Annotated in this window: 181 protein-coding genes and 6 tRNA genes; 121 read left to right on the top strand and 66 right to left on the bottom strand. The window is 71.3% G+C overall.

The genetic code is table 11. The features are described from left to right. Positions 1-233 precede the first annotated feature (233 nt). The 4 genes from DEJ21_RS07290 to DEJ21_RS07275 all read right to left on the bottom strand — a co-directional run bounded on the left by DEJ21_RS07290 (position 234) and on the right by DEJ21_RS07275 (position 3,527). Positions 234-309: transfer RNA gene (locus DEJ21_RS07290), tRNA-His, on the bottom strand. A 75-nt stretch (positions 310-384) separates the two neighbouring features. Continuing rightward, entirely contained in the window at positions 385-1,023 is a 639-nt protein-coding gene (orn, locus tag DEJ21_RS07285) for an oligoribonuclease (RefSeq protein ID WP_111224161.1), read from the bottom strand. 816 nt (positions 1,024-1,839) lie between these two features. Beyond that, entirely contained in the window at positions 1,840-3,081 is a 1,242-nt protein-coding gene (locus DEJ21_RS07280) for an MFS transporter (RefSeq protein WP_111224160.1), read from the bottom strand. After that, entirely contained in the window at positions 3,078-3,527 is a 450-nt protein-coding gene (locus DEJ21_RS07275; protein ID WP_111024208.1) for a MarR family winged helix-turn-helix transcriptional regulator, read from the bottom strand. The genes DEJ21_RS07280 and DEJ21_RS07275 overlap by 4 nt, the downstream gene beginning before the upstream one ends. Before the next feature lie 83 nt (positions 3,528-3,610). Between DEJ21_RS07275 and DEJ21_RS07270 the strand changes: the two genes are divergently transcribed. Together DEJ21_RS07270 and DEJ21_RS07265 are read left to right on the top strand one after the other, a co-directional pair. Next, positions 3,611-3,901, top strand: a complete 291-nt coding sequence (locus DEJ21_RS07270; RefSeq protein WP_071405508.1) for a hypothetical protein — start codon at positions 3,611-3,613, stop codon at positions 3,899-3,901. Positions 3,902-3,930: 29 nt separating this feature from the next. Further along, positions 3,931-4,191 (top strand): thioredoxin family protein, encoded by a 261-nt coding sequence (locus DEJ21_RS07265; protein WP_027464648.1) that lies wholly within the window; start codon positions 3,931-3,933, stop codon positions 4,189-4,191. Here DEJ21_RS07265 and DEJ21_RS07260 read toward each other — a convergent pair. From DEJ21_RS07260 to DEJ21_RS07250, 3 genes are all read right to left on the bottom strand, one after another. Further along, positions 4,135-5,574, bottom strand: a complete 1,440-nt coding sequence (locus tag DEJ21_RS07260; RefSeq protein WP_111224159.1) for a DUF6716 putative glycosyltransferase — start codon at positions 5,572-5,574, stop codon at positions 4,135-4,137. The genes DEJ21_RS07265 and DEJ21_RS07260 overlap by 57 nt on opposite strands. 181 nt (positions 5,575-5,755) lie before the next feature. Further along, positions 5,756-6,628 carry an N-acetylneuraminate synthase family protein gene (locus DEJ21_RS07255; protein ID WP_111224158.1) on the bottom strand — a complete coding sequence of 291 codons (873 nt, stop codon included), beginning with the start codon at positions 6,626-6,628 and terminating at the stop codon, positions 5,756-5,758. Continuing rightward, entirely contained in the window at positions 6,625-7,419 is a 795-nt protein-coding gene (locus DEJ21_RS07250) for a cytidylyltransferase domain-containing protein (protein ID WP_111224157.1), read from the bottom strand. The genes DEJ21_RS07255 and DEJ21_RS07250 overlap by 4 nt, the downstream gene beginning before the upstream one ends. A 152-nt stretch (positions 7,420-7,571) precedes the next feature. On the opposite strand from DEJ21_RS07250, the gene DEJ21_RS07245 reads away from it, so the two are divergent. Continuing rightward, positions 7,572-7,644 (top strand) — tRNA-Arg (locus DEJ21_RS07245). Positions 7,645-7,706: 62 nt separating this feature from the next. On the opposite strand, the gene DEJ21_RS07240 is transcribed toward DEJ21_RS07245, so the two are convergent. Then, complete coding sequence (locus DEJ21_RS07240; protein ID WP_111224156.1) at positions 7,707-9,038, bottom strand: hypothetical protein; 1,332 nt, start codon at positions 9,036-9,038, stop codon at positions 7,707-7,709. 89 nt (positions 9,039-9,127) lie between these two features. Continuing rightward, a complete protein-coding gene (locus DEJ21_RS07235; protein WP_111095461.1) occupies positions 9,128-9,394 on the bottom strand; it encodes a hypothetical protein in 267 nt (88 codons plus the stop codon). Between the two features lie 150 nt (positions 9,395-9,544). Here DEJ21_RS07235 and msrA point away from each other — a divergent pair, with 150 nt between their 5' ends. The 3 genes from msrA (at position 9,545) to DEJ21_RS07220 (ending at position 11,110) form a co-directional block, all read left to right on the top strand. Continuing rightward, positions 9,545-10,072, top strand: coding sequence for a peptide-methionine (S)-S-oxide reductase MsrA (gene msrA, locus DEJ21_RS07230; RefSeq protein ID WP_111224155.1), 528 nt, complete (start codon positions 9,545-9,547; stop codon positions 10,070-10,072). Positions 10,073-10,109: 37 nt separating this feature from the next. Continuing rightward, positions 10,110-10,313, top strand: coding sequence for a hypothetical protein (locus DEJ21_RS07225; protein WP_027464651.1), 204 nt, complete (start codon positions 10,110-10,112; stop codon positions 10,311-10,313). 119 nt (positions 10,314-10,432) lie between these two features. Then, positions 10,433-11,110: a single-stranded DNA-binding protein gene (locus DEJ21_RS07220; protein ID WP_110864903.1), complete on the top strand. Its 678-nt coding sequence runs from the start codon at positions 10,433-10,435 to the stop codon at positions 11,108-11,110. Between the two features lie 72 nt (positions 11,111-11,182). Here the strand turns inward: DEJ21_RS07220 and DEJ21_RS07215 are convergent, their stop codons facing one another. Next, positions 11,183-11,920: a hypothetical protein gene (locus DEJ21_RS07215; protein WP_111030562.1), complete on the bottom strand. Its 738-nt coding sequence runs from the start codon at positions 11,918-11,920 to the stop codon at positions 11,183-11,185. Positions 11,921-12,109: 189 nt separating this feature from the next. On the opposite strand from DEJ21_RS07215, the gene ettA reads away from it, so the two are divergent. Beyond that, the gene (ettA, locus tag DEJ21_RS07210) at positions 12,110-13,795 is read left to right on the top strand and encodes an energy-dependent translational throttle protein EttA (protein WP_111030561.1); all 1,686 of its coding nucleotides are present in this window, start codon (positions 12,110-12,112) and stop codon (positions 13,793-13,795) included. Between the two features lie 32 nt (positions 13,796-13,827). After that, positions 13,828-14,280, top strand: coding sequence for a thioesterase family protein (locus DEJ21_RS07205; RefSeq protein ID WP_111224154.1), 453 nt, complete (start codon positions 13,828-13,830; stop codon positions 14,278-14,280). Here the strand turns inward: DEJ21_RS07205 and DEJ21_RS07200 are convergent. Further along, the gene (locus DEJ21_RS07200) at positions 14,267-15,130 is read right to left on the bottom strand and encodes an acyl-CoA thioesterase II (RefSeq protein ID WP_111224153.1); all 864 of its coding nucleotides are present in this window, start codon (positions 15,128-15,130) and stop codon (positions 14,267-14,269) included. The genes DEJ21_RS07205 and DEJ21_RS07200 overlap by 14 nt on opposite strands. Positions 15,131-15,221: 91 nt before the next feature. On the opposite strand from DEJ21_RS07200, the gene DEJ21_RS07195 reads away from it, so the two are divergent. Both DEJ21_RS07195 and DEJ21_RS07190 read left to right on the top strand, forming a co-directional pair. Continuing rightward, positions 15,222-15,923 carry a hypothetical protein gene (locus DEJ21_RS07195; RefSeq protein WP_111224152.1) on the top strand — a complete coding sequence of 234 codons (702 nt, stop codon included), beginning with the start codon at positions 15,222-15,224 and terminating at the stop codon, positions 15,921-15,923. 100 nt (positions 15,924-16,023) lie between these two features. Then, positions 16,024-16,866, top strand: coding sequence for an NAD-dependent epimerase/dehydratase family protein (locus DEJ21_RS07190; RefSeq protein WP_111224151.1), 843 nt, complete (start codon positions 16,024-16,026; stop codon positions 16,864-16,866). Between the two features lie 299 nt (positions 16,867-17,165). Here DEJ21_RS07190 and DEJ21_RS07185 read toward each other — a convergent pair whose 3' ends face one another. The 3 genes from DEJ21_RS07185 to pepN form a co-directional block, all read right to left on the bottom strand. After that, complete coding sequence (locus tag DEJ21_RS07185) at positions 17,166-17,627, bottom strand: globin (RefSeq protein ID WP_241660472.1); 462 nt, start codon at positions 17,625-17,627, stop codon at positions 17,166-17,168. Positions 17,628-17,683: 56 nt separating this feature from the next. Next, positions 17,684-18,751, bottom strand: a complete 1,068-nt coding sequence (locus DEJ21_RS07180) for a mechanosensitive ion channel family protein (protein ID WP_111224150.1) — start codon at positions 18,749-18,751, stop codon at positions 17,684-17,686. A gap of 75 nt (positions 18,752-18,826) precedes the next feature. Further along, a complete protein-coding gene (pepN, locus tag DEJ21_RS07175) occupies positions 18,827-21,406 on the bottom strand; it encodes an aminopeptidase N (protein WP_111024196.1) in 2,580 nt (859 codons plus the stop codon). Positions 21,407-21,619: 213 nt separating this feature from the next. Here pepN and DEJ21_RS07170 point away from each other — a divergent pair, with 213 nt between their 5' ends. After that, positions 21,620-22,180, top strand: coding sequence for a disulfide bond formation protein DsbA (locus DEJ21_RS07170; RefSeq protein ID WP_245164596.1), 561 nt, complete (start codon positions 21,620-21,622; stop codon positions 22,178-22,180). A 72-nt stretch (positions 22,181-22,252) separates the two neighbouring features. On the opposite strand, the gene DEJ21_RS07165 is transcribed toward DEJ21_RS07170, so the two are convergent. After that, complete coding sequence (locus DEJ21_RS07165; RefSeq protein ID WP_111224149.1) at positions 22,253-22,771, bottom strand: GNAT family N-acetyltransferase; 519 nt, start codon at positions 22,769-22,771, stop codon at positions 22,253-22,255. Between DEJ21_RS07165 and DEJ21_RS07160 the strand changes: the two genes are divergently transcribed. The 3 genes from DEJ21_RS07160 to DEJ21_RS07150 are packed head-to-tail and all read left to right on the top strand — an operon-like array spanning position 22,770 to position 24,912. After that, the gene (locus DEJ21_RS07160) at positions 22,770-23,411 is read left to right on the top strand and encodes a helix-turn-helix domain-containing protein (RefSeq protein ID WP_111224148.1); all 642 of its coding nucleotides are present in this window, start codon (positions 22,770-22,772) and stop codon (positions 23,409-23,411) included. The genes DEJ21_RS07165 and DEJ21_RS07160 overlap by 2 nt on opposite strands. 46 nt (positions 23,412-23,457) lie before the next feature. Next, positions 23,458-23,946: a ribose-5-phosphate isomerase gene (locus tag DEJ21_RS07155; RefSeq protein WP_027464669.1), complete on the top strand. Its 489-nt coding sequence runs from the start codon at positions 23,458-23,460 to the stop codon at positions 23,944-23,946. Between the two features lie 36 nt (positions 23,947-23,982). Further along, entirely contained in the window at positions 23,983-24,912 is a 930-nt protein-coding gene (locus tag DEJ21_RS07150) for an Fpg/Nei family DNA glycosylase (RefSeq protein ID WP_071246661.1), read from the top strand. Between the two features lie 28 nt (positions 24,913-24,940). Here DEJ21_RS07150 and DEJ21_RS07145 read toward each other — a convergent pair whose 3' ends face one another. Beyond that, positions 24,941-26,413 (bottom strand): amidohydrolase, encoded by a 1,473-nt coding sequence (locus tag DEJ21_RS07145; protein WP_111224147.1) that lies wholly within the window; start codon positions 26,411-26,413, stop codon positions 24,941-24,943. Continuing rightward, the gene (locus tag DEJ21_RS07140) at positions 26,410-27,069 is read right to left on the bottom strand and encodes an FMN-binding negative transcriptional regulator (RefSeq protein WP_111224146.1); all 660 of its coding nucleotides are present in this window, start codon (positions 27,067-27,069) and stop codon (positions 26,410-26,412) included. Before DEJ21_RS07140 ends, DEJ21_RS07145 begins: the two co-directional genes overlap by 4 nt. Positions 27,070-27,248: 179 nt before the next feature. On the opposite strand from DEJ21_RS07140, the gene DEJ21_RS07135 reads away from it, so the two are divergent. The 7 genes from DEJ21_RS07135 to DEJ21_RS07105 all read left to right on the top strand — a co-directional run bounded on the left by DEJ21_RS07135 (position 27,249) and on the right by DEJ21_RS07105 (position 35,796). Then, on the top strand, positions 27,249-28,835 hold the full coding sequence (locus DEJ21_RS07135) for an ABC transporter substrate-binding protein (protein WP_258374903.1): 1,587 nt from the start codon (positions 27,249-27,251) through the stop codon (positions 28,833-28,835). A gap of 8 nt (positions 28,836-28,843) precedes the next feature. Then, positions 28,844-30,238 carry a M14 family zinc carboxypeptidase gene (locus DEJ21_RS07130; RefSeq protein ID WP_111224145.1) on the top strand — a complete coding sequence of 465 codons (1,395 nt, stop codon included), beginning with the start codon at positions 28,844-28,846 and terminating at the stop codon, positions 30,236-30,238. Then, positions 30,238-31,179: an ABC transporter permease gene (locus DEJ21_RS07125; RefSeq protein ID WP_027464675.1), complete on the top strand. Its 942-nt coding sequence runs from the start codon at positions 30,238-30,240 to the stop codon at positions 31,177-31,179. Before DEJ21_RS07130 ends, DEJ21_RS07125 begins: the two co-directional genes overlap by 1 nt. Next, entirely contained in the window at positions 31,176-32,066 is an 891-nt protein-coding gene (locus tag DEJ21_RS07120; RefSeq protein ID WP_111224144.1) for an ABC transporter permease, read from the top strand. The genes DEJ21_RS07125 and DEJ21_RS07120 overlap by 4 nt, the downstream gene beginning before the upstream one ends. 84 nt (positions 32,067-32,150) lie before the next feature. Then, positions 32,151-33,560 carry a serine hydrolase gene (locus tag DEJ21_RS07115; protein ID WP_239001458.1) on the top strand — a complete coding sequence of 470 codons (1,410 nt, stop codon included), beginning with the start codon at positions 32,151-32,153 and terminating at the stop codon, positions 33,558-33,560. Next, positions 33,557-34,138: a GbsR/MarR family transcriptional regulator gene (locus DEJ21_RS07110; protein ID WP_110864889.1), complete on the top strand. Its 582-nt coding sequence runs from the start codon at positions 33,557-33,559 to the stop codon at positions 34,136-34,138. Before DEJ21_RS07115 ends, DEJ21_RS07110 begins: the two co-directional genes overlap by 4 nt. Next, positions 34,135-35,796, top strand: coding sequence for an ABC transporter ATP-binding protein (locus DEJ21_RS07105; RefSeq protein WP_111224143.1), 1,662 nt, complete (start codon positions 34,135-34,137; stop codon positions 35,794-35,796). Before DEJ21_RS07110 ends, DEJ21_RS07105 begins: the two co-directional genes overlap by 4 nt. An 18-nt stretch (positions 35,797-35,814) precedes the next feature. Here DEJ21_RS07105 and DEJ21_RS07100 read toward each other — a convergent pair whose 3' ends face one another. Then, positions 35,815-36,396, bottom strand: a complete 582-nt coding sequence (locus DEJ21_RS07100; protein WP_146247717.1) for a hypothetical protein — start codon at positions 36,394-36,396, stop codon at positions 35,815-35,817. Between the two features lie 257 nt (positions 36,397-36,653). Here DEJ21_RS07100 and DEJ21_RS07095 point away from each other — a divergent pair, with 257 nt between their 5' ends. Further along, complete coding sequence (locus DEJ21_RS07095) at positions 36,654-36,983, top strand: hypothetical protein (RefSeq protein ID WP_035807629.1); 330 nt, start codon at positions 36,654-36,656, stop codon at positions 36,981-36,983. A 101-nt stretch (positions 36,984-37,084) separates the two neighbouring features. Further along, entirely contained in the window at positions 37,085-37,237 is a 153-nt protein-coding gene (locus DEJ21_RS18165) for a hypothetical protein (RefSeq protein WP_163343414.1), read from the top strand. Between the two features lie 67 nt (positions 37,238-37,304). On the opposite strand, the gene DEJ21_RS07090 is transcribed toward DEJ21_RS18165, so the two are convergent. The 3 genes from DEJ21_RS07090 to DEJ21_RS07080 are packed head-to-tail and all read right to left on the bottom strand — an operon-like array spanning position 37,305 to position 40,463. Further along, positions 37,305-38,162 carry a DMT family transporter gene (locus DEJ21_RS07090; RefSeq protein WP_110864887.1) on the bottom strand — a complete coding sequence of 286 codons (858 nt, stop codon included), beginning with the start codon at positions 38,160-38,162 and terminating at the stop codon, positions 37,305-37,307. Between the two features lie 30 nt (positions 38,163-38,192). Then, on the bottom strand, positions 38,193-38,855 hold the full coding sequence (locus tag DEJ21_RS07085) for a response regulator transcription factor (protein ID WP_027464682.1): 663 nt from the start codon (positions 38,853-38,855) through the stop codon (positions 38,193-38,195). Between the two features lie 39 nt (positions 38,856-38,894). Further along, positions 38,895-40,463, bottom strand: a complete 1,569-nt coding sequence (locus tag DEJ21_RS07080; protein WP_111224141.1) for a sensor histidine kinase — start codon at positions 40,461-40,463, stop codon at positions 38,895-38,897. A 132-nt stretch (positions 40,464-40,595) separates the two neighbouring features. Here DEJ21_RS07080 and DEJ21_RS07075 point away from each other — a divergent pair, with 132 nt between their 5' ends. Next, the gene (locus DEJ21_RS07075; protein WP_111224140.1) at positions 40,596-41,426 is read left to right on the top strand and encodes an AraC family transcriptional regulator; all 831 of its coding nucleotides are present in this window, start codon (positions 40,596-40,598) and stop codon (positions 41,424-41,426) included. Between the two features lie 285 nt (positions 41,427-41,711). Here DEJ21_RS07075 and DEJ21_RS07070 read toward each other — a convergent pair whose 3' ends face one another. Next, a complete protein-coding gene (locus DEJ21_RS07070) occupies positions 41,712-42,743 on the bottom strand; it encodes a LacI family DNA-binding transcriptional regulator (RefSeq protein WP_111224139.1) in 1,032 nt (343 codons plus the stop codon). 118 nt (positions 42,744-42,861) lie between these two features. Between DEJ21_RS07070 and DEJ21_RS07065 the strand changes: the two genes are divergently transcribed. From DEJ21_RS07065 to DEJ21_RS07025, 8 genes are all read left to right on the top strand, one after another. Further along, on the top strand, positions 42,862-44,136 hold the full coding sequence (locus DEJ21_RS07065; protein ID WP_111224138.1) for a sugar ABC transporter substrate-binding protein: 1,275 nt from the start codon (positions 42,862-42,864) through the stop codon (positions 44,134-44,136). A gap of 33 nt (positions 44,137-44,169) precedes the next feature. After that, entirely contained in the window at positions 44,170-45,048 is an 879-nt protein-coding gene (locus DEJ21_RS07060; RefSeq protein WP_111224137.1) for a carbohydrate ABC transporter permease, read from the top strand. Beyond that, positions 45,045-46,031 (top strand): carbohydrate ABC transporter permease, encoded by a 987-nt coding sequence (locus DEJ21_RS07055; RefSeq protein WP_204166197.1) that lies wholly within the window; start codon positions 45,045-45,047, stop codon positions 46,029-46,031. The genes DEJ21_RS07060 and DEJ21_RS07055 overlap by 4 nt, the downstream gene beginning before the upstream one ends. Further along, on the top strand, positions 46,031-47,428 hold the full coding sequence (locus DEJ21_RS07050; protein ID WP_111224136.1) for a cellulase family glycosylhydrolase: 1,398 nt from the start codon (positions 46,031-46,033) through the stop codon (positions 47,426-47,428). Before DEJ21_RS07055 ends, DEJ21_RS07050 begins: the two co-directional genes overlap by 1 nt. Positions 47,429-47,442: 14 nt before the next feature. Next, a complete protein-coding gene (locus DEJ21_RS07045) occupies positions 47,443-50,460 on the top strand; it encodes a glycoside hydrolase family 38 C-terminal domain-containing protein (RefSeq protein WP_111224135.1) in 3,018 nt (1,005 codons plus the stop codon). 48 nt (positions 50,461-50,508) lie between these two features. Next, positions 50,509-51,486 carry an endo-beta-N-acetylglucosaminidase H gene (locus DEJ21_RS07040; protein ID WP_111224134.1) on the top strand — a complete coding sequence of 326 codons (978 nt, stop codon included), beginning with the start codon at positions 50,509-50,511 and terminating at the stop codon, positions 51,484-51,486. A gap of 237 nt (positions 51,487-51,723) precedes the next feature. Continuing rightward, a complete protein-coding gene (locus tag DEJ21_RS07035; protein WP_071246689.1) occupies positions 51,724-52,014 on the top strand; it encodes a DUF1905 domain-containing protein in 291 nt (96 codons plus the stop codon). Between the two features lie 348 nt (positions 52,015-52,362). Beyond that, positions 52,363-52,695 carry a hypothetical protein gene (locus DEJ21_RS07025; RefSeq protein WP_111033466.1) on the top strand — a complete coding sequence of 111 codons (333 nt, stop codon included), beginning with the start codon at positions 52,363-52,365 and terminating at the stop codon, positions 52,693-52,695. Positions 52,696-52,728: 33 nt separating this feature from the next. Here the strand turns inward: DEJ21_RS07025 and DEJ21_RS18575 are convergent, their stop codons facing one another. Then, on the bottom strand, positions 52,729-53,118 hold the full coding sequence (locus DEJ21_RS18575) for a G5 domain-containing protein (RefSeq protein WP_258374909.1): 390 nt from the start codon (positions 53,116-53,118) through the stop codon (positions 52,729-52,731). Between DEJ21_RS18575 and DEJ21_RS18570 the strand changes: the two genes are divergently transcribed. After that, the gene (locus DEJ21_RS18570) at positions 53,054-53,344 is read left to right on the top strand and encodes a hypothetical protein (RefSeq protein WP_181435812.1); all 291 of its coding nucleotides are present in this window, start codon (positions 53,054-53,056) and stop codon (positions 53,342-53,344) included. The two genes, DEJ21_RS18575 and DEJ21_RS18570, sit on opposite strands and share 65 nt — an antisense overlap. Positions 53,345-53,834: 490 nt before the next feature. On the opposite strand, the gene DEJ21_RS07010 is transcribed toward DEJ21_RS18570, so the two are convergent. Then, positions 53,835-53,905, bottom strand: a tRNA-Gly gene (locus DEJ21_RS07010). A 54-nt stretch (positions 53,906-53,959) separates the two neighbouring features. On the opposite strand from DEJ21_RS07010, the gene DEJ21_RS07005 reads away from it, so the two are divergent. From DEJ21_RS07005 to DEJ21_RS06985, 5 genes are all read left to right on the top strand, one after another. Continuing rightward, positions 53,960-54,235: a hypothetical protein gene (locus tag DEJ21_RS07005; protein WP_111224131.1), complete on the top strand. Its 276-nt coding sequence runs from the start codon at positions 53,960-53,962 to the stop codon at positions 54,233-54,235. Positions 54,236-54,329: 94 nt separating this feature from the next. Beyond that, positions 54,330-54,406 (top strand) — tRNA-Pro (locus DEJ21_RS07000). 53 nt (positions 54,407-54,459) lie between these two features. Beyond that, entirely contained in the window at positions 54,460-55,767 is a 1,308-nt protein-coding gene (gene tig / locus DEJ21_RS06995; RefSeq protein WP_027464695.1) for a trigger factor, read from the top strand. A gap of 167 nt (positions 55,768-55,934) precedes the next feature. Then, a complete protein-coding gene (locus DEJ21_RS06990; RefSeq protein WP_071405541.1) occupies positions 55,935-56,564 on the top strand; it encodes an ATP-dependent Clp protease proteolytic subunit in 630 nt (209 codons plus the stop codon). Between the two features lie 26 nt (positions 56,565-56,590). Next, positions 56,591-57,250, top strand: coding sequence for an ATP-dependent Clp protease proteolytic subunit (locus DEJ21_RS06985; RefSeq protein WP_027464696.1), 660 nt, complete (start codon positions 56,591-56,593; stop codon positions 57,248-57,250). 63 nt (positions 57,251-57,313) lie between these two features. On the opposite strand, the gene DEJ21_RS06980 is transcribed toward DEJ21_RS06985, so the two are convergent. Beyond that, positions 57,314-57,922, bottom strand: coding sequence for a copper resistance CopC family protein (locus tag DEJ21_RS06980; protein ID WP_181435811.1), 609 nt, complete (start codon positions 57,920-57,922; stop codon positions 57,314-57,316). A gap of 50 nt (positions 57,923-57,972) precedes the next feature. Next, positions 57,973-58,701, bottom strand: coding sequence for a YcnI family protein (locus DEJ21_RS06975; protein WP_181435810.1), 729 nt, complete (start codon positions 58,699-58,701; stop codon positions 57,973-57,975). 236 nt (positions 58,702-58,937) lie between these two features. Between DEJ21_RS06975 and clpX the strand changes: the two genes are divergently transcribed. Beyond that, entirely contained in the window at positions 58,938-60,218 is a 1,281-nt protein-coding gene (gene clpX, locus DEJ21_RS06970; RefSeq protein WP_111224128.1) for an ATP-dependent Clp protease ATP-binding subunit ClpX, read from the top strand. Positions 60,219-60,293: 75 nt separating this feature from the next. Here clpX and DEJ21_RS06965 read toward each other — a convergent pair whose 3' ends face one another. Both DEJ21_RS06965 and DEJ21_RS06960 read right to left on the bottom strand, forming a co-directional pair. After that, positions 60,294-62,318, bottom strand: a complete 2,025-nt coding sequence (locus tag DEJ21_RS06965; protein ID WP_111224127.1) for a M3 family metallopeptidase — start codon at positions 62,316-62,318, stop codon at positions 60,294-60,296. A 226-nt stretch (positions 62,319-62,544) separates the two neighbouring features. Continuing rightward, the gene (locus tag DEJ21_RS06960) at positions 62,545-63,126 is read right to left on the bottom strand and encodes a TetR/AcrR family transcriptional regulator (protein ID WP_027464700.1); all 582 of its coding nucleotides are present in this window, start codon (positions 63,124-63,126) and stop codon (positions 62,545-62,547) included. A gap of 122 nt (positions 63,127-63,248) precedes the next feature. On the opposite strand from DEJ21_RS06960, the gene DEJ21_RS06955 reads away from it, so the two are divergent. Then, positions 63,249-64,088 (top strand): alpha/beta fold hydrolase, encoded by an 840-nt coding sequence (locus DEJ21_RS06955; RefSeq protein WP_110864860.1) that lies wholly within the window; start codon positions 63,249-63,251, stop codon positions 64,086-64,088. 156 nt (positions 64,089-64,244) lie between these two features. Here the strand turns inward: DEJ21_RS06955 and DEJ21_RS06950 are convergent, their stop codons facing one another. Together DEJ21_RS06950 and valS are read right to left on the bottom strand one after the other, a co-directional pair. Next, a complete protein-coding gene (locus tag DEJ21_RS06950) occupies positions 64,245-64,496 on the bottom strand; it encodes a hypothetical protein (protein WP_027464702.1) in 252 nt (83 codons plus the stop codon). Positions 64,497-64,561: 65 nt separating this feature from the next. Continuing rightward, positions 64,562-67,156, bottom strand: coding sequence for a valine--tRNA ligase (gene valS, locus DEJ21_RS06945; RefSeq protein WP_258374901.1), 2,595 nt, complete (start codon positions 67,154-67,156; stop codon positions 64,562-64,564). 287 nt (positions 67,157-67,443) lie between these two features. Here valS and proP point away from each other — a divergent pair, with 287 nt between their 5' ends. After that, entirely contained in the window at positions 67,444-69,006 is a 1,563-nt protein-coding gene (proP, locus tag DEJ21_RS06940) for a glycine betaine/L-proline transporter ProP (RefSeq protein ID WP_246552629.1), read from the top strand. Between the two features lie 147 nt (positions 69,007-69,153). Here proP and DEJ21_RS06935 read toward each other — a convergent pair whose 3' ends face one another. Genes DEJ21_RS06935 through DEJ21_RS06920 form a run of 4 tightly spaced genes read right to left on the bottom strand, consistent with a single transcriptional unit; the run spans position 69,154 to position 74,346 of the window. Further along, on the bottom strand, positions 69,154-70,833 hold the full coding sequence (locus DEJ21_RS06935; protein WP_111224126.1) for an ABC transporter ATP-binding protein: 1,680 nt from the start codon (positions 70,831-70,833) through the stop codon (positions 69,154-69,156). Next, complete coding sequence (locus DEJ21_RS06930; RefSeq protein WP_111224125.1) at positions 70,830-71,729, bottom strand: ABC transporter permease; 900 nt, start codon at positions 71,727-71,729, stop codon at positions 70,830-70,832. Before DEJ21_RS06930 ends, DEJ21_RS06935 begins: the two co-directional genes overlap by 4 nt. Beyond that, positions 71,726-72,721, bottom strand: coding sequence for an ABC transporter permease (locus DEJ21_RS06925; protein ID WP_111030532.1), 996 nt, complete (start codon positions 72,719-72,721; stop codon positions 71,726-71,728). Before DEJ21_RS06925 ends, DEJ21_RS06930 begins: the two co-directional genes overlap by 4 nt. A gap of 5 nt (positions 72,722-72,726) precedes the next feature. Beyond that, positions 72,727-74,346 (bottom strand): ABC transporter substrate-binding protein, encoded by a 1,620-nt coding sequence (locus tag DEJ21_RS06920; RefSeq protein WP_111224124.1) that lies wholly within the window; start codon positions 74,344-74,346, stop codon positions 72,727-72,729. 32 nt (positions 74,347-74,378) lie between these two features. Between DEJ21_RS06920 and DEJ21_RS06915 the strand changes: the two genes are divergently transcribed. After that, positions 74,379-74,978, top strand: a complete 600-nt coding sequence (locus DEJ21_RS06915; RefSeq protein WP_111047651.1) for a TetR family transcriptional regulator — start codon at positions 74,379-74,381, stop codon at positions 74,976-74,978. Positions 74,979-75,320: 342 nt separating this feature from the next. Here the strand turns inward: DEJ21_RS06915 and DEJ21_RS06910 are convergent, their stop codons facing one another. Further along, positions 75,321-76,343 (bottom strand): cation diffusion facilitator family transporter, encoded by a 1,023-nt coding sequence (locus DEJ21_RS06910; protein WP_111224123.1) that lies wholly within the window; start codon positions 76,341-76,343, stop codon positions 75,321-75,323. Positions 76,344-76,587: 244 nt separating this feature from the next. On the opposite strand from DEJ21_RS06910, the gene ileS reads away from it, so the two are divergent. The 5 genes from ileS to DEJ21_RS06885 are packed head-to-tail and all read left to right on the top strand — an operon-like array spanning position 76,588 to position 83,126. Beyond that, positions 76,588-79,845: an isoleucine--tRNA ligase gene (gene ileS / locus DEJ21_RS06905; protein ID WP_111224122.1), complete on the top strand. Its 3,258-nt coding sequence runs from the start codon at positions 76,588-76,590 to the stop codon at positions 79,843-79,845. After that, positions 79,842-81,395, top strand: a complete 1,554-nt coding sequence (locus DEJ21_RS06900) for a folylpolyglutamate synthase/dihydrofolate synthase family protein (RefSeq protein ID WP_181435809.1) — start codon at positions 79,842-79,844, stop codon at positions 81,393-81,395. Before ileS ends, DEJ21_RS06900 begins: the two co-directional genes overlap by 4 nt. Further along, entirely contained in the window at positions 81,392-81,808 is a 417-nt protein-coding gene (locus DEJ21_RS06895) for a DUF4233 domain-containing protein (RefSeq protein WP_051596525.1), read from the top strand. Before DEJ21_RS06900 ends, DEJ21_RS06895 begins: the two co-directional genes overlap by 4 nt. A 35-nt stretch (positions 81,809-81,843) precedes the next feature. Beyond that, a complete protein-coding gene (gene ndk / locus DEJ21_RS06890) occupies positions 81,844-82,263 on the top strand; it encodes a nucleoside-diphosphate kinase (RefSeq protein ID WP_017885984.1) in 420 nt (139 codons plus the stop codon). A gap of 14 nt (positions 82,264-82,277) precedes the next feature. Then, positions 82,278-83,126: a thioredoxin domain-containing protein gene (locus tag DEJ21_RS06885; protein ID WP_071405555.1), complete on the top strand. Its 849-nt coding sequence runs from the start codon at positions 82,278-82,280 to the stop codon at positions 83,124-83,126. Between the two features lie 66 nt (positions 83,127-83,192). Here the strand turns inward: DEJ21_RS06885 and DEJ21_RS06880 are convergent, their stop codons facing one another. Continuing rightward, positions 83,193-84,056, bottom strand: coding sequence for a thioredoxin domain-containing protein (locus tag DEJ21_RS06880; protein WP_111224121.1), 864 nt, complete (start codon positions 84,054-84,056; stop codon positions 83,193-83,195). Between the two features lie 31 nt (positions 84,057-84,087). Continuing rightward, positions 84,088-84,690 (bottom strand): vitamin K epoxide reductase family protein, encoded by a 603-nt coding sequence (locus DEJ21_RS06875; RefSeq protein ID WP_164941242.1) that lies wholly within the window; start codon positions 84,688-84,690, stop codon positions 84,088-84,090. Between the two features lie 347 nt (positions 84,691-85,037). Here DEJ21_RS06875 and DEJ21_RS06870 point away from each other — a divergent pair, with 347 nt between their 5' ends. Together DEJ21_RS06870 and DEJ21_RS06860 are read left to right on the top strand one after the other, a co-directional pair. Continuing rightward, positions 85,038-88,055, top strand: coding sequence for an Rne/Rng family ribonuclease (locus tag DEJ21_RS06870; RefSeq protein WP_181435808.1), 3,018 nt, complete (start codon positions 85,038-85,040; stop codon positions 88,053-88,055). Position 88,056: 1 nt separating this feature from the next. Continuing rightward, complete coding sequence (locus tag DEJ21_RS06860; protein ID WP_111047644.1) at positions 88,057-88,986, top strand: hypothetical protein; 930 nt, start codon at positions 88,057-88,059, stop codon at positions 88,984-88,986. Positions 88,987-89,203: 217 nt separating this feature from the next. Here the strand turns inward: DEJ21_RS06860 and DEJ21_RS06855 are convergent, their stop codons facing one another. Continuing rightward, the gene (locus DEJ21_RS06855; protein ID WP_071405560.1) at positions 89,204-89,476 is read right to left on the bottom strand and encodes a DUF4031 domain-containing protein; all 273 of its coding nucleotides are present in this window, start codon (positions 89,474-89,476) and stop codon (positions 89,204-89,206) included. A gap of 179 nt (positions 89,477-89,655) precedes the next feature. Here DEJ21_RS06855 and rplU point away from each other — a divergent pair, with 179 nt between their 5' ends. The 15 genes from rplU (at position 89,656) to DEJ21_RS06775 (ending at position 105,972) form a co-directional block, all read left to right on the top strand. Further along, the gene (gene rplU, locus DEJ21_RS06850) at positions 89,656-89,964 is read left to right on the top strand and encodes a 50S ribosomal protein L21 (RefSeq protein WP_027464715.1); all 309 of its coding nucleotides are present in this window, start codon (positions 89,656-89,658) and stop codon (positions 89,962-89,964) included. A gap of 12 nt (positions 89,965-89,976) precedes the next feature. Further along, positions 89,977-90,228: a 50S ribosomal protein L27 gene (gene rpmA / locus DEJ21_RS06845; RefSeq protein ID WP_017885976.1), complete on the top strand. Its 252-nt coding sequence runs from the start codon at positions 89,977-89,979 to the stop codon at positions 90,226-90,228. Positions 90,229-90,332: 104 nt separating this feature from the next. Next, a complete protein-coding gene (obgE, locus tag DEJ21_RS06840) occupies positions 90,333-91,925 on the top strand; it encodes a GTPase ObgE (protein WP_111224119.1) in 1,593 nt (530 codons plus the stop codon). A 7-nt stretch (positions 91,926-91,932) separates the two neighbouring features. Further along, on the top strand, positions 91,933-92,751 hold the full coding sequence (proB, locus tag DEJ21_RS06835; protein ID WP_217499638.1) for a glutamate 5-kinase: 819 nt from the start codon (positions 91,933-91,935) through the stop codon (positions 92,749-92,751). Between the two features lie 416 nt (positions 92,752-93,167). Then, positions 93,168-94,433, top strand: a complete 1,266-nt coding sequence (locus DEJ21_RS06825; RefSeq protein ID WP_111024155.1) for a glutamate-5-semialdehyde dehydrogenase — start codon at positions 93,168-93,170, stop codon at positions 94,431-94,433. A 40-nt stretch (positions 94,434-94,473) separates the two neighbouring features. Then, entirely contained in the window at positions 94,474-94,674 is a 201-nt protein-coding gene (locus DEJ21_RS06820) for a hypothetical protein (RefSeq protein ID WP_035807661.1), read from the top strand. A gap of 11 nt (positions 94,675-94,685) precedes the next feature. Continuing rightward, complete coding sequence (gene nadD / locus DEJ21_RS06815; RefSeq protein WP_111109709.1) at positions 94,686-95,285, top strand: nicotinate-nucleotide adenylyltransferase; 600 nt, start codon at positions 94,686-94,688, stop codon at positions 95,283-95,285. Further along, positions 95,282-96,799: a hypothetical protein gene (locus tag DEJ21_RS06810; RefSeq protein ID WP_111224118.1), complete on the top strand. Its 1,518-nt coding sequence runs from the start codon at positions 95,282-95,284 to the stop codon at positions 96,797-96,799. Before nadD ends, DEJ21_RS06810 begins: the two co-directional genes overlap by 4 nt. 132 nt (positions 96,800-96,931) lie before the next feature. Then, positions 96,932-97,306 (top strand): ribosome silencing factor, encoded by a 375-nt coding sequence (gene rsfS, locus DEJ21_RS06805; RefSeq protein ID WP_027464721.1) that lies wholly within the window; start codon positions 96,932-96,934, stop codon positions 97,304-97,306. A gap of 108 nt (positions 97,307-97,414) precedes the next feature. Next, a tRNA-Ala gene (locus tag DEJ21_RS06800) sits at positions 97,415-97,487 on the top strand. Between the two features lie 79 nt (positions 97,488-97,566). Further along, positions 97,567-98,490 carry an aldose 1-epimerase family protein gene (locus tag DEJ21_RS06795; RefSeq protein ID WP_111224117.1) on the top strand — a complete coding sequence of 308 codons (924 nt, stop codon included), beginning with the start codon at positions 97,567-97,569 and terminating at the stop codon, positions 98,488-98,490. Continuing rightward, the gene (locus DEJ21_RS06790; protein ID WP_111224116.1) at positions 98,469-99,986 is read left to right on the top strand and encodes an anthranilate synthase component I family protein; all 1,518 of its coding nucleotides are present in this window, start codon (positions 98,469-98,471) and stop codon (positions 99,984-99,986) included. Before DEJ21_RS06795 ends, DEJ21_RS06790 begins: the two co-directional genes overlap by 22 nt. A 76-nt stretch (positions 99,987-100,062) precedes the next feature. Continuing rightward, positions 100,063-100,902: a hypothetical protein gene (locus DEJ21_RS06785; protein ID WP_181435807.1), complete on the top strand. Its 840-nt coding sequence runs from the start codon at positions 100,063-100,065 to the stop codon at positions 100,900-100,902. Next, positions 100,899-102,527, top strand: coding sequence for a DNA polymerase Y family protein (locus DEJ21_RS06780; RefSeq protein WP_111030520.1), 1,629 nt, complete (start codon positions 100,899-100,901; stop codon positions 102,525-102,527). Before DEJ21_RS06785 ends, DEJ21_RS06780 begins: the two co-directional genes overlap by 4 nt. Positions 102,528-102,561: 34 nt before the next feature. Next, entirely contained in the window at positions 102,562-105,972 is a 3,411-nt protein-coding gene (locus DEJ21_RS06775; protein ID WP_111224115.1) for an error-prone DNA polymerase, read from the top strand. Positions 105,973-105,982: 10 nt separating this feature from the next. On the opposite strand, the gene DEJ21_RS06770 is transcribed toward DEJ21_RS06775, so the two are convergent. Then, positions 105,983-107,494, bottom strand: a complete 1,512-nt coding sequence (locus DEJ21_RS06770; protein WP_111030518.1) for a cell wall metabolism sensor histidine kinase WalK — start codon at positions 107,492-107,494, stop codon at positions 105,983-105,985. Continuing rightward, complete coding sequence (locus DEJ21_RS06765; RefSeq protein WP_017885962.1) at positions 107,491-108,168, bottom strand: response regulator transcription factor; 678 nt, start codon at positions 108,166-108,168, stop codon at positions 107,491-107,493. The genes DEJ21_RS06770 and DEJ21_RS06765 overlap by 4 nt, the downstream gene beginning before the upstream one ends. Before the next feature lie 195 nt (positions 108,169-108,363). On the opposite strand from DEJ21_RS06765, the gene DEJ21_RS06760 reads away from it, so the two are divergent. Beyond that, positions 108,364-108,678 (top strand): hypothetical protein, encoded by a 315-nt coding sequence (locus DEJ21_RS06760; RefSeq protein ID WP_146247715.1) that lies wholly within the window; start codon positions 108,364-108,366, stop codon positions 108,676-108,678. Between the two features lie 59 nt (positions 108,679-108,737). On the opposite strand, the gene DEJ21_RS06755 is transcribed toward DEJ21_RS06760, so the two are convergent. Beyond that, the gene (locus tag DEJ21_RS06755) at positions 108,738-109,832 is read right to left on the bottom strand and encodes an aromatic acid exporter family protein (RefSeq protein ID WP_111224113.1); all 1,095 of its coding nucleotides are present in this window, start codon (positions 109,830-109,832) and stop codon (positions 108,738-108,740) included. A gap of 80 nt (positions 109,833-109,912) precedes the next feature. Here DEJ21_RS06755 and DEJ21_RS06750 point away from each other — a divergent pair, with 80 nt between their 5' ends. Then, positions 109,913-111,157 (top strand): aminoglycoside phosphotransferase family protein, encoded by a 1,245-nt coding sequence (locus tag DEJ21_RS06750; RefSeq protein WP_110864837.1) that lies wholly within the window; start codon positions 109,913-109,915, stop codon positions 111,155-111,157. Positions 111,158-111,609: 452 nt separating this feature from the next. Beyond that, the gene (locus tag DEJ21_RS06745; protein ID WP_181435806.1) at positions 111,610-113,736 is read left to right on the top strand and encodes a DEAD/DEAH box helicase; all 2,127 of its coding nucleotides are present in this window, start codon (positions 111,610-111,612) and stop codon (positions 113,734-113,736) included. 105 nt (positions 113,737-113,841) lie between these two features. Here the strand turns inward: DEJ21_RS06745 and DEJ21_RS06740 are convergent, their stop codons facing one another. Then, entirely contained in the window at positions 113,842-114,114 is a 273-nt protein-coding gene (locus DEJ21_RS06740; protein WP_071405571.1) for a mycoredoxin, read from the bottom strand. Positions 114,115-114,172: 58 nt separating this feature from the next. On the opposite strand from DEJ21_RS06740, the gene DEJ21_RS06735 reads away from it, so the two are divergent. Beyond that, positions 114,173-115,702 carry a CYTH domain-containing protein gene (locus DEJ21_RS06735; RefSeq protein ID WP_181435805.1) on the top strand — a complete coding sequence of 510 codons (1,530 nt, stop codon included), beginning with the start codon at positions 114,173-114,175 and terminating at the stop codon, positions 115,700-115,702. Between the two features lie 85 nt (positions 115,703-115,787). Here DEJ21_RS06735 and DEJ21_RS06730 read toward each other — a convergent pair whose 3' ends face one another. Together DEJ21_RS06730 and DEJ21_RS06725 are read right to left on the bottom strand one after the other, a co-directional pair. After that, on the bottom strand, positions 115,788-117,959 hold the full coding sequence (locus tag DEJ21_RS06730; protein ID WP_111224110.1) for a S9 family peptidase: 2,172 nt from the start codon (positions 117,957-117,959) through the stop codon (positions 115,788-115,790). A gap of 29 nt (positions 117,960-117,988) precedes the next feature. Further along, complete coding sequence (locus DEJ21_RS06725; RefSeq protein WP_111224109.1) at positions 117,989-119,188, bottom strand: Fic family protein; 1,200 nt, start codon at positions 119,186-119,188, stop codon at positions 117,989-117,991. A 98-nt stretch (positions 119,189-119,286) separates the two neighbouring features. On the opposite strand from DEJ21_RS06725, the gene DEJ21_RS06720 reads away from it, so the two are divergent. After that, on the top strand, positions 119,287-120,486 hold the full coding sequence (locus tag DEJ21_RS06720; RefSeq protein WP_111224108.1) for an amidohydrolase: 1,200 nt from the start codon (positions 119,287-119,289) through the stop codon (positions 120,484-120,486). 88 nt (positions 120,487-120,574) lie between these two features. Here DEJ21_RS06720 and DEJ21_RS06715 read toward each other — a convergent pair whose 3' ends face one another. Both DEJ21_RS06715 and DEJ21_RS06710 read right to left on the bottom strand, forming a co-directional pair. Continuing rightward, complete coding sequence (locus tag DEJ21_RS06715) at positions 120,575-121,465, bottom strand: aminodeoxychorismate lyase (protein WP_111224107.1); 891 nt, start codon at positions 121,463-121,465, stop codon at positions 120,575-120,577. A 19-nt stretch (positions 121,466-121,484) separates the two neighbouring features. After that, positions 121,485-121,835 (bottom strand): tryptophan synthase subunit alpha, encoded by a 351-nt coding sequence (locus DEJ21_RS06710; protein ID WP_027464736.1) that lies wholly within the window; start codon positions 121,833-121,835, stop codon positions 121,485-121,487. A gap of 64 nt (positions 121,836-121,899) precedes the next feature. On the opposite strand from DEJ21_RS06710, the gene DEJ21_RS06705 reads away from it, so the two are divergent. Beyond that, positions 121,900-122,424 carry an 8-oxo-dGTP diphosphatase gene (locus DEJ21_RS06705; protein ID WP_181435804.1) on the top strand — a complete coding sequence of 175 codons (525 nt, stop codon included), beginning with the start codon at positions 121,900-121,902 and terminating at the stop codon, positions 122,422-122,424. Positions 122,425-122,441: 17 nt separating this feature from the next. Here DEJ21_RS06705 and DEJ21_RS06700 read toward each other — a convergent pair whose 3' ends face one another. Genes DEJ21_RS06700 through DEJ21_RS06690 form a run of 3 tightly spaced genes read right to left on the bottom strand, consistent with a single transcriptional unit; the run spans position 122,442 to position 125,965 of the window. After that, positions 122,442-122,729: a hypothetical protein gene (locus DEJ21_RS06700; protein WP_027464737.1), complete on the bottom strand. Its 288-nt coding sequence runs from the start codon at positions 122,727-122,729 to the stop codon at positions 122,442-122,444. A 16-nt stretch (positions 122,730-122,745) separates the two neighbouring features. Next, the gene (locus DEJ21_RS06695) at positions 122,746-124,224 is read right to left on the bottom strand and encodes an ABC transporter permease (RefSeq protein ID WP_111038860.1); all 1,479 of its coding nucleotides are present in this window, start codon (positions 124,222-124,224) and stop codon (positions 122,746-122,748) included. Between the two features lie 52 nt (positions 124,225-124,276). Beyond that, a complete protein-coding gene (locus tag DEJ21_RS06690; protein ID WP_027464738.1) occupies positions 124,277-125,965 on the bottom strand; it encodes a sodium:proton antiporter in 1,689 nt (562 codons plus the stop codon). Between the two features lie 115 nt (positions 125,966-126,080). On the opposite strand from DEJ21_RS06690, the gene DEJ21_RS06685 reads away from it, so the two are divergent. The 3 genes from DEJ21_RS06685 to DEJ21_RS06675 all read left to right on the top strand — a co-directional run bounded on the left by DEJ21_RS06685 (position 126,081) and on the right by DEJ21_RS06675 (position 129,836). Then, complete coding sequence (locus DEJ21_RS06685; protein ID WP_035807670.1) at positions 126,081-127,337, top strand: inorganic phosphate transporter; 1,257 nt, start codon at positions 126,081-126,083, stop codon at positions 127,335-127,337. Beyond that, entirely contained in the window at positions 127,337-127,633 is a 297-nt protein-coding gene (locus tag DEJ21_RS06680) for a hypothetical protein (RefSeq protein WP_111023187.1), read from the top strand. Before DEJ21_RS06685 ends, DEJ21_RS06680 begins: the two co-directional genes overlap by 1 nt. A gap of 742 nt (positions 127,634-128,375) precedes the next feature. Beyond that, positions 128,376-129,836 carry an aspartate ammonia-lyase gene (locus DEJ21_RS06675; RefSeq protein ID WP_258374900.1) on the top strand — a complete coding sequence of 487 codons (1,461 nt, stop codon included), beginning with the start codon at positions 128,376-128,378 and terminating at the stop codon, positions 129,834-129,836. Between the two features lie 80 nt (positions 129,837-129,916). Here the strand turns inward: DEJ21_RS06675 and DEJ21_RS06670 are convergent, their stop codons facing one another. Then, complete coding sequence (locus tag DEJ21_RS06670) at positions 129,917-131,002, bottom strand: YihY/virulence factor BrkB family protein (protein WP_111224104.1); 1,086 nt, start codon at positions 131,000-131,002, stop codon at positions 129,917-129,919. A 187-nt stretch (positions 131,003-131,189) separates the two neighbouring features. Continuing rightward, the gene (locus DEJ21_RS06665) at positions 131,190-132,509 is read right to left on the bottom strand and encodes an MFS transporter (protein ID WP_111094701.1); all 1,320 of its coding nucleotides are present in this window, start codon (positions 132,507-132,509) and stop codon (positions 131,190-131,192) included. A 69-nt stretch (positions 132,510-132,578) separates the two neighbouring features. On the opposite strand from DEJ21_RS06665, the gene DEJ21_RS06660 reads away from it, so the two are divergent. The 3 genes from DEJ21_RS06660 to DEJ21_RS06650 all read left to right on the top strand — a co-directional run bounded on the left by DEJ21_RS06660 (position 132,579) and on the right by DEJ21_RS06650 (position 136,108). Beyond that, positions 132,579-132,950 (top strand): FKBP-type peptidyl-prolyl cis-trans isomerase, encoded by a 372-nt coding sequence (locus DEJ21_RS06660; protein WP_173035534.1) that lies wholly within the window; start codon positions 132,579-132,581, stop codon positions 132,948-132,950. Then, positions 132,950-133,786, top strand: coding sequence for an aldo/keto reductase (locus DEJ21_RS06655; RefSeq protein ID WP_027464743.1), 837 nt, complete (start codon positions 132,950-132,952; stop codon positions 133,784-133,786). Before DEJ21_RS06660 ends, DEJ21_RS06655 begins: the two co-directional genes overlap by 1 nt. Positions 133,787-133,864: 78 nt before the next feature. Beyond that, a complete protein-coding gene (locus DEJ21_RS06650) occupies positions 133,865-136,108 on the top strand; it encodes an ATP-binding domain-containing protein (protein WP_258374899.1) in 2,244 nt (747 codons plus the stop codon). Positions 136,109-136,258: 150 nt separating this feature from the next. Here the strand turns inward: DEJ21_RS06650 and DEJ21_RS06645 are convergent, their stop codons facing one another. The 3 genes from DEJ21_RS06645 to DEJ21_RS06635 are packed head-to-tail and all read right to left on the bottom strand — an operon-like array spanning position 136,259 to position 138,739. Then, positions 136,259-136,528: a protealysin inhibitor emfourin gene (locus DEJ21_RS06645; protein ID WP_071405582.1), complete on the bottom strand. Its 270-nt coding sequence runs from the start codon at positions 136,526-136,528 to the stop codon at positions 136,259-136,261. 29 nt (positions 136,529-136,557) lie between these two features. Continuing rightward, complete coding sequence (locus DEJ21_RS06640) at positions 136,558-137,607, bottom strand: M4 family metallopeptidase (protein WP_111224102.1); 1,050 nt, start codon at positions 137,605-137,607, stop codon at positions 136,558-136,560. 58 nt (positions 137,608-137,665) lie between these two features. Continuing rightward, the gene (locus tag DEJ21_RS06635) at positions 137,666-138,739 is read right to left on the bottom strand and encodes a glycoside hydrolase family 6 protein (protein WP_146247714.1); all 1,074 of its coding nucleotides are present in this window, start codon (positions 138,737-138,739) and stop codon (positions 137,666-137,668) included. Positions 138,740-138,921: 182 nt separating this feature from the next. On the opposite strand from DEJ21_RS06635, the gene DEJ21_RS06630 reads away from it, so the two are divergent. From DEJ21_RS06630 to DEJ21_RS06620, 3 genes are all read left to right on the top strand, one after another. Further along, positions 138,922-139,371 (top strand): VanZ family protein, encoded by a 450-nt coding sequence (locus DEJ21_RS06630; protein ID WP_084741173.1) that lies wholly within the window; start codon positions 138,922-138,924, stop codon positions 139,369-139,371. 100 nt (positions 139,372-139,471) lie between these two features. Next, a complete protein-coding gene (gene rpsO, locus DEJ21_RS06625; protein ID WP_017885935.1) occupies positions 139,472-139,741 on the top strand; it encodes a 30S ribosomal protein S15 in 270 nt (89 codons plus the stop codon). A gap of 334 nt (positions 139,742-140,075) precedes the next feature. Continuing rightward, positions 140,076-140,693: a CE1759 family FMN reductase gene (locus tag DEJ21_RS06620; protein WP_071245007.1), complete on the top strand. Its 618-nt coding sequence runs from the start codon at positions 140,076-140,078 to the stop codon at positions 140,691-140,693. 19 nt (positions 140,694-140,712) lie between these two features. Here the strand turns inward: DEJ21_RS06620 and DEJ21_RS06615 are convergent, their stop codons facing one another. Beyond that, positions 140,713-141,930 carry a hypothetical protein gene (locus tag DEJ21_RS06615; protein ID WP_111046605.1) on the bottom strand — a complete coding sequence of 406 codons (1,218 nt, stop codon included), beginning with the start codon at positions 141,928-141,930 and terminating at the stop codon, positions 140,713-140,715. A 281-nt stretch (positions 141,931-142,211) separates the two neighbouring features. On the opposite strand from DEJ21_RS06615, the gene DEJ21_RS06610 reads away from it, so the two are divergent. Beyond that, positions 142,212-144,491 (top strand): polyribonucleotide nucleotidyltransferase, encoded by a 2,280-nt coding sequence (locus tag DEJ21_RS06610; protein ID WP_111224100.1) that lies wholly within the window; start codon positions 142,212-142,214, stop codon positions 144,489-144,491. Between the two features lie 184 nt (positions 144,492-144,675). Here DEJ21_RS06610 and DEJ21_RS06605 read toward each other — a convergent pair whose 3' ends face one another. Next, positions 144,676-145,203 (bottom strand): YbhB/YbcL family Raf kinase inhibitor-like protein, encoded by a 528-nt coding sequence (locus tag DEJ21_RS06605; RefSeq protein ID WP_111224099.1) that lies wholly within the window; start codon positions 145,201-145,203, stop codon positions 144,676-144,678. A gap of 268 nt (positions 145,204-145,471) precedes the next feature. Further along, positions 145,472-146,119, bottom strand: a complete 648-nt coding sequence (locus DEJ21_RS06600; RefSeq protein ID WP_110891918.1) for a TetR/AcrR family transcriptional regulator — start codon at positions 146,117-146,119, stop codon at positions 145,472-145,474. Positions 146,120-146,370: 251 nt separating this feature from the next. Here DEJ21_RS06600 and DEJ21_RS06595 point away from each other — a divergent pair, with 251 nt between their 5' ends. Together DEJ21_RS06595 and DEJ21_RS06590 are read left to right on the top strand one after the other, a co-directional pair. After that, positions 146,371-147,705 (top strand): pitrilysin family protein, encoded by a 1,335-nt coding sequence (locus tag DEJ21_RS06595; protein ID WP_071245003.1) that lies wholly within the window; start codon positions 146,371-146,373, stop codon positions 147,703-147,705. A gap of 8 nt (positions 147,706-147,713) precedes the next feature. After that, positions 147,714-148,316: a histidine phosphatase family protein gene (locus tag DEJ21_RS06590; protein WP_027464756.1), complete on the top strand. Its 603-nt coding sequence runs from the start codon at positions 147,714-147,716 to the stop codon at positions 148,314-148,316. Between the two features lie 49 nt (positions 148,317-148,365). Here the strand turns inward: DEJ21_RS06590 and DEJ21_RS06585 are convergent, their stop codons facing one another. Continuing rightward, positions 148,366-148,857, bottom strand: a complete 492-nt coding sequence (locus DEJ21_RS06585; protein ID WP_111224098.1) for a GNAT family N-acetyltransferase — start codon at positions 148,855-148,857, stop codon at positions 148,366-148,368. Positions 148,858-148,880: 23 nt separating this feature from the next. Here DEJ21_RS06585 and DEJ21_RS06580 point away from each other — a divergent pair, with 23 nt between their 5' ends. Next, positions 148,881-149,627: a 4-hydroxy-tetrahydrodipicolinate reductase gene (locus tag DEJ21_RS06580; RefSeq protein WP_228513608.1), complete on the top strand. Its 747-nt coding sequence runs from the start codon at positions 148,881-148,883 to the stop codon at positions 149,625-149,627. A 14-nt stretch (positions 149,628-149,641) separates the two neighbouring features. Further along, positions 149,642-150,106, top strand: coding sequence for a tetratricopeptide repeat protein (locus DEJ21_RS06575; protein WP_111224097.1), 465 nt, complete (start codon positions 149,642-149,644; stop codon positions 150,104-150,106). A gap of 19 nt (positions 150,107-150,125) precedes the next feature. Here the strand turns inward: DEJ21_RS06575 and DEJ21_RS06570 are convergent, their stop codons facing one another. Beyond that, on the bottom strand, positions 150,126-151,040 hold the full coding sequence (locus tag DEJ21_RS06570; protein WP_111224096.1) for a TIGR01777 family oxidoreductase: 915 nt from the start codon (positions 151,038-151,040) through the stop codon (positions 150,126-150,128). Positions 151,041-151,078: 38 nt separating this feature from the next. Here DEJ21_RS06570 and DEJ21_RS06565 point away from each other — a divergent pair, with 38 nt between their 5' ends. The 14 genes from DEJ21_RS06565 (at position 151,079) to dapF (ending at position 165,832) form a co-directional block, all read left to right on the top strand. After that, positions 151,079-151,909, top strand: coding sequence for a thymidylate synthase (locus tag DEJ21_RS06565; protein ID WP_111038872.1), 831 nt, complete (start codon positions 151,079-151,081; stop codon positions 151,907-151,909). Further along, a complete protein-coding gene (locus DEJ21_RS06560) occupies positions 151,909-152,409 on the top strand; it encodes a dihydrofolate reductase (RefSeq protein ID WP_111224095.1) in 501 nt (166 codons plus the stop codon). The genes DEJ21_RS06565 and DEJ21_RS06560 overlap by 1 nt, the downstream gene beginning before the upstream one ends. A gap of 125 nt (positions 152,410-152,534) precedes the next feature. Then, positions 152,535-153,512 (top strand): 4-hydroxy-tetrahydrodipicolinate synthase, encoded by a 978-nt coding sequence (gene dapA / locus DEJ21_RS06555; RefSeq protein ID WP_017885921.1) that lies wholly within the window; start codon positions 152,535-152,537, stop codon positions 153,510-153,512. 49 nt (positions 153,513-153,561) lie between these two features. After that, positions 153,562-155,238: a ribonuclease J gene (locus tag DEJ21_RS06550; RefSeq protein WP_027464761.1), complete on the top strand. Its 1,677-nt coding sequence runs from the start codon at positions 153,562-153,564 to the stop codon at positions 155,236-155,238. 96 nt (positions 155,239-155,334) lie between these two features. After that, positions 155,335-158,259, top strand: a complete 2,925-nt coding sequence (locus DEJ21_RS06545) for a DNA translocase FtsK (RefSeq protein ID WP_111224094.1) — start codon at positions 155,335-155,337, stop codon at positions 158,257-158,259. Between the two features lie 5 nt (positions 158,260-158,264). Further along, positions 158,265-158,909 carry a CDP-diacylglycerol--glycerol-3-phosphate 3-phosphatidyltransferase gene (pgsA, locus tag DEJ21_RS06540; RefSeq protein WP_071405653.1) on the top strand — a complete coding sequence of 215 codons (645 nt, stop codon included), beginning with the start codon at positions 158,265-158,267 and terminating at the stop codon, positions 158,907-158,909. After that, entirely contained in the window at positions 158,906-159,433 is a 528-nt protein-coding gene (locus DEJ21_RS06535) for a CinA family protein (RefSeq protein WP_110864739.1), read from the top strand. Before pgsA ends, DEJ21_RS06535 begins: the two co-directional genes overlap by 4 nt. 154 nt (positions 159,434-159,587) lie before the next feature. Then, positions 159,588-159,896 (top strand): helix-turn-helix domain-containing protein, encoded by a 309-nt coding sequence (locus tag DEJ21_RS06530; protein WP_027464765.1) that lies wholly within the window; start codon positions 159,588-159,590, stop codon positions 159,894-159,896. Between the two features lie 86 nt (positions 159,897-159,982). Further along, positions 159,983-160,207, top strand: a complete 225-nt coding sequence (locus tag DEJ21_RS06525; protein ID WP_111224093.1) for a DUF3046 domain-containing protein — start codon at positions 159,983-159,985, stop codon at positions 160,205-160,207. A gap of 272 nt (positions 160,208-160,479) precedes the next feature. Then, positions 160,480-161,541, top strand: a complete 1,062-nt coding sequence (gene recA, locus DEJ21_RS06520; RefSeq protein WP_027464767.1) for a recombinase RecA — start codon at positions 160,480-160,482, stop codon at positions 161,539-161,541. Then, positions 161,538-162,452, top strand: a complete 915-nt coding sequence (locus tag DEJ21_RS06515) for a regulatory protein RecX (protein WP_111224092.1) — start codon at positions 161,538-161,540, stop codon at positions 162,450-162,452. The genes recA and DEJ21_RS06515 overlap by 4 nt, the downstream gene beginning before the upstream one ends. A 26-nt stretch (positions 162,453-162,478) precedes the next feature. Further along, the gene (miaB, locus tag DEJ21_RS06510) at positions 162,479-163,975 is read left to right on the top strand and encodes a tRNA (N6-isopentenyl adenosine(37)-C2)-methylthiotransferase MiaB (RefSeq protein WP_111224091.1); all 1,497 of its coding nucleotides are present in this window, start codon (positions 162,479-162,481) and stop codon (positions 163,973-163,975) included. Positions 163,976-164,006: 31 nt separating this feature from the next. Further along, a complete protein-coding gene (miaA, locus tag DEJ21_RS06505) occupies positions 164,007-164,945 on the top strand; it encodes a tRNA (adenosine(37)-N6)-dimethylallyltransferase MiaA (RefSeq protein ID WP_111224164.1) in 939 nt (312 codons plus the stop codon). Further along, a complete protein-coding gene (gene dapF / locus DEJ21_RS06500; RefSeq protein ID WP_027464770.1) occupies positions 164,942-165,832 on the top strand; it encodes a diaminopimelate epimerase in 891 nt (296 codons plus the stop codon). Before miaA ends, dapF begins: the two co-directional genes overlap by 4 nt. Before the next feature lie 121 nt (positions 165,833-165,953). On the opposite strand, the gene DEJ21_RS06495 is transcribed toward dapF, so the two are convergent. After that, positions 165,954-166,565, bottom strand: a complete 612-nt coding sequence (locus DEJ21_RS06495; protein WP_111224090.1) for a class I SAM-dependent methyltransferase — start codon at positions 166,563-166,565, stop codon at positions 165,954-165,956. 61 nt (positions 166,566-166,626) lie between these two features. On the opposite strand from DEJ21_RS06495, the gene hflX reads away from it, so the two are divergent. Beyond that, positions 166,627-168,168 carry a GTPase HflX gene (gene hflX / locus DEJ21_RS06490; RefSeq protein WP_111030468.1) on the top strand — a complete coding sequence of 514 codons (1,542 nt, stop codon included), beginning with the start codon at positions 166,627-166,629 and terminating at the stop codon, positions 168,166-168,168. Between the two features lie 205 nt (positions 168,169-168,373). Here the strand turns inward: hflX and lexA are convergent, their stop codons facing one another. Then, positions 168,374-169,018 (bottom strand): transcriptional repressor LexA, encoded by a 645-nt coding sequence (gene lexA / locus DEJ21_RS06485; protein WP_027464773.1) that lies wholly within the window; start codon positions 169,016-169,018, stop codon positions 168,374-168,376. 236 nt (positions 169,019-169,254) lie between these two features. On the opposite strand from lexA, the gene DEJ21_RS06480 reads away from it, so the two are divergent. The 15 genes from DEJ21_RS06480 (at position 169,255) to DEJ21_RS06410 (ending at position 183,161) form a co-directional block, all read left to right on the top strand. Next, a complete protein-coding gene (locus DEJ21_RS06480; RefSeq protein ID WP_027464774.1) occupies positions 169,255-169,632 on the top strand; it encodes a LysM peptidoglycan-binding domain-containing protein in 378 nt (125 codons plus the stop codon). A 64-nt stretch (positions 169,633-169,696) separates the two neighbouring features. Beyond that, positions 169,697-170,803 carry a histidinol-phosphate transaminase gene (locus DEJ21_RS06475; RefSeq protein WP_111224089.1) on the top strand — a complete coding sequence of 369 codons (1,107 nt, stop codon included), beginning with the start codon at positions 169,697-169,699 and terminating at the stop codon, positions 170,801-170,803. Further along, positions 170,800-171,402 carry an imidazoleglycerol-phosphate dehydratase HisB gene (gene hisB / locus DEJ21_RS06470; RefSeq protein ID WP_027464776.1) on the top strand — a complete coding sequence of 201 codons (603 nt, stop codon included), beginning with the start codon at positions 170,800-170,802 and terminating at the stop codon, positions 171,400-171,402. The genes DEJ21_RS06475 and hisB overlap by 4 nt, the downstream gene beginning before the upstream one ends. Continuing rightward, the gene (gene hisH / locus DEJ21_RS06465) at positions 171,399-172,037 is read left to right on the top strand and encodes an imidazole glycerol phosphate synthase subunit HisH (RefSeq protein WP_111224088.1); all 639 of its coding nucleotides are present in this window, start codon (positions 171,399-171,401) and stop codon (positions 172,035-172,037) included. Before hisB ends, hisH begins: the two co-directional genes overlap by 4 nt. Positions 172,038-172,134: 97 nt before the next feature. Then, on the top strand, positions 172,135-172,881 hold the full coding sequence (gene priA, locus DEJ21_RS06460; RefSeq protein ID WP_017885902.1) for a bifunctional 1-(5-phosphoribosyl)-5-((5-phosphoribosylamino)methylideneamino)imidazole-4-carboxamide isomerase/phosphoribosylanthranilate isomerase PriA: 747 nt from the start codon (positions 172,135-172,137) through the stop codon (positions 172,879-172,881). Positions 172,882-172,885: 4 nt separating this feature from the next. Further along, positions 172,886-173,701 (top strand): SseB family protein, encoded by an 816-nt coding sequence (locus tag DEJ21_RS06455; protein ID WP_258374897.1) that lies wholly within the window; start codon positions 172,886-172,888, stop codon positions 173,699-173,701. Between the two features lie 70 nt (positions 173,702-173,771). Next, positions 173,772-174,647, top strand: coding sequence for a ParA family protein (locus tag DEJ21_RS06450; RefSeq protein ID WP_017885900.1), 876 nt, complete (start codon positions 173,772-173,774; stop codon positions 174,645-174,647). Then, a complete protein-coding gene (locus tag DEJ21_RS06445) occupies positions 174,631-175,434 on the top strand; it encodes a ScpA family protein (RefSeq protein WP_171907825.1) in 804 nt (267 codons plus the stop codon). The genes DEJ21_RS06450 and DEJ21_RS06445 overlap by 17 nt, the downstream gene beginning before the upstream one ends. After that, a complete protein-coding gene (gene scpB / locus DEJ21_RS06440; protein ID WP_246520983.1) occupies positions 175,424-176,113 on the top strand; it encodes an SMC-Scp complex subunit ScpB in 690 nt (229 codons plus the stop codon). The genes DEJ21_RS06445 and scpB overlap by 11 nt, the downstream gene beginning before the upstream one ends. Before the next feature lie 1,222 nt (positions 176,114-177,335). After that, positions 177,336-178,124: a pseudouridine synthase gene (locus tag DEJ21_RS18565; protein WP_231495626.1), complete on the top strand. Its 789-nt coding sequence runs from the start codon at positions 177,336-177,338 to the stop codon at positions 178,122-178,124. 58 nt (positions 178,125-178,182) lie between these two features. Beyond that, positions 178,183-179,295: a prephenate dehydrogenase gene (locus DEJ21_RS06430; protein WP_051596539.1), complete on the top strand. Its 1,113-nt coding sequence runs from the start codon at positions 178,183-178,185 to the stop codon at positions 179,293-179,295. A 194-nt stretch (positions 179,296-179,489) separates the two neighbouring features. Next, a complete protein-coding gene (gene cmk, locus DEJ21_RS06425) occupies positions 179,490-180,185 on the top strand; it encodes a (d)CMP kinase (protein WP_111038957.1) in 696 nt (231 codons plus the stop codon). A 109-nt stretch (positions 180,186-180,294) separates the two neighbouring features. After that, complete coding sequence (gene der, locus DEJ21_RS06420; RefSeq protein ID WP_071405612.1) at positions 180,295-181,815, top strand: ribosome biogenesis GTPase Der; 1,521 nt, start codon at positions 180,295-180,297, stop codon at positions 181,813-181,815. A 114-nt stretch (positions 181,816-181,929) separates the two neighbouring features. Then, on the top strand, positions 181,930-182,556 hold the full coding sequence (locus tag DEJ21_RS06415; RefSeq protein ID WP_146247713.1) for a hypothetical protein: 627 nt from the start codon (positions 181,930-181,932) through the stop codon (positions 182,554-182,556). Between the two features lie 83 nt (positions 182,557-182,639). Further along, positions 182,640-183,161 carry a hypothetical protein gene (locus DEJ21_RS06410; protein WP_017885892.1) on the top strand — a complete coding sequence of 174 codons (522 nt, stop codon included), beginning with the start codon at positions 182,640-182,642 and terminating at the stop codon, positions 183,159-183,161. Positions 183,162-183,242: 81 nt separating this feature from the next. On the opposite strand, the gene DEJ21_RS06405 is transcribed toward DEJ21_RS06410, so the two are convergent. Together DEJ21_RS06405 and DEJ21_RS06400 are read right to left on the bottom strand one after the other, a co-directional pair. After that, the gene (locus DEJ21_RS06405; RefSeq protein ID WP_220036559.1) at positions 183,243-185,399 is read right to left on the bottom strand and encodes an ATP-dependent DNA helicase RecQ; all 2,157 of its coding nucleotides are present in this window, start codon (positions 185,397-185,399) and stop codon (positions 183,243-183,245) included. Positions 185,400-185,474: 75 nt separating this feature from the next. Further along, entirely contained in the window at positions 185,475-186,950 is a 1,476-nt protein-coding gene (locus tag DEJ21_RS06400) for a hypothetical protein (protein WP_111224085.1), read from the bottom strand. 70 nt (positions 186,951-187,020) lie between these two features. Here DEJ21_RS06400 and DEJ21_RS06395 point away from each other — a divergent pair, with 70 nt between their 5' ends. From DEJ21_RS06395 to DEJ21_RS06380, 4 genes are all read left to right on the top strand, one after another. Next, on the top strand, positions 187,021-187,851 hold the full coding sequence (locus DEJ21_RS06395) for an endonuclease/exonuclease/phosphatase family protein (RefSeq protein WP_111224084.1): 831 nt from the start codon (positions 187,021-187,023) through the stop codon (positions 187,849-187,851). Further along, entirely contained in the window at positions 187,848-188,429 is a 582-nt protein-coding gene (locus DEJ21_RS06390; RefSeq protein WP_146247712.1) for a hypothetical protein, read from the top strand. The genes DEJ21_RS06395 and DEJ21_RS06390 overlap by 4 nt, the downstream gene beginning before the upstream one ends. A gap of 137 nt (positions 188,430-188,566) precedes the next feature. After that, a tRNA-Pro gene (locus tag DEJ21_RS06385) sits at positions 188,567-188,640 on the top strand. Between the two features lie 143 nt (positions 188,641-188,783). Beyond that, positions 188,784-190,532 carry an IS30 family transposase gene (locus DEJ21_RS06380; protein ID WP_146247711.1) on the top strand — a complete coding sequence of 583 codons (1,749 nt, stop codon included), beginning with the start codon at positions 188,784-188,786 and terminating at the stop codon, positions 190,530-190,532. A 206-nt stretch (positions 190,533-190,738) separates the two neighbouring features. On the opposite strand, the gene DEJ21_RS06375 is transcribed toward DEJ21_RS06380, so the two are convergent. Then, positions 190,739-191,056: a hypothetical protein gene (locus DEJ21_RS06375; RefSeq protein WP_146245701.1), complete on the bottom strand. Its 318-nt coding sequence runs from the start codon at positions 191,054-191,056 to the stop codon at positions 190,739-190,741. Positions 191,057-191,164: 108 nt separating this feature from the next. On the opposite strand from DEJ21_RS06375, the gene DEJ21_RS06370 reads away from it, so the two are divergent. After that, the gene (locus DEJ21_RS06370) at positions 191,165-192,079 is read left to right on the top strand and encodes a bifunctional 2-polyprenyl-6-hydroxyphenol methylase/3-demethylubiquinol 3-O-methyltransferase UbiG (RefSeq protein ID WP_111224081.1); all 915 of its coding nucleotides are present in this window, start codon (positions 191,165-191,167) and stop codon (positions 192,077-192,079) included. Between the two features lie 654 nt (positions 192,080-192,733). Here DEJ21_RS06370 and DEJ21_RS06360 read toward each other — a convergent pair. Together DEJ21_RS06360 and DEJ21_RS06355 are read right to left on the bottom strand one after the other, a co-directional pair. After that, a complete protein-coding gene (locus DEJ21_RS06360; protein WP_111224079.1) occupies positions 192,734-193,687 on the bottom strand; it encodes an SDR family oxidoreductase in 954 nt (317 codons plus the stop codon). A 60-nt stretch (positions 193,688-193,747) separates the two neighbouring features. Continuing rightward, positions 193,748-194,494 (bottom strand): DUF3159 domain-containing protein, encoded by a 747-nt coding sequence (locus tag DEJ21_RS06355; RefSeq protein ID WP_111224078.1) that lies wholly within the window; start codon positions 194,492-194,494, stop codon positions 193,748-193,750. A gap of 187 nt (positions 194,495-194,681) precedes the next feature. Between DEJ21_RS06355 and DEJ21_RS06350 the strand changes: the two genes are divergently transcribed. Both DEJ21_RS06350 and DEJ21_RS18470 read left to right on the top strand, forming a co-directional pair. Beyond that, positions 194,682-195,527: a helix-turn-helix transcriptional regulator gene (locus DEJ21_RS06350; protein WP_111224077.1), complete on the top strand. Its 846-nt coding sequence runs from the start codon at positions 194,682-194,684 to the stop codon at positions 195,525-195,527. An 82-nt stretch (positions 195,528-195,609) separates the two neighbouring features. Beyond that, on the top strand, positions 195,610-195,808 hold a 199-nt coding region (locus DEJ21_RS18470), incomplete at its 3' end, for a hypothetical protein (RefSeq protein WP_220036558.1).

The raw sequence follows: 195,808 nt of genomic DNA, 5'->3' as shown, positions 1-195,808 counted from the left end.
TCGACGACGAAGACCACGTTGTCGAGCCCGTCGACCATCTCGTCGGGCAGCAGGTCGAGTTCGTCGGTCACGAGTTGCTCGAACGCGTCGGCGGACATCTCCATCACGGGTGGATCGTCCCACACCGCGCTGACCACTCGCGGCTGACCACTCGCGGCGAAGCCGGACGGCGCCCTGACAAACACTGAGGGAGAGCCCCGGTTGCGTCACACGCAACAGGACTCTCCCTCGACTGGGGTGAATAACGGGTCTCGAACCCGCGACCTCCTAGACCACAACCAGGCGCTCTACCAACTGAGCTATATCCACCATGTTCGAACCGGCGGACCGGCGCGACCACTCAATAGTAGTACATGCGAGACGGGGTGCGGACCACCCGTGTCGCTACTCGGCCGCGGGCTGCGCCAGCCGTGACTCCCACTTCGCCACGACGTCGGCCTGCACGGCACGCACGTCGTCGGTGCTCGGGCCGGGCTCGGCGACGAAGCCGGCACGGCGGTAGTACTCGAGCTCGCGGATCGACTCGAGGATGTCCGCGAGGGCCCGGTGCCCACCGTGCTTCTCCGGCGCGTTGAAGTACACGCGGGGGAACCAGCGGCGGCAGAGCTCCTTGATGCTCGACACGTCGACGCTGCGGTAGTGCAGGTGCCCGTCGACCCGCGGCATGTACTTCGACAGGAACGCGCGGTCGGTGCCGATGGTGTTGCCGGCCAGGGGTGCGGAGCCCTCAGCGGGGACGTGCTCCAGGATGTACTCGAGCACCTGGTATTCGGCGTCCGCCAGGCTCACGCCGTTCGGGATCTCCTCGATGAGCCCCGAGGTGACGTGCATGTTCGTCACGAATTCGTTCATGTTGTCGAGCGCGGACTGGTCCGGCTTGATGACGATGTCGAACCCGGGGTGCACGGGCTCGAGGTCGAAGTCGGTGATGACCACGGCCACCTCGACGAGTTCGTCGACCTCGAGGTCGAGGCCGGTCATCTCGCAGTCGATCCAGACGAGGCGGTCATTCGCGGTTGCCATGTCCCCGATCCTATTCCCGCCCTGCGTTCGTCCCGTACGTGCCGCTGCGCCCGCTCGCGCTGGCCGGCCCGTGCCTGCCCGTTCCCGCCCGTTCCGTGCGTCGGATGCGCGAGCGGATGCGCGAGCGGGCGAAATGCCGCGGTCGCCCTGCGGACGCACCCGGACGTTCTGCCCGCTCGTCCGGGACGCGAGCCGCACGCGGTGCAGGCGACCGCCTGGAGGCTCAACGCGACTCCGCAAGCCGCCCCGCGCCTCCAGGCGGTCGCCCTCCGCCCCGCCTGCCGCGCCGATCCCGCCTCCTCACCACGAGTGGGCGAAATGCCGCGGTCACCCGGCGGACGCACCCGGGCATTTCGCCCGCTCGCCGACTGCGGTTGCGCCCCGGGCGCGGCTCCGCACGCCCGTGTCCAGCCGAGCGGGCGAAATGCCGCGGCCACCCCGTGGACGCACCGCGGTATTCCGCCCGCTCGCCGACGCCGCCGCCCTGGTCGCGGCTCCGCACGCCCGTGTCCAGCCGAGCGGGCGAAATGCCGAGGGTGCCCTGCCGGCGCACCCGGATGTTTCGCCCGCTCGTCCGGACGCGAGCCGCGAGCACTGCAGGTGACCGCCTGGAGGCCCGGGGCGACCCCGGCAGGCCGCCCTGCGCCTCCAGGCGGTCGCCCTCCACCCCGCCTGCCGCACGGTTCTGGCCAGCTCCGCACGAGCGGGCGAAATGCCGGCGTGCCCAAGGGGGACACTCCGGCATTTCGCCCGTTCGTGGGGAAGCGGGGTGCGGGGTGCAAGTGGGGCGCGCGTGAAGCGCTCCGCACCCCGCCGCTACGCCATGTCGCCGGCGGTGATGGCCTCGGCCTCGATGCGCTCCGGCTCGGGACCGTCGTCGACGCGGCGCAGGACCCTGGTGGTGCAGAGGATCACGACGAAGGCGACCGCGACGGATGTACCCGCGAAGACGTAGGCGGCCGAGGGGGAGTACGCGTCGGCGAGCAGGGTCGCGACGGGCGGGGCGATGGCGCCGCCGATGAAGCGGACGGCGGAGTAGGCGCTCGAGGCGACGGAGCGGGGGAGGTCGGTGGCCTCCATGACGCATTCGGTGAGCACGGTGTTCAGGACACCGAGGACGAGGCCGCCGATGACGACGCAAATGATCAGGCCGACCTGGGAACGGACGACGAGGGCCGCGGCGAACAGGTCGAGCGCGAGCAGGGGCAGTGCGATCTTCAACACCGTCGTCCTCCGGAGACGGGCGGTGAGCATCGGGGCGACCCACACCGACGTGATCGCGAGACCGACACCCCAGCCGAAGAACGTGAACCCGATGCCGAGCGCGCCGAAGCCGAGCGGGAACGGCGTGTACGCCAGCAGGACGAAGAAGCCGATGTTGTAGAACAGCGCGGTCGCGGCGAGGGCGGCGAGTGCCGGACGGGTCAGGGCGCGGAAGGGTGCGGAGAGCTTCGTCGGCGTGGGCTTCTCGAGGCTGCCGGTCTTCAGCAGGGCGACGATGGCGATGAACGCGACGGCCATCAGGGTCGTGACGCCGAAGAACGGGCCGCGCCAGCTCACCGAACCGAGCAGGCCTCCGACGAGGGGACCGACGGCGATGCCGAGGCCGAGCGCTGCCTCGTACAGGATGATCGCCGAGGCGGTGCCGCCCGACGCTGCCCCGACGATGGTCGCGAGCGCGGTGGAGATGAAGAGCGCGTTGCCGAGGCCCCAGCCGGCACGGAAGTCGATGATGCTCCACACGCTGTTCGACGTCGCCGCGAGCACCGAGAAGAGCACGATCAGGGCGAGTCCGATGAGCAGGGTGCGCTTCGCGCCGATGCGGCTGGAGACCCAGCTGGTGAAGAACATCGCGACGCCGGTGACGGCGAGGTAGCTCGTGAAGAGCAGTTCGGTCTGCGCGGGGGTCGCCTTGAGGGACGCCGCGATCGCCGGGAGGATCGGGTCGACGAGGCCGATGCCCATGAACGCGACGACGCAGGCGAAGGCGATCGCCCAGACCGCGGACGACTGCTTGAGGATGGAGCCGGACTGGCCGGCGGGTGCGTGGGCGTTCACGCGGGGATCTCCGTTCCGTTGGGGGTTGTCCGGGTGCGCTGGGCGATCAGGTTCGCCGCGTGGTGCAGGACGTCCCAGTCGTCGTCGGTCAGGTCGGCGAACAACGGACCGACCGTGCTGGTGAGGGTGGAGCGCCAGGAAGCGAGCCGTTCGCGTCCGGCCTCGGTGAGTTCGATGAGCTGCCCGCGGGAGTCGTCCGGGTCGACGCTGCGGCTGACCAGGCCGTCGGCGAGCATGCCGGCGACGAGCCGGGTCATCGTGGGCTGCGCCACGCGGGAGGCGGTGGCCAGTTCACCGAGTCGCAGTGGTTCGTCGGTCTCGAGGATGCCGAGCGTGCGCCAGACCGCGGTGGACGTGGTGTTGCCCGTCGACTGGACGGCGCTGCGGATCAGGCGGTTGACGGAGACGAGGAGGGTCTCGATCGTCTGCTCACGCGGTGTTTCCATAGCCGAACTATATAGCCGTGCTATGAATAGCGCAACGACGGGCCGGACAGACTGCACCAGCCGCCGCCTGATAGAAGGGAGGCATGAGCGACATCACCATCCACGAAGGCGACGAGTACACCGCGATCTTCCACGGCGGCCCCTTCGACGGCACGACCGACACCCGCACCGCCACGAGCGACGCGCTGGACGACGAGGTCACGGTGTTCGCCGACGTCGAGGGCCTGCAGACCGCCTTCACCTACCGCGCCACCAAGTCCCGCCAGGTCCTCGACCAGATCTCGGTCGAGTTCACCTACGAGCCCGGCGAGTCCGACCCGGTCGACGACCTGCAGGACCGCGGCGACCGCAGCGGCGAGTTCGACCGGGAGTAGAACCCCTACCCGCCGCGTTGCAGGACCACATGCAGCTCGACCTCTGGACGTCCGCCTTCTGTGCGCCGTGCGCCGCCGCCCGCCGGGTGTCGGCCGAGGCCTCGGCGCTCGTCCCCGGGCTCACCGTGACCGAACGCGACGTGGCGGCACACCCCGACGACGCGGAAGACCTCGGTATCCGGTCCACGCCCACGATCATCGTGCGGCAGGACGACGGCACCGAGGTCTTCCGTTCACCCGGCGTCCCGACCCGCGACCAACTCCTGCTCGCGGTGGCCAAGGCGCTCTGAACGAGCCGCCGCCGCGGCCGGGGCGGCCGCCGCCGTGGCCGTCCCAGCGGTGGCCCCCGGCACGGGCACAGCGGCCCGCGCCCCCGCACGCTGCGACGTCGGCGCCGCCACCACCACGGGCTCCGGCGGATCGACCAGCGCCCGCACGCGTCGCGCCAGCCGCTTCGCGCCCCGGATCGGCGCCCCGATGCCCAGCGCAACCAGCCCGAGCGGACTGCGATCGGCCCCACCGAGGGCGTTCTTCCGCTCCCATGCACGGCGCAGCACCCCACCGCGACTCCGCCGTGCCGGTGCCCGGTCCACCAACGTGCCGGCGTCCCGTCGGGCCATGAGCTCCACGAGTCGGTGCTGCCAGTCGTCCTCCGAGGCCGGGTGGAAGTAGTTGTCCCGCATCCACTCCGGCCGGACGACACCGAACCGTCCGTCGACCAGGTCGACGGCGTCACCCTCGAGGCCGCTCCCCACGAACACCTCGTTGATCAGGTGCCGCCCGATCCCGAAGTCGGTCAGCGTGAGTGCGGGCACGCCTCGCGCCGCCGCCTCGAGCACCGCGGTCGAGCTGATCGTCACGAGCGCCACCGCACGGTCGAGGTGCTCGGCCATCGGGCCGCTCTCCACCACGAGGTTGGTCGGCGCGTCCGCGGGCACCAGGTCCGGGTACGGGTGCTCCTCGCGGTGCGTCTGGTGCTCACCGGCCGCAGCGCGCGTCTTGATGACGACGCGCCACTCCGGGTGCGCCCGCGCCGTCTCGACGAGCCACCGCACGACGAGGGCACGGTCGGCCCGCTCGAACGGCACACTCGGCTGCGCAGCGAAGACGACGGAGTCGCGGCCGGTCGAGCCCGCACCATCGCTCGCGCCGGCGCCGCCGGTCGCGCCGACCCCCCGCGCGAAGGGCAGCGTGGCGAGCGCGAAGTGCGGCTCGACGCCGCCCTCGCGCGCCATCTCCTCGTACGCGCGGACCTCACGATGGCTGTGCAGCACGAACAGGTCGGCCCGGGCGCGGAAGAAGATGCCCTTCCACTTCGACGGGAACGAGATCCCCGGCAGCCCCGAGACCAGCACCGGCCGGTCCGGGATCCGCCGGTGTACCTCGTCGATCACGAGCTCGGCCACCGGTCCGATCAACGACACCAGGACGGCGTCCGGCGGGTCCTGTCGGAGCTCCTCGACGACGGCGTCGACGTCCTTCGGCGCTGGCGGTTCCCGGTGCAGGTGGGCGAGGCGCCGGTCCAGCCCGCGGAACGCCGACCGCAGCTGCTTCGGACTCGCCGACCTCGGGGTCGCCACGGTGCGCAGCTCCAGGTCCCAGTCCGCCGGTGCGCTCGCCAGCAGGTGGGCGCCCCACTTCGCGAACGAGTCGGTGTCGACCAGGCCGACCACGCGTCGGACGCGTGGTGACGCGTCGGACGGGAGGCGCGCCTCCCGTCCGCCCGTCGACCCACTGCCGTCAGCCGGCGCTTCCAAGGCGCGGGTCCCGTCGACCGGGCCGCTCACGCGCCGACGCGACGCAGCTTCGCGAGCGGTGCCTGCTCGCCGGCGGTCGGATGGGGACTGCATCCGCTCACGCGCCGACGCGACGCAGCTTCGCGAGCGGTGCCTGCTCGCCGGGGAAGATCCTCTTCACGCCGTCGCCGAGGGCGGTCTCGATGATGCGGATGTCACGGGCGAGCGTCTTCAGGCCGTGCGGCTCGAGCGACGCGGCGTGGTCGGATCCCCACATCGTGCGGTCGAGCGTGATGTGGCGCTCGACGGCCGTGGCACCGAGGGCAACGGCGGCGATGGAGATCTGCAGGCCGGGCTCGTGGCCGGAGTACCCGACGGGGACGCCCGCGTAGCGGTGGGCGAGGGTGTCGATCATGCGGAGGTTCGCCTCCTCGGCCGGCAGCGGGTAGGTCGACGTCGCGTGCATGAGGACGAGGCGGTCGGTGCCGAGGGCCTCGACGGCGGCGTCGATCTGCTCGAGCGTGGACATGCCGGTCGACAGGATGACGGGCTTGCCGGTCACGGCGACGGCGGCGAGCATGCCGAGGTCGGTGACGGACGCCGAGGCGATCTTGTACGCGACGACGTTGAGGTCCTCGAGGAAGTCGACCGACGGCTCGTCCCACGGCGACGCGAACCAGTCGAGCCCGCGGAGGGTCGCGTGGTCGCCGATCTCGATGTACTGGTCGCGGTCGAACTCGACGCGGTAGCGGTACTCCAGGTAGGTCATGTCGCCCCATGGGGTGCTGCGCGGGGTGTTCTTCATGTGCTCCGGCGTGGAGATCGCGGGAGTGCGCTTCTGGAACTTCACGGCCTGCAGGCCCGCGTCGGCAGCGACGTCGATGAGCTGCTTCGCGATGTCGACGTCGCCGTTGTGGTTGAGGCCGATCTCGCCGATGAGGTACGCGGGGTGGCCCGCGCCGATCGTGGACGTACCGATGGTGACGGTCATGGTGCTCCGTTCGGTGCGGGGGTGGCCCGCGTCGGGGATGGGTCTCGGGTCGTGGTGGGTGCGGGGGCCGGGTCGCCGACGCGTGCGTCGGCGAGTGCGTCGGTCAGCGCGCCGGGCGCTTCGGCGAGGGCTTCGGCGAGGGCCAGGTCGCCCTCGTCGTCGATGTCGATCGCGCCGGCACCGTCGACGACGGCCAGCTCGACGCGGCCGTGGAACCGGTGCCGGTTCTCGAGGAACCCCGCCGTCCGCATCACGTAGAAGGCGCCGGTCTCGCGGTACTCGGGCTCCCGGTCCTGGCGGCGGGGCCTGGTCGAAGCGTCGTGGTTCACCGCCACCGCCGTGCCGTCCGGGGCAGTCCGCCACAGGAACGCGTGTGACGGAGCGGCGGCGAACACCGCGTCGGCGTGCCCGTCGACCACGCGTGCGACGGCGGTGTCGAGGTCGGCCGGGTCGATGAACGGCGAGGTCGCCTGCAGGAAGACGAGGACCTCGGGCAGCGGGGTGCTGATCGCGTCGAGGACGTGCAGCAGCGCGGACTCCGAGGACGCCTCGTCACCCGCGAGCTCGGGTGGACGGCGGACCACGGCGGCACCGGCGGCGACCGCCTCGGCAGCAATGGCGTCGCCGTCGGTCGTGACGACGACCTCGTCGATGCGCGTGGCACGTCGTGCCGACTCGACCGCCCGACGGACCAGCGAACGTCCCGCGACCGTGCGGAGGTTCTTGCCGGGGATCCCCTTCGACCCGGCACGTGCGGGCACGACGGCGAGGACGGAACCGGTGGTGCGCATGCTCCGGACGCTACGAAGCGCGGGTGTCGCGGAGGGGAACGGGGAGCAGACGGCGGCCGACCGTTGGGCGACCGCCGGGTCCTGTCACCCCGACGCGGCGGGGCGCGCATCGAGCGTCCCGGGGCCGCTCGCCGCTACAATCGACGCTGCTCGCCTCCGTAGCTCAGTGGATAGAGCAGGTGGTTTCTACCCACCGTGCCGCGGGTTCGATTCCTGCCGGGGGCGCCGAAGACGAACAGGGCCGCCATCCTCTCCGGATGGCGGCCCTGTTCTCGTCGTGGGGGTGGTTACTCGTCGTCGTCCGCGGCGCGGCGTCGGAGTTCGGCGGCGCTGATCGGCTGCGTGTACGGCGCCTCCGAGGTCTCGTTCGCGTCGGCGGGCTCGGCGGGGGCCTGGTTCAGACGTGTCGGGACGGACGTGGTGTTCGTCGCGCCGGGGGAGTCGACCCGGGGTGCCGATGCGGGCGGGACGTCGTTCGCGGGCGCCCGGTTGACGTGGGCGTCGGCCGCGGTGGGCGTCGCGACGGGGCGGTCGGACGAGGACGGTCGGTCGTTCCGCGGTGCGCGGTCGGTGTCGCCGAAGGCGCGGGTGGCGCTCGCGTCGCCGGGTGCGCGGGTGGCGCTCGCGTCGCCGAAGGCCCGCGTGGCGCTGTCGTCGTCCACGACCTCGGTGTCGTCCGTGCCGCGGCCCTGGACGGAGCGGGCGGGCGAGGTCGGGGTACCGAGCGCCGGACGGACCGGGGGCGCAGCCTCGTCGTCGCCGTAGACGCGCGTGGTGTTGTCACCGAAGGAGCGCGTGGCGTTCTGGTCAGCGCTGCCGCGGTTCGGGTTCGTGCCCGCACCACGGTTCACGGAGAACGACGGGGTCGTCGCGCCTGCGGCACCGGCAGACGCAGCGCCGGGCGCAGCAGCACCGGCTGCGGCAGCGGCCGCCGCCGGAGGGGTCGAGGGTGCGGACGCGGGGCGCTGCGCCGGACGCAGCGAGGTCGTCGTCGGGGTGGGACGCTCGGCGGGGGCAGCCGGAGCCGGCGCCGGGGCCTGTGCGGGTGCCTGCGTGCGAGGGGCCTCGGCCTGGTCGGCGTTCCAGTCCTGCTGGCGCTTGATCAGGTCGGCGTCGGGGTCCGGGGACTCGAACTTCCAGCGCTCGAGGTCGGCCTTGAAGAGCTTGCGCGCACGGCTCGGTCGCGCCTGCCAGTCGAGCAGGCGGTCACGGAACTCGGCGAGGGACTGGTCCGCCTGGAAGCTGAACGTCGACGAGTTCTTCTTGATGTCGGCGATCTCGTGCTGGGCCCAGTTCGCGGCCAGCGGCGCACCCTGCACGGGGAGCAGGCGCAGCCGGATGTCGGCGTCCTCGGCGAGGTGGTCGGCGTACGCACGCTCGTCGTGTCCGAGCGATCCCCATGCCGCTGCCTTGCGCGCAGCCGTCAGGATCGCGGCGACGGCCGCGTTCTTCGATTCCCGCTCCTGGAGCGCCACGACCCGCTTGGTCGCGCTGCGCCCGATGAGCGCCGCGATGACGCCCGCCACGACGATGGCGACGAAGGGGATCACAGCGCCCGAGAGCACCCGCCAACCCGTGTCGGACGAAGTCCAGTCGGTCAGGTCGTTCCACCAGTCCATGCGCGCACCATACCCACGGAACGGTCAGGCGTCGGGGAGGCCGGACGGCGTTCCGTGCATCCCGGTGCAGATGATTCCAATGTGGAACATCATGACCAGCGCAGGGTGTCCACGGCGTCGTCGGCGGACCACACGCTCGGCAGCTCGACGAACCGGCGCTCGGTCGCGACGTACCGGCGGGCACGGTAGGCGGTGTCGCCGGCGACGTCGATGCGGTCGACGTACCCGACGATCTCTCCGTTGGCCCGGGTGATCCGGCTCAGGTCGTCGCGGACGTCGAGGATGCGGTAGTCGCCCCGGGCGCGGGCCAGCGGGACGGTGCGGATCCGCAGTGCGGGTTCGGTGATGGTCTGCATCGCTGGCCTCCTGGTCGGTGTGGTGCCGACGCTACGGGGGACCACCGACACGCCGAGGGGCAACGTCCGATCTGGGGAACAGGGTCTCCGCGCACACTGTTGTGGAGGAACGACGGGGCTGCACGGGCAGCCCGGAGAGAGGTTGTGCCCATGACCACGTTCGTGCTCGCAGGTGGATGTTTCTGGTGTCTCGACGCCGTGTACCGCACACTCCAGGGTGTGCAGGACGTGGTGTCCGGCTACGTCGGCGGACAGGTCGAGGACCCCTCGTACGAACTGGTGTGCACCGGGACGACGGGGCACGCCGAGGCGGTCGCGGTGACGTTCGACGAGTCGGTGATCCCGGCTGACGTGATCCTCGACGTCTTCTTCACGCTGCACGACCCCCGGCAGCTGAACCGCCAGGGGGCCGACGTCGGCACGCAGTACCGCTCGGCGATGTTCCCGGCCGACGACACGCAGCGCGAGCTGTTCGAGCGCGCCATCGAGCGGGCGTCGGACATCTGGGACGGCGGGATCGTCACCACCATCGAGCCGCTCTCGACGTTCTACACGGCAGAGGAGTACCACCAGGACTTCTTCGCGAAGAACCCCGGGCAGGGCTACTGCCTCGCAGTCGCGCTGCCCAAGGTGAACAAGGTCCGGAAGGCCTACAGTCAGTACATCCTGGCGTCCTGACCCCGGGGCGGCAGGGCCACGAGGAGGTGGTTCGAACATGACGGACAACACGGGAACCTGGGTCGCGATCGGTCCGGCCGGAGCGGTGGGCAGCATCCACCGCGCGGCGGACGGGTTCCAGGTCGAGCTCTACGGACGACGACGGGCGGGCGGGCCGTACCCGTCCCTCGAGTCCGCGAAGGGCGCGGTCCACGCCGCGCTCGGACCGTTGGCCGCCCGGCCCGAGTTCCGAGCGCACTGACCGGGTCCGGACAGGAGGCCCGGGGGACTCGTCCTCCACAGGTCGCCTGATCGGGTCCACACGCCACAGATCGAGCCCGGGGTCACTGACGCGACCCCGGGCTCCGTGACGATCGACGCATGAACGACATCATCACCGTCTGCGGAATCGTCGCCACCGAGCCCCGGCACCTCGTCACCGAGACCGGCATCGCCATCACGAGTCTCCGACTCGCCTCACCCTCGCGCCGCTGGGACCGGGCCACCGCCGCCTGGGTCAACGGCGCCACCAACTGGTACACCGTCACCGCGTTCCGGTCGCTCGCGTCGAACGTGTACAAGTCGCTGAAGAAGGGCGACCGGATCGTCGTCGCCGGCCGGGTCCGCATCCGCACGTGGGAACGCGACGGTCGCGGCGGGACCTCGGTCGAGATCGACGCCGACGGAATCGGCCACGACCTGGCGTGGGGGATCAGCAACTGGCTGCGGGTGCCGCGGCAGGTCGGCGACGGCGCCTCGGGGCAGGGTGGTCTGCGCGGGGTGGACCCCCGCACCGGCGAGGTCCGCGACCCCGTGGGGCACGGCGCCGGTCACGGGTCCGACCACGGCGCGGAGCCGGACGGTCCGCACGACCACGCACCAGCGACCGAGCACGGTCCGGACGGTGACGGTGACGTCGACGGGGTGCACGGGGCGCCGCCGCCCGGCGACGGCGAGGAGCCCGCGGGGCCGTCCGAGCACGTCCTCGAACAGGACGCCGCCCCCTGGGACCCCGCGCCGCCCCTCGACGACCACGCACACGACGCCGAAGCGGCCTGACCCGCACGCCGACCGGAGTCAGGGTGCGGATCAGGCCGCCGGGTGCGCGTGCGGTTCACCGCGTCGCGTCGGTCACCACTTCTGGGCGATCATCCCGATGCCGGAGACCTGGGCGGTGTCCCAGTTGCCGCCTCGGGGCAGCCCGGTCACGCGGCCGTCGATCTTGAAGCTGGCGCCCTGCACCCGCGGGCTGTTCGTCTGCTTCGCCTTCAGCCCGTGGAACGAGAAGCTCGTGTCCCACTTGCCGTTCAGGCCGGTGTTCGACTTGCGGTCACCGACCGTGATGCGGGTGTTCTGCACCGTCGAGTGCACGACGTCACCGTTCAGGCGGGCGTTGGCCTCGGCGTTGAAGAACAGGCGACCGTCGAGGTTGAGCTTGAGGGTGCCGATCGTCTTGTGGTTCACGATCATCGTCGCGACGTCGTTCTTGTACCAGCGCATGCCGATGGGCGTGAGCTTGTTGGTGGCCGGGCCGAGGTAGCCGTAGGTGAACTTGCCGTTCTGCACGCGCTCCCAGATGTAGCGCGGCTTGCCCTTGCTCTGCGGGGAGCCCTTGTCCGACTGGATCCCGAACGCGTAGGCGTTGTTGTGGGCGTCGTGCACGTTGATGTACGACGAGTAGCCGGTGCCCGTGCCGTTGGCGCTGATGCTCGCCGTGTACAGCAGGTAGGGGCTGCCCTTCGGCACGGCACCGGCGGCCGATGCCGGCGACACCGGGGCGATGAGCGCGACGGTGAGTGCGATCGCTCCGACGAAGGGGAGCGCGAGGCGGCGGAGCCGCGACGGGGTCGTGGTCGTGTGCGTGGTCATGGTCCTCGTCCTGTCCGTGGTCCTGATCCTGGTCCTCGTCGTGGTGGGCGACGGGCCCGAGGTAGCGGGGTGAGGCCAAGCTACGTCGTCCGTGTCGCGAACAACAGGCTTGTTCGTACAGGTGCGGGAAGCGGCGATCCGGCGTCGGGCGAGCGGTGCTCCGGCGGTGTCACTACACTTGGGGCCGATATGGCTGAGTACATCTACCAGATGGTCCGCGCCCGCAAGGCGGTCGGCGACAAGCTGATCCTCGACGACGTCACGATGTCGTTCCTCCCCGGTGCCAAGATCGGCGTCGTCGGACCGAACGGTGCGGGCAAGTCGACGATCCTGAAGATCATGGCGGGTCTCGACCAGCCGTCCAACGGCGAGGCGAAGCTCACGCCGGGCTTCAGCGTCGGCATCCTCATGCAGGAGCCGGAGCTCGACGAGAGCAAGACCGTGCTCGAGAACGTGCAGGAGGGCGTGGGCGAGATCCACGGCAAGCTCGCACGCTTCAACGAGATCTCGGCGCTCATGGCCGAGCCGGACGCCGACTTCGACGCGCTCCTGGCCGAGATGGGCACCCTGCAGGAGGACATCGACGCCGCCGACGCGTGGGACCTCGACTCCCAGCTCGAGCAGGCCATGGCCGCGCTGCAGTGCCCCCCGGGGGACGAACTCGTCACCCACCTGTCCGGTGGTGAGAAGCGCCGCGTCGCGCTCTGCAAGCTGCTGCTCCAGAAGCCCGACCTGCTCCTCCTCGACGAGCCCACCAACCACCTCGACGCCGAGAGCGTGCTCTGGCTCGAGCAGCACCTGCAGCAGTACCACGGTGCCGTCCTCGCCGTGACCCACGACCGGTACTTCCTGGACCACGTCGCCCAGTGGATCGCCGAGGTCGACCGCGGCCGCCTGTACCCGTACGAGGGCAACTACTCGACCTACCTCGAGAAGAAGCGCGCTCGCCTCGAGGTCCAGGGCAAGAAGGACGCCAAGCTCGCGAAGCGCCTGTCCTCGGAGCTCGACTGGGTCCGGAGCAACACCAAGGGCCGCCAGGCGAAGTCGAAGGCCCGTCTCGCCCGGTACGAGGAGATGGTCACCGAGGCCGAGCGCACCCGCAAGCTCGACTTCGAGGAGATCGTGATCCCGGTCGGCCCGCGTCTGGGTTCGCAGGTCATCGACGCCGAGCACCTGCGCAAGCAGTTCGGTGAGCGCGTCATCATCGGCGACCTGTCGTTCACGCTGCCCCGCAACGGCATCGTCGGCGTCATCGGCCCGAACGGTGTCGGCAAGACCACGCTCTTCAAGACGATCGTCGGCCTCGAGCCCCTCGACGGCGGCACGCTGAAGATCGGCGACACGGTCGACATCTCGTACGTCGACCAGAGCCGTGGTGGCATCGACCCGAACAAGAACCTGTGGGAGGTCGTGTCCGACGGGCTCGACTACATCCAGGTCGGCAAGACCGAGATCCCGTCCCGCGCCTACGTGTCGCAGTTCGGCTTCAAGGGCCCGGACCAGCAGAAGCGCGCCGGCATCCTGTCCGGTGGTGAGCGCAACCGTCTGAACCTGGCGCTGACGCTCAAGCAGGGCGGCAACCTGCTGCTCCTCGACGAGCCGACCAACGACCTGGACGTCGAGACGCTCGGCAGCCTCGAGAACGCCCTGCTCGAGTACCCCGGTTGCGCCGTGGTCATCACCCACGACCGGTGGTTCCTCGACCGCATCGCCACGCACATCCTGGCGTGGGAGGGCCTCAACGAGGACGGCACGCCGAACTGGTACTGGTTCGAGGGCAACTTCGAGGCCTACGAGGAGAACAAGATCGAGCGCCTCGGTGCCGATGCCGCGAAGCCCGGTCGCGCGACGTACCGCAAGCTCACCCGCGACTGACCCTCGTGGCGAGACTGCACGCTCCCATCCGCATGCGGTGGAGCGACATCGACGCCTACGGTCACGTCAACAACTCCGCGATGCTGCGCCTCCTCGAAGAGGCGCGCATCGTGGGATTCTGGGGTGCCGACCCCGGTGAAGACCCCGACGGTGACCTGCCCGAGCCGATCATCGACGGTCGGCCGGGTTCCGGCACCATGACGGTGATCGCCGGCCAGCGCCTGGAGTACCTGGCGTCGATCCCGTACCTCCGCCAACCGCTCGACATCCAGATGTGGATCGGGCGGCTCGGGGGCGCGAGCATCGACGTCTCGTACGAGGTCTGGTCGCCGGTGGGACAGCACCCCGCCGTCCTGTACACCCGAGCGACGACGGCACTCGTGATGGTCGACGCGGCGACGAACCGTCCGCGTCGGCTGACCGACCCCGAGCGTGCCGCGTGCCAGCGCTACCTCGAGGAACCGGTGCAGTTCAGCCGGCCGTAGGCACCCGCATCATGCCCTCCTGGGCGACGGTCGCCAGCAGCTGACCGTCACGGGAGAACATCCGACCGAACGCGAGTCCCCGGCCGCCCTGTGCGCTCGGGGACTCCTGCGTGTACAGGATCCACTCGTCGGCGCGACCGTCGCGGTGCCACCACATGGCGTGGTCGAGGCTCGCGCTCTTGACCCCCGGGGTGCCCCAGGCGACGCCGTGCCGGCGCATGATCGGCTCGAGGATCGACAGGTCGCTCGCGTACCCGAGCACCGCACGGTGGAGCGCCGGGTCGTCCGGCAGGTCGCCCTGCACGCGGAACCAGACCGCCTGGTGCGGCACGTGCTCGCCCTGCACGTCGACGAACACCGGTCCCTCGACGTGGCGCAGGTCGATGGACCGCGCGGCCCAGGCTCGTGCGACCGGGTGGTCGATCGCGGACAGGAGCGACGCGGCCGACGGCAGGGACTCCGGGTCCGGGGTGTCCACCGGGTACGGGTCCTGGTGCTCGATGCCGGTGTCGGGCACCTGGAACGACGCGATCATCGAGAAGATCGGGACACCCCGCTGGTACGCCTGCACACGTCGGGCCGCGAACGACCGGCCGTCGTGGATGCGCTCGACCCCGAAGGTGATCGGCACGTCGATGTCGCCGGGCCGCAGGAAGTAGCCGTGCATCGAGTGGACGTCGCGTCCCTCGATCGTGCGCTGTGCCGCGACGATGCACTGCGCCAGCACCTGCCCGCCGAACACCCGTCCACCGGGGGACCAGTGGCTGGCACCGGTCAGGATCGTCTCGCCCGTGCTCGCGCCGGTGTCCTCGAGTCGCAGGGTCCGCAGGAAGTCGGGTTCGCCGTTCACGCTGTGCAGTCTACGAACGGCCGCCCGACCCCGTCGCAGGTCGCCATGCCCAGGTGCTCCGGCATCGACGGCCGGTAGGATCGGTGACGACATGGGCAACTCGTTCACGCTTCCCGACGCCGCCTCACTCGGTGACCTCCGCACGTACCTCGGACGTGCCGCTCGGATCGAGGACGGCTCGGTCCGGCTCATCGCCGACTCCGGCGTCCTGGCCGTCTACACGGCGATCCTCTACCCGCTCGGGCTGCTCGACGAACTGCCGACGGTGCTCGGCCTCCGCACGTTCTCGCTCACCGAGCCGGCGTCGATCGACACCGTGGTCCCGCTGCAGTCGCTCCTCGAGCGCCTCCGCCTGCTGGCCGAGGCGCAGGACGCAGAACACGCCGAGGGTGCCGACCCGACGCGGGCCACCCCGATCGAGGTCGAGCTGCCGCACGAGGTGCACACCGTGACGTGGGCGGCCATCTCGCCGCCCCGTGGTGGCTGGGTCCCGCTGCCGGACGTCTCACCGGAACTCCTCCGCCGCGCCGTCCGCGACGGCATCGCCGAGGTCGCCGACGCCGTGCCGTCCAACGCGGGCGAGGCCATCGTCCGACGGATCCGCGCCGAGGTCTGGGGCCGACCGGTCCCCGGCGTCGAACACCTGCCCGCCGGTGCGGGCTTCGCGGGCGAGAGCCTCGGGTTCCTCGGGCACGACCCGGTCCGGCTGTTCGAGACGGGTCCGTGGAGCCGACTCACGACCTCGCGCGGCCACGTGCTCGTCAAGCGCCGCGCCTGGACCCTGAGCTCCTAGCGACGACACCGACGACACCGACGACACCGACGACACCGACGACGAGGCGCCGACCACCCCCGACCGCGACGCCGCCCGGCCGCCGTGGTTGGCTGGCCGCATGCACGTCTTCCTCACCGGCGCGTCCGGCTACATCGGCTCCTCCGTCCTCCGCTCCCTCGTGGCCCACGGCGACGAGGTCACCGCGCTCGTCCGCTCCGACGAGAAGGCCCAGCACGTCCGTGACGCCGGTGGCCGTGCACTGGTCGGCGACGTCACCGACACCGACGTCGTCGAACGCCTGCTGCACGAGAGCGACGGCGTCGTCCACACGGCATCGGCGCCCGGCGTCGACCCGGACTTCATCCGCACCGCGATCGGTGCCCTGGCCGGCACGCCGAAGCCGTTCGTGCACACCGGCGGGATCTTCACCTTCGGCGACTCGACGGACATCTCCGAGCAGTCGCCGATCGACCCGCCGGCCTTGACCGCCTGGCGCGGACCGAACGAGGCCCTGCTGCGGGGGAGCGACGTGCGGAGCACCATCGTCGCCCCTGGCATCGTCTACGGGCGCGGCGCCGGCATCCCGGCGATGTTCGTCAGCGACGGCGAGCAGCCGGTGCGGCTGGTGGGCGACGGCTCGCAGCGGTGGACGACGGTGCACGTCGACGATCTCGGCGAGCTCTACGTCCTCGCGCTGCACCGCGGCGAGCCCGACGGGTACATCGTCGCCGCGACCGGCGACAACCCGACCGTCCGCCAGATCGGCGAGGCCGGGGCCCACGGTGCACCGGTCGTCGCCGAGAGCGTCGACGCGAGCCGCGAACGGCTCGGGCGGGACTTCGCCGACGCCCTGCTGCTGCACCAGGAGGCGTCCGGCGCGCACGCCCGGTCGGCCTTCGGCTGGCGGCCGTCGCGGCCGTCCCTGGTCGAGGACCTCGGCTCCGGCTCGTGCGTGCGCTGAGACGCGCTGCCCGAAGACGCCGGCGTCCCGCGAACACCCCGCCTGCCCCGCGAGACGCCGCCGAATTCGGAGGCGTGGAACGCACATGGCGGCGTCGGACGGACACGCCGGCGTCTCGCGGGAACGAGAACGCGGGAACCGGCGGACGGGAGGCCCGTGGCGGCGCCGCCACGGGCCTCCCGTCCGCCGCTCGTGACGATCACTGCACGCCGGCGTCAGCGGAAGACGCCGCGGGAGCGTCGAGACGCCGCCGGATTCGGCGGCGTCTCGAGGACACGACGGCGTGTGCCCGGCGCGGGTCAGTCGAAGGTGTTCGTCATCGCGTGGGCAGCGCGGTCGAGGTAGCCCCAGAGCTCGGCTTCGTCGAGGGGCGCGAGCTCGAGTGACTCGACCGCCTCGTGCATGTGGTGGAGCCAGCGTTCCCGCGCCTCGGACGTGATGCGGAACGGGTTGTGCCGCATCCGCAGGCGGGGGTGGCCGCGCTGTTCGCTGTAGGTGCCCGGGCCGCCCCAGTACTGCTGCAGGAAGGCGGACAGGCGCCAGATCGCACCCTCGAGGTCGTCGGCCGGGTACATCGGCCAGATGACCTCGTCCTGCTGCACGCCCTCGTAGAAGCGCCGGACGAGCCGGTCGAAGGTCGGAGCGCCGCCGATCCGCTCGTACAGCGACCCGGTGGCCGAGGCGCCGTGCTCCCCGACGCGCAGGGTGATCGGCTGCGCCGGGACGCCGACCGAGCCGGGCATGCCGGGGGCGCCGGGCATGCCGAGCGAGCCGCGCGCTCCGGGCCCGCCCGTGCTGCTCGGGGGTGTGGGGTCGGTCATCGGGGGTCCTTCCCGCTGTCGGGGTCGTCGGTGCGGATCGGCTGCCCGAGGATGTTGCGCTTGGGACGCCGGGGCTTCGTGGGGGCCGGCGTCGGCTGGGTCCGGACGGTGCGCAGGCCGTTGATCGAGGTGGCGTTCTCCCAACCCTCGGGCATGATCATCGCCATCGCCGGCAGGGTGATGCCGAGTTCGTCGACGGCGTGCTTCAGGCGGGTGCGGAGCTCCCGGCCGACGACGTCGAGCTCGGACGCGCGGGTCTTCACGACCAGGCGGAAGACCATGCCGGCGTCGGTGATCGACTGCAGGCCCCAGATCTCGGGCTTCTCGACGATCCGCTGCCGCCAGCGGGACTCCTGCGACATCGTGACGGCGGCCTTGAGCAGTGCGTCCTGCACGGCGTCGATGTCGGTGTCGTAGGGCACGGTGATGTCCACGAGCACGCGCGACCAGCCCTGCGACAGGTTGCCGACGCGCAGGATCTGGCCGTTCGGGACGAACCACAGGATCCCGTTCACGTCGCGGATCTGCATGACGCGCAGCCCGACGTTCTCGACGACGCCGGTGGCCTGCCCGGTGTCGACGACGTCACCGACGCCGGCCTGGTCCTCGAGGATCATGAAGATGCCGGACAGCAGGTCCTTCACGATGGACTGGGCGCCGACGGCGAGGCCGGCAGCGACGAGGGACGCACCACCGACGATGCCGACCGCGGCGCCCTTCCACAGCGCCGTCGCGATGATCACGAGCGCGATCACGACGACGACCACGGTGGCGAGGTTCTCGAGCACGCTGCCGAGCGTCCGGGTCCGTTGCACGACCCGCGCGGTCTGCACGGGTGAGGCGATGAGGGCCTGGGTGTCGGCCGCTCCCTGACGCTTCTTGACGCCGTTCACGATGCGGTCGACGACCTGCTTGATCATGCGACGGAGGATCAGCCGGAGGATGATCGCCGCGAGGATCGTGATGACGATCGTGATCGGTGCTTGCCAGGCATCGACGAACTGGAGGAACGCGTTGGACGCCCACTTCGGGACGTCGGTGGTGTCTGCTGCAGCCAGGTTCATATCCGGTCGATGCTAAGCGGCGGGGCCTCGGCGTCCCTGGAGGAACACCAAGACCCCGCCGGATCAGAGCAGGGGTCAGGCGTCGGCGGCCTGGACCCGGAGTGCGCGCTCGGTGCCCGCGAGGCTCTCGGACACGATGCGGCGCAGCGCCGGCGTCTCCGGGTGCTCCTCGAGCCACGCGGCGGCGGCGTCACGGAGCTCGGCCGACGCGAGCGGCGCCGGGTAGAGGCCCGAGACGATGGTGTCCGCCATGTGGTAGCTGCGCTCGGCCCAGATGCGCGTCAGCACCTCGAAGTACTTCGGCACGAGGCCCTCGAGCAGTACCGGGCTGTTCACGTGCTGGAACCCGACCGTGGTCTGGCGCACGATGGCGTTCGGCAGCTCGGACGAGTCGACCAGCGACGAGAACGCCGCCAGCTTGCCCTCGGCCGTGGGGATCGTCGCTCGGGCGCGGGCCGCGGCCTGCTCGCCCGACGCGGTCTTGTCCGCGGCGAGCTCGGCGTCGATCTCGGCGTTGTCCGCAGCGCCCGCGAGCACGAGGCCCTCGAGCAGCTCCCAGCGCAGGTCCGTGTCGATCTCGAGGCCCTGCAGCGTGACCGATCCGTCGCGGAGGCCCTGCAGGGTCGCGACGTGCTCGGGCGTGGACGGGACCTGCGCGAAGAACTTCACGAACTGGAATTGCGCGTCGGAACCGGCCTCGGCCGAGGACGCGAGCTGCCAGAGGGTGTCGCCGACGGTGCGGACCGTGGCCTCGACCGACCCCGGTGCCACGTAGTTGCGTGCGGTGAGCAGCAGCTGCGAGAGCGTCGTGCGGATGGTCGTCGACTCGGTCTCGGTCGCGATGTTGCCCAGCACGAGACGGACGTAGTCGCTGGCCGGGGACTCGGCGTCGCGCGTGGCATCCCACACGGAACCCCAGACGATCGAACGGGCGAGCGGGTTCGCGATCGACGCGAGGTGCTCGATCGCGGTGCGCCGGGAGTGCTCGTCGAGACGGATCTTGGCGTAGGCCAGGTCGTCGTCGTTCAGCAGCACGAGGTCGCCGCGCTGGACGCCGACGAGCTCGGGCACCTCGGTGCGGGCGCCGTCGACGTCGATCTCGACGCGGTGGACCCGCTCGAGCTTGCCGCCGGCGGACGCCGTGTCGGCGCCGAACGGCGCGGACTCGTCGTTCCGGAAGGCGTACACGCCGATCGCCAGACGGTGCGGGCGCAGCGTCGGGTAGTCGGCGGGGGCTTCCTGCAGGACGGTGAACGACGTGATGACACCGGACTCGTCGGTCTCGATCTCGGGACGCAGGGTGTTGACGCCCGCGGTCTCGAGCCAGAGCTTCGACCACTCGGTCAGCTCACGGCCGCTCGTCGCCTCGAGCTCGACGAGCAGGTCGCGGAGCTCGGTGTTCGAGTGGTGGTGCTTCTTGAAGTAGGCGGAGACACCCGCGAAGAACGCGTCGATGCCGACCCAGGCGACGAGCTGCTTGAGGACCGAGCCGCCCTTCGCGTAGGTGATGCCGTCGAAGTTGACCTGGACGTCCTCGAGGTCGTTGATCGTCGCGACGATCGGGTGCGTCGAGGGGAGCTGGTCCTGGCGGTAGGCCCAGGACTTCTCCATCGCCTGGAACGTGGTCCAGGCCTCGGTCCACTCGGTGGCTTCAGCCGTGGCGATCGTGGAGGCCCACTCGGCGAAGGACTCGTTGAGCCACAGGTCGTTCCACCACTTCATGGTGACCAGGTCGCCGAACCACATGTGGGCGAGCTCGTGCAGGATCGTGACGACCCGGCGCTCCTTGATGGCGTCGGTGACCTTCGACCGGAACACGTAGGTCTCGGTGAAGGTGACCGCGCCGGCGTTCTCCATCGCACCGGCGTTGAACTCCGGCACGAAGAGCTGGTCGTACTTGTCGAAGGGGTAGGCGACGTCGAACTTCTCCTCGAAGTACGCGAAGCCCTTCTTCGTGATGTCGAACACGTACTCGGGGTCGAGGTACGAGGCGAGCGACTTGCGCGCGAAGACGCCGAGCGGGATCGTCCGGCCGTCGCGGCTGGTCAGCTCGTCGCGCACGACCTCGTACGGGCCGGCGACGAGCGCGGTGATGTAGCTCGAGATGCGCGCGGTGGGCGGGAAGGCCCAGGTCGCGACGTCGCCGTCGACGTGCGGCTCCGGCGTGGGGGAGTTCGAGACGACCTGCCACCGCGACGGCGCCGTCACGGTGAAGGAGAACTCGGCCTTCAGGTCGGGCTGCTCGAACACCGCGAACATGCGGCGGGAGTCCGGGACCTCGAACTGGGAGTACAGGTACACCTCGTCGTCCACCGGGTCGACGAAGCGGTGCAGGCCTTCACCGGTGTTCGTGTACAGCGCGTCGCTGACGACCACGAGCTCGTTCTGCTCCTGCAGGTCGTCGAGCTGGATGCGCACGCCGTCGTTCACCGCGGCGACGTCGAGCGCCGTGCCGTTCAGGGTGATCGAGTGCACGGTCTTCGTGATGGCGTCGATGAAGGTCGATGCGCCGGCGGTGGCGGTGAAGCGCACCCGCGTGGTGCTGCCGAAGCTGTCGGCGCCGCGGGTCAGGTCGAGCTCGACGTCGTACGTCTGCACGGCGACGACGGCCGCGCGCTCCTGGGCTTCGATTCGGGTGAGGTTCTCTCCGGGCACGCAACGCTCCATCTTCGCTGGGGACGCGGACGATCGGTGTCCGCGTACGGGGCCCCGGACGGCGTCGTGCGCCGGCGGGACGATGGGTTCCAGCCTAGCGACGCCGCGTACGCTCGGATCGTGACCGAGACGACTGTGGACAACCCGACCGACCCCACCACCGAGCGCACCGCCGTGGAGTTCTGGTTCGACCCGAACTGCCCGTGGGCCTGGATGACGAGCCGCTGGGTGGGTGAGGTCGCCGAGCACCGCGACCTCGACGTGACCTGGAACGTGATGAGCCTGTTCGTCCTCAACGAGGACCAGGACGTGCCGGAGAGCTACAAGGAGCGTCTGCACGCCGGTCAGGTCTACCCGCGCATCGTCACGGCGGCGCGGCTCCGGCTCGGGCAGGACATCGTGAAGCCGCTCTACGACGCCCTCGGTGAGCACATCCACCACCGCCAGGAGTCCGACCCCGAGCAGGTCGTCCCCGCCGTGCTCGCCGAGCTCGGCCTCGACGCCGACCTGCTCGAGTACGCCTGGACGGACGAGGTCGACGCCGCCGTGCGCGCCAGCCACCAGGACGGCATCGACCGCGTCGGGCAGGACGTCGGCACGCCGGTCATCGCCGTCGAGGGCACCGCGTTCTTCGGACCGGTCATCTCCCCGGCGCCCAAGGGCCAGGAGGCGCTCGACCTGTGGGACGGCGTCGTCGCCGTCGCGAAGTACCCCGGCTTCTTCGAGCTCAAGCGCTCGCGCACCGTCGGCCCGATCTTCGACACCACCGACTGACGCTCCGGAACCAGGTTCCGTTCGTCGACGGGCGGCCGGGAGGCCCGTGGTGCGCCCGCCCCGCCCGTCCCGTCAGATGAGCGGCAGGCGCATGAGCGTCAGGTCGAGCCAGCGGTCGAACTTGCGTCCGACCTCGGGCACGACCGCGACCGTGGTGAACCCCAGGCGTTCGTGCAGGGCGATCGACCCCGTGTTGGTGCTGCAGATCCCCGCGATCATGACGTGCCGCCCCTCGGCGGTGGCGCGTGCGACCAACTCGGCCATCAGGGTGGTCGCGATGCCCCGGCCGCGGAACGCCTCGACCACGTAGACGCTGTGCTCGACGGTCAGCCGGTACCCCTGGTGCGGCCGCCATTGCGAGTACGTGGCGTACCCGGCCACGGCGCCGTCGACCTCGGCGACGACCACCGGGTACCCGCCGCCCTGTCGTTCGGCGAGCCACCCGTCGAAGTACGCACGCGGGTGCGGGGTGTCCTGCCAGATGGCGGTGGAGTGCAGCACGGCATCGACGTGCAGGGCGTGCACGACGTCGAGGTCGGTCGGGGTGCAGTCGCGGATCACGACCCCGTTCGTCGCATATGCTGTCGTCATGTCTCACATCGTAGACGACGCGCACGCCGATCCCGCAACCGGCGCCGACGACACCTCGGTCGCCGAGCAGCGGGCGCTCGGCGAACGCCTCCAGCGCCTCCGCACCGAGCGCAGGTGGAGCCTCACCGAGCTCGCCGAGGAGTCCGGCGTCTCCCGCGCGATGATCAACCGGGTCGAACGCGGGGTCTCCAGCCCCACCGCGACGATCCTCGGTCGCCTGTCGGGTGCCTTCGGCCTGACGATCTCGCAGCTCCTCGACGATGCCCTGGAGCACGAGGTGCCCAGGGTGACGGACCCCGACGAGGCGCGCGGGGTCCAGCGCGGCGCGACCGCCGACTCCTGGACCGATCCCGACACCGGGTACCGCCGCCGTCCGGTCTCGAGCGCGGCGTTCCCCGCTGACGTCACCGAGGTGCGCCTCCCGGCCGGCCGCGAGGTGGCCTACCCGGCGTCCGCCTACGCGTTCCTGCGGCACTGCATCTGGGTCGTCGACGGCGTGCTCGAGGTCGTCGTCGGCGGCGAGCCGACGCGCCTGGCGGCGGGAGACCGGATCGAGCTCGGCGATCCGGCCGACGTCGTCTACCGCAACCCGGGCGAGGAGCCCACCCGGTACCTCGTGGTGGTGGTCCGCGCACCGTAGTCCGTGGTGGTCCGGGCCCCGGAGCCGCAGGAATATGATCGGTTCCATGCGCATCCACCTCGGAACGGACCACGCCGGCCTCGAGTTCAACAAGACCCTCGCAACCCACCTGACCGAAGCCGGGCACGAGGTGGTGGACCACGGTCCGACCGAGTACGACGCGCTCGACGACTACCCCTCGTTCTGCATCAACGCCGCGCACGCCGTGGTGCAGGACCAGCGCGCCGGAGTCCAGGCCCTCGGGGTCGTCTTCGGCGGTTCCGGCAACGGTGAGCAGATCGCCGCCAACAAGGTCGAGGGCATCCGCGCCGCGCTCGTGTGGAACGAGTCGACCGCCCTGCTCGCCCGTCAGCACAACGACGCCAACGTCATCTCCATCGGTGCCCGCCAGCACACCGAGGACGAGGCGATCCGGTTCGTCGACCTGTTCATCGCCGAGCCGTTCTCCGGCGAGGAGCGCCACGCCCGCCGCATCGCCCAGCTCGCCGAGTACGAGACCACCGGGCTGATCGCCGGCCGCCAGATCGACGCGTAGTCCGGCTCGTCAGGGGTACCGGGTAGAACGGTAGTCATGCCCGAGGGTCACTCCGTCCACCGCATCGCCAACCAGTTCACCCGGCACTTCGTCGGCAAGCGCTGCGAGGTGTCGAGCCCCCAGGGTCGCTTCGCCGCCGGGGCCGCGCAGCTCGACGGCAAGCGCATGATCGCCGCGCGTGCGGTGGCGAAGCAGATGTTCCTGGAGTTCGAGGGCGACCTGTTCCTCCGCGTCCACCTCGGGCTGTACGGGGCGTGGGACTTCGCGGGCGTGATCTCCACCGCCGAGGCGCTGTCCGACGACGACGACCGCGAAGAGTCGCTCAGCTCGATCGGCGCACCGCGGCTCGCCCGCTACCGGATGGCCGAGCAGGAGAAGGCGGAGGACCCGATCGAGTCCTTCCCGCCGGACCCGGTGGGCCAGGTCCGGGTGCGGATCCTCACCGAGGACACCGTCGCCGACCTGCGTGGCCCGACCGCGTGCGTCGTGGAGACCCCGGCCGAGGTGCAGCGCGCGCTCGACAAGCTCGGCCCCGACCCGATGAACGACGACGGGCCCGAGGCGGAGAAGACCTTCGTCGACAACGTCCGCCGTCGGAACGTCGCGATCGGGCAGCTGCTCATGGACCAGTCCGTCGTGGCCGGCATCGGCAACATCTACCGCGCCGAGCTGCTGTTCCGGCAGCGCATCGACCCGTACAAGCCCGGCAAGAAGATCACCGTCAAGCAGGCCAAGGCGCTCTGGGCCGACTGGTCGAAGCTGCTGCACGACGGCGTCCGCGACGGCCTGATGATGACGATGGACGACCTGTCCGAGGCCGACCACAAGAAGGCCCTGCGCTCCCGCAAGGACCGCCACTGGGTCTACCACCGCCAGGGCGAGCCCTGCCGGGTGTGCGGCACCGAGATCCGGATGGCGGACATGGCCGGCCGGAAGCTCTACTGGTGCCCGAAGGACCAGAAGTAGCCCACGGGGCACGGGCACGCCCGCCCGGTCACAGCTCCCGGTAGGTGAACCGTCCGGCGACGGCCGTCCCGAGCACCCGCATGCCGCGCAGTGCGGCGGACGAGGACGCGGCGAGCGGGTCGGTCTCGACGAACACCAGGTCCGCCACGTCGCCGACGGACACCCCGACACGTCCGTCGGTCGACCCCTGCCACGCGACGAGTGCCGAGAGCCGTTCGGCCGGGTGCCACGGGTCTCGCCCGTCGCGGTCCCGCCCGACGGCCGCCGCCATCGACACCCACGGGTCGAGCGGCGCCACCGGCGCGTCCGACCCGAGCAGCAGGCGCGCTCCGGCCCGTGCGAGCGAGGCGAAGGCGAAGGCCCGGTCGGTGAGCCCGGCCCAGTGCCGGTCGGCGATGTCCCGGTCGTCCATGGCGTGTTCGGGTTGCACGGACGCGGCGACCCCGAGCCGGGCGAACCGGTCGACGTCGGTGTCGACGAGCAACTGCGCGTGCTCGATCGTGCCGCGGGCCCCGACGGTCTCGAAGACGTCGAGCGCCAGGGTGTTCGCACGGTCGCCGATCGCGTGGATCGCGGGGACGAGTCCGGCGTCGACGGCACGGCGGGTGATCGCGACGAGGTCCTCGAACGGCCAGGCGAGCACACCGGAGCCGTCGGTCATGGCGGCGGTCCGGGTGCCGAGGGACCCGTCCGTGACCACCTTGAGCGGTCCCATCGTGAGCAGGCCCCGCGTGCCGTCGACCACGTCGCCGGTGCGCAGCCCCCGGGCGATGGCCTCGTCGAGCTCGGCCGGGTACACCCCGGACGCGACCCGGATCGCGTCGGTGCCGGCGTGGATCCGGCGGCGCCAGCGGTCGAGCCCGAAGCGCATCTCGAGGTCGACCACGCCCGTCACCCCGCGGGCCGCCGCGGCCTCGGCAGCGTCCGCAACGTAGGCGTCGAGCAGGTCGTCCGGCACCTGCGACAGCGCACCGGTCACGTCGAACGCGTCCTGCTCGCGCAGGACCCCGTCCTCGCCCGCCTCGAGCGGTCGGCCGACAGCAGCCGAGAAGTGCGCGAGCGCGAGCGCGTTGCACCACACCGCGTGCAGGTCCGCGCTGATCACGACGACCGGGAGGCCCGGGGCAGCCTGGTCGAGCAACTCGCGTCGCGCAGGGCGCGGCCACATCCCGTCGCGGTAGCCGTGTCCGACCAGGACACGGTCCGCCACGCCCGCCCGCGCGACGGCGGCGAGCAGGTCGGCGGTCGCCTCGGCGGAGTCGCAGCCGGTGACGTCGACGCGGCGGCGGACGAGCGCCCACTGGTCGAAGTGCGTGTGGTGGTCGCGGAGCCCCGGGCCGAGCCAGGCGCCGGCGGCCTCGACCACGTCGGTGTCGACGCTCGTGGGGTCGAGGGTGCCGGTCGGCGCGATCTCGGTGACGCGACCGTCGACGATGCGGACGTCGGCAGGGGCCCCGGAGGTGCCCACACGCCGGACGGTGCGGAGCAGGATCTCCGTCACGACGCCTCCACGCCGTTCGCCGGGGACGGGACGGGCCGGACCCGCTCGACCTCGTCGGCGAGCGCCGGCGACGCGTAGGGGCCGTCACCCCGCAGCCCGGCGACGATGCGGTCGATCACCTCGGGGGCCTTGTTCTGCGACAGCTTGGCGCGGGCGTCGAACCGGGTGACGCGGATCCGGATGCCGACGGTGCCCTTCGCGATCCGGCGGGCGGTCTCCTCGTCGATCTGCAACGACACGGGCGAGGGCATGACGTGCTCGAAGTGGTCGACGAGTTCGCCGAGCACCCGGAAGTTCTCGTCGTCGGAGAGGATCTCGGGGGTGCCCCAGACGTGGGCGGTGACGTGGTTCCAGGTGGGCACGAACTGCTCCGGCGGGTACCAGGCGGGGGAGACGTAGCCGTGCGGGCCCTGGAAGACGACGAGGACCTCGTGCTGTCCGAGTTCGTGCGCGACCTCGTCGGGGCGGCCGACGTGGGACACCAGGACGAGGGCGTCCGGGTCGTCGTCGGGGCCGGGGGTCTCGAGCAGCACCGGGTAGTGCGACGCCACCAGCCCGGCCGCGGTGTGCGACACGATCGTCGCCCACGGGTTCCCGGTGATGAGGCGTCGGACCTCGTCGACGTCGGTCATCAGGAAGTGCGGTGTGTGGCGCATGTTCCGAGCGTGGCACAACGGGCGCGGTCGCGCGACGGGAGTCGTTTCGTCAGTGTTTCTGCGCGGTAAAACTCTCAGAGCGCATTGAAAGAAGTCTTGTGGTCGGGATTCGAACCGTCCTAGCTTTCCCACCACGACGACCGGGCAGGGATCCGGCCGCACCCGATCGAGGAGAGATCATGCGACGCAGGACGATCGCCGCGCTGGCCGCGGCGGCAACCTTGGCACTGGTGGCGACCGGCTGTTCGGCGGGCGGCGCGGCCGACGACGACGCTCCCTCGAGCCTGGTCTACGCGACCGGCGAACCCGACCACCTGACCCCGGGCCGGCAGACCGTGGCCTTCGACCAGGTGATGAGCGTCTTCGCGCCGCTCACCCAGACCGACGCCGACGGTGACCTGCGGTACGTGGCGGCGAAGAGCGTCGAGAGCGACGACGCCACCACGTGGACGATCACGCTGCGGGACGGCTGGACGTTCCAGAACGGCGAGGCCGTCACACCGGAGAGCTACGTGAAGGCCTGGAACCACGTCGCCTACGGCCCGAACGCGTGGGAGAACAGCGGTCAGCTCGCCGGGATCGTCGGGTACACGGACCTCAACCCGGCGAAGGGCACCCCGAAGACCAAGGAGATGTCGGGGCTGAAGGTCACCGGCAAGGACACCTTCACGGTCACGCTCACCCACGCGGACAGCCAGTTCCCCCTGCAGCTCAGCCAGGCCCAGACGGCGTTCTACCCGATGCCCGAGGCCGCGTACGACGACCTGAAGGCGTACGACAAGAAGCCGATCGGCAACGGCCCGTACGAGATGACGAAGGCGTGGAAGGCGGACCAGGAGTTCACCGTCACGGCCTGGAAGGACTACGAGGGCACGAAGCCCGCCACCGACGAGGTGACCTTCCGCAGCTACTCCGACATGAACACCGCGTACACCGACGTCCTGGCCGGCAACGCCGACGTGCTGTTCCTGCCGACCGACAAGATGACGAGCGCGAAGGCCGACTTCGGCGACCGCCTGCACTCCTTCGACGCCCCCGGCATCGACTACCTCGGGTTCCCGCTGTGGGACGACCGGTACTCCGACCCCGACGTGCGCCGCGCGATCTCGATGTCGATCGACCGTGACGAGGTCAACGACGCGATCTACGGCGGCCTGTACGAACCGGCCACCGCGCTCACCCCGCCGTCGATGTCCGGCACCGAGGAGGGCATCTGCGGCGACGCCTGCGAGTTCGACCCGGCGGCGGCGAAGAAGCTCCTCGCCAGTGCCGGCGGGTTCGACGGCACCATGACGCTCGTCTACCCGGGCGGCACCGGCCTCGACTCCCTGTACGAGGCGTACGCCAACCAGATCCGGCAGAACCTGGGCGTCGACGCCGAGGCGAAGGCCACCACCGACTGGGCGTCCTACTACTCGGAGCTCACCGACAAGACCGTCGCCGGCCCGCACTTCGGCCACTGGGGCGCGCTGTACATCAGCCAGCAGAACACGCTCCGCGCGCTGTTCACCACGGCCGGCGGCTGCTCCCCGTGCACCGGCTACTACCAGTCCGACGACGTCGACTCGCTGCTCGCGAAGGCCGACTCCGCCGGGTCCCAGGACGAGGCGAACGGGTACTACACGAAGACGCAGCAGGCCGTGTTCGAGGACTTCCCGATCGTCCCGACCTTCTTCGACAAGTACTCGTACGTCACGAGCGACAAGATCGCGAAGCTGCCGGCGGTGGCGGGCAGCCCCGTGATCGCGCAGATCGCCGTGAAGTAGGGCGGGGCATGGAACAGCACACCGTCCTCGACCTGGTCCGCGACGTCCCCGACCGCGACGGCTTCCCGGTCGTCGACGACCTGCACGCCCGGTTCGCCGCGCTCGCCGCGGCGCACCCCGACCGGGTCACGGTCACCCGGATCGGCACGAGCCGCCTCGGCGAACCGCTGCACAGCTACCGCATCGGCACCGGGTCGCACGCGGCCGTCGTGGTCGGCGGGGTGCACCCGAACGAGCCGATCGGTTCGTGGACGGCGCTGCACCTCGCCGAGACGGCCCTCGGTGACGAGCGGGTGGCCGGGCTCGACGTCACCTGGCACATCGTCCCGACGATCGATCCGGACGGCATGCGGCTCAACGAGGCGTGGTTCCACGACCCGCACGACCGCGTGTTCTACTCGCGGCACTTCTACCGGCCCGCTCCGGACAGCCAGGTCGAGTGGACGTTCCCGAACAGCTACAAGTCGGTGTACTTCGACCAGGTGCTGCCCGAGACGCTCGCGTTCATGCGGCTCATCGACGACACCGAGCCGGACCTGCTCGTGAGCCTGCACAACGGCGAGATGGGCGGCGTCTACTACTACCTGTCCGAGGACCTGCCCGACGTCGTCGACACCCTGCACGCGGTGCCGGCCGCACTCGGGCTGCCGCTCGACACCGGCGAGCCGGAGTCCCCGTACCTGCGGGAGCTCGCCCCGGCGGTGTTCGCGATGGACGGCATCGAGACGGCGTACGCCTACCTCGAGGAACTCGGTATCGACCCCGGCGAGCACATCCACGGCGGATCGAGCGCGGCGTGGGCGATGCGGCACGGCGCCCTCTGCATGGTGGCCGAGCTGCCGTACTGGAGCCACCCCGACGCCGACGACCAGACCCCGACCGACGAGCCGTACGCCGACCTGCTCCGTCGGTGCGCGGACGAGCTCGGTGCCTCGGGCGCGGAGCTGCAGGCGTTCCTCGACGAGGCGTCGCCGATGCTCTCGATCCCGTCCCCGTTCGTCGAGGCCTCCCGGGCGTTCGTGCCGATGCTCGTCGGGATGGCGGACACCGACCGCCGCCGTGCCGAACGGGAACCGGCCGACCGGACGGCCACCGTCGCGGAGCGCTTCGGCTGCGAGGACCTCGTCCGCTGCTTCCGCCTGCGCTACGGCGGCATGCTCCTGCGCGCCGTCGAGGCGGAGACGACCGCCGGCACGGCGTGCGCGCCGCTCCGGCGGCTCCGCGACCGCCTGGCCGAGCGCTACGCGCGCTGGCAGGCGGACGCGTCGACGGGTGCGCAGCCGATCCCGGTGGGGAAGCTCGTGGGCGTGCAGTACGGGGCGATCCTCGCCTGCGCGGCGCACGTGGCGGACCCGACCCGCGCCTCCCGTCCGGTGTCGGCGGCCGTGTCGGGAGGCGCGTGATGCGTCCGACGCTCGCCGTCGGTCGCCGACTCGGCGGCCTGGTCATCGTGTTCCTCGGGGTGACCTTCCTCATCTACGCGATGACGTTCGCGCTGCCCGGCGACCCCATCAAGGCGCTCGGCGGTGAGCGCCCCCTCACCGACTCGGTCGTGCGGGCGCTGCGGGCCGAGTACCACCTGGACCAGCCGCTGTGGCTGCAGTACGTGCAGTACCTGGGCGGCCTGTTCCGGGGTGACTTCGGCACCGACTTCAACGGGCAGTCCGTCGGCGAACAGATGGCCTCACGGTGGCCGGTGACGATCACGCTGGCGCTCAGCGCGTGGGCGCTCGAGATCGTCCTCGGCATCGGGCTCGGCGTGGTCTCGGCGCTCAGGCGCGGCACCGTGCTCGACAAGACGGTGCTCGTCGGCACCATCGTCGTCGGCGCGGTCCCCGTGTTCGTGCTCGGCGTGGCCCTGCAGCTGGTGTTCTCGGTGCGGCTGCACTGGTTCCCGGTGGCGGGCGTCACCGCCGGGTGGCCGACCGCGTACGTCCTGCCGGCGTTCGTGATCGCCCTGTTCGGCCTGGCCGCGGTGTCCCGGCTCACCCGGACGTCGATGATCGAGACGCTCGACGCCGACTACGTGCGGACGGCCCGCGCCAAGGGGCTCGCGCCGGGCCGGATCGTCGGTGTGCACGTCCTGCGGAACTCGCTCATCCCCACCGCCACCTACCTGGCGACCGACCTCGGGTACCTGATGGGCGGCACCGTCATCATCGAGGGCATCTTCAACCTGCCGGGCGTCGGGAACCTGCTGTTCCAGGGCATCCGCTCGCACGAGGGTGCCGTCGTCGTCGGCATCTCGACCGCCCTCATCCTGGTGTTCCTCGTCACGAGCGTGCTCGTCGACCTGCTGCACGCCGCCCTCGACCCGCGCGTCCGGACAGGAGCCTCCCGATGACCACCGAAGCCCTCGGCGCCACCGTCGAACCCGTCGTCGGGGTCCGGCGCCGCCCGTTGCTGGCCGTCGCCCGGACGCCGGGGTTCTGGGTGCCCGCGTCGGTGCTCGTGGTGGTCCTGCTCATCGCGGCGTTCCCGCAGCTGTTCGCCGGGCTGTTCGGCCACGGCGACCCCCGGGTGTGCGACCTCGGCCGGAGCGGGGCGTCAGCGACCGCCGGGCACCCGTTCGGCTTCGACCTGCAGGGCTGCGACGTGTACGCGAACGTCATCTGGGGCACCCGGTCGTCGATCGCCGTCGCGGTGCTCACGACCCTGTTCGCCGGCATGGTCGCGGTCGTCGTCGGGACCGTCGCGGGCATGGTCGGCGGGTGGGTCGACGCCGTCCTCGCCCGGCTCACCGACGTGTTCCTCGGGTTCCCGTTCCTGCTCGGCGCCGTCGTGGTGCTGAACAGCGTGGGGGAGCGGTCGGTGCTCACCGTGTCGCTCGTGCTCGCCCTGTTCGGGTGGCCGACGATGGCCCGGCTCGTGCGGTCGAGCGTCCGCAGCGTCCGGGGCGCCGAGTTCGTGCTCGCCGCCCGGACCATGGGGCTGCCGACGTGGCGGATCACCACCCGGTACGTGTTGCCGTCGTCGATCTCGCCGCTGCTCGTGCTGGCCACCATCACCGTCGGCGGGGTCATCGTGTCCGAGTCGTCGCTGACCTACCTCGGCATCGGGCTGGAGCGTCCGGCGATCTCGTGGGGGCTGCAGCTGTCCGCGGCGACGTCGCAGTTCCTCCGGGCCCCGCACATGCTCATCGCGCCGGCGGCGTTCCTCGCCGTGACCGTGCTCGCCGTCATCGCGCTCGGCGACACGCTGCGCGCCGCACTCGACCCGCGTCGGCGCTGACCGGCACGGCACACGCCGCGTCGCGGCGGGCACCGTCGCGACCGACGCGCCAGACTCGAACCACCGCCCTTCGAAAGGACCACCGTGACCGACACCCTCTCCGCGTACCGGAAGACCCTGCCCTACATCCGTGAGTGGGTGTCGTACAAGGTGTGGCAGCTGCGGGTGCCCGGCGTGCAGGTCGCCGTCGGCTTCGGCGGCGAGGTCCTGTTCGACGAGGCCTGGGGCTACGCCGACGTCGAGGCCGGGCGCCGCCTGACCACCACCGACCTGTTCCGCATCGCCTCGCACTCGAAGACCTTCACCGCGACGGCCCTGCTGCAGCTCGCCGAGCGCGGGTCGCTCCGGCTCGACGACACCGTCGGCACGTACGTCCCGGCCCTGGTCGACGGCGGCTCGCCGCTCGCCGACGCCACCCTGCGCGAGCTCATGGAGATGGGCGCCGGCGTCATCCGCGACGGACACGACGGCGACTACTGGTCCCTGCTCCGCCCGTTCCCCGACGAGCAGGAACTCCTGGCGCTCGTGCTCGACCGGGGCCAGAAGGTGCCGACCGGCTCGTCGTTCAACTACTCGAACCTCGGCTACTCCCTGCTCGGCCTGGTCATCGCCGCGGTGTCCGGGCAGTCGTACAACGACTTCGTGCGCGAGTCGATCACCGAACCCCTGGGCTTGCGGAACACCGGCCCCGACTGGGACCCCGCACGTGCCGACGACTTCGTGGTCGGGTACACCGGCTTCCACACCGCCCGGCACCGGCAGCGCATCGACCACGTCGACACCCGCGCGATGGCCGCCGCCACCGGCTTCCACGGCACCGCGTCCGACCTGGTCCGCTACTTCTCGCAGCACGTGATCGGGCAGGGCACCCTGCTCGACGACCACTCCAAGCGCCTCGCGCAGCGGAAGGCCTGGAGCGCCACCGACGACCCCGCGGCCCGCGGCTACGGTGCCGGGTTCATCGTCGACCGGATCGGCGGGCGCGAGATCCGCGGCCACTCGGGCGGGTTCCCCGGCCACATCACCCAGTCGATGTTCGACCCGGCGTCCGGGCTCGTCGTGTCCGTGCTGACCAGCGCCGCCGCCGGACCCGCCACGGTCATCGCCACCGCGGTCATCGCCATGCTCGACGCAGCGGCCGACGCCGACGCCCCGGGGACCCCGGTACCCGACGACGTCGACACCGCCGCCTTCACCGGGCGCTTCGCGAACCCGTGGGGCGTCACCGACGTCGCCCGGATCGGTGACCGGCTCGTCGAGGTCGACCCGTCCGGCCCCGAGCCGATGGACACCCCCACCCGACTCGAGGTCGTCGACGCCGACACCCTGCGGATGACCCACGGCAACCGCTTCGGCTCCGTCGACGAGGACATCACCTACACCCGCGACGAGGACGGCACCGTGCGGGCGATCCGTGGCGGTGGCGGCATGTCGCAGGAGCCGTGGTCGATCCCGGACGAGCGACCCGAGGTGGCCGCCGGGCTGGCCTCGTGACCGACGACAGGGGCGCCGACGGCACCGACGGCGCCGGCACCGACGCCGACGACGACCGGCTGCTCGGACCGGAGCGCCAGGCGTTCGTCGAGGAGTTCGCCCTGATGCTCAACGACGGCGCGGGCATGCCCCTCACCGACGCCCGGGTGCTCGGCTACCTGATGATGACCCGCGCACCGCACTCGTCGTCGTCGGACCTGCAGGCAGCGCTCGGTGCCAGCTCGGGGTCGGTGTCGATGGCCACCCGACGGCTCGTCGACTCCGGGTTCGTGAAGCGCCACATCGTCCCCGGCGAGCGCAGTCACTACTTCCGCGCCGAGGCCGACGTCTGGGGCTCCTGGCTCGCCAGCGAACGGAAGTACCTCGACCGGCAGCGCGACATCATCGGCCGCGGGCTCGCCGTCGTCGAGGGTGCGGGCCGCACCGGCACGGGCGACGTGGACGCCGAGGTCCGCGAGCGTCTGCTCAACGGCCGCGACTACATGCAGTGGCTGCAGGGCTACCACCGCAAGATGCTCGAGGAGTGGGAGGCCTTCAAGGCCGCCCGCGACGACACCGACCCCCCGGAGACCCCATGAGCGGCAGCACCGACGTCCTGACCGTCGAGCACCTCACCGTCACCTTCGACGTCGACGGCGAGGTGGTCCGCGCCGTCGACGACGCTTCGTTCACCGTTGCCCGGGGCGAGGTCGTCGCGGTCGTGGGGGAGTCCGGCTCCGGCAAGAGCATGACCGCGATGACCGCGATGGGCATCGCCCCCGACGGTGCGCGCGCCTCGGGGAGCATCCGGATCGGCGACCTCGAGGTCATCGGCACCGACGAGCGCACCCTCCGGTCGGTCCGGGGCCGCAGCGTGTCGATGATCTTCCAGGACCCGTCCGCGGCCCTGAACCCGGTGTTCACCATCGGGTTCCAGCTCGCCGAGGCCGTCCGACGCACCGACGGCCAGCACGACCGCGCCGCCGTCCGGGAACGCTCGCTCGAGCTGCTCCGTGCCGTGGAGGTCCCCGAACCCGAACGCCGCCTGGGCCAGTACCCGCACGAGCTCTCCGGTGGGCAGGCCCAGCGCGTGATGATCGCGATGGCGCTCGCCGCCGACCCGGACCTGCTCATCGCGGACGAGCCGACGACCGCCCTCGACGTCACCGTGCAGGCCGAGGTGCTCGACGTCCTCCGCGCGCTGCGCGAGCGCACCGGCACCGCGATCCTGCTCATCACCCATGACATGGGCGTCGTCGCGGACCTCGCCGACCGCGTGGTCGTGATGCGCCGCGGCCGCGTCGTCGAGACCGGCACCGCCGAGGCGGTCTTCGCCGCTCCGTCCGCCGACTACACGCGCGAACTCCTCGCTGCGGTCCCGCGGATGGGCACCGGGTCCGGTCTGGAGGCCCGGCTCGGCTCCGCCACGGCGCCCCCGGCCGCCGTCCTGGACGTCCGGCACCTCGTGGTCGAGTACGGCGGCGCCCTGCGCGGGCGCTTCCGTGCCGTCGACGACGTGTCGTTCACCGTCGGCCGTGGCGAGATCGTCGGCCTGGTGGGGGAGTCCGGCAGTGGCAAGACCACCATCGGCCGGGCCGCGGTGGGCCTCGCGCCGATCACCTCGGGCTCGGTGGTCGTCGAGGGCACCGACGTCGCCGGCGCACGACGAGCCGCCCGACGGCAGATGCGCCAGCACGTCGGCGTGGTGTTCCAGAACCCGCTCCGGTCGCTCAACCCCCGGTACACCGTCGGGCAGACCGTCGCCGAGCCGCTCCGCCAGATCCTCCGGCTGCCGGCGGCGCAGGTCGAGGAGCGTGTCGAGCGACTCCTCGCCGACGTCGGTCTCGACGGCGGGTACGCCGAGCGCTACCCGCACGAACTCTCCGGGGGCCAACGGCAACGCGTCGCGATCGCCCGCGCGGTGGCCCTCGACCCCGCGCTCCTGATCGCCGACGAGCCGACGAGCGCGCTCGACGTGTCGGTGCAGGCCCGCGTGCTCGACGTGTTCCGCGAGCTGCAGGAGCGCCTCGGGTTCGCGTGCCTGTTCGTCACGCACGACCTCGCCGTGGTCGACACCCTGTGCGACCGGGTCGTCGTGCTGCACGGCGGCCGGGTCGCCGAACACGGCACCCGCGACGCCATCCTGCGCTCGCCGCAGGACCCGTACACACGACGGCTCATCCAGGCCGCCCCCGTGCCGGACCCCGGGGAGCAGGCACGCCGACGCTCCGAGCGCCTGGCCGCTCGCGCGGGCTGAAGTGGGCGGGAGTCCGGGTCAGCGCACCTCGGCCGAGGCCCACAGCACGCCGGCCCCGCGGCCCACCGGGCGCAGCAGCGGCACGGCGACGAGCACGGCCGCGGCCAGGTAGGCGACGGTCTGCAGCAGGCCCGGGACCGCGAAGGCGACACCGAGCGACTCCTGCGGGAGCGCCGTGAGGAGCACGGTCCCCGACAGCAGTGCGGTGACGAACCACGCCGCAGCCGCCACCGTGACGATCCAGCCGAAGGCACGCTGCACACCCGGTTCACTCCGGACGGTGACGACGCCGAAGGCCACGAGCGCCGCCTGCGCGACGACGAGGAACACATCGATCAACAGTCCGGGAACCAGCGACACGAGCGCGAACGCGAGCACGGACACCGCGAACGTGAGCGCCCGGCGGTCTCGAGCACGCACCGCGGCGACGAGCACGACGACGGCGGCAATGCCCCCGAGGACCGTGGCTCCGAGGAGCAGCCCGCGGGGTAGGTCCCAGGGCGCCAACCAGACCGTCCCGACCAGTCCGGCCGCTCCGAACACCAGCGCCGCCACCACCGCGGCCGCCGACACCACCCGTACCCCCGTGCTGCTCTGCATGCCCGCACACTATGCCCCGGGACCCCGCCAGCGGAACACCTCTCCGCCCGGCGAGGGACGGACGTTCGTGTCCGCGCGATGACGGTTCCGGTTCGCGCCGCCCGGGGATCGTGAACCAGAACCGTCAACGACACGGGAACGCGTGCCCGTCCGCCCCGCCCCGCCGCCCGACGACGACACGCCCGTCCGATGCCAGGTCGTCGTCCAGACGGCGCGGTCGACTTGACTGTCGTTCGAACGCACGTTCGAATACCGTCGTGGGACGGCGTCGCGAGAACCGGTGGCAGCCCCCGGAACACCCGGAGGTCGAGCGTCCGCGCGCGTACTCCCTGTCCGAGGACGCCCGCGGCGGCGACGTGTGCCACGCCGTCACCCCGAAGCCGGTCTGGGCGTGGATCCAGTTCCCGACCTTCCACGTCCGGGTGAAGGCCTTCGCGAAGAGCTGGACCCGGGATGCCGTGCTGGTGGAGTGGGCGCAGTTCGGGCAGCAGGCCGAGGCATGGGTGTGGCGCTCAGCGGTGAAGCACCGCACGCTCCGTGCCGACCGCGACAGCGCGAACCGGAGTCCGCAGAACGCACTGCGTTGACTTCCACCCGCACCCCGAGGATGGTTTAGCGAACGCGGGTTCAGCAAGTAACTCACTGATCGAGGCATTCGATCCGGACCCGTACCCACGAAGGAGGCACCATGAAGAACGCAGCGGTGCCGTCCTGGGTCGCCCACGTGCTCACCCCGCCCGAGGTCATCAGCGCCTACGTCGAGCGGCGGATCAACGATCCGTCCCTCCTGTCGGGTGAGCAGTCGGAACCCACGTACGCAGACTTCCTGCGCGACGAGTAGACGGTCTTCTCAGGAGGCCCGGATCACGCACCGCCGTCGGCGGACGTGATCCGGGCCTCCTCTTCGTTCATCCCACCGGTCCGCCGCGTCGGCGACGGGCCGACAGCGTCACGCCGACGCTCGCGGCGGTGACGCACGCCAGGGCGACCGTCTCGAGCACCGAGAGCCCCTCGGCCAGCACGACGAGACCGGCCAGGGCGGCGATCGCCGGGCCGAGGCTCTGCAGCACCCCGAACACCCGTGTCGGCATCCGGCGGAGCGCGAGCATCTCGAGGGCGTACGGCAGCACGCTGGACAGCACGGCGACGGCGCCGAAGACGAGCAGGAGCGTCGGTTCGCGCAGGACGCCGTCCACCGCGGACCGGAGCCCGAACGGCAACGACACGAGCATCGCGACCACCATCGACACGACGAGCCCGTCGACGCCGGGGATCGCGGCGCCGACGTGCCGGTTCATCACGATGTAGCCCGCCCAGCACGCGGCGGCGAGGACCGCCCAGACGACCCCGCCCACCTCGGTCACCGCGGTCGGGCCGACGCCGAGCAGCACGACCCCCGCGAGCGCCAGCACGGCCCACAGGGCATCGCGCCAGCGCCGGGTGTGCACGAGCGACAGGGCGAGCGGCCCGAGGAACTCGATCGTCACGGCGACACCGATCGGGATGCTCGCGAACGACAGGTAGATGAAGACGTTCATGCCGCCGAGCGCCAGGCCGAGGCCGACCGCACCGAGCCACTGCGCCCGCGTCCAGTGCCGGACGCGGGGACGGACCACCAGGGCGAGCACGACGGCACCGATGACGAGCCGGAGCGTGGCGGCCCCGACCGCGCCGACGTCGTCGAAGTGGGTCTTCGCGATCGCGGCGCCGAGCTGGACGGACACCATCGCGGTGAGGGCCAGCAGGGGTGCGGGGACCCGGTTCATCCTCGGGCTCGGTTCATCCTCGGGCTCGGCTCATCCGAGGTAGGCGAGGACGGCGAGGACGCGGCGGTGGTCCTCTCCGGTGTCCTCGAGCGCGAGCTTGCCGAAGATGCTCGACACGTGCTTCTCGACGGCTCCGGTGCCGATCACCAGGGCGCGGGCGATCGCGGCGTTCGTGCGGCCCTCGGCCATCAGCCCGAGCACGTCACGCTCGCGCGGGGTCAGGGCTGCGAGCGGGTCGCGGCGGCGGCTCATCAGCTGCGTGACGACCTCGGGGTCGAGCACGGTACCCCCGGCGGCGATGCGGCGGACGGCGTCGTCGATCTCCTCGAGCCGGGTGACGCGGTCCTTGAGCAGGTAGCCGATGCCGGTCGCGCCGGCCGCGAGGACGTCCTCGGCGTAGGTGGCCTCGACGTACTGGGAGAGCAGGAGCACACCCGTCCGTGGAGCGATCCGGCGGGTCTCGACGGCGGCGCGGACACCCTCGTCGGTGAAGGTCGGCGGCATCCGCACGTCCATCACCACGACGTCGGGCGCACCCTCGGGCAGCGTCGCCAGGAAGGCCCGGGCGTCGGAGTACTGCCCGATGACGTCGATGCCGGCCTCGTCGAGCACGCGGGCCAGGCCCTCGCGCAGCAGGACGGCGTCGTCGACGACGACGGCCCGGATGCGTGCTGCATCCGGGCCGTCTGTCATGCCGACCAGCCTAGTGGGAGCGCGGGCGCCCCCGTGGGGTCACGACCGCTGGTTCGCCGCCGTCGGGACGCCGTTCAGGGCACCGAGGGGGATCCGGGCGGTGGCCTCGGTCGGGCCACCCTCGGGGCTCGAGACGACCAGGTCGCCGTCGAGGGCCCGCATGCGGCCGATCAGGCCCTCGATCCCGTGGCCCTGCTGCGGTCGGGCACCGCCCCGGCCGTCGTCGGTGACGCTGACCGTCAGGTACCAGAGGCCCGAGGCGTCGACGACCAGCCCGAGGTACACCCCGGCGGTGGTGGCGCCGGCGTGCTTCATGGTGTTCGTCAGCAGCTCGCTCACCGTGAAGTACACGTTGCGCTGGATCTCCGTGGCGAGTTCCAAGCCCTCGGGCAGCCGGACGTCCAGACCGACCGGGATCGGGGTGCGGGCGACCAGTGCCTCGAGCGCCGCGACGAGTCCGCGGTCGAGCAGGATCGGCGGGGCGAAGCCGCGTGACAGTGCGCGCAGTTCGTCGAGGGCGTCCTGGGCGTGCTCGGACGCCTCACCGATGAGCTGCTTGGCCTTCTCGGGGTCCTTCTCGAAGGCGCGCTCGGCGGCGGACAGGTCCATGCGGAGCCGCACCAGCCGCTGCTGCGGGCCGTCGTGCAGGTCGCGCTCGATCTGGCGGAGCGCCTGCCCCTCGGCGGTGACGGCACCGGCGCGGGAGGCCTGCAGGCCGGCGACGCGCTGCTCGAGCTGCTCGGCACGGAAGCCACCCAGCAGGCCGAAGTCGACCCAGTAGTGCGCCAGGACGGACCCGCGGGCCCAGAGCGGGAAGAGCACGACCGAGGCCGCCATCGACAGCAGGCCGAGGGCGCCGACGCCGGTCACGAACCCGACGCTGTCCGTGAAGTAGCCGACCCGGACGTTGTTCGCGAAGTACAGTCCGCCCACGACGATCGGCCAGGCGAAGCCGACGAGCAGCAGTGCACCGGCCCCGACGGTCACGACCGCGACGAGCGGGTACACGACCGCGGCGTGCAGCAGGTAGAGCCAGTAGTGCGGGTTGGCGACGGCCGAGCCGGTGCGGGTCCACCAGTTCTGCTGCCAGCGGGGCGTCCAGTCCACCGGGCGGATCGGGCGTCGGTCGGCCCAGCTCATGCGGAGCTTCTCGAACTGTCCGAGCCACCGCGCCACGAACAGCGCGATGAAGAACATGAGCAGGACGAAGGGGTTGAAGAGGTCGCGGAACCCGCCACCGAAGATCGCCGTCGGGAACGCGAAGTACAGCGTGCAGAGCAGCACGGCGGTGAGCGCCATGTAGCCGAAGTCCCGCGGCAGGCGCTTCCACGCGTCACGGTAGAACTGCCCGGCGGTCATGCCGGAACCGCGACCGGAACCACCGACCGGACCGGACCCGACCCGCGGGGTGGCACTCCACGACGCCGGCGGGGACTGCGGGGCGTCCTGGGGGTCCTGCTGGTGCTGGCGCGGGTACTGGGGCATCGGCTTGGTGGCTCCAGGGGGCACGGAGTCGCCCAGCGGGACGGTCTGGGCCTGGTCGGGCGAAGGCGTGACGTCGTCCAGCGGGACGGTTCGCGCCTGGTCGAGGCGGTCGGTGTCGGTCATGCATCCAGCCTCGCGATCGCGGAGCCGTTCCCCCATCCTGCCCTCTCCCCACCCCGGGTGGGGTTATCCCCCCTCTTCCACAGGTCGCCCGATCCACGCCCGCGCGTCCTGCCCGTGGATCACGCTCGTCGGATGGCTGATGCGCTCCGAGCACTGATCGACGCCGTCGGGCTCCAAGTCGGGCCGGGCACCGAGGTCCGGTCCGACGACGAGGCGTGGACGCTCGACGTCGAACCGACGGGCAGCCACGCCTGGGTGGCGACGCGGTCCCGCTCCGTGTGGATCCGGCGCGGAGACGACATCGCGATCGTCGACGCCGGCACCGCCGCCCTCGTCGAAGGGCATGCGACGATCACGATCAGCACGAGCCCCGAGCGCTCCGGCCCGCCCCGCGTCGCGGAGACGTACGCGTTCCCGCACGAGGCACTCTTCGCGCTGACCGGTGTCCTCGTCGGCGCCGCAACGTTCGGCCCGCTCGTCGACGAGGTCCTCGCACTCCCGCCCATCGCGAGCACCGGCCCACCCGGTGCGCCCTCGCCCGACGTCGGCCTCGCGCTGCGCCACGTCGGGCACCTCGACGGCGGGAGGTGGCACGGCGCGCAGCAGCAGGCCCTCGCCCGGCTCGTCGTCACGACGGTGCTCCGCGACAACCCGCCCCCGATGCTCGGCGACAACGGTCTCGCGCGGATCCTCGACCGTCTGTTCGATCCGGCTGGTCCGTCGTCCCTGCAGGCCATCCTCGTCGGTGTCCGGATATCGGAGCGCACCCTCGAGCGCCGGTGCGCCGCAGCAACGGGATGCTCGCCCGCGCAGCTCGGCCGCTGGTACCGCAGTCTCGCCGTCCGCAGCGCACTCACCCGTGGCGACCGCCCGTCCGACGTCGCGACCCGCTTCGGCTTCAGCACGACGTCGTCCATGCGTCGAGCCCTCGAGCGGGTCCGACCCCCGACGAACCGCCGGTGACCGTCGCCGGCGGGGGAAGGAGGTCCCGATCCGCTTCGATGACGGTTCTGGTTCACGATCCTCGGGTTTCGTGAACCAGAACCGTCACGGCACGGAGAAGACCACGGCGTCCCGCGTCGGCGCACTGCAGTGCGGTGCGTGCGCCAGATGCAGGCAGCCGCGCCGCGCTGCGGGAGGGGGAGCGGCGGCAGCGGGAGCGGGACCGGCGAGTACGGCGGGCGCCTGAGCGCGCGGAATCAGCGGCGGGAGCGGGAGCGGGTCGTCGGCGCCGACGTCCGGAGCGGGTCAGGCGGGCGCGCGGCCGGTGGACTCGCGGACGCTCAGGGTGAGTGAGGGGCCCGGGCGTGAGGGGAGCGGGGCGGTGGCGTCGATCTGCGCGCGCAGCAGGGTCGCCGCACGCTGTCCGAGCTCGACGGTGTCGCGGGTGAGCGAGGTGATCGCCGGCCGGACGAGCCGGATCATCGCCGAGTCGTCGAAGGACACGATCGAGACGTCCCCGGGCACCGCGACGCCCATCTCGCTCGCCACGCCCAGCCCGGCGACGGCGAGCACGTCGTTGTCGTAGACGATCGCGGTCGGTCGGGCGCTCCGGGACAGCAGAGTCCGGGTGGCGCTCGCGCCGGCCTCGGCCGAGTAGTCCGTCGGCACCGAGACCGTGTCGTCGAGCCCCTCGTCGGCAGCGAACGCCCGGAGCCGGTCCATGCGCATGGCGGTGTGCTCGAACTCGGGCCGGCCGGCGACGTGGGCGATGCGTCGGTGCCCGAGGGCGTGCAGGTACCGCAGAACCGTGTCGGTGGCGTCCGAGTCGTCGATCCAGACCGTGGGTGCGGCGCCGTCGGGGGAGGGGTGCGAGCCGACGACGACGGTGGGCATGCCGAGGTCGGCGAGCAGGGCGAGCCGGGCGTCGTCGCGACGGGGGTCGATCACGATCACGCCGTCGACACGGTGTCCGCGCCACCAGTCCCGGTAGGTCTCGAGTTCTTCCTCGGCATCGCGCGCGACGAGCAGGTTCATGCCGACGTGCGTGCCGGCGAGCCCGAGCTGGATGCCGGAGATCAGGTCGCCGAAGAACGACTCCGTGCCCAGGGTCCGGGCCGGGCGGTTCAGCACGAACCCGATGGAACCGGCCTTCGCGCCGCCGAGTGCCCGGGCCGCGGTGTGTGGCTGCCAGTCGAGCTCGCGGGCGATCTCGCGCACGCGGCGACGGGTCTCGTCGGAGACGCCGGGGCGGTCGTTCAACGCGAACGACACCGCGCTGATGGACACACCGGCCCGCGCGGCGATGTCGGCGATCGTCGTTCGACGCTTGGTGGCCACGGGGTTGACTATAGCGCTTTAGTCATTCACAGTGGCTGCCACACACGGGTTCGGTGACTGCTGCTGAACCGGTTCAGCTATGACGAGGGAGTCAGACGCCATGAGGACCACCACACGCATGACGAGGGGCCGCGCCACCGCGCTGCTCGCGACGGCCGCCGCCACGGTGCTCGTCCTGACCGGCTGCTCGAGCGGCGGGAACGCGGCCGACAACGGCGGCGGCGAGATCAGCGGCACCATCACCCTGCAGACCTGGGCGCTCACGCCGACCTACACGGGGTACCTCAACGGGGTCATCGAGGACTTCGAGCAGGCCCACCCGGACGCGAAGGTCAAGCTGCAGGACCAGCCCGGCGACGGGTACGCCGACAAGGTGCTCAGCCAGGCCTCGTCGAACAGCCTGCCCGACGTGATCAACCTGCCGCCCGACATCGCCCTGCCCCTCGCGAAGCGCGGGTTCCTGCAGGACGTCGCGAAGGACGACTCGAAGCTCGCCAGCACGTACGTCGCCGGCGCGTTGGACTCGTACGAGTACAAGGGAGTGGACGGCACGTTCGGGTACCCCTGGTACCTCAACACCGACGTGAACTACTGGAACTCGACGATGTTCGCCAAGTGCGGCCTCGACGCGAAGAACCCGCCGAAGACCACCGACGAGCTGTTCACGCAGGCGAAGACCATGCACGACAACTGCCCGACCGACTACCTGATGAGCCGGAAGCCCGGCCTCGGTGACTTCACCCTCGCCGGCGTCAAGGTGCTCAACGCCGACGGCACGAAGTTCACCTTCGCCGACTCGTCCAAGGCCGCCGACCTGATCGACCGCTACAAGGACGCGTACCAGGACGGCTACATGCCCTCCAACGTGCTGAACAGCGACTACCTCGGCAACTCCACCCTGTTCACGCAGGCCAAGGTCGCCTGGACCACCGGTGGTGCCACCTCGCTCGCCGACTTCGAGAAGAACAACCCGTCGCTCAAGGGCAAGGTCACCGTCAGCCCCGCACTCGACACCCCGCCGCTCTACGTGCAGGGCCTGTCGGTCTCGAGCAAGTCGAAGCACCTCGCCACCGCCGAGGCCTTCGCGAAGTTCATGACGAACGCGGAGAACCAGGAGGCGTTCGCCCACGAGGTCAACATCTTCCCGTCCACCACGTCGTCGCAGTCCGACCCGTACTTCTCGAAGGACGACGGCACCGTGAACGGCGAGGCCCGGGTCCTCGCGAACGAGGCCCTGAAGACGGCGAAGGTCATCAACCCGGTCGAGGCGAACTCCGCGATGACGGACTTCCTCGACCAGCAGATCGCCCTCGCGATGAAGGGCCAGGTGGCGCCGAAGCAGGCGCTCGAGACCGCCCAGACCAAGATGAACAGCCTGCTGGCCAACGGCTGATCCGGCCCCGGAGAAGGAAGAGGGAGGATCGTCATGCGTGCGAACCGCTGGTACACGCCCTGGTTGCTCGTCCTGCCGGCACTGATCTGGCTCGTCGCGTTCAGCCTGTGGCCCTCGATCAACACGGTCCGGTTGTCGTTCACGAACGCCAGCCCGCTCGGCGGCGTCAGCCAGTGGGTCGGGGTCCAGAACTTCGAGACCCTGCTCGCCGATCCGCAGGTGTGGGAGGCGCTGCTCAACAGCGTCATCTACATGGCGGTGTGCCTGCCGCTGCTGACGGTCCTCCCGCTCCTCATCGCGGTGCTCGTGCAGCAGAAGCTGCCCGGGATCGCGTTCTTCCGCACCGCGTTCTACACGCCGGTCATCGCGTCCGCGGTGGTCGTCGGGCTCATCTGGACGTGGATCCTCGACGACCGCGGTGTCATCAGCGAGATGGCGCAGGCCCTCGGCATCGTGCAGGGCAGCGTCCCGTTCCTGACCGACCGGTGGCTGCTGCTCCTCAGCGCCATCAGCCTGACGGTGTGGAAGGGGCTCGGCTACTACATGATCATCTTCCTGGCCGCCCTCGGGAACGTCGGCAAGGACCTGCACGAGGCCGCCGCCCTCGACGGTGCCGGCGCCGTCCGACGCTTCTGGTCGGTCACGATGCCCGGGGTCCGCGGCACCATGACACTCGTCGGGATCCTGGTGTGCGTCTCCGCGCTCCGGGTGTTCAGCGAGCTCTACATCCTCACCAACGGCACCGGCGGACCCGGCGGGCAGGACAACTCGCTCGTCATGCTCATCCAGCAGTACGCCCGCGGCTTCACCGGCAACCTCGGTTACGCGTCCGCCCTGAGCCTCCTGCTCTTCGTCGTGACGCTCGTGCCGATGCTCGCCCTCGCCCGGATGAACAGCAAGGCGGACAAGTGACGAACACGACCAGCACGACCGAACCCGTCATCGGCGGCGCGCAGGGCGCAGCCAGCCCGACGCCGGACGTGACCGGCGCGACGGGCGCTGGACGGGCCTCCAGGCAGAACGGACGAGGCGGACGCGACGGACGCAAGCGGCGCCGCGCGGTCTGGGGCGTCATGTCCACCCGCGAGAAGGTCGTCCGCTACGTCCTGCTCATCGTGGTGCTCTTCATCACGATCGGACCGTTCCTCTGGCAGCTCTCCACGTCGCTCAAGGGCGCCGGTGAGGACATCTACACGGCGAACCCGTCGTTCATCCCGTCGGAGCCGACCATCGAGAACTACCTGAAGGTCGCCGCCGCGATCCCGGTGTGGCGCTACATCGGCAACTCGCTGCTCGTCGCCGCGATCGACGTGCTCGGCAACATCGTGTTCGCGACCCTGGCCGGCTTCGCCCTCGCCCGGCTGCAGTGGCGGCACCGGAAGCTCGTGCTCGGCCTGTTCCTCGGCACCCTCGTGCTGCCCGGCGAGGCGACGATCATCTCGCAGTTCGTCACCGTGAAGGACCTCGGCCTCGCCGACAACCTGGTCGGCGTCGCCCTGCCCGGCATGATCGCGGCGCTCAACGTCCTGCTGATGTTCAACGCGTTCCGGCAGATCCCCGAGGAGATCGACCAGGCCGCAGTGATGGACGGTGCGAACGCGATGCAACGTCTGCGGTACATCTCGCTGCCCGCCGTGCAGGGGACCATCGCGGTCATCGCGATCTTCTCGTTCATCGGTGCGTGGGACGACTTCCTCTGGCCGCTCATCGTGCTGCAGTCGCCCGAGAACCTCACCCTGACCGTCGGGTTGCAGTACCTGCAGGGCACCTTCGCCACCGACCAGCGGATGATCGCGGCCGGCACCATGATCGCCTTCATCCCGATCGCCGTGATCTTCGCCGTCCTGCAGCGCTTCTTCTTCAAGGGCGTCGAAGAGGGCGGTGTGAAGGGCTGATGCGCTTCGGGGTCAACTACACGCCCTCGGTCGGCTGGTTCCACTCGTGGCTCGACTTCTCGCGGTCGGACACCGCAAGAGACCTCGAGGCGATCGCGTCGATCGGCGCCGACCACGTGCGGATCTTCCCGCTCTGGCCGGTCGTCCAGCCGAACCGGACACTCATCCGGCAGCAGGCCCTCGACGACGTCGCGACGGTCGTCGACCTCGCCGGGTCGTTCGGGCTCGACGTCAACGTGGACGCGCTGCAGGGGCACCTGTCCAGCTTCGACTTCGTGCCGTCCTGGCTGGACAGCTGGCACCGCCGCAACATGTTCACCGATCCGGACGTGGTCGCGTCGACCGCCGCGTACGTCCGGGCGCTCGCCGGAGCGGTCGCCGACAAGCCCAACCTGCTCGGGATCACCATCGGCAACGAGGTCAACCAGTTCGCGCACGCGCCGCACCCCGCACCGCACGCGATCACGGCGGAGCAGGGGCACGCGTGGGCGGCGGCGATGGTCGCGGCGGCGCGAGCGGGGCTGTCGGACGGGTCGTCGGCGTCGGCTGCGTCGTCCGTGTCGGTCGGCCTGGAGGCGCAGCTCGACCCCGCCTCGACGGTCCCGTCCGCCACCGGGTCGCGTCCGGGGCCCCTGGTCACCGTCGCGCAGTACGACGCGGCCTGGTACGACGACGCCCAGCCCTTCGGCCCCGAGCACGCGGCGGACCACGGTGACGCCACGGTCACGCACTCGTGGGTGTTCAACGGCTCGGCGGCCCTGCACGGCGCACTCGGGGCCGGGTCGGTGCGGCACGGGGAGTACCTGCTCCAGCTCGCCGCGGCCTGGAACCGCGACGCCGCCCGACCGAACTGGCTGCAGGAGGTCGGCGCCCCCACCAACGTCGTCGATCCCGCCGACGCCGCCGCGTTCACCGAGCAGACCATCCGGCACGTCCTCGACGCGCAGCAGGTGCTCGGGGTGACGTGGTGGTGCTCCCACGACGTCGCCCGGTCGCTCGCCGACTTCCCCGAGCTCGAGTACGACCTCGGGCTGTTCACGAACGACGGACGCCTGAAGCCCGCCGGCGAGGCGTTCGCCGCCCTCGCCCGCGCCGAGCACACCCGCGACGCCCGTACCGCACCGCCGACCACCGCGCTCGTCCTCGACGACGTGCTGTCCGACGGCACCGACCGGCACGGCACCCGCGCCGACTGCGCCCCCGGCGGTCGGTTCGCCGCCGCCTGGCTCGCCCTGGCCGAGGCCGCACCGGACGGCCGCGGCCCGCAGGTCGTCCTGCGCTCCCGACTGTCGGACACCGCGCTGCTGGCCGCCCGCGGCATCGACCGCTGCGTCGACGTGCCGTCCGACCTCGACACCACCACCGTCCGCGTCGCCCACCCGGCGACGACGCCCTGACCCCGGAAGGCCCCATGCACGACGACATCCCCCTCACCACCGGACGCGCCCGACGGGTGCTCGACGAGCGGATCACCCCCGCGGTGCACGCGACCACGACGGCCCTCGAGGCCGACTGGCACGAGCTGCCGGGGGAGCCGGTCCCGCCGACCGAGGGGCTCGCGCTCACGTTCGAGCCCTACGAGGTCGGCACCCCGTGGGGCGCGGCGTGGGGCACGACGTGGTTCCGGCTGACCGGGACCGTGCCGAGCGAGTGGGCCGGACGCCGGGTGGAGGCCGTGATCGACCTCGGCTTCGACAAGAACATGCCCGGGTTCCAGTGCGAGGGACTCGTCTACCTGGCCGACGGCACCCCCGTGAAGTCGATCAACCCGCGCAACCAGTGGGTCCTGGTCACCGAGCAGGCCGAGGGCGGCGAGACCGTCGAACTGTTCGTCGAGGCCGCATCGAACCCCGTCCTGCTCGACTACCACCCCTTCCTGCCGACGCAGGAGGGCGACGTGCAGACCTCGTCCTCGAAGCGCCTCTACGCCACCCGCCGGATGGAGCTCGCCGTCTTCGAGTCCGAGGTGCACGAACTCGCCCTCGACATCGACGTCCTGCTCGAACTGCAGGCCGAGCTGCCCGCCGGACCCCGACGCATGCGGATCCTGCAGGCCCTCGACGACGCCCTCGACGCGCTCGACCTGCAGCACATCCCGGAGACCGCCGGGGGCGCCCGTGCGGCGCTCGCCGAGGTGCTGGCCGCTCCCGCCGAGGCCTCCGCGCACACGATCTCGGCCGTCGGGCACGCCCACATCGACTCCGCCTGGCTCTGGCCCGTGCGCGAGACCATCCGCAAGGTCGCCCGCACCACGTCGACCATGACCGAGCTCATCGACCAGACCGACGACTTCCTGTACGGCATGTCGAGCGCGCAGCAGTACGCGTGGATCAAGGAGCACCGCCCCGAGGTCTACGCCCGGGTCACGGCCGCGGTCGAGGCCGGCCGGTTCCTGCCGATCGGTGGCATGTGGGTCGAGTCCGACACCGTGATGCCGACCGGCGAGAGCATCGTCCGGCAGTTCTCGCAGGGCCAGCGGTTCTTCGAGCAGGAGTTCGGCATCCGACCCAAGGGCGTCTGGCTGCCGGACAGCTTCGGGTACTCGCCGGCGCTGCCGCAGCTCATGCGCCGTGCGGGCTTCGAGTGGTTCTTCACGCAGAAGATCTCGTGGAACCAGGTGAACAAGTTCCCGCACCACACGTTCCTGTGGGAGGGCATCGACGGGTCGCGGGTGTTCTCGCACTTCCCGTCGATGGACACCTACAACTCGCGGTTGTCCGGCAGCGAGGTCGCGAAGGCCTCCCGCCAGTTCCGCGAGAACCGGCTCGCCACCGGCTCGATCGCCCCGGTCGGCTGGGGCGACGGCGGCGGTGGCACCACCCGCGAGATGACCGGCACCGCCGCGCGGTTGGCCGACCTCGAGGGCAGCGCGAAGGTCCGCTGGGAGCACCCGGACACGTTCTTCGACCGGGCGAAGTCCGAACTGACCGATCCGCCCGTGTGGGTGGGGGAGCTGTACCTCGAGCTGCACCGGGCCACGCTCACGTCGCAGCACGGCACGAAGCAGGGCAACCGCCGGTGCGAGCAGCTGCTCATCGAGGCCGAACTCTGGGCCGCGACCGCCGTCGCCCGCACCGACTTCGCCTACCCCTACGACGAGCTCGACGCCCTGTGGCAGCAGGTCCTGCTCCAGCAGTTCCACGACATCCTGCCGGGTACCTCGATCGCGTGGGTGCACCGCGAAGCGGTCGAGCGGTACGCCGAGACGGCCGCGGCGCTGACCACGATCATCGACCGGGCGCTCTCGGCGCTCGCCGGTACCGGGGACGCGGCCGTCGTCGTGAACCCGGCCCCGTTCCTCCAGGCCGGTGCACCCGCGCAGGGCGCCGTCGTGGCGACCGACGTGGCGGCGGCGACCGCCGTGTCCCTGACCGAGCAGGACGGCGGGTACGTGCTGGCGAACGAGCTGGTGCGGGTCGTCGTCGACGCGCAGGGGCTCGTGACGAGCGCCGTGGACCTGGCGGGCGGGCGCGAGGCGATCGCGGCCGGCCAGGCGGCGAACCTGCTGCAGCTGCACCAGGACTTCCCGAACATGTGGGACGCGTGGGACGTCGACCGGTACTACCGGAACCGGGTCGAGGACCTCGTGTCGACCACCGGTCTGACCGCGTCGGTCGACGAGTCCGGGGTCGCACGGGTCGTCGTGTCCCGGGCGTTCGGCGACTCGACGGTGACGCAGGAGATCGTCCTGGCGCCGGGGTCCCGCACCCTGGAGTTCGACCAGGTGACCGACTGGCACGAGACCGAGAAGTTCCTCAAGGTGGCCTTCCCGCTCGACGTCCGCGCCGAGCACACCGTCGCCGAGACGCAGTTCGGCGCGCAGAAGCGGGTGACGCACACCAACACCTCGTGGGAGGCCGCGAAGTTCGAGACCTCGATGCACCGCTACGTGCTGGTGTCCGAGCCGGGCTTCGGTGTCGCGCTCGTGAACGACTCGATCCACGGCTTCGACACCACGCGCGACGCCGTCGACGGGCACGTCACCACCACGGTGCGACTGTCGCTGCTGCGCGCACCGCGGTTCCCGGACCCCGAGACCGACCAGGGCGTGCAGACGCACCGGTACGGCATCGTCATCGGCAGCGACCAGCTCGGCGCCACGTCGGCCGGCGTGCGGATGAACGCGGGCGCGCGGACGATCACCGGGGCGCACGGCTTCGACCCGCTGGTGCAGGTCTCCGGCGACGTCGTGCTGTCGAGCGTCAAGCTCGCCGACGACCGGTCGGGTGACCTGGTCGTGCGCGTCTACGAGCCGTCCGGGCAGCGGGGGACCGGGGGCATCGCGGTGTCGGCCGACGAGGCGACCTTCGGCGCTGGCGTCGAGGTGACCCTGCTCGAAGAGTCGCTGGCCGCAGCGGCGGCGGTCGACGCGTCCTCGTTCGCCGTCGACGCCTACGAGGTCCGCACCTTCCGGTTCCCGCGCAACTGACCGACCGACTGACCGACCGCCCGTCCGTCCCATCCAAGGAGGAACCACATGAAGCAGTCCACGAAGTTCAGCATCGCGACCGCACTGGTCGCCATGCTCGCGGCACCACTGGTGCCCGCCGCAGCATCCGCGGCGCCCTCCTCGTCCGGATCCAGCCACGGGCACGGGCACGGTGCGTCCCACGGCGGTGGGCACGGCCACGGTCATGGTCACGGGCACCACGCTGCGCCCACCAAGTCGGGGCCGACGAGCATCGCGTACGTCGAGGTGAACAACGACGAGCTCGCCAACGTCGGGCGGTACACGCTGGAGAACGGCGCGAACGTGTTCGACGTGGCGATCATCTTCGCCGCGAACATCAACTACGAGGACGGCAAGGCGGTCCTGTACAACAACGAGAACGTGCAGCGGACCCTCGACCAGGCCGCCACGCAGATCCGCCCGCTGCAGGCCAAGGGCATCAAGGTGACGCTCTCGGTGCTCGGCAACCACCAGGGCGCCGGCCTGGCGAACTTCCCGACGAAGGCCGCGGCGCGGGACTTCGCGGCGCAGGTGTCGGCGACGGTCAGGAAGTACGGACTCGACGGCGTCGACCTGGACGACGAGTACTCGGACTACGGCGTGAACGGCACCCCGCAGCCGAACCAGCAGTCCATCGGCTGGCTCATCAGCGCCCTGCGTGCGGACATGCCGGGCAAGATCATCTCGTTCTACGACATCGGCCCGTCCTCCGACGCCCTGAAGACCGCGAACCCGTCGATCGGCGGCAAGCTCGACTACGCCTGGAACCCGTACTACGGCACCTACACGGCGCCGACGATCCCGGGCCTGCCGAAGTCGAAGGTCTCCGCCGCCGCCGTCGACATCCAGAACACCCCCCAGGCGACGGCGGTGTCGCTCGCACAGCGCACGAAGGCCGACGGGTACGGCGTCTTCATGACGTACAACCTGCCGGGAGGCGACGAATCCGCCTCCGTCTCCTCCTTCACCAAGGTGCTCTACGGACAGGCCGCGTCGTACCGCTGACGCTCGCGTACTGACAGCGACTCGCGCCCCGTGCTCCCCGGCTCCGGCCTGGAGGCACGGGGCGCGTCCGTCGTCCGGGTCCCGCTGGGCGGGGGGAGAGGAAGGGGAGGCACCAGTTCCTCCTCGCGAATGACGGTTCCGGTTCGCAGAACCCGGCGATCGTGAACCGGAACCGTCATCCACCCGAGAACGAATCCCGACCCGGCGCGCTCGACGCCGCGGCCGTACGATCGCCGCATGGAGCTCGAGTTCCGCGGCGAGGTGATCGAGTGGCGCGGCCCGTCACCGTTCTTCTTCGCCGTCGTGCCACCGGACGCCGCCGAGGTCATCGCCGACCTCGCGCCGGTTCTCACCTACGGGTGGGGTGTGATCCCGGCACGCGTGACGATCGGCTCGGTGACGTGGACGACGTCGCTGTTCCCGAAGGACGGCGGCTACCTCGTGCCGTTGCGTGCGGCAGAGCGGAAGCGTGCTCGGGTGGAACTCGGCGACTCCCCGGAGATCACCCTCGAGTTCGCCGACCCCTGACGCGCGTGCCATCGACCGTCACTCCTCCACAGGTCCGTCGATCCCGATACCTCTCCACAGTCATCGACGGTGGGCCCAGGTGTCGCGGTCCTGCTCCCTACCGTCGAACGTGTGGAGGGGAGGTGGCGATGGTCGAACGACCACGACATCCCAAGAAGGACATCGAACTGGTCATGCGCGGGGCAGAGGCGCGGGGATGGCGCTTCGCGAAGGGGAGGAAGTACTACAAGGCGTACTGCCCGTGCGGGGAACACCTGCACACGGTCCACTTGACGCGTCGAACCCCTGGTACGTTGTGCATCTGAAGTATCGGCTCGCGCGAACGGGCTGTGAGGACAGGAGAACGTGATGACGAACTACCTCGTGCGGCTCGAGTGCGTGGCGCAACTCGGGGCAGCGGACGATCCGCGCGCAGCCCTCGCGGCGGACTTCGACGCCATCGCGGAAGCACTCTTCGACCTCGACGACGTCCACGACCAGGACCTGACCGCTGACCTGTCGACCGGCACGCTCACCTTCTCGATCGGTGTCGACGCGGACGATGAGTCCGGGGCGCTCGACCGTGCGCTCGGCGCCGTCCGGACCGCGCTGCACGTTGCTGGACGCGGCACTCCCGGCTGGGAGCAGCACTACCGGATGCTGCGGCAGGAAGTCGGAGAGGCGCCGCTCGGAGCGCTCTAGGGGTGACTCGGGAGCGTGCAACCGATCATCGTCTCAGCTTCCGGGCGTCACAACCAAGTGGCGACGCCGCCGTGCCCGGAGCAGGTCCCTCGCCGACTGGCTGTAGCTGTAGACACCGTCGACACACTGTGCCGTCGCTCCGGCGGGTGCGCTCGAAGCTGCTTCGGGTCGACAGACCGTTGCGCCAGCGGAATTGACGTACGTGCCGTTGGAGCACGTCGGAGCTGCGGGAGCTGCGGGAGCGACGTAGGTGCCGACCGTCGTGACCTGCGTCACCGGCGGGGTCGTCACACGTTCGCTCTTCAGGACCCGACCGGACTCCACGCCATCGATGTAGGTGATCGTGTAGGTCTTCGTGGTGACGCCCCGCACCCCGGGCGTCGTGACCGTCGTCGTCCCCTGCGCCAGCGTCGAGCTCTGCACCGTCGTGGAGCTGAACGGGATCCGTGAGGTCTCCGTCACCGCCTTGGTCGTGACCACCGGCGTGGGTGTCGGCGACGGTGTCGGTGTGGGCGTCACCGTCGGTGTCGGTGTCGGTGTCGGTGTCGGTGTCGGGGACGTCTTCGGCTTCGCGGCCGTCGTCGCGCTCGGAGTCGTCGAGGCGGCGACCTGTCTCGGTGCGTCCGGCAACGGATGGGTCGCACCGTAGGCCGAGGTGGATCCGATCAGTGCGGCGAGAGCGATCCCCGCACCGATCGCGGCAGTAGCTCGCTTCCTCGGGATCCGGAGCCAAGTCGAGCGCCGGAAGGCGACGGCGTAGAGCGTCGTGGGCAGGATGACGAGCGCGACCATCATCAGCATCCCCCAGACCCCGGTCGATGCGAAACCGGCGAGTGCGAGGACGGCGGTTCCGACGATGCCGACCCACGTGATGATCGGCACCCGACGACGGGTGCTCGGCGAACGCGGGCTTGTGGTCTGGCGGGGGTTCGGCACTGAGCTCCTATGCATGGCGAGGACCGCTCAAGTGTCCTGGAGGCAGCTCCGCCGTCCCATCCCCAGTTCTGGGTGGTCTCGATCGCACGCTGCGACCGTTCGCTCGTGGGTGCGAGGTTGATCGCTCGGTGCGCCGGAACAACCTCGCATCGGGCGTGCGACCGTGCACCAGTCGACGAAGCGCGGGGCAGAAGGAAGAAGAGAGGGGATGACGGGAATCGAACCCGCGTAGCCAGTTTGGAAGACTGGGGCTCTACCATTGAGCTACATCCCCGCGCCTGCGCACCAGGCGCAGCCCGACCATCGTAGCGGACGAACGAGCACCGACATGCCGACGCGCGTCATCCCGAAGCCGGACGCCGGTGCCGAGCGCACCATCCGCTGGTCGCGGGGGGTCTCGTACGTGCTGGTGGTCCTCGCCGCCGCGGTGCTGTCCCTGCGCCCCGACCTGTTCGGCGATCCGCAGTCGCAACCCGCGCACGCACTGCTGCACGTCTGGCGGATCGTCGTCGGACTGTTGCTCGCGGTGGCTGCCCTCGGGGTCCAGGTGGCCGTCGGGATCCGGTGGCGGCGGGGTCTGCGACGCGCCGCGGAGGACGACTGAGCAACCCCCGGGAACAGCGCGCCGTCGGACCGCTAGACTCACCGGGGTCGCATGCGCCCCTCGGCGTGCGCGGCTGATCCCTGGCACGAAGCAACGGGGCGTAGCTCAGCTTGGTAGAGCGCCCGCTTTGGGAGCGGGAGGTCGCAGGTTCAAATCCTGTCGCCCCGACCAGGTCCTCCGAGCACCACCGACCACACGAACGTCAACCAACAGGAGAACATCCCTTGGCCACCAGCACCGTCGACAAGGTGAGCGACACCCGCGTCAAGCTCACCGTGAACGTGACGCCGGACGATCTCAAGCCGAGCATCGACCACGCCTACAAGCACATCGCCGAGCAGATCAACATCCCCGGCTTCCGCAAGGGCAAGGTCCCGCCGGCGATCGTCGACCAGCGCGTCGGCCGCGGCGAGGTCCTGAACCACGCCGTCGGTGACGCCATCGACAACTTCTACCGCCAGGCGGTCGAAGAGCAGGAGCTGCGCATCCTCGGCCGTGCCGAGGCCGACGTCGCCGAGCTGCCGAACGTCGCGGACTTCACCGGCGACCTCGTCCTCACCTTCGAGGTCGACGTCCGCCCCGAGTTCGACCTGCCGGACTACTCCTCCTACGAGCTCACCGTCGACGCCGTCGAGGTGTCGGACGACGAGATCGAAGAGGAACTGCAGAACCTCCGCACCCGCTTCGGCACGCTCGTGACGGTCGACCGTCCGGCGAAGACCGGCGACTTCGCGCAGATCGACCTCACCGCCAGCATCGGCGACGACGAGGTCGACTCGGCCACCGGCGTCTCCTACGAGATCGGCTCCGGCGACCTGCTCGAGGGTATCGACGAGGCGCTCGAGTCCCTGACCGCCGGTGAGTCGACGACCTTCGAGTCGAAGCTCGTCGGTGGCGACCGCGAGGGCGAGACCGCTCAGATCGCCGTCACCGTCACCGCCGTCAAGGAGCGCGAGCTCCCCGAGGCCGACGACGAGTTCGCCCAGATCGCCAGCCAGTTCGACACCATCGACGAGCTCAAGGCCGACCTGAAGGAGCAGATCGCGAAGTCCAAGACCTTCGGTCAGGGCGCCGCGGCTCGCGACAAGCTCGTCGAGAAGCTCACCGAGGACGTCAACATCCCGATCTCGGAGCAGCTCATCGCCGACGAGGTGCACCGTCACCTCGAGCAGGAGAACCGCCTCGAGGACGAGGAGCACCGCAAGGAGGTCTCCGAGTCCAGCGAGACCGCCTTCCGCTCGCAGATCCTCCTCGACGCGATCGCCGAGAAGGAAGAGATCCAGGTCTCGCAGGAGGAACTGACCCAGTACCTCATCCAGGCCGCCGCGCAGTACGGCATGGAGCCGGCCGAGTTCATCAAGGTCATCGACCAGAACGGCCAGATCCCCGGCATGGTCGGCGAGGTCGCCCGTTCGAAGGCGGTCGCGACCGTCCTGTCCAAGGTGACCGTCAAGGACACCAACGGCGACGCCGTCGACCTGTCCGCCTTCACGGCGGGCGTCGCGCAGGAGCCGGCAGGGGACGCCGAGTAACGATCTCGACGCCACCAGTACGACAGACGGGAGGCGCGGTGCCAGCTGGCACCGCGCCTCCCGTCCGTATTTCCGCACCACCGCATTGCTGTCGGCGAACAGACGAGAACTGGTGCGTTGCACCCGATAAGTTCGACAACAAGCGACAACTGAACGGGAGCTTTTCCATGGCCGAAGCAACACTGAACCCCAGTGTTTTTGACCGCCTTCTGAGAGACCGGATCGTGTGGCTCGGCTCCGAGGTCCGCGACGACAACTCGAACGAGATCGCAGCCAAGCTGCTGCTGCTCGCCGCCGAGGACCCTGAGAAGGACATCTACCTCTACATCAACTCGCCCGGTGGTTCGATCACCGCCGGCATGGCGATCTACGACACGATGCAGTTCGTCCCGAACGACATCGTCACCGTGGGCATCGGCCTCGCCGCGTCGATGGGACAGTTCCTGCTGTCCTCCGGCACGCCCGGCAAGCGCTACATCACGCCGAACGCGCGCGTGCTGCTCCACCAGCCGTCCGGTGGCTTCGGCGGCACCGCTGCCGACATCCAGACGCAGGCCAAGGTCATCCTCGACATGAAGCAGCGCATGGCGGAGCTCACGGCCGAGCAGACCGGCAAGTCGGTCGAGCAGGTCCTCAAGGACAACGACCGCGACAACTGGTTCACGGCGCAGGAAGCGCTCGAGTACGGCTTCGTCGACCACCTCCGCGCCTCGAGCGCCGAGGTCATCGGCGGTGGTGGCACCGTCGGCGACGGCGAGACGCCCACCAGCGCAGCCGAGCCCGACGCCCAGTCCTGATCACCACCGAAGAAAAGGAAACGAGAATGCATCTCCCCATGCTCGGTGGCGCGCAGAACGTCCCGGCTCCGTCCAATCGGTACATCCTGCCGAGCTTCGAAGAGCGCACGGCCTACGGCTACAAGCGCCAGGACCCGTACGCCAAGCTGTTCGAGGACCGCATCGTGTTCCTCGGCGTGCAGGTCGACGACGCGTCGGCTGACGACGTCATGGCCCAGCTGCTCGTGCTCGAGTCGATGGACCCCGACCGCGACATCGTGATGTACATCAACTCGCCCGGTGGCTCGTTCACCGCGATGACGGCGATCTACGACACGATGCAGTACATCCGTCCGCAGATCCAGACGGTCTGCCTCGGCCAGGCCGCCTCGGCCGCGTCGGTGCTGCTCGCCGGCGGCACCCCCGGCAAGCGTCTCGCGCTGCCGAACGCCCGTGTGCTGATCCACCAGCCCGCGACCCAGCAGGGTGGCGGTCAGGCGTCCGACATCGAGATCCAGGCGGCGGAGATCCTCCGCATGCGCACCTGGCTCGAGGAGACGCTGTCGAAGCACTCCAACAAGACGCCGGAGGAGATCAACCACGACATCGAGCGCGACAAGATCATGTCCGCGCAGGAAGCCGTGGAGTACGGCCTGATCGACCAGGTCCTCACCAGCCGCAAGAACCTGCCGGCGCTCGTCAAGTAGCACCAGCAGGAACGACGAAGGCCCCGCACCGAACGGTGCGGGGCCTTCGTCGTTGCGCGGTGGTCAGTCCTCGGTGTCGTCGGACTCCGGGGCCGGCTTGCGGCGCAGGAGCAGCAGCACCGCGACGACCACGCCGACCAGCACGACGCCACCGGCGCCGATCCAGATCGCGTCGGACGCCGCCGAGCCGCTCGACCCCGAGGCGGTGCCGGTGGTGGTGTCCGAGCCGGCGTCGTCGTCACCGGCGGTGGCGCAGGTCGGGGGCTTCGCCGCACCCGAGGCCGGGGTGGAGCCCGACGGTGCCTTCCACGTGAAGGGGTACTCGTCGGACACGGTGTGCCCGTCGGCGGAGACGATCTGCCACTCGACGGTGTACTTGCCGGAGTCGCCGAGTGCGGCGGCCGTGGTCATCGACGGCCCCTCGACGTCGACGCAGCCGTCCTCGTAGTACCTGCCGTCCGGGCCGACGATGCGGAACGCGAACCCGGACCCCGAGTCGCCGATGTCGAGCAGCTTGTCGTTCGTCGTGATGTCGAACGTCTTCGGCAGCTCGGTCAGGGTGCCGCCGACCTCCGGGTCGGACGAGATCAGGTAGTTGTGCGCGCTGGCCGGACCGGCGAGCCCGAGGACCGTACCACCGGCGATCGCGACGGCCGCGGCGGAACCGGCCACGAGCCTCCAGGCAGAGGACCGTGACCGGGACCGACGCGAGCCGCGCTGCGTCACTTGGCGGAGCTCCGACGACGCGTGCCGGCGACGGCGACGACCAGGGCGACGGCGCCGAGCACCAGGCCGCCGAGGCCGAGGAAGCGGCCGACCAGGTCGGGGTCGCTCGAGGCGGTCGCACCGGCGGCCTCGGCCGTCGGGGTCGCGGCGATCGGGTCGCCGTCGTCGTCCGTCGCCTCGGCGGCGGTCAGCGTGATCGAGGGGGCCGGGTGCTCGGGCTCGGCTTCGCCGGCCTGCTGCTCCTGGTTCCACTCGACGCTGCCCTTCTCGCAGGTCTGGATCGCGGGGAACTCGACCAGGTCACCGGCCTTGCCGTCCGGCAGCGAGAACGAGAGTGCGAAGGTGTCGCGCTCGTCGGCGGGCAGGGGGGTCTTCGCGGTGTAGGTGACGCTGGTGACACGCTCGGCGGCCGTCTCGGCGTGGTCCTCGTCCGATGCCGACGCCGACGGGTCGGTGTAGGGCTCCGTCGCCTTCGTGATCGTCCAGTTCGGGTTCACGGTGGGCGTGACCTCGATGACGGACTCCGGCACCTGGAACTGGATCTTCGTCGTGGGGGAGCCGTCGCAGCCGTGCGGGACCGAGAAGGTCGCGGTGGTGTACGAGTTCGCTGCGGTCGACGTGGCCGTGGCGGACACGTGCGCGCTGGCCGCCGTGGCGCTGCCGAGGACGATGACGGCTGCGACACCGAGGGTGACGGCGCCGCCGGCGGCGAGACGCTTCTGCATGGGGTTCCTTCCGGGGTGGTTCTGCACCTGCTGTTCTACAAGATGTAGAGAAGTCCGGATCACCGTAGCAGGCTCGCACGCCCTGGGCGAACGCGCGGGCGGATTCCGGAGGGGCATCACGGTCGGTGTCACCGGTTGCGGTTAGGCTCGTGTCCACGACGAGGTGCCCACCAGCAGCGGTGCACCAGCGGTGGTGCGACAGCGCGGCCGGCATGTCCAATCAGGGAGGCACGGGAATGGCACGCATCGGAGAGAGCGGCGATCTCCTCAAGTGCTCGTTCTGCGGCAAGAGCCAGAAGCAGGTCCAGCAGCTCATCGCCGGACCGGGCGTCTACATCTGCGACGAGTGCGTCGAGCTCTGCAACGAGATCATCGAAGAACGTCTGGCCGAAGCCGGCGAGGACACCTCGAGCGGGGACTTCGAACTGCCCAAGCCGCGGGAGATCTTCGACTTCCTGCAGGAGTACGTCATCGGGCAGGACCCGGCGAAGCGCGCCCTCGCCGTGGCCGTCTACAACCACTACAAGCGCATCCGGGCGCAGGGGCAGATCACCGCCGCCGAAGACCGCGACGACATCGAGATCGCCAAGTCGAACATCCTGCTCATCGGCCCGACCGGCTGCGGCAAGACGTACCTGGCGCAGACGCTGGCCAAGCGTCTCAACGTGCCGTTCGCCGTCGCGGACGCCACCGCCCTGACCGAGGCCGGCTACGTCGGCGAGGACGTCGAGAACATCCTCCTCAAGCTCATCCAGGCCGCCGACTACGACGTGAAGCGCGCCGAGACCGGCATCATCTACATCGACGAGGTCGACAAGATCGCCCGCAAGGCCGAGAACCCGTCGATCACCCGCGACGTCTCGGGCGAAGGCGTGCAGCAGGCGCTGCTCAAGATCCTCGAGGGCACGGTCGCCTCGGTCCCGCCGCAGGGCGGCCGCAAGCACCCGCACCAGGAGTTCATCCAGATCGACACGACGAACGTGCTGTTCATCGTGGCGGGTGCGTTCGCCGGGCTCGAGGACATCGTGTCCTCGCGCGTCGGCAAGCGCGGGATCGGCTTCGGGGCACCCCTGCACAGCGCGTCCGACCACCAGGACCTGTACTCCGAGGTGCTGCCGGAAGACCTGCACAAGTTCGGTCTGATCCCCGAGTTCATCGGTCGTCTGCCCGTCGTCACCACGGTGTCGCAGCTCGACCAGGCGGCGCTCATGCAGATCCTGACCGAGCCGAAGAACGCGCTGGTGAAGCAGTACCAGCGGATGTTCCAGATCGACGGCGTCGAGCTCGAGTTCGACCAGGGTGCGCTCGAGGCCATCGCGGACCTCGCGGTGCTGCGCCAGACGGGCGCCCGTGGGCTCCGGGCGATCCTCGAAGAGGTCCTCGGCCCGGTGATGTTCGACGTCCCGTCCGACGACGACGTCGCGCGCGTGGTGATCACCCGCGAGTCCGTGCTCGAGAACGCGGCGCCGACGATCGTGCCGCGGCCTCGGGCCAAGCGCGTCGAGAAGTCGGCGTAGCCCGCTTCGTCGCCCTCAGCGCGAAGGCCCGCACCGTGATCGGTGCGGGCCTTCGTCGTTCGTGCCGTGCGCCGCCTACTCCAGCCCGCGGCGGCGCAGCAGCGGCCCGACCTCGGCGTCGCGGCCGCGGAAGTCCCGGTACGCCTCGAGCGGGTCCTTCGCCCCGCCGACCCCGAGCAGACGCTCGGCGAACCGCTTGCCGGCCTCCCGGTCCAGCCCGCCGTTGTCGCGGAACCACTCCACCGTGTCGGCGTCGAGCACCTCGGACCAGATGTACCCGTAGTACCCGGCGTCGTACCCGCCCGAGAACGTGTGCGCGAAGTACGTCGACGAGTAGCGCGGCGGCACGGCCTCGACCGCGATGCCGGCGGCGGCCAGGGCGTCCCGCTCGAAGTCCTCGACGGACGTCACCGCCGCGGCGTCGGCCGCCGACAGCCGGTGCCACGCCTGATCGAGCAGCGCTGCGGCGAGGTACTCGGTCGTGCCGAAGCCCTCGTTGAACCCCTCGGACTCGCTGAGCCCCAGGACGAGCTCGGGCGGCAGGGGTGCTCCGGTCTCGTGGTGCTTCGCGTAGTTCGCCAGCACGGGCGGCCACGACAGCCACATCTCGTTCACCTGGCTCGGGAACTCGACGAAGTCCCGCTCGACGTTCGTGCCGGAGAACCGCGGGTAGGTGGTGCGGGCGATGAGGCCGTGGAGGGCGTGGCCGAACTCGTGGAAGAGCGTCTCGACCTCGTCCTGGATGAGCAGGGTGGGGGAGCCGGCGGACGGCTTCGCGACGTTGAGGTTGTTGACCACGACGGGCAGGGTGCCGAGCAGCTCGGACTGCTCGACGACCGGGTTCATCCAGGCGCCGCCGCGCTTGCCGTCGCGCGTGTAGAGGTCGAGCAGGTACAGCCCCACGGGCTCGCCGTCGTCGCCGGTGACCTCGAAGACCCGGACCTCGTCGTTGTAGCCGTGGAGGTCCGGGCGCTCGGTGAAGGTCAGGCCGTACAGGACACCGGCGGCGTGGAAGACCCCGTCGTGCAGGACCCGGTCGGCCTCGAAGTACGGGCGGAGCGCGGTGCTGTCCGCGGCGAACTGCTCGCCACGCAGGATCTCGGTGGCGTACGCCCAGTCCCATGACTCGATGTCGAACCCGACCGTGCGCGACCGGACCGCGCGTTCGTCGTCGGCGTTCCGGGCGGCGGCGCCGACGAGTGAGGACAGCAGCCCGTCGACGGCCTCGGGGGTCTTCGCCGTCTCGTCGGCGGTGACCACCGCGGCGTGGTTCGGGAACCCGAGCAGCTCGGCGCGCTCGGCGCGGAGCCGGACGATGCGGAGCAGCACGTCGCGGTTGTCGTACTCGTTGCCGCGACGACCACGGGCGAGCGAGGCGCGCATGATCCGCTCGCGCAGGTCACGGTTGGCCAGTGACGACAGCCACGGGTGTCCGGTGTAGAGCGGCAGCGTGATGAGCCAGCCGTCCAGACCCCGGTCGGCGGCAGCGGCGGCAGCGGCGGACTTCGCCCCGTCGTCGAGCCCCTCGAGCTCGTCCTCGTTCGTCACGTGCACGGCGGAGGCGTTGGTGTCCTCGAGCAGGTTCCGCTCGAAGGTCGTCGTGAGGGTCGAGAGCTCCTGGTTGATCGCGGTCAGACGCTCCTTGCCCGCGTCGTCGAGGCCCGCCCCCGCCAGGGTCATCTCGGCGTGGGTCCGCTCGACCAGGCGCAGCGCCTCACCGGTCAGCCCGGCGGCTTCGGCACCGTCGAGCACCTCCTGCACGCGGGCGTACAGACGGGAGTCGAGCGTGATCGCGTCGCGGTGGGCGGCGAGGAGCGGGGAGACCTCGGCCTCGAGGTCGTGCAGCTCCGGGGTCGAGTCGGCCGACGACAGCGTGAAGAACACGTGGCTGACGCGGGTCAGCAGCTGCCCGGATCGCTCGAGTGCGACCAGGGTGTTCTCGACCGTCGGGGCGTGCGGGTCGGTGGCGATGGCCTCGACCTCGGCGCGTTGCTCGGCCATGCCGGCCTCGAACGCCGGTCGGTAGTGCTCGAGTCGCACGTCGCCGAAGGGCGGCAGGGCGTAGGGGAGGGTGCTCGGGACGTCGAACGGGGTTGCCATCTGCCCACCCTATGCACGGGTACCGGAGTCCGTTCCTTCCCATGACACCCGGACTGAGAAGCGGGATCGGGCATACCTGGTCGAAAGAACCGACCCGGTACGCCCGGAACGACCAGGTACGCCCGGATCGGCCCGGCAGACGCACCCGCGCCCGGCGCGACCAACAGACGGACGGGAGGCCCGTGGCGGCATCGCCACGGGCCTCCCGTCCGTCCCGGATCGCGTGTCAGCGCATCGCGGCGTCGATCAGGGTCACCGCGGCACGACGCGCGTGCGCGGCCGGCGCCGTGGTGCCGGCGATGGCCGCGGTGGTCTGCGCGCCCTCGGCGAGCAGTGCGAGCTGCGCGGCGAGTTCCTCGGCGTGCTCGGGGTCGGCGACGACCTCGGCGGTGAGCCGCTGCACGAACTGCTGGAACGAGTCCTTGTGCTCGCGCGCGATCTCGGCGACGGCGGGCGAGGTCGCCCCGAGCTCGCCGAACGCGTTGATGAACCCGCAGCCGCGGAACGTGTCGTCGCCGAACCACGACTCCAGGAAGTCGTAGACCGCCAGGAGCTTGTCGCGCGGGCTGGCCGCAGCCTCGACCGCGCCGTGCACGCCCTGCTCCCACATGTCGTGGCGGCCGGCGAGCACCGCGGCGATGAGCTGTTCCTTGCCGGGGAACGCCGCGTACAGCTTCTTGAGGGAGACCCCGGCGCCCGTGCGGATCTCGTCCATCCCCACGGACTGGATCCCGCGCGTGTAGAACAGCTGGTCCGCGACCTCGACGATGTGTGCTCGGACGTCCGGCTCGACGGTGCTGGTGGCCATGTGTGTACCCCGTTCCCTGAGTGTTCACCGCTCTCGACTTGCGCCGGGAACGGGCGTTCTCTACTGTAGTCCACATCGGCGGAGAACGATCGTTCTCCGCGATACTCAGGGAAGGAACGATCATGGGTGCCATCACCGTCGGAACCGAGAACAGCGTCGACATCGAACTCCACTACGAGGACAAGGGCCAGGGGCAGCCGATCGTGCTGATCCACGGCTTTCCCCTCGACGGCAACTCGTGGGAAGGGCAGGTCCCGATGCTCCTCGAGGCCGGCTACCGCGTCATCACGTACGACCGCCGTGGCTTCGGCCAGTCCTCGCAGCCGTCCACCGGCTACGACTACGACACCTTCGCCGACGACCTGCACACGGTCCTCGAGACCCTCGACCTGCGCGACGTGATCCTCGTCGGCTTCTCGATGGGCACCGGCGAGATCGCCCGCTACATCGGCCGCCACGGTGAGGACCGGATCGCGAAGGTCGCGTTCCTCGCCTCGCTCGAGCCGTTCCTCGCCATCACCGACGACAACCCCGACGGCGCCGGCCCGATGTCGTTCTTCGAGGGCATCGCCGCCGACGTGGCGAAGGACCGTTACGCGTACTTCACGAACTTCTACCAGGACTTCTTCAACCTGTCGGAGAACCTCGGCACCCGCATCTCCGAGGAGCAGGTCCGCAACGCCTGGAACATCGCGGCCGGCTCCGGCTCGATCGCGTCCGCGGCCGCACCCCTGACCTGGCCGACCGACTTCCGTCAGGACATCCCGAAGGTCACCGTCCCCGCCCTGATCGTGCACGGCACGTCGGACAACATCCTGCCCATCGACGCCACCGGCCGACGCTTCACCCAGGCACTGCCCGCGGCGGAGTACGTCGAGATCGAGGGCGCCCCGCACGGCCTGCTCACCACGCACACCGCCGAGGTGAACGAGGTCCTGCGCACCTGGCTCGCCGAGTCCTGATCCCTCGGCGATCACGCGGGCGCTCCCCGGCGGGGGCGCCCGCATCGTGAGCACAAATGGTCGGGTTCCCACCGGGGACCCGACCATTTCTGCACTCCAAGCGAACCGCGCGCAGCGCGCAGCCCGCAGCGCGCAGCGCGCAGCGCGCAGCCCGCGCTAGTCCTCTTCGCCCGCGTCGTCGGGGTTCGTCACCTGGGCGTGCCCGAGCGCGTCGAGGTGGATCGAGGTGCCGTCGTCGAGCTCGACGATCGGCTTGCCCTCCAGGAACGTCAGGGTCCAGCCCCACGTCGCCGTGTCGACGGACTCCGCCGCCAGCTCGTCCTCGACCCCGCGCACGGCGACGACCATCGTCTCGGGTAGTCGCGCAGGCGGCTCCCCACCCACGTTCCAGCGTGTGCCCAACTGCATCCGTGCCTCCAGTCCGGTGGTTGACGGGCCGGGTCACCAAGGCGACCCGGCCCGGACAGGCGACGTTACGCCTGCTGCTCCGCGAGCTCGATCTCGGTGACGGCGAGCTCGTCGCCGTCGACGAACGACAGGTTCTCGATGCGGCCGACGGCCGCGAGGTCGACCGCCGCGCGCTCGATGAGCACCCGCGTCTCGGCGGGCGCCGCGACGACCGCACGCGTCACGGGCGTCTTCTGGGACGCCTTCGCCGCCGTCTTCGCACCGCGGATCCCGATGAGCGCCTGTCCGACGGCCGCGAGCAGCCCGGTGGGGGCCGCGTCGGTCGGCAGGTCGGCCGCTGTCGGCCAGGAGGCCCGGTGCACGCTGGTGTCGTGGGTCCAGGCCCACACCTCCTCCGTCGCGTACGGGAGGAACGGTGCCAGCAGTCGGAGCAGCACGTCGATCGCGCCGCGCAGCGCCAGGACCGCGCTCGCCTGCGTCTCGTGCGTCGCGTCGGACGCGGTGCCGTATGCGCGCTCCTTCACGAGCTCCAGGTAGTCGTCGCAGAACGTCCAGAAGAAGCGCTCGGTGATCTCGAGGGCACGGGCGTGGTCGAACCCGTCGAACGCCGCGGTGGCCTGCTCGACGACGGCACCGAGCTCGGCGAGCATGTCGACGTCGAGCGCCTCGGTGACGCTCGTGGCGCCCTCGGGCAGCGGGAAGCCGTAGACGAACTTCGCCGCGTTGAGCACCTTGATCGCCAGACGACGGCCGACCTTGATCTGCTTCGGGTTCTGCGGGTCGAACGCCGCGTCCGTGCCGAGCTTGGACGAGGCCGCCCAGTAGCGGACCGCGTCGGCGCCGTGCTGCTCGAGGATGGACAGCGGCGTGACGACGTTGCCCTTCGACTTCGACATCTTCTTGCGGTCGGGGTCGACGATGAAGCCGGAGATGGAGGCGTGCTTCCACGGCACCACGTCGGCCTCGAGCTGGCTGCGGAGCACGGTCGTGAACAGCCAGGTGCGGATGATGTCCTGCGCCTGCGGGCGGACGTCGTACGGGTACACCAGGTCGTAGAGCGCCGGGTCGGTCTCCCACTTGCCCGCGAGCTGCGGCGTGAGCGACGAGGTGGCCCAGGTGTCCATGACGTCGAGTTCGCCCTGGAACCCGCCGGGTACGCCGCGCTGGTCCTCGGTGAAGCCGGGGGCGGGCTCGGAGGCCGGGTCGACCGGCAGCTGTGCCTCGGTCGGGACGATCGGCTGGTCGAACACCGGGTTGCCGTCGGCGTCGAGCGGGTACCAGACGGGCAGCGGCACGCCGAAGAAGCGCTGGCGCGAGATGAGCCAGTCGCCGGACAGGCCACCGACCCAGTTGTCGTAGCGGACGCGCATGAAGTCCGGGTGGAACGCGATCTCCTCGCCGCGCCGGCGGAGCGTGCTCTTCAGCTGCTCGTCGCGCGCCCCGTTGACGATGTACCACTGGCGGGTCGACACGATCTCGAGGGGCTTGTCGCCCTTCTCGAAGAACTTCACCGGGTGCTGGATGGTCTTGACGTCACCGATCAGCTCGCCGGACTCGGTCAGGGCGTCGACGACGACCTTCTTGGCCGAGAACACGGTCTTGCCGGCCATCTCGGCGTAGAGCTCCTGGCCCGTCGCGGACTCGATCCAGGCGGGCTCGTCCGAGCGCACGCGGCCGTCGAAGCCGATGATCGCGCGGTTCGGCAGCTGCAGCTCGCGCCACCACACGACGTCGGTGGTGTCACCGAAGGTGCAGACCATCGCGATGCCGGCGCCCTTGTCCTTCTGCGCCAGGTGGTGTGCGAGCACCGGGACCTCGACGTCGAACAGGGGGGAGCGGACCGTGGTGCCGAAGAGGTCCTGGAACCGCTCGTCGTCCGGGTGGGCGACCAGGGCGACGCAGGCCGGCAGGAGCTCGGGGCGGGTGGTCTGGATGACGACGTCGTCGCCGCCGTCGGTGCGGTGGAAGGCGATGCCGTGGTACGCGCCGGGCATCTCCTTGTCCTCGAGCTCGGCCTGCGCGACCGCGGTGCGGAACGTGACGTCCCACAGGGTCGGGGCGTCGGCCTGGTAGGCCTCACCGCGCTCGAGGTTGCGCAGGAACGCGCGCTGGGCGCTGGCCCGCGAGGTGTCGTCGATGGTGCGGTACGACTGGGTCCAGTCGACCGACAGGCCGAGGGTGCGGAAGAGCTCCTCGAACTGCTGCTCGTCCTGCACGGTCAGGCGCTCGCACAGCTCGATGAAGTTGCGGCGCGACACGGGCAGCTGGTCGGCGGCCTTCGAGGACTTGCCGTCCCCGCCCTCGAACGGCGGCGTGAACTCGGGGTCGTACGGCAGGGTCGGGTCGCAGCGGACGCCGTAGTAGTTCTGCACACGGCGCTCGGTGGGCAGACCGTTGTCGTCCCAGCCCATCGGGTAGAAGACGTGCTTGCCGCGCATGCGCTCGAACCGGGCCTTGAGGTCGGTGTGCGTGTACGAGAACACGTGCCCGATGTGCAGCGAGCCGGAGGCGGTGGGCGGCGGGGTGTCGATCGACCAGACGGCGTCGCGGTGACCGGCGGCGTCGCGGTCGAAGCGGTAGGTGCCGTCCTGTTCCCAGACCGGCCCCCAGACCTGCTCCAGTCCGTCGACGCTGGGCTTCTCGGGCATGGGCTTGGTCATGGGTGTGCCTTCCGTACGTGTGTGCGGCACCGAGTCCGTGATGAGGTGCCTGAGTGTTCCGCGCCTGACGCGCGGTGCCCCAATCGTAGCGGCCGCGCACGCGCACGCAGGCGGACGACCGGGCGCTCACGGCCATCACCGAGCAGCGCCTAGCACACCGAACTGTCGGACACGCCCGGAGCCTGCTAGTCTTCCTGGGTTTGTCCGGCGAGCGCAGGGTTCGCAGGAGCTGCAACGTCGCCGTCCGCCGGACGCCCGAAGGAAGCACCGCACCCCGGAGGAACGACTTGGCACCGAACAACGCACCCCACCCGCACGGCGATCGGCCGTTGCGCACGAAGGGCGCCGCGAAGCGCGCTCGTCGCGATCTGACGAAGGACGACGTCACCGTCGTCGAGGAGTCGCTGCTCAAGCGTGCCGTCGCGGCTGCCGCGCTCGGCAACGCCATGGAGTGGTTCGACTTCGGCATCTTCGCGTACCTGACGGTCACCATCTCGCAGGTGTTCCTGCCGCAGGGTGACCCGGCCGCGAACATCGTCGCCACGTTCGGCTTCTTCGCCGCAGCGTTCATCGTGCGCCCGATCGGTGGCGCCGTGTTCGGCCCGATCGGCGACAAGATCGGCCGCCAGAAGGTCCTCGCGCTGACGATGATCCTGATGGCCGCCGGCACGCTCATGATCGGCCTGATCCCGTCGTACGACACGATCGGCTTCTGGGCCCCGGTCCTGCTGCTCGTCGCCCGCTTCGTGCAGGGCTTCTCGACCGGTGGTGAGTACGGCGGCGCCGCGACCTTCATCGCCGAGTACTCGCCCGACAAGCGCCGCGGCTTCATGGGCTCGTGGCTCGAGTTCGGCACCCTCGCCGGCTACGTGCTCGGCGCCTCGATCGTCACCGGCCTGCAGTTCGGCCTGTCCGAGGACGCCCTGCTCAGCTGGGGCTGGCGCATCCCGTTCATCATCGCGGGCCCCCTCGGCCTGATCGGCCTCTACCTGCGCCTCAAGCTCGAGGAGACCCCGGCGTTCCAGAAGCAGCAGGAGCAGGCCGCCGAGCGCGAGGGCCAGAAGACCCCGTTCCTCAAGCTCTTCGCCGAGAACTGGCGCTCGCTCATCATCTGCATCGGTCTGGTCCTGGTCTTCAACGTGACCGACTACATGCTGCTGTCGTACATGCCGACCTACCTCGAGCAGAACCTCGGCCAGAACGCCACCTTCGGCCTGATCCTCATCGTCATCGTGATGCTGCTCATGATGGTCGTCATCACCTTCGGTGGCCGGCTGTCCGACAAGTTCGGGCGCCGTCCGGTGCTCGCCGCCGGCTGCATCGGCTTCATCCTGCTGTCCTGGCCGGCCCTCAAGCTGGTCCAGACCGGCACCGGTGTCGGCGTCTTCGCCGGCCTGCTGATCCTCGGCGTCGTCCTGGTCACGTTCACCTCGACCATGCCGTCGACGCTGCCCGCGCTGTTCCCGACGATCATCCGCTACGGCGCCCTGGCGATCGCGTTCAACGTGTCGGTGTCGCTCTTCGGCGGGACCACCCCGCTCGCGACCGCCGCGCTCATCAACGCCGCGAAGGACGCCGGGTACGGCTGGGCCGAGGACATCCCCGCGTTCTACCTGATGCTCGCCGCCGTGATCGGCCTGGTCGCGGTGTACTTCACCAAGGAGACCGCCGCGAGCCCGCTCATGGGCTCCGGCCCGACGGTCGGCTCCGAGGACGAGATCGCCGGCGTGATCGAGGACTACAACGACCCGACGTCGGAGCTCGCGCAGTCCGACTGGGCGAAGGACTTCTCGACGAGCGAGATCCCGATCATCTCGGCCGACGCCCAGAAGGAACCCTCCGGTTCCTGACCACGGGGCCGCCCCGCGGCAACCCGGCCAGGAGGCCCGGTGCACGTCCGTCACGGACGCGCACCGGGCCTCCTGGCCGTTCAGGGCCGTCGGTCACGTCACGCGCGCAGCGACAGTCCACGGGTGCGAGCGCGCGTGGACGGTCGCTCAGCCCGCGAGGCCGGCTGCGGTCCCCGCTGCGGGGCCGGCTGCCAACCGCTCCGCGGCGTGCAGCAGCCGCGCGGTCACCGGGTGCGCCGGGCGCGCGAAGACCTCGGCGGCGGGGCCGTGCTCGACGACCGCGCCGCGGTGCACCACGAGGACGTCGTCGGCCATCCGCCGGACCGCCCGGAGGTCGTGCGACACGAACACCATCGCCACGCCGGTCTCGTCGCGGAGCCGTTCGAGGAGCCGCAGCACGGCGTCCTGCACCGTGGCGTCGAGGGCGGTCACCGGCTCGTCGAGCACGATCACCTCGGGGTCGGTCGCCAGCGCACGGGCGATCGCGAGCCGCTGTCGTTGCCCGCCGGACAGGGTGCGGGGGGAGCGGGACCGCAGCACGGGGTCGAGGTCGACCTGCCGCAGTGCCGCGTCGACCCGTTCGCCGAGCGCACCGCGCGCCCGCCGTTCGTCACCGCGTGAGAACGCGTCGGCGAGGACCCGCTCCACGTTCCACCGTTCGTCGAACGTCGCGCCGGGGTCCTGCACGACGGCCGCGACCCGGTGCCGTCGGGGGCGTCGCTCGCGTTCGGGGAGCGGGACCCAGGGTTCGTCGTCGAGCGTGACCGTGCCGGCGTCGGGTGTCTCGAGCCCGAGGAGCATCCGCGCGAGCGTCGTCTTGCCCGAGCCCGAGGCGCCGATCACCCCGAGCACCCGGCCGCGCTCGAGCCCGAACGACACGTCGTCCACCGCGAGCACCCCGCCGTAGCCGCGCGAGAGCCCCTGCGCCGCGAGCACGTCCCTCGCACCGTGCGAGGTCGGCTCCGAACCGTGCGAGGTTCCGGATGCCGTGCGAGCCTCGACGCCTCGCACGGCATCCGGAACCTCGCACCGAACCACAGCGGGCGCAGCCGCAGCCGCCGCAGCGCCGGCAGCACGCACCAGCGCCCGGGTCGCGGGGTGCACCGGCGCCGCGAAGACCTCGGTGACCGCACCCTGCTCGACGATGCGGCCCTCGTGCACGACCGCGACCCGGTCGGCCCACCCCGCGACGAGCCCCAGGTCGTGCGTGATGACGAGCAATCCGGCACCCCGGGTCTGCGCCGCCCGCAGCTGTTCCATCACGGTGACGGCGACCCCGGCGTCGAGCGCCGTCGTCGGTTCGTCGGCGACCAGCAGCGCGGGGGACCCGACGGTCGCCGCGGCGATGAGGGCCCGCTGTCGCATCCCGCCCGACAGTGTCCCGGCGAGCCGGCCGTCGGTCGCGGTGTCCGGGTCGAGGCCCACCGCGGCCAGGGCGTCGCGCACGGCGTCCACGCGCTCGGCCGCACGCATCTCGGTGTGCAGGCGGAGGCTGTCGGCGACCTCGCGCCCGACGGGGCGCAGCGGGTCCAACGCGCCCAGGGCCTCCTGGCCGACGTAGCCGACCCGCGATCCCCGCAGCCGACGCCACCGCCGGTCCGTGTACCCGCCGACGTCGACGCCGTCGACCGTGAACACGTCGGCGTGCACGGCGGCTCCGGGCGCGGACAGACCGAGCACGGCGCGGGCGGTGACGGTCTTGCCGGAGCCGGACGCCCCGACCAGGGCGACGCACTCGCCGGAGTCGACGCGCAGGTCGACACCGTGCACGATCGGGGTGCCGCCGATGGTGACGGTGAGCCCGCGGACGTCGAGGACGGCGCTCACCGCGCGGCCCCGGTCCGTCGGATCGCCCGGCCGAGCACGGTGACGGCGGTCGCGAGCACCACGATCGCGAGTCCGGGGAAGGTGCTCATCCACGGCGCGGTCTGCAGGTAGGTGCGACCGTCGGCGAGCATCGCGCCCCACTCCGGCGCGGGCGGGGGCGTGCCGACACCGAGGTAGCTCAGCGCCGAGGCCCACACGACCGCCTGCCCGACCCCGAGCGTGGCGACGGCGACGACGGGCCAGAGCGCCGTCGGCAGCACGTGCCGGACCACGGTGCGGGCGGGGGAGCGGCCGAGCAGCACCGCCGTCTCGACCACCTGCGAACTCCGGGCGGCCCGGACCAGGCCCCGCACGATCCGGGCGTAGCCGGGAGCGGTCGCGAACCCGACCGCGAGCACCGCCGGCACCGGACCCGGACCGGTCACGGCGATGACGACGAGGGCGACGAGCAGCAGCGGCAGGGCGAACGCGACCTCGGTGACGCGGCCGATGACGGCGTCGAGCAGTCGTCCGAGTCGTCCGGCTCCGGCACCGAGACCGGCGACGACGCCGAGCAGGACGCCCACGCCGCCGCCGATCAGGGTCGCGGCGACGCCGACGACGAGCGATGCCCGGGTCCCTGCGACCACCCGTGCCAGGACGTCACGTCCGGACTCGTCGGTGCCGAACGGGTGCGCGCCGCTCGGCGCGGCCAGGGCATCTGCGGGATGCACCGCGAGCGGGTCCCCGCCGCCGAGCAGGGCGGGCCACGCCGCCGCCACGACGGCGACCAGGACGACCACCCCCGCGGCGATGCCGCCGGCGCCGAGCGTCCCCCCACGGACGCGCTCGGTGCCGGCGGCGGTCTGGTGGCCGGGCGCTCCGGTCTGGAGGCCCGGGTCGGCGATCCCGCTCACCGCGCGCCCGCCGGGCGGCCGGGGCCACGGCGTTGCGCACCACCGGGGCGCAGGGCCGCGTTCCGTGCGGTGCTGCGCGGGTCGACGGCACGCTCGACCAGGTCGGCCACGGCCAGCACGACGACGTACGCGGCCGCCGACACCATCGCGATGCCGGCGACGAGCGGCATGTCCCGCTGGGTGACCGCGGTGACCAGGGCGCGGCCGATGCCGGGCAGGGCGAACACGGACTCCACGACCACGGCTCCGGAGACGAGCGACCCGAAGGCCCACGCGGACAGCGCGATCCCGGGCAGGGCGGCGTGCCGGAGCAGGTGCCGTCCGAACAGGCCGAGGCGGGTCTCGCCCCGACCCCGGGCGGCGAGTGCGAAGGCCGAGCGCTGCGCGTCGACCACGCCGTCGCGCACGGTCTCGGCCAGGTACCCGGCGACCGGCACGGCCACGGTCAGTACCGGCAGCACCCAGCCGCGCGCTGTGCCGTCACTGACCGCCGGCACCCACCCCAGGGACGTGGCGAACACCACGATGAGCACGCTGCCGAGCCAGAAGTGCGGCATCACGCTCGCGGTGACGCTCAGGGCGCTGGTGAGCCCGGCGGCGATCCGGCCGCGCTGCGTCGAGGCCCAGGCGGCGACGATCGCCAGCACCCAGGCGACGACGAGGCCGGCGACCGCGAGCGTCAGCGTGACGGGCAGCTGCTGGGCGAGGAGCGTCGCGACCGGGGTGCGGAAGGCGTACGAGTCGCCGAGCTGCCCGGATGCCAGGCGTCCGAGGAACACCGCGTACTGCACCAGGACCGGCTGGTCGAGGCCGTACTCGTGGCGGACCTGGGCGACGGCCTCGGCCGAGGCCTGCGAACCCGGTCCGCCGAGGATCGCGAGCGCCGGGTCACCGGGGATGAGCCGGATCGCGACGAAGACGATCGTCGCGACGGCCCAGAGCACGCCGATGCCCCCGGCGAGCCGCCGGACGGCCCACCAGACCCACCGCATCCGTGTCAGCGGTCGATCCAGGCGGTGCCGAACCACGGCGTCGAGACCGGGGTGGTCCGGATGCCGTGCACGGACGAGCGCACCAGGAAGTGGTTCTGCTGGTCGTACAGGGGGAGCACGGTGTCGCTCGCCAGGATCGCCTTCTGCGCCTGCTCGTACAGGTCGGCGCGCTCGTCGGCGTCCGAGGTGCGGGCGGCCTGCTCGAGCAGCCGGTCGACGTCGGGGTCGTCGAGCTGGGCGAGGTTCGCGAAGTAGCCGGACGGTGCGGGTTCGATGCTCGCGCTGTCGTACAGGATGCGCAGGACGTCGGGACCGACCTTCGTGTACGGGGCGCTGACGACGTCGTACTCGTTCGCGGCGAGGGCGGCGTACCAGCTGGACAGGTCGAGTTCGTCGAGCACGACCTTGAACCCGACGGCCTTCTCGGACGCCTGGATCTGCTGGAACAGGCTGCGCTCGGCCGGCACCGACTGGTTCGTCGAGACGGGGAACGTCACGGTGAGCTGCTGGCCGTCCTTCTCGCGGATGCCGTCGGACCCGACCTTCCACCCGGCGTCGTCGAGGAGCTGCTTCGCCTTGGTGGGGGAGTAGTCGAACCGGCTCTTCTCGGAGTACGCGAGCGGCTCCGCGCTCGAGAGCACCGAGTACGAGCGCTTCGCGGTGCTGAGGAACAGCGACTGCAGGCCGGGGTCGATCTCGGCACCGGCGATGAAGGCCTGGCGCACCGCTTCGTCGCGGAACACCCCGTGCCCGGAGTTCAGCTCGAGCCGGTTCGAGGCGCCGGGGCGTGGGGCGTCGAGGTCGCGGATGGCGCCCTTCGCCGACGCGGCCTTGAGCTGGTCGGGCTGGGCGTTGTCGATCACGTCGACCTGACCGGACTGCAGTGCGGCGTAGCGCGAGGTCGAGTCCGGCAGGAACCGCCACGTGATGCCGGACAGGCGCGGCTTCGTCGCGCCCCAGTAGTCGGCGTTCTTCGTCAGGGTGACGCGGTCGCCGTGCTTCCAACCGGTGACCTCGAAGGGGCCGGTGCCGACGGGGGACTCGCAGTTCGTCGCCTGCTTGCGCTCGAGCGCCTTCGGGGACTCCATGCCCACCCAGGGCTGCGAGAAGGACTCGAGCAGCGCGCTGTCCGGCCGGCTCAGCGTCAGCGTGACGGTGCGCTCGTCGGTGGCGGTCGCCTTCGTGATGGACTGCAGCGCCAGGTAGCCCGTGCTCGAGGCGGTGGCCGGGTCCTGCACGTGCTCGATGTTCGCCACGACCGCGGCGGCGTCGAACGGGGTGCCGTCGGTGAAGGAGACGTCGTCACGCAGGGTGAACGTCAGGGTCTTCCCGTCGTCGCTCGTGCTCCACTTCGTCGCGAGCTCCGGCGTGGGCTTGCCGTCCTCGAGCCCGACGAGCTCCTCGATGTACTGCGTCGCCAGGAGTGCCTGCGGGTAGTTGCCGCCGACGTGCGGGTCGAGGCAGGTCGGTTCGGCGTCGCCGGAGGCGTAGGTGAGCGTGCCGCCCGCGACCGGGGTGCTGCTGCCGGTGCTCGTGCCCGGTCCGCTGCAGGCAGCCAGGACGAGCAGGACCGCGGAGGCGCCCGCGACGGCGGTGAGGGTTTTCTGTACTGAGTCCAAGATCATGGCTGACCGAGTCTAGCGGTTTACTGGGGCCCATGGACGAACCGATCCGCCGCGGTGGCCGACCCCGACGCTCGAGCGCCGAGGTGCTCGCGGACGCCGCCGCCGAGCTCTTCCTCGAGCAGGGGTACGGACGCACCACGGTCGACCAGATCGCCGCCCGCGCCGGGGTCAGCCGTGCGACGTTCTTCAACTACTTCCCGGCGAAGGCCGACGTGATGTGGCTCGAACTCGACGCCGCCGTCGCCGGGCTGCCCGGGTACCTCGCCGCCTCGACCGAGCCGAGCGTCGTGCGGGCCGTCGAACAGGCGCTGCTCGCAGCAGCCCGTGCCCACGACCCCGAGCGGGTGCCGTGGGCCGTCGCGCAGGCCGAGGTGATGGGCATCGGGCCCGAGCTGGTGGCGGGCGTCGCGGTCCGGGTGACGGCGCAGCACGAGGCCGTCGCCGCCTTCGTCGCCGGCCGCACGGGGGAGCAGCAGCGCTCACTCTGGCCGCAGACGGTGTCCGGCGCGATGCTCGGTGCCGCCGCCGCGGCGTTCGGGGTGTGGGTCACCGACGGGGTCGGCCGCCGTGCGCTCGTCGAGTACGTCGCGGCGGCACTCACTCCGGTGGTCGCGGGCCTCGACGCCCGCTGACGCGCCGGCGTCTTCGCGCGACGCCGCCTCGACGGCGAGACGCCGTTGAATCCTGCGGCGTCTCGAGTACATGGCGGCGTCTTGCTGACACGCCGGCGTCCCACGGGCCGCGCGCGGGGCGGTGGACGTGACGGGCGGCGGACGGGAGGCCCGTGGCGGCCCGGCACCGCGCCTCCCGTCCGACGCTCTGTCGCTCACGGAACACGCCGGCGTCTTCACCTGACGCCGCCTCGCCGGCGAGACGCCGCTGAAACCGGCGGCGTCTCGAGCACATGGCGGCGTCTCGCTGACACGCAGGCGTCTTGCGACACGAACCCGACCACCCGCGCGCCCAGTCGACGCTCACTCCGTGCGCAGGGTCCCCGCGCCCCCGGACGCCACGTCCGAAGCGGTGCCGTCGCGCACGACCTCGGGCACGTCGCCGTCGGTCGGCACCAGCGACTCGTCGCCCGGGTAGCTCAGGGTGAGGACGGCCTCCTCGATGTACGGGCTGTCCTCGAGCGACTGCTCCACGTCGCGCAACCGCACCGCCACGTGCTCCTCGGTCTCGTTGCCCGTCAGGTCGACGGCCGCGACGAGGTACACCCGCGACGGCCCCACGAACTCCAGGTGCAGGTAGGTGACCCGCTCGACCTGCGACCGGCCCAGCAGCTCGACGAGCACCGCGTTCTCGAGCTCGGGGGACGTGCTCTCGCCGAGCAGGAACCGGCGGTTGCGGTCGATCAGGACGATCGCCACGACCCCGAGCAGCACACCGATCGCGATGGAGCCGAGCGCGTCGAAGACCGCCAGCCCGGTGACCTGGTGCAGGAACACCCCGAGGAACGCCACGACCAGGCCGATCAGCGCCGCCGCGTCCTCGGCGAACACCGCACGGAGCGTCGGGTTCGACGACTGCAGCACGTGCCGCAGCACCGGGACCTTGCGCTTCGTCGCGGCACCGTGCGCCTGCCGGTACGCCTGCAGGAAGCTCGTGCCCTCGAGCAGGAACGCGACCCCGAGCACGACGTAGTTGAGCACGACGTCCTCGGCTGGCCCGGTGTCCCCGAACTCCGAGATGCCGTGGTAGATCGAGACGATCGCACCGGCCGTGAACAGGCCGAACGCGGCGAACATCGACCAGATGTACGTCTCGCGTCCGTACCCGAGCGGGTGCGCGGTGTCCCGCTTCTTGCCGCCCCGTCGTTCCGCGACGAGCAGGAACACCTCGTTGCCGGTGTCCGCCCAGGAGTGCGCCGCCTCGGCCACCATCGACGCCGAACCCGACACGAGCGAGGCGACCGTCTTCGCGATCGCGACGAGCAGGTTCGCCCCGAACGCGATCAGGACGGTGACGAGTGACTCGGGGCGATCTTCTGCGGGCATCACTCAAGCATGCTCCCGTCCGGTAAAGTCGAGTTCCAAGAGCATCGATCCGGCCATCACCGGGGAGCTTCCGGAAGAACGCGGAGCGCACCAGCGCCTCCGTCAGTAGAACCGGGCGGGTTCGGGACCGTCACCACCCCCGACACAGAGTGGTCGCACAGCGCACGTTGGGCGGCAAACGAGGTGGTACCGCGGAACCTGTTTCCGTCCTCGTGGAGATCGAGCGAACCCACAAGGAGTCCCGGTGCCGTACCCGTTGAACGCCGATGCCGATGGCGTCGTCCCCTCGCCGAGCTTCCCCGCCGTCGAGCGGGGCATCCTCGCCTTCTGGAAGCGCGACGACACGTTCCAGGCGTCCATCGACGCGCGACAGGGCTGCCCGGAGTGGACCTTCTACGACGGCCCGCCCTTCGCCAACGGCCTGCCGCACTACGGGCACCTGCTGACCGGCTACGCCAAGGACGTCTTCCCGCGCTACCAGACCATGCGCGGCAAGCAGGTGCACCGCCGCTTCGGCTGGGACACCCACGGCCTGCCCGCCGAGCTCGAGGCGATGCGCCGGCTCGGCATCACCGAGAAGCACGAGATCGACGCCATGGGCATCGACGTCTTCAACGCCGCCGCCAAGAAGTCCGTGCTGCAGTACACCGACGAGTGGCAGGAGTACGTCACCCGCCAGGCGCGCTGGGTCGACTTCGAGGACGACTACAAGACCCTCGACGTCACCTTCATGGAGAGCGTGCTCTGGGCGTGGAAGCAGCTCTGGGACAAGGGCCTGGCGTACGAGGGCTTCCGGGTCCTGCCGTACTGCTGGAACGACCAGACGCCACTGTCCAACCACGAGCTGCGCATGGACGACGACGTCTACAAGATGCGCCAGGACCAGTCCGTCACCGTCTCGTTCCCGCTGCACGGCGACCGCGCTTCCGCGCTCGACCTGACCGGTGTGCGTGCGCTCGCCTGGACGACGACCCCCTGGACCCTCCCGACGAACGCCGCGCTCGCGGTCGGTCCGGAGATCGCGTACGCGGTCGTCCCGGCAGGGCCTGGAGGCGCGGCTGACGGTGCCGACGCCGGTTCCGTCTCCTACCTGCTCGCGTCCGACACCGTGGCCGCGCACGCGAAGGAGCTCGGCTACGCCTCGGGTGACGAGGCGCTCGCCGCCGTCGCGCGCACGCTGACGGGCGCCGAGCTCGACGGCGTCGAGTACGAGCGGCTGTTCGACTTCCTGGCCGACGCCGAGGGCTACGAGAACGCGTGGCGCATCCTGGTCGCCGAGTACGTCGAGACCGGTGAGGGCACCGGCATCGTGCACCAGGCCCCGGCCTACGGTGCCGACGACCAGGAGGTCTGCGCCGCCGCCGGCATCCCCGTCGTGCTGTCCCTCGACGAGGGCGGCGTCTTCACGTCGCAGTTCGGCGAGGTCGCCGGCATGCTCTGGTCGGACGCGAACAAGCCGCTGACCAAGGCCGTCCGCGACGCCGGGCGACTGCTCCGCCAGGCGTCCTACGAGCACAGCTACCCGCACTGCTGGCGGTGCCGGAAGCCCCTCATCTACAAGGCCGTCTCGTCGTGGTTCGTCCGCGTCACCGAGCTCCGCGACCGCATGGGCCAGCTCAACCAGGACATCAACTGGGTGCCGGACAACGTCAAGGACGGCCAGTTCGGCAAGTGGGTCGGCAACGCCATCGACTGGTCGGTCTCGCGCAACCGCTACTTCGGCACGCCGATCCCGGTGTGGCAGTCCGACGACCCCGAGTACCCGCGCACCGACGTGTACGGCTCGCTCGCCGACATCGAGCGCGACTTCGGTCGGCTGCCGGTGAACGCCGAGGGCGAAGTGGACCTGCACCGGCCGTTCATCGACGACCTGACGCGGCCGAACCCCGACGACCCCACGGGCAACTCGACGATGCGCCGGATCACCGACGTGTTCGACGTGTGGTTCGACTCCGGGTCGATGCCGTACGCCCAGGTGCACTACCCGTTCGAGAACCGCGAGTGGTTCGAGTCGCACAGCCCGGCCGACTTCATCGTCGAGTACATCGGGCAGACGCGCGGCTGGTTCTACGTCATGCACGTGCTCTCCACCGCGCTGTTCGACCGGCCGGCGTTCCAGAACGTCATCAGCCACGGCATCGTCCTCGGCTCGGACGGCCAGAAGATGTCGAAGTCGCTCCGGAACTACCCGGACGTCTCCGAGGTCTTCGACCGCGACGGTGCCGACGCCATGCGCTGGTTCCTGATGTCCTCGTCGGTGATCCGCGGCGGCAACCTCGTCGTCACCGAGGAGGGCATCCGCCAGGGCGTCCGCGAGTTCATGCTGCCGCTGTGGTCGACGTACTACTTCTTCACCCTGTACGCGAACGCCTCGGGTCCCGACGGGTACCGGGCTCAGCGCCGGACCGACTCGACCGACGTGCTCGACCGCTACCTGCTCGCGAAGACCCGGGTCCTCGTCACCGACGTCCGGACGCACCTCGACGCGCTCGACACCCCGCTCGCGGCCCAGGCCGTCCGCGACTTCGCCGACGTGCTCACGAACTGGTACGTCCGTCGCTCGCGCGACAAGTTCTGGACCGGGGCCGACGCGGACGCCGGCGCCGAGACCCGTGCGGCGTTCGACACGCTGTACACCGTGCTCGAGACCCTGACCCGGGTCGCCGCCCCGCTCGCGCCGCTCGTCACCGAGGAGATCTGGAAGGGCCTGACCGGCGGACGCAGCGTCCACCTGACGGACTTCCCTGCCCCCGACGAGTTCCCGGCCGACGACGCCCTCGTCGACGCGATGGATCGCGTGCGCGACGTCGCCTCGAAGGGCCTGGCGCTCCGCAAGGCCACCGGCAAGCGCGTCCGCCTGCCCCTGGCCACGCTGACCCTGGTGGTGCCGGACCCGGCCGCGGTCGAACCGTTCGCCGACATCCTGCGCGACGAGCTCAACGTCAAGCGCGTGGTGCTCGAGGCCCAGGCGGAAGAGTCCCTGGCGCAGTACGGCATCGAGCGGAAGCTCACCGTGAACGCCCGCGTCGCCGGCCCCCGCATCGGCAAGCAGGTGCAGCAGGTGATCCCGGCCGCCAAGAAGGGCGACTGGACCGCGACCGACTCCGGCGTGACCGTCGGTGGCGTCGACCTGATCGAGGGCGAGTACTCACTCGATCTCACCGTGGCCGACGCCTCGGTGGCCGTGGCGTTCCTCGACGAGGGCGGTTTCGTGGTGCTCGACACCGTGACCACGCCCGAGCTCGAGGCCGAGGGGCTCGCCCGTGACGTCGTCCGCGCCGTCCAGCAGGCCCGCCGCGACGCCGACCTCGACGTCAGCGACCGCATCGCCCTGACCCTCCGGGTGGACAGCACGGCCGACGGCGCGGTCCGCGCGCACCAGGAGCTCATCGCCGGGGAGACCCTGGCGACGAGCGTCGAGATCGTGCCCCTCGGGGCGGACGACACCACCACCGACGTCGGTGACGGTGCGAAGGTATCCGTGGAGGTAGCACGCGCATGAGTGACCACGACCAGTACGACGACCACGAGGCGAACGAGGAGTTCGTCGGACACGACGAGCTTGACGGTCGCGACGAGGACGGCATCCGGATCCCGGTCGGCCCCTCCGGCGACGCTCCGACCGATGCCGTGCCCTACGGCGGTGACGACGACGAGGTCCGCCGCGTCGAGGCCGCCCTGTACGCCCGCATCGGCGAACAGGCGCCCGAGCGCCGGCTGACCGCCACGCGCCGCGCCGTCGAGCTGCTCGGCGACCCGCACCTGGCGTACCCGGTGATCCACGTGACGGGCACGAACGGCAAGACGTCGACCGCGCGCACCATCGAGAGCATCGTCCGGGCGCACGGTCTGCGCACCGGCCTGATGACGAGCCCGCACCTGGTGTCGATCCGTGAGCGCATCGTGGTCGACGGCCAGCCGATCGCGGCGGACCGGTTCGTCGAGAACTGGGACGACATCGCCCCGGTGCTCGAGATCACCGACCGCGAGCTCGCCGACAAGGGCGAACTCCCGCTGACCTTCTTCGAGGCGCTCACCGTGCTCGCCCTGGCGTGCTTCGCCGAGGCCCCGGTGGACGTCGCCGTGATCGAGGTCGGGATGGGCGGCGAGTGGGACTCCACCAACGTCGTGCAGAGCCAGGTGTCGGTGTTCACGCCGATCGCCATCGACCACGCGAAGCAGCTCGGTGCCACGGTGGCCGAGATCGCCCGCACCAAGTCGGGCATCGTCAAGCCGTCGTCCGCCGTGGTGTCGAGCCGGCAGGTCCCCGAGGCCTTCGCCGAACTCGAGCGCGCCGCCGAGCTCACCGAGTCCACCCTGGCCGTCGAGGGCACGGTGGGCCCCTTCGAGCCGGTACCTGACCGTCGCGGAGCGGCGGGCAGGCCGAGCTCGCAGGGATTCAGCGTCGTCGACGTCACCCCGGCCGTGGGCGGACAGCTCATCACCGTGCAGGGCATCGCCGGCCGCTACGACGACCTGTTCCTGCCGCTGTTCGGCCGGCACCAGGCGGAGAACGCCGCCGTGGCCATCGCGGCGGTCGAGTCGTTCCTCGGCCGCGGGGCCCAGGCCCTCGACGAGGACGTCCTGTCCGAGGGCCTCGCCGGCACGACCAGCCCCGGCCGCCTGCAGCCCATCGCGACCGACCCGACCGTCGTCGTCGACGCCGCGCACAACCCGCACGGTGCGAAGGCCCTGGCCGAGGCGCTGCCGGTCGCGTTCCCGTCCGAGCACGTCGTCGGCGTCGTCGGGATCCTCGGCGACAAGGACGCCCGCGGGTTCGTCCGCGCGCTCAAGGACACCGTCGCCACGTTCGTCGTGACGCAGCCGCCGGGGGAGCGTGCGCTCGACGCGGACGAGTTCGCCCGGGTCGTCGTCGACGAGGTCGGCGAGGACCGCGTCGTCGTCGAGCCGTCCCTGGCGTCCGCACTGCAGGAAGCGCGCAGCCTGGCCGACGAGGCCGACGCCGAGGACGCCCTCGTGCTCGTCGCGGGCTCCATCGTGATGGTGGGCGCGGTCATGGACCTCGTGCACCGCGAAGGCGAGGCGAAGTGACGGACGCACCACGGGCCTCCCGGCCGGGCCGCGCACCGCGCACCCGGAAGCCGCGCCGCGAACGCGGGGCGCAGGAGAGCCTGCTCTCGATCACGCTTGTACTCGAGGCGATCATGTTCTTCTTCCCCATGCTCGTCGTCTTCGGCAAGGGCACGCTGCCGCCCGCAGCGGCCTTCGGCGGGGGCATCGGCGCGATCATCGTCCTCGCAGCTGCCTCACGTCTGACGGGCAACCGGGCCGGTGTATGGTTCGGGTGGCTGCTGCAGGCGGCCATCCTCGCCACCGGGTTCATCGAACCTTTCATGTTCGCGGTCGCCGTGGTGTTCCTGGCGCTGTGGGTCTTCTGCTTCGTCAAGGGCGGTCAACTGGACCGTCAGAACGCCGCGCGCCGAGCGGCCATGGGCGAGGACTGACCACCACATTCGACCCCGAACACAGGGAGTACTGCGTGTCCGACTTCGAAGAGACCCTCGTCCTCGTCAAGCCCGACGGCGTCGCCCGCCAGCTGACCGGTGAGATCCTCCGCCGGATCGAGGCGAAGGGCTACGAGCTCGTCGACCTGAAGATGCTCACCGCGCCGCGTGACCTGCTCGACGCGCACTACGAGGAGCACCAGGGCAAGCCGTTCTTCGAGCCGCTCGTCGAGTTCATGCAGTCCGGTCCCGTCGTCGCCGTGCGCGTCGCCGGCAACGGTGCGATCGCGGGCTTCCGCTCGCTCGCCGGCACCACCGACCCGACCTCGGCCGCGCCCGGCACGATCCGTGGTGACCTGGGCCGCGACTGGGGCCTCAAGGTGCAGCAGAACCTGGTCCACGGTTCGGACAGCCCCGAGTCGGCCGCGCGCGAGCTCGCGCTCTGGTTCGCCTGAGCGACGGGGACGACGTGACGAACAACGACCGACCCACCAAGAACGAGCGGCGTCAGCACGCCCGAGAGGTCGCACGCCAGCGCGCCGACGCCGAGAAGCGCCGCAAGCGCCGCAACAAGTGGTTCCTGCAGGGCGGCATCGGCCTGGGCATCGTGGCGATCGCCGCGATCATCGCGATCGTCGTGGTGAACGTGAACAACGCGCCCGTGGTGTCCGCAGCCGGGCCGAAGAACATGGCCACCGGCGCTATCCAGTTCACCGGCCAGGACGGCAAGGTCACCCCGGTGACCACGCCGGCCGTGTCCGCGACGGGCTCGGCCTCGCCGGTCCCGACGGCGAACAGCGACGGTGCCGTGACGGTCACCGAGTACGTCGACTGGGCATGCCCGGTCTGCAAGCAGTTCGAGGCGGCCTACTCCGACCAGATCCTCGACAAGGTGAAGTCGGGCGACGCGACCCTGGCGATCCAGCCGGTGTCGATCCTGGACCGCAGCTACGCGGGCTCCCGCTACGCGAGCCGTGCCGCGAACGCCGCCATGTGCGTGGCGAACTACGCGCCGGACAAGTTCCTCGACGTGCAGACGCAGTTCTTCGAGAACCAGCCGGCCGAGGGCACCAAGGGCCTGACCAACTCCGAGATCGCGAAGCTCGTCAAGGCGGGCGGCGCGACCGGTTCGGACCTGTCCCAGTGCCTGTCGTCCGAGCAGTTCAAGGGCTGGGTGACGAAGTCGACGCAGGCCGTCACCACGAACGAGGCGCTGGCGGGCACGCAGGGCTTCGGCACGCCGACGATCGTCGTCGACGGCAAGCGCCTGGACGACCTGAGCACCGTCATCACCGCGATCGACGCCGCGGCGAAGTAGCACTCCCCGAACGACCGACGGCCCTCGCTCCCATCCGGGAGCGGGGGCCGTTCGTCGTGAGGGGGGCTAGGACGTCCCGCCGTGCTGCCGGACGAAGGCCGCGAACGCGTCGACGTCGGCGAGGGACGCTGCACCGTCCGCGTTGTACTGCTCGCCGTCGACGATGATCGTCGGCGTGCTCGTGATCCCGTCGAGCGACGAGTTCGGCACCGGGTCGTTCATCGCCCGGTTCGTGGCGTCGGCGACCCACCCGGCGAAGTCCTGCCGGGTGATGCACGGTGTCACGGCCGGGTCCGTCGCCCCGGCCTCGTGCGCGAGGGACGCCAGCTCGTCGTTCGTGAGTCCGCGCGTGCTCTCCGAGGGCTGGTGGTCGTAGAGCGAGCTGTTGAAGGCCAGGAACGCGCCCGGGTCGTGGTCCGCGACGCACGCGGCAGCCGCGGCCGAGCGGGTGGAGTACCGCGATCCGAGCGACACGCGGTCGAGCAGCCCGAGCGGGTGCAGCTCGAGGGTGGCGGTTCCGTCCTCCACCCACTGCCGGATCCGGGGCATCTGGGCCGTCTCGAACTGGTTGCAGTACGGGCACATGTAGTCCGCGTAGATCGTGATCGCGGTCTTCGAGCCGTCCTGCTCGGTCGGCGTCGGGGTCCCGCCGTCGGGCACCGCTCGCGTCTCGACGGGCACGATCCTGCCGCGCACCCCGGTGAGCAGGACGCCGTCGCTCGCCGTGTTCCGTGGACCCGGCCCGGCGGGCTGCACGGAGTTCGCGATGACCAGGACGACCACCGCGACCACCGCGAGGCCCGCGACGATGATCCCGCTGATGCCGAGTGTGCGGAGGCGCCGGCGTCGAGACTGCTCTGCCGCCCGTGCCGCTCGCGCGCGTTCCCGTGCGGCGTCGCGGCGCGCCCTGCTGCTCTCGTGCTCGCTCATCGATCCCGAGCGTAGGGGCAGCGGGGACGGCTCAGAAGCTGGTGAGGACCGCGGGGAACTTGATGATGATCGTGACGATGATGACCAGGTAGTTCGCCAGCACGAACGCCCAGCTGAAGGGCAGGAGCGACCGCCCGACACGCTGTGCCCCGGCGCCGAAGCGACCCTGGGCGGCGTTCCAGATCGTGAACACCCAGAACATCGGGATCGTCATCGACCAGACGAGCATGCACCACGGGCACAGCGCGCCGATGACGAACACGGTCTGCGTGAACAGCCAGGTCACGAACACCCACGCCAGGAAGACCCCGGCGTTGAAGACGATCCAGAACCAGCGCGAACCGTTCCGGAACCCGGCGAGCAGCAGCACGGCGACGGCGATCGGGGCGACGAACCCCATGACGCCGAGCAGCGGGTTCGGGAACCCGAACAGGTGCCCCTGCCAGCTGGCCATCACGTCGGAGCAGTTGATGAACGGGTTCACGTCACAGCTCAGGACGGCCTTCGGGTTCTCGTACTTCGTGAACTCGTCGAGGACGAGCCGGAACGAGCCGAACAGGCCGACGATCCCGGTGACGAGCAGGAAGACCGCCATCGCGATCGGACGACGGGGGGCAGGTGCAGACGCGGTCACGCGGTCATCATCGCATGCGGGTTCCGGTGCTTTCCGGGTGCGGCATGCGATAATGCCTGGAGGTCGTGCGGCCAACCGCACACCGAAGAGAGCTTTCCGAGTGACGCCCCACCGGGCCGAACCCGGACGATCCGGTGCGGTGAGAGCGCACTGTGGTCGGGCAGCGTCACTCCGATGCCGAGCCGGAACGGGCCGGGTGCCCGGACCGGAACGGGCGCGGACGCAACGAGAAGTTGACGCGGACCGATCACGAGACAGCGAGCGCGGGGGCGTCGACGCCGCCCGCCACGACACAGAATTCCCGCCACCCGAAAGGGTGCGAGTGGGGCCGAGGAGTGCACCAGTCCATGGTGGAGCAGAACAACGACAACACGACCAACGACGAGAACGCGCCGAAGCGCCGGAGCCGCCTGTTCGGCGGTCGCCGCGCCCGGTCGTCCGGCCAGGAGGCCCGTGGGGGCGCCGAGCAGGCACCCCACGCCGACGAGACCCTCGCGCTGACGGGCGGCGCTGACGCCCGTCCCGCGGCCAGCGTCGCGTCGGCCGGTTCGCCGGACTCTCCCGGTTCGCCGGACTCGCCCGACTCCCCGGCATCGCCGGCGTCGCCCGTCGAGCCGACCGACACCGGGGCGGTCTCCGTCGCGGTCGAGGCGGTCGCCGACAGCGGTGCCGAGCCGCACGACGTGAGCACGCTGACCGGCGACCTGCCGGTCGTGACGGGCGACCGGTCGGCCACCGCGACCGACGGGGCGGACGCGGACCGCGCCTCCCGTCCGGCCGACGCCGCACCGACGGCCGAGGTGAGCGGCGACGCCGCACCCGCCGACGAGCCGTTCGTGCCGAAGGCCACGAGCACGCTCAGCCTGATCTTCCACGCGCCGGTGCTGCCGGAGCTGCCGCAGCGCGCGCCCCGGTTCGAGCGTGACCGCGACCGCGACCGTGACCGCGACGAGGACGACCGCTACGACCGCGAGGACCGCTTCGACCGCGATCGCGACCGTGACGACCGCGACGACCAGGGCGGCTCGCGCCGTCGCTCGCGTCGCCGTGGTTCGAGCGCCGACCGCGAGGCCCGCGAGCCGCGCGACCACCAGGAGCCGCGCCGCCGCGAGCCGGAGCTCATCACCGAGCCGCAGCGCATCAAGGGCTCGACCCGGCTCGAGGCGAAGAAGCAGCGACGTCGTGACGGCCGCGATGCCGGACGCCGCCGTCAGGTGGTCAGCGAGGACGAGTTCCTCGCCCGCCGCGAGAGCGTCGACCGCCAGATGATCGTCCGCTCCAGCTCGTCGACGATCGAGATCGGCGTGCTCGAGGACGGCATCCTCGCCGAGCACTACATCACCAAGTCCGAGAACGTGTCGCTCATCGGCAACGTCTACCTCGGCAAGGTGCAGAACGTCCTGCCCTCGATGGAGGCGGCGTTCGTCGACATCGGGCGCGGCCGGAACGCCGTGCTCTACGCCGGTGAGGTCGACTGGAACTCCGTCGAGACCGGCAACCACGGTCGCCGCATCGAAGCAGCGCTCAAGCCGGGCGACAAGGTCCTCGTGCAGGTCACGAAGGACCCGGTCGGCCACAAGGGCGCCCGCCTCACCAGCCAGATCTCGCTGCCGGGTCGCTACCTGGTCTACGTGCCGAACGGCTCGATGAACGGGATCTCACGCAAGCTGCCGGACACTGAGCGTGCCCGACTGAAGAAGATCCTCAAGGAAGTCCTGCCGGAGCACGCGGGCGTCATCGTGCGCACCGCTGCCGAGGGCGCGACCGAGGAGCAGCTCACCCGCGACGTGCAGCGCCTGACCAGCCAGTGGGAGGCCATCCAGAAGAAGGTCGCCGGTGGTCACGCGCCGGTCATGCTGCACTCCGAGCCCGACCTGCTCATCAAGATCGTGCGTGACGTGTTCAACGAGGACTTCACGAAGCTGATCATCGACGGCGAGGCCGCCGGCGGCACCATCGACGAGTACCTGTCGGCCGTGGCCCCGGACCTCAAGGACCGCGTCGTCCGCTACGAGGGCCCGGACTCCTTCGAGGAGTTCCGCCTCAACGAGCAGATCGACAAGGCCCTCGACCGCAAGGTCTGGCTGCCCTCCGGTGGTTCGCTCGTCATCGACCGCACCGAGGCCATGACGGTCGTCGACGTCAACACCGGCAAGTTCGTCGGTTCCGGGGGCAACCTCGAAGAGACGGTCACGAAGAACAACCTCGAGGCCGCCGAGGAGCTCGTCCGCCAGCTCCGCCTGCGCGACATCGGCGGCATCATCGTCGTCGACTTCATCGACATGGTGCTCGAGGAGAACCGCGACCTCGTGCTCCGCCGCCTGGTCGAGTGCCTGAGCCGCGACCGCACGAAGCACCAGGTCGCCGAGATCACCTCGCTCGGCCTCGTGCAGATGACCCGCAAGAAGATCGGTGTCGGCCTGCGCGAGTCCCTCGACGAGGTCAACGCCAAGGTCAACGACAACAACGCCGACCCGGGCCCGAGCAAGGGGCGTCGCAAGGGTCGCGGCGGGAACGGCAACGAGAACGGCCGATCCGACAACGGCAACGGCAACGGCAACGGCAACGGTGGCAAGGGGAACTCCGGTTCCTCGGGGTCGTCGAACGGTGCCTCCGGCCAGGCGCACCAGATCACCGACGACGTGAAGAACGCGCTGTCGCGGATCGCGGCCTCGACCCTCTCGCACGACGAGCAGGAGGCCGCAGCGGCTGCCGTGACCGCGACGGAGGCCACGGCACCGTCGTCGGCCGACGCGTCGACCGGCCCGGACAGCACGGGTGGCGAGCAGCCGACCGGTTCGAAGCGTCGTCGCCGTGGCCGTGGCGGCCGCGGGGCAGAGCAGCAGAGCGGCGACCAGCGCGCCGGAGACCAGCAGAGCGGCGACCAGCAGGCCGCTGCCGACGCTCGGGCCACCGATGCACCCCAGGCACCCGCTGCCGAGCAGTCGGACGCGTCTGAGTCGTCGGTCACCGCTGAGCCCGCCGTGATCGTCGAGCCCGAGGCGCGCGCGCCGAAGGTCGCCGCTCCGGCCGTCACCGAGCCCGCAGCCGCACCGAAGGCGAAGGCCCCGGCCCGCCGTCGCGTGAGCTCGAGCGCCACCGTGACGCCGACCGACAACACCGTGGCGATCCTGGACATCCCGATCGCCGCGGCACCGAAGCGCGAGCCCCGCGCGGTCGCCCCGGACGCCGAGTCCCTGCTCGACTCGGTGCTCCAGGCGCTCCCGGAGCCGAAGCAGCCCGGACAGGGGCGCTCGCGCTCCCGCCGGGTCTCGTCGCCGAGCATCAGCGCTCCCGCCACGCCGACGGAGGAGTCGACCGACGACGCCGACGGCTCCGACGGCGCAGTGATCCTGGGGAACTGACGTGACGAACCCGGGCGACCCGCAGCAGCAGCGTGGGTACTACGGTGCGGGCTGGTCCCAGCCCGCACCGCCCGGCCCGGGTGCCCAGCAGCCCGGCGGCCCGGTGCCGCCGCAGCAGGGCGGTGTGCCGCAGTACGGGCGTCAGCCCGGTGCCGGCGCGCCGTACGCCCCGCCGCGGCCGCCCCGTGCCCCGGCCGACCCCCGCCGGGCCTTCGCGCCCGGCGCCTCGGTGACGAACACGGCCGGTGCGCTCATCGCCGTGGTGGCCCTGGTGCTCGTCGAGTTCGTGTCCGGGCTCTTCGGACTGCTCGGCACCTCGCTCGTGGTCAGTCCGTTCCGGCACTACGGCGCCGGTACGAGCCTGCTCGGCAGCTTCACGACCGGGGTCTTCGTGGCACCGTTCCCGTACTACGTCGGTGCGTTCCTGGCCCTGGCGTTCCTGACGCCGATCGACCGCCGCAGCCCGCTGCCGAGGCTCCTGCTCCGCGTGGTCCTCGCCGGCGCCGCGGGCACGGTGGCCCTGATGCTCGTCGGGGTCTTCACCGGCTCGTTCGGAGCGGCCACCGCCGGCGGCTCCCAGCTCGTCATCGACGTGCTCACGCGACCGCTGCAGAACGGTCTGCCGTTCACCGTGATGCTCCTGGCGACCGCCACGGCAGCTTGGCTCTGGCTCGGTCGGCCGCGCCGCGGACGTGGCTCGTCGACGACTCCGGGGATGCCGGGCACCGTCCGACCCGCCGACGCGGTCCCGCCCTCGACGATCCAGCCGCAGGCACCGCAGCAGCCACAGCAGCAGCCGCCGGCACCGTACGGGCAGGGGCGCGTGCAGCCCGACCCACACGGCCAGTACGGCGGCCAGTACGGCGCCGGGCCACGCCCAGACCAGCAGCAGCCCCCGGCGAACCCCTGGGGCGGTCCCGCGCCCCGCTGAGCCCGTTCGCGACCCCTCGCACGGTGCGAGGCCCGGCCGCGTCAACGCCGCCCCCTTCGAGCCGTGCGAGGTTCCGTACTCGGTGCGCCGGTCTCCGCGTCGCACCGAACCCGGAACCTCGCACCGTTCGCGCGGCCCTGCGAGCCGGCGGCGCACCGTGTGCGGCGCCGGGGCGGGGCGGAGGCACGCCGCGCCTCCCGGCCGTCCGGACGCGCGGTCAGAGACCGCGCTTGTCCCGCTGCGCCACGCGCAGCCCACTGCGGATCAACCGCAGCACGAGCTCGCGTCCGGTCACGGCCGAGGCGCCAGCGGCCACCAGTTCGTCGTACCGCGAGAGCGGGACGTCGTAGTGGTCGTGGTCGAACGCACGGCGCGGCACACCGGCCCGCGCAGCGAACGCGTGGAGTTCCGCGTAGGATTCATCACTGACGAGGTGCGACCACAGTGTGTCGTGGGCGGGCCACGTCGGTGGGTCGATCAACACGGTCACCGTGCAATCGTACGGGTGTCGCCGTTTGACCGGACCCAGGGTGATCGAGTATTCTCGGTCCCTGGTGTCAGCGGGCCGTTCTGCCTGCGTCGCCGATCGGGCCCGGCCTTCCGGGAGCCGCTCGTGCAGAAGTGGGCACCCGAGACTTCCCTCAAGCAGAGTTACGTAAGGATTTCCACGTGGTTTACGCAGTAGTGCGCGCCGGCGGCCGTCAGGAGAAGGTCGAGGTCGGCACCATCCTGACCATCGACCGTGCCAAGGCGGACGACAAGGGCAACATCGACCTCGCCCCCGTGCTCCTCGTGGACGGTGACAAGATCACGTCGGCGGCTTCCGAGCTCGCGAACGTGACCGTCACCGCCGAGGTGCTCGACGACCTCCGTGGTCCCAAGGTCATCATCCAGAAGTTCAAGAACAAGACCGGGTACAAGAAGCGCCAGGGTTTCCGCGCTGAGCTGACCCGCGTCAAGATCACCAAGATCGCGTAAGGGAGTCAACTCATGGCACACAAGAAGGGTGCGAGTTCCACTCGCAACGGTCGTGACTCGAACGCTCAGCGCCTCGGCGTGAAGCGCTTCGGTGGCGAGGTCGTCAACGCCGGCGAGATCATCGTCCGCCAGCGCGGCACGCACTTCCACCCGGGCGCCAACGTCGGCCGCGGTGGCGACGACACGCTGTTCGCCCTCTCGTCCGGTTCGGTCGAGTTCGGCACCAAGGGTGGCCGCAAGGTCATCAACATCGTCAACGCGTAGTCGTTCGAACGACTGCAGCTGGAGGGGCGGGCCGAGTGCCCGCCCCTCCTTCGCTTTTCCCGCCGACGGTCCCGTCGGCACAACGAAACACCTGGAGTGGACCCATGGCGACCTTCGTCGACCGCGTGACCCTGCACCTCAGCGCGGGGCACGGCGGCAACGGCTGCGTGTCGGTCCGCCGTGAGAAGTTCAAGCCCCTCGCCGGGCCCGACGGCGGCAACGGCGGTGACGGCGGTGACATCGTGCTCGTGGCCGACCCGCAGGTGACGACGCTGCTCGGCTACCACCGTTCCCCGCACCGCTCGTCGAAGAACGGGCAGCCCGGCATGGGTGACCACCGCAGCGGTGTGAGCGGCGAGGTCCTCGAGCTCCCGATGCCCGTCGGCACCGTGGTGTACGACGAGTCCGGCGAGGTCATCGCCGACCTCACCGAGCCCGGCATGCGCGTCGTCGTGGCCCCGGGCGGACAGGGCGGCCTCGGCAACGCGGCGCTCTCCACCACGAAGCGCAAGGCCCCCGGCTTCGCGCTCCTCGGCACCGAGGGCTGGGCTGGGGACATCAGCCTCGAGCTGAAGACCATCGCCGACGTGGCCCTCGTCGGGTTCCCGAGCGCCGGCAAGTCCTCGCTGATCGCGGCCGTCTCCGCCGCCAAGCCGAAGATCGCGGACTACCCGTTCACGACCCTCACCCCGAACCTCGGCGTCGTCGAGTCCGGTGACACCCGCTTCACCGTCGCCGACGTCCCCGGTCTGATCGAGGGCGCGTCCGAGGGCAAGGGCCTCGGCCTCGAGTTCCTGCGCCACGTCGAGCGGTGCGAGGCGCTGCTCCACGTCATCGACTGCGCCACGCTCGACCCGGGCCGCGACCCGATCAGCGACCTCGACGTCATCCTCGGCGAGCTCGAGCGCTACCCGGTCCCCGAGGGCCAGGTGCCGCTGCTCGAGCGCCCGCAGCTCATCGCCCTGAACAAGATCGACGTGCCCGAGGCGCAGGAGCTCGCCGAGTTCGTCACCGCCGAGCTCGAGGGCCGCGGCTACCGCGTCTTCCCGATCTCCACGGCGTCCCGCAAGGGGCTCCGTGAGCTGACGTTCGCCCTCGCCGACATCGTCGAGCAGGCCCGCGCCGCCCGTGCTGCCGAGCCCGTGCCGGAGCGCATCGTGCTCCGCCCCCGCTCGGTCAACGAGAAGCCCTTCACGGTGCGCGCCGAGGGCGGCGAGGAGCACCGCTTCTACCGCGTCCGCGGCGCCAAGCCGGAGCGCTGGGTCCAGCAGACCGACTTCACCAACGAAGAGGCGATCGGCTACCTGGCCGACCGGCTCGCGAAGCTCGGCGTCGAGGACGGCCTGTTCAAGGCCGGAGCCGTCGCCGGCTCCACCGTCGTCATCGGTGGCGACGGCGGCATGGTCTTCGACTGGGAGCCCACGCTCACGTCGACCGCGGAGCTCATCACGAGCGCCCGTGGCACCGACGCGCGCATCGGTGCGACGGCGCGTCCGACCCGCAACGAGCGGCGCGAGGAGTACTTCGAGCGGATGGACGCCAAGGCGGCCGCCCGTGCCGAGCTCGAGCAGGAGCGCGTCTCCGGGCTCTGGGTGGACGACGAGGTGGTGACCAGCGACCAGCTCGGCACCGGCGACCAGTTCGACGCCGACCGGTCCGACGCCGACCAGGTCGAGACCAGCGACCAGAAGGACTGACCGCGGCATGACCGACACGACCGCCCGCACCGACCTCGGACCCGTCACACGGCGCGAGGACATCCCGCGTGCGCGGCGGATCGTGGTCAAGGTCGGCTCGTCCTCGGTCAGCGGCGACGCCGCCGGCCAGATCGGCCCCCTGGTGGACGCCCTCGCCGCCGCCTACGGCCGCGGGACCGAGGTCGTGCTCGTGTCGTCCGGTGCGATCGCGACCGGGTTCCCGTTCCTCGGGCTCGAGGGCCGACCGGACGACCTCGCCACCCAGCAGGCTGCGGCGGCCACCGGGCAGAACGTCCTGATGTTCCGGTACCAGAAGGAACTCGACCGGCACGGTGTCGTCGCGGCGCAGATCCTGCTCACCGCCGGTGACCTGCAGAACCCCACGCACCGGGTGAACGCCCAGCGTGCCATCGACCGGTTGCTCGCCCTGCGCGTGCTCCCGATCGTGAACGAGAACGACACCGTCGCCACGCACGAGATCCGCTTCGGCGACAACGACCGGCTCGCGGCCCTGGTGGCCCGGCTGCTCGGAGCCGATGCCCTCGTGCTGCTGTCCGACGTCGAGGCGCTCTACACGGCACCCCCGGAGCAGCCCGGCGCGACCCGCATCGACGAGGTGCCGTTCGGCGACGAGCTCGCCGGGGTCACCTTCGGCTCGATCGGCACCGCCGGCGTCGGCACCGGGGGAGCGGGGACCAAGGTCGCCGCCGCGCGGCTCGCGGCCGAGGCGGGCACCGCGGTGCTCGTGACCGACACGGCGCTGGTCGACCGCGCGCTGGCGGGCGAACACCTCGGTACCTGGTTCCACGCCGCGCCGCGTCCCTGACGCAGTCCGCGCCGCGCCCCGGAGCGGCGGCAGCGAGTGGTCACGACTCGCCGTCGGCACGGCGCCGACTGGTCGGAGACCGTCGGCGCAGGCGTCGCGGAGCGACGGTCTGTGACCGCTCGCACGGCGCGGGACGACGTGTCGTGACCGGCCGGCGGGGTGGGCGTGACCGCCTGGAGGCCCGGCGCCGGTCCCGGGGACCGGTGCCGGGCCTCCAGGCGGTCACGGCTCACCGACGGGACGCGGTCGTGTGGTCGGGAACCGTCGGCGCGGGCGTTACGGAGCGACGATCTGTGACCGCTCGGCAGGCGGGTGACGACGTGTCGTGCCCGCTCGGAGCGGCGGACCGGGCCTGGAGGCACGGCGAGCGTCCGGCACGCCCGTCACGAACCGAGGGGCGGACCTACAATCGGTCCATGTCGTCGATCGCGCCCGCCCCGACCCTCACCGACAAGCTCGTGGCGGCACGGGCCGCCTCGTCGGCGCTCGCGACCGCGACGACCGCCGTCAAGGACGCCGCCCTCGGTGCGATCGCCTCGGCGGTGCGTGCCGCGACCGACGAGATCGTCGCCGCGAACCACGACGACCTCGTCGCCGGCGAGGACGGCGGACTCTCGTCCGGGCTGCTCGACCGGCTGCGACTCGACCCCGTCCGGATCGAGGCCCTCGCCGCCGCGGTCGAGCACGTCGTCGGGCTGACCGACCCCGTGGGGGAGCACGTGCGCGGGTCGCAGCTGCCGAACGGACTCCAGCTCACCCAGGTGCGCGTGCCGTTCGGTGTCGTCGGAGCGATCTACGAGGCACGCCCGAACGTCACCGTCGACATCGCCTCGCTCGCGCTCAAGTCGGGCAACGCCGTCGTGCTCCGTGGCGGATCGGCGGCCCAGCACACGAACGCCGTGCTCGTCGCCCGGATCCAGGACGCGGTCGAGTCGGTCGGCCTGCCCCGCGACCTGGTGCAGACCATCGACGAGTTCGGCCGCGCCGGTGCCACCGAGCTCATGCGGGCACGTGGCCTGGTCGACGTGCTGATCCCACGGGGGAGCGCCGCGCTCATCCAGACCGTCGTCACCGAGTCGCAGGTGCCCGTCATCGAGACCGGCGCGGGCGTCGTGCACGTGTTCCTCGACGCGTCCGCACCCGAGCAGCGTGCGGTCGACATCGTCCTGAACAGCAAGGTGCAGCGGCCGAGCGTGTGCAACGCCCTCGAGACCCTCCTGGTGCACGAGGCCGCGGCCGAACGGCTCCTGCCGGTGCTGGCCGACCGGCTGCGGGCGTCCGGTGTGACGCTGCGCGGCGACGACGCCACGCGGGCGATCGTGCCCGGGGTGCTCCGCGCCACCGACGACGACTGGGCGACCGAGTCGATGGACCTCGACCTGTCGATCCGTGTCGTGCCCGACGTCGACGCGGCGATGGCGCACATCGCCCGGTGGTCGACGCACCACACGGAGTCGATCGTCACGAACGACGTCGACACCGCCGAACGGTTCCTGGCGACCGTCGACTCGGCGGTCGTGATGGTGAACGCCTCGACCCGGTTCACCGACGGCGGCGAGTTCGGTTTCGGGGCCGAGGTCGGCATCTCGACGCAGAAGCTGCACGCGCGCGGCCCGATGGGCCTGCCGGAGCTCACGAGCACGAAGTGGATCGTGCGCGGGTCCGGGCAGATCCGCGGCTAGACTGAACGGCGTCTTTCCCCGACCGAACGGAGCACGAACGATGACCCTCCTCGCAGAAGCTGCTGAGCACGCCTCCGGGGCGCCCGCGTTCGTGTTCCCGATGGTCGGCGCCCTCTTCTTCATCTTCCTCGGCTTCGTGACCTGGAGCTTCCGCGACGTGGCCTACCGCCACTCGCAGAAGTTCGAGGCCACCCGCCACCACGAGACGGGTGTCGACGAGTTCGGTCACACCAAGATCTGACCGACCACTCGATGCTCGAGACCACCGGACGGCCACGCATCGGCGTGATGGGTGGCACGTTCGACCCCATCCACCACGGGCACCTGGTCGCGGCGTCCGAGGTGGCGCGGGCCTTCGACCTCGACGAGGTCGTCTTCGTCCCCACCGGACAGCCGTACATGAAGTCCGACGTCACCGACGCCGAGCACCGGTACCTGATGACCGTGATCGCCACCGCGTCGAACCCGATGTTCACCGTCAGCCGCGTGGACATCGACCGCCCGGGGCCGACGTACACCGTCGACACCCTGCGGGACCTGCACGAACAGCGACCGGATACCCAGCTCGTCTTCATCTCGGGCGCAGACGCCGTTCAGCAGATCGTCGACTGGAAAGACCATGATGGGCTCTGGGACCTCGCGCACTTCGTGGCCGTGACGCGTCCGGGACACGCCTTGAGCCTCACCGGATTGCCCGAGCGGGACGTAAGCTTGCTCGAAGTCCCTGCACTGGCCATATCCTCGACGGATTGCCGTGACCGGGTTCGACGGGGGTTCCCCGTCTGGTACTTGGTTCCCGACGGTGTCGTCCAGTACATCTCCAAGCACCATCTGTATCGGAGCGTTGCATGAGTTCGTCCGACGCGCAGCCGCCCCTGTCGCGGCGCCAGGCGCGCGAGCGGGAGCGTGCCGCCGCGGCCGGTTCGCAGCCCGCGACGCCGCCCCCGACCGTCGCCGCACCCGCCGCCGAGACCCCCGAGTCCCGTCGCCGTCCGGGGTCGCACGTCGCCCCGGCCCCCGGTGGCCCCGCCCAGTCGTCCGCGCCGGCATCGGCGCAGACCGACCCCGGATCCGCCGCGTCCGTCCCGGTGTCGGCACCCGCGGCCGGTGTGCCGCCGTTCCCGCCGGCCTCCGCGACCGAGATCGTCCCCGGCAGCGGTGGGCTCACCCGTCGGCAGATCCGGCAGCTCCGTGCCGCCGAGCGCCAGGCGGTCCTGCCGGTCCCGCTGCAGAACCCCACGCCCCAGTCGTCCGACCGCACCGTCGAGGACGTCCTCGGGTCGGTGGACACGATCGACCCCTCCGCCGCGCCACAGAGCGCTCCGGACGCCGAGGCCGCGCACGACGAGCAGCCCGCTGCCCCGACGGTCCTCGACCAGGCCGCGGTCGCCCAGGCAACCGAGGCCGACGGGTCCCCGGACGCGCTCGAGCCCCTCGACGAGGCCGCCGCGCACGCCGAGGAGCCCCGCCGCCACCGGTCGACGTGGTCGCCGCCCGCCGACGTCACCGAGTCCGACGCGTCCGCGACCGACGTCCCGGAGTCCGGTGCGCCGGAGACCGACGCCCCGGCGGACGACGTCCCCGCGTCCGACGCCCCTGCGGACGAGACGACCGACGTCGCACCGGCGGACGAGTCGTCCGAGGACGCTCCGGATCGGTCTGCCGACGACGCTCCCGCTCCCGCTGCCGGGTCGCAGCCCGCCGTCACGCCGGTCCCGATCCCGACGAACGCCGCAGCAGCGACCCCCGCGGTGTTCCCGCTCTCGCTCGACGCCGAGGACGACGACACCAACGAGGTGCCGCTGCCCGAGCCCGCGACCGAGGCCCCGAAGGTCCCCGCCGCGTTCCAGCGTCCGACCGAGCCGAAGCCGGTGACCACGGCCTTCGCGCCGCCCGCCGGCCACTGGTCGCAGCAGGCGCACGACTCGAACGACGCCGAGGTGCACGACGCCGAGACCGGCACCCGCCGCGTCGCGGTGACGAACACGAACGCGATCATCCTGCCGAACTCGGCCCTGGCCGACCCCACCGGCGCACTCAACGCGACGGGCGAGGTGATCCTGACCGGGTCGATCGACCTGCCGGCGTCGCTGTCGTCGACGGGGTCGCACCGGCCGATCGACGGCGCCGAGGTCGACCGCCTGCTCGAGCAGCAGGACGAGCAGCCCGAGACCGACGCCAGCCCGGTCCGGGCCAGCCGCGCGGTGTCCAGCCACACCTCGACCCGCCAGGTCGTGCTCGCCGCCGCCAAACCGAAGGAGTCGCGCACGCCGCTGATCCTCGGTGTGACGGTCGGTGCGGTCGGACTGGCTGCGGCCGGTGTCATCATCACCGCGCTGCTCACCACCCACGCGTTCGGCGGCTGACCGCTGCCGTCCCCGACGTCCGTTCTCCACCACCCCGCCGACCCCGGCCTGGCCGCTGTCGGCGGGGTGGCTTATGATCGTGACCCATCAAGCGAACCGGCTGTCCGTCGGTTCGACGACCGGAAGGAATCCGTGACCGCCTCCACTCGCGCACTGGAACTCGTGCAGGCCGCAGCACTCGCGGCCGACGCCAAGCAGGCCGAGGACCTCGTCGCTCTCGACGTGACCGGGCCGTTGCAGCTCACGGACGTGTTCCTGCTCGCAACCGGTCGGAACGAGCGCAACGTGCAGTCCATCGCCGATGCCGTCGAGGAACGCCTCCTCGAGCTCGGTGCCAAGACGCTCCGCCGCGAAGGCCGTACCGAGGGCCGCTGGGTCCTCATCGACTTCGGCGAGATCATCGTGCACGTCTTCCACGACGAAGACCGCCAGTACTACTCGCTCGAGCGTCTCTGGGCCGACTGCCCGACCATCCCGCTCGAGCTCCCGGTGGACCACACCGCCTGATCAGCGACGCGCCCGGGTGACGGCTTCGATTTCGTTGCCCGGCGTTCGCATGGTGTACGCTTCTATGGTGCCTCCGGGGAACCGGTTGGCACGGAAGCAGCACGATCTGGGTCTGTGGCGCAGCTGGTAGCGCACCTGCATGGCATGCAGGGGGTCAGGGGTTCGAGTCCCCTCAGATCCACCCTCAACCCCGTCGTTCCTCGGAACGGCGGGGTTTTTCGTGCACCCGGCGGGCCTCGGCGGCCCGATACGCTGAGCCCATGAGCAACGACGCGCCGCTGTCCGGGTCCCCGCTGACGATCGCCTCCGCCGGGTACGCGGCCGACATCGCCACCGTCGGAGCGACACTGCGGACCCTGCGGCACGAGGGCCGAGACCTGGTCGTCCCGTTCGACGCCGACGAGGTCCGCCCGGTCTTCCGCGGTGCCGTCCTGGCCCCGTGGCCGAACCGGATCGTCGACGGCGAGTACTCCTTCGGCGGCGTCGACCACGCGCTGGCCCTCACCGAGCCCGCACGGCACCACGCCCTGCACGGACTCGTCGCGTGGACGGACTTCCGCGTGCAGGAGCAGGCGGACGACCGCGTGGTGCTCGCCACGACCGTCCAGGCGCAGCAGGGCTACCCGTACCGCGTCGCGGTCACCGTGGAGTACCGGCTCGACGCCGACGGGCTGCACACCACGATCACCGGGACGAACACCGGGGCCGAGGACGCACCGTGGGGGACCGGCCCGCACCCGTACCTCGTCGCGGGTACCGGCGCCGTCGACGACTGGACCCTCACCCTCCCCGCCGCCCAGGTGCTCGAGGTGACGCCGGACCGGCTCATCCCGACCGACCTGGTCCCCGTGCACGACGAGTTCGACCTGCGTACGCCCACGCTGATCGGTGACCGGTTCATCGACCACGCGTTCACCGGCTTCGACCGCGACGCCGCCGGCCTCGCCACCATCGCGGTCACGGCGGCGGACGGTCACGGGGTCCGTGCGGCCTTCGGGCCGGAGTGCGGCTGGGCCCAGGTGCACACCGCCGACCACGTCGTCCCCGAGTACCACCGCGCCGGTCTCGCCGTCGAGCCGATGACGTGCGCCCCGGACGCCTTCAACGACGGCGAGGACCGCGGCCTCGTGGTGCTCGCGCCCGGTGCCTCGCACGCCGCCGCATGGACGATCGCCGCGATCTGACCACCGCCGACCCCGGCGTCCGCGTCGAGGTCCGCCGACTCGACCCGGTCCCCGACCTCGCGGCCCTGGCGGCGCAGGTCACGGGGGACCTGGTGTGGCTCGACTCCGGCCTGCCGGACGGGGCTCCCGCCACGGCTCGGCCCCGGGCACGCTTCTCCGTGCTGGCGTGGACGGACGGGCCGTTCGCCGCCCGGTTCCGGCACCAGGGCCGTCGTGCGCACCTGACGGTCGCCGCGCCCGCCGAAGGGTGGTTCGGGCCTGCCCGGTCCGAGGAGCGTCCGGCCTTCGCGGTGCTGGCGGACCTGCTCCGACGCACGCCCCACCTGCCCGAGCCGGTCGTCGGGTGCGGGTTCGCGCTGGGCTGGGTCGGGTTCCTCGGCTACGAGCTCGGCCGCGAGTCCGGCGGCCCGGACCGCACCGCCGACGGGCACGCCGACGCCGACCTGCGGTTCGTCGACCGAGCCGTCGTCGTCGACCACACCGGTGGCGCCTGGGCGCTCGCGCTCGTCGCCGACGCGGAACCGGCGGCCAGTGCGCGGAACCGCGCGTGGCTCGAGGACGTGCCCACCCCCGCGACGTCGGCCGGCGTCGTGGACGCGGCCACGGGCCTCCCGGCCGGGGTGTCCACGGCGAACGGACGCGTGACGCGCGCCGCCTACGAGCGGGCGGTCGACGCGTGCCGCGCGGAGATCCGTGAGGGGAACGCGTTCCAGGTCTGCCTCACCACCGCGTTCACGGTCGGACGGGAGGCCCGTGGCGGCCCCGGTGCGGATCCGCACCTGGGCGAGTACCTGCGGATGCGGGCGTCCGACCCGGTGCCGTTCGGTGCGTTCCTGCGGCTCGGCCCGCTGCGCGTGGCGAGCCGGTCACCGGAGCGGTTCCTGCGGATCGACGAGGCCGGAGCGGTGCTCGCGGAGCCGATCAAGGGCACGCGGCGGCGGCTCGCCGACGCGGTGGCGGACGCGGCTGCGCGGGACGACCTGGCGGCGAGCCCGAAGGACCGCGCCGAGAACGTGATGATCGTCGACCTGCTGCGGAACGACCTGCTGCGGACCGCGGTGCCCGGCTCGGTGCACGTCGAGCGGCTGTGCGCCGTCGAGACGTACGCCAGCGTGCACCAGCTGGTCTCGACGATCGGGGCGGTGCTGCCGCCGGGGACGTCTCGGGCCGACGTGGTGCACGCGGCGTTCCCGCCGGGGTCGATGACCGGAGCGCCGAAGAGCAGTGCCACGGCGATCGCGGACCGGCTCGAGGGGGCGCCGCGCGGGGTGTACTCGGGCGCGATCGGGTACTTCTCGGCGAGCGGGGCGGTCGACCTGTCGGTGGCGATCCGTAGCCTCGTGACCGTGCTCGACGAGTCGGGGGCGGTGTGTTCCCGGACCCTCGGAGCCGGGGGAGCGGTGACCTGGTCGTCGGTGCCCGCGGACGAGGCGGACGAGGTCGAGACCAAGACGCGGTCGGTGCTCGGCGGGGTCGGGGCGGTCGCCAGCTGGTGAGCTGATGTCCTGATCCGAACACGTGTTCGACCAGGACTGTCCACGGATGTCGGACGCGATTGACATCATCGAACACATGTTCGAATATGAGGGCATGCAGACGGCGGCGGCACTCCGGTCGCCCACCCCGGACCGGGGCGGGCGGAGCGGTGCTGCACGCGGTGGCAGCGGTGCGGGCGGTGGCGGTGCGCGCCGTGGGCCGGACCACCTGAGCGATGCCCGGGCTGCGCTCGACCGCATCACGTCCCTGCGGTCACGGGTGGCCGACATGGAGTCCACCCGGGTCGACACCGCCGGGCTCCCCACGGCCCCGGCGCTCGAACCCCTGCTGCCCGGCGGCGCGATCCGGGTCGGTGGCACCTACGCCGTCCCCGAGTCGGTGCTGCTCGCGATCACCATGCTGCAGGCGGCCTCGGCGGCCGGGGCGTGGTGTGCGGTCGTCGGGGTGCCGTCCTTCGGGATCGAAGCCGCCGCCGCCGCGGGGATCGACCTCGAACGGCTCGTGCTCGTCCCCGATCCGGGTGACCAGTGGCTCGCCGTGACGGCGGCGATGGCCGACGTCGCCCAGATCGTGCTCACCCGCCCGCTCGGCCGGGTCGTGCCGGGCGACGTGGCACGGCTGTCGGCCCGCCTGCGACAGCGCGGTGGCGCACTCGTCGCGCTCGGCTCCTGGCCCGGGGCGGACGTCACGCTGCGGGTCACGTCCTCGACGTGGAGCGGCATCGGTCAGGGCCACGGCCACCTGACGGAGCGCCGGGCCACCGTGACCGCGACCGGGCGTGCCGGCGCGGTGCGTCCGGCGACCGCCGAGCTGCTCCTGCCCGCGGCCGACGGTGCGGTCCGGGCCGCCACACCGGTGCCCACGGTGGGCTCGGGGGACACCCGCGTGCTGCGGCCCGTGGCGGTGGCGTCGTGATCGCCTCCGGGCGCGTCCGGACCGACGCGATCACGCGGGGAGCGGCACTGCCCGAACCACCCCCGACCCGGACGATCGTGCTCTGGTGCCCGGACTGGCCGGTCATCGCGGCGGCTCGGGCCGGTGGCACCCCGCCGGAGCAGCCCCTCGCCCTGACCGCGAAGGGGCTCGTGTTCGCGAGCTCCGCGTCCGCGCGTGAGCAGGGTGTCGTGCGGGGGCTCCGCGTGCGTGAGGCGCAGGCGCGGTGCCCCGAGCTCCTCGTGCAGCCCTACGACGACGCCCTCGACCACCGCGCGTTCGAGCCCGTCATCCGTGCGGTCGAGGCGGCGGTCCCCGGGGTCGAGGTGCTGCGGCCGGGCACCCTCGCGCTCCGCGCCCGCGGGCCGGCCCGGTACTACGGCGGTGAGCGCGCGGCGGCGGCGACCCTCGCCGGCATCGCCGCCGACCACGGCGCCCCCGCGGTGCGGGCCGGGGTGGCCGACACCCCGTTCGCGGCGGACCAGGCCGCCCGTGCCCGTCCGGTGCGTCCCGGTGAACGGGTGCGGCTCGTGCCCGTCGGGGGATCGGCGGACTTCCTCGCGCACCTGCCGCTCGGTGTGCTCGGCGACCCCGACCTCACGACGGTGCTCGACCGGCTCGGCATCACCACGCTCGGCGACTTCGCGGCACTCGGCGACGAACAGGTGCGGGACCGCTTCGGCGTGGCCGGGGCGTTCCTGCACCGGTTGGCCGGGGGCCGCGACCCCCGCGAGATCGCGGCGCGGGAGATCCCGCCGGAACTCCGGGTCGAGGCGTCGTTCGAACCCCCGCTGGACCGTGCCGACCAGATCGCGTTCGCGTTCCGGCGTTCCGCCGACGACTTCGCCGAGCGACTCCGGGCCGCGGGGCTCGTGGCGACGACCATCCGCGTGGGGATCGTCGACGAGCGCGACATCCTGCTCGAACGGACCTGGGCGCACCCGCGCTGGTTCGACGCTGCTGACGTGGTCGACCGGGTGCGGTGGCAGCTCGCCGGCGGGGTGGACCCCAGCGGGCTCGAGGCGCCGGTCACCTCGGTCGTGCTCGAGCCGGTCGCCGTCGACGACATGGCGAACCACGAGCGCGGGCTGTGGGGATCCGGCCCGGACGAGCGCGTGCACCACGGCCTCGCCCGGATCCAGGGCATGGTCGGCCACGACGGTGTGGTGAGTCCGCGCATCGGTGGTGGCCGCACCCTGTCCGAGCGCGTGGTGCTCGTGCCGTGGGGCGACGCCCCCGCCGGCGGTGAGCGAGCCCTGGCGACCGTCCGCGACCGCCCGTGGCCCGGCAAGCTGCCCGGCCCGCCCCCCGCCACCGTGCTCGAGCGCCCCCGACCGGTCGACGTCGTCGCCGCCGGCGGTGCGAGCGTCGACGTCGACGAGCGCGGTGTGCTGTCCGGCGCACCCGACCGGTTCCGCGCCGAGGGCGACCGGGGCGGCGGGTTCTCCGCCGTGACGGCCTGGGCGGGGCCGTGGCCGCTCGTCGTCCGGTGGTGGGAGTCCGGCGGCCGACGCCTGCACCGGCTGCAGCTCGTCGACGCCGAGGGGCGTGCCTGGTACCTGGTGCTGGCGGACCACCGCTGGTGGGCAGAGGCGATCGCGACGTGACCCCGACCACCACCACCGACAGGAGCGTGACCTGATGGGCTACAGCAACCCACCCATCCCGTGGTCGCAGTTCGAGCGCGCGCTGTCCGACAAGCGGAGCCCGGGCACGGCGCACGACGGCGACGGCGGCGACAGCCCGGCGTGGTCGCGGAAGCGCGAGCCGTACGTCCCGTCGCCGCTCGACACCGACGGTGGACCCGTGGTGCCGTACGCCGAACTGCACGCGCATTCGGCCTTCAGCTTCCTCGACGGCGCCAGTCAGCCCGAGCACCTGTTCGAAGAAGCCGCTCGGCTCCGACTGCACGCCCTCGCGCTCACCGACCACGACGGCTTCTACGGGGCCGCCCGGATGGCCGAGGTCGCCGAGTCGTACCCGCAGGTCGGCACCGTCTTCGGCACCGAGCTGTCCCTGGGGCTGACCGAACCGCAGAACGGTGTGCCCGACCCCGAGGGTTCGCACCTGCTCCTGCTCGCCGACGGTCAGGACGGCTACCACCGGCTCGCCGGCGCGGTGACGAGCGCACACCTGGCCGCCGGGTCCGAGAAGGGCAGCCCGCAGTACGACCTCGACGACCTCGCCGCGCGGGCCGACGGACACTGGCGTGTCCTCACCGGGTGCCGGAAGGGCTCCGTGCGGCAGGCCCTCGAGCAGGGTGGCGAGTCCGCCGCCGAGACCGCACTCCGGGTGCTGCTCGACCGGTTCGGCAGCCGCAACGTCGTCGTGGAGCTGCTCGACCACGGCGACCCGCTCGACAGCGCCCGCAACGACGCCCTGGCCGCCCTCGCCGCGAAGCACGCGCTGCCCCTGGTCGCCACCGGCAACGTGCACTACGCCACCCCCGACCGGTTCCCGGTGGCGACCGCGCTGGCGGCGGTGCGTGCCCGCCGCAGCCTCGACGAGATCGACGGCTGGCTGCCGGCCGCCGACACCGCCCACCTGCGCTCCGGCGCCGAGATGGCCAGACGGTTCGGGCGCTACCCCGGCGCGATCGAGCGGACCGTGGAGCTCGCCGACGAGCTCGGGTTCCGGCTGAAGACCGTGCAGCCCGGGCTGCCCGACCTCGACGTCCCGGACGGGCACACCGCGATGTCGTGGCTCCGCGAGCTCACGTGGACGGGTGCCCGGCGGTTCTACCCCGGCAGCGCGGACGGCGTCGACCCCCGCAAGCGGGAGCGCATCGAGCGTGAGCTGTCCGTGATCGAGGAGAAGAACTTCCCGGGGTACTTCCTGATCGTGCGCGACATGGTGCAGTACGCCCGCGGTCGGGGCATCCTCTGCCAGGGGCGGGGCTCGGCGGCGAACTCGGCGGTCTGCTACCTGCTCGAGATCACCGCGGTGGACTCGATCCGGTACGGGCTGCCGTTCGAGCGGTTCCTGTCGGCGATGCGCGACGAGGAACCCGACATCGACGTCGACTTCGACTCGGACCGACGCGAAGAGGTGATCCAGTACGTGTACGCCAAGTACGGCCGGCACAACGCCGCCCAGGTCGCGAACGTCATCACCTACCGCCCCAAGGGCGCGGTGCGCGACATGGCGAAGGCGCTCGGCCACAGCCCCGGGCAGCAGGACGCCTGGTCGAAGCAGGTCGAGCGGTGGGGGTCGGTGACCGAGAGCCAGGACCACGACATCCCACCGGCGGTCGTCGGGCTCGCGAGCGACGTCCTCGGGTTCCCGCGGCACCTCGGCATCCACTCCGGCGGCATGGTGCTGACCGACCGCCCGGTGGGCGAGGTCGTGCCGATCGAGCACGCCCGGATGGACGGCCGCACCGTGCTGCAGTGGGACAAGGACGACTGCGCCTACATGGGGCTCGTGAAGTTCGACATGCTCGGGCTCGGCATGCTCGCGGCGCTGCAGTACTCGTTCGACCTGGCGGCAGAGCACTGCGGGGAGCGCTGGGAGATGCACTCCATCCCGAAGGAGGAACAGGGGGTCTACGACCAGCTCTGCCGCGCGGACACGATCGGGGTGTTCCAGGTGGAGTCCCGTGCGCAGATGGGCACCCTGCCCCGACTGCTCCCGCGGCGGTTCTACGACCTGGTGATCGAGGTCGCACTCGTCCGACCCGGTCCGATCCAGGGCGGCGCGGTGCACCCGTACATCCGCCGGCGCACGGGCGAGGAACCGATCACCTACATGCACCCGGCGCTCGAGCCCGTGCTCGAACGCACCCTCGGGGTTCCGCTGTTCCAGGAACAGCTGATGCAGATGGCGATCGCGGTCGGCAACTGCTCCGGTGACGACGCCGACCTGCTGCGACGGGCGATGGGGTCGAAGCGCGGGCACGAGAAGATCGACCGGCTGCGCGACAAGCTCTACACGGGGATGGCGGACAACGGCATCCACGGTGCGGACGCCGACGCGATCTACGCGAAGATCCAGGCGTTCGCGAACTTCGGCTTCGCGGAGAGCCACTCGATCAGCTTCGCCCTCATCGTCTACGCGAGCGCGTGGATGCGGCTGCACTACCCGGGGGCGTTCCTGGCGGCACTGCTCCGGGCGCAGCCGATGGGGTTCTACTCACCGCAGACCCTGGTCGCCGACGCCCGGCGGCACGGCGTCCGCGTGCTGCGACCGGACATCCTGCGGTCCGGGGTTGACGCCACGCTCGAACCGCTGCCGGACGGGGATGCCCCTGCCGGTGCCGACGCGTGCCTGGCCGCCGAGCAGCCACCGGTGCTGCCCTTCGACAAGGCGCTCCCCGACGACACCGCGAGCCACCGACGCGACGGTGCCTTCGCCGTGCGGCTCGGGCTCGCCGAGGTCGCGTCGCTCAGCCGGAAGAGCGCCGAGAAGATCGTCGCGGAGCGGGACGCCAACGGTCCCTTCCGCGACATGTCGGACCTGGCCCGCCGGGTCGGGCTCACCACGCCGCAGCTCGAGGCCCTCGCCGCCGCCGACGCCTTCGCCCCGTTCGACATCGACCGCCGCGGCGCGATGTGGTCGGCTGCCCAGGCGGCCGCCGAGCGCCCCGACCAGCTGCCGGACACGCAGGTGTTCGTGCAGCCGCCGCTGTTCGGGCAGATGACGAGCGGGGACGTGCTCATCGCCGACATGTGGTCGACGGGCATGACGACCGACGACCACCCCGTCCGGCACGTGCGCGACCGACTCGCAGCCCGCAGGGTGCTCAGCGTGCAGGACACCGCGACCGCCGAGACCGGACGACGGGTCGAGGTCGGTGGGATCGTGACGCACCGGCAGCGTCCCGCGACGGCCTCCGGCATCACGTTCCTGAACGTCGAGGACGAGACCGGGCTGGTCAACGTCATCTGCAGCGTCGGGGTCTGGGGGCGCTTCCGCCGGGTGGCGCGGGAGTCCCCGGCGGTGATCGTCCGGGGCATCCTCGAGCGCTCGCCCGACGGGGTGGTCAACCTGGTGGCGGACCGCATCGAGCACCTGTCGCTGTCCGTCCGCACCCGCTCGCGGGACTTCCAGTGAGCGGTCGTGCTCAGCGCACCTCGGGCAGGCGGATCGTGACCTCGAGCCCACCGGCGGGCACGTTGCGGAGCGACGCCGTGCCTCCCGCCCGTTCCGCCACCGCACGCACGATCGCGAGTCCCAGGCCCGAGCCGCCGGGCAGGGCGCCGGCACCGGTCGACGGGTCCGGGTTCGGGCGGGACGTCCGGGCTTCGTCCGGACGGGTGAAGCGGTCGAACGCCACCGGGATGAAGGACTCGGGCACGCCGGGGCCGTCGTCGGTGATCTGCAGCACGCCCTCGCCGCCGGTGCTCCGCCAGGACACGAAGATGCCGCCGCCGCGGGGGAGCGCGGCCACGGCGTTGCCCGCGATGTTCGTGACGAGCTGGGCCATCCCGCCGGTGTCGATCCGGTACCGCGGTTCGACGGTGCCGCCGCCGATGCCCGGGCCGGAACCGCCGACGGCGACGGGCGGCTCGAGGTCGAAGTCGACGGTGACGTCCTTCGCCGACGCGATGAGCCGGACGCGGTCGACCGCGGCCATCACCTCGTCGCCGAGGTCCGACCACGCGGTCTCGGGGCGCCGGTCGCCGTCCTGTTCACGGCGCTCCGACTCCTCGATCCGCGACAGGGCGAGCAGGTCGTTCGCCAGCCGCGACAACCGCGCGACGCTGTGCTTGGCGCGTTCGATGTGGGCGGCGAGGGCGGCGGCGTCGTTGCCGTCGAGCGAGGCGAGGTCGAGCTGGGTCGTCAGGATCGCCAGGGGCGTCCGGAGCTCGTGGCTGGCGTCCGACACCATCTGGCGTTCGCGCTCGGTCGCCTGCCGGGTCCGGGCGAGGAAGGCGTTGAGCGTGGTCGCCAGGGACGCCAGCTCGTCCTGGGCGGGGCCCACCGGCAGTTCGGCACGCTCCGGAGCCACGGAGAGCCGTTCGGCCTCGCGGCGCATCCGGTTCACCGGGCGCAGCGCGGTGGTCGCGAGCACCCAGGACGCCACGCCGAAGGCGAGCAGGATGGCCAGACCGGTCAGCGACAGCGTCGTCGTGAGGTCGTCGACGACGATGGCCTCGGCCTGCGAGTTGCGGGCGGCGACGACGGTCCAGCGGCCGGCCTCGTTGACGGGGTGCTCCACCACGACGCGGTACTCCGAGCCGGATGCCGTGATGATCGAGGTGCCGGCAGGGGTGGACCGCAGACTGCCGAGCGCCTGCTCGACACGGTCGGGCATCGTCGACAGCACGATCTCGCCGGACGGGGACACGACGGCGACGAGCTGCGCGTTGCCCGGTGGCGAGAGGTCGGGGTCGCTGTCGACCTCGAGCGTGGCGACGTACGGGTCGGCATCGGCGTCGAGCAGGGTGCGGGTCGCACTCGCGACGACGCTCACCACCTGGAAGCGCATCACCAGGACGAGCAGCAGGATGACGATCGCGGCGATCGCTGTCGACCCGATCGTGATCCGGGCACGCAGCGACAGCAGACGCAGCGGCCGGATCGGACCGCCGCGTCGGCGGTCCGATCGTGGGGCGTCGTCGGCCCCGCTCACGCCCCGAGCAGATCCAGGCGGTACCCGCGACCGCGGACCGTGGCGATGGCGACGGTGGCCTCGTGCGCGGTGAGCTTCTTGCGGAGGTACGAGATGTACTGCTCGACCACGTTCGGGTCGACGTGCTGCGAACCGTCCCAGACCTCTTCGAGGATCTTCGGGCGGTCGACGACACTGCCGGCGGACCGGGCGAGCAGTCGGAGCAGGGCGAACTCGGTGGGGCTCACGGCGACGCGCTGGCCCTTGATCGAGATGCGGCGGGCCTCGGAGTCGATGGAGACGTCCCCGACCTCGATCGTGCGGGGTGCCCCGGCGGACTCACGACGGCCGAGCGCACGCAGCCGAGCGGTGAGCTCGGCGAAGGCGAAGGGCTTGGTGAGGTAGTCGTCCGCGCCCGCGTCGAGCCCGAACACGCGGTCGTCGACGGCGTCGCGCGCGGTCACGAGCAGGATCCGCACGGGGTCCTCGCGCTCACGGATCCGCCGGGCGAGCTCGAAGCCGGACATGCCGGGCATCATCACGTCCACGACCGCCAGGTCGAACGCCTGCTCGCCGAGGGCGATGAGCGCCTCGACACCGTTCTCGACGGCCGTGACCCGGTACCCCTCGGCCGCGAGTCCGCGTTCCATCAGGGCACGCATCTCGTCGTCGTCCTCGACCACCAACAGCCGCATAGTGGACCTCCTCGGACCCATCGTGGCATCGAACCGGCGCCGAGGGTCGTTCTCCGGGTCCGACTCGCTGAATCTCGTCACAGGACAAGGTGGAACGGTCTGTCCCACGTTCTAGGGACGTGAGCGCCGCTTGCTTCGTTGCTAGGCTCCGGCAGCGGACAGCGCGACCCGATGCGCCGCCCGCACTGGGGGATCATGAACGACTCGATCGACCACCCGGCCATCGTGCGCCTGCGCGCCGAACTGGACGCCGCGTGGAAGGGCATCGGCGCGCTCGCGCAGCTGGAGGACGCTCCGCGCGACCGCGTGGTCGCGGAGCTGCGGACGGCGGTGCCGGACGTGGCGAGCCGTGCTGCACGTGAGGTCGGCATCGAGGCCGTCGTCGCCGAGATCAGCCGGTACGCCGACGCCGGCATCCCGGGTGCGACCGCGACCGACGTCGTGCCGACCGCGGTGATCTGGTCGGACGTCGTGCGGACAGCGTCGGAAGCGGCCTGCGCAGCGCGCTGACGCCCAGCAGTGCGCTGACGCACAACAGCGGGCCAGCGCAACGTGCCGGTGTGCCGGCGCTAGTCGTCCTCGCCGAGCAGCTCGCCACGCACCCGTCGGATGTCCTCGAACAGCGCCCCGATGAGCACCCAGTGCCGGGAGTTCGGCCGCACCACCTCGAGCGGTGCGGTGAGCGCCGGCTCGGAGGCCTCCGCCCACGGCCCGACGTCCGGACCGAGCGCAGCACCGTCCGCCCCACCGGCCCCGGGTGCCGGATCGAGCCGTGTCGACTCGACCCGCGCGCTGAGGGCCCGGACGTCCGCACCGATCCGTGCCACCTCGGTCGCGATGCCGTGCACCACCGGGTCGTCGCGCAGGTCCGGTGCGGTGTTGTCGCGGATCGCCCGGGTCATCCCGGTGACCCGGGTCACCAGGACGCGCAGGTGGTCGGTGGTCACCACGTCGCGGTCCAGGATCGTCCGGTGCCGGCCACTGCGCGGGTTCATCGTCAGGGACTCGCGCGCCGACCCCAGGGACGCCTCGGCCTTGGCGTGCTGCTGCCGGAGTGCGCGGGCCGCGACGAGCGCCTCGTCCCAGCGCTCGCGGTCCCACCCCTCCGTCAGGCCGATCGCGATCCGCTCGAACGCCACCGCGGTGTCGCGGGCGAGCCGGGCGACGGCGAGGTGGGCCGGTTCGAGCAGCACGGGCGGCACGATGAGCGCGTTCACGACCAGGGCGACGATCGCACCGATCACGGTCTCGAGGATCCGGTCGGCGGAGTAGTTCGGCGTCACGACCCCGGCGGTGAGCACGAGCATCCCGCTGATCCCCACCTGGGTGGCCGAGGTCGGGGTGAGCCGGAGCGCCCACGCGATGAGGATCGCGAGCACGATGACGAGCAGCACGACGAACACACCGTCGCCGAGCAGCAGGTGGAACCCGGTGGCCAGCACGACGCCGATCACGACGCCCGCGCTCCGCTCGAGCCCCTTCACGAACGACTGGTTGATGCTCGGCTGCACCACGAGCAGTGCAGCGATCGCCGCGAAGGTGGGGAACGGCCCCTGGATGACCAGGCGGCAGAGGAGCACGGCGGCGACCACCGCGACGGCGGTCTTCACGACCTGCAGGAACGGCGTGCGACTGGAGCTGCGGAGGCGCGCGACCGGGTTCACACGGACCACGGTAGCCACCGGCCGCGCGCCGAGCCGTGCACGAACGCGACGAAACCCGTGCGACACGGTTGACTGATGTCGTGTGGCCCAACCATGAGCGCGTCATCCCGCAGGCCTTCGCCGGCTCCGGGACCTCCGTGGTGGCCGCGCGGGCGCACTCCGTCGAGCCCTCGGGCAACGGCTACCTGTACGGCTACGAGGTCGACACGGTGGACCGCAACGGCCAGCGCGCCACGGTCCTGACCTACGTCGACACCGGCGGCACCCACGACCAGAACAGTGCGATCGTCACCGATCCGGCGACGGGCGACCCGGTGTCGGTGTGGGCGTACCCGAACGACCCCGGCCTGCCGGTCCTGCCGCAGGTCACCTACCGCGACGCCGTCGCCGAGCTGCTGACCACGCTCGGCATGCCCGTCACCGACCCGGTGCTCACCGTGGCGGCGTACCGACCCGGCAAGCGCGCGGTGGTGCGCGTGGACGCCCCCGAGCGCACCCTGTTCCTGAAGATCGTCCGTCCGCACCGGGTCGCGCCGATCGTGCAGTCGCACGAGCAGTTCGTCGCGGCCGGTCTGCCGGTGCCGCGTGTGCTGTCCAGCCGTGGCGACGGTCTGCTCGTGCTCGAGCGCATCCGCGGGGTGCCCGCCGGCAGCCGCATCCTCGACATCGCCGACGACCCCCGCTTCGTGGCGTCGCTCGCCGCGCTGAGCGGCCGGGTCGCCACCGTCCCGATGACCCAGCAGGCGCGCGCCGACGCGATGGACCACGCCGACTGGCACCGTCGCACGCTCATCGCCGCCCTGCCGCACGACGCCGAGGAGATCGACCGCCTGTACGACGCCATCGGCCGCCGCTCCATCGGCTGGTCGAGCTCGACCAAGCAGGTCGTGCACGGCGACCTGCACCTGGAGCAGGTCTTCGTCGACGAGGACGAGCCGTGGCGCATCTCCGGCCTGCTCGACATCGACACCGCGGGCTGGGGCTTCCCGGTCCGTGACGTCGGCGCCGTCGTCGCCCACCTCGTGGTCACCGGGCTCTGGCACCGGTCCCGAGGCGACGCCGAGCGCGGCGCCGCCGCCGAGCGCCTCGCCGACGCGATCGCCCGCGACTGGGTCGCGCGCAACCCGCGCGAGGCCGACCGCATCGGACCCGCCATCGGCGCCCAGCTGCTCGCCCACGCCGGCGGCCAGGCGACCACCGGTTCCGCCAACGGGATCCAGACGGCCCAGCAGCTCCTCGCCGCGACGCAGGCCGCCCTGGCGGACGCGGCCCCGAGCCTCCCGACCGGTGGTTCGACCCGCCCGCGGTCCGCACCGCAGGTCTGAGACGCGACCGACGGACGGACTGGAGGCGCGGGTCGGTCCCGCCACGGGCCTCCCGTCCGCCGTCGCGACGCGCGCGGGCAACGCGCCGGTCGCCTCTGTCGGTGGTCCGGGAGTAAACTGACCGCGCACGCACCGCGTTCCCGCGTGCCGCGTCGATTCCGGACGCAGCCGTCGATCACTTGATCGACGCGGGGACCGGGCCGTGACCGCCCCGAGGGGGCATCACGTGCGTGTGACGACGCCGGATCCCGGCGCGGACCGTCCGAACCTGCTCCCGGCAGGTGCTCGTGTGGAACGGCTCGCGGGAGTCCACCGGACGTCCCGATGCGGGGACCGGCGATGCGGTGGGCCACGGTGGCCCGCAGCTGAACCGGAGCCGCGCCAGGCACCGGTGCAGGACTTCCCGCCCCACGGGCGGATCGCCCCGACGTGTGGGCGGAACAGGAGGAGCGTTGGCTCGATCAGGCACCCGGCGTGCTGCCGGCGGGACGCGGACCGCGTCACGTCGCACCAGGCCGCTGGACAACGACGGCGTCATCCCCGTCCTCGCCCGCGCTGTGCGCGAGGTCGAGGCGGCGGCGCAGCGCGGACCGCTCAAGGCATCGAACCGGACGAAGTTCCAGGCGGTCGCCCTGCTCATGCGCGAAGAGCGCGCGCGGGTGAAGGCCGACTCGGAGCTCACCGACGCGCAGCGCGCCGAGCAGCTCAAGCGGCTCGACGGCGTGGCCACGATCCTGGCGAAGACGGCTGCGCGCGACACCAGCGTCATCCAGCTCCTCGCCGAAGAGGTCCAGGTGTCCGAGGCGACGCGTGCGGTCAAGCGCGACATGATGATCGCCGGCGGCATGGAACTGCAGCCGGAGGACCTCGTCATCGCGTCCGAGCCCGCCGCGGTCGTCGAGACCCCGGTGCGGGCCGTCGTGCCGCAGGCGGTCGTGCAGCGCCAGCTGGCGAACCCCTTCATGCCACCGGACTTCGCCCTCGCCGACCAGCCCGTCGCGCACCCGCGTCGCCTGGCGAACTGGGAACTGTTCGGGCCGCTGTTCAAGTCGTTCGAGTACGGCGCGGGCGGGGGAGCGGCGACGATGCCGCTGCCGGAGCCCACGACGCTGCACTCGCGCTCGGGCACCACGCTCATGAAGCACCAGGCAGAACTCGTCGCCGCTGCATCGCAGGGGCACCGCACGTTCCTGCTCGCCGACGAGCCCGGCCTCGGCAAGACCGCACAGTCGCTGCTCGCCGCCGACGCCGCGAACGCGTTCCCGCTGCTCGTCGTCGTGCCGAACGTCGTCAAGACGAACTGGGCGCGTGAAGCCGAGCGCTGGGTGCCGAACCACCGCGCCACGGTGATCCACGGGGACGGCAACGACCTCGACGGGTTCGCCGACATCGTCATCGTGAACTACGAGATCCTCGACCGGCACGCCGGGTGGCTCGGCAACTTCGGGTTCAAGGGGATGGTCGTCGACGAGGCGCACTTCATCAAGAACAAGGACTCGCAGCGCGCCCGGTTCGTGCTGCAGATCGCCGAGCGCATCCGGCAGCGCACCGCCACGCCGCTGCTCATGGCGCTGACCGGTACCCCGCTGATCAACTCGGTCGAGGACTTCCGCACCATCTGGGAGTACCTCGGCTGGATCGACGACAAGAAGCCGCGCGCGAAGCTCATGAACGAGCTCGAGGAGATCGGCCTGACGCCGGCCGACCCCGGCTTCTTCGTCGAGGCCCGCCGTGCCGTCATCGACCAGGGCATCGTCCGACGCCGCAAGGTCGACGTCGCCGCGGACATCCCCGCCCGCCGGATCGCCGACATCCCCGTCGAGCTCGACGGTGACGAGGGCCGCTCCATCCGCGACGCCGAGCGCGAGCTCACCGCGAAGCTCGTCCGCCGCTACCACCAGGCGCTCGACGCCCGCACCGGGCAGGACCCGGTCGTCGGCATCGACCACAAGCTGGTCCGCCAGGTCGCGCGCTGGGAGCTCGAGGACCAGGACGCCTCGTCGACCGGCGAGAACGTGTTCTCGATGGTCCGCCGCATCGGCCGGGCCAAGGCCCAGCTCGCGGCCGACTACGCGGCACAGCTCGCCTCGAACGTCGGCAAGGTCGTGTTCTTCGCGAAGCACCTCGACGTGATGGACCAGGCGGAAGAGGTGTTCGCCCGTCGCGGCCTGCGCACCGCCACGATCCGCGGCGACCAGACCCCGACGCAGCGCACGGCCGAGATCGACTCATTCGTGAACGACCCCGACGTCGCCGTCATCGTCTGCTCGCTGACCGCGGCCGGTGTCGGTCTGAACCTGCAGGTGTCGTCGAACGTCGTGCTCGCTGAGCTGTCGTGGACGAGCGCCGAGCAGACCCAGGCGATCGACCGTGTGCACCGCATCGGGCAGGAAGAGCCCGTCACCGCGTGGCGCATCATCGCCGCGCAGACGATCGACACCAAGATCGCCGAGCTCATCGACTCGAAGGCGTCCCTGGCCGCCCGCGCGCTCGACGGTTCGGACGAAGAGGTCGTCGACTCCGGTGACATCCAGCTCGACGCGATGGCTGCGCTGCTGACCGAGGCGCTCGGCGGCTAGCTCGGCGCGTCCGGCGCTGACAGCAAGACACCGGTGTTCGCACTCTGAACCGCGTCATGCGCGTGTTCGGAGCGTGAACACCGGTGTTTTGCGGAGGGCCGCCGCTCAGATGCGGGACTGCACCTCGGCCAGGGACGGGTTGGTCGCAGTCGAGCCGTCGGGGAACACCAGCGTCGGCACGGTCTGGTTGCCGCCGTTGACCTCGGCGACGAGCTCGGCGGTACCGGGGGTCTGCTCGATGTCGACCTCGGTGAAGGGCACCCCGGCCTTCGACATCTGGTTCTTCAGCCGGGCGCAGTAGCCGCACCACGTGGTGGTGAACATCGTGACGCCGCCGGCTTCGGGCGTGAACTGCTCGCGGGTGATCGTGTCGCTCATCCCTGCAGGCTAACCCCGGGTGCGGGGAAACCCCGCAGTGCCTGGTAGACAAGAGCGTGTGAGCCACACGCACCTCGAGATCGAGCGCACCTACGACCTGGCCGAGGGCGGTGCCCTCCCCGACCTCGTCGGCGCGGGCGGCATCCTCCGCACCGAGCACCAGGAGCCGTTCGAACTGGACGCGACCTACTGGGACACCGAGCGGTACGACCTGGTGGCCGCGCGGGTGACCGTGCGCCGTCGCACGGGTGGCCCCGACGCCGGCTGGCACATCAAGCGCTCGGAGTCGGACACGGTCCGCCACGAGCAGCAGTTCCCCCTGACCGACGACGCCGACACGGTGCCCGACGAGGTCCTCGCCGCGCTCTTCACGGAGCGTCGTGGCCGCGGGCTGCGTCCCGTCGTCCGGATCACGACCACCCGCACCGTCACCCGACTGCTCGACGAGGACGGCGACCAGATCGCCGAGCTCGCCGACGACCAGGTCACCGCACAGCGTCTCGACGACGACGCCCCCGAGACCCCGCGCACCTGGCGCGAGGTCGAGGTCGAGACCGTCGACGGCGTCGACCCGCAGATCGCCCACGAGCTGTTCGCGGCCCTCGACGGACGCTTCGCGGCCGTCGGCGCCGGCCCCGCCGCCGTCGCGTCCAAGCTGGCACGCGGGCTGGCAGGAGCACCGGCACCGCGCCTCCAGACCGAGGAGAAGCCGGCCAAGGGCACGACCGCACGCATCCTGGCGAAGCGGGTGCGCAAGCTGCGCGTCGCGCTGCTCGGCCAGGAGGCCCGGCTCCGCTCCGGCGACACGGCCGACCTCCGGCAGGCGGCCGACACCACCCTCGAGATCGCCGCGATCCTGGGCGCCTACCGCCCGGCGTTCCCCGACGGCGAGGCCGTCGACCGCGCCGCGGAGGCGGCGGACGGCCTGGCGGCCGTCACAGCGCGTGCCGCGCTGGCCGAGTACCTGATCGACCGGCTGCCGCGGGCGTCGTCGCCGGCGCAGGACGACCTGGTCGACGCGATGACCCGTGAGCGCATCCTCGCCTCGACCCGGGAACGTCGCGACCAGGCGGTGCGGGACGTCGTCGCGTTCCTGCACGGCGAGCCGTTCCTCGAACTGCTCGACGCCCTCGACGACGCGGCCGAGCGACCGGTGCCGACGGCGTGGTCGCTCCGCGCACCGAAGCAGGTCGCACAGGACGTCGGCGCCGACGTGAAGCCGCGCGTGCGCGAACTCGTCCGGGCCGCCGTCGCCGACGACACCTCTGACACCGCTGCCGAGCGCGAGGCCGCCGACCGTACCACCACCGAGGCCGCGTGGCAGGAGACGATGCGCGCCCGGATGGCGATGGACGTGCTCGGCGACGACGCGTTCCCGCATGCGCTGTGGAAGCGGATCGGCACCGCCGCCGACGTGCTGACCGAACGGGTGCGGTCCCTGCACGCCCTCGACATCCTGCGGGCGAACGCGGCGATCGCGGAGCGCGGGGGTGAGGGCACCTTCGGGTACGGGGTGCTCGCGGGGGACCGGGTGCGCCTGGCCGAGGAGTCCTACGACGAGGCGGTGCACGCGCTCAACCGCGTGTGAGCGCCGCTGTTCGCTTGGTGAGCAGAAGAGGTCGGGTCCCGCGTTCGGACCCGACCTCTTCTGCTCACGAAGTGCGCGGGTCGGCTCAGCCCGCGGCGATGGGGTTGGCGGTCGCGGCGGCGGGCGTCTCGTCGGCGAGCCCGAGCACGTCGAGCAGCCAGGCGAGTTCGAACGCCCGCTCCTTCCATGACGCGTAGCGACCGCTGACGCCACCGTGCCCGGCGGACATCTCGGTCTTCAGCAGCACCGGAGCGCCGACCTCGCGGAGCTTCGCGGTCCACTTCGCGGGCTCGACGTAGAGCACGCGGGTGTCGTTGATCGAGGTCACGGCGAGGATCTGCGGGTACTGCACGTCGTCGCGGACGTTCTCGTACGGGGTGTACTCGCTCATGTAGCGGTAGACCTCGGCGTCGTGCAGCGGGTCGCCCCACTCGTCCCACTCGATGACGGTGAGGGGCAGGTCCGGGTCGAGGATGCTCGTCAGCGCATCGACGAACGGCACTGCGGCCAGGATGCCGGCGAACCGCTCGGGGGCGAGGTTGGCGACCGCACCCATCAGGAGCCCGCCCGCGCTGCCGCCCTCGGCCACGAGTCGGTCGGCGCTCGTCCGGCCGGACTCGATCAGGTGCTCGGCGACCGCGACGAAGTCGGTGAAGGTGTTCTTCTTCGTCAGGGTCTTGCCGTTCTCGTACCAGTGCCGACCGAGCTCACCGCCACCGCGGACGTGTGCGACGGCGAAGACGACACCGCGGTCGAGCATCGACAGGCGCATGACGCTGAAGCCGGGGTCGATCGAGTGCTCGTACGAGCCGTAGCCGTACAGGTGCAGCGGCGCCGGGGTGCCGTCCTCGACGGCGTCACGACGCCAGACGAGCGAGATCGGCACGCGGGTGCCGTCCGACGCGGTCGCCCAGTCGCGCTCCTGCACGTAGTCGGCCGGGTCGTAGCCGCCGAGCACGGGCTGGCGCTTCAGGACGGTGACCTCGCCGGTGGCCAGGTCGAGGTCGCTGACCTCGGAGGGGGTCACGAACGACGTGTACCCGATGCGGAGCGTCGGCTGCTCCCACTCCGGGTTGCCGCCGAGACCCGCCGAGAACAGTGCTTCGTCGAAGGGGACCTCGTGCGCGTCGCCGTAGCCGTCGCCCTCGATCGGGATGATCGCGACGCGGGGGAGCGCCTCGGAGCGGTACTCCAGGGCGAGGTGCCCGGCGAAGGCGTCGACCGACTCGATGCGGCGCTCGGTGTGGTGCGCCACGACGACGCGGCGGTCACGCTCGGACGTCGGGTCGTCGGCGGGGACGTCGACCAGCTCGAAGTTCTCGGCGCCCTCGTTGTGCAGCACCAGGAACCGGTCGCTGCCGCCGACGATGGCGTGCTCGATCTCGTACTCGACGCCCTCGCGGCGGGGCCAGACGACCTGGAACTCACCGGTGGGGTCCGCGGCGTCGAGGACGTGCGCCTCGGACGTGATCTTCGAGCCGAGCTCGATGACGATGTACTGCGAGGAGCGGGTGACACCGACACCGACCCAGTAGCGGTCGTCGGGCTCCTCGAACACCAGGACGTCCTCGGACGCCGCGGTGCCGACCGTGTGGCGCCAGATCTTGTCCGGACGCCAGGACTCGTCGACCGTGGGGTAGAACACGTAGCGGCCGGCCGGGTCGAACGTGGCGCCGGCCCCGGTGTTCGGGATGGCGTCGCCGAGGTCGGTCCCCGAGGCCAGGTCGCGCACGTGCAGGGTGTACCGCTCGTCACCCTCGACGTCGATGCCGTAGACCAGGCGGGTGCCGTCGTCGCTGATGTCGTAGGTGCCGAGAGAGAAGAACTCGTGGCCGTCGGCCAGGGCGTTGCCGTCGAGGACCACCTGCTCGCCGGGGAGCGTCGACTCGCCCTCGACGACGGCGGGCGGCGTCCAGTCGTCGGGGCCGGCGACGGGCACGCGGCAGTGCACGCCGTACTGGCTGCCCTCGGCGGTGCGGGTGAAGTACCACCAGTCGCCCATGCGGACGGGCACCGAGAGGTCGGTCTCCTGCACGCGGCTCTTCACCTCGGCGAAGATGCGGTCCCGCAGCGGCGCGAGGTGCGCGGTCGCGGCGTCGGTGTGGGCGTTCTCGGCTTCGAGGTACGCCAGGGTGTCGGGGGATTCCTTGTCCCGCAGCCACTCGTAGTCGTCGACGAAGTCGATGCCGTGGTGGGTCCGTGTCACGGGCCGCTTGGCGGCGCTGGGCGGGGTGGATGCGGTGTGCTCGTTGCTCACCGTCCCACCCTATTCGTCCGCACCCCCGGTCAGGCCGCCGTGCGCTCGCGGCCGCCCACTGCCGCCTGCACGCGCTGCTCGAACGCCTCGAGCTCGGCGACCACGGCGGGTGCGACCCACGCGCGGTCGCGGCGACGACCGGTGACCGGACGGAGCACTCCCGCCAGCACCAGGTCGTGCGTGACACGCTCGACGTCGTCGGCGGTGAGCAGGGTGTCCAGGTGCTCTTCGGTCAGGACGGGGTCGTCGGCGAGCGCACGGCCGACCACGGCGTGCGGGCCCGAGGCGCAGGGGCCGGCGTATCGGTCGGCGTCGTGCTCGGCGAGCAGCAGGGCGCTCAGCGTCGCCTCGTCGCACACGGTCCCGATCGCCAGGGCCAGGTCGACCACGAACCCCGTGACCCGGCCGTCGCGGTACTGCTCCAGGTGTCGGAAGTACCGCAGCCGGTCAGCCGCGAGCGCGGTGGCCACCGGTGCCGTGACCGTCGTGGTCACCCCGCGTCGCCGCAGCACGGCACCGATCAGCGCCCGCCCGATCCGGCCGTTGCCGTCGGTGAACGGGTGGATCGACTCGAACTGCGCGTGGGCGATCGCCGCCTGCGCGATCGGGTGCAGGTCCACGCGGTGCACGAACGCGAACAGGTCGGCCATCAGCGGTGCCACGAGCTCGGGCGGCGGTGGCACGTGGACGGCGTCGCGGGGTGTGGCGCCGCCGCCGATCCAGTTCTGCACCTCGCGGTACCGGCCGGCGTACCGTCCGTCGACCGGATCGTCGCGCATCAGCAGGCGGTGTGCCTCGAGCAGGGACGACTCGGTGACGGTGCCTGAGTCCGCTCCGGACACCAGGTGCTCGACGGCGCCGCCGGCCCGGACGACCGCGGTGGCGCCCGCGTTCGCCCGGATGCCGACGAGGGCCCGCGCCAGGTCGTCGATGGTCGCGGACTCGTCCTCGATCCGCGACGACGCGACGGCTTCGGTCCGGCCGAGCACGGACCCGAGCGGTGCGAGCCGCGAGCCGTGGTGGACGTCGAGGCCGCGCAGGGCCGCTGCGCTCCGGTCGAGCAGCGCGACGGTGTCGTCGTCGGGTGTCCACCGAGCCCTCGCGATGGACGGGGGCAGTGACGCCCGCACGGTCGTCACCAGTCGGTCGTCACGGCACCCGCGGACGGTGCTCCGCCACGGTCGCTCGGTGCTGTCGTGTGTGGGCCAGGTGTCGCTCCGGTGTGCCATCCCGCGACGGTAGAGCCACCCGGACGCTCGACGCCAGGAAACGGTATTTCGCCCACCCGACCGCCGCCGCCTGCACCCCCCCGCGTACCGTTGGTGCCATGAGCAACTCCTTCGCGATCACCGGTGCCCACGTCGTCCCCGTCTCCGCTCCAGCCTTCGACGGCGGCGCGGTCGTCGTCGAGGACGGCCGGATCACCGCGATCGGTCCGGACGTCACCCCGCCCGAGGGGATGACGGTCATCGACGCCGTGGGTTCGTGGCTCGTCCCCGGCTTCGTCGAGGCGCACGGCCACGTCGGCATCCACGAGGAGGCCAACGGCGAGGCCGGCAACGACACGAACGAGATGACCGCCCCGAACATGGCCGGCGTCCGCGCGATCGACGCGATCGACATCGACGACGAGGGCTTCCGGGACGCCCTGGCCGGCGGGATCACGAGCATCGTCGTCAAGCCCGGCTCCGGCAACCCGATCGGCGGGCAGAGCGTCGCCATCAAGACCTGGGGCGGCCGGACGATCGACGAGCAGCTCATCTCCGACTCGGTGAGCGTGAAGAGCGCCCTCGGCGAGAACCCGAAGCGCGTCTACGGCGGCAAGGGCCAGACGCCCTCGACCCGGCTCGGTGTCGCGAAGATCATCCGCGACGCCTTCGTGGAGGCGCAGAACTACAAGGCCGCCCGCGACGCCGCAGCCGCGAAGGACGAGCCGTTCGCCCGCGACCTGACGAAGGAGACGCTCGTCCGGGTGCTCGACGGCGAACTCGTCTGGGACCAGCACACCCACCGCCACGACGACATCGCCACCGCGATCCGCCTGTCCGAGGAGTTCGGCTACCGGCTCGTCGTGAACCACGGCACCGAGGCGCACAAGATCGCCGACGTGCTGGCCGCCAAGGACATCCCGGTCATCTACGGCCCGCTCTTCACCAGCCGCTCGAAGGTCGAGCTCCGCGACCGCGGCATCCCGAACCTCGCCACCATCGCGGCGGCCGGGGTCCGGGTCGCCATCACGACGGACGCGCCGGTCGTGCCGATCAACATGCTCGTCGACCAGGCGACCGCTGCCGTGAAGGAGGGCCTGCCCGCCCAGACCGCACTCGAGGCGCTCACCGTCAACCCGGCCGAGTTCCTCGGGTTCGGGGACCGCGTCGGTCGCCTGGCCGAGGGCTACGACGCCGACCTCGTGCTGTGGGACGGCGACCCGCTCGACGCGACCAGCCGCGCGACGCGCGTCTGGATCGACGGCAAGCCCGTCTTCGCGTGGGCCGACGGAGCCGGCGTCACCACGCCGCGCTGGTAGCGGGCGCAGAGCCGGGAGGCCCGGATCGCGACGTGCCTGCGAGTCGCGATCCGGGCCTCCAGGCCGTTGCGCCGGGGGCGCCGCGTGCTCAGACCTCGCGCGCCAGCAGGAAGTCGTTGATGTGCGTCGTGAGCTCGGCGTCGATCGGACGCGCGTCGCCGTTCACCGAGCGGATCGGCGCAGCCTGCCGCACGCTCGACACGAGCCAGAGCGCGTCCGCCGCTGCCAGGTCGGCGAGGGTGACGAGTTCGTAGGCGGTCTCGATGCCCTCCTGCTCGGCGAAGCGGAACACGTCGGCCTGCGTCGTGCCGGCCAGGATCCCGATGTCGGTGCGGGGCGTGACGAGCCGGTCGCCGACCTTCATGATCAGGTTGGCGCGCGTGCCCTCGAGCACGTATCCGTCGCTCGAGACGAACAGGGCGTCGTCGGCGCCGCGGCGGACGGCTTCGCGCAGGGCGGCCATGTTGACGCCGTACGACAGCGTCTTCGCGCCCTGCAGCAGCCACGGCGAGGTGCGCTCGACGTCGTGCCGGTACCCGCGGTCCAGGACGACGACGGAGATGCCCTCGGTGCGTGCGGCCGTGGAGTCGCCCGACGGCGCCGCGTAGACCCACCCGGTCGGGCGGTCGGTGCCCTCGACGCCGCGGGTCAGGACGGTCTTGGCGAAGGCCTCGCGCACCGGGTCGAGCCGGGCGCAGACGGCCTCGATGGCCTGGCGCCAGGCCTCCGGGTCGGGCGCGGGCAGGTCAAGCATCGCGGCGGAGCGGCCGAAGCGGGCGAGGTGCGCCTCGAGGGCCTGGGGCCGACCGTCGATCACCGTGATCGTCTCGAACACGCCGTCGCCGCGCGTGACGCCGAGGTCCTGCACCTGCACGTGCTCCTCGAGCGGCTTCGCCCAGGTGAAGGCGTCGGCCGCGGGGTCGTGCGGCGCAGCGTCGCGGGAGGGCTGGTTGAGGACGGCGAGCACGGTTTCGGTCATGCGTCCATCCAACCGCAGCTCAGCCGGCTTCGGGCAGCGCGCCCAGCAGCTTCCACACGGCGGGCGTCAGCTCGGGGTGCTGCAGCGCGATCCGGCGCAGCCGGTGGTACTCCTCGCCCAGCCGGGTGCCCTGCCCGGACGCCGGGTGGCTCGACCACTGCGCGTGCCGCTTGCCGATCGCCTCGTCCAGGTCGACGGCGTCCGCACGCAGGATCAGCACGACCTGCTCGTCGACGGTGGGGAGCGTCGGCATGAACTCCCACGGATCCTCGCCCTGACGGCTCCGGTGCTCGACGAGCATCGAGATCTCCTCGGCGGCCTCGGCGCGCAGCACTTCGAGGCTGCGCCCGGTCCTGCGGGGCTCAGCCATGGTGCCCCCGCAGCACGCCTGCCATGGGAAAAGCGTACGACACTCCATCGGTCACACTGGACGCGTGACCCTTCGCGACGAGAGCAAGTCCCAGCATCCCCGGGTGGTGGTCGTGTACCTGCTGCGCGACGGCGAGGCAGGCCCCGAGGTGCTGCTGGGTGAGAAGCGCCGCGGCCTCGGCACCGGCCGGCTGGTCGGCCCCGGCGGCAAGCGGGAGCCCGGTGAGTCGGCGGTCGAGACCGCCGTGCGCGAGGTGCGTGAAGAGGTCGGCCTGCGGCTCGACGCGGTCGACCTGGAGGCCCGTGGCACGTTGGACTACCGGTTCCCGTACCGACCGTCCTGGTCCCAGGTCTCGGACGTCTTCGTCTGCCGCCGCTGGCAGGGAGACCCGTCGGGCTCCGACGAACTCGAGCCGCGGTGGATCCCCGTCGACGCCGTGCCGTACGACGCGATGTGGGACGACGCCCGGTACTGGTTGCCGGGGGTGCTCGCGGGCGGCAGCGTCCGCGCGCGGTTCACGTTCGCCGAGGACGACGCGACCGTCGCCGGGTTCACCGGGACGGGTGTCGGTGTCGGCGTGGGTGAGTAGCTGCTTGCTGCTTGCTGCTAGCGCGGCTGCTGGGTGCGGGTGCTGCCGGTGCGCGCTTCCTCGGCGGCGGCCATGACGTCGGCGTCGCCGCTCCGGCCACCCAGGGGCCGCACGAAGAAGTCGATGATGCCGACGACGATCGCGCCGATCATCGAGAACATCGCCCACCCGACGAACAGCCCGGCGGTGCCGCGGCCGTCGGCGGGCGCGAGCAGGACGCTCGCGGCGTAGAAGCCGACCGTCAGCACGAGGAACACGACGACGACGGTGATGAGGACGCGGTGCCAGGTGATGCGCGGGTTCATCCGATCAGGATACGCGTCAGCGGTCGGCGTGCTTGCCGTGCGGAGCCGCCGCCGGTCGCGGTTCCTTCCGGTTCGCGGGGCGCTGCACGGCGATGCGCCCGGTCGGCGTCGCGTCCGGCTCCAGGCCGTCGCGACCGCCGGTGAAGACGTCACCGCCGGTGCGGTCGTCCTCCCAGTCGTCGTCCCGCAGCACGCTCAGGGTGCCGGTCTCGGTGGAGGTCAGGCCGTGGCGCTCGAGCTCGGCGTCGCGCTGCCCGCCGAGGAACTCGCGGTTGGCGGTGTTGGCGTCCTGGAACATCGTGGTCCGGCCGGTGACGATCGCGCGGATCCGTCGGCGCTCCCACCACTTCTTGCCGAAGTACATCAGCACCAGGCCGGCCGTGGCGTAGCAGGCCATCGTGATCAGGCCGCGAGCCGGACCGGGGCCGACGCCGTAGACCTGGTGCTTGATCATGTCGACCATGCTCGAGCCGACGACGACGTTGTTCAGCCAGGCGAAGGGCTCGGGCATGAACCACTTCGGGTAGGCGCCGCCGGACGACGGCATGGACAGGAAGACGAAGCAGATCATCGCGGGCGCGGCGATGAACCGGCCGACGAAGTAGCTCAGGCCGTTGACCGCCAGGCCGATCGCCACGATCCAGCCCCAGGCGATGAGCACGAGCTGGATCCAGTGCCCGTGGATGGCGCCGAGCACGGGCCCGGCGAGCGTGTTCGTGATGAGCGAGATGACCAGGCCGCCGACCACGATGACCGTCATCCGGGTGCGGTGCCGGAGCGGGCCGCCCATGATGCCGATGAACATCGCGACCATGTAGCCGCCGATGCACCACGCGAGCATGACGTACATCGCCACGGTGCCGTACTCGTCCCACGCCGGCAGGGGTGCGAGCTCGGTGACCTTCGGGGTCGCCACGCCCAGGCCGGTCAGCACCGCGGTGAGGGTGGCCGGCACGAGGCTCGCGACCTGGAACTGGTGCGCGCTCGCCTTGAAGAACTCGTTCGCGGCGGGGTCGTACGCGACCGCCATCGAGCCACCCACCACGTCGCGCTTCGCCTGCGCGAGCGAGTCGTACGTGTGGAACACGAACTCGCCCGGCAACGCCTGCTGCACCGCCTGCACGAACGCCGGGTCGCTGCCGATCAGGGCGATCGGGACGTCGTGCGGGTGCGGGGCGTGGAACGCGAAGACGTAGCACAGGCAGAACCCGACGATGAAGAACAGCGGCATCCAGAGCTGCAGGCCGATCAGCTGCAGTGACGGGTGCAGGGTCGAGTACCACCGGCGGTAGGCACCGTGCTGCTGGGGTGCCGGTACCGGAGCCTGTCGCCGGGGTCCCGAACGCGTGTGCCCGGCGACCTTGCCACCACGACGCGGCTTGGTCCCACGTGCGGAGGGCCTGGTCCCACGCGGCTTCGGCGGCGTGGGACGGGAACCGCCGGGGCGCTCCGGTCCGTCGTCGTTCCTGGGGACGTCGTTCCGCGGCGTGCTCACTCGGCGCTCTGCTCCTGCTCTCGATCGGAGCGCCAGGATACGCCCGGGGTGCTCAGGAGCGACTGCGCGACGCCTGCGCCGAGTCCATGGCGAGCTCTTCCGCGTCGAGGGTCACGAGCACGCGGCGCATGACCTCCTCGTCGAGGTTCCCCTTCTCGCGCTCCTCGAGCACGATCTCGCGGCGGCGGTCGAGGAGCTCGCGTCGGATGTCCTGGATCTGCGAGCCCCGGAGGCGCAGTGCGACGTTCCGCCCCTCGTCCTCTTCTTCCTCGGCGTCCTGACGGAACGTCTCGGCCTGACGCTCGAGTCGCGCCTTCAGCCGGTTGACCACCGAGTCGACGGCTTCCGAGCCGTACTGCTTCGCCCACGCCGGACGCCGCTTCTCGAGCAGCTCGATCGCGGCCTCGGTGGTGCGCTGGTTGAGCCGCATCTCACTGCGCACGTCCTCCTCGCCCTCGGCCGGGTCCTGCACCTTGAGCGCGCGGATGACGAACGGCAGGGTGAGTCCCTGCAGCAGCAGGGTGCCGACGGTGACGAAGAACGCGATGATGAAGATCGTGTCCTGCGCCGGGATCTGCGTCGGGCTGGCCACGACCGACACCGCTGCGGCCAGGGTCACCACACCGCGCATGCCCGTCCACGAGATGACGGTGAGCTCCCGCCAGTTGAGCTTCGGCTCGGCCGAACCACGCATCCAGCGCAGCGACGGGTGCCCGCGGGACAGCTTGATCCGCAGCGGCCGGAGCCACTTCCCGTTGAAGCGGTTGCGCGCGTAGGACTCGAACACGAACAGCGGCCGGACCAGGATCACCACCGCGAGCACGACGGCCGCAGCGGTGAGCGTCTGCCCGAGGCTCCGCTCGCTCTCGACCAGGTCCTGCACGACGGTGTTGAGCTGCAGGCCGATGAGCGCGAACACGAAGCCCTCGAGGATGACGTCGATGCTCGTCCAGAGCGGGCGCTCCTGCAGTCGGGTGGCGTAGCCCTCCTTCGGGGAGTTGTAGCCGATGTACAGGCCGGCCGTGACGACCGCGATGACCCCGGAGCCGGACAGGTCCTCGGCGAGGATGTAGGCGACGAAGGGCAGCAGGATGCTCATGATCGTCTCGACCACGGGGTCGTTGATGCGCATCCGGATCCAGTGCACGACGACACCGAGCACGATGCCGACGACCAGTCCGACGCCGATCGCCAGGCCGAAGATGCCGAGGTCCTGCCAGATCGTCAGCGACGTGCCCGCGATGATGAGCGTGAACACCCGCACCAGGGTCAGCGAGGCCGCGTCGTTGATCAGGCTCTCGCCCGACAGCACGGTCATGACACGGCGGGGCAGTCCGAGCTTCCGGCCGATCGCGGCTGCGGACACCGCGTCCGGCGGGGCGACGATCGCGCCGAGCAGGATCGCCGCCGGCAGGGTCATGTCCGGGATGAGCAGGTACGCCACCCCGCCGACGACCAGCGCGGTGACGATCACCAGGAAGATGCCGAGCCGTCGGATCTGCTTGATCGAGCCGCGGAAGCTCTGCCACGACACGTCGAGGGCCGCCGAGTAGAGCAGCGGCGGCAGGATCACCGTGAGGATGACCTCGGAGTCGATCTCCATCGGCGGCAGCCCGGGCAGGAACGAGGCGGCCAGGGCGACCGCCGTGACGAGCAGCGGAGCGGGGAGTCCCTTGGCTCGGGCGAACCCCGTCACCGCGAGCGATCCGATCAGCAGGATGAGGAGCTCAGCGGTGTCCATGGACGCATTCTCCCATCGGCATGGTTCCGAAGCTGAACGAGTGTGAAGCTGCGGTGAACAACAGGTGGACGATCAGGTTTGCTCGAAGGGCCGACGCCTGGGACACTTGCCCGCGGTGGACATCACACTCATAGTCGTCCTGGTCATCGCGTTGGCCCTCTTCTTCGACTTCACAAACGGTTTTCACGACACCGCCAACGCGATGGCGACCCCGATCGCGACCGGCGCCATGAAGCCCAAGGTGGCGGTCACCGTCGCTGCGGTGCTCAACCTGGTCGGTGCGTTCCTCAGCACCGCCGTGGCGACGTCGATCTCGCACGGGTTGATCAACGAGGGCCCCGGTGGCGTCGCCATCAGCCCCGAGATGATCTTCGCGGGCCTGATCGGGGCAGTCGTCTGGAACATGATCACGTGGCTCCGCGGGCTGCCGTCGTCGTCGTCGCACGCGTTGTTCGGCGGGCTGATCGGTGCCGCGATCGTCGGTGCCGGGTTCCAGTCGGTCAACTACGTCGCGCTGCTGACGGTGGTGATCATCCCCGCGTTCGCCTCGCCCGTGATCGCCGCGCTCGTGTCGTTCCTGTCGACGCGCATCGCGTACCGGATCACGAAGCGTCCGGTGTTCCCGAACGAGCGCGGTGGGTTCCGCATCGGGCAGGTCTTCACCAGCTCGATGGTGTCCCTGGCGCACGGCACCAACGACGCGCAGAAGACGATGGGTGTCATCACGCTGACGCTCATCGCCTCGGGCGCGCAGTCGTCGAACCAGGGCGTGCAGTTCTGGGTCGTCGTCGCCTGTGCCCTCGCGATCGCCCTCGGTACCTACACGGGCGGCTGGCGCATCATCCGCACCCTCGGCTCGGGCATCACCGAGATCCGTGCGACGCAGGGCTTCGCCGCCGAGGCCTCGACCGCAGCGACGATCCTCGCCTCCAGCCACCTCGGCTTCGCGCTGTCGACCACGCAGGTGTCCTCGGGCTCCATCATCGGCGCCGGGCTCGGCCGCCGCGGCTCGAAGATCCAGTGGTCGACCGCCGGCAAGATCGTCATCGCCTGGTTCATCACCCTGCCCGCGGCCGCCGCGGTCGGTGCGGTCGCCTCGGGCATCGCCCGCCTCGGCGTCATCGGGCTCGTGCTCGACGCCGTGATCGGTGCCGTCGTCATCCTCGGCCTGTACCTGTGGTCGCTCCGCAAGCCGCACGAGCAGGCCTCCGCGATCGAGGTCGACGTCGCCGCGAACGCGGTCCTGACCCGCAAGGAGCTGCGTGACATGCAGCGCAAGAAGCGTGCCGACGCGGTCGCCCAGCGTCGCGCCGAACTGAGCCGCGAGCGCACGCTCCGTCGCATGGCGGCCCGCAAGGGAGGCCGTCGCTGATGGGCATCGACTGGTTTGCATTCCTCACGGTGGCGCTCGTCGCCGTCGTCTCGTCGTGCTTCGTCGTCGCCGTGTACTCGGTCGGCCTCCGTCTCTGGAGCGCCGCCGACACCCGCGAAGGCAAGTTCACCGTGAAGGACGACGGCACGATCGGCCCGGCCACCGCCGGCTTCCCGAACCCGGCAGGAGCCTCGGCGGCCGCACGCGCACTCCGCGCCGCTGCCGTCGCGTGCTTCGTCGTGTGCGGCGCCGTCGTGCTCTACGGCATCTACCTCATCGTCCCGCAGTTCCACTGACGGGCACGCTCACCGAGCGAGCAGAAGACGCCGGTTCGCCCCTCGCGACCCGGCGTTTTCTGCTCACTCGTCGCGCGTTCGCCGCGCCTGCGGCACGAGCGGGCGAAATGCCCGCGTCCGCCGCTGCTTCCACCCCGCCATTTCGCCCGCTCGCGCGGGCGGCGCGCTTGGTGAGCAGAAGATGTCGCGTCGCGGTGTGGAACCCGACCCCTTCTGCTCACGAAGTGCGCGCGCGGGCGCGCGTTCGCCGCGCCTGCGGCACGAGCGGGCGAAATGCCCGCGTCCGCGCTCGCGCCTACCCCGCCATTTCGCCCGCTCGCGTCCGGGGCGTGACCGCGGGGCGGACGGGAGGCCCGTGGCGGCCTGGCACCGGGCCTCCAGGCCGTCGCGGGCGCGGAGAAATGCCGCCGTGCGTGGCGGAGGCGACCACGCCATTCCGCCCGCTCGCGCAGGCGGCGCGCTTGGTGAGCAGAAGATGTCGCGTCGCCGGGTGGGACCCGACCCCTTCTGCTCACGAAGTGCGCGGGCGGGTCGGACGGGAGGCCCGTGGCGGCCTGGCACCGGGCCTCCAGGCCGTCCCCGGGCGAGTGGGCGAAATGCCAGCGTGCGTTGCCGAGGCGACCGAGGCATTCCGCCCGCTCGCACGGGTACGCCGCCCGCTCGGCCCAGCACCGGCGCGTTCCCGGACCGGCCGGACGGACGGGACTAGCCTCGACGTGTGACCGGCAACGAGGAGGCACCTGTGACGACGACGACGCGGACCGAGAGCGACTCGCTGGGATCACGGGAGGTCCCGAACGACGCGTACTGGGGCATCAACACGTTGCGGGCGCTGGAGAACTTCCCGATCACCTCCGTGCCGATCGCCGTGTACCCGGACCTCATCGAGGCACTCGTCACCGTGAAGCAGGCGGCGGCTCGGGCGAACCGGGCGATCGGTGTCCTCGACGACGAGCGTGCCGACGCGATCGACCGGGCGGCGCAGGAGGTCCGCGACGGAGCGCTCCGCGAGCAGTTCGTCGTCGACGTGGTGCAGGGCGGCGCGGGGACGAGCACGAACATGAACACGAACGAGGTCCTCGCGAACCGGGCCCTCGAACTCCTGGGGCGGGAGCGGGGCGACTACGCGTACCTGCACCCGATCGACCACGTGAACCGCAGCCAGTCGACCAACGACACGTACCCGACGAGCATCAAGATCGCGATGATCTTCGGGGTCCGTCGGCTCATCGTGCAGCTCGAGGAGCTCTCCGCGGCGTTCGCCGAGCGGGGCCGGGCCTTCGCCGACGTGCTCAAGGTCGGCCGGACCCAGCTGCAGGACGCGGTGCCGATGACCCTCGGGCAGGAGTTCACCGGGTTCTCGCACACCATCCAGGAGGACGCGGACCTGCTCCGCAAGGTGATGCCGCTGCTCGCCGAGATGAACCTCGGTGCGACGGCGATCGGCACGGGCATCACCGCGGACCCGCTCTACCGCGACGAGGTCCGCCGCCAGCTGCAGGAGGCGAGCGGCATCGACGTCGTCACCGCTCCCGACCTCATCGAGGCGACGAGCGACGCGGGGTCGTTCATGACCCTGTCCGGCACCGTGAAGCGGAGCGCCGCGAAGCTCTCGAAGATCTGCAACGACCTGCGGCTGCTGTCGTCCGGACCGCAGGCGGGCCTCGGTGAGATCACCCTGCCGGCACGCCAGGCCGGCTCGTCGATCATGCCGGGCAAGGTCAACCCGGTGATCCCCGAGGTCGTGAACCAGATCGCCTACGCGGTCGCCGGCGCGGACACCACGGTGACGATGGCGGCGGAGAGCGGGCAGCTCCAGCTCAACGCCTTCGAGCCGATCATCGCCCACTCGATCCTCCAGTCGCTGCAGTGGATGTCCCGCGGCTGCGCGACCCTGCGCGAGCACTGCGTCGTCGGCATCGAGGCGAACGAGGCGAAGCTCGCGGCTCAGGTCGACACCAACGTCGGCGTCGTCACCGCACTCACGCCGTACATCGGGTACGCGGCGGCGGCGTCGATCGCGCACACGGCGCTGACCACCTCGACGCCGATCTCGACGCTCGTCGTGGCCGCCGGCCTGATGGAGGAGGACCAGGTCATGCGGGTGCTCAGCCCGGCACGGCTGTCGGGCATCGAGCTGGCGACGGGGGCCATCCCGATCGTCACCGAGGAGATGCTGGACGCCGAGGCGCGCAAGCACTGACCCGAGCACGGCGGCCCGAGCACGGCGGCGCGAGCAGGCCCGCGCCCGCGGTCGCGCGCGCCGACGCATGCGAGCACGCGTCAGGGCAGCGGCCGCTCGCCCACCCGCACCTGCTGCGCCATCGCCCGCAGGTGCTCCTCGCCCGGGGTCGGCTCGGCGTCCTCTTCCTCGGCCACCCGAGCGGCCTCGGCCCGGACGTGCTGCGCGGCCGCGATGTCCTGGTCCCGCCAGCGCGCGAGCGTGAAGTTGCGGGTGACGTCCCGCAGCGGCAGCCGGATCGACTCGTCCGCCTCGATGCCGGCCAGCAGCTGCCGCATCCGGATCACCTCGGAGTCGAGCTCGCCGCCGACCACGAGCACGAAGTTCGAGATGTACAGGTACACGAGCAGCAGGATCGCGCCGCCGAGCCACCCGTACGCGCGGTTCCCGCCGCCGAGGGTCTCCACGTAGAGCGCGAACCCCATGGTGGCGATGGCCCAGGTCACGATCGCGAACGCGGCACCGGCGGACACCCACCGCAGCTGCGGGGTCTTCACGTTCGGCGTCGCGTAGTAGAGCACCGCCACCATCACCACGAGGTCGGCCGCGAGCACCGGCCACTTCACCACGTTCCACACGTCGTCGATCCACGGCGCCCACCCGAGCTGCCGGATCACGGCCTCGGAGATCGTCGGCGTGCCGAGCAGGATGACGATCGCGACGGCACCGCCGACCATGACGAGCAGCGTGACGAGGAGCATCATGCTGCGGAACTTCCAGATCCGCCGGCCCTCCTCGACCTCGTACGCGGTGTTCATCGCCCGCCCGAACGCAGTCGCGTAGCCGGAGAGTGACCAGAGCGTCAGCACGACGCCGATCGTGAAGCCGAGCCACGGGTTGTCCAGGGTGAGCAGCTGCCGGAGCGGTGTCTCGAGGTGCGACGCGGTCTCCGGCCGGACGATGAACCCGAGCACCTCGACGATGTCGGTGACGCTGTCGCCCTTCCGGTCGACGATCGACAGCGCGGACACGACGGCGAGCGCGGTCGGGAACACCGTCAGCAGCGCGAAGAACGTCAGCGACGCGGCCGCGTCGACGACGCGGTGCCGGATGACCGAGTGGTAGGTGCGCCGGACGACGGCGCGGACTCCCGTCCGCTGGAGGTCGCGCGATGCGCTGTCCGGCATGCGTCGTACCGTACCCGACACGTGCGGTCCTGGAGGCCCGTGGCGGGCCCGCCCCGCGCCTCCAGACTGCCTGTTGGTCGCGCTGGTGCGCCCGCAAAACACCGGTGTTCACGCTCCGCACCGCGGAACGCGGGTGTTCGACGTGCGAACACCGGTGTTTTGCGGCCCGCCCGGACCGCCGCGGCCGTCAGTTGGCGTGCGGATGCAGGGCGTCGTAGCGGCGGAACGACGGGACCATCCGGAGGAGCAGCGCGACGAGGCCGATGATGAGCACGCCGCCGATCACCGGCGGGTACGCGATGCCGGCTGCGACGACCAGGCCGGCGTACAGGTCGCCGAGCCGCGGGCCGCCCGTGACCACGACGATGAAGATGCCCTGCAGCCGACCGCGCATGCCGTCCGGCGACGCCGCCTGCAGGATCGTGTTCCGGAACACCGAGCTGACGTTGTCCGCGCCGCCGGCCATCGCCAGGAACAGCGCCGCGAGCCCGAGCGCCGGCAGGATCTCGACGCCGAACGCCTCGCCCGAGCGGCCGCCGAGCACGTGTGCCAGCGCGATGACCACACCGAACGCCGCGATCGCCCCGCCGTACGCCGTGATGGCCCAGCCGACGGCCTCACCCTGGCGTCGGACGTGCCCGAGCGGCCCGGAGAACACGCTCGACAGCAGCGCCCCGATCGCGTACGCGGCGGTCAGGGTGCCGACCGTGATCGACCCGCCGCCGATGACGAGCGCGCCGATCGCGGGGAACAGCACGCGCGGCTGCCCGAACGTCATCGCGATGATGTCGAGCACGAAGGTCATCGTGATGTTGCGCGACCGCCGCAGGAACTTCGCGCCCTCGATGAGCGAGCCGAGCCCCGGCCGCAGAGCGTCGTGGTCGGCGGCCATCCGGGGCAGCGTGAACACCCCGAGGAACGCGAACGTGAACAGCACGACGTCGATCGTGTAGGTCGGCGCGAACCCGACGCTCGCGATGAGCACACCGGCGATCGCCGGACCCACGGTGACCTGGAACCCGGACGCGATTCCGCCCAGGGCGCTCGCCGCGGGCAGCAGGTCGGTGCCGACGAGCCGCGGGACGATGGCCGAGCGGGAGGCGTTGCTGACGGTGGCGGCCACGGCGTTCACCGTCGCGAGCACGTACAGCAGTGCGACGCTGTGCAGGTCGAGCCAGGCGTGCGTGGCGATCAGGGCGACGGCGACCCACGCGATGATCGACGACACGAGCGCGACGAGGCGTCGGTCGAAGGCGTCCGCGAGCATGCCGCCGTACAGGCCGGCGACGATCATCGGCACGAGCGCGATGACACCGACGAGGGCCACGGCGAAGGTCGAGCGGGTGATCTCGTAGACCTCGAGCCCGACGGCGACGGTGGTCATCTGGGTGCCGATGCCGGCGATCGCCGTGCCGGCCCAGAGCCGGGCGAAGGCGGGCGAGCGGCGGAGCGGGGTGAGGTCGGCGAGCAGGCGGCGGCGCGGCGGTGCGGGAGTCGATGGTGTCACGGTGGAACCATTCTGCGGGCTGGACGCTCGTTGCGCGTGCCCGGTGCGCGCTCTGGTTGACTGACGGGCATGACTGACCTGAACAGCAAGCCCGAGTTCGACGCCCCCGAGGGCCCCGCCCCCACCGAGCTCGTCATCACCGACATCGTCGAGGGTTCCGGCGAGGAAGCGTCCGCCGGCTCCACCGTCAAGGTCCACTACGCCGGCGTCGAGTACGAGACCGGCGAGGAGTTCGACAGCTCCTGGAACCGCGGCGAGCCCATCGACTTCCCGCTCGCGGCCCTGGTGCGCGGCTGGCAGGAGGGCATCCCCGGCATGAAGGTCGGCGGTCGCCGCAAGCTCGTCGTCCCGCCGGAGCTCGCCTACGGCCCGGCCGGTGGCGGCCACTTCCTGTCCGGCAAGACCCTCATCTTCGTGATCGACCTGCTCGGGGTCCGCTGATGCAGGTCGGTGCCCCGACGATCGAGCTGAACGACGGCCACCGGTTCCCGGAGCTCGGCCTCGGCACCTACGGCCTGAACGGCGACGAGGGCGCTGCGGCAGTCGGCACCGCGATCGCGAGCGGCTACCGGCTGCTCGACACGGCGCTGAACTACGGCAACGAGGACGCCGTCGGCAAGGCGGTCCGTGAGTCCGAGGTGGCGCGCGAGGACCTCGTCGTCACGTCGAAGCTCCCCGGCCGGCACCACGGCTACGACGAGGCGCACCGCTCGATCGACGAGACCCTCGGCAACCTGGGGCTCGACCACGTCGACCTGTACCTGATCCACTGGCCGAACCCGTCGGTGGACAAGTTCGTCGACACCTGGAAGGCGTTCGTCGACCTCCGCGACAGCGGCAAGGTCCGCTCGATCGGCGTCTCGAACTTCACGCCCGAGCACCTGCGCCGCATCGTCGACGCCACCGGGGTCGCCCCGGCCGTCAACCAGGTGGAGCTGCACCCGTACTTCCCCCAGGCGGAACTGCGGAAGGTGCACCAGGAGCTCGGCATCGTGACCGAGAGCTGGAGCCCGCTCGCGAAGCGGTCGGAACTGCTCACCGAGCAGCCGATCGTCGATGCCGCCGCGGCGCACGGGGTGGCCCCCGGCCAGGTCGTGCTGCGCTGGCACGTCCAGCTCGGTGCCGTGCCGGTGCCGAAGTCGGGCGACGCAGCCCGCCAGAAGGAGAACCTCGACGTCTTCGGCTTCGAGCTGACCGACGACGAGGTGCAGGCGATCTCCGCGCTCGAGCGCGGTCGTCTGTGGGATGGTGACCCGGACACGCACGAAGAGATGTGACTCCGACGTGACCCTTCGGGGACAGCGGGGCTCCCGGTGGGCAGTACACTGGTTCCCCCTCTTCCCGAAGGGTTGCGTGTGTCCGAACCGACCGAGATCGACCGTGAACGCGGCTACGTCGACGGCCTCTTCCGTCGTCTCGACGAGTTGACCGTCGAGGCCGAACAGCGCCTCGCCGAGACCCGCCGACAGGCGGTCGGCGGGAACCACCAGAGCCGCAGCGAGCGCGACGCGTACGCGCGGCTCTACGAGGACACCGTCGCGACGCTCGAGCGGGTGGGGGACCGGCTGGTCTTCGGCCGGCTCGAGGTCGCCGAGCCCGACAACCCCGACGACACCTTCCGGTACATCGGCCGTGTGGGGCTGCGCGACGCCGAGCACCGGCCGCTGCTGCTCGACTGGCGCGTCCCGGGTGCGAGCGCCTTCTACCAGGCCACCGCGGCGCACCCGATGGGCATGCGGTCCCGTCGGCACCTGTCCCTGCAGGGTCGTCGCGTGGTCGGCGTCGAGGACGAGGTGTTCGACGCCTCGCTGTACGACGACGAGCGCACCCACCTGCAGGGCGAAGGGGCGCTGCTCGCCGCGGTCACCGCTGAGCGCACCGGCCGGATGACCGACATCGTCGCGACGATCCAGGGCGAGCAGGACCGCATCATCCGCTCCCCGCTCGAGGGCGTGCTCATCGTGCAGGGCGGCCCCGGCACCGGCAAGACCGCCGTGGCGCTGCACCGCGCCGCCTACCTGCTCTACTCCTACCGCGAGCGGCTGCGGGGCTCCGGCGTGCTCATGGTCGGCCCGTCCCCGGCGTTCCTGACCTACATCGAGCAGGTGCTCCCGTCGCTCGGCGAGACCGGTGTCGTGATGGCGTCGCTCGGCTCGCTCTACCCGGGCGTGCACGCGACGACGCACGACACCCGCGACGTCGCCGCCGTGAAGGGCGCCGCGCAGATGGCGTCACTCCTTCGGCGGGCCGTGCGCTCGCGCCAGGTCGTGCCGACCGAGTCGGTCACGCTCGACATCGAGGGCGAGCGGCTCGTCGTGCCGCCGCAGCTCGTCGCCGACGCCATGAAGCGTGCGCAGGACCGCGGCAAGCCGCACAACGCCGCCCGCGTCACGTTCAACAAGACCGCCCTCGACGCGATGACCCGCCTGCTCGCCGAGCAGCTGCGGGAGCGCGGCACCACGGTGGACGAGGCCGACGAGAAGGTCCTGCGCGAGGACATCCGGAGCTCGTACGACGCCCGCGTGCTGCTCAACACCGCGTGGCTGCCGCTGCCGCCCGAGAAGTTCCTCGAGGACCTCTACGCCCGGCCGAACTGGCTCGCCTCGCTCACCCCCGACTGGACGCCGGAGCGCCGAGCCCTGCTGCAGCGCGCCCGCGGTACGGCCTGGACCGTCGAGGACGTCCCCCTGCTCGACGAGGCCGCCGAACTGCTCGGCCCGTTCGACCCGACCGGCGGCGCCGCCAAGCGCGCCGCGAAGGCCAGCCGGAACCGTGACATCGAGAACGCCCGCCAGGCCATCGAGAACATGGGCGTCGAGGGCATCGTCAGCGCCGAGCAGGTCGCCGGCTCGTTCGCCGAGGGCGGCGACCCCCGCTCCACGGCCGAGCGCGCCGCCGACGACCGCGAGTGGACCTACGGGCACATCGTCGTCGACGAGGCGCAGGAGCTCTCGCCGATGCAGTGGCGCGTGCTCGCCCGCCGCAACCCGCTGCGCTCCTTCACGATCGTCGGCGACATGGCGCAGGGCTCCTCGCCGGGTGCCGCACGCACCTGGGACGACGTCATCGGGGCGCTCGCGCGTCGCCGACGCGGCCGTGCGCCGCAGGTGCCGCTCGACCACCGCATCGAGCAGCTCACGGTGAACTACCGCACCCCGCGCTCCATCGTCGAGGCCGCCGGGGCCTTCGCGGACAGCGCCGGCCTCACGGTCACCCGCAACGAGGCCGTTCGAGACGGTGACCCCGTCGAGCGCGTCCGCGTCGCCCGGGCCGACCTGCTCGACACCGTCGTGGCCGTTGCCGACGCCGAGCGTGCCCGGATCGGCTCCGGCACCATCGGCGTCATCGTCCCCGAGGCCCAGGTCGACACGGTCCGGCAGCGGCTCGCCCGCACCGAGGCGGACGTCCGGGGCCTCGCCTCGCCGAACGCCGGCTCGCTCACGGTGCTGACGGGTGCGGACGCCAAGGGCCTGGAGTTCGACGGCGTGCTGCTCGTCGACCCCGACGGCGTGGGTGCCGACGCCGCCCGCGCCGCCGCCGCGGTGTACGTCGCGATGACGCGTCCGACCCGTCGCCTGACGGTCATCGACGTCGACTGACGGTCGCGCGCGTGTCCCCGCGCACTTCGTGCGCAGGAACGGTCGGGTCCGTCGGTCCCACGCGACCGTTCCTGCGCACGATCGGTGGGCGGTTGCGTCACCGCGGGGCGGACGGGAGGCCCGGTGCGGGCCCACCACGGGCCTCCCGGCTCAGGTCGGGTCGCCCTCGGACCGCACCCGCGCGACCAGGTCGGCCCACGGGCCGTCGAGGCGGCGACCCGGGATCGTCACGGTGGTGCGCTCGACGGTGATCGTCCAGCTGAAGTCGTCGGGGACGGGCGCAGCCGTCGGTGCCGGGGTGCGCCGCAGCGCGTCGACGACGTCGGACCACGCCGTGGGGTCGCTGCTCGTGTCGGTGTCGACCCGCCAGCGCCGTGTGGTGCCGGCGAAGCCCCCGGAGCGGCGGACCTCGATGCGCATGCCCTCGACGCTACGCCCGGGTGGCGCGGTCAGTCGAGCACGCCCACCCGCTGCCAGGCCTGACGGACCGCGGTCTGCTCGGCGGAGCCGTCCCCGAACCGCCGCCCGGCCGCGTCGACGGTGACGGTGGCGAAGCCCGCGAAGTCGATCGAGGCGGTCACCTCGGCCGACGTCAGGGCGTCCCACCACACGGCGCCGGCACCCAGCCACGCGGGGCCGCCGATCGCCGTGGCCGCCAGGAAGAACGCGTGGTTCGGGATGCCGGAGTTCGTGTGGACCCCACCGGCGTCGTCCGTGGTGACGACGAAGCCGGCCATGGTCGCCGGTTGCGGGTCCTTCCCGAGCACCGGGTCGTCGTACGCGGTGCCGGGGGCCCGCATCGACCGGAGCGCGTCGCCCTGCACGGCGTCGGTGAACAGCCCCTCGCCGATGAGCCAGCTCGCCTGCTCCGCCGTCTGCCCCGCCGCGTACTGGGCGACCAGGGAACCGAAGACGTCGCTGATCGACTCGTTGAGGGCACCCGACTGGCCCTGGTAGGTCAGGTCGGCGGTGTACTGCGTGACGCCGTGCGCGAGCTCGTGGCCGATGACGTCGAGCGCGACGGTGAAACGGCGGAACACCTCGTCGTCGCCGTCGCCGAACACCATCCGGCGGCCGTCCCAGTAGGCGTTGTCGTAGTCCTGGCCGTAGTGCACGGTCGCGTCGAGGGGGAGCCCGGCGCCGTCGATCGACACCCGGGCGAACACCTCGAGCCAGAAGGCGTGCGTGGCGCCGAGGCCCGCGTACGCCTCGTCGACCGCGGCGTCACCGGAGTCGGCGTCGCCCTCGCGCCGGACGACGGTGCCGGGCAGCGTCGTGGTGCCGTGCGCGTCGGTGATCGTCCGCTGCGGGGAGCGGTCGACGGCACCGCTGACGCCGCGCGGTGCGACCAGGTGCGCGTGCTTCGGCGCCTGCACGGCGTCGAGCGAGGCCAGTGCGGTGCGTGCCGCCGAGGCCGCCCGGGGGAACGCGTCGGCGTCGGCGACGGCACGGAGCAGGTAGGGCGGGACGACGGAGCGGATGCGGTCGGTCGCGGTCATGCGCACATGCAACCACCGGGCACCGACACGGCCCTGCGCGGGCCGTCTCGTGGCGTGGTCAGTCTCGCTTGCGGTGCTCGACGAGGGCCAGCGCGTACGACTCCCACCACTGGCCGGCCGCGGGGCCGCCGTTGCAGGTGCCGTCGCTGAGCCCCGGCGTCTTCACCCAGAGCAGGGCGTCGAGCCGGGTGCTGCCGCCGGTGACGTGCGGCTCCTGGCCGAGGCCGGCGCCCTCGGGGTTGCACCAGGTTCCCCGCCACCCCTGCCCGTTGCGGGAGACGTCGATGACGAAGTGCGGGTCGCCGCCGATCGCGTCGGCGAGCTCGTCGGCGTACGCGCGCTCCTGGTCGACACGGTAGAAGTTCGACACGTTCGTGAAGAACCCCTGCACCTCGTCGACGCCGGCCTGCCGCAGCCAGTCGGCCATGGTGGCGGTCGGTACACGGTTCTCGTTGCCACCGTCCAGGTACACGGTGAGCCCGTGGCCGGTCAGCGCGTCGACGGCCTTCCGCAGCAGGGGCAGGCGTTCGTCACGCAGCCGCTCGCAGTTCTGGATCTGGGCGATCGAGTCGGGTTCGACGAGCACGACCGCGTGCGAACCGGCCATCGCACGGACGGCCGACCGGACCCACGGCAGGTAGGCGTCGTCCTCGGTGCCGCCCTTCGAGTAGCTGCCGCAGTCGCGGTCCGGGATGTTGTAGAGGACGAACACGGGGGTGCCGCCGCGTTGCTTCGCCGTGCTGACCACCGACCGGATCGTCGAGCGGGTCTCGGCCCGCGAGGTGTTCGTCAGCCAGGTCGCGATCGGCTGGTCGGCGATCACGGCGATCTGCTCGGCGGTCGCGGCGTCGCCCTCGGCCCGAGCCTGTCGCTCGCGGATGCCGGCCTGGTTCACGGCGGTCGGCTGGCGCGCGAGCCCGCCCGGGAACGCCTCGGCGGCGGACTTCCGCTCGGCGACGGTGCGGCCGCTCGGGGTACGGTCGCCGTCCGGCTGGCCGCCGTTCCACGGGCCGACGACGAGCGTCGTGACGACCGCGGCGACGACGACGGCGGCGACGGCGATCCACCCCCACTGCCGCAGGCCGCCGGTGCGGTTGCGGCGTCGGGTGCTGGGTGCCTCGTGCTCCGGCATGCTGCGGTGCTCCTGATCTGCCCGTGCGGTGTCGGTGGTGCGGGCACCGATCGCGCCCGGACCCATGCTGACAGGTACGGGGGAGTCCTGACCAGCGCCGATCCGCGATCGCCCAGGTGCCGTACCGACGGCTGACAGGAGCGCTCCAGCGGCCGCGCAGGACCGTGCAGCACACTGTGCGGATGTTCCGTCGACTCCTCCTCCTCGCCCTGACCGCGGGCTACGCCTGGGTGATCTGGCGGATGACGCTGACCCCGCAGGTCTTCACCTCGGCCCAGAACTCCCTCGTGCTGCACGCGATCGCCTGGGTGCAGCAGCTGCCGCACGGTGCCTGGTTCACGTACGAGCGCACCGAGTTCCTCGCCAACATCGCGATGTTCGTGCCCGTGGGGATGCTCGCGGCGCTGTGGTTGCCCCGTCGCTGGTGGATCCTCGGCGCGCTCGTCGCGGTCGCGCTGTCGACCGGCATCGAGTTCGCGCAGGCCACCTACCTGCCGTACCGCGTCGCGGACCCGCGCGACGTGCTGTCGAACGGCCTCGGCGGACTGCTCGGCGCAACGCTGGTCGGACTCGTCCGCAGTCTGCTGCCGGAGCGTCGCCGCCGCCGTCGTCTGCACCCCAGGACCGCTTAGGACTCTGGTAGTCTTGTGCGGTTGCCGTCGAACGGCCGCGGACAAAGAGCGCTCGTGCATCAGGCACGGGCACCGCGCAACGGACAGGAAGGGGATCACCATGGCACTTGACGCACAGGTCAAGCAGGAGATCATCGAAGAGTACGCGACCCACCCGGGCGACACCGGATCCCCCGAGGTCCAGGTCGCCGTTCTGACGCGTCGTATCAACGACCTGAACGAGCACCTCAAGGAGCACAAGCACGACCACCACTCGCGTCGTGGCCTGCTCCTCATGGTCGGTCAGCGTCGCCGTCTCCTCGGCTACCTCTCCGACGTCGACATCGCCCGCTACCGCACGCTCATCGAGCGTCTCGGCCTGCGTCGCTAGTCGACCGACACACGCTTGACCGAACGCCCCGGTCCTCCTCGTGAGGACCGGGGCGTTCTTCGTTCCCGGGGCGTTCGACGCTCGGCGGGGGCCCCGCTCAGTCCGCATTCCGTCCTCGGTCGGTCGCGAGGTCGGTCACGACACGTCGCCCGCGCTCGTCCCGCGGTCACGACTCGTCGGCCACAACGGTCCCAGTCGACACTCCGTGACCGCTCGCAGTCAGCGCGCGGGGAGTCGTGACTGATGGGCACGCTGTTCGATGGCGGGAATGGTTGCGAGGGCAACCCGGTTGGATGCTATGTTCATGCAAACGCATCGAAAGTCGGGAAGCATCATGACCACCATCGCCGTCGTCTCCGCCGGACTCTCCGAGCCCAGCTCCACCCGCCTGCTCGCCGACCGTCTGGGCGAGGCCGCCGTGGCGTCGCTCGTCGCCGAGGGCACCCCGGCGCACGTCGTGCACGTCGAACTCCGGCCGCTCGCGCACGAGATCACCGACGCCATGCTCACCGGCTTCGCGGCCCCGGCGCTCTCGGCAGCGATGGCCGCCGTGGTCGAGGCCGACGCCGTCGTGTTCGTCACGCCGATCTTCACGGCGGGCGTCAGTGGACTGGCGAAGTCGTTCCTGGACGTGCTCGACAAGGACTCGATGGCCGACATGCCCGTCCTGCTCGGTGCCACCGGCGGGACCTCGCGGCACTCCCTCGCGATCGACCACGCCCTCCGGCCCGTCTTCGCGTACCTGCGCGCGGCGATCGTGCCTACGGGGGTCTTCGCCGCGACCGACGACTGGGGGACCGACGGTGACGCGGCCGCCCTGGACGGTCGCATCCGCCGGGCCGGAGCCGACCTGGCCTGGGCGATCCGGGCCTCCAGGCGGGCCCCGCAGGAAGCCGACGCGCTCCCCGCGACGCCGGACTTCGCGAGCCTGCTCGGTGGCCTCGGTCACTGACCGTCGGCTGGCTCCTGGCTCAGTACCAGTGCGGGTTGACGCTCATCTCGTGGCCCCACGCCCCGCAGGGTGAGCCGTAGGCGCTCTTGATGTACGCGAGCCCCCAGTCGATCTGCGTGTTCGCGTTGGTGCGCCAGTCGGCTCCGGCGACCGCCATCTTCTCGGCCGGCAGCGACTGCGGGATGCCGTAGGCGCCGCTCGAGGCGTTCAGGGCGTTCGCCCGCCACCCGGACTCCTGCGTCCAGAGCGACACCAGGCACGAGAACTGGTCGGAGCCCCACCCGTACGACCCGAGCGCGCTCCGTGCGTAGGCCTGCGCAGCCGCGGGGTCCACGGCGACGCCCCCGGTGCTCGGGTAGGACGAGCCGGTGCCGCCGCTCGTCGCGCCGCCGCTGGAAGCGCTGCTGCCGGCGTTCGCCGCGGCTGCGTTCGCCGCCGCCTCGGCCGCAGCCGCTGCGGCCCGCTTGCGCTGCTGCTCCGCCTTCTGCGCGGCGACCCGCTGGCCGAGTTCGTACCCGGCCTCCTGCTTCGCGGTGCTGTCCTTGAGCGACGCGAGCTGCGCGTACAGCTCGTCGCTGTGCTGCTCCGTCGACTCGACGGCGGCGTCCGCCGCCTGTTCCGCCGACTTCGCCGCGGCCGAGCGCTCCTCGGCCGCCTGCGCGCGCGTCGCGCGTTCCGTCTCGGCCCGCTCGGCCTGCTCGTGCAGCGACGACGCCGTGCCGGCCGCGACGGACGCGTCGTCCATGACGCCGGCCCAGGTCTCCGACAGCTGGTCGAGGGCGCCGAGCTGGTAGAGCAGCTGGTCCGGGTTCTTCGCGGTCGCGATGCGGGTGGTCATCTGGTTCGTGCTGCCGTCGCGGTACAGGTTCGCGGCCAGTTGGCCGGCCCGCTGCTGGGCCCGGTCCGCCGTCTCGCTCGCGTGCTGCGCCTGGGCCTGGAGGCTCGTGGCGGCCTGGGTGGCCGACGCCAGCTCCGACTCGGCCGCGTCCGCCTTCGACGAGGCCACCAGGGCGGCCTGCGACTTCGCGGCTGCTTCGTCCTGCGCCGACTGCAGCGCCGCCTGCACCTTCTGCACCTCGGCGCGCTTGGCGGTCTCGTTGCCCTTGGCGCGCTGGACGTCCTGCCAGGTGGGGTACTCGGTGGCGTTCGCGGGGGCAGCGGTCAGGGCCGGGGCGACGAGCGCGCCGACGACCACGGCGGCCGCGACGAGCACGCCCCGCGAGGGGGTGAGGCGCATGTCGGCAGGCTACCGATGTTCACCAGGAGTCCAGCGAGCCGCGCCGCCGACAGCCTGAGGACTGGTAAAGTCCATCGTGTCCGAGGACTCATTCCCCGGACGTCACACACAACACTGCGCAGGCCGGGCACGGAGCTGGTCATCGGTGGTGGCTCGCGGGCCGGAACGGTTTCCCGAGTGCTTCTACTGCTGGCCAGACATGCGTCCGGAACGATCGGCGCGCACGCACCATCGAGTGCCGTCGCCACGGCCTGCCGGAAACACATCAAGGAGGCGCCCTTTTGGAGGGTCCCGAGATCAAGTTCGCCGAAGCCGTCATCGACAACGGCAAGTACGGCAAGCGCACCGTCCGGTTCGAGACCGGTCGGCTCGCACAGCAGGCCCAGGGCGCGGTCGCCGCGTACCTGGACGAGGAAACGATGCTCCTCTCGGCCACCAGCGCCGGCAAGCACCCGCGTGAGGGCTTCGACTTCTTCCCGCTGACCGTCGACGTCGAGGAGCGTTCCTACGCCGCCGGCAAGATCCCCGGTTCGTTCTTCCGTCGCGAAGGCCGTCCGTCGACCGAGGCCATCCTCGTCTGCCGTCTGATCGACCGGCCGCTGCGTCCGTCGTTCGTCGACGGCCTCCGCAACGAGGTGCAGATCGTCATCACCGTCCTGAGCATCGCTCCGGACGAGTTCTACGACGCGCTGGCGATCAACGCCGCGTCCGCGTCGACGCAGATCTCCGGTCTGCCGTTCTCCGGCCCGATCGCCGGTGTGCGCCTCGCGCTCATCGGCGACCAGTGGGTCGCGTTCCCGAAGGCCTCGCAGCTCGCCGACGCCGTGTTCGACCTGACCGTCGCCGGTCGTGTCGTCACGGACGAGGCCGGCAACGAGGACGTCGCGATCATGATGGTCGAGGCGGAAGCCACCGAGCACGCCTGGGATCTCATCCAGGGCGGCGCCACCAAGCCCGACGAGGCCATCGTCGCCCAGGGTCTCGAGGCGGCGAAGCCGTTCCTCAAGTCCCTCGTCGACGCACAGGCCAAGCTCGCCGCGCAGTCGGCCAAGGAGATCCAGGACTTCCCGGTCTTCCCGCCGTACGCGCCCGAGGTCTACTCGGCCGTCGAGGCCCTCGCGCTCTCCGAGCTCGGTGACGTCTACAAGATCGCCGCCAAGACCGAGCGTCAGGACGCCGACGACGCGCTCAAGTCGCGCGTCAAGGCCGCCATCGCCGAGCAGGTCACCGCGGGCTCGCTGCCCGAGGTCGCCAACTCGCAGGTCGGCGCCGCGTACAAGTCGGTCACGAAGAAGGTCGTCCGCGGCCGCATCCTGACCGAGCAGATCCGCATGGACGGCCGCGGCCTCGCCGACATCCGTCCGCTCGACGCCGAGGTCGCCGTGATCCCGCGCGTCCACGGTTCGGCGATCTTCCAGCGCGGCGAGACGCAGATCCTCGGCGTCACCACGCTGAACATGCTCAAGATGGAGCAGCAGATCGACTCGCTGTCGCCCGTCACGAAGAAGCGCTACCTGCACCACTACAACTTCCCGCCCTACTCGACCGGTGAGACCGGCCGCGTGGGTTCGCCGAAGCGTCGCGAGATCGGGCACGGCTTCCTCGCCGAGCGCGCCCTCGTGCCGGTGCTGCCGTCGCGTGACGAGTTCCCGTACGCCATCCGTCAGGTCTCCGAGGCGCTGAGCTCCAACGGCTCGACCTCGATGGGTTCCGTCTGCGCCTCGACCCTCTCGCTGCTCAACGCCGGTGTGCCCCTCAAGGCCCCGGTCGCCGGCATCGCGATGGGCCTCGTGTCCGACACCGTCGACGGCCAGACCCGCTACGCGGCCCTGACCGACATCCTCGGTGCGGAAGACGCCCTCGGCGACATGGACTTCAAGGTCGCCGGTACCTCGGAGTTCGTCACCGCGATCCAGCTCGACACCAAGCTCGACGGCATCCCGTCGACGGTGCTCGACGCGGCGCTCAAGCAGGCCAAGGAGGCCCGCTCGGCCATCCTCGGTGTGCTGAACGAGGCCATCGACGCCCCCGACGAGATGGCGGACACCGCTCCTCGCGTCATCTCGGTGCAGATCCCCGTCGACAAGATCGGCGAGCTGATCGGCCCGAAGGGCAAGACGATCAACGGCATCCAGGACACCACCGGTGCCGACATCTCGATCGAGGACAACGGCACCGTCTACATCGGCGCTGTCGACGGCCCGTCGGCCGAGGCCGCTCGTGCCCAGGTCAACGCGATCGCGAACCCGACCAACCCGGAGATCGGGGACCAGTTCCTCGGCACCGTCGTGAAGATCGCCACCTTCGGCGCCTTCGTGTCGCTGCTCCCGGGCCGTGACGGTCTGCTCCACGTCTCCGAGGTCCGCAAGCTCGCCGGTGGCAAGCGTGTGGAGAACGTCGAAGACGTGCTCGGCGTCGGCCAGAAGGTCCTCGTCGAGGTCACCAAGGTGGACGACCGCGGCAAGCTGTCGCTCGCGCCGGTCGTGGCCGACGAGACCGATGGTGACTCCACCTCGGCCGAGACGGTCCGCGCCCACGCCGAGGACCCGGCCGAGGGCTGATCCTCTCCGCGTCCTGACGCACGAACGGCCGCCGTCCCTTCCGGGGCGGCGGCCGTTCGCCGTTGCGGGGCGTGTGTGCGTGTTGGCCGCGCGTGCTTTCGCGGTCAGCGACACCTCACGGGCACGGCTCCGCGTGAACTGTCGCTGTGCGCGAACGATCGCCGCGCCGTGCCACGCGTGTCCGTCAGGCCGCGGGGGTCTCCTGCGTGCCCATGAGCTGCGCGCGCCCGAGCAGGTGCCCGCGGAGCATGAAGCCCACGACCGCGGGGGTCGCGTCGGCGGGGACCTCGAGCACGGGGACGTCGAGGGCGCTCAGCGTGAAGAAGTAGCGGTGCACACCGTGGCCCGCGGGCGGAGCAGCCCCGAGGAACGTGTCCGTGCCGAACTCGTTGCGGCGGCGGAGTGCCTCCGCGGGCAGCAGGGCGTCATCGGTGCCGGCGCCTGCGGGGAGCGACGTCGCCGAGCCCGGGATCTCCGTGAGGCTCCAGTGCCAGAAGCCGGAGCCGGTCGGGGCATCGGGGTCGTAGACGGTCAGGACGAAGCTCTTCGTGCCCTCGGGTGCGTCCGACCACTCGAGTGCGGGGGAGCGGTCCTCACCGCCGACGTCGGAGCCGCGTGCCGAGGTGGGCAGCTCGCCTCCGTCGGTGAAGTCGGGGCTCGTCAGGGTGAAGGACGGGACGTCGGGCAGGTTCCAGTTGGGGTCGTTGGCCATGCCCCCAGCCAACACCCGTCGGCTCGGGCTGCGCTCGGTGCGCGAGCGGGGCTGTGGGAGTTCGCACGTGACGGCCTGGAGGCGCGGTGCGGGCCCGCCACGGGCCTCCTGTCCGGCCGTGGTCGCCTCGACCGCCCCGCGGAAGCGACAGATGTGCGTCGCGCGGGTGCGTCGGTGCCGCGAAGGCGACAGGATGCCGCGAACGGTTCGCGGTGATCTGTCGCTTTCGCGAAAGTGACAGCCGACAGCCGACAGTGACAGCCGGGCGTCAGCCCGCGAGCACCCGGTCGACCACGCGGTTGAGCGCGGCGGTGGCGGCGATCGCGTCACCGGCGTACGCGCCGGCCATCGCACCGTCGCGCGCGAGCATGAGCTCGTCGGCGCCGTCGCCGGGCAGGGGGTGTCCGGCTTCCTGCAGCAGGGTCGCGAGTCGCTCGGTGTACCAGTCGCGGTGCACGGCGACGACCTGGCGGACCGGGTCGCGGGGGTCGTGGTACTCGGCGGCGGCGTGCAGGAACGCGCAGCCGCGGAACGCCGGGTCGTTGACGTCGTCGGCCAGCGCGGCGACCCACGCACGGACGGCCCGCTCGGGGGAGCCGGCGTCGGCGATGAGCTGCTCCATCCGCTCCTGCACGCGCTCGTGCTGGGTGCGGATGTAGGCCAGGATCAGGTTGTCCTTCGACCCGTAGTGCTTGTAGAACGTCGCCTTCGTGACGCTCGCCTCGGAGATGAGACGGTCGACGCCGACGCTGTGGATGCCCTCTTCGTAGAAGAGCCGCGTGGCGGTCTCGAGGACACGGACCTTCGCGCCGCCGGAGCGGGGAGTCGGGGGGACGCTCGACCCGTCCGGCGACGCGAGGTTCGTGCTCGGGCCGGGGAGACGCTGGACGGCCGGTTGGGGGGAATCGACCGTCACAGCGTGTACTCCTCGGACTCATCGGCTCCGCGACCGGAGTGGGGGGACTCGGTGGTCGCGCAGGACTGATGCCCCGAGCCGCCGGATCGGAACTTAGGGGGGCTTTCGATCCGGCGTGGCCAACAGTAGCACAAGGAGGACAGACAGACGAGTCGGTCTGTCCACATTTTCTGTACCCCACTTCGAGTGGCACGCGACCGAGACCGGGAAACTGGGCGGGAGGCATCGACGGATCAGTAGGCTCGTCTGCGATGAACCAGCCAGTGCCACTGCCGCTCGGGGCCCCGGACACGTCGTTCCTGACGTCCGGCGGGGCCTTCGTCCGTCGCACCGTGCTGCCCTCGGGCGTCCGTGTGCTGACCGAGGCGGTGCCGGGTGCCGCGTCGACGAGCATCGGGTTCTGGGTCGGCGTCGGTTCGCGGGACGAGCGCGACGGGCAGTTCGGGTCGACGCACTTCCTCGAGCACCTGCTCTTCAAGGGCACCGAGACCCGATCGGCGCTCGACATCGCCATCGCGTTCGACTCGGTCGGCGGTGAGCACAACGCTGCGACCGCCAAGGAGTACACCTGCTACTACGCACGGGTCCGGGACACCGACGTCCCGATGGCCGTGAACGTCATCGGTGACATGGTCACCGGATCTGTGCTCGAACCGGACGCCTTCGCCGTCGAGCGCGGGGTCATCCTCGAAGAGCTCGCGATGGCCGCCGACGACCCGGCCGACGTCGCGGGCGAAGCGTTCTTCGCCGCGGCCTTCGGCGGACATCCCCTCGGCCGTCCGATCGGCGGCACCCCGGACAGCATCCGTGCGGTCCAGCGCGACGAGGTGCTGGCCCACTACCGCGAGCACTACGCGCCGAACGGCATCGTCGTGACCGCTGCCGGTGCCGTCGACCACGACCGGTTCTGCGAACTCGTCGCCGGCGTCTTCCACGACGCCCCCGACGCCGAGCCGTTGCCGCGCCGCACGCCCGAGACCGTGGCCGACCCGGTCGAGGCGAAGCTGTCCGTGGTGCACCGCCCGACCGAGCAGGTCAGCATGCTCCGCGGCTCGCAGGGGCTCGACCTGCGTGACGACCGCCGCCCCTCGCTCAGCGTCCTGAACGCCGTGCTCGGTGGCGGCATGAGCTCGCGCCTGTTCCAAGAGGTCCGCGAGCGTCGCGGCCTGGCCTACGCGGTGTCCTCGTTCGCCCCGGCTTACCTGGACAACGGTGCCTTCGGCGTCTACGCCGGGTGCGCGCCGGACAACGTCGCGGGTGTCATCGACATCGTCGACGCCGAGTTCCGCCGAATGGTCGACCACGGCATCACCGACGACGAGCTCCGACGGGCCAAGGGCCAGATCGAGGGTGCGCTGACGCTCTCGCTCGAGGACTCCGACGCCCGCATGACCCGCCTCGGCCGTTCCGAGCTCGGCACCGGCGAGTACACCGACCTGTCGACCGCGCTCGAGCGTGTCGACGGCGTCACGACTGACGGCGTGCTCGAACTCGCGCGCGACCTGCTCACCCGGCCGACGATCACCTCGGTCGTCGGTGCCGTGCAGCAGGACGAACTCGCCGCGGCCATCGGGATCGGCAGCTGAGCACGGACATGTCGCACTACCTGTACCTCGTCCGGCACGGCGAACACCAGGACGCCGAACACGGCCTGCGGGACGGCAAGCTCTCCGAACGCGGCAAGCGTCAGGCGACCCTGATCGCGGACCGTCTCGGCGGCGTGCCCTTCGACGGCGTGTACCACTCGCCGCTCGAGGCCCCGAGCGAGACCGCCGCGTTCCTGTCGCAGCGCCTGCCGTCGATCCAGCCCGAGCCCTCGACACTGCTGTTCGACTGCATCCCCTCGGGCCCGACCCCGGACATGCCGCACGCCTACCAGGGCTGGTACGGCGGCATCACCGAAGAGGAGATCGTCGCCGGGCAGGCTCAGATGGGCGACGCCGTGTCGGAGTGGTTCACCCCGGCGCGCGAGGACCGGCACGACCTGCTGATCACCCACAACGCCGTGATCGGCTGGTTCGTGCGCGAGGCGTTCCAAGCCCCCGAGTGGCGCTGGATGGGCACGAACGTCGCCCACACCGCGCTCACGATCATCCGGATCCGTTCGGCGAAGCCCGCCGAGGTCGTCACGCTGAACGACCTGGCCCACCTGCCGGTGGAGCTGCGCACCGGTCTGCCCGTCGACCAGCCCGTCTAGCGGCTGCCCGTCCGGTCCGCGGTGGGGCGGCCGGGAGGCCCGTGGCGGCTCAGGCGATCGGCTTGCGGTACCAGGCGGTCGCGTTCGGGTTGTCGTTGAACGGCTCGACCCGCTGGTACCCGCGGCCGCGGTACATCGCGCCGGCCGCCACGAGCGAGTCGTTCGTGTCGAGGACGATGCTCGTCGCGCCGAGGTCCGCCCCGGCCCGCTCGAGCAGGTCCATCACCGCCGTCGCCACGCCCGTGCCGCGCCCGGCCGGCGCCACGAAGACGTGCTTGACCTCGAACCGGACGTCGACGGCACCGGTCGCGTCGACCCCGTCCGCGATCCGACGGATGCCGCCGCAGCCGACCGCGACGTCGTCGTCGTACGCCACCGCGAACACCCCGTTCGGCGGCGTGAACTCGGCCGCGGGGGTGCGCTTCCGCGAGTACGTGCCCTGCGTGCTCGGGAACGTCGCCTCGCGCTCGTCCAGGTACGCGTCGAGCAGCGCGTCGACCTCGGGCAGATCGGCCGGCACGGTCCTGACCTCGACTGACATGCGTCGATCCTAGGATGGACCGCATGGTCACTCCCGTCGCCGTCGTCGGCGCCACCGGTCGTCTCGGGGGCCTCGTGGCGTCCGTCGTCGAGGAACTCCCGGAGTTCGAGCTCGTCGCCCGCCTCTCGTCGAAGGACGGCGCGCACGAGGCGCCGCCGTCGGTCTTCGGCGGCGCGGCCCTGGTGGTCGACGTGACGGTGCCGTCGCTCAGCCCGGCGATCGTGGAGAACGCGCTCTCGAGCGGCGCGAACGTGCTCGTCGGCACCTCCGGCTGGTCGCTCGACCGGCTCGCGAAGCTCCGCACCGGGCTGCGGGAACGCCCGGACCAGGGGGTGCTCGTGGTCCCGAACTTCTCGATCGGCTCCGTGCTCGGCACCCACCTGGCGACGATCGCGGCACCGTGGTTCCCCGCCGCCGAGATCGTCGAGACCCACCACGCCGGCAAGATCGACTCGCCCTCGGGCACCGCGGTGCGCACCGCCGAGCTGATGGCCGACGCCCGGCGCGAGGTCGGTCCCGTGGACGCCCCGCACGTCGACCAGCGCGCCCGCGGCCAGCAGGTCGCCAGCGTGCCCATCCACTCGCTCCGCCTGCCCGGGGTGAAGGCCGTGCAGGACGTCGTGCTGAGCGGCCCCGGCGAGACGCTGACGATCCGGCACGACACCAACGACGACGTCGCCTACGTCGCGGGCATCCGTGCGGCGCTGGCGAACGTGGTGTCGGCGCGGGGCCTCACCGTGGGCCTCGGCAGCGTCCTCGGCATCGGCTGACCGCCGTGGGTCGGATGGAGCGGGCCGGACGCACGATCCGCTCGCCGTTCTGGGGTGCAGCGCTGATGGCGGTGCTGCTCGCCCTGTACATCGTGCTCGTCGGGCAGCGCGCCGTCGCCTTCATCGCGACCGGGATCCCGATCGGCATCGGCATCGGCGTCGCGCTGTTCGTCGTCGCCGCGATCGGGGCGCTCCTGCTCGTGCTGGAGTTCCGCTTCGGCATCCGCATCACCCGGCTCGGCGCGCGGCTCGAGGCCGAGGGCGGCACCCCGGACGACGTCGTCCCGGTGCGGCCGTCGGGCCGGCCGATCCGCGACGCCGCCGATGAGCTGTTCCCGCGGTACCGCGACGCGGTCGAGCAGGACCCGGCCGACTGGCGTGCCTGGTACCGGCTCGGTGTGATCTACGACGCCGCCGGTGACCGCAAGCGCGCACGGTCGGCGATGCGCACCGCCCTGGCGCGCGCCGCCGACCGCTGACCCCGGGGCCGGAGGCGGATCAGAAGACGGCGTCGATCGCGTCCGCCGCCTGCGTGTACCGGAACGTGTAGCCGGACTCGAGCAGCTTCGTGGGGACCATCCGCTGGCTCGACAGGAGCATGTCGTCGGCGGCGTCCTGCAGCGCCAGGCGCAGGGCGAACTCGGGGATCCGGAAGAGGTACGGGCGGTGCAGGACCTCGGCGACGTGCTTCGTGATGCGGTCGGCCACGACGGGCTCAGGGCCCGCCAGGTTCACCGGACCGGACACGTCCGGTGCCGCGGTCGCCAGGTGCACGATCGCGCCGACCTCGTCCTCGAGTGCGATCCAGGGCCAGTGCTGGCCACCGGTGCCGAGCCGGCTGCCGACGCCGAGCTTCGTGAGCGGGACGAGCGGCGCGAGCGCACCGCCGCCCTTGCCGATGACGATGCCGGTGCGGAGCGTGACGACCCGGACCCCGGCGGGAGCGGCGTTCGCGGCGGCTTCCCACGCGGTGCAGACGTCGGCGAGGAAGCCCGTGCCCGCGGCGGCGTCGTCCTGCAGCACGTCGGCCGGGCGGTCGCCGTACACGCCCGAGGCCGAGCCCGACAGGAACAGCGCCGGGGGAGTGGCGGCGTGCCGCATCGCCTCGACCAGGGTGTCGGTGGCGTCGATGCGCGAGCTGCGGATCTCCTTGCGGTACGCGTCCGTCCACGGCAGCTTGCCGATGTTCGCGCCGGCCAGGTTGATCACCACGTCGGCACCGTCCAGGATCGCCGGGTCGAGCGGACGCCGCCCCGGTGCCCAGCGGAACTCGGTCGCGGTGCGTGCTTCGCGGCGGACGAGCGTGGTCACGTGGTGCCCCGCCTCGCGCAGGGCGCGGACGAGGGGCGTCCCGATGAACCCGGACGAGCCGGCCACCAGGATCGAGAGCGGTTGTTCCGTCGTGTCGGGCATGCCCGCAACGCTACTCACACCGACGTAGGCTTCTGTGTGTGACCGACAGCGAGACCGTACAGCCCGACGCCTCCGTCCCGACGCCCTACGAAGACCTGCTCCGCCGGGTCCTGACCGAGGGCTCGCCGAAGGGTGACCGCACCGGCACCGGCACCCGCAGCCTGTTCGGCGCACAGCTCCGCTACGACCTGTCGAAGGGCTTCCCCCTCGTCAGCACCAAGCGCGTGCACTTCAAGTCGGTCGCGTACGAGCTCCTCTGGTTCCTGCGCGGCGAGGGCAACGCCACCTGGCTGCAGGAGCACGGTGTCCGGATCTGGAACGAGTGGGCGGACGCCGACGGCGACCTCGGCCCGGTGTACGGCGTGCAGTGGCGCTCGTGGCCGACCCCCTCGGGTGAGCACGTCGACCAGATCGCCCAGGTCATCGACCAGATCAAGACCAACCCGGACAGCCGCCGCCTCATCGTCTCGGCCTGGAACGTCGCCGACGTGCCGGACATGGCGCTCGCCCCGTGCCACGCCTTCTTCCAGTTCTACGTGAACGACGGCAAGCTCTCGTGCCAGCTCTACCAGCGGAGCGCCGACATGTTCCTCGGCGTCCCGTTCAACATCGCCTCGTACGCGCTGCTGACCCACATGATCGCGGCGCAGACCGGGCTCGAGGTCGGCGACTTCGTCTGGACCGGCGGCGACTGCCACATCTACGACAACCACGTCGAACAGGTCGAGGAGCAGCTGTCCCGCACGGCGTACCCGATGCCGACGCTCGAACTCGCTCCGCGCGACTCGATCGACGACTACGAGTACGAGGACTTCACCGTCGTCGGTTACGAGCACCACCCGGCGATCAAGGCCGCGGTCGCCGTCTGATGATCGGCATGGTCTGGGCCCGCTCGACCACCGGCGTCATCGGTGCGGACGGCGGCATGCCCTGGCACGTGCCCGAGGACCTGGCGCACTTCAAGCAGGTCACCGGCGACGCGACCGTGCTGATGGGCCGGCGCACCTGGGAGTCCCTGCCCGAGCGCTTCCGGCCGCTGCCCGGTCGGCGCAACGTCGTGCTCACCCGGGACACGACGTGGACGGCCGACGGCGCCGAGGTCGTGCACGACCTGCAGGCCGCGCTCGAGCGTGCCGACAGCGCCGACGAGACCGTGTGGGTGATCGGCGGCGGTCAGGTCTACGCCGCCGCACTCGACGCGGCCGACCACGTCTCCGAGACGCTGATCGACGTCGACGTGCCCGGCGACACCGTCGCACCCACGCTCGACGAGGCGGCCGGCTGGACGCTCACCGACGAGGGCCCCTGGCAGGAGTCCCGGAACGACGGCACCCGCTACCGGTTCCTGGAGTGGCAGCGCCGCGCCTGAGCGCCCGCACGGGCCGGGCGTGACCGGCGGGACGGACGTGATCCGGGCCTCCCGGCCGCGCCGCAGGCAGTCGACCGTCCACACGGACGGCGGTCACCGCGCGCATCCCCGGTACGCTGGTGCCCGTGTCCCCGCGTGAGAATCCCTTCGGTCAGGTCCTCGTCGCCCTCGTGACCCCGTTCACGGCCGACGGCGAGGTCGACTGGCCCGGCGTCGAGCAGCACATCGACGACTGCATCACCGCCGGCGCCGACGGCATCGTCGTCACCGGCACGACCGGCGAGACGTCGACGCTGACCGACCCGGAGAAGCTCCGTTTGGTCGAGGTCGGCAAGTCCGTCGCCGCCGGCCGGGCGAAGATCATCACGGGCGGTGGCTCGAACGAGACCGCGCACGCGATCCACCTGTACAAGCAGAGCGAGAAGGCCGGCGCGGACGGCGTGATGATCGTCACGCCGTACTACAACAAGCCGACGCAGTCGGGTGTCCTCACCCACTTCCGGATGATCGCGGACGCCACCGACCTGCCGGTGATCCTGTACGACATCCCGGGCCGCACCGGCATCCCGATCACGTACGACACGATCCTGCGTGCGTCCAAGCACCCGAACATCCTCGCCGTGAAGGACGCCAAGGGTGACTTCGCCGAGGTCTCGCGGGTGCTGAACAACACCGACCTCATGTACTTCTCCGGCGACGACACGAACGTGCTCCCGCACCTGTCGATCGGCGCCACCGGCCTGATCGGCGTGACCGCGAACATCACGAGCGCGCCGTACCGCACCATCGTCGACGCCGTGAACCGGGGCGACCTGGCCACCGCGACGGCCGAGCACAAGCGACTCGAGCCGCTCGTCCGCGCCGTGATGACGCACGTTCCCGGTACCGTGGCCGCGAAGTACATCCTGCACGGGCTCGGCCGCATCGGCAGCCCGCGCGTCCGACTGCCGCTCGTCGGCCCCGAGGACTCCGAGGCGTACGCCATCGAGACCTCCCTCGAAGCCGTGCGCGACGTGCCCGGCGCCGACTTCTCGAACTTCCGCCCCGACCGCAACGCGGCGGCCGGCGGTGCACTACCGAAGGTGCCAGGCACCACCCGCTAGCGAACACCGCGGCGCGCAGCACGCGCGTCGCCCGAATCCGTAGGACCGAATGCCCACACAGATCTCCGAACCGCAGCCGCTCGAAGCCGGCACCCTCCGCGTCGTCCCCATCGGGGGCCTCGGCGAGATCGGTCGCAACATGACCGTCTACGAGTACGAGGGCAAGCTGCTCATCGTCGACGCCGGCGTGCTGTTCCCCGAGGAGCACCAGCCCGGTGTCGACCTGATCCTGCCGGACTTCTCGCCGATCCGTGACCGCCTCGACGACGTCCTCGGTGTCGTGCTCACGCACGGCCACGAAGACCACATCGGCGCCGTCCCGTACCTGCTCAAGCTCCGCGACGACATCCCGCTGATCGGCTCCACGCTGACCCTGGCGCTCGTCGAGGCGAAGCTCAAGGAACACCGGATCAAGCCGTACACGCTCGTCGTGGCCGAGGACCAGACCGAGCAGATCGGCCCGTTCCACCTCGAGTTCGTCGCCGTGAACCACTCCATCCCGGACGCCCTCGCCGTCGCGATCACGACCCCCGCCGGTCGTGTGCTGCACACGGGTGACTTCAAGATGGACCAGCTCCCGCTGGACGACCGCATCACCGACCTCCGTGCGTTCGCCCGTCTGGGCGAGGCCGGCGTGGACCTGTTCCTGCCGGACTCCACGAACGCCGACGTGCCGGGCTTCACCGCTCCGGAGCGCGACATCGGCCCGGTGCTCGAGAACATCATCATGCGCGCCCGCAAGAAGGTCGTCGTGGCGAGCTTCTCGTCGCACGTGCACCGCGTGCAGCAGGTCCTCGATGCCGCCGCAGCCGCGAACCGCAAGGTCGCGTTCATGGGGCGCTCGATGATCCGCAACATGACGATCGCCGCCGACCTCGGGTACCTGCGGGTGCCGGAGAACGTGCTCATCGACACGAAGAAGGCGAAGAACGTCCCTGACGACCAGATCGTCTACATGTCGACCGGGTCGCAGGGTGAGCCGATGGCCGTCCTGGCCCGCATGGCGAACCTCGAGCACCAGATCGAGATCGGCGAGGGCGACACCGTCATCCTCGCGTCGTCGCTCATCCCGGGCAACGAGAACGCCGTGTACCGCGTCATCGACGGGCTGACCAAGCTCGGTGCGAAGGTCGTGCACAAGGGCAACGCGAAGGTGCACGTCTCCGGACACGCCTCCGCCGGCGAGCTGCTCTACTGCTACAACATCCTGCGGCCGCGGAACGTGCTCCCCGTCCACGGCGAGCACCGCCACCTGTACGCGAACGCCGACCTGGCGATCCAGACGGGTGTCCCGCCGCGCAACGTGATCCTCGGGCAGGACGGCATCGTCGTCGACCTGAAGGACGGCGTCGCGACGGTCGCCGGTCAGCTCGACATCGGCTACGTCTACGTCGACGGCTCCACCGTCGGCGAGATCACCGACGCCGACCTGAAGGACCGCCGAGTCCTGGCGGAAGAGGGCTTCATCTCGATCTTCTGCGCGGTGGACTTCACCACCGGGCAGTGCGTGATCGGCCCGGAGATCCAGTCGCGTGGGTTCGCCGAGGACGACTCCGTGTTCGACGACGTCCGCCCGCAGATCGCCAAGGCGATCTCCGAGGCCGCGGCCAACGGCACGCGCGACTCGCACGCCTTCGCGCAGGTCGTCCGTCGCACGGTCGGTCGCTGGGTGAACACGAAGCACCGTCGTCGTCCGATGATCGTCCCGGTGGTCATCGAGGCGTAGGGCCCGTCCCCGCCCTGGAGGCCCGTCCAGCGTCCGTCACGGACGCTGCGGCGGGCCTTCCTGCGTTTGTCCTGAGCGGGCGTTAGGGTTCTGCCCATGGCCGGAGGCACCAAGTCGACCACGCGCTCGCGCGCGTCCACGTCGTCCCGTGGCAACGGGACGCGCGGTTCGTCGCGCACCCAGGCCACGACGAAGAAGCTGCCGCAGGCCGCACCCACACCGGTGTTCCGCGAGCAGAACCCGCTCGTGACCTTCTGGCTCGCGATGGCGCACGGCGTCGGCGCGATGTTCCGGCTGCTCGGCAAGGAGACCCTCGAGAAGGACCAGCGGCGCGACGGGTTCCCGTTCCTGCTGTTCCTGCTGGCCATCGCCGGCGGGGTCGTCGAGTGGCTCAACCCGACCAACAGCGTCTCCGTCGCCCTCGACGCGTACACGTTCGGCGGGCTGTTCGGCCGCCTGGCGTTCGCCCTGCCCGTCATCATGATCGTGTTCGCCGGGTGGTTGTTCCGGCACCCGGCCTCGGTGCACGACAACACCCGGATCGGCATCGGCCTGGGCATCCTGATCGTGTCGATCGCCTCGCTCTGCCACGTCTTCGGCGGCCGTCCGAGCGCGGCCGACGGCATGCCCGCGCTGGCCGCCGCCGGTGGGGTGCTGGGCTGGGTGGTCATCGGCTGGCTCGTCACGATCGCGACCGCCTGGGTGGCCGTCCCCGTGGCGATCGTGCTGCTGGTGCTCTCGCTCTTCATCATCACCAAGACGCCGCCGAACAAGCTCGGACGCCGGCTGCACGAGCTCTACGCCTACCTGTTCGGCGCACCGGCCCCCGCAGCCGAGCCCGAAGCCGCCGCCGCCGCCGTGGCGGAGCCCGCCGCCCGCGCCCGCACGTCGAAGCGCGGCAAGAAGGGCGACACCGACTTCCAGCTGTTCGACGACCTCGGGTTCGGTGACGAGCAGGCCGCTGCCGACGCCGAAGCCGGTGGCGACAACGTGCCGTGGTGGCGCCGGAACAAGTCCGGGCGCGAAGAGGACCCGGCGTACGACAGCCCCGTGCTGCCCCCGGCCACCGGCGTTGCCCCGGCTGCCGCTGCCGTCGCACCAGCTGCCCCCGTCGCGCCCGCTGCGCCCGCCGCGAGTCCGAACGCCGGCGCCGCCGCCGGGCTCGTCGACCTCACGCCGGCCGAGCCCGCGTCGGCCAACCTCAACGACTCCGTCGAGCAGGACCTGCAGGACGCCGAGCAGGCGCTCCGCGCGTTCGGCACCGACGTCCCCGCGCGGCCGGAGCCGACCGCCGACATCCGTCCCGCGGTGCCCGAGGTACTGGCCGAGCCCGAGATCGTCGACGAGGCAGAGGACATCGACGCCGCCGCCGAGCTCAGCGCAGCCGCCGCCGGTTCCGACGACGATCCGTCGAAGCCCTACCGACTGCCCGCCGCCACGACGCTGAGCTCCGGGACACCCTCGGTCGCGCGGAGCCAGGCGAACGACGACATCGTCGCCGCCATCACCGGGGTGCTCACCGAGTTCAAGGTCGACGCGAAGGTCACCGGGTTCTCCCGCGGGCCGACGGTGACCCGGTACGAGATCGAGCTCGGCCCCGGCGTCAAGGTCGAGCGGGTCACGGCCCTGTCGAAGAACCTGTCGTACGCGGTCGCCTCGAACGAGGTCCGCATCCTGTCGCCGATCCCGGGCAAGAGCGCCATCGGCGTCGAGATCCCGAACACCGACCGCGAGATCGTCTCGCTCGGTGACGTGCTGCGCTCGAACGCCGCCCGCAAGTCGAAGCACCCGATGACGATCGGCGTCGGCAAGGACGTCGAGGGCGGCTTCGTCGTCGCGAACCTGGCGAAGATGCCGCACCTGCTCGTCGCAGGCTCCACCGGTTCCGGCAAGTCGGTGTTCATCAACTCGATGATCACGTCGCTGCTGATGCGCGCGAAGCCGTCCGAGGTCCGCATGGTCCTGGTCGACCCGAAGCGCGTCGAACTGTCGATCTACGCGGGTGTCCCGCACCTCATCACGCCCATCATCACGAACCCGAAGAAGGCGGCCGAAGCGCTGCAGTGGGTCGTGAAGGAGATGGACATGCGGTACGACGACCTGGCGTCGTTCGGGTTCCGCCACGTCGACGACTTCAACAAGGCGATCGAGAACAACGAGATCGTCCTGCCGGCGGGCAGCGAGCGGAAGCTCAAGCCGTACCCGTACCTGCTCGTCGTCGTCGACGAGCTCGCCGACCTCATGCTCGTGGCGCCGCGTGACGTCGAGGAGTCGATCGTCCGCATCACCCAGCTCGCCCGTGCCGCCGGCATCCACCTGGTGCTCGCGACGCAGCGCCCCTCGGTCGACGTGATCACCGGCCTGATCAAGGCGAACGTGCCGTCGCGCATCGCCTTCGCGGTGACGAGCGTCACGGACTCCCGCGTCATCCTCGACCAGCCCGGCGCCGACAAGCTCATCGGTCAGGGCGACGCGCTCTTCCTGCCGATGGGCTCGTCCAAGTCGCTCCGCGTGCAGGGCGCCTGGGTGCAGGAGGGCGAGGTCGCCGAGGTCGTCCAGCACGTCACGCGGCAGGCGCAGCCCGAGTACCGCCAGGACGTCCAGGCCGTGGTCGAGCGCAAGGAGATCGACGCCGACATCGGTGACGACCTCGAACTGCTGCTCGCGGCCGTCGAGCAGGTCGTGTCGACCCAGTTCGGCTCGACGTCGATGCTGCAGCGCAAGCTCCGCGTCGGCTTCGCCAAGGCCGGCCGCCTGATGGACCTGATGGAGTCGCGCGACATCGTCGGGCCGTCCGAGGGGTCGAAGGCCCGCGACGTCCTGGTGACCGCCGACCAGCTGCCCGCGGTGCTCGCGAAGCTCCGCGGCGAGGAGCCGCCCGCCGCGGCAGCGCCGGCCCCGACGCCGTCCGGCGACGGCGACCGCTACGGAGCAGACCCCGTCGGGGACATGACCCGCGGGTACGATGAAGTCCACGACGAGCCCGATGAGGACGCGTGGGGACTGACGGGCAGGGAGTGACGGCGATGACCGCCTCGGACAGCACGAACACCACGCACGGCGCACGGTTCCCGTGGCGCGGGCGGCTGCTGCGCAAGGGCCCCGGCCCGGCGTCGACCGCGAACGTCGCGAACATCATCACGGTGGTGCGCATCCTCATGGCGCCGCTGTTCTTCGTCCTGCTGCTCACCGACGCCGGCAACGACGGGCCGCTGCGCATCTGGGCCGCGGTCGTCTTCGTCGTGGCGATCGTCACGGACAGTGCCGACGGCATCATCGCCCGTCGGCAGAACCTGGTCACGGACTTCGGCAAGCTCGTGGACCCGATCGCCGACAAGGTGCTCATCGGTGGTGCGCTCGTCGCCCTCTCGATCCTGCAGGAGCTGCCCTGGTACGTCACGGTGCTGATCATGGTGCGCGAGATCGGCATCACGGTCTTCCGGTTCGCGGTGCTCTCCGACCGGGTGATCCCGGCCAGCCGCGGCGGCAAGATCAAGACCGTGCTGCAGGCCGTCGCCCTGACGGCAGCGCTGTTCCCGTGGTGGAACCTGGTCGGCGACTGGGCACACTGGGTCAACGGCATCCTGATGACGGCCGCGTTCCTGGCAACGATCCTGAGCGGGATCGACTACCTCTGGCAGGCATGGAAGCACAACCGCACCACCGCATGACCGGGCCCGACCGCTCGACGCAGGCCGCGCCTCCCGTCCCGGTCGCACCGGGGCTCATCGCCGAGCTGACGGCACGGGGCGAGACCCTCGCCGTGGCGGAGTCGTTGACCGGCGGACTCGTCGTGGCGACGCTGGTCGACGTGCCGGGTGCGAGCGCCGTCGTCCGGGGCGGCGTCGTGGCCTACGCGACGCCCGTGAAGCACTCCGTTCTCGGGGTCTCGGCGGAGCTGCTCGAGGCCGAGGGCGCCGTGCATCCGGAGGTCGCCCGGCAGATGGCCGCCGGTGTCCGGATCGCGCTGTCCGTCGACGGGGAACCCGCGACGTGGGGGATCAGCACGACGGGCGTCGCCGGCCCGGACCCGCAGGACGGCAAGCCCGTCGGCACCGTGTACGTGGGGATCGCCTCCGCCGCGGGGGCTGAGGCCTTCGAGCTGCACCTCGACGGTGACCGGGGAGCAATCCGGCACGCCACCGTCTCCGAACTCCTTGCACGGATGTCGTCCGAGGTGCGGGGCCGGGAATAGGTCCCGTTTCCACTGGGTTACATCTCACGAAATCTCCAGCAGTACGGCAGCCAGCCTGGCTAACATGCTGCAACCGGCAACGCTATTGTTGCTGAACCCGAACTCGATCCACCGGACCGAGCGGGCGCGGAGACGACAGAGAGGAGGAGTTCTCATGGTTCTCGTTCGTCAGGAAATCGGCGATGTGCTCCGGGACTTCCGCTTGCAGAAGGGCCGGACCCTCCGTCAGGTCGCGTCCAAGGCCAGTGTCGCGCTCGGGTACCTCAGTGAGGTCGAGCGCGGGCAGAAGGAAGCCAGCTCGGAGATCCTCGCGTCCGTCGCGGATGCTCTGGACACGCCCATCTCGACCATCATGCGCGAAGTGGGCGACCGCCTCGCGATCGTCGAGGGGCTGACCCCCGTCCCCGACACGCTCCCGGACGACCTCGTCGCCGAGTTCGACAACGACCTCGCGGTGCGCTGAGCGCACCGCACCGAACGCCCTCGCCGGTCCTTCCCGGCGGGGGCGTTCTGCGTTCCGGCGCACGACCACGCGCCTAGGCTGGTCGGATGCGCGTGAGTGAGTTCTGGCGAGCCGTCGACCAGGTGTTCGGCGAGGCCTACGGTGCCGTGGTCACCCGTGACGTCGTGCTCGAAGGGCTCGGCGGTCGCTCCGCCGTGGACGCCCTCGCCGCCGGCATCGACGCCCGCCGGGTGTGGGACGCACTGTGCGACTCGCAGGACGTCCCGATGGACCGTCGGCACGGCAAGGGCCTCGCCGAACCCCAGGACTGAGCGGGTTCCGCGGGGCGGCGCACCCGAAACTGTGTTCGGCGTGTTGCTCGAACGCGTGTTCGATCGGTGGTAGCTTCCTCCACAGCGGCGTCGCCCGGATGTTCCATCCACAGATCGCGTGACCGTCGGCAGTGATGTCGGTGGCTCGCCATAGGTTGATGGACATCGGGAACAGCCCGAAGCCTTGTCGCAGAACCATCGGCCTTGCACCATCGGCCGGCGTGGACGCGACAGCCTACAGGCGGCCGAACACGAGCACGAAGGAGCACCCCATGCCATCACCGGCAGACCGCGAGAAGGCCCTCGAGACCGCACTCGCACAGATCGACAGGCAGTTCGGCAAGGGTGCGATCATGCGCCTCGGTTCGGACGAACGCGCCCCCGTCAACGTCATCCAGACCGGGTCGGTGGCGCTGGACGTCGCGCTCGGCATCGGTGGCCTGCCCCGCGGCCGCATCGTCGAGATCTACGGCCCGGAGTCGTCGGGTAAGACGACCCTCACCATCCACGCCATCGCCAACGCCCAGCGCGCCGGTGGCATCGCGGCCTTCATCGACGCCGAGCACGCGCTCGACCCCGAGTACGCCAAGAAGCTCGGTGTCGACATCGACGCCCTGCTCGTGTCGCAGCCCGACACCGCCGAGCAGGCGCTCGAGATCGCGGACATGCTGGTCCGCTCCGGTTCCATCGACCTCATCGTCATCGACTCCGTCGCGGCCCTCGTGCCCCGTGCCGAGATCGAGGGCGAGATGGGCGACTCGCACGTCGGTCTGCAGGCCCGCCTCATGTCCCAGGCCCTGCGAAAGCTCGCCGGTGGCCTGAACCAGACGCAGACCACGATGATCTTCATCAACCAGCTGCGCGAGAAGATCGGCGTGTTCTTCGGTTCGCCCGAGACCACCTCGGGCGGTAAGGCGCTGAAGTTCTACGCGTCCGTCCGCCTCGACATCCGCCGCATCGAGACGCTCAAGAGCGGCACCGACGCAGTGGGCAACCGCACGCGCGTCAAGGTCGTCAAGAACAAGATGGCGCCGCCCTTCAAGCAGGCCGAGTTCGACATCCTGTACGGCGTCGGCATCTCGCGCGAAGGCTCGCTGCTCGACTTCGGTGTCGACCACGGCATCGTCAAGAAGTCGGGTGCCTGGTACACCTACGACGGCGACCAGCTCGGGCAGGGCAAGGAGAACTCGCGTTCCTTCCTGATCCAGAACCCCGAGATCGCTGCCGACATCGAAGGCAAGATCCTTGCCAAGCTCGGCGTCGGCGGCGCCAAGGCCGAAGATGCCCCGGTCGAGTCGATCGCGCCGAAGCTCGCGGAGCGCAAGGGCGCGTGAGCACCGACCACGACGACGACGGCCTCGCACCGGTCACCGACCTGTTCGGTGCGAGGTCGCGTCGCCGTGCCCCCGTCACCCCGGTGACGCCGGCGATCCCCGATCCTCCGGTGTCACCGGACGAACCGCGCGACACCGAGGGCTGGGCGCTGCCCGAGTCGAACGAAGGTCGTGCGGATGAGTTCCCCGCATCGTTCGACGTCGATTCGCCGGTGCCCCTGCACGGTGCCCGCGGGCCGGCAGCATGGGTGTCGCCCGTCATCGGTGACGGCAGCGGGCGCTCGAGCCGTGCGGAGCAAGACGGCTACGACTCCGAGACGGCTGACGCCACCACGGCGTCGGTGTTCTCCATCGCCGGCGGCGAGGAGATCGACCCGGCCGACGCACCCCGTCCGCTCGACGAACAGCGCGCGGACGCCGAACGGTTCAGCCTGCGTGCACTCGGGCGCAAGGGCGTGAGCGAGTCCGAGATGCGGACCCTGCTGCTGCAGCAGGACCTCGACCCCGACGTGGTCGAGCACGAGATCGAGCGGTTGACCCGTGTCGGGCTCCTCGACGACGTCGCCCTCGCCACCGACCTGGTGGATCGACTGCACGCCCGCAAGGGCCTCGGTCGACAGGGTGTCGTGACGGAGCTCCGTCGCCGGGGGATCGACCAGGTGGCGATCGACACCGCACTCGACGAGGCCGCCGACGACGAGGACGACGAGTTCCTCCGCGCGCAGGAGCTCGCCGACAAGCGGGCGCCCCAGATGCGCGGACTCGACCGGGCGACCGCGGAACGCCGGCTGTCCGGCTTCCTGATGCGCAAGGGCTACAGCTCCGGTGTCGTCCGGATCGCTGTCGCGCGGGCACTCGACGGCGGCGGGAAGCGGCCGCCTTCCGGCCGCGGGACCGTCCGGTTCGAGTAGCCGCTCCGACCTACACTGGGACGACCATGGCCACCGTCGAAGCGCGCCCCCGCACCTACGAAGTCCGCACCTACGGGTGCCAGATGAACGTCCACGACTCCGAGCGGTTGAGCGGGTCACTGCAGGCCGCGGGCTACACCGCGGCGGACGGTGCGCAGGCCGACGTCGTCGTCATCAACACCTGCGCGGTGCGCGAGAACGCGGACAACCGGCTGTACGGCAACCTCGGGCAGCTCGCGGGCATCAAGCGCGAGCACGCCGGCATGCAGATCGCCGTCGGCGGGTGCCTGGCGCAGAAGGACAAGAACGTCATCCTCGAGAAGGCGCCGTGGGTCGACGTCGTCTTCGGCACGCACAACATGGGGTCGCTGCCGACCCTGCTCGAGCGGGCGCGGCACAACGACGAGGCGCAGATCGAGATCCTCGAGGCGCTCGACGTCTTCCCGTCGACGCTGCCCACCAAGCGCGACTCGACGCACAGCGGCTGGGTCTCCATCTCCGTCGGCTGCAACAACACCTGCACGTTCTGCATCGTCCCCTCGCTCCGTGGCAAGGAGAAGGACCGCCGTCCCGGTGACGTCCTGGCCGAGATCCAAGCGCTGGTCGACGACGGCGCGATCGAGGTCACGCTGCTCGGGCAGAACGTGAACTCCTACGGGGTCGAGTTCGGCGACCGACAGGCGTTCGGCAAGCTGCTGCGGGCCACCGGTGCCATCGAGGGGCTCGAGCGCGTCCGCTTCACGAGCCCGCACCCGGCGGCGTTCACCGACGACGTCATCGACGCGATGGCCGAGACCGCGAACGTGATGCCCCAGCTGCACATGCCGCTGCAGTCGGGTTCCGACCGGGTGCTCAAGGCCATGCGCCGGAGCTACCGCAGCGAGCGGTTCCTCGGCATCCTCGACCGCGTGCGCGCGAAGATCCCGCACGCGGCGATCTCCACCGACATCATCGTCGGGTTCCCCGGCGAGACCGACGCCGACTTCGAGGACACCCTGCGCGTCGTCGAGCAGGCACGGTTCGCCTCGGCGTTCACGTTCCAGTACTCCATCCGTCCGGGCACCCCGGCCGCGACGATGGACGACCAGCTGCCGAAGCACATCGTGCAGGAGCGCTACGAACGACTCGTCGCCCTGCAGGAACGCATCACCGCGGAAGAGAACGCGCTGCAGGTCGGCCGGAGCGTGGAAGTGCTCGTCGCCTCGGGCGAAGGGCGTAAGGACGACGCCACCCGCCGGCTCTCCGGTCGCGCGGAGGACTCCCGGCTCGTGCACTTCACCGTGCCCGCCGGGTCCGAGGTCCCGCGCCCGGGCGACGTGGTCACCGTCGACATCACCCGTGCCGCACCGCACTTCCTGCTCGCCGACGACGACGCTCCGCTGCGCATCCGACGCACCCGGGCCGGCGACGCCTGGGACCGCGCGCAGGCCGAGAGCTGCGGCGTGCCGACGCCCGCTGCTGCCGCGGGCGACGGACCCCGTCCGGTCTCGCTCGGGCTGCCCACGCTCCGTGTCGGGCGCTGAGCTCCCCGCGGCTGCGCCGACGAGCGCCGCGATGCCCGCATCCGGTGACGCCGCGGACCTGATCGCAGTCGTCGGCGCGACGGGCACCGGGAAGTCCGACCTCGGCATCGCGATCGCGGACCGGCTGCGTGCTGCCGGCCGGAACGCCGAGATCATCAACGCGGACGCCATGCAGCTGTACCGGGGCATGGACATCGGCACCGCGAAGCTGCCGCCGGCCGAACGGCACGGCATCCGGCACCACCAGCTCGACGTGCTCGAGGTCACCGACGAGGCGAGCGTCGCCGCGTACCAGGTCGCCGCCCGAGCCGACGTCGAGCGGATCCAGGCCGACGGTGGCGTGGCCGTCCTCGTCGGCGGCAGCGGCCTGTACGTCTCGGCGGTGCTGTTCGACCTGGCGTTCCCGGGCACCGACCCCGCGCTCCGCGCACAGCTCGAGCGCGAGCACGAGGAGCTCGGCCCGGGCATCCTGCTCGAGCGACTCCGCGCCCTCGACCCGGCGGCCGCCGCGACGATCGACGCGCGCAACCCACGGCGGTTGATCCGTGCACTCGAGATCGCGAGCCGATCCGAGGTCGTGACCCCGAGCCTCCCGGCCGCGCCCAGCGCTTGGCGACCGTCCCGGATCCTGCACCTGCGGCGTGACCGCGAGCAGCTCGTGTCGGCGCTGCACGAGCGGGCCGCGCGGATGTTCGAGGCCGGACTCGTCGACGAGGTCGCGGCGCTCCGCGAGCAGGGACTCGAGCAGGGCAAGACCGCGCGGGGTGCCATCGGGTACTCGCAGGCGCTCGAGGTGCTCGCCGGCACGGCGACCCGCGAGCAGGCGGTCGAGGCGACCGGCATCGCGACCCGGAAGTACGCCCGGCGGCAGGTGTCGTGGTTCCGCCGGTACGCCGAGGCCGAGACGCTCGACGTCACGGGGGCGGACCGCGGCGACCTGACGGAACTGGCCCGTAGGATCGTGCCGTGACCGAGCTGCACTTCACCAAGGGCCAGGGGACCGGCAACGACTTCGTCCTGTTCGCCGACCCCGATGCCACCGTCGACCTGACCCCCGAGCGGATCCGCGCCATCGCGGACCGGCGCTTCGGCGTGGGCGGCGACGGCGTGATCCGCGCCGTGCGGTCCGAGGCGATCCCCGAGGGGCGGGCGCTCGTGGCCGTCGAGCCCGAGGCGACCTGGTTCATGGACTACCACAACGCCGACGGCACGGTCGCGGAGATGTGCGGCAACGGCATCCGCGTGTTCGCCCGGTACCTGACCGAGTCCGGCCTGGTCGAGCTCGCACCCGGCGAGACGCTCACCGTCGGCAGCCGCAAGGGGCTGGTCGACATCCAGCGCACCACGAACGGGTTCGCCGCCGACCTCGGTCGCTGGGGCCTGGGCATCGAGGGCGGTGGCTCCGACGACGTGCTCGTCCGGGCGAAGAACCTCGACGGGGCGCGGCCCGGCATCGGCATCGACGTGGGCAACCCGCACGTGGTCGTCGCCGTCGAGACCGAGGACGAACTGGCCGACCTCGACCTGACGTTCCTGCCGGTGCTCGACCCGGCACCGGAGCACGGGGCGAACGTCGAGTTCGTGCTGCCCGGCGACCCCCTCATCAAGGACGGCGTCGGCGAGATCACGATGCGGGTGCACGAGCGGGGGAGCGGTGAGACGCTCTCGTGCGGCACCGGGGCCGTCGCTGCAGCCCTCGCGACGCGCTACTGGGTCGGTGCGGGGGCGCCGGACACCTGGCGCGTGCGGGTGCCGGGCGGCCTGCTGACGGTGCGGATGACGGCGACCGAGGACGGCGAGCACGTCTCGCTGTCCGGTCCCGCCGAGCTCGTGTTCTCCGGCGACCTGACGGTCTGACGCGGAGCCTCGTTGCCGCTTCGTGAGCAGAAATGGTCGGGTGCCCAGCGGCGACCCGACCATTTGTGCTCACGATGTGAGCGCCCGCGCCCGCGCCCGCGCTCGCGCTCGCGCTCGCGCGCTACGCGCTGCGGCGCACCCGGATGACGCGGAACCCCTTCGCCGTCGACTCCCGCGTGACCGCGAACCCCGAGCCGAGCGCGCCGACGAGCCACTTCTGCAACGAGTCACCCCCGAGGTCCTTCGACACGACGAGCCAGGCGTCGCCCCCGACCTCGAGCCGGGGCAGCCACGTCAGCAGGATCTGGTGCAGCTCGTCCTTGCCGACACGGATCGGCGGGTTCGACCAGATCGTGCGGAAGCGCAGGTCGGCCGGCACGTCGTCGGGCAGCGCGACCGTGACGTTCGATGCCCCCGCAGCAGCAGCGTTGGCGCGCGCGAGCCCGAGCACCCGCTCGTTGACGTCGACGCCCCACACCTGGGCGTCGGGGGACTGCAGGGCCATGGTGATCGCGATCGGGCCCCAGCCGCAGCCGATGTCGAGCAGGGCACCGTCGGCAGCGGGTGCCGGCACTGAACCGAGCAGGACCTTCGTGCCGCGGTCGACGCCGTCGGGGCTGAAGACCCCCGCCGCGGTCGACAGGGTGAGGGGCTGACCGGCGAGCGTGACGTGCACCTGGCGCGGCCGGAGTTCGCTCTCGGGGCTGGCCGAGAAGTAGTGGTCGTTCGCCATGGATGAACCGTACCGGCAACCGAGTGTGTCGGAGGGCCTCCAGAGGTAGCCTGTGCACAGGATGACGGATACCCATCAGCAGAACCACCAGACCAACGACGACAGCGCAGACGGTGTCGTCGAGAGGGTGTTGCGCAACGCAGACCACCGCGCAGCATCGTCCATCTTCGCACCCGCCCAGGCCATCCAGACGCAGTCGGTCGACGACCGCAGTTGGACCGGCGACGGCGACCAGTACGACCGTGAGGACCGTGCGGCTCTGCGCCGTGTCGCCGGCCTCTCCACCGAACTCGAGGACGTCACCGAGGTCGAGTACCGCCAGCTGCGGCTCGAGCAGGTCGTCCTGATCGGCGTGTACCCCCAGGGCGACGCGCAGGACGCCGAGAACTCCCTCCGCGAGCTCGCGGCACTCGCCGAGACCGCGGGCGCCGTGGTGCTCGACGGGCTCCTCCAGCGCCGGCCGAACCCGGACCCGGCCACTTACCTGGGCAAGGGCAAAGCCCAGGAGCTCGCGATGGTCGTCAAGGCCACCGGCGCCGACACGGTCATCGCCGACACCGAACTGGCACCCTCGCAGCGTCGTGCCCTCGAGGACGTCGTGAAGGTGAAGGTCATCGACCGCACGGCCGTGATCCTCGACATCTTCAGCCAGCACGCGAAGACCCGCGAGGGGAAGGCGCAGGTCGAACTCGCCCAGCTGCAGTACCTGCTGCCGCGACTGCGCGGTTGGGGTGACTCGATGTCCCGGCAGGCCGGTGGCCAGGTCTCCGGAGGCGCTGGTATGGGCTCTCGTGGCCCCGGTGAGACGAAGATGGAGCTCGACCGCCGCAAGATCCACACGCGGATGGCGAAGCTCCGCCGGCAGATCGCCGGGTTCACCCCGGCCCGTGAGGCCAAGCGTGCCGAGCGCAACCGCAACGAGGTGCCGAGCGTCGCGATCGCGGGCTACACCAACGCCGGCAAGTCGTCGCTGCTCAACCGGCTGACGAGCGCGGGCGTGCTGGTGCAGAACCAGCTGTTCGCGACGCTGGACGCCACCGTCCGTCGGACCGAGAGCGCCAAGGGCCGGGAGTTCACGTTCGTCGACACGGTCGGCTTCGTCCGCAACCTGCCGCACCAGCTCGTCGAGGCCTTCCGCTCCACCCTCGAAGAGGTCGGCGACGCCGACGTCATCGTGCACGTGGTCGACGGCTCGCACCCCGATCCCGGTGCGCAGCTGTCCACCGTGCGCGAGGTCATCGGCGACGTCGGTGCGGGTGACATCCCGGAGATCGTCGTCTTCAACAAGGCCGACCTGATCGACGACGCGCAGCGCCTCGTGCTCATCGGACTCGTGCCGGACGCGGTGTTCGTGTCGGCGCGCACCGGCGAGGGCATCCCGGAGCTCCTCGGCGTCATCGAGGACCGCCTGCCCGAGCCCGACGTCGACCTGACGATCGTCGTGCCGTACGACCGCGGCGACCTGGTGTCGTCGCTGCACGACACCGGCTCGGTCGAGTCCGTCGACTACGTCGAGGACGGCACGCGCCTGCGGGTGCGCGTCTTCCAGCGGCAGGTCTCCGAGCTCGAGCCCTACGTGGTCACGCCGGTCCCCACCGTCTGACGGTCACCTCCGACAGGCGCTGGCGCTGGGGAGCGCTGCCGCGCGGCCTGGAGGCCCGTGACGGGTCCGCCGGACGCCGTCACGTCGCCGAGACGCCCCGGAACACACGAAACGCCGCCGGATCCGGCGGCGTTTCGTCGTGCAGGGGGCGTCGTTCGGTGACGACGGCGTCTCGCGTCGGTGCAGCGCGAGTCGCGAGCAGAGGTCAGAGGGAGCGGAGCACCGCGACGACCTTGCCGAGCACCGAGGCCGCGTCGCCGAGGATCGGCTCGAAGGCGGAGTTGCGCGGCAGCAGCCACGTGTGACCGTCGCGCTGGCGGAAGACCTTGACCGTCGCCTCTTCGTCGAGCATGGCCGCGACGATGTCACCGTTCTCGGCGGTCTGCTGCGACCGGACGACGACCCAGTCGCCGTCGCAGATCGCGGCGTCGATCATCGACTCACCGACGACCTTGAGCATGAAGAGCTCGCCGGTGCCGACGAGCTGTCGGGGGAGCGGGATGATCTCGTCGACGTGCTGCTCGGCGGTGATCGGGACACCGGCGGCGATCCGTCCGACGAGCGGCACGAGCGTGGTGGCGTCGATGTCCGGTCCGCCGACGTCGGACGACGGCTCGTCGACCAGGACCTCGAGCGCGCGCGGGCGGTTCGGGTCGCGGCGGATCCAGCCACCGAGCTCGAGCTGGCCGAGCTGGTGGGAGACGCTGGAGAGCGAGGAGAGCCCGGCGGCGTCGCCGATCTCGCGCATGCTCGGCGGGTAGCCCCGTGAGGCGATCGACGCACGGATCGCGTCGAAGATCGCCTGCTGCTTCGGCGTCAGCGGCTTCTGGCCCCGCAGTTCGTCCACCACGTCGTCTCGCTTTCGTCGGTGCCGGTCCGGCCGCGGCGGGAATGTCGGTGGTCCCCGTCAGGCTTGTCCCAGTCGATCGAAACAGTATCCGACCAGCCAGGGCCGGACAAACACCTGTTCGAGCGTGTCGCAAGAAAACCCCGCAGAAATCCACTCCCAGGACTTGTGCGTCGTCTGATTCGAAACTATGTTCGGTACACGACTTCGGTTCCACCGAACGGGAAGGCAAGAACGACATGAGCACCATCGCCATCGCTGACATCCAGCGCACCGCGGCGCCCGCCGTGCGTACCCGCCTGCGTCTGACGCGTCGCGGCCGCATCGTCTTCACGACGCTCGCCGCGCTCCCGCTCCTGATCGTCGTCGCCCTCGGCGTGCTGAACGGCGGGCAGGCCTCCGCCGGAGACGCCACCGCCGGCGGCGCCCGCACCCAGTTCGAGACCGTGACGATCCAGCCCGGCGAGACGCTCTGGCAGCTCGCCGAGCAGACCGCGCCGAACTCGGACCCGCGTGACTTCGTGCAGGACGTCGTGAGCCTCAACGCGCTCGACGGCTCCGCGCTGCAGGCCGGCGAAGAGATCGCCATCCCCACCAAGTACACCGACGGCGAGTAGCCACTCGGGCAGCGCCGTCCAGACGGCTGGTCGTCGCAGGGTGACAGCGGCCTACGATGGATCGGTGGCATTCACGCTCGAAGACCTCCCGATCCGAGACGACCTGCGCGGGCAGAGCCCGTACGGCGCCCCGCAGAAGCACGTCCGCGTGCAGCTCAACGTCAACGAGAACACGCATCCCGTTCCGGACGACGTCGCTGCCGACATCGTCGAGTCGATCCGGCTGGCCCTGCTGACGGTCAACCGCTACCCGGACCGCGAGTTCACCGAGCTCCGGCAGTCGCTCGCCGACTACCTCGGGCACGACCTGACCGCCGAGCAGCTCTGGGCGGCGAACGGGTCGAACGAGGTGTTGCAGCAGCTCCTCCAGGCGTTCGGCGGCCCCGGTCGCTCGGTGCTCGGGTTCCCGCCCACGTACTCGATGCACTCGATCCTCGCGTCGGGCACCGGCACCACGTGGATCCCGGCCCAGCGGGACGACGAGTTCCGCATCTCACCCGAGACCGTCGTGGCAGCCATCCGTGCGCACCAGCCGGACATCGTGTTCCTGTGCGGGCCGAACAACCCGACGGGCACCCCGCTCGACATCGAGACGATCGCGGCCGCCTACGACGCGACCGACGGAATCGTGATGGTGGACGAGGCGTACGCCGAGTTCATGCCGACCGACGCCCCGAGCGCCCTCACGCTGCTGCCCGGTCGTGAGCGCCTGGTGGTCTCCCGCACGATGAGCAAGGCGTTCGCGTTCGCCGGTGCCCGGGTCGGCTACATGGCCGCGCACCCGGCCGTCGTCGACGCCGTCCGGTTGGTCCGGTTGCCGTACCACCTGTCCGCGCTGACTCAAGCGGCCGCGATCGCGGCACTCCGGCACGCCCCCGAGATGCTGGCGATGGTCGACGACATCAAGGGGCAGCGCGACCGCATGGTCACCGAGCTGCGGGCGATGGGGTACCGCACCTACGAGACCTGGTCGAACTTCGTCCTGTTCGGCGGTGTCGCCGACCCGAGCGCCGCGTTCGAGGCGCTGCTCGAGCGCGACGTCATCGTGCGCGACCTCGGGATCCCGAACCACCTGCGGGTGAGTGCGGGCACCGAAGCCGAGACGACCGCGTTCCTCGACGCCATGCGGCAGGTCGCCGCCGAGCAGCCGCCGGTTAGGGTTGAGGCATGACCGCCCGCACCGCCTCGATCAGCCGTTCGACGAGCGAATCGAGTGTCGAACTCGAGCTCGACCTGGACGGCACCGGGACCTCGTCGATCTCGACCTCCGTCCCGTTCTTCGACCACATGCTGACCGCGTTCAGCAAGCACTCCCTGATCGACCTGCGGGTGCGCTCGACGGGTGACACCGACATCGACGTGCACCACACGGTCGAGGACACCGGCATCGTGCTCGGACAGGCGATCAAGCAGGCCCTCGGCGACCGCTCCGGCATCGGCCGGTACGGCGACGCCCTGGTCCCGCTGGACGAAGCGCTGGCCCAGGCCGTCGTCGACGTCTCCGGGCGTCCGTTCCTGGTGCACTCCGGCGAGCCCGCGGGCTTCGAGTTCCACCGCATCGGTGGCCACTTCACCGGCTCGATGGTCCGCCACGTGTTCGAGGCGATCACGTTCAACGCCGGCATCACCGTCCACGTCCGCGTGCTCGAGGGCCGCGACCCCCACCACATCGCCGAAGCCGAGTTCAAGGCGTTCGCCCGAGCCATGCGCAAGGCGGTCGAGCTGGACCCGCGCGTCGACGGCATCCCCTCCACGAAGGGCGCCCTGTGACAACCGCCAAGCCGAACGTCGTCGTCCTCGACTACGGGTCGGGGAACGTCCACTCCGCAGCCAAGGCACTCGAGCGCGCCGGCGCCGAGGTCACCCTGACCTCGGACAAGCAGGCGGCACTCAAGGCCGACGGCCTGCTCGTCCCCGGCGTCGGGGCGTTCGCCGCCGTGATCGACCAGCTCGAGGGCGTGCAGGGCGGCGAGATCGTCGACCACCGTCTGGCCGGCGGGCGACCCGTGCTCGGCATCTGCGTCGGCATGCAGGTCCTGTTCTCGCGGGGCATCGAGCGTGGTGCCGACGTCAAAGGGCTCGGCCAGTGGCCCGGCACCGTGCAGGAGATCCAGGCCGAGGTGCTGCCGCACATGGGCTGGAACACCGTGCAGGCGCCCGAGGACTCCGTGCTGTTCGACGGGCTGCACGACGAGCGCTTCTACTTCGTGCACTCCTACGGCGTGACCGACTTCCCGCTCGAGGCGTACGGGCCGTTCCGCGCGCCGCGTCTGACCTGGGCGGAGCACGGGCAGCCGTTCATCGCCGCGGTCGAGAACGGGCCGCTCACCGCCACGCAGTTCCACCCCGAGAAGTCCGGCGAGCCGGGCATCCGCCTGCTCTCCAACTGGGTGCGTTCGCTCTGAACCCGGCCGGTGCCGGGCGCGACGGCCGTGCCGGACGCGCACCGGGCCTCCCGGCTGTCCGCAGCCCCTTCTCCACCGCAACGAAACCGACAGGACCATGACCGACCTCACCGACACCCCGCCCCTCGTCCTGCTGCCGGCTGTCGACGTCGTCGACGGACAGGCCGTGCGACTCACCCAGGGCGAGGCGGGGAGCGAGACCGGCTACGGCGACCCCGTCGCCGCTGCCCGGACCTGGCGTGACCAGGGCGCCGAGTGGATCCACCTCGTCGACCTCGACGCGGCCTTCGGTCGTGGCGACAACCGCCGCGTGATCGCGCACGCCGTCCGCGAGGTCGAGGGTGTCTCGGTCGAGCTGTCCGGCGGGATCCGCGACGATGCCTCGCTCGAAGCGGCACTGGCGACCGGTGCGGCGCGCGTGAACCTCGGCACCGCGGCGCTCGAGAACCCCGACTGGGCCGCGCGGGTGATCGGTGAGTACGGCGAGCAGATCGCCGTCGGGCTGGACGTCCGCGGCACCACGCTGTCGAGCCGCGGCTGGACCGAGGACGCCGGTGACCTGTGGGAGGTGCTCGACCGGCTGGAAGCCGCCGGGTGCGCCCGCTACGTGGTGACCGACGTCACCAAGGACGGCACGCTGCAGGGCCCCAACGTCGAACTGCTCCGCCAGGTGTGCGACCGGACCGACCAGCCCGTGGTGGCCTCCGGCGGGATCTCGACGCTCGACGACCTCCGTGCGCTCCGCGAACTCGTGCCGTACGGGCTCGAAGGCGCGATCATCGGCAAGGCGCTGTACTCCGGGGCGTTCACGCTGCCGGCCGCACTCGACATCGCCTCCGAGTAACCCCGTGGCGGACATCTCGAACGGCCGTGGCACCGGGCCGGACGCCGACGACGCGCACACCCCCGGCGGGGCAGCGGACTCGGCGGGCTTCTCGTGGGAAGGCCGCACGTTCGACCACCACGACACCGCGTTCGCCGACGACGACGGACTCGCCGACCCCGCGGTGGTCGCGGCCATCGGTGCGATCGCCGACGGTGCCTCCCAGGCGGCGATCGTCGAGTCGCTCCGGACCGCCCGGCTGCTCATCCCGCTCATCGCCGAGGCCGGTGACGTGGGGGAGACCGATCAGGGCAAGCTCGTCGACAAGACCCAGGAACTCTCGATCGTGACGGTCGCCGGTCCGGACGGTCGCAGCGTGATGCCGGCGTTCACCTCGGTGGACGCCATGCACGCGTGGGACCCGGACGCGCGTCCGGTGCCGGTGGAGTCCCGCCGTGTGGCGATGGCCGCGGCGAGCGAGGACACCCAGCTCGTCGTGCTCGACCCGAAGTCGCCGACCGAGTTCGTGCTGCGACGTCCGGCGGTGTGGGCGCTCGGGCAGGACCTGCCGTGGACGCCGTGCTTCGAGGACCCCGAGGTGGCTCGCGCCTTCGCGGCCTCGGTCGAGGGGGAGTCCAGCGTCGCCCGTGTCGAACTCGCGCCGGGCGACCCGGTCGGCCGGTTCGCCGGGCCGGAGCTGACGGTGGGACTGGCGCTGCACCCGGGGCTCGACCGCGAGCAGGTCGGCGAGCTCGTCGGTCGGCTGCAGCAGCGGTGGTCGACCGACCCCGTGATCGCGGAGCGGGTCGACAGCATGCGCGTCGCCCTGCGCGCTGCCTGACGAGCAGCAGCGCTGCGGTCCCGCGGCGGTGCGACCCGGCCCAGCCCGAGGTCGCCGGTACGATGACGGGGTGAGCCCGAACCCGACGACCAACCCCACCGGCGCGACCACCCACGGTCCGACGGGGCGTCCCGTCCGGGACTTCCCCGTGCCCGAGGAACTCGACAGCACCGGACCCGCCCGCATCATCGCGCTCTGCAACCAGAAGGGCGGCGTCGGCAAGACCACGACCGCCATCAACCTGGGCGCCGCGCTCGCCGAGTACGGCCGCAAGGTCCTGGCCGTGGACTTCGACCCGCAGGGTGCGCTGTCCGCGGGCCTCGGCGTCCGGACGCACGACATCCACACCGTGTACGACCTGCTCATGGGTGCCGTGAAGGACCCGAACCAGGTCATCCAGCCGACGAACACCCCCGGCCTCGACGTCATCCCGGCGAACATCGACCTGTCCGCGGCCGAGGTGCACCTGGTCAACGAGGTCGCACGCGAGCAGATCCTGGCGAGCGTGCTGCGCAAGGTCGCGAACGACTACGACGTGATCCTGGTCGACTGCCAGCCGTCGCTCGGCCTGCTCACCGTGAACGCCCTGACCGCGGCACACGGCGTCCTCATCCCGCTCGAGTGCGAGTTCTTCGCGCTCCGCGGTGTCGCCCTGCTCATCGAGACGATCGACAAGGTGCGCGACCGTCTCAACCCGGCGCTCAAGCTCGACGGCATCCTGGCGACCATGTACGACTCGCGCACGCTGCACTCGCGCGAGGTCATGGAGCGGGTCGTCGACACCTTCGACGACCGCGTGCTCGACACCGTCATCGGCCGCACCGTGAAGTTCCCGGACGCCACGGTGTCCGCACGCCCGATCACGCAGACCGCGCCGGACCACCCTGCCGCCCACGCCTACCGGCAGCTCGCACGAGAGCTCGTCCAGCGTGGCGCCGTCGCCTGACGCGGGGTTCCGGGTCCGGCTCGCCAACTTCGACGGACCGTTCGACCTCCTGCTGTCGCTCATCACGAAGCACGAGCTCGACATCACCGAGGTGTCGCTCGGTGCCGTGACGGGGGAGTTCATCCAGTACGTCCGGCAGGCCGAGTCCGCCGACGAGCTCGACGAGGCCAGCGAGTTCCTGGTCGTCGCGGCGACCCTGCTCGACCTGAAGATCGTCGGGCTGCTGCCCCAGGGTGAGCTCGTGGACGCCGAGGACGTCGCCCTGCTCGAGGCCCGCGACCTGCTGTTCGCCCGATTGCTGCAGTACCGCGCGTTCAAGCAGGCCGCCGACTGGTTCGGGGAGCGCTGGGGCGTCGAATCGCGCCGGCACGTCCGCAGCGTCCGGCTCGAGGAGCGGTTCCGCGCGCGGACGCCGGAGCTCGTCTGGACCCTTTCGGTGCAGGACTTCGCCGCACTGGCCGCGCTGGCCTTCGCCCCGCGGGAGATCCCGACCGTCGGCCTCGACCACCTGCACGCCCCGCTCATCAGCATCCGCGAGCAGGCCGCGATCGTCGTCTCGATCCTCCGCACCCGCGATGGTGAGGGCGTCTCGTTCCGTGAACTGGTCGCGGGCGTCGACCAGACGGGTATCGTGGTGGCTCGCTTCCTCGCGATCCTCGAGCTGTACCGGAACGCGTCGATCTCGTTCGAGCAGCTCGAGCCGCTCGGGGAGCTGACACTGCGGTGGACCGCCGAGGACTGGTCCGACGAGAGCCTCGCGAACCTGGGAGCCGACTATGACGGATGACGTGCACGACACGTCCAGCGCCGAACCCGGCGGCGCTGACGAGATGGCCGACGCCCGCGCCATCGAGCGCGAGATCCACGAGCGCGCCGCGTCCGAGGCCCACCCCGCCATCCCCATCGACCGCCAGCTCGAGGCCATCCTGATGATCGCCGACCAGCCGCAGTCGCTCGTCGCCCTCGGTGCTGCGGTCGGTTCGCCCGTCCCCGCCGTCCGCCAGGCGATCGAACGCCTGGTCGCCGACTTCGACGGCGTCGACGGCACGATCCGCCGTGGCTTCGAACTGCGCGAGGTCGGTGGCGGCTGGCGCTTCTACGTCCGCGCCGACCTGGACCCCGTGGTCGAGCAGTTCGTCGAGGCCGAGCGCCCCTCGCGGCTGTCGCAGGCCGCACTCGAGACCCTCGCGGTCGTCGCCTACAAGCAGCCGATCACCCGCTCGCAGATCGCTGCGATCCGCGCCGTCAACGTCGACGGCGTCGTCCGAACCCTGGTGGCACGCGGCCTCATCGAGGAGTCGTTCACCGACGCCGAGACCGGCGCCATCAACTACGTCACGTCCGACCTGCTCCTGCAGCAGCTCGGCATCAACTCGCTCGACGAGCTGCCGCTCATCTCGCCCCTCCTGGACGACGGTGCGGACGGCTTCGAGCAGAACGAAGGGATCCCCGATGGCAGGGTTTGACGACCGGGGGCGCGGCGCGCCCCGAGACCGAGACGACCGCAACGGACGCTCGGGAGGCCCGGATCGCTCCGGCCGCCCGGCCGGCGGACGCGGTGGGGCCGGCTCCAGTGCCGGTGGCCGCTCCGGCGGGTACGGTCGCGACGACCGCGGGGGCGCACGCCCGCCGCGTGACGACGACCGTCGTGGCGGGTACCCGTCGCGCGACGACCGCGGCGGCGAGCGTGGTGGGTACCGCGGGGCTTCGGGTCCGCGTGACGACCGTGGTGGGTACCGGGGCCGGGACGACCGTGCCGGTGGCGGCGACCGTGGTGGGTACCGCGGCAACTCGGCTCCGCGTGACGACCGCGGTGGCGACCGTGGTGGGTACCGCGGGGCTTCGGCGCCGCGTGATGACCGTGGCGGCTACCGGGGTCGCGATGACCGTTCCGGTGGCGGTGACCGTGGTGGGTACCGCGGCCGCGACGACCGTGGCAGCTCCGCTCCGCGTGACGACCGCGGTGGGTACCGGGGTCGCGACGACCGTGGGGCTTCGGCTCCGCGTGACGACCGTGGTGGCTACCGGGGCTCGGCTCCGCGTGACGACCGTGGTGGGTACCGGGGTCGCGACGACCGCGGGAGCTCGGCACCCCGCGATGACCGTGGTGGGTACCGCGGCAACTCGGCTCCGCGTGACGACCGTGGTGGCTACCGCGGCCGTGACGACCGTGGGGCTCCGGCCCCGCGCGACGACCGAGGCGGCTACCGGGGTCGCGACGACCGGTCCGGTGGTGGCGACCGCGGTGGGTACCGCGGCAACTCCGCCCCGCGTGACGACCGCGGTGGGTACCGCGGCCGTGAAGACCGTGGTGCTTCGGCTCCGCGTGACGACCGAGGCGGCTACCGGGGTCGCGACGACCGCAGCTCCGCTCCCCGCGACGACCGCGGTGGGTACCGGGGTCGCGACGACCGTGGCAGCTCCGCTCCCCGCGACGACCGGCGCGACGACCGCCGGACTCCCGACGGCCAGCAGAGCCGCGTCTGGCACAACGGCCGCCGCTACGTCGGCGGCACCACGAGCGTCCGCAACAGCGACCGCACCACGCCGAAGCCGAGCGGGCAGCGCGACGACCGGGGCAACCCGGCCGAGGGCACGCCCGAACGGCCGATCATCGAGGACTGGGACGCGGCGGACGGAACGGCTCCTGCCGGGGCCGAGCCGAGCCTCCAGGCAGAGGGTGAGCGCCTGCAGAAGGTGATCGCCGCTGCCGGCGTCGCATCCCGCCGGGTCGCGGAGAACCTGATCGTCGAGGGCCGCGTGACGGTCAACGGCGAGGTCGTGGACGCCCTCGGGCGTCGCGTCGACCCCGAGAAGGACGCGATCAGCGTCGACGGCGTGCCCGTGCAGATCGACTCGTCGCGGCGCTACATCGTGCTGAACAAGCCGACCGGTGTCGTCTCGAGCCTGCAGGACGAGCGCGGTCGCCGCGACCTGACCGAGTTCGTGGACCGCTACGAGGAGCGCCTGTTCAACGTCGGCCGTCTCGACACCGAGACCTCCGGGCTGCTCGTCCTGACGAACGACGGCGACCTGGCACACGTGCTCGCGCACCCGTCGTTCGGCGTGCAGAAGACGTACATCGCGAAGGTCCACGGCAACGTGAACCCCGCCGTGGTGCAGCGCCTGACCGAGGGCGTCGAGCTCGAGGACGGTCCGATCAAGGCCGACAAGGTGCGGTTGCTCGAGTCCTCGCGGGGTGAGTCGCTCGTCGAGATCACGCTGCACTCCGGCCGCAACCGCATCGTCCGTCGCATGCTCGAGGCCGTCGACCACCCGGTCCTCGAACTCGTCCGCCGGTCGTTCGGACCGCTGCACCTGGGCAGCCTGCCGCCGGGCAAGATGCGCGAGCTCGGCACGGTCGAGGTCGGCAAGCTGCTCAGCACCGTCCGTGACGCGAAGCCGTCCGCTCGTGACGACCGCGACGTCGCGCTCGACCAGGACGACGACGAGTACGAGGACGAGTCGGCGGACTGACCGAACCCGACGCTCGGGCATCGACCGATGCCCGAGCCTCGATCGGTAGGCTTGCCCGGTGACCGACGTGACCCCGACCGACATCGACCGCCGTCTGCGCGGCCCGGTCCGGGTCGTCGGTGCCGGGTTGCTCGGCGCCTCGATCGGTCTCGCCCTGCGTGAGAAGGGCGTGGACGTCGTCCTCGACGACGTCTCGCCCGCCGCGCTGGCGCTCGCCGTGGACTACGGCGCCGGGCGTCGACCGGCTGCCGGCGACCAGCCGGAGCTCGTCGTCGTCGCGGTGCCGCCGGACGTCGTGGCGACGGTGGTGGAGCGCGAGCTCGCCGCCCACCCGGACGCCGTGGTGACCGACGTCGCCAGCGTGAAGTCCGGGCCGCTCGCCGCCCTGGTGGCGGCCGGGGCCGACGTCTCCCGCTACATCGGGTCGCACCCGATGGCCGGACGCGAGCGCAGCGGTCCGACCGCCGCCCGCGCCGACCTGTTCGTCGGCCGCCCCTGGGTCATCGCCGGGCACGACGGCATCACGTACCAGCGTGCCGCGGTGGTCGAGGACCTCGCGCTCGACGTCGGCGCCACCGTCGTGCCGATGGACCCGGAGTCGCACGACCTCGCCGTGGCGTACGTCTCGCACGCGCCGCAGCTCGTGTCGACCCTCATGGCCTCGCGCCTGCGGGACGCCCCCGACGGGTCGCTCGGCCTGGCTGGCGGCGGCGTGCGCGACGTCACCCGGATCGCCGCGAGCGACCCCGGGCTCTGGGTGCAGATCATCGGAGCGAACGCCGGGCACATCCGGCCGGTGCTCACCGACCTGCGCGACGACCTGTCCCGCGTGATCGACGCGCTCGGCGACCCAGACGGTGCCGGTTCGCCGCGCACCATCGCCGAGACGATCGCCGACGGCAACCGCGGGGTCGAACGGCTCCCCGGCAAGCACGGCACCACCAAGCGCTTCGCCCAGGTGGTCGTCCTGGTCGACGACACCCCTGGGCAGATCGCCGCACTCCTGACGTTCATCGGGGAGATCGGCATCAACCTCGAGGACATGCGCCTCGAGCACTCACCGGGCGCACAGATCGGCATCGTCGAGGTGTCGGTGCTGCCCGAGCAGGAACAGCGACTCGTCGAGGAACTCGAGGGGCGCGGATGGAGGATCGCAGCAGCATGGGCCTGAACGACGACACGAACGCAGCGACGAACGACTCCGGTGTGACCGGCGGACCGGACGGGCCCGACACCGGCCTCCCGACCCCGGGCCAGGGCGGTGCCGGCGGCCCGCTCAGCGGCAGCGGCGACGGTGGCGCACTCGGGGGCCCGGCCGGCGGCCTCGGTGAGCCCGGCGGGGAGCCCGGCTCGACCAGCGCCCCGATGCCGTCCGGCCTGGCCGACGGCGCCTACGTGGCGAAGATCGTCATCGCGGTCGACGGCCCCGCCGGCAGCGGCAAGTCGAGCGTCTCCCGTGCGGCCGCCCGCGCCCTGGGCTACGGCTACCAGGACACCGGCGCCGCCTACCGTGCGCTCGCGTGGCACGCCCTGCAGCAGCGGGTCGACCTCGACGACGCCGCGGCGGTCCTGGCGAGCTGGGACACCTTCGACTACGCCATCGGGACCGACCCCGACGACTACTACGTCAAGGTGGGGGAGACCGACGTGACGGAGGCCATCCGCACCCCCGACGTCACCGGCGCGGTCGCCCACATCGCCAAGCTCCCGGACGTCCGGAAGCGCCTGGTCCAGCTGTTCCGCAACGTCATGCGGAAGACCGACGCCCCGGGCATCATCACCGAGGGCCGGGACATCACCACGGTCGTCGCACCCGATGCCGAGGTCCGGATCCTGCTGACGGCCGACGAGTCCGTTAGAATGGCCCGACGCTCGGCAGAGGTCACGACCCAGTCGGCCGCCGAGACCTCCGCAGCACTCGCTCGTCGCGACGCGGCGGACGCGAAGGTCGTCGACTTCATGAACGCCGCCGACGGCGTCACGACGCTCGACTCCACCGACCTCGACTTCGACCAGACCGTGCAGGCGGTCGTCGACCTGGCCCGCGCGGCCACGCACTGACGCACGACCGGACGGCCTCGGCCGCCTGGTCACACCACGGCCGGACCCCCGGCCCCGGCCGGCAACGGCCACCGACACCGCGGCCCCGGCCGCTCGCGAGGAACCCAAGATGGCTCAGCTGGACAACCCGGACAACGACGACTTCCCCCGGTACGACGACGCCCTCGGCGAGCGGCTCGCCGGACTCGACGAGGCCGAGGCCGAGCAGCGCGCGACCGCGCTCCGCGCCGGACTCGAGGAGTACGACCTCGAGGACGAGGACCTCGCCCTGCTCGAGGCCGGTCAGGTCGGCGAGGACGGCGTCCACTACCTGCCCGCCTACCCGGTGCTCGCGATCGTCGGCCGCCCGAACGTCGGCAAGTCCGCGCTCGTCAACCGCATCCTCGGTCGTCGTGAGGCCGTCGTGCAGGACGTCCCCGGCGTCACCCGCGACCGTGTCAGCTACAAGGCCGACTGGAACGACAAGCGCTTCACGCTCGTCGACACCGGCGGCTGGGAGCCCGGCGCCGAGGGCATCAACGCCTCCGTCGCCGCGCAGGCCGAGGTCGCGATCGACCTCGCCGACGCCGTGCTGTTCGTCGTGGACGTCACGGTCGGGATCACCGCCACCGACGAGCACGTCGTCAAGATGCTCCGCGGCACCGACCGCCCCGTCATCGTCGTCGCGAACAAGGCCGACGACGAGCGCCGTGAACTCGACGCCTACGAACTCTGGAACCTGGGGCTCGGCGAGCCGCACCCGGTGTCGGCCCTGCACGGCCGTGGCGTCGCGGACCTGCTCGACCTGATCATCAAGACGCTGCCCGACACCTCGGCCGTCGCCAAGCAGGAGGTCGGTGGCCCCCGCCGCGTGGCCATCCTCGGCCGCCCGAACGTCGGCAAGAGCTCGCTGCTCAACAAGGCCGCCGGTGAAGAGCGGGTCGTCGTGAACGACATCGCCGGCACCACCCGCGACCCGGTGGACGAGCAGATCGAGCTCGGCGGCAAGGTGTGGCGCTTCGTCGACACCGCCGGCATCCGCAAGCGCGTGCACATGCAGCAGGGCGCCGACTTCTACGCCTCGCTCCGCACCACCGCCGCGCTCGAGAAGGCCGAGGTCGCCGTCGTCGTCCTCGACGTCACCGAGCCGGTGTCCGTGCAGGACCTCCGCATCATCGACCTCGTCCTCGAGTCCGGCCGTGCCCTCGTGCTGGCCTACAACAAGTGGGACCTGCTCGACGACGAGCGCCGCCGCTACCTGGAGCGCGAGATCGAGCAGGACCTGGCGCACGTCGCCTGGGCCCCGCGCGTGAACATCTCCGCCCGCACCGGCCGTCACCTCGAGAAGCTCGTGCCGGCGCTCGAGACCGCCCTCGAGTCGTGGGACACCCGCATCCCGACCGGCAAGGTCAACGCCTTCATCGCAGAGCTCGTGCAGGAACACCCCCACCCCGTGCGCGGCGGCAAGCAGCCCCGCATCCTGTTCGGGACCCAGGCGTCGAGCCAGCCGCCGACCTTCGTGCTCTTCACGTCGGCGTTCCTCGACCCGCAGTACCGACGCTTCATCACGCGTCGCCTCCGCGAGGTCTGGGGCTTCTCCGGCACGCCGATCAACGTCAACATGCGGGTGCGCGAGCGCCGGAAGCGCTGAGCGCTCCCACCCGTCACGCAGAACGCGCCTCGATCCGTCGGGGCGCGTTCTGCGTTCGCGTTCGGCCTGGAGGCCCGGGGCCGGTCCGGCGCGCCGGTGCGGCATCATGGGGGCGTGGGTACCGGGCCGTGGGCAGCGGACCGACGTCGGCTCGCCCTGGTGGGTGTCCTCGTCGGTGTGGTCGTCGTGGGGTCGGTGTCCCTGTGGACGATCTCGCACGCACCGGACGACGGCGACTCGGTCACCCGTGCCGACTCCGTGCCCTCCGAGCCGGCGCAGTCGCCCGACGTCCGACTGCCGCCGTCCAACGGCCTCGAGGAACCGATCGAGCCCGAACCCGTCCGTCCGGTCGACGGTTCGCCCATCGACCCGTGGTGGCGCCGCGTCCCGCCGGTCTCCGGTGACATCGTCGGCATCGGGGCTGCGGCCTCCGGGCACGTGCGGATCGCCGGGAACACGGGCGACGAGACCCTCGCGGTGGAGATCGACCACCTGGAGACCGGCGGGGACGGCCCGGTCGACGTCGTGCTGTCCGCGGGGACGGTGCGCGGTGGCGCGAAGCCGGTGTGGACACCCGCCGGGGAGTCCTACGACCTGTTCCAGGCCGCCGGGGTCGAACAGGGGCTGACCGTCGTGCTCAGCGATCCGTGGTCACTGCCCGACGAGGTCCGTTCCCTGGTCCTGCTCGACGCCGACACCGGCACCGTGCTGGGCGGCGCGGCACTCGTCCCGTCGGACTGAGCGGGGCCGGGGTTGTGCGGGGTTGGGGTGCTCGTGGCTGTGCCGCGTCCGCCGCCACCGCCGGGATGGGGCACGATGTACTGGTGACGCAGCAGAACGACGGACTCGGTGTGCTCGCCGACCGCGTGTGGTGCCGTCTGCGCCTCGACCGGTTGGCCGGAGGTCGGCAGTCCGGGTACGTGATCCGCGAGGACATGCTCGAACACCCCGACACCGTCCGCTCGTTCCGGTGGATCCGGTGGCTGCTCGTCGCGGAGACCGTCGTCGGCCTCACCGCCATCGTGGTCGCCGTGCTGCTGACCCGCGCGGGGGAGTCCCTGTCGTGGGCGGTGTGGTTCCGGTCCACCGTGGTGCTGCTCATCACCCTGACGCTCTACGTGTTCGCCTGGCGGGCACAGCTCGGGTACTACTGGGCGTACCAGCGGCTGCGGTTGTTCAGCCGGATCTTCCCGATCGTGACGCTGATCGTCGCGGCGATCCCGGGGCTCTACCCGTTCTGGATGGTCATCGAGCAGATCCTGTTCTCGGTGCTCATGGTCGGCATCGGCGACGTGCTGACGAGCGACCACATGCGGGCCACGTTCCCGAAGCCCGCGCGGCGGTAGGGCTCCGGCGGCGGGTGGACCGGCTCCGCGACAGAACACGAGTCGATCGACGCGTGGAGTGTCGCAAAACAGGTGCGGGGGCTACGCGACCGTGGCCAGGGCGAACGGGAGCACGGCGGAGGCCCCGGCGCGCCGGAGCTCCCGGCCGGCGACGGTCATCGTCCACCGGCTGTCGACCAGGTCGTCGACGAGCAGCACCGGGCCCTCGTGCGACTGCAGGGCGGCGGCGAGCGACGGATCGACCACGAAGGTGTCCCACACGCCGGACAGTCGGTAGGCGCTGTTCGTCGCACCGTCGCCACGAGGGGTCCCGCCGGCACGGCCGAGCGTGCCGAGGAACTGCAGCCGCCCGATGGTGGACAGCGCCTGGGCGAGGGACCCCACCAGTTCGGGCCGTGACCGCGAGGACATCGCGACGACGCCGGTCGGCCGGGTCTCCCACGGCCAGTCCTTGAGCGCCCGGACACAGCCGTCGACGAGCTCGCGCGAGATCGGGGCATCGGGGGTGGACGGCGAGAACAGCGCACGCAGGGGACCGCCCCAGCCGAGGTCGGTCAGACGCGCCACCGCACGGCCGGGCTGCACGAGCTCGTCCGGGCCGATCTTGCCCCGCACGGAGACCCCGAGCGACGACATCCCCGAAGGCCACTGGGCACGCGGGGCGATCTCGACGCCGACCTTGTCGAGCGCGGCCGCTGCCCCGGACGAGTCGGTGTCGGACACGGCGGTCGGGAACCAGGCGCCGGCGCAGTTGTCGCACCGGCCGCAGGGCTCGGCCGAGGGGTCGTCGAGGTCCTGCTGCAGCAGCTGCATGCGGCAGGCCGAGGTGGACTCGTAGTCGAGCATCGACGCTGCCTCCGCAGCACGGGCCGCTGCGACCCGCTCGTACCGGGGCGCGTCGTACTCCCACGGCTGTCCGGTCGACACCCAGCCGCCGGTGACGCGTCGGACGGCGCCGTCGACGTCGAGCACCTTGAGCAGGAGTTCGAGGGTGGAGCGCTTGATGTCGACCAGGCCCTCGAGCGCCACGGTCGACATCGCGGTGTCGGTGGACAGGGCACTGAGCACGGCGGCGGCGCGGGCCTCGGTCGGCATCGAGGCGCTGGCGAAGTACTGCCAGATCTCGCGGTCCTCGCGCCCGGGCAGGAGCAGGACGTCGGCGTTGTCGGTCGCACGACCCGCACGACCGATCTGCTGGTAGTAGGCGACGGGCGACGAGGGCGCTCCGACGTGCACGACGAACCCGAGGTCGGGCTTGTCGAACCCCATGCCGAGCGCACTCGTGGCGACCAGGGCCTTCAGCTCGTTGCCCTTGAGCTGCTGTTCGAGCTGTTCGCGCTCGTCGGTGTCGGTGCGCCCCGTGTAGGCGCGGACGGCGTACCCGTTGTCGCGCAGCAGCCGTGCGATGTCCTCGGCCGCCGAGACGGTCAGCGTGTAGATGATGCCGCTGCCGGGCAGATCGCCGAGGTGCGCGAGGAGCCACCCGAGCCGCTGACGGGCATCGGGCAGCGTCAGCACGCCGAGGCGGAGGGACTTGCGAGCCAGGGACCCGCGGATGGTGAACACCGGGTCGGCCGGACCGGCGGTGAGCTGTTCGGCGACGTCCTCGACCACGCGCTCGTTCGCCGTCGCGGTGGTGGCCAGGACGGGGACGCCGTGGGGGAGCGACCGGATGAGCTCGGCCAGTCGGCGGTAGTCCGGCCGGAAGTCGTGGCCCCAGTCCGAGATGCAGTGCGCTTCGTCGACCACGAGCATCCCCATCCGGGCGATCAGGGTCGGCATCTGCTCGTCGCGGAACTTCGGGTTGTTCAGCCGCTCGGGGGAGACCAGCAGCACGTCGACCTCGTCACGGGCGAGGGCCGCCTGGGTCTCGCCCCACTCGTGGGCGTTCGCGGAGTTGATCGACACCGCGCGGACACCGGGCCGCGCGGCAGCGGCGACCTGGTCACGCATCAGGGCGAGCAGCGGCGAGACCAGGACCGTCGGGCCGCCCCCGCGTCGGCGCAGCAGCAGCGTCGCCAGGAAGTACACGGCCGACTTGCCCCACCCGGTGCGCTGGACGACGAGGGCGCGCTGCCGGTGCTCGACCAGCGCCGAGATGGCCTCGAGCTGGCCGGGGTGGAACACCGCGTCGGGGCGCCCCGTGAGCGCAGCGAGCGCCTGCTGCGCCTCGGCGGCGATGTCCGCAGAGGGGGACACGGAAGACGACGCGGTGGACCCGACACCAAGACCAGACATGCCCCCATGCTGTCAGCACCGACCGACGAAACCCGACCCGAGCCTCCTATCTGTGGACAACGCGACGGGGCGCGCTTACTGGTACGTGACCAACGACGGTGTCGGCTGCACCTGCTGCATGGTCTGCGCGGGCGTCAGCATGGGCGTGTCCTCGTCGTAGAAGTTCTTCCAGCCCCAGTGCAGCCCCTCCGGCGCGCCCTGGTGCAGTGCCTTCCACGTCGCCTGCTTGTCCGGCTGCGACCCCTGCCCGTCGACGTGCACGAGCATGTCGAGCTCCGGGTGGGTCTGCAGTGCGGAGCGGTCCTGGATCATCGACAGCCGGAACTGGTGCAGCACCAGGGCCTTCGGCGGCAGCCCTTCCTTCTGCACCAGTGCAGCCAGCCACGAGGAGACCTCGTTCACCTCGGACGCCGACACGCTGCCGATCTGCTTGAGCGGCACCTGGTCCTTCGTCAGCCGCCACTCCGGGTCGAGCGCCAGCCACACGCCGGGCTTCTTCAGCAGCGACTCGTACTTCTTGGCCTGCGACAGGAAGTCCGACCGCCCGGGCTGCAGGTCGATGATGACCGGCATGTCCGCGTCGTGCGCGGCGTCGACGTAGGGCTCGAGCGTCGACACCGGCAGCTCGGTCGAGTAGTCGCCGTCGGCGCCGGCGTCCCCGGCGGCGACGGTCGCGATGACCTCCATCGCGGGCGTCATGAGCTCGTCGGACTCCGCCCGGTACGGCTTCGCCACCCGTTCGGCACGGTGCACGGTCTCCTTCGGACCCTGCTCGCCGAGCACGCCCAGCGCCGGCGCCCCGGGAGCCCCGTACAGCGCGACGTACCGGTGCCCGTCGAACGGCCGCTGGCCGCCGTTCCGCAGCTGGAACCCACCCTCGGCAGCCCGGACCGTCCACTCCGGGTCGTGCAGGGCGTCGAACGCCGCGCCGACCAGGACGGTCGGGTGCTTCGCCCGCTCGTGCAGCGCCGTCACCACGTCGGGCGCGGCAGCCGGGTCCGTCACGCCCTCCGGCATGGTCACGACGCGAGCGCCGGCGGCCTTCGCGGTCGCCACGGCAGCAGCGTCCGCAGTCGCGTCCGCCACCACCACGGTCGCCTGCCGGGAGGCCCGGGTCGGCTCCGGCGCGTCCCCGCCGTCCGGCGCCGGCCGCTGTTCGACGTCCGTGTCGACCGACACGTCACCCTCGGCCTGGTACCAGTCGGCGCCGAGCCGGTCGAGCTCGCGGGCGACGGCAGCGCTCGTGTTCTCTGCGGTCAGCAGCACCGGGACGTGGGCGCTCGCCGCAGCCTTCGCCGCACCACGGATCCCGTCGGTGTCGCCGGTCCGGGCGACGACCGCTCCCGGAGCACTCGCGAACAGGGCCTTGCTGACGCGGACGGACCGGGCGGCGGCGTCCGCAGCGTCGGCCACCGTGACGGTGTCGGCCGAGGCCTTCGCCAGGGTCGGGCGGCTCGTGTCCGGTCCGCTCGACGTGCACCCGGCGGCTCCGAGCAGCAGCCCGGAGACCGCGATCGCGATCAGGAAACGAGGGGTGGAACGAGAACGCATCGAGCCACCATACGAGCCAGGCGGAGAGGTCCCTGGGAATCCGACGGGTGTCGTCTCGTAGAAGGGAGGCATGCCCCACCACCCCGACGACCGCCCGCTCATCGGACCGGTCCGGTCGCCCGAGGTGCACTGCATGACGCTCAACGTGCGTCGCCGCGTGCCGCGACAGCCGACACACCCGGACGCCTGGGAGCGCCGCCGTGACGCCGTCCTCGCGCTCGTCACGTCCGAAGCGCCCACCGTCCTCGCCGTCCAGGAGGCCCTGCCCACGCAGGCAGACGACCTGACGTCCGGCCTGGGGTCGGGTTGGGAGCCCGTCCTGGCCGGGCGGGGCGCGCGTGGCGGTGGCGAACAGGTCGGCCTGTTCTTCGAGCGCTCCCGCCTCGACGTCGTCGAGCGTCGCACCTGGGCGCTCTCCCGCACACCCCACCGCCCCGGCTCTCGGTCGTGGGCCACGTCCTTCCCCCGGCACGCCGTCGGAGCCGTCGTCAATGACCGAGCGACCGGCGTCCGGTTCCTGGCGATCGCCACCCACCTCGACGTCGCCTCACCGTGGGCCCGGCTGCGGTCCGCCGAACTGCTCGGCCGGATCGTCCGGCAGCGCGGCCTGCCCGCCGTGGTCATGGCCGACTGGAACAGCCCCGCCGGTTCCGCACCATGGCGAGCCCTGGCGGAGGCGGGTGTCGAGGACAGCTGGGGGCGGGCCTCCAGGCAGGTGGGCGAGCCCTACGGGACGTACCCGCACTACGGGAGTCCGCGCGTCGGCGGCCGGCGGATCGACGGGGTGCTCGTGACCGCCGAGGCGGAGGTGGACCGCGTTGCGGTCGACGTCCGGCGGCCGGGAGGCGTGTGGCCGTCCGACCACGCCGCCGTGCACGCGGTCGTGCGGTGGGCGTCGTGATCCGCACGCTCGGGCCGACGTTCCTGCGGCCGCGGTTCCTGGCGGCCGACGTGGTGCGGGCGCTGACGCTCGTGAGCGTCGTCGTGGCGAGTGTCGGGTGGGGCGGAACGGCGTTCCCGGTCATGGCACTGGCGCTGTTCGGGGTCGTGGTGCCACGGATGCTCGGGCTGCGGCCCGCCTTCGACGTGGCGGTGTGCGTGCTCGTGCTCGTCGCCGGGTGGTCGAGCGTGCTCGAGTGGTACACGACGGTCTTCCTGTGGGACAAGTTCATGCACGTCGTGTTGACGGGGCTGCTCGCGGCGGTGCTCTACGTCATCGGCGCCGACCTGCGTGCTGTGCCGGCCCCGCACGCCGAGCGCCGGGTGGTCGTCGCGGTGCTCGCGCTGTGTGCGGGACTCGCGGTCGGGGCGGTCTGGGAGATGGGGGAGTGGCTCGGGCACAACTTCGTCGACTCGAAGATCTTCGTCGGGTACGACGACACGATCGGGGACCTGGCGGCGGACGGATCCGGTGGGTTGCTCGTCGGGCTCGGGTTGCCGTGGTTGGCGGCGCTGCGCGAGGTGGTGCGGCCGGGCTGAGCGTGTGGTTCGGGTCGCGTTGCTCCGACTCGCCGTGGCACGGAGGGGGTCTGACGTCCGCTATGCTGGACCGGTCGCTCGCGCTCCGGTCGGACGCGGGCGAGGATCCTCCGGGGTCCTGAGTTCTCCGGAACTCGCGGGCTGTGGCGCAGCTTGGTAGCGCACTTGACTGGGGGTCAAGGGGTCGCAGGTTCAAATCCTGTCAGCCCGACCGAAACGTGTCTGACACGACGACAGAAGCCCACCGAGGATCTCGGTGGGCTTCTGTCATTCCGGCGGGTGTCGTTGGGTCGTCCGCATAGCGCTCCCCGGATTCACTTGGTCGACGCAACACCTTCCTCGGAGGTGTTCCGCGTGTACCTGTCTCTGTCATCACCGCAAGCTGTCCGGTTCCTCGCGCTGATTGCGGAGGGGCGAGGTCTCAAACCTTCCGCCCGAATCGCTGGCATCGGCAAGGAGACCGGGTACCGGTTCCTGCGCGAGCGGTATCTGCAGCTGCGCCGTGCCGGTCATGATCCCGCGGCGGCGCTGGAAACGGTCGGGGTGACGAGCAGCCGTGCAGCGTCCTGGGAAGCGCGCCTGAACCTCGACGGACGGCACCATCTGCGCGTCGAGCTGAGTGTCGAGGACCGGTTCTGGTCGGCGTTCAACGCAGGCGCATCCGTCGATGCTGCCGCGGCCGGAGCCGGGCTGGGCCGCGCGACCGGCTACCGGCTTCTACGACGTCGATTCGACGAGCTCCGGGAAGGAAGCTCCGTCGCATCTGCCGCCGTCACGCTTCGGTTGAGCGGGAAGCGCGCTGACCTGCTCGAGCGGGAACGGCGGAGCAGACTCCGCAGCGACCAGAGCGCCGCCACGGCGGCGCTGCGCAAGGCGTTGGCTGCTTCGGCGCGCGTTGCTGAGCTGTCACTGACGACGACGCGGGGAGGGCGAAAAGCCGTTGGCGTTGAGGACGAGTACTGGAAGCTGATGCGGCAGGGCATGAGCAACACCGACGCCTGCAGACTGCTTGGCATGTCTCGACGCTCCGGCACCCTGATTCGCCAACGAGCCGGCTACCGCATCCCGCCAGCGAGCCCTATCGAGCCGGCGTCGTCGGGACGTTACCTGGCGCTGCGGGAACGACTCCAGATCGCCGACCTCCACCGACTGGGGCTCTCGATTCGCCAGATCAGCGTCCGTCTGGGCCGGCACCCGTCAACGATCAGTCGCGAGCTCCGTCGGCACCGGACAGGAAGCGGGGACTACTTGCCGCATCTTGCTGACGATGACGCCAGGCGCCAACGCGCCCGTCCGAAACCGCACCGCCTCGTCGCCGATGCCGCGCTTCGACGGCTGGTGCAGCGGAAGCTGAACCGGTTCTGGTCACCGGAAGAGATCAGCGGCTGGCTACGAAAGACCTACCCCACCGACGCGGCAAGGCGCATCTGCCACGAGACCATCTATCGAGCCCTGCTCCTCCGGGACGATGCCGGCCTGCACAAGCGCTACACGGGCAAACTCCGCACCGGACGTCGAGTCCGACGCACCAGGTGGAACAACCCCATCGGTCGAGGATCCCGGATCCGGAACATGGCCAGCATCACCGAGCGCCCCGCGGAAGCAGCCGACAAGCAGACCGCCGGCCACTGGGAAGGCGACCTCATCGTCGGTGTCGGCTCCGTGTCCGCGATGGCCACCCTCCGTGAACGCACCACCCACTACGGCATCGTCGTGAACCTCCCGAACGATCACACTGCGCGCAGCGTCAACGCCGCGATCACGGAAGCGTTCGCTGCGATCCCCAAGCACCTGAAACGGTCGCTGACCTGGGATCAGGGCGTCGAGATGGCTGCCCACGAACAACTCACTGCCACGACCGGTGTCCCCGTGTTCTTCGCCGACCGTTCTAGCCCCTGGCAGCGCGGCGCGAACGAGAACTTCAACGGGCTCCTCCGGCAGTACTTCCCCAAGGGCACGAACCTTGCCCTCCACAGCAGCAGCCACGTCACCGCGGTGATGAACGATCTCAACAACCGCCCGCGAAAGCGCCTCGACTACGACACTCCAACCCAACGATTCAACGCCGAGAAGCGCCGCATCACTGCCCTCCAGCTACCCTGAAACCAGCCCCAAATTGACCATCTGTTGCGTCGACCATCAGAATCCGCCGCTCCCTCATTGCGACGATGAGCGGACCACCTATGTGCGACACGAGTCTGCTCGCGGGTCGTCCAGTTCCGAGTTGGACACCGAGGTCCGTGGAAGGACCGTCTATCGAGACGGTTCGGATCTGCCCTACGGGAGCGGATTGAAGACGCGGAGCTCGTCTACTCCATCAGAGACTGCACTGCGTTCCACAGGTCCATCTGTGTGCCGCCGGCGAAGAACGCACCCGCTTTCTTGAAGCGATAGCTGTAGGAACCGGGCCACCCCGTATCGATACGCCGTACATGGCCAAGAACGCGGCCGTCGTCTCGGCGCGTGACTTCCCAGTCTGAGGGCAGTCCCGCCGGCGGACCTTCGCAGGTGACGATGTAACGGTTCCCTGAGTCAGTTTCCACCTCGAACTGCTTCTGATGGTCAAGATCAGCATCGCGATCTTGGGCCTGCCCATCGATCGTCACGGTCGCGATATTCGCCTGCATGATCCTCATCCTCCCTGAAGTCCGTGGGTCGAGGCCGTGGCTGAGGGGCTCTTCCTGAGCCGTTGACCGGTAGCCGATCGGCTATCGGGACTGGTTTAGCCTCGTCCGATGGTGGATCTCGATGCTCGTCTCGTCGCGTTGTACGACGAAGACAACCCTGACGGTGCCGACAGTGACTTCTACCGAACGCTCGGCATGTCGATGGCCGCGCGATCCGTAATCGACCTTGGGTGCGGAACCGGCTCACTCACCGTGAGCATGGCCGACGCCGGGATGTCTGCAGTCGGGGTCGATCCCTCAACGACGATGCTCGACTACGCCAAGCGCCGGCCCGGCGCTGACGGCGTGACGTGGGTACTGGGTGATAGTCGCGACCTCCCGAACGTCGGCGCCGACTACGCCGTGATGACCGGCAACGTCGCGCAGCACATACCCGATGGGGACTGGCAGCGGACGCTCGCCGATCTTCACCGTGCACTCCGCCCCGGCGGGACCCTCGCGTTCGAGAGTCGGAATCCCGCCGCCGAAGCGTGGCGCGCTTGGTCCGCGCCGGAGCACACCATCCGCGAGACCACGAGCGGTTCTTTGGAAGAGTGGTCGGAAGCTCGGGAGATCTCGCCCGGAGTCGTCCGCCTGGTCGCTCACAACACCTTCACCGACACAGGCGAACAGCTCTCATACACAGAGGACCTGTTCTTTCGCGAGTCGAGCGAGCTCGAGCATCAGCTCGAGCACGCAGGCTTCCGAGCCGAGGCGGTGTACGGCGACTGGCGGTGCGGTGCGTTGACCGACTCGTCCCAAGTCTTGGTCCTGGTTGCCACTGCCCGGTGGCCGATCGGCTTACGAGACACGCTTGAGCAGGAGCCGGCTCCTGTGGCGACGGCGGGTGCGTCCCCGAACGGACCTCGAGCGCGCGCATCGATGCAACCAGACTGCGGCCGCCCGAGATGCCGATGCCGATGTCGATGTCGATCAGCTTTCAAGACGATCGACGAGCTGCCACCAGGTCGCCGCCCCGACTAGGTTCAATTCATGCGCCGGTCTAGAACTCAAGGCTTCGTCTGGATCGGTGGCGGGTGCCTGTTCATCGTCGTCTTTAGCTTGCTGTTCTTCCTCTACCCACGCTCGCAAGCGACGTTGATTCCGCAGATCCTCGTGCCGTTCGGCGTCGTGGAGATTCTCGTGGGGGTGGCGCTCTTGCTCCGCTCACGCCGGTAGCGCTAGTGCGCCGTTGTCGGCGCAGGACGAGCGAGACGCGCCGGGCGGGTTCGACCACCCTGGTGTTCGGTGAGCGATCCGCTTATGGGACGGTCAGAACCGGGCTGTGGTGGAAGCTCAGTTCGGCTCGGTGTCTCTGAGGGCGGCTTGCAGAGCGTGGATCGTGTTTCCGAGCGCACCAGAAGCCAGGAGCCTGAACCGAGCGGGCCCGACGAGTCTTCTCCGAGAAGCGGCAGGGTTCGGAGCGCGGCCCGTACTGATCGGCTCATATGCTGCACCTCCCACTGGACCTCGGTCTCGCCTCGCTTCGGCGATGCCAGCTCGGCCGCCTTCGCGACATGCTCGACGACTTAACACAGACGTGACGACACCCTGGGCGAATTGCCCTGAACTCCGGATCGCACCACCGTGATGAACAGCGTTCCCGGAAGCTGTCGTGCATGCCGCCCGAGTCGTCGGTCACATCACGTCGGAGGGGGTGCTGAAGGAGACTCCGGCAAGTTCTTGGGAGACCCGCCAGACCCGGTCGGCGTCGTCGAGGTCGCGCAGCGGACGGTACAGGGGGTGCTCCCCTGGGGCGCCACCGAGGTTGCCCGGTCCCGTCGGACCGTACAGCCGTCCACCCACGGCGAGGGGCGATGTAGCGGCGTAGAGCGCGGGCAGCTGGGCGCTGTCGACGGTGCCGACGAGGATCCCGGCTCGGGACAGCCTCCTGATCACGGCGATTTGGGGCGTGTTGCGCTCTCGCTGGAGCTCAGGGCGTGCGGCCAGCAGGTTCGTCGGAGCCACTCCGGGGTGGGAGAGGTTGCTCGTGATGCCCCATCCCGCGGCTCGGCTGCGCCGGTCGAGCTCGAGACCGAAGAGCCCGAAGGCAATCTTGGATCGCCCGTACGCGCGCATGCCGTGGTACCCGGCCTCGGCGTTGAAGTCGGTCCAGTCGATCGCGCCGCTCCTGGCCGCGACGCTGATCTGGGAGGTGACGCGGGCTTCTCCGTCGATCAACAGCGGCATCACGTGCCCGATCAGGGCGACGTGTCCGAGGTGGTTCGTGCCCAGCTGCAGCTCGAAGCCATCGACGGTCGTCTGCCTCTCGGGCGGGGTCATGACCCCGGCGTTGGCCACCAGGAGGTGGATCGGCCGGCCCTCCGCCCGGAGCTGCTGGCCGAGGGCGGCGACGGACGCCAGCGAGGACAGGTCGAGGTCGCGCAGCGATACGCGGGCCGCGGGGTGCTCCGCGCGGATGAGGTCGAGGGCCGCCTGCCCTTTGGCGCGGTTGCGGACGGGCAGGACCACGTCGGCGCCGGCGGCGGCGAGGCGGCGGGCGATGCCGAGGCCGATGCCGTCGCTGGCGCCGGTGACGAGGGCGTGGCGACCGGTGAGGTCGGGCAGGGCGAAGTGGTGCGTACGAGGCATGGTGTTCTCCTTGTGGTGCGTGTGCGTCTGTGACGGAGGGTGGGTGGGTGAGGCAGGTGCTCAGGGACGGCCGGCGCGGACGGCCGCGGGCACCAGGACCCGTGCTGCCCGGCGGGCGAGGACGAGGGTGACGGCGAAGTGCGCCGCGAATGCCGAGGTCGCCGCGATCTGAACCACGGCCAGAGCCGCTGGCTGGTCGGCGATGTAGAAGACGATCCGCACGGCGAGGTTCACGCCGGCGAGGCCCATTCCCACGACGGTGCTCACGGTGTACAGGCGGCGCAGGGACCGCTGCTCGCGCCAGCCTCGGGGACCACCCGAGAGAGGGCCCACGATCAGGCCCATCAACGGGCGCCGCACGGCGAGCGAGACCGCGTAGGCCGTGACGAAGAGGACGGGCAGAACCATCGTGGGCAAGAAGAAGGCGCGAGCTTCACCGACCAGGGCCGCCACCGTCGCGCAGAGCGCGGCTACGACCAGACCGGCCACGGCGGCTCCTGGGGATTCCCGTCTCGCCAGGCGGACACCGCAGGTGATCAGAGCAGTGACGGCCAGGGCGATGACACCGGGTGCGAGTCCAGCGACGGAGTCGGCGGCCACGAAGGCAATCGTCGGTGCGACGGCGGTGGCGAGCCCGAGAGGTCCTCCGACCCGGTCGAGGGCCTGGTCGAGGGTGGCACGGACGGTGGAGCGCTCCACGGGCTCTGGGATGCCGAGCACGTCACGGGTGCGTCCGCTGATGCTCGGCAGGGGGTCTCCGCTCCCGGCTCCAGCGCGTCCGGACGTCGTAGTGGGTGCCTGGTCCATGTGTTCCTCCTGGGTCGGTGGCTCTGGGACGAGCCTCGACGACGACGACTGTCGCAACCAGGACCTCCTAGTCCGCCCCTGAGCCCGGGCGGGCCGGGGCCGGCACCGCTCAGAGGGGGACCGGGAAGGCGTGGCTCGCAGCGCGAGGAGGCGATAGGAAAGAGAGCCACACATCAGGAGGAGCATCGTGACCATCGACAGGACAGGACTCGCGCAGTTCCTCCGCCAGAGGCGGGAGGCACTGCAGCCCCAGGACGTCGGTCTGCCCCACGGCAGCCGACGGCGCGCCACAGGCCTCCGCCGCGAAGAGGTCGCGGCCCTGGCGAACATGTCCACGGACTACTACGCGAGGCTCGAGCGGGAACGCGGCCCCCACCCCTCAGAGCAGATGGTCGCCTCGATCGCGCAAGGCCTCCACCTCACCGTGGATGAACGCGATCACCTCTTCCGTCTCGCGGGCCACCAGCCACCTGCACGCGGGGCGGCTCTCAGTGACCACGTCAGCCCAGGACTGCTGCGCATCCTCGACCGCCTCGTCGACACGCCCGCCGAGATCGTCACGGAGCTCGGCGAGACTCTCCGTCAGACCCGCCTGGGTGCAGCACTGACGGGCGACGCCACGAGGTACTCCGGTCCCGCTCGCAGCCTCGGATACCGATGGTTCACCGACCCGGAGGTGAGGTCGACCTACGCCTCCGAGGACCACGAGTTCCTCTCTCGCCTCTACGCCTCACACCTGCGCGAGGTGGTAACCCGGCGGGGAACGGGCTCACGCGCCGCTCAATTGGCAGACCAGGCGCTGGCCGCCAGCGCCGAGCTGCGCCGCCTGTGGAAGTTGCACGAGGTCGGCGTGCGCCCGCACGACGTCAAGCGCTTCGTGCACCCGAGCGTCGGGCGGCTCGACCTGCACTGCCAGACACTGCTGGACCCGCAGCAGTCCCACCTGCTCCTCGTCTACACAGCGGCCCCCGGCAGCGAAGCCTACGACAAACTGGAACTCCTCTCAGTCCTCGGCGACCAGACCGTCGGCTGACCTCACCGGCAGATCTCCAAGAAAAGGGGAATGCCCTGGAAACGACGGTACCAAGCGAGTCGCCGGGCTGCAGCGGGGCCGGTTGATCGCCATCGGGGCGATCCTCACTGCGCTCACCACGGTGCCCCTGATCGTCCTCCCACCGTTGCACGGTGCTGCAGCGTGGGCGTACGTCGTCCTGGTCGCTGTCCTGCTCGCGGTGGCCGACATGGTGTACCTACCAGCTGCGAACGCCGTCATGGCAGAATCGCCCCACCCCCCCTCACTCAGACAAATCGACG

Origin of the sequence: Curtobacterium sp. MCSS17_006 (assembly GCF_003234215.1) — a bacterium.
GTDB classification, from domain to species: domain Bacteria; phylum Actinomycetota; class Actinomycetes; order Actinomycetales; family Microbacteriaceae; genus Curtobacterium; species Curtobacterium flaccumfaciens.
The sequence above is the reverse complement of the archived record's forward strand: the minus strand, read 5'-3'. Positions and strand labels throughout refer to the sequence as shown.

What these genes read in the sequence shown, in the direction of transcription:
- orn (WP_111224161.1), bottom strand. Translation starts at nt 1,023, where the DNA reads ATGGCAACCGCGAATGACCGCCTCGTCTGGATCGACTGCGAGATGACC.
- DEJ21_RS07275 (WP_111024208.1), bottom strand. Translation starts at nt 3,527, where the DNA reads ATGGAAACACCGCGTGAGCAGACGATCGAGACCCTCCTCGTCTCCGTC.
- DEJ21_RS07270 (WP_071405508.1), top strand. Translation starts at nt 3,611, where the DNA reads ATGAGCGACATCACCATCCACGAAGGCGACGAGTACACCGCGATCTTC.
- DEJ21_RS07265 (WP_027464648.1), top strand. Translation starts at nt 3,931, where the DNA reads ATGCAGCTCGACCTCTGGACGTCCGCCTTCTGTGCGCCGTGCGCCGCC.
- DEJ21_RS07255 (WP_111224158.1), bottom strand. Translation starts at nt 6,628, where the DNA reads ATGACCGTCACCATCGGTACGTCCACGATCGGCGCGGGCCACCCCGCG.
- DEJ21_RS07250 (WP_111224157.1), bottom strand. Translation starts at nt 7,419, where the DNA reads ATGCGCACCACCGGTTCCGTCCTCGCCGTCGTGCCCGCACGTGCCGGG.
- DEJ21_RS07240 (WP_111224156.1), bottom strand. Translation starts at nt 9,038, where the DNA reads ATGGACTGGTGGAACGACCTGACCGACTGGACTTCGTCCGACACGGGT.
- DEJ21_RS07235 (WP_111095461.1), bottom strand. Translation starts at nt 9,394, where the DNA reads ATGCAGACCATCACCGAACCCGCACTGCGGATCCGCACCGTCCCGCTG.
- msrA (WP_111224155.1), top strand. Translation starts at nt 9,545, where the DNA reads ATGACCACGTTCGTGCTCGCAGGTGGATGTTTCTGGTGTCTCGACGCC.
- DEJ21_RS07225 (WP_027464651.1), top strand. Translation starts at nt 10,110, where the DNA reads ATGACGGACAACACGGGAACCTGGGTCGCGATCGGTCCGGCCGGAGCG.
- DEJ21_RS07220 (WP_110864903.1), top strand. Translation starts at nt 10,433, where the DNA reads ATGAACGACATCATCACCGTCTGCGGAATCGTCGCCACCGAGCCCCGG.
- DEJ21_RS07215 (WP_111030562.1), bottom strand. Translation starts at nt 11,920, where the DNA reads ATGACCACGCACACGACCACGACCCCGTCGCGGCTCCGCCGCCTCGCG.
- ettA (WP_111030561.1), top strand. Translation starts at nt 12,110, where the DNA reads ATGGCTGAGTACATCTACCAGATGGTCCGCGCCCGCAAGGCGGTCGGC.
- DEJ21_RS07205 (WP_111224154.1), top strand. Translation starts at nt 13,828, where the DNA reads ATGCGGTGGAGCGACATCGACGCCTACGGTCACGTCAACAACTCCGCG.
- DEJ21_RS07195 (WP_111224152.1), top strand. Translation starts at nt 15,222, where the DNA reads ATGGGCAACTCGTTCACGCTTCCCGACGCCGCCTCACTCGGTGACCTC.
- DEJ21_RS07190 (WP_111224151.1), top strand. Translation starts at nt 16,024, where the DNA reads ATGCACGTCTTCCTCACCGGCGCGTCCGGCTACATCGGCTCCTCCGTC.
- DEJ21_RS07185 (WP_241660472.1), bottom strand. Translation starts at nt 17,627, where the DNA reads ATGCCCGGCGCCCCCGGCATGCCCGGCTCGGTCGGCGTCCCGGCGCAG.
- DEJ21_RS07180 (WP_111224150.1), bottom strand. Translation starts at nt 18,751, where the DNA reads ATGAACCTGGCTGCAGCAGACACCACCGACGTCCCGAAGTGGGCGTCC.
- DEJ21_RS07170 (WP_245164596.1), top strand. Translation starts at nt 21,620, where the DNA reads ATGACGAGCCGCTGGGTGGGTGAGGTCGCCGAGCACCGCGACCTCGAC.
- DEJ21_RS07160 (WP_111224148.1), top strand. Translation starts at nt 22,770, where the DNA reads ATGTCTCACATCGTAGACGACGCGCACGCCGATCCCGCAACCGGCGCC.
- DEJ21_RS07165 (WP_111224149.1), bottom strand. Translation starts at nt 22,771, where the DNA reads ATGACGACAGCATATGCGACGAACGGGGTCGTGATCCGCGACTGCACC.
- DEJ21_RS07155 (WP_027464669.1), top strand. Translation starts at nt 23,458, where the DNA reads ATGCGCATCCACCTCGGAACGGACCACGCCGGCCTCGAGTTCAACAAG.
- DEJ21_RS07150 (WP_071246661.1), top strand. Translation starts at nt 23,983, where the DNA reads ATGCCCGAGGGTCACTCCGTCCACCGCATCGCCAACCAGTTCACCCGG.
- DEJ21_RS07140 (WP_111224146.1), bottom strand. Translation starts at nt 27,069, where the DNA reads ATGCGCCACACACCGCACTTCCTGATGACCGACGTCGACGAGGTCCGA.
- DEJ21_RS07135 (WP_258374903.1), top strand. Translation starts at nt 27,249, where the DNA reads ATGCGACGCAGGACGATCGCCGCGCTGGCCGCGGCGGCAACCTTGGCA.
- DEJ21_RS07130 (WP_111224145.1), top strand. Translation starts at nt 28,844, where the DNA reads ATGGAACAGCACACCGTCCTCGACCTGGTCCGCGACGTCCCCGACCGC.
- DEJ21_RS07125 (WP_027464675.1), top strand. Translation starts at nt 30,238, where the DNA reads ATGCGTCCGACGCTCGCCGTCGGTCGCCGACTCGGCGGCCTGGTCATC.
- DEJ21_RS07120 (WP_111224144.1), top strand. Translation starts at nt 31,176, where the DNA reads ATGACCACCGAAGCCCTCGGCGCCACCGTCGAACCCGTCGTCGGGGTC.
- DEJ21_RS07105 (WP_111224143.1), top strand. Translation starts at nt 34,135, where the DNA reads ATGAGCGGCAGCACCGACGTCCTGACCGTCGAGCACCTCACCGTCACC.
- DEJ21_RS07100 (WP_146247717.1), bottom strand. Translation starts at nt 36,396, where the DNA reads ATGCAGAGCAGCACGGGGGTACGGGTGGTGTCGGCGGCCGCGGTGGTG.
- DEJ21_RS18165 (WP_163343414.1), top strand. Translation starts at nt 37,085, where the DNA reads ATGAAGAACGCAGCGGTGCCGTCCTGGGTCGCCCACGTGCTCACCCCG.
- DEJ21_RS07090 (WP_110864887.1), bottom strand. Translation starts at nt 38,162, where the DNA reads ATGAACCGGGTCCCCGCACCCCTGCTGGCCCTCACCGCGATGGTGTCC.
- DEJ21_RS07085 (WP_027464682.1), bottom strand. Translation starts at nt 38,855, where the DNA reads ATGACAGACGGCCCGGATGCAGCACGCATCCGGGCCGTCGTCGTCGAC.
- DEJ21_RS07080 (WP_111224141.1), bottom strand. Translation starts at nt 40,463, where the DNA reads ATGACCGACACCGACCGCCTCGACCAGGCGCGAACCGTCCCGCTGGAC.
- DEJ21_RS07075 (WP_111224140.1), top strand. Translation starts at nt 40,596, where the DNA reads ATGGCTGATGCGCTCCGAGCACTGATCGACGCCGTCGGGCTCCAAGTC.
- DEJ21_RS07065 (WP_111224138.1), top strand. Translation starts at nt 42,862, where the DNA reads ATGACGAGGGGCCGCGCCACCGCGCTGCTCGCGACGGCCGCCGCCACG.
- DEJ21_RS07060 (WP_111224137.1), top strand. Translation starts at nt 44,170, where the DNA reads ATGCGTGCGAACCGCTGGTACACGCCCTGGTTGCTCGTCCTGCCGGCA.
- DEJ21_RS07050 (WP_111224136.1), top strand. Translation starts at nt 46,031, where the DNA reads ATGCGCTTCGGGGTCAACTACACGCCCTCGGTCGGCTGGTTCCACTCG.
- DEJ21_RS07045 (WP_111224135.1), top strand. Translation starts at nt 47,443, where the DNA reads ATGCACGACGACATCCCCCTCACCACCGGACGCGCCCGACGGGTGCTC.
- DEJ21_RS07040 (WP_111224134.1), top strand. Translation starts at nt 50,509, where the DNA reads ATGAAGCAGTCCACGAAGTTCAGCATCGCGACCGCACTGGTCGCCATG.
- DEJ21_RS07035 (WP_071246689.1), top strand. Translation starts at nt 51,724, where the DNA reads ATGGAGCTCGAGTTCCGCGGCGAGGTGATCGAGTGGCGCGGCCCGTCA.
- DEJ21_RS07025 (WP_111033466.1), top strand. Translation starts at nt 52,363, where the DNA reads ATGACGAACTACCTCGTGCGGCTCGAGTGCGTGGCGCAACTCGGGGCA.
- DEJ21_RS07005 (WP_111224131.1), top strand. Translation starts at nt 53,960, where the DNA reads ATGCCGACGCGCGTCATCCCGAAGCCGGACGCCGGTGCCGAGCGCACC.
- DEJ21_RS06990 (WP_071405541.1), top strand. Translation starts at nt 55,935, where the DNA reads ATGGCCGAAGCAACACTGAACCCCAGTGTTTTTGACCGCCTTCTGAGA.
- DEJ21_RS06985 (WP_027464696.1), top strand. Translation starts at nt 56,591, where the DNA reads ATGCATCTCCCCATGCTCGGTGGCGCGCAGAACGTCCCGGCTCCGTCC.
- DEJ21_RS06975 (WP_181435810.1), bottom strand. Translation starts at nt 58,701, where the DNA reads ATGCAGAAGCGTCTCGCCGCCGGCGGCGCCGTCACCCTCGGTGTCGCA.
- clpX (WP_111224128.1), top strand. Translation starts at nt 58,938, where the DNA reads ATGGCACGCATCGGAGAGAGCGGCGATCTCCTCAAGTGCTCGTTCTGC.
- DEJ21_RS06965 (WP_111224127.1), bottom strand. Translation starts at nt 62,318, where the DNA reads ATGGCAACCCCGTTCGACGTCCCGAGCACCCTCCCCTACGCCCTGCCG.
- DEJ21_RS06960 (WP_027464700.1), bottom strand. Translation starts at nt 63,126, where the DNA reads ATGGCCACCAGCACCGTCGAGCCGGACGTCCGAGCACACATCGTCGAG.
- DEJ21_RS06955 (WP_110864860.1), top strand. Translation starts at nt 63,249, where the DNA reads ATGGGTGCCATCACCGTCGGAACCGAGAACAGCGTCGACATCGAACTC.
- DEJ21_RS06950 (WP_027464702.1), bottom strand. Translation starts at nt 64,496, where the DNA reads ATGCAGTTGGGCACACGCTGGAACGTGGGTGGGGAGCCGCCTGCGCGA.
- valS (WP_258374901.1), bottom strand. Translation starts at nt 67,156, where the DNA reads ATGACCAAGCCCATGCCCGAGAAGCCCAGCGTCGACGGACTGGAGCAG.
- DEJ21_RS06925 (WP_111030532.1), bottom strand. Translation starts at nt 72,721, where the DNA reads ATGCGGTGGGTCTGGTGGGCCGTCCGGCGGCTCGCCGGGGGCATCGGC.
- DEJ21_RS06920 (WP_111224124.1), bottom strand. Translation starts at nt 74,346, where the DNA reads ATGATCTTGGACTCAGTACAGAAAACCCTCACCGCCGTCGCGGGCGCC.
- DEJ21_RS06915 (WP_111047651.1), top strand. Translation starts at nt 74,379, where the DNA reads ATGGACGAACCGATCCGCCGCGGTGGCCGACCCCGACGCTCGAGCGCC.
- DEJ21_RS06910 (WP_111224123.1), bottom strand. Translation starts at nt 76,343, where the DNA reads ATGCCCGCAGAAGATCGCCCCGAGTCACTCGTCACCGTCCTGATCGCG.
- DEJ21_RS06900 (WP_181435809.1), top strand. Translation starts at nt 79,842, where the DNA reads ATGAGTGACCACGACCAGTACGACGACCACGAGGCGAACGAGGAGTTC.
- DEJ21_RS06880 (WP_111224121.1), bottom strand. Translation starts at nt 84,056, where the DNA reads ATGAGCGAGCACGAGAGCAGCAGGGCGCGCCGCGACGCCGCACGGGAA.
- DEJ21_RS06870 (WP_181435808.1), top strand. Translation starts at nt 85,038, where the DNA reads ATGGTGGAGCAGAACAACGACAACACGACCAACGACGAGAACGCGCCG.
- rpmA (WP_017885976.1), top strand. Translation starts at nt 89,977, where the DNA reads ATGGCACACAAGAAGGGTGCGAGTTCCACTCGCAACGGTCGTGACTCG.
- obgE (WP_111224119.1), top strand. Translation starts at nt 90,333, where the DNA reads ATGGCGACCTTCGTCGACCGCGTGACCCTGCACCTCAGCGCGGGGCAC.
- proB (WP_217499638.1), top strand. Translation starts at nt 91,933, where the DNA reads ATGACCGACACGACCGCCCGCACCGACCTCGGACCCGTCACACGGCGC.
- DEJ21_RS06825 (WP_111024155.1), top strand. Translation starts at nt 93,168, where the DNA reads ATGTCGTCGATCGCGCCCGCCCCGACCCTCACCGACAAGCTCGTGGCG.
- DEJ21_RS06820 (WP_035807661.1), top strand. Translation starts at nt 94,474, where the DNA reads ATGACCCTCCTCGCAGAAGCTGCTGAGCACGCCTCCGGGGCGCCCGCG.
- nadD (WP_111109709.1), top strand. Translation starts at nt 94,686, where the DNA reads ATGCTCGAGACCACCGGACGGCCACGCATCGGCGTGATGGGTGGCACG.
- DEJ21_RS06810 (WP_111224118.1), top strand. Translation starts at nt 95,282, where the DNA reads ATGAGTTCGTCCGACGCGCAGCCGCCCCTGTCGCGGCGCCAGGCGCGC.
- DEJ21_RS06795 (WP_111224117.1), top strand. Translation starts at nt 97,567, where the DNA reads ATGAGCAACGACGCGCCGCTGTCCGGGTCCCCGCTGACGATCGCCTCC.
- DEJ21_RS06790 (WP_111224116.1), top strand. Translation starts at nt 98,469, where the DNA reads ATGGACGATCGCCGCGATCTGACCACCGCCGACCCCGGCGTCCGCGTC.
- DEJ21_RS06785 (WP_181435807.1), top strand. Translation starts at nt 100,063, where the DNA reads ATGTTCGAATATGAGGGCATGCAGACGGCGGCGGCACTCCGGTCGCCC.
- DEJ21_RS06775 (WP_111224115.1), top strand. Translation starts at nt 102,562, where the DNA reads ATGGGCTACAGCAACCCACCCATCCCGTGGTCGCAGTTCGAGCGCGCG.
- DEJ21_RS06765 (WP_017885962.1), bottom strand. Translation starts at nt 108,168, where the DNA reads ATGCGGCTGTTGGTGGTCGAGGACGACGACGAGATGCGTGCCCTGATG.
- DEJ21_RS06760 (WP_146247715.1), top strand. Translation starts at nt 108,364, where the DNA reads ATGAACGACTCGATCGACCACCCGGCCATCGTGCGCCTGCGCGCCGAA.
- DEJ21_RS06740 (WP_071405571.1), bottom strand. Translation starts at nt 114,114, where the DNA reads ATGAGCGACACGATCACCCGCGAGCAGTTCACGCCCGAAGCCGGCGGC.
- DEJ21_RS06725 (WP_111224109.1), bottom strand. Translation starts at nt 119,188, where the DNA reads ATGGCACACCGGAGCGACACCTGGCCCACACACGACAGCACCGAGCGA.
- DEJ21_RS06720 (WP_111224108.1), top strand. Translation starts at nt 119,287, where the DNA reads ATGAGCAACTCCTTCGCGATCACCGGTGCCCACGTCGTCCCCGTCTCC.
- DEJ21_RS06715 (WP_111224107.1), bottom strand. Translation starts at nt 121,465, where the DNA reads ATGACCGAAACCGTGCTCGCCGTCCTCAACCAGCCCTCCCGCGACGCT.
- DEJ21_RS06710 (WP_027464736.1), bottom strand. Translation starts at nt 121,835, where the DNA reads ATGGCTGAGCCCCGCAGGACCGGGCGCAGCCTCGAAGTGCTGCGCGCC.
- DEJ21_RS06700 (WP_027464737.1), bottom strand. Translation starts at nt 122,729, where the DNA reads ATGAACCCGCGCATCACCTGGCACCGCGTCCTCATCACCGTCGTCGTC.
- DEJ21_RS06690 (WP_027464738.1), bottom strand. Translation starts at nt 125,965, where the DNA reads ATGGACACCGCTGAGCTCCTCATCCTGCTGATCGGATCGCTCGCGGTG.
- DEJ21_RS06680 (WP_111023187.1), top strand. Translation starts at nt 127,337, where the DNA reads ATGGGCATCGACTGGTTTGCATTCCTCACGGTGGCGCTCGTCGCCGTC.
- DEJ21_RS06670 (WP_111224104.1), bottom strand. Translation starts at nt 131,002, where the DNA reads ATGCCGGACAGCGCATCGCGCGACCTCCAGCGGACGGGAGTCCGCGCC.
- DEJ21_RS06660 (WP_173035534.1), top strand. Translation starts at nt 132,579, where the DNA reads ATGACTGACCTGAACAGCAAGCCCGAGTTCGACGCCCCCGAGGGCCCC.
- DEJ21_RS06655 (WP_027464743.1), top strand. Translation starts at nt 132,950, where the DNA reads ATGCAGGTCGGTGCCCCGACGATCGAGCTGAACGACGGCCACCGGTTC.
- DEJ21_RS06645 (WP_071405582.1), bottom strand. Translation starts at nt 136,528, where the DNA reads ATGCGCATCGAGGTCCGCCGCTCCGGGGGCTTCGCCGGCACCACACGG.
- DEJ21_RS06640 (WP_111224102.1), bottom strand. Translation starts at nt 137,607, where the DNA reads ATGACCGCGACCGACCGCATCCGCTCCGTCGTCCCGCCCTACCTGCTC.
- DEJ21_RS06635 (WP_146247714.1), bottom strand. Translation starts at nt 138,739, where the DNA reads ATGCCGGAGCACGAGGCACCCAGCACCCGACGCCGCAACCGCACCGGC.
- DEJ21_RS06630 (WP_084741173.1), top strand. Translation starts at nt 138,922, where the DNA reads ATGTTCCGTCGACTCCTCCTCCTCGCCCTGACCGCGGGCTACGCCTGG.
- rpsO (WP_017885935.1), top strand. Translation starts at nt 139,472, where the DNA reads ATGGCACTTGACGCACAGGTCAAGCAGGAGATCATCGAAGAGTACGCG.
- DEJ21_RS06620 (WP_071245007.1), top strand. Translation starts at nt 140,076, where the DNA reads ATGACCACCATCGCCGTCGTCTCCGCCGGACTCTCCGAGCCCAGCTCC.
- DEJ21_RS06615 (WP_111046605.1), bottom strand. Translation starts at nt 141,930, where the DNA reads ATGCGCCTCACCCCCTCGCGGGGCGTGCTCGTCGCGGCCGCCGTGGTC.
- DEJ21_RS06605 (WP_111224099.1), bottom strand. Translation starts at nt 145,203, where the DNA reads ATGGCCAACGACCCCAACTGGAACCTGCCCGACGTCCCGTCCTTCACC.
- DEJ21_RS06595 (WP_071245003.1), top strand. Translation starts at nt 146,371, where the DNA reads ATGAACCAGCCAGTGCCACTGCCGCTCGGGGCCCCGGACACGTCGTTC.
- DEJ21_RS06590 (WP_027464756.1), top strand. Translation starts at nt 147,714, where the DNA reads ATGTCGCACTACCTGTACCTCGTCCGGCACGGCGAACACCAGGACGCC.
- DEJ21_RS06585 (WP_111224098.1), bottom strand. Translation starts at nt 148,857, where the DNA reads ATGTCAGTCGAGGTCAGGACCGTGCCGGCCGATCTGCCCGAGGTCGAC.
- DEJ21_RS06580 (WP_228513608.1), top strand. Translation starts at nt 148,881, where the DNA reads ATGGTCACTCCCGTCGCCGTCGTCGGCGCCACCGGTCGTCTCGGGGGC.
- DEJ21_RS06575 (WP_111224097.1), top strand. Translation starts at nt 149,642, where the DNA reads ATGGAGCGGGCCGGACGCACGATCCGCTCGCCGTTCTGGGGTGCAGCG.
- DEJ21_RS06570 (WP_111224096.1), bottom strand. Translation starts at nt 151,040, where the DNA reads ATGCCCGACACGACGGAACAACCGCTCTCGATCCTGGTGGCCGGCTCG.
- DEJ21_RS06560 (WP_111224095.1), top strand. Translation starts at nt 151,909, where the DNA reads ATGATCGGCATGGTCTGGGCCCGCTCGACCACCGGCGTCATCGGTGCG.
- DEJ21_RS06550 (WP_027464761.1), top strand. Translation starts at nt 153,562, where the DNA reads ATGCCCACACAGATCTCCGAACCGCAGCCGCTCGAAGCCGGCACCCTC.
- DEJ21_RS06545 (WP_111224094.1), top strand. Translation starts at nt 155,335, where the DNA reads ATGGCCGGAGGCACCAAGTCGACCACGCGCTCGCGCGCGTCCACGTCG.
- pgsA (WP_071405653.1), top strand. Translation starts at nt 158,265, where the DNA reads ATGACCGCCTCGGACAGCACGAACACCACGCACGGCGCACGGTTCCCG.
- DEJ21_RS06535 (WP_110864739.1), top strand. Translation starts at nt 158,906, where the DNA reads ATGACCGGGCCCGACCGCTCGACGCAGGCCGCGCCTCCCGTCCCGGTC.
- DEJ21_RS06530 (WP_027464765.1), top strand. Translation starts at nt 159,588, where the DNA reads ATGGTTCTCGTTCGTCAGGAAATCGGCGATGTGCTCCGGGACTTCCGC.
- DEJ21_RS06525 (WP_111224093.1), top strand. Translation starts at nt 159,983, where the DNA reads ATGCGCGTGAGTGAGTTCTGGCGAGCCGTCGACCAGGTGTTCGGCGAG.
- recA (WP_027464767.1), top strand. Translation starts at nt 160,480, where the DNA reads ATGCCATCACCGGCAGACCGCGAGAAGGCCCTCGAGACCGCACTCGCA.
- miaB (WP_111224091.1), top strand. Translation starts at nt 162,479, where the DNA reads ATGGCCACCGTCGAAGCGCGCCCCCGCACCTACGAAGTCCGCACCTAC.
- miaA (WP_111224164.1), top strand. Translation starts at nt 164,007, where the DNA reads ATGCCCGCATCCGGTGACGCCGCGGACCTGATCGCAGTCGTCGGCGCG.
- DEJ21_RS06495 (WP_111224090.1), bottom strand. Translation starts at nt 166,565, where the DNA reads ATGGCGAACGACCACTACTTCTCGGCCAGCCCCGAGAGCGAACTCCGG.
- hflX (WP_111030468.1), top strand. Translation starts at nt 166,627, where the DNA reads ATGACGGATACCCATCAGCAGAACCACCAGACCAACGACGACAGCGCA.
- DEJ21_RS06480 (WP_027464774.1), top strand. Translation starts at nt 169,255, where the DNA reads ATGAGCACCATCGCCATCGCTGACATCCAGCGCACCGCGGCGCCCGCC.
- hisB (WP_027464776.1), top strand. Translation starts at nt 170,800, where the DNA reads ATGACCGCCCGCACCGCCTCGATCAGCCGTTCGACGAGCGAATCGAGT.
- priA (WP_017885902.1), top strand. Translation starts at nt 172,135, where the DNA reads ATGACCGACCTCACCGACACCCCGCCCCTCGTCCTGCTGCCGGCTGTC.
- scpB (WP_246520983.1), top strand. Translation starts at nt 175,424, where the DNA reads ATGACGGATGACGTGCACGACACGTCCAGCGCCGAACCCGGCGGCGCT.
- cmk (WP_111038957.1), top strand. Translation starts at nt 179,490, where the DNA reads ATGCCGTCCGGCCTGGCCGACGGCGCCTACGTGGCGAAGATCGTCATC.
- der (WP_071405612.1), top strand. Translation starts at nt 180,295, where the DNA reads ATGGCTCAGCTGGACAACCCGGACAACGACGACTTCCCCCGGTACGAC.
- DEJ21_RS06405 (WP_220036559.1), bottom strand. Translation starts at nt 185,399, where the DNA reads ATGTCTGGTCTTGGTGTCGGGTCCACCGCGTCGTCTTCCGTGTCCCCC.
- DEJ21_RS06400 (WP_111224085.1), bottom strand. Translation starts at nt 186,950, where the DNA reads ATGCGTTCTCGTTCCACCCCTCGTTTCCTGATCGCGATCGCGGTCTCC.
- DEJ21_RS06395 (WP_111224084.1), top strand. Translation starts at nt 187,021, where the DNA reads ATGCCCCACCACCCCGACGACCGCCCGCTCATCGGACCGGTCCGGTCG.
- DEJ21_RS06375 (WP_146245701.1), bottom strand. Translation starts at nt 191,056, where the DNA reads ATGCAGGCGAATATCGCGACCGTGACGATCGATGGGCAGGCCCAAGAT.
- DEJ21_RS06370 (WP_111224081.1), top strand. Translation starts at nt 191,165, where the DNA reads ATGGTGGATCTCGATGCTCGTCTCGTCGCGTTGTACGACGAAGACAAC.
- DEJ21_RS06360 (WP_111224079.1), bottom strand. Translation starts at nt 193,687, where the DNA reads ATGCCTCGTACGCACCACTTCGCCCTGCCCGACCTCACCGGTCGCCAC.
- DEJ21_RS06355 (WP_111224078.1), bottom strand. Translation starts at nt 194,494, where the DNA reads ATGGACCAGGCACCCACTACGACGTCCGGACGCGCTGGAGCCGGGAGC.